This is a genomic window from Streptomyces sp. NPDC052101, assembly GCF_040680235.1.
Classification (GTDB): Bacteria; Actinomycetota; Actinomycetes; order Streptomycetales; family Streptomycetaceae; genus Streptomyces.
In genome coordinates, this window is record NZ_JBFAWH010000009.1 from 56,622 (window position 1) to 287,307 (window position 230,686).

Genomic DNA, 230,686 nt, shown 5'->3' on the forward strand with positions numbered 1-230,686 from the left:
GACAGCGGCTCCAGTACGGCGGTGAGGGTTCCGTCCTCGACGGCGGTGCCCTCGACCGGGTGCGGGGCGACCCGCTCGGGGTCCTCGAGGGTGTTGCGGGCGTCGGGGTCGGCGTCGGCGAGCGCGCTGTGCTCGGTGACGGCCGGCAACTCCAGCCCGTTGAGCGCGACTTGGAGCGGCAGGGCGTCCGTGCGGCTGCGGTTGACGGCGAACACGGTGACCGTGCCGTCGGCCGCGCGGACGGCCGTGGCGTGCAGCAGGCCCGTGACGCCGTACTTCTTCGTCTCGTACGTCGGCGAGTCCACCCGCACGTCGAGCACCTCGCCCCGGCCGTACCGCGACGCCTGCGCGAACGGGAAGAACGTCGTCTGCCGCCAGGCCGGGCCGCCCGGCTCGGTCATGATCGGGGCGATCACGTTGACCAGCTGGGCGAGGCAGGCGACGGTGACGCGGTCGGCGTGCCGGAGCAGGGCGATGAGGAGCGAGCCGACGACGACGGCGTCCGTGACACTGTAGTTGTCCTCCAGCAGCCGGGGCGCCTCGGGCCAGTCGGACTGGTCGAGGCCCTTGGCGTACTCCTGCCAGCGGGAGAGGTACCAGACGTTCCACTCGTCGAAGGAGAGGTTGATCTTCTTCTTGGACTTGAGCCGGGCCCCGACGTGGTCGGCCGTGGCCACCACGTTCTCGATGAAGGACTCCATGTCGACGGCCGAGGCGAGGAAGGAGTCCACATCGCCGTCCACGGGCTCGTAGTAGGCGTGCAGCGAGATGTGGTCGACCAGGTCGTACGCCTCCTCCAGGACGGTCGCCTCCCACGCGGCGAAGGTGGGCATGGCCTGGTTGGAGGAGCCGCAGGCGACCAGTTCGACGCCGGGGTCGGCCTGGCGCATGGCCCGCGCGGTCTCGGCAGCCAGCCGGCCGTACTCATGGGCGGTCTTGTGCCCGGTCTGCCAGGGACCGTCCATCTCGTTGCCGAGGCACCACAGCCTGATCCCGAAGGGTTCCTTGTCGCCGTGGGCCACGCGGAGGTCGGAGAGGGCGGTGCCGGAGGGGTGGTTGGCGTACTCCTGGAGTTCGAGGGCCTCGGCGACGCCGCGGGTACCGAGGTTCACGGCCATCATGGGTTCGGCCTGGGGGCCGAGCTTCCTGAGGAACGCGATGTATTCGGAGAGGCCGAAACGGTTGGTCTCGGTGGAGTGCCAGGCCAGGTCGAGCCGACGGGGTCGGTTCTCGGCCGGACCGACCGAGTCCTCCCACTTGTAGCCGGAGACGAAGTTGCCGCCGGGGTAGCGGATCGCCGTCACTCCGAGTTCGCGGACCAACTCCAGCACGTCGGTCCGCAGTCCGGCTTCATCCGCCGAGGGGTGGCCGGGTTCGTGGATGCCGGTGTGGACGCAGCGGCCGAGGTGTTCGACGAAGGAGCCGAAGACACGTGCGTCGACTTCGCCGATGGTGAAAGCGGGGTCCAGTGTGAAGCGGGCGGGGTGCATGGGCGCCTTCCGGGGCACTAGGTGCGGGCGAAGCCGTATCCGGCGAACCGTTCGAGTTGTTCGAGATATCGAATTATGCTCGTAACTTCGAACGGGACCGTAGATTCAAAGCGCTTCCGCGTCAATGGCCGGGACACAAGCTCACGGCGTGGCCTTCTCTTTGACGACGGCCGCCGGATCTCATGACGAGGACACGCCCAGGCGCGTACCCTCGGACGGGCTCCACAGCGGCGGCGAAAAGGGGGAGGCATGGGCATCGCGGGCGCGCGTGAGCACGCGGCACGCCTGACCGCACGGCTGCGGCGCTCCCGTCCGGGCTCGGCGATGCGCTCGCTGGCCGGCGACCTCGCCACCGCCGTCCGCGCCCGGCCCTGCGCCCCTGACGGCGTACGGGAGTTGTGCCAGGCGCTGTGCGAGGAGATGAGCGCACTGCGCGGCGGGCGGCCGGTTCGCCTGCGCTTCGAGCGCTTCCCCGACGAGATCGAGGTCACCGGGCTGTGCGTGGAGTTCGCCGACTTCGACCTGGTGATCGTGGAGGAGCGGGCCGAGGCGGTGCAGCAACTGGTCATCCTGGGCCATGAGTTGTGGCATCTGCACGCCGGGCACCGGCACCACCACCCGGTGGACGCGGCGGCCCGCGCGCTCGCCGACGCCCCCGGCTGGCGGGACATGCCCCTCACGGTGGCCGCCCGCAACGGCTCCCGGGAGGCCGACGAGGCCGAGGCCGACGACTTCGGTCACCGCCTGGCCGCCCTGTTCCGGCCCCGCCTCACCGACTCCGGCGCCGGCGCCTCCCTCGGCCCGGTGCAGCGGACCCTCGGCTATCGCGGACGCGGGGGAGCGACACCGTGACGCCGGCACTCCGTTCCCCGGGACACACCGTGAACCTGGCACTCCATTCCCCGGGATACCTCGACGGCCTCTCGATCTCCTTCTGGATCCCCACGGCCGTCCTGACCGCCGCGCTGGCGATCAAGCTGCCCAGCATCATCAAGATGTGGCGGGACCCGATGCTGCGCGCCGTCGGCGGTCTGCTGCTGTTCGCCTGCGCGGTGTTCGTCTTCGCCTCCCCACGGACCATCGCCTGGACCAACCGGGTCACCGGAGTGCCGAACATCTCGGCGCCCTGGGTGTACTCCCTGCTCACCGCGCTCTGCGCGTCCTGGCTGCTGCTGATCATCGCCTGGCGCAACGGCCGCTCCGACCGCACCCGCCGGGTGACCCGCTGGGTGGTGTCCGTCTACGCGGGCGTCGTGGTCACCCTGTGGGCGCTGTTCGCACTCGCCGACGTGCCCGAGGAGCGGCTGCGCGACCTCGACACCTACTACGCCAACACCCCGTTCATGCGCGAGGAGATCCTCCTCTACCTCGTCGCGCACACCGTGGCCTGCTCGATCACGGCCCGGCTGATCTGGAACTGGATCCGCACCGACGGCCTCGACGGCTGGCTGCGCTGGGGACTCGGGCTGCTGGGCGTCGGCTACGCCACCAACCTGTTCTTCGACGCGGCCAAGCTCACGGCCGTCGTGGCCCGCTGGACCGGCAACGACCTGGACTGGCTGAGCACCGATGTGGCCCCGGCGGGCGCCTGTGTGTCCGCCACCCTGGTCGCGGTGGGCTTCATCGTCCCGCACGTCGGCCAGTACCTCCACGAGCGCTGGAACGTCCGGCTGCGCCACCGCTCCCTCGGCCCCCTCTACCAGCTGATGCGCACGGTCACCGGCGAGCGCGAGCCCTTCGCCCCGCACGCCCCCGCCGAACTGCGCCTGATCCGCCGCGAGACCTTCATCCGCGACGCCCTGCTGCAACTGTCCCGGCGCCTGGACGAGGACCTGCGCACACGCTCCTACGAGGCCGCCCTCGCCCTCGGTCACGTGCCCGGCCGGGCCAGGGCCCTGGCCGCCGCCGTGACCCTGCTGGACGCGGCCGGCGGCGAGCGGCCGCCGCGCCCCGACGGCCCCGACTCCCCGTCCGGTCCCGACACGGCGTACCTGCTCCGGGAGATCCAGGCCGTGTCCCAAGCCCTCCGCCACCCGGACGAGATCATGGCGGTACGCGCCCACGCGGCCGCCCCGGCAGAGAGCGTGCCCGCGCATGACTGAACAGCCCTCCCCCGCCAGAACCGCAGTGGTGCTCGGGGGATCCCACACCGGCATGCTCGCGGCCCGCGCGCTCGCCGGGTCCGCCGACCGGGTCGTGGTCGTCGAACGCGACGCCCTGCCCGAGGGTCCCGAGCCCCGCAAAGGGCTGCCGCAGGCCCGGCACGCCCACATGCTGTGGTCGGGCGGGGTACGGGCCGTGGAGGAGCTGCTGCCGGGCATCACCGACGCGCTGCGGGCCGCCGGAGGGCGCCGACATCCGGTCACGACGGGCATGGTCGCCCTCTCCGCGCAGGGCTGGTTCAGGCGCTGGCCCGAGTCCCACCATGTGATCCTGGCCGGCCGGGACCTGCTGGACGCCACCATCCGGGCACAGGTCCTCGCCGACGAGCGGATCGACCTCGTCGACCGCACCGAGGCCCTCGGCCTCACCGGGACCGGCGCCGCGGTCACCGGCGTACGGCTGCGGGCACGGGACGGCGCCGAACGCACCCTGGCCGCCGATCTCGTGGTCGACGCCACCGGACGCGGATCCCGGGCCACGGCATGGCTGGCGGACCTCGGGCTGCCGGCACCGGAGCACCGGGAGATCGACCCGGGCGTGGTCTATGCCAGCCGGCTCTTCCGCGCCCCCGAGGCGACCAGGGGCGACTTCCCGGTGGTCAACCTGCAGCCCGGTCCGCGCGGCGGCGGACCCGGCCGGTCGGGCTTCCTGCTCCCCATCGAGGAGGGCCGGTGGATCGCCACCCTGTGCGGCACCCGGGGCGGCGAACCCTCCGCCGCCAACGAGGACTTCATCCCCTTCGCCCGTGAGCGGCTGCGCCATCCGCTCCTGGGCGAGCTGCTGGAACGCGCCGAACCGCTGTCCGACGTGTCCGTCACCCGCTCCACCGTCAACCGCCGGCACTTCTACGAGCGGATGCCGGTGTGGCCCGAGAACTTCACCGTCCTCGGCGACGCGCTCGCCGTGTTCAACCCGGTCTACGGCCACGGTCTCGCGGTCGCCGCGCAGAGCGCGGTGCTGCTCCGCGAGGTGATACGACGGCACGGCTGGGGCACACCGGGGCTGGCGCGCCGGGTGCAGCGGGCCGTCGCCCGGCCGGTGCGCGCGGCCTGGGACCTGGCCCTCGGCCAGGACGTGTTCTACCCCGGCGCGACGGCCTCCGGCCCCACCGTGCGGGACCGGCTCGTGTCCGCCTACGTCGGCCGACTGCTGTACACCGCGACGGGCAACGGCCGCGTCGCCCGCCGGGTGACCGACGTGACGTCACTGGAGCGGGGGGCGGAGGTACTGCTCGCTCCACGGGTCCTGCTGGCGGCGGCGGTGGGCCCGCTCAGACCCCCCTTGGCGGAACCCCCGCTGACGGCGGAGGAACGGAAGGCGGCGGGCGTTCTCTAGTGCCGGAGCACCGGGCCGTCACAGCGCCGTGGCCGGGGGCAGGCGTGCCGGTGGGGCGGCCGTCATCCCTTGAACGCCGTTTGGGGCAGGCCCTCGCCCGCGTCCGGGATCACCAGGAGGGAACCCGACAGGGGGTCCGGGGAGGACAGGCCGACGCGGGCGGTCGTGATGTACAGGTCGGTCAGAGCGGCGCCGCCGAACGCGCAGGCCGTCGTGCGCAGCGTCGGCAGGCCGATCACCCGGTCCAGCTCGCCGCCGGGCGTGTACCTCCGCACCGCTCCCCCGTCCCACAGCGCCACCCACACACATCCCTCCGCGTCGACCGTCAGACCGTCGGGGAAGCCCGCGCCCTCCTCGATCTCCACGAAGGGCCGGCGGTCGTGGGCCCGCTCACCGTCGTAGCCGAAGACGTCCACGCGGCGGGTCGGGGTGTCGACGTAGTACATGAGCCGGCCGTCGGGGCTCCAGCCCGTGCCGTTGCTGACCGTGACGTCGGGCAGGACCGTCTGCACCGTGCCGTCGCCGGTCAGCCGGGTCAGCGTGCCGCCGCCCGGTGCCTCGTCGTAGCGCATCGTGCCCGCCCACAGCGAGCCGTCGGGGGCCACGGCGGCATCGTTCGCGCGGCGGCCCGCGACCGGCTCGTGGTGCAGCCAGCGGAACGTGTCGTCGGGGTCCAGCAGGCCCACGCCGTCCCGGAGGTTGAGGACCAGGCCACCGCCCGCCCGGGGCTTGGCCGCGCCCACGTGCTGTTCCGTCGTCCGCACCGTACGACGGCCCGTGGCGGGGTCGTAGGTGTGCACGCGCCCGCCCAGGATGTCGAGCCAGATCAGCCGGCCGGTCGCCGGGTCCCAGGTCGGGCCCTCGCCCAGCGCCGCCTCGGCCCGTACCGCGACCTCGTGTCCACCGCTCACGCCGCGCCCCGGTGGCCCAGCCGCTCGGACAGCTCCGCCGCGCCCTTCACGGCCAGCTGCTCCAGCTCGGCGCGGCGCTCGTCGCTCCAGCGGATCATGGGGACCGAGATGGACAGGGCGGCCACCACCTGACCCGTGCGGTCGCGCACCGGGGCCGCCACACAGCTCACGTCCGGGTTGGACTCGCGGCTCTCCACGGCGATGCCCCGCTGCCGGATCTCCGCCAGCGTCTCGCGCAGCGCGGCCGGGTCGGTGATGCTGTTGGGGGTCATCGCGGTCAGCTCGGCGCCGTCCGGGATCCGTGCCGTCAGCTCCTGCTCGGGCAGCGCGGCCAGCAGCATCTTGCCGACCGAGGTGCAGTGGGCCGGCAGGCGGCGGCCGGCGGCGGAGACCATGCGGACGGCGTGCGTGGAGTCGACCTTGGCGATGTAGATGACGTCGGTGCCTTCGAGGATCGCCACATGGACCGTCTCGTCGCAGGTCTCGGCGACCGAGCGGGCCACCTGCTGGCCCTCGGCGGCGAGGTCGAGCTGCTCGGCGTAGCGGCTGCCGAGCTGGTACGGGCGTACGCCGAGCCGGTAGCGTCCGGGCTGTCCCGGCACCTGCACGATGTACGAGCGTGCGGCGAGCGTGGTGACCAGCTCGTGCACGGTGGTGCGCGGCAGCTGTAGCTTGCGCACGATGTCGGGGGCGGAGAGCGTCCCGTCCCCGTCGAGGAACAGCTCAAGAATGTCGAGAGCCCGGGTCACGGCAGGCACGAGGCGTCCCACGTCCGGCCCCCTCCCTTTAGATGTAAGCGCCTATGTTCGAGATTTCAACAGGCGATCGGCATGACGAACATAGGCTAGCCATGCGGGGTGGCCCGGGCAATGGGCGGGGACCTGCCGGGCACCATGGATGGCATGGATCTCGACTTCCAGCTGGTGCTGCTGCGCCGCATGGCCGATCACAATCCCGACCTGGTCGAGGACGCCCGCCGGACGCTGGGCGCCTCGATCGCGGACATGCGGGAGGCCAACAAGCGCTGGCAGGCGATGGTCCGTTCGCCGAGATCCCGGTCCGCCGCCGCCCGGTACCGGTCCGTCCTCGGTGAGCCCGAGGCCGTGCTGCCGCGCCGGCTCGGGGACGTCGACTGCGAGGCCCGCCACTGGGCCCTGCCCCTCTGGCCCGACCTGCGCTTCGAGGTGCTGGTCGGACCGGACGGGGCGGTGTGGAACGAGTGGCTGGTGCGCGCGCCCGGCGCCCCGGCGCCGAGGCTCAAGACCCTGGACGACCTCGCCCCCTGGTCCTGCGCCGTCGACGAGGCCGCCCGCGCCTTCGCCCCCGCCCGCCCGCTGGAGGGCACGGCACCGACCAGGTGGGGCCTCGCCTTCACCGCACCCGGCCGGGACGGCGTACGGCACGAGGTGGTCGCCGAGTTCACGTGGGGGCTGCTCCAGCGGACGGCCCTGCTCGGCCAGTGACCCCGGCAGGTGACTCAGACGTCGAAGGCCGTCGCCCTGGTCCGCTTCTCCCAGGCGGTGACCTCCTCGCGGACCTGGTCGGCGTGGGCGAGGACCCCGCTCACGCCGTCGTCACCGAGCGGCAGCCGCAGCGGGGTGTCGTCCGCCTCCAGCGCGGCCAGGATCAGGGCCGCCGCCTTGGCCGGGTCGCCGGGCTGGCTGCCGTGGCCGCCGGAGACGAAGCCCCGGGTCTCTCCGACCTTGGCGTACACCCCGGTGTCGGAACTGGCCCCGGCGCGGTCGGCCTCGAACAGCGCGGTGCGGAACGCGCCCGGCTCGACGATCAGCACCTTGATGCCGTACTCCCGCGTCTCGTCCGCGAGCGCCTCGGACAGGCCCTCCAGGGCGAACTTCGTCGCGCTGTACGCCCCGAAACCCGCGAAGGACATCTGGCCGCCCACGCTGCTCATCTGCACGATCGCGCCGGAGCGCCGCTCGCGCATCCGCGGCAGCACCGCCCGCACGAGCGCCGCCGGACCGAAGAAGTGCAGGTCGAACAGGTCGCGCAGCTCGGCCTCGGTGGTCTCCTTGACGGCGCCGACGTGGGTGCGGCCCGCGTTGTTGACCAGCACGTCGATCCGCCCGTGCCGGGCCACGACATCCTGGACCGCCGCCTCGATCGCGGCGGTGTCGGTCACGTCCAGCCGGAGCGCCTCCACCTGGTCGGGGTGGGCGGCCACCAGGTCGGCCAGGGCCTTCGGGCGCCGGACCGCGCCGACCACCACGTCACCGGCGGCTACGGCCGCCTCGGTGATCGCCCGCCCGAACCCGCTGCTCGCCCCGGTGACCAGCCTATACCTTGTTCATCACAACTCCCCGTGGATCTCGGTGGGTCCCGCTGACACGAACCAGCCTGCCGCCGGATTCCGTTGCCCGTCCAAGACCCCCGGTGATAACCAATGGTCATGAAGAGGGATCCGGGCGCTGGAGCGGCAGTTGGGGGCGGAGCTGTTCCGGCGCGACCAGCACGGGGTGGCGCTCACGGCGGCCGGTGAGGCGCTGCTGCCGCACGCGCGCGACGCGCTGGCCGCCTGGGAGGCGGGGGCGGCGGCCGTGGAGGCGGCCAAGGCGGCCCAGCGCAGCACACTGGTGGCGGGCATGAGCACCAGTCCGGGCCGGGGCGGGATCGTGGACGAGCCGTTCCTGGCGCTGCCAAAGAGCGCGGGACGGCTGCGCGACCACTGGCTCGCCTGGACGCCCGCACCGGCCGGCCGCCCCGGATCGGCGCGGAGATCTCCGGGGCGGAGGAGACGTACGAGGCGCTGGTCGCCGGTCTCGGGGTCTGCCTGGTGGCCGAGGGCAACGCCCCGCTGATCACCCTGGGCGGGGTCGTCACCCGCCCGGTCCGGGGCATCGGCCCGAGCCGCTATGCGCAGGCGTGTCGAGAGACGGTCCGCCGAGCGCCCCAAAGGGGCGCGGGGAACTGCGCGACAAGCCACGACGAAGCCGCAGCCGCGAGACAGCGGATCAAGGCACCCCAGTAGGCGCTAGTCGGCAGCCTCCAGAATCGCCTCGGTGACCCGCTCCAACGACCCGGGATGCAACCAGAGAAACAGGTTCGGCTCCACCAGTTCCAGTTCCATCAGCCGGGGCTCCCCATCCTCCCCGTCCACGAGGTCAACGCGCCCGTAGAGCAGGCCGGAGGCCCCGGGCACCGCACCCAACGCCTTCTCGGCGACCACCAGTTCGGCCTCCGTCGGCTGCCAGCGCTCCAGGTCGGGATGGGCCACCTTGTCGGCGTCGTACGGCGTGCCGGGTGCGAGGACGGCGCCCTTGCGGCTCGCGTGCAGCAGCCGGCCGCCGAAGAACTGCAGCGCCCGCTCCCCGCTGACGTCGATGCCCGCCACGTACGGCTGCACCATCGCGGTGAAGCCCTCGGCGTGCATGCGGGCCAGGTGTCGTACGGCCTGCTCGTGCTCGGCGGGTGTGTAGCGGGCGGCGAACCGGGCGCCCGCGCCCGAGGTCGGCTTGATCACGTACTCGTGGTCGGCGGGCAGGTCGACGGGCTCGCCCGGCGCCAGGTAGCGGGTGGGGACGGTGGGCACGCCGGCGGCCGCCAGCTCGCCGAGGTAGCGCTTGTCGGCGCTCCAGCGCACCACAGGTGCCGGATTGGCGAGCCGGGTCAGCGCGCCGACCCGCCCCACCCAGGCGTCGAACTCCTCGGCTCGCCAGCTGTAGTCCCAGGTGGACCGGATGACGACGAGGTCGTAGCCGCCCCAGTCCGCATCCGGATCGTCCCAGTACCGCGCCTCGGCCTCGGCCCCGGCGGCCCTGAGCGCCCGCACCAGATCCGGCAGGTCGGTGTCGTGGCTGGGCTCGCTGCCGGGGTCGTAGGTGGCGAGGGCTATGCGGGGCATGGCGGGCTCCCTGTCGTACGTAGGTCCGATCACGGGGAGGCTAACAACCGCCGCCATCCGCTATGAAGCGAATATGACGACCGACGGCACCGCCGCGCACACCGGCATACCCGCCCTCCCGCCCCTCGTACGAGCCGCGCTCACCGCCGCCCGGGCCCACCGCTTCCCCTGCTCCTGCCGCCCCGAACAGGGCCGCCTCCTGCACGCGTTGGCGGGCGGGGCCCGTGCCCGCGTCGCAGAGACCGGTACCGGCCTCGGGGTGGGCCTGGCCTGGCTGGCCTCGGGCACGGCGCCGGGGGTGCGGCTGTACGGCGTGGAGCGGGATCCGGAGCGGGCGCGGGCCGCCGCCCAGGTGTTCGCGCGGCGACCCGAGGTCACCGTGCTGACCGGCGACTGGCGGCGGATCGAGGAGTACGCACCCTTCGACCTGCTCGTTCTCGACGGAGGCGGGCAGGGCAAGGCGCCCGGCGATCCGCCCGCGGACGTCGAGCGGCTGCTCGTAGGGGGCGGGACGGTGGTCGTGGACGACTTCACCCCGGCGACGGGCTGGCCGCCGCTGCACGCGGGCGAGCTGGACCGGGCCCGGCTGCACTGGCTGGAGCATCCCGCGCTGCGCGCGACCGAGCTGCGGCTCGCGGCGGACTTGAGCACGGTGGTCGGGACGAGGCGGCTGGGGTAGGAAGGGTGCCGAACGGTCACAACCGACCAGTGTTAGGAGTGCGCCGCGTGTCCTCCCTCTTCCCCGCTCTGACGGACGGTCCGGCCGAGCGGATCGCCCTGCGGTTCGGCGAGCGGTCCTTGACGTACGGCGAGCTGGCCGGGGCCGCCGGTGCGCTCGCCGCCCGGCTGCGCGGCGCCCGCCGGGTCGCCGTGTGGGCCACGCCCGAGCTGGAGACCGCCGTCGCCGTGACGGGCGTCCTGCTCGCCGGGGCGGCCGCCGTACCGCTGAACCCGAAGTCGGGCGAGAAGGAACTCGCGCACATCGTCTCCGACAGCGCGCCGACGCTGGTGCTGGCCGCACCGGGTGCACAACTCCCGGATGCGGTCGGCGCGTTGGAGCGGATGGACGTCGACGCCACCGGCTCCGGCGCCGTACCCGAGGACACCGTCTCCGGCGAGGACCCGGCGCTGGTCGTCTACACCTCCGGCACCACCGGCCCGCCCAAGGGCGCCGTCCTGCCCCGCCGGGCCCTGGCCACCACCCTGGACGCGCTCGCCGACGCCTGGCAGTGGACGGCGCGGGACGTGCTGGTGCACGGGCTGCCGCTGTTCCATGTGCACGGGCTCGTGCTGGGCACCCTCGGCCCGCTGCGGCGCGGCGGCAGCGTCCGGCACCTGGGGCGGTTCTCCACCGAAGGCGTGGCACGGGAGCTGAACGCCGGCGCGACCATGCTGTTCGGGGTGCCGACGATGTACCACCGCATCGCCGAGGCCCTGCCCAAGGACCCCGAGCTGGCCGCGGCGCTCGGCCGGGCCCGGCTGCTGGTGTCGGGCTCGGCCGCGCTGCCGGTGCACGACCACGAGCGGATCCACGCCGCGACCGGGCGGCGGGTGATCGAGCGGTACGGCATGACGGAGACGCTGATGAACACCAGCGTGCGGGCCGACGGGGAGCCGCGCGCGGGGACGGTCGGCGTGCCGCTGCCCGGTGTCGAGCTGCGGCTCGTGGAGGAGGACGGGACGCCGATCGCCGCGTACGACGGGGAGAGCGTCGGCGAGATCCAGGTGCGCGGGCCGAACCTGTTCACCGAGTATCTGAACCGGCCCGACGCCACGGCCGCCGCGTTCACCGCCGACGGGTTCTTCCGCACGGGTGACATGGCCGTGCGGGAGCCCGACGGGTATGTGCGGATCGTCGGTCGCAAGGCCACGGATCTGATCAAGAGCGGTGGTTACAAGATCGGGGCAGGTGAGATCGAGAACGCGCTGCTGGAGCATCCGGGGGTGCGGGAGGCCGCGGTCACCGGGGAGCCGGACGCGGACCTGGGCGAGCGGATCGTGGCCTGGATCGTGCCGGCCGACCCGGGGGCGCCGCCCGCCGCCGAGGAGTTGGCGGAGCACGTGGCCCGTCGGCTCGCCCCGCACAAGCGCCCGCGCGTCGTCCGCTACCTGGACGCGCTGCCCCGCAACGACATGGGGAAGATCATGAAGCGGGCACTGGCCGATGTCTGAGCGCCGCTCGGCCCGGGAGATCCTGACCCTGGTCACGGACCCCGACACCTTCGGCGAACTCCCGTCTCCACCAAGGGAGTCGCGGCCGGACGGCCCGCTCGGCTGGGCGGGTTACGACGCCTCCCGCGCCCGTGCCGCGGATCGCACCGGCGAGGAGGAGTCCGTCGTCTGCGGCACCGCGAGCGTGGACGGCACCCGGGCCGTGCTGATCGCCTTCGAGTTCGGCTTCCTGGGCGGCTCCCTCGGCGAGCGCACCGGGGACCGGCTGGAGGCGGCGTACGCCCATGCCCGCGCGCACCGGCTGCCGGTCGTGCCGTTGATCGCGACCGGGGGCAGCCGGATGCAGGAGGGCATGCTCGCGCTGAGCCAGCTCCAGCGCGTGGCCCGGCAGTCGGCGCTCACGCGCGCGGCGGGGCTGCCGCAGATCGCGGTACTGCGGGATCCGACGACCGGCGGCGGCTGGGCCACGCTCGGCGCGGGCGCCGACATCGTCCTGGCCCTGCCCGGCGCCCAGGTCGGCTTCGCCGGCTCCCGCGTCCGCCCGCCCGCCGCCGACCCCCGCGCGTACACGGCGGAGTCCCAGCTGGCGGCGGGAGCGGCGGACGAGGTGGTCCCTCCGGCCGAGCTGAAGGGGGTATTGGGGGCATGGCTACGCCTGCTGACGAACCGCCCGCCCGACCGCTTCAGCGCCCCTCCAGGCGCTGCAGCGTCGCCCACACTCACGGCCGCCGATACCCCGACAGCACCGGCCGCCGGCAGCCTGGCGGCCCCCGCCGCCGAAACCCCAGTAGCACCGTCCGTCGATAGCTCGACGGTCCCGGCCACGCACACCCTGACAGCCCCGTCCGCCGACAGCCCGGCAACCCCCGCCACCGAAACCCCAGTAGCACCGTCCGCCGATAGCCCGACGGTCCCGGCCACGCACACCCCGACAGCCCCGTCCGCCGACAGCCCGGCGGCCCCGGCCACGCACACCCCGGCAGCACCGTCGACCGACAGCCCAGCAGCCCCCGCCACCGACACCCCAACAGCACCCGCCGGTGCGGGCAGTGTGCGGTCGGGCAGCGCGCGGCTGGAGGCCAACGCCCACCCTGCCTCCGTCCCCGCCGACCCTTCCGGCGAGGCGGGCGGGACCGGGGTGCCGGAAGGGTACGCGGGGTGCATCGAGCCCGCTCCCGTCCCGGTCGCGCTCGGTGCCGTCGGTCTCCCGGCCGCCGGCTGGGACGCCGTCCGGCGTGCCCGGGCCCCCGAACGGCCCCGTGCGCACGCCTACTTGGACGCCTACTTCAGCCACCGCCGTGACATCAGCGGTGACCGGTGCGGAGGTACGGATCCCGACGGCATGCTGTGCGGGTTCGGTGAGCGGGACGGCCGTACCGTGGCCTATGCGGCGCAGACCGGGGCGGCGACCCGGCCCGCCGGGTACCGGACCGCGGCCCGGCTGATCCGGCTGGCGGACCGGCTCGGCATCCCGGTGCTGACGCTGGTGGACACCCCTGGTGCCGCGAACGACGCGGAAGCGGAGCGGCAGGGGGCCGGCGCGGCGATCGCGGAGGTGTTCGGGGCGGTGGCCGCGGCCCGTGTCCCGGTCACCACGCTGGTCATCGGCGAGGGCGGCTCCGGCGGGGCCCTCGCGCTGGCCGCCCCCGGCAACACCTGGGCCACCCCGGACAGCTACTTCTCGGTGATCGCCCCGGAACTCGCGGCGGCCATCCTCAAGCGCCCGAAGGACGAGATCGAGGCGACCGCGGAACAGCTCCGGATCCGGCCGCAGGACCTGGTGGAGCTGGGGGTGGTCCGGGGGATCGTGCACCACCGTCTCTGAAGACCGAGCGCGGGAAACGACGGTCGAGCTGGAGTTCGACAGGGAGCCGGTCGCGGGGTGTGCGCCGAGTGGGGCATCCGGCCGGAGTCCACCACCGCGCGGTGCGACGCGGCCGAAACCCCCCATTCGGCCGCCCCCCACCCGGCCCCCTCCAGCAGGCGTCCGGGGGTGCGGCCCGCTCAGGATGCTGTGAGAGGCCCGCCAGCCCGGCCGGGCGAACCGAGGCCCGCGCGCACCGGGAGGATCGCCGTGACCGTCAGTCTGGATCAGTTGCGCCGCTGCCACTTCGCCGTCGACCTGGGCGCGGCCCGCACCAGGGTGTACGTGAAGGGCTCCGGCCTGGTCGTGGACCAGCCCTCGGTCGCCGCCGTGAACACCCGTACCGGCGGGCTCATCGCCGTCGGCGACTTCGCGGAGCGGATGACGGGACGGACACCGCACTACATCACGGTCGTACGGCCCATCTCCGGTGGCACGGTGATCGACATCGAGATGGCCCACCGCATGCTGCGGCAGCTGCTCGGCGACAAGACGCGCCGTGCCCTGCGCCGCAATCTGCGGCTGCGCGCGGCGGCCTGCACCCCGCACGGCGCCGATCCGCTGGCCCAGCGGGCGATCACCGAGACGCTGGTCGGGCTGGGCGCGCGCCGGGTCGAGCTGGTGGACACGCTGATCGCCGCCGCCATCGGCTGCGGGCTGCCCGTGGAACAGCCCGAGGCCACCATGATCATGATGTGCGGGGCGGCGACCACCCAGGTCGCGGTGCTCTCGCTCGGATCCATCGTGGCCGCCGAGCGGATCCCGGTGGGCGGCGAGGCCGTGGACAACGCGATCGTGCAGCATCTGCGGCACGAACACCATCTGATGCTGCCCGGCCAGTCCGTGCGTCCGCTGCAGGTGACCCTGTCCGACACCGGGCTCACCGCGCAGGGCCCGGCGCAGACCGAGATCCACGGCCGCGATGTGGTCACCGGGCTCCCGCGCAGCGTACGCATCGACACCGCCGCCGTGCGGGACGCGATCGAGACCCCGCTGACCGCCGTCCTCGACGGTATCGGCAAGGTGCTGCGCGACTGCCCGCCCGACCTGGTCGCCGACCTCGCCGACCGGGGGATCGTGATGGCCGGCGGCTCCGCGCTGCTGCCCGGCTTCGACCAGATGCTGCGGGAGGCCACCGGGATGCCGGTGCACATCGCCGAACAGCCCGACCTCTGCGCCGCCCAGGGCATCGGCGCCATGCTGGAGGGCCGGATCGAGCCCATGGTCCTCAACCCGCTGGCCGCCTGAGCCGGGCACGGCACCGCGTACCCCGCATGCCCGGTGATCCCGTCCCGCGCCTGCCGCCGCTGCTCGAAGCGGTCCTCGGGGTCGGCTCGGAACTCGAACTGCGCACCACCCTGCAGCGCCTCGTGGACGGCGCCGCCGAACTGACCGGCGCCCGGTACGCGGCGCTGAGCACCGCCGACCCCGGTCAGGAGGGGCCGGCCGAGATCCGTACGGCCACCACCGCGCCCGAGGACGCCGCCGGCCTGGACGTGCCGATCCTGGTCGGCGCGGAGCCGTTCGGGCGGCTGCACCTGGTGGGCAAGAGCGGCGGCGGACCGTTCACCACCGAGGACGAGCAGCTGCTGCGGGTGCTGGCCGTCCAGGCGGGCAGCGCGATCGGCAACGCCCGCCTGTACGAGGCGGCCCGGCAGCGCGAGCGGTGGATCGAAGGCGCGGCGGCCGTCACCACCGCGCTGCTGTCCGGGGAGGGCGCCGCGGACGCGCTGATGACGGTCGCGGAGCGGGCCCGGCTGCTCGCGGACGCCTCCGCCGGTGTCATCCTCCAGCCCACCCCCGAGGGCGGCATGGAGATCGTGGCCGCGTCGACGCACGACGCCCCCGGGGACATCGTCGGTACGACCATCGAGCCGGGCAGCCCGGTGCTGGAGCAACTGCTCGGCGGCGAGCCGGTGTTCATCGAGGACTCGGCGACCGACCCGCGGATGACGACGCATGTCCGGCACCGGTTCGGGCCCAGCATGATGCTGCCGTTGCAGGCGGGCGGACAGCTCATCGGCACGCTCGCGCTGCCGCGCCGGCGCGGCGACCGCCCGTACACGGACGCCGAACGGCGCCTGGCCGGCCAGTTCGCCTCCCAGGCCGCGCTCGCCCTGGTCCTCGCCGGCGCCCGGCACCGCAGGGAGCGGCTCGCGGTGTACGAGGACCGGGACCGGATCGCCCGCGATCTGCACGACCTGGTCGTCCAGCGGCTGTTCGCGACCGGCATGATGCTCCAGGCGGCGCAGCGCCGGGCCCGGGTGCCGGCGGTACAGGACATGCTGGGGAAGGCGGTCGACGAGCTGGAGTCGACCGTCCAGGAGGTGCGGACGGCGATCTTCGCCCTCCAGCAGCCGCCCGCCGAGGCGCCGGCCACCCTGCGGGGCCGGGTGCTGCGGGAGACGGCGGGCGCGGCGGCACTGCTCGGCTTCCCGCCGTCCACCCGCTTCCTCGGCCCGGTGGACAGCCGGGTCCCCGACCGCGTCGCCGGCCAGCTGCTCACCGCACTCCGCCGGGCCCTCGACACCGCCGCCCGACGCCAGGGCGTCTCCCGCATCGAGGTCACGGTCGACGCGACGGCGGCCCTGACGGACGGCCGGGCGGCCGTACGGCTGACGGTGTACGACAACGGCGGCACCGGCACCGGCACCGGCACCGGAGAAGATCCGGAGGGAACGACGGTCACGTGGCAGGCGCCCTTGTGACCAGCCCCCAAGGTGCGCGGGGCCGTGTCGATATGCGGCCGCCGCCACCCGCTCTCACTCACCGGTGCGCCCCAGCGACAGCACCGCCAGCGCCCCCACGCCGACCAGCACATACCCCGAGCCGCCGAGGGACCCCATCGTGCCGAGGACCGCGACCCCGAGGGCCGAGCCGGCCTGGCGGATGCCGTTGAGCGCCCCCTGGCTGGTCGCGGCGTACTCGGCCGGCGCCGAGACGGCCATCGCGGCGGCCGCGCCCGGGATGGACAGCGTGCCGCTCGCGGCGAGCGCCAGCTCGGCGGCGACCAGCAGGGGCAGCGGCGGATGGGGTCCCCCCGCCCCGGCCAGCAGCGCGCCCGCGACGACCGCGGCGCACATGCCGGTCAGCAGGACCGGGCGGGGGCCGTGGCGGGCCACGAGCCGACCGGTGAAGAACGGCATCACGCAGACCGGGAAGGCCATGGGCAGAGCGGCGAGCCCGGCGTCGAACGGCGCCAGGTGGTAGGTGCGCTGGAGCCATACGGCGAGCTGGTACATGCCGCCGAAGTAGGCGAAGCAGGACACCGCGGCGGCGATCAGCGCGGCCCGCACCTTTGGCAGGGCGAGCAGCGCGGGCGGCAGGACCGGGGTGGCGGACCGGCGTTCCACGGCGGCCAGCGCTACGAAGCAGCCGATCGCGGCGGCGAGCGGGAGCAGCGCCGCGGGCGCGCCCCAGCCGTCGATGCCGGCCTGGACCAGGCCGAAGGTGAGCAGGCCGAGTCCGGCGGTGGACAGGGCCAGGCCCGGCCGGTCCAGGGTGCGGCCGCCCCGCACGGGCGGCGTGGGCAGCCGGCGGGCGAGCAGCAGCGCGGCCACGGCGAGGGGCGGGTTGACGAGGAACACCAGCCGCCAGCCGCCGAGTTCGACGAGGCCGCCGCCGAGCACGGGTCCGGCGGCGGCGCCCAGCCCGCTGAGCGCGGCCCAGGCGCCGATGGCGCGGGTACGGCGGGCGGGGTCGGGGTGCAGATGGATGAGCAGGGCCAGGGAGGCGGGCACGAGTCCGGCGCCCGCGGCGCCGAGCAGGGCGCGCCCGGCGATCAGGGCGCCGGCGCCGGGCGCCAGGGCGCAGGCCACGGACAGCACGGCGAACAGGCCGAGCGCCACGGTGTAGACGCGGCGCGCGCCCCAGCGGTCGGCGATGACTCCGCCGGCCAGGAGCAGTCCGGCGAAGACGACCGTGTAGGCGTCGACGGTCCAGGGCAGCGCGGCGGCGGCCGGGTGCAGCGAGGTCTGGATGTCCGGGACGGCGACGTTGAGGATCGAGGTGTCCAGCAGGACGAGCAGATTGCCGGTGGCGATGCCGGCGAAGGTGAGCCGGGAGGTCGTACGGGCGGTGGTGCCGGTGACGGCGGTGACGGCAGGGTCGGCGGAGTCGGCAGGGTCGGGGGCCGGTGCTGATGGCTCGGCGACGGGATCGGCTGTGGTCATGGGGGCAGCGTGTCCCTGCGGGCGCGGGTGCCGCGACGCCGTGATCGCGATAACCCCATCGGAGAGTCCGATGGGTTGGTTACGCTGCTGTCGTGGACTCCCGCTATCTGCGTGCCTTCGTCGCGGTCGCCGAGCACGGCGGCATCTCCGCCGCCGCCCAGGCCCTGGGCTACGCACAGTCCAGTGTCAGCGCCCAACTGAAGCGACTGGAAGCCGACTTGGGCGTGAGTGTGCTGGTGCGGGCGGGCACGGGGGCGCAGCTCACCGAGGCCGGCACCCGGCTGCTGCCGTACGCGCGCGAGTCTCTGGAGCTGGAGGAGCGGATGCGGCGGGCGGCCCGCGGCGGGCGGCCCCGGCTGCGGATCGGGGCGCAGGAATCGCTGGCCCATGCGTGGATGCCCGAGGTGCTGGCCGCCCTGGAGTACGGCGCGGGCGGCACGGACACCGGCGCGGACGTCGAGCTGACGGTGGCCCCGCGCAGGGCACTGGAACAGGCCTTCGTCGCGGGCGAGTTGGATCTTGTCTTCCAGTACGACAACGGTGTCCGCACGGTCCGCCCGCACCAGGTCGTGGGGCACGACCGTACGCTCCTGGTGGCGGCGCCGGCCCATCCGCTGGCCCGGCAGGAGACGGTGACGCCCGAGCAGCTGCTGTGCCACGACTTCCTGGTGGCCGAACGCGGCTGCACCTCGGAGATGCTGATGGACCGCTTCGACCGGGATCTGCTGGCGGGCGCCCAGCAGACCCTGCTCCAGGGCTCGATGGCGGCGCTGCTGCGCCTGCTAGGCCACGGGCGCGGCATCACCCTGCTGCCGCACCTGACGGTCGCCCGGGAGCTGGAGGAGGGCGAGCTGGTCGAACTCCGGCTGACCGAACCGATCCGCCCGGTCAGCATCGTCGCCCAGTGGCGCCCGCGCCTGGGCCCGGCCGAGCGCACCGTACACACCCTGCTCGCCCTGGCCCGCCGCGCGGATCCGCTGCCGGAGGTGACCCGTACGGCACAGGCGGCACAGGCCTCCTGAGCAGTCCGCCGCGGCCGCGGCAGGGATCGCCGGTGGCCGTCAGTACGGCAGGATGCGCCCCGACGGGGTCCTGCGGTCGATCTCCCGCTCGCGCGGGGCGGCGGGGCGCCGGCTGACGCGTACCCGGATGCGACGGTCCATGACGCCCTCCCTCTGCCGAAACGGCCCGGCGATGGATGCCGGTACGGGGTGGGTGCCCAGCACACGGACCGTTCAAGCATGTACGGGTCAACTCAATGGCCGTATACCGCTGTCGGCGAACACGGTGGCCGGGAGGCTACCGGTTCGCGTACCGGCCGAGGACGAAGTCCAGCCGGGCCAGCCACTCGCCGAACCGCGCCGACCGCCGGGCGTTCACCTCGCAGTCGTACACGCTGCCGTCCCACAGCCGCACGGCCACCGTGAGGTGGTGACCGCGCCGGCTGCGTCCGACATACGCGATCTCCGTCCACGCGAAGTCCGCGGCCAAGCCCGCCACTTCGAGGACCACCCCGGTGGCGTTCACGACGACACGCGACTCCCCGTCGGTGAGTTCGACCTCCGGAGGCGTGTACGCGAGCGGCGGACCGAACCCCTGGGCGGACTGCGGCGGGGGCGTGGCCGGGTACGGCGGAAGCGGGGCCGGGGTGACGGGGACCGGCGGGAACCGCACGGGCTGTGCGGCCGGCTGAGGAGGCGCAGTCGGGGCCGGGGTGTACGGCACCTCCGCCGGGACCTGCGCCGGGACTTCCGCCAGGGCCTGCGCCGGGGCGGGCACCGGCGTCCCGTCGGTCAGCAGGTCCAGCAGCTCGGTGGGGGTCGGCCGGGCGGCCGGGTCCTTGGCCAGGCAGCGCGCGACCAGGCCGGCGAGTGAGGCCGGTACGGCGGCCAGGTCGGGCAGTTCATGCACGGAGCGGTACATCAGCCCCATCGGCGTACCCTCGCCCCAGGCGCTGCCGCCCGCCGCCGCGACGAGCACCGCGCCGAGGGCGAACACATCAGCGGCGCCGGACACGGCGTGCCCCAGGGCCTGTTCGGGCGCGAGGAAGCCGGGTGTGCCGAAGGCGGTGCCGGTGGCGGTAAGCCGGGTGGACTCGACGGCGCGGGAGATGCCGAAGTCGAGGACGCGCGGGCCGTCCACGGCCATGATGATGTTGCCGGGCTTGAGGTCGCGGTGCACCAGCCCGCAGGAGTGGATGGACTCCAGCGCCTCCGCGAGCGCGGCGGCCAGCGCCCGCAGTTGCGGCTCGTCCATCGCGCCCTCGTCGGCGAGCCGCGCCGCGAGGGTCGGTCCGGGGATGTAGGCCGTGGCCAGCCACAGCGGGTCGCCGTCCACGTCCGCGTCGACGACCGGCGCCGTGTGGAAGCCGCCCACCGCACGGGCCGCCTCGACCTCGCTGCGGAACCGTGCACGGAAGACCTCGTCGGCCGCCAGCTCGGACTTGGCGACCTTCACCGCGACCGCCCGCCCGCCGCGCGTCCGCGCGAGATACACGGTGCCCATTCCCCCCTCGCCGAGCCGCCGCTCGACCAGGTACCCCCCGATGCGTTCCATGCGCACAGTATGGCCGCCGGGCAGTACCGCTCCCCCGCGCCCCCGGCATCGCCGTCGACGCCGCGGGCGACGGCCCGTCCAAGCGGACAGTCACCTCCGCCAACGCCTGGAGCAAGGAGAAGGAGGTGGACTGGTCCGGGGGCGACAGCAAGTCCTCCGCCTTCAAGATCCCCAGCTGGCAGACCGCGGTCCAGGCGAGCGCCGGCGGCGTCTACGGCCACGCCCCGGACATCTCGGCCCACGCCAACCCCAGCCCCGGCGTCTCGATCAACTCACAGGGCTCCCTCGATCGCGGCCCCCGAGTGACCGGCATTCGCGGCCTCTACAACCAGCAGGCCGCAGCGTCCGACAAGGCCGACCTCGGCGTCACCAACCCGCCCCCTGCACACGGCGAATGGCACCGGCTTCCACGACATCACCAGCGGCGGCAACGGCACTACTCCACGGCCACCGGCTGGGATTCGTACAACGCCGCCACCGTGGCGGGCAAACTGCTCGACCGACGCCCGGCGGCTGAACCCCACGAACGCTGCACTATTCCTCACCTGGCGCCACCACAAGGCCACATCGTTCCTGCACCTGCGATGCGCGGCGGGGGCGAGTGGGACTCGAACCTATGTCAGCGACGCATCTCACCTGCACTGTCGCCGAAGGACCGGACCCCCATCCATCCGTTTCCATTCGGCTGCATCCCACTCGGTCCTGCTCGGTCCTACTCGGCCCTGCTCGACCGGGAGCCGTTAGGCATTCGCCACACGGCCTTTCTGAACCCCTCTAAGCTGTGCGGGAACGCCCTTGCTCTGCAACGATGCTTCGCGCCTACGGCACCCCCTTCGTGTGTGATGACCTGGGCTCTTACAACCGTCTCGATCGAAGGCCAGGCCATCGGAGGACCGACGCACGGAATGTCCGTTTCTCAAGAAGTAATCGCGAGCCATCCACTACCCACATGAATGCCCAGCTCGCGGCCTGTGGTCCCCGCGCCCGCGGGGGTGATCCCCAGAAAGACCCGGCGGAGACGAAGCTGCACACGTGGTCCCCCCGCCTGCGGGGGCCCCAACCAGCAGATGTCTGTGACCGGCATCAGCGGGGTTCCTGCTGTATCCCTCCCAACGAAGTAGCCCCGAAGCTGGTGCAACTCAGCGGGCTGCAACAGGAGTTCAACGTTCAGAAAACCTGATGTGGTCGAGAGTCCACCACTCAGCTTGAGGTCGGCATCGGGCACGTACACCAGTCCCTATGTCGGCGGCAGCTGAAGAATGGCTATGTCTCTGAACCGCGCCAAAGCCACGTAGGGTCACGGCGATCGCGATCACGAACGGCCGTGGGTGATGCGCTTGTCCGGGACTTGTGGTTCTACGGCGTCGAAGTGAGCCCGTCGCGCCCTCCGGCTGCTCCACACCGTCGACGTGGACGTGCCCGCTGTGACCGTGGTCCGGGTTGCGGTCGGCCAGGATCTCCACCCGCGGTCCACTGCTGTTCACGGAACTATGGCCTCCGCCACAGCGCGGCTGGTCTGGTCCTGGTGAGATCACCGAATGCTCGGTTTCCTCCTCCGCCTCCTGCCCTTCTGGGTCCGCGAGCCCCTGCTCATCGTGGTCGGGTCCGTTCTCGGCGTCCGCATCATGTACCTCGCCGTCCGCGACGACGACCGGGTCGCGGCTGGTCTCGGTGCGGTGTTCCTCGTCTTCACCGCGATTCGCGTCCACACGGTGGTCCGGGCGCTGCGCGCACGCCGGAACTCGAACACGGCGGTCCCAGCGCCCGCAGCCGGGCCGGTGACCGATGCGGCCGCGCGGGCCCAGGCCCAGGCCCAGGCGGCAGCCGTGCCGGGCCCGGTCGCTCCGGCGAAGGAGCCCAACGCATGGGGCCAGGCCGTCGCGGCCATCGCCGTGTTCGGGGCTATCGGGGCCGCGTTGTGGGCGGCGCCGCACGTGCTGCCGTCCGACGACAACACGCCGAAGCCCGCCTCGTGTTCGGTCGAGGAACACGAGGAACTGCCGAAGGCATACAAGACGACGCCCCAGGCTGTGACCGGTGACGAGCTGTGCAAGGCACTCAACCGGCCCGATCTCGCCCAGCTCCTCGGAACGCCGGGAGAGACCGCGACCACGACTTCCGCCAGCAGCGGCACCGCTGCCCTGACCGATGGGAAGGTCGCCGAACCGGAGGCCGAGGTCATGTTCGACACGTACACCGTGAATCTGTCGGCCACCTACAACGAGCTGTCGATAGCCCAGTACGTGAAGCTGAAGAAGATCGGAAACGAGCAGGACATCGAGACGCGTACGGTTCTCGGCCGGCCCGCGGTCTTCTCCTCGGATCACACCATGAAGCTGGAGATCAGTCTCGGGACCGGCGGAACCAGCGGCGGACCCGTCGAACAAGGCCCCCTGGCCCGGACGCTGTCCGTGGCCCTCGGCAAAGACGACAGGGGCGGCTGCTACGACATCACCGTGTGGAGCACGTCCGGAGCCCTCCCCGACGACAGCGCCCTGATCGACATCGCCGAGAAGGTCCTCCCGGCGATCCCCGGACGGAGCGCGCGATGAGACGTAGTGCCGCCGGCCTGGCCGCCATCGCGGTGGCCAGGATCGCCGTGTACGCCTCGGTGTCCGACCCCGAAGAGTCCGTCCGCCCGGTCTGCCGTCGGTCACCCGGCCCAAGCCACTCGTCCGGACCCCGGAACGGGTCGAGCACTGGAAGCGCACCACGCAGAAGCCCGGACCCGTCATGGTCTGGACGCCACAACTGACCGGCGGCTTCCCGCACTTCGTCAAAACCGACTGGCTCTACGAGCTATGCCACTCGTTCGTCTTCCTCGGCCCCCGCCCCGGCCACACGCTCTGGCTGCGGATCTCCCAGCAGATCGTCGAGGTCGCCTGCAAGCTGTACGGAGAGCAGCCGAAGGCCGACAGCGTTCATGACCTCTCGCTGAGCCTGGCATCCGGCGACGACCTCGTCACGACTGGATCTCCCGGCGCGTTCCCGCGTGACGTCCCCTTCGACGTACACACTGCGTACGCACCGCGCTCGAACTCCCCCAGACAGCCTGGCAGGGCGAGGTCGCCAACGCGGCCGTGAAGTGGATACGCGATCACTGCGCCGCCGACGGGCTGGAGTTGGTCAGGGCCGAGAACTTCAGCGAACGCTCCCCGGAAGAGCAGCGGGCGGCGTTCTCGCTCGCCCGCTTCACCGTCGCCCGCGTCATCGTCGCCCGCGTCAGGGCTCCCGGGCTGGACGGCTGGGCGCCTCGACGGGCCTGCCACCGGCATATCCGCGCGGGCTGCTCGCAGGGCGCCAGGGACGGGCCGTAAGGCGGCTTGAGAGCCCCTCTGTCCGCTGTCCCGGTCCCGCGTCCACTACGCGTCCACTACGCATCCACTGGATCTTGGTCTGAACGAGCGAAGGAGGGCCGCCACGCCGAGCGTGGTGGCCCTCCTTCTTCGCTGCCGCAGGTAGAAACGCTTCTGCACCTGCGTCGCCTGGTGGGGCGGGTGGGACTCGAACCCACGGCCGACGGATTATGAGTCCGCTGCTCTAACCGGCTGAGCTACCGCCCCATAGCGGCGTGTCGCGTACAAGTGTGCGCGCCGTCTGCCGCAGCATAGCCGCTCATACGATCTCCTGCTTCGGATGGTCGGCTTCTGCGCTGCTCATGACCTTGAGGACATCGGCGCAGGCGCGGCGGTTCCCGCGGACATGAAAAAGGACCCCCAAGGGGTCCTCGTTCACTGCGCTCCCCCGACTGGACTCGAACCAGTAACCTGCCGGTTAACAGCCGGCTGCTCTGCCAATTGAGCTACGGAGGATCGAAGCTCCCCCGACTGGACTCGAACCAGTAACCTGCCGGTTAACAGCCGGCTGCTCTGCCAATTGAGCTACGGAGGATCGCCTCGATTGCATCGAACGTACCTACCTGGGTATTCGCCAGGGGGCGCTCGCTCGCTGCGACACATACATTAGCGCAAGCAGGGGGGTGCTCCGCCAATCGGTATCCCCGGCGCCCACGCCGCACCGCAGACCAAGGCAAGGGAAGGGTGGCAGCCATGCGCTACCGGCTCACGTTCGTCGCCGGACTGGCCATCGGTTACGTGCTCGGCACGAGGGCCGGTCGCGAGCGCTACGAGCAGCTGAAGAAGTCCGCTCGGCGGATCGCGCAGAACCCGGCCGTGCGGAACACGGCCGAGAGCGCCGCCCAGCAGGGCCGCCAGTACGCCGGCAAGGCCTTCCACACGGTCAGCCACCGGGTGAGCGACCGAGTCCCCGAGACCGTGGCCCAGCGGGTGCGATCGCTGCGGGAGCGCAACCTGAACGGCACTCCCGAGGACGACTGGGGGACGAGCAACACGTAGGGAGCTGGGCGCCCTCGGCCACGGCATCCGCAGGAATGCTGCAAAATTCTCCGTATGGGGATAGTCGCCGGGCTGGACAGCTCACCGGACTTCACACGCATCGTGGTCTGCGACACGGACACCGGTGCCGTACTACGGCAGGGGTACGCCCCCCATCCCGTAGAGGGTCGCCCTAGCGACATAGACCCGCAGGCCTGGCTGCTCTCCCTCGGTGAAGCGGCGGGCGGCGGTCTGCTCGAAGGCGTGCAGGCCATCGGCGTGTCGGCCCAGCAGAACGCGCTGGTCCCGCTGGACGCCCAGGGCAACACGGTGCGCCCGGCGCTGGTCGGCGGCGACAAGCGGGCGCAGGTCGCGGCGGCGGACCTCGTCGACGCGCTCGGCGGCCGGGAGGCCTGGGCGCAGGCGGTCGGCTGTGCGCCGCAGGCCGGGCAGCCCGTCACCAAGCTGCGCTGGCTCGCGAAGAGCGAGCCCGAGAACGCCCGCAGGACGGCCGTACTGCTGCAGGCGCACGACTGGCTGGTCTGGCAGCTGCTCGGGCGGCCCGTGCGGAGGACCACTGATCGCGGCGGGGCGTCCGGTACCGGGTACTGGTCGGCCACCACCGGCGCCTACCGGCCCGACCTGGTCGAGCTGGCGCTCGGCCATCAGGCGATGCTGCCGGAGGTGATCGGCCCGTCGGACGCGGCCGGTACGACCCCGGAGGGGCTGCTGATCTCCGCCGGGACCGGTGAGACCATGGCCGCCGCGTTCGGGCTGGGCATCGGGCTGGGGGACGCCGTCGTGTCGCTCGGGGCCTCCGGGTCCGTGATGGCCGTGCACCCGGAGGCGCTCGCCGACCAGTCCGGGATGATCACCTCGCTCGCCGACGCCACCGGCATGCACCTGCCGGTCGTCACCACCCTGAACGCCGTACGGACCCTGCGCGGCACCGCCGAACTCCTCGGGCTGCCGGATCTGGAGAGCCTGTCCGAGCTGGCGATGAAGTCGACGCCCGGGGCACACGGGCTGGTCCTTCTCCCCTATCTGGAGGGTGAGCGGACGCCCTGTCTTCCGCACACCGCCGGGACGATCGCCGGGCTGCGGCGGGAGTCGATGAAGCCCGAGCATCTGGCGCGGGCCGCGTTCGAGGGCATGCTGTGCGGGCTCGCCGACGCGCTGGACGTGCTGCGCGGGCGGGGCGTCGACGTGCGGCGGATCTTCCTGCTCGGTCCGGCCGCCGAGCTGCCGGCCGTGCAGGCTTCGGCGCCGTCGCTGTTCGGGGTGCAGGTCGTCGTACCGCAGCCGGCGGACTACGCGGCGATCGGCGCGGCCCGGCAGGCGGCCTGGGCGCTGGGTGTGTCGCAGGGCACACTCGATCCGCGGACCCCGCCGGCCTGGCAGGGGGCGGCGGCGCAGGTGCTGGAGCCGGGTGACGAGCTGGCCGTGGGGCAGGCGGTGCGGCAGCAGTTCGTGGCGGTGCGGGAGCAGACCCATCCCGGAGCGTTCCGCCCATGACGCCCCGGGCGCATGGGGCCGTACGAGCCTCGCCGCCCGTTTAATGGGTTGAGGTAACGCAGGTGGAGTGTTCGACGATAGGGGCCAAGGGCAACCGACCAGCCCCTGTCGCCGACTCCGAGAGACGTAGCGTGCTCATACGACTTCTACGGACCTATCTCAGGCCCTACAGGAAATCCATAGCCCTGCTGGTGCTGCTGCAGTTCCTGCAGACGTGCGCCACCCTCTATCTGCCCACCCTCAACGCCCACATCATCGACAACGGTGTCGTGAAGGGGGACACGGGTTACATCCTGTCCTTCGGCGGCCTGATGATCGGCATCTCGCTGGCGCAGGTCGTGTGCAACATCGGAGCCGTCTACTACGGCGCCCGGACCGCCTCCGCGCTCGGCCGGGACGTGCGCGCCGCCGTCTTCGACCGGGTGCAGTCCTTCTCCGCTCGTGAGGTGGGTCACTTCGGGGCACCCTCGCTCATCACCCGTACGACGAACGACGTACAGCAAGTCCAGATGCTGGCCCTGATGACGTTCACCCTGATGGTGTCGGCGCCCATCATGTGCGTGGGCGGCATCGTGCTGGCGCTCGGCCTGGATGTGCCGCTGTCCGGGGTGCTGGTCGCCGTGGTGCCGGTGCTCGGCATCTCCGTGACGGTGATCGTGCGCCGACTGCGCCCGCTGTTCCGGTCCATGCAGACCCGCCTCGACACGGTGAACCGGGTGCTGCGCGAGCAGATCAGCGGCAACCGGGTGATCCGCGCCTTCGTCCGCGACGAGTACGAGCAGGGCCGGTTCGGGCGGGCCAACGGCGATCTGACCGAGATGCAGCTGGCCACGGGCCGGATGCTCGCCCTGATGTTCCCGATCGTCATGACGGTGGTGAACCTGTCGTCGATCGCCGTGGTGTGGTTCGGCGCCCACCGCATCGACAGCGGCGCGATGCAGATCGGCGACCTGACCGCGTTCCTCGCCTATCTGATGCAGATCGTCATGTCCGTGATGATGGCCACCTTCATGTTCATGATGGTGCCGCGCGCGGAGGTGTGCGCCGAGCGCATCGAGGAGGTCCTCGGGACCGACTCCAGCGTGGTGCCGCCGCTCGCACCGGTCATCGAGCTGCCCCGGCACGGGCATCTGGAGATCCGCGGCGTCGGCTTCCGCTATCCGGGTGCCGAGGAGCCGGTGCTGAAGTCCATCGACCTGGTGGCCCGGCCGGGCGAGACGACCGCCGTGATCGGCTCCACCGGCAGCGGCAAGTCGACGCTGCTCGGGCTTGTCCCGCGGCTGTTCGACGCCACCGAGGGCGAGGTGCTGGTCGACGGCGTGGACGTGCAGGAGGTCGAGCCGCTGCTGCTCGCGAAGACCGTCGGCATGGTGCCGCAGAAGCCGTACCTGTTCGCGGGCACCGTCGCGACCAACCTGCGCTACGGCAATCCCGACGCCACCGACGAGGAGCTGTGGCACGCGCTGGAGGTGGCGCAGGCCAAGGACTTCGTGAGCAAGCTGGACGGCGGACTGGACGCGCCGATCGCGCAGGGCGGCACCAATGTCTCCGGCGGCCAGCGCCAGCGCCTCGCCATCGCCCGCACCCTCGTCCAGCGCCCGGAGATCTACCTCTTCGACGACTCGTTCTCCGCGCTCGACTACGCCACCGACGCGGCCCTGCGCGGCGCGCTCACCCGGGAGACGGCCGAGGCGACCGTCGTGATCGTCGCCCAGCGGGTGGCGACCATCCGGGATGCCGACCGGATCATCGTGCTGGACGAGGGCCGGGTCGTCGGCTCCGGCCGGCACCAGGAGCTGATGGCGGACAACGAGACCTACCGGGAGATCGTGCTCTCCCAGCTGACGGAAGCGGAGGCTGCCTGATGGCCGGGCCCATGGGACGCATGATGGCCGGGGGCGGTCCCGACCAGCGCTCGATGGACTTCAAGGGGTCGGGCAAACGGCTCGTCGCCCAGTTCAAACCGGAGCGGCTCACGATCTACGGCCTGCTGCTGTGCGTGGTCGTCAGCGTGACCCTGAGCGTCATCGGCCCGAAGATCCTCGGCAAGGCCACCGACCTGGTCTTCGCCGGCATCATCGGCCGTCAGATGCCCGCCGGGGCCACCAAGCAGCAGGCCCTCGACCAGATGCGGGCCCACGGCCACGGCTCCGTGGCGGACATGCTGAAGAGCACCGACTTCACGCCCGGCAAGGGCATCGACTTCGGCGCCGTCGGCAACATCCTGCTGCTGGCGCTCGCCACGTTCACGGTCGCCGGCCTGCTGATGGCGGTGGCGACCCGGCTGGTCAACCGGGCCGTGAACCGCACGATGTTCCGTATGCGCGAGTCCGTGCAGGCGAAGCTGTCGCGGCTGCCGCTGTCGTACTTCGACAAGCGCCAGCGCGGCGAGGTGCTCTCCCGCGCGACCAACGACATCGACAACATCGGGCAGACGCTGCAGCAGTCGATGGGCCAGCTGATCAACTCGGTGCTGACCATCATCGGCGTGCTTGTGATGATGTTCTACGTCTCCTGGCTGCTGGCGCTGGTCGCGCTGGTCACCGTGCCGCTGTCGTTCGTCGTGGCCACCCGGGTCGGCAAGCGGTCGCAGCCGCACTTCGTGCAGCAGTGGCGCTCCACCGGCAAGCTGAACGCCCACGTCGAGGAGATGTACACCGGGCACACCCTGGTGAAGGTGTTCGGCCGACAGGAGGAGTCGGCCAGGCAGTTCGCCGAGCAGAACGAGGCGCTCTACGAGGCCGGGTTCAAGGCCCAGTTCAACAGCGGTGTCATGCAGCCGCTGATGATGTTCGTCTCGAACCTGAACTACGTCCTGGTCGCGGTCGTCGGCGGACTGCGCGTCGCCTCCGGTTCCCTCTCCATCGGTGACGTGCAGGCCTTCATCCAGTACTCGCGGCAGTTCTCGATGCCGCTGACGCAGGTCGCGTCGATGGCGAACCTGGTGCAGTCCGGTGTCGCCTCGGCCGAGCGGATCTTCGAACTCCTGGACGCGGAGGAGCAGGAGGCGGATCCGGTGCCGGGCGAGAGGCCTGCCGAGCTGCGCGGAAGGGTCGGGCTGGAGCATGTGTCCTTCCGGTACGACCCCGAGAAGCCGCTGATCGAGGACCTCTCGCTCACGGTGGAGCCCGGTCACACGGTCGCGATCGTCGGCCCGACCGGCGCGGGCAAGACCACGCTGGTCAACCTGCTGATGCGGTTCTACGACGTGTCCGGCGGGCGGATCACGCTCGACGGGGTCGACATCCGCGGGATGTCCCGCGACGAACTCCGGTCCGGGATCGGCATGGTGCTGCAGGACACCTGGCTGTTCGGCGGCACGATCGCGGAGAACATCGCGTACGGGGCGTCCAGGGAGGTCACCCGCGGCGAGATCGAGGAGGCGGCGCGGGCGGCGCACGCCGACCGGTTCATCCGTACGCTGCCCGACGGGTACGACACCGTGATCGACGACGAGGGCACGGGGGTGAGCGCCGGTGAGAAGCAGCTCATCACCATCGCGCGGGCGTTCCTGTCCGACCCGGTGATCCTGGTGCTGGACGAGGCGACGAGTTCGGTCGACACCCGGACCGAGGTGCTGATCCAGAAGGCGATGGCCAAGCTGGCGGCGGGACGGACGTCGTTCGTGATCGCGCACCGGCTGTCGACGATCCGGGACGCGGACACGATCCTCGTGATGGAGAACGGGTCGATCGTGGAACAGGGCGCGCATGCGGCGCTGTTGGCCGCGGACGGTGCGTACGCGCGGCTGTACAAGGCCCAGTTCGCCCAGGCCGTGGCCGAGGTGGACTAGGCGCGTGGGGGGCTGCCGGCAGGCGGCCCCCCTTCGTCTCAGTCCAGGTAGCCCCTCAGCTGGTCCGCGAAGGCGTGGTCGCGGAGCTTGTTGAGGGTCTTGGACTCGATCTGGCGGATCCGCTCCCGCGTGACACCGAAGAGGCGGCCTATCTCCTCCAGCGTGCGGGGGCGGCCGTCGATGAGGCCGTAGCGGAGCTGGACGACCTTGCGTTCACGCTCGCCCAGCGTGGACAGGACAGCCTCCAGGTGCTCCCTGAGCAGCAGGAACGCGGCGGACTCGACGGGGCTCGCCGCGTCGCCGTCCTCGATCAGGTCACCGAGGGCCACATCGTCCTCCTCGCCGACCGGAGCGTGCAGCGAGACCGGTTCCTGGGCCAGCCGCAGCACCTCGGAGACCCGCTCGGGCGCCAGGTCGAGGTGGGTGGCGACCTCTTCGGGCGTCGGCTCGTACCCCCGCTCCTGCAGCATGCGCCGCTGCACCCGCACCACCCGGTTGATCAGCTCGACCACATGGACCGGGACGCGGATGGTGCGGGCCTGGTCGGCCAGGGCCCGGGACATCGCCTGGCGGATCCACCAGGTGGCGTAGGTCGAGAACTTGTAGCCGCGGGCGTAGTCGAACTTCTCCACGGCCCGGATCAGCCCGAGGTTGCCCTCCTGGACGAGGTCGAGCATGGTCAGCCCGCGTCCGACGTACCGTTTGGCGACGGAGACGACGAGCCGCAGGTTGGCCTCGATCAGCCGCCGCTTGGCCATCCGCCCCATGACCACGAGCCGGTCCAGATCCAGGGCCAACTGACCGTCCAGATAGGGGGTGTTGCTCAGCTTCTCCTCGGCGAACAGGCCGGCCTCGACCCGGCGGGCGAGTTCGACCTCCTCGGCGGCGGTGAGCAGGGGGATGCGGCCGATCTCGCGCAGGTACTGGCGGAACAGGTCGGCCGAGGGGCCACCGGTCTCGGCCCGCGCGAAGACCGGTGTCCCGACGGGCTCGGCGGCTTCCAGTGGTCCGCCGGCCTCCTCGGGCTCGTCCGTGAGCGCTTCCGCCGGCGGTTCCGCCGGCTCGGCGGGCACCGTCTCCGGGTGCCGGGCGGCGGGGCCCTGCGGGGGCACGGCCACGAGGACGTCCGTCTCCGCGTCCGGCTCGTCCGCGGTGCTGCTGGTGGCGCTGTCGGTCTGGGTGAGGGTCTGGGTCTGCACGGGGGCGACCTCCAGGATGATCACTGCTGAAGGTGTGCGGCAGTGGTACGTCGGGAGCGGAGAGTCGACGGCCTGCGCTCCGGTGACTCGGGCACCGCCCCCAGTGTGGGGTAAGACACATCCCCGCCACGAGGGGCTTGCGGTGACTTTTTGCATCCGGTCCGTGACCGGTTGGTGATCGGCGCTGAAACCGAAGGCGCCGGGGCTGCCTAGAGCGCCTCCGCGCCCCGCTCGCGCAGTGCCTGGTCGTACTGCTGGAGGACCCACATCTCGTTCTGTACGGCCGTCAGTCGGGCGGGGTCGCCGCCGGTGGCGAGGCGGGTCAGCTGGGACTGGATGTCGTGGATGCGGCGCTCGACGGCGCGGCGGCGGATCTGGACCAGGACCGTGCCGGCGTAGGTCTCGTCGACCGTGCGGCGCAGGATCGGCTCGACGGCCAGTTCGGTGACCATCGCGCGGACGGTGTCGTCCGGTGCGGCCTCGCGGACCCGGACCAGATACTCCTGCGGGTCCGGGACGCCGTACTCGGCGCCGCCCGACTCGGCGACCGCCTGGCGCACGGCGGCGTAGGGCGGGGCGGTGAACTCGTCCACGCCGTAGGCGTCGAAGGCCGGGGAGACCAGCTCGGGGCGCTGCAGGGCGAGTTTGAGCAGTTCGCGTTCGGCGGCGTATACGGGGTTGCGCAGGGTGAGGGCCGGGCCGCCGGCCGGGGGGCGAGGGGCGGCGTCGTATTCCGGCATACGGCTTCGCGGCGGTGCGGCAGCCGGGCCGCCGTGCCCGTTTCTGCGCACCAGGTAACCGACGCGATCCACGACGAATTCCTGGTCCAGGATGCCGACCAGGCCCGCCAGCTGCACCGCGACCTCGCGCCGGACGCTGCGGTCCTTGATCTTGGCCACGACCGGCGCGGCCTCGTCCAGTGCGGCCGCCCGTCCGCCCGGCGTGTCCAGGTCGTAGCGGCTCACGATCTGCCGGAGGGCGAACTCGAAGAGGGGCGTGCGGGGTTCGGTCAGGTCCGACACCGACTCGTCGCCCTTCGCGAGGCGCAGCTCGCACGGGTCCATGCCGTCCGGCGCGATGGCGATGTAGGTCTCGGCGGCGAACTTCTGGTCGTCCTCGAAGGCGCGCAGGGCGGCCTTCTGACCGGCCGCGTCGCCGTCGAAGGTGAAGATCACGCGGGCCGAGCCGTTGTCCATCAGCAGCCGGCGGAGGATCTTGATGTGGTCGCCGCCGAAGGCCGTGCCGCAGGTCGCGATGGCGGTCGTGACGCCTGCGAGGTGGCAGGCCATGACGTCCGTGTAGCCCTCGACGACGACCGCCCGGCTGGTCTTGGCGATGTTCTGCTTCGCCAGGTCGATGCCGTAGAGGACCTGGGACTTCTTGTAGATCGCCGTCTCGGGGGTGTTGAGGTACTTGGGCCCGTTGTCCGCTTCGTAGAGCTTCCTCGCGCCGAAGCCGACGACCTCGCCGCCGATGTCCCGGATGGGCCACATCAGGCGGCCCCGGAAGCGGTCGATGGGGCCGCGGCGGCCCTCCTGGGAGAGCCCGGAGAGGATCAGCTCCTTGTCGCTGAAGCCCTTGCCGCGCAGATAGCGGGTGAGGTGGTCCCAGCCCTGCGGGCTGTAGCCGACGCCGAAGTGCACGGCCGCGCCCTGGTCGAAGCCTCGCTCGGCGAGGAAGACCCGGCCGGTCTCGGCCTCGGCGCTGGTGGCGAGCTGCTCGGCGTACCACTGCGCGGCGATCTTGTGGGCCTCGACCAGGCGGATGCGCTCGCCGCGCTGGTGGGCCGGGTTGTACCCGCCCTCCTCGTAGCGCAGGGTGATGCCGGCCTGGGCGGCGAGGCGCTCGACCGCCTCCGAGAAGGAGAGGTGGTCCACCTTCATCACGAAGGTGATGGTGTCGCCGCCCTCCTGGCAGCCGAAGCAGTGGAAGAGTCCCTTGCTCGGGCTGACCTGGAAGGACGGCGATTTCTCGTCGTGGAACGGGCACAGGCCCTTGAGGTTGCCGCCGCCCGCGCTCCGCAGCTGGAGGTACTCGGAGACCACGGCGTCGATCGGGACCGCGTCCCGTACCGCCTTCACGTCCTCGTCGTTGATCCGTCCTGCCACGAGGTGATTCTACGGGGGCGGACCGACAGCCCCGGGCTTCAGGAGGCGAGGCTCTCCAGCGGGACGTGCGGGTCGGCCAGGGCCTCCGTGCTGACCTCGGTCCGGGACCGGATCAGCTTCTGGATCCGCTCTGTGACATCCCACACGTTCACATTCATCCCGGCCAGCACGCGCCCCTCCTTCAGCCAGAACGCGATGAACTCCCGCTTGCCGGCATCACCCCGGATCACCACCTCGTCGTACGACCCGGCCGGCGCCCACCCGCTGTACTCCATGCCCAGGTCGTACTGGTCGGTGAAGAAGTAGGGCAGGCGGTCGTAGACCATGTCCTGCCCGAGCATGGCGCGGGCCGCGGCCGGGCCGCTGTTCAGCGCGTTCGCCCAGTGCTCCACCCGCAGCCGGGTGCCGAACCGGGCCAGCGGGAAGGAGGCCACGTCACCGGCGGCGTAGATGTCCGGGTCGGAGGTGCGCAGCCGCTCGTCGACGACGATGCCGCCGCCGAGCGCCCGGTCGGCGATCTCCAGGCCGGCCGCCTCCGCGAGGCCGGTGCGGGGGGCCGCGCCGATCGCGGCGAGGACGTCGTGCGCCGGGTGTTCCTCGCCGTCGTCGGTGCGCACCGCGAGCACCATGCCGTCCTGCCCGACGATCTCGGTGAGCTGCCGCCCGAAGTGGAAGCGGACGCCGTGCTCGCGGTGCAGCTCGGCGAAGACGCCCCCCAGCTCGGGGCCGAGGACCGTGTGCAGCGGGGTCGGACCGTGCTCGATCACCGTGACCTCCGCGCCGTACCCGCGGGCGGCCGCGGCGACCTCCAGGCCGATCCAGCCGGCGCCCGCGATCACGAGGTGCCCGTTGTCCCGGCCGAGGGCCGTGAGGACACCCTTGAGTCGCTCGGCGTGCGCGAGGCGGCGCAGGTGGTGCACGCCCGCCAGGCCGGTGCCCGGGATGTCCAGGCGGCGGGGCTCGGCACCGGTGACGAGCAGCAGCTTGTCGTAGCGGATCAGGGTGCCCTCGCCGAGGCGGACCGTCTTCGCGGTCCGGTCGATCGCGGTGACCGTCTGGCCGAGGTGCAGCTCGATCTCGGCCTGCGCGTACCAGGCCGGCTCGTGCACGAAGACGCTGTCGCGCTCCTCCTTGCCGAGCAGGTAGCCCTTGGACAGGGGCGGGCGTTCGTAGGGGTGGTCGCGCTCGTCGCAGATCAGTATCACGCGGCCGGTGAAGCCCTCCGTCCGGAGCGTCTCGGCCGCCTTCGCCCCGGCGAGACCGCCCCCGACGATGACGAATGTCTGATCCGCGTCGACCACTTGATGCCTCCTCTTAAGGGTGCCGCCATATGCGAGCGTCCCGCACACGGCGTGCTGCGGGAAGAGGGAGTGACCCGATCAGGCCACCGCCGGTCACGTTCCTCTCACATATGCCCCGTGAGTCTCGCGTGCAGCGAGCGCGCCGAGGCATCGGTGAGCGAGGCGATCTGGTCGACGATCACCCGCTTGCGCGCGTGGTCGTCGCCTGCCCCGTAGAACAGTGCCCGAAACTGCGGATCGAGACCGTCCGGCGCGCGAGCCGTCAGCGCCTCCGCCAGCTCCGCCACGATCACCCGCTGATCCGCGCGCAGCCGCTCCTGCTCGGCGCGCTGCATCACATACCGGTCCGCGACCGCCTTCAGCACCGCGCACTCCATCTGGGCCTCGGGGGGTACGACGAGTTCGGCGGCGTAGCGGGTGAGCCGGCCGTTGCCGTACGCGGCGCGCGTGGCGCCCTCGGCGGCCAGGCAGAAGCGGCCGATGAGCTGGCTGGTGGCGTCCTTCAGCCGGGCCTGGGCGACCGCCGTGCCGTCGTAGCCGTGCGGCCACCACTCCTCGTCCTGGAGGCGGTCGAGGGCGGCGGAGAGTTCGGCCGGGTCGGTGCCGGCGGGGACGTACCGGCCGATGGCGACCCGGAACACCTCCTGCCGTTCGGGCTCGGCGTGCAGGCAGTTGGGGTCGATATGACCGGCGTGCAGGCCGTCCTCGACGTCGTGCACCGAGTACGCCACGTCGTCCGACCAGTCCATCACCTGGGCCTCGAAGCAGGTGCGGGTGCCGGGGGCGTGCGCCCTGACCCAGTCGAACACGGGCCGGTCGTCCGCGTAGACGCCGAACTTCCGCGAGGCCGGGTCGGTGGGGTGGGCGCCGCGCGGCCAGGGGTACTTGGTGGCGGCGTCGAGGGCGGCGCGGGTGAGGTTGAGGCCGACCGAGCCCTCCGGAGTGAACCGTTTGGGCTCGATGCGGGTGAGGAGGCGCAGCGACTGGGCGTTGCCCTCGAAGCCGCCGCAGTCGTCGGCGAAGGCGTTCAGCGCCTGTTCGCCGTTGTGGCCGAAAGGGGGGTGGCCGAGGTCGTGGGCCAGGCAGGCGGCCTCCACGAGGTCGGGGTCGCAGCCGAGGGCCGCGCCCAGCTCCCGGCCCACCTGGGCGCACTCCAGGGAGTGGGTGAGGCGGGTGCGGGGGCTGGCGTCCCACACCTGGCTGCTGGTTCCCGGGGTGACCACCTGGGTCTTGCCCGCGAGGCGCCGTAGGGCGGCGGAGTGGAGGATGCGGGCGCGGTCGCGTTGGAAGGCGGTGCGGCCGGGGCGTTTGTCCGGTTCGGGGGCGTAACGTTCCAGTGCGGCCGGGTCGTAGCTGAGTGCGGTGCCTTCCATGGATCGACAGTAAGCCCACTCGTCTGCCGAGTTCTGTCGCTCGGCGAGTGCGGGAGCGTCGTGGCCGCTCGCGCCCCTAGGCGGCTGCCGCCCCACGCGTCGTCACGTTCTCCTCGTAACGCTGCAGGATCAGGCGGGCCATCGCCGGGTGGGCGCCCAAAGGGGCCGAGGCCATCCACGGGGCTGCTTGCGCGCACTGGGTCGCGAAGCGGCCCGGAGCCGTGAAGTACGACGCGATCGCCACCCGGTGCCGGCCCTTCGCCGCCAAAGCACGCAACGCCGCCGGAACGGTCGGGCTCGCCGCCGAGGCGTACGCCGGGACGACCGGGACTCCCAGGCGGCCCGCGAGGGAGCGGGCGGTGCGGCGGGTGTCGGTGGCGGAGTCGGGGTCGCGGGAGCCGGCCGCGGCGAGGACGACCGCGCTCGCGCGGCGGGCGGCCGCGTCCATGGCCGTGGGCCAGCCGGCCTCCAGCAGGCGGTCGTAGAGGGTCTCGACCAGGAGCGGATGGGGGCCGAGGGGGGCGGCCACGTGTGTGCGGGCCGTCGCCGTGGCCGCCATCTCCGGGATGTCCTGTTTGATGTGGTAGCCGCGCGACAGGAGCAGCGGGACCAGGACGGCGGGGGTGTCGCCCAGCGCGGCGAGGGTGTCCGGGAGCAGGGGCTCGTTCAGTTCGATGTGGCCCAGGTGGACGGGGAGGCCGGGGCGCAGGTCGCGTATGCGGTCGCGCAGGGCCCGTACCGTCTCCAGCGCGCGCGGGTCGCGGCTGCCGTGGGCGACCAGGACGAGGGCGGGCTGGGCCGGGCGGCGGCCCAGGAGGGAGACACGGCGCAGCCGTCCGGCCAGCTCGTCGCCGATGCTGTGCATGAGGTGCGCCGTGCTGTCGAGGGGGGCGAGGGGCTCGGGGTGGAGAGAGTGCGACGCCGTCATGCAAGGATCCTGGCGGAGCCAGGTTGCGTGGCCGTTGCCTGGCCGTCACGAGCGTTTTCCACGGGTTCACGTCGTACACACGGTCGATGTGAGGCGAACCGGACCCGTGTCGCGGGCGTCCTCCATGGTCGACAGCCGAATCCTGGGGGGCCGAATGAAGATCCGTCGACCGCGGCTGCCGCGCACGCGTCAGGGGCAGCGGCGGCTGGTGCAGGCCGTGATGGCCGGGTGTGTGCTGGCGCTGCTGCCGGTGACCTGGCTGTTCGTGTCCACGACGGACCGGCTGCGCACGACGGCCGACGCGCCCCGGGCGCAGGTCGCCGTGGTGTTCGGGGCCGGGCTGTGGAACGGGGAGCCGTCGCCGTACCTCGCGAACCGGCTGGACGCGGCGGCGAAGCTGTACCGGGCGGGGCGGGTCGAGGTCGTCCTGGTCACCGGCGACAACAGCCGCAAGGACTACGACGAGCCCGACGCCATGCGCGCGTATCTCAAGAAGCACGGGGTGCCGGAGAAGCGGATCGTCAGCGACTACGCCGGGTTCGACACCTGGGACTCCTGTGTGCGGGCCAAGAAGATCTTCGGCGTGGACCGGGCCGTGCTGATCAGCCAGGGTTTCCACATCCGGCGGGCAGTGGCGCTGTGCCGGGCGGCGGGGGTGGACTCGTACGGGGTCGGGGTCGACGCCAAGCACGATGTGACCTGGTACTACGGCGGGACGCGCGAGGTGTTCGCGGCGGGCAAGGCGGTGCTGGACGCGGTGTTCCACCCGGACCCGCAGTTCCTGGGGCCGAAGGAGCCGGGGGTCGCGCGGGCGCTGGCCGCCGGGCGCTGACGGACACTCGCCGGCGTACGCTCGCCGACGGCCGCTGACCGGCGCCTCACGGCGGGCGGGGCGGCGCGGGGAGGTCGCCGTGCCGGGCGTGTAACCGGGAGCGGTCGGGGGCCGTAACACGGTCGACGCACGCTGGCGGTATGGAGACGATCGCCTCGACGCCCACCCACTGCCCGTACTGCGCCCTGCAGTGCGGGATGAACATCACGCCCCTGCCGCAGGGGGGCGTCGAGGTGACCGAACGGCCGGACTTCCCGGTGAACCGGGGCGCGCTGTGCGGCAAGGGGCGTACGGCGGCCCAGGTGCTGTCCCCGGCGGTGCGGCTGACCTCGCCGCTGGTGCGGTCCGGGGGCCGGCTGGTGGAGGCGAGCTGGACGGCGGCGCTGGACCTGGTCGCCGAGCGGCTCGGCGGCACACGGCGGGAGTACGGCGCCGACGCGCTGGGCGTGTTCGGCGGGGGCGGGCTGACGAACGAGAAGGCGTACGCGCTCGGCAAGTTCGCGCGGGTGGTGCTGGGCACCTCGCAGATCGACTACAACGGCCGGTTCTGCATGTCGTCGGCCGCGGCGGCCAGTACGCGCGCTTTCGGTCTCGACCGGGGGCTGCCGTTTCCGCTGGAAGACATCCCGCGGACGGGGTGCGTGATCCTCGTCGGCTCCAATCTCGCCGAGACCATGCCGCCTTCGTTGCGGTTCTTCAGCGAACTGCGCGAGAACGGCGGCACGTTGATCGTCGTCGACCCGCGCCGGACGAGGACGGCCGAGCAGGCGGACCTGCACCTGGCCCCGCGCCCCGGCACCGATCTCGCGCTCGCCCTCGGCCTGCTGCACCTGGTGGTGGCCGAGGGCCGGACGGACGAGGAGTACATACGCGAGCGTACGACGGGGTGGGCCGAGGCCCGGGCGACGGCGATGGCGCACTGGCCGGAGCAGGTGGAGCGGATCACGGGGGTGTCCGTTCCCCAACTCCGGGAGGCCGTACGGATGTTCTGTGCGCCTCAGGCGGCCATGGTGCTCACCGCGCGCGGGCCGGAGCAGCAGTCCAAGGGGACGGACACGGTGGGCGCGTGGATCAACCTGTGCCTGGCGACGGGCCGCGCGGGCCGCCCGCTGTCCGGGTACGGCTGTCTGACCGGGCAGGGCAACGGGCAGGGCGGACGGGAACACGGCCAGAAGGCCGACCAGCTGCCCGGCTACCGCAAGCTGGACGATCCCGAGGCGCGGGCGCATGTGGCCGGGGTGTGGGGCGTGGACCCCGATACGCTGCCCGGTCCCGGACGCAGCGCGTACGAACTCCTCGACGCCCTCGGCACGGACGTCCGGGCGCTGCTGCTGATGGGCTCCAACCCGGTGGTGTCGGCGCCGCGCGCGGCCCATGTCGAGAAGCGGATCAAGTCCCTTGATTTCCTTGCGGTCTGCGACGTGGTGCTCTCCGAGACGGCCGAGCTGGCGGACGTCGTCCTGCCGGTGACGCAGTGGGCCGAGGAGATGGGGACGACGACCAGCCTGGAGGGCCGGGTGCTGCTGCGCCGGCAGGCGCTCGCCCCGCCGCCCGGCGTTCGCAGCGACCTGTACGTCCTGCATGAGCTTTCCGCCCGTCTCGGCGTCGAGAAGGGCTTCCCGACCGACCCCGAGGAGGTCTTCGAGGAACTCCGCCGGGCGAGTGCGGGCGGCCCGGCCGACTACTCGGGGATCACCTACCGGCGACTGGCGGCGGAGACCGGGGTCTTCTGGCCGTGCCCGGAGAGCCAGGATGAGGCGGGCGAGGCGGATGAGACGGGCGAGGCGGATGAGACGGGCGAGGCGGCCCACCCCGGTACCCCGCGGCTCTTCCTGGACCGTTTCGCCACGCCCGACGGCCGCGCCCGGTTCGCCGCGGTCACCCATCGGCCCACGGCGGAGGAGCCGGACGACGAGTATCCGCTGCTGCTGACCACCGGCCGGGTCGTCGCGCAGTACCAGTCGGGCGCCCAGACCAGGCGGGTCGCCGAGCTGAACACCGCCGCTCCCGGTCCGTTCGTGGAGCTGCACCCGCGCCTCGCGGCCCGGATCGGCGCGGCCGAGGGCGACCAGGTGACCGTGACATCGCGGCGGGGCCGGGCCACCGCGCCCGCCCGGATCACCTCCGCCATCCGTCCGGACACCGTCTTCATGCCCTTCCACTGGCCCGGCGCGGGCCGCGCCAACACCCTCACCAACCCGGCCCTCGACCCGACGTCCCGGATGCCGGAGTTCAAGTCGTGCGCGGTGCGGGTCGAGGTGGAGGCGGCCGTGGGGACTCCGGGAAGGTGACCGGCCGACGTGGTGGATGTGCGGGGACCCGGCTGACGTAGATTCTCGGTATGGCTGACACCGAGCAGTTCGACCTCGACGCCTATCTGGGCCGCATCGGATGGCAGGGCGGCCGGGGGGCCACCGTGGAGACGCTGCGGGGCGTTCATCTGGCCCATGCGCTGTCGCTGCCCTTCGAGAACCTGGACCCGCTCAGTGGCCGGGCGCCCTCGCTGGCGCCCGGCGATCTCATGGCGAAGATGATCCACGGGCGTCGCGGCGGGTACTGCTACGAACACAACACGCTCCTGTGGCTCGCCCTGGAAGCGCTCGGCTTCCGGGTGAGCGGGCTGGCGGCGCGGGTGGTGCTGGGCGCCCCGACCCGCTGGAGCCGGCCGCGCACGCACATGATGCTGCGGGTGTCGGTGCAGGGTGAGCCGCAGCCGTATCTCGCGGACGTCGGCTTCGGTGCCGGCGGCGCGCTGCTGGCGCCCGTCCCGCTGGTCACCGGCACCGAGTCCGAGGGTTCGGGACGCCGGCACCGGTTGGTGGCCGTGTCGCACGAAGGGCCGCTGGAGCTGCTGGAGCTGCAGATGCACGACGGCCAGGACTGGGTCGGGCAGTACGCGTTCACGTTGGAGCCGTTCACCGCCCCGGACTACGAGGTGTTCAACTGGCACGTCGGCACCAATCCCCGCTCTCCCTTCACCCGCCGTCCGTATCTGCAGCGGACCACCGCCGAGCGCCATCTCGCCCTGGACGGAGACCGGTTGACGCAGACCCGCGCCGACGGCACGGTCACCGAGCGCAAGCTCGCGGACGAGGCGGAGGCGCGGCGCGTGATCGAGGAGGAGTTCGGGGTCGCCGTGCCCGAGGGGCTGACACTGCTGGGCTGACTCAGCGGCGGGACAGCCAGTCACCGCCGTCGATACGGGTGCCGGTGGCGAGCAGCCGGGCGGCGACGTGCGGGGCGGCGAGGTAGACCCAGGCCGGGGCGGTGCTGCCGTCGGCGCGTACGACCTGCCGGGCGACGCGCTCGTAGAGGTTGCGGGGGTCGCCCGGGACGTACTCCTCCAGCCGGTCCAGGGCGGCGAGCAGGTCGTCGTACGACTCCGGGCGGGCGGTGACCAACTCGCCGCGCACGTCCGCGCCTTCGCGCTCGACGGCGTAGGGGTAGCCGGGGCCGTCGTAGAGCGCCGCGCCGGGCAGGCGGGCCGGTTCCTCGGACGCGGTGCGGCCGCGCAGGAAGAGGTCGTGGTTGGCCTCGCCGGGGCGCAGGGTGCCGTAGACGAAGAAGGGCAGCGGGGTCCCGGGCTCCGCGGGCTCCGAAGTGATCACGGAAACGATTCCGTACCCCCTTCGGCTCCTCACACATCTCCATGAAGCGGCTATGGACATGCCATGTCATGGCCCCTTAAATCTCAGGGACATCCGCGCCACCCCCACGCCTGCTTTGGCGCCATCCCCGAGGAGCCAGATGAGCCGGATACGGCAACACGTCCGAGGATCCCGTCGTCTCACCACCACCGCCGGCGTCGCCGTCACCACCGCGACCCTGCTGACGGTCGCCCTCTCCCCCGCCGCGCACGCCGACCCGAGACCGACCCGGGCCACCGCGATCCAGAACGCCGCCACGGCACTCCTGGAGCATGCCGCGAGCCTCGGTCTGACCTCCGCCGAGAACACCAGCGTCCGCGACGTGATCGTGGACAAGGACGGCACCCAGCACGTCCGCTACGACCGCACCTACCACCAACTGCCCGTGCTGGGCGGCGACTTCGTGGTCCACCTGGCCCCGGACGGCGCCTACCGCAGCACGAACCGGGCCACCCGCAGCCCGATATCCCTCACCTCGATCGTCCCGAAGATCCTGGGCCCCGAGGCCGCCGACCTCGCCGTGAACGCCCTGCGCGCCGCCCACCTCGGCGACGCCCTGAAGCAGGTCAAGGCCAGGCCCGAGCTGATCGTCGACGCCCTGCACGGCACCCCGAGGCTCGCCTGGCGCACCAACGCCGTCGGCCGGGACTCGCTCGGCAACCCGGTCGCCCGGACCGTGCTGACCGACGCCCGCACCGGCGCCCAGATCGACGCCTGGGACAGCATCGAGACCGCCGCCGGCGACGGAAAGTCGCTGTACGGCGGGACGGTACCGCTTCAGACGACCCAGTCGGGATCGTCGTACCAGCTCAAGGACCCGACGCGCGGCAACACCTACACCGGTGACGCGCAGGGCAAGACCGACCTGTGCATCTTCGGCATCTGCATCAGCCGGGCGCCCGCCGTCCTGTTCACGGACGCCGACAACCACTGGGGCACGGGCAGCACCGCCGACCGCGCCTCGGCCGCCGTCGACGCCCAGTACGGCACCAACGAGACCTGGGACTACTACAAGAACATCCAGGGCCGCAACGGCATCGGCGGCGACGGCAAGGGCTCGTACAACCGCGTCCACTACGGCAGCAACTACAACAACGCCTTCTGGGACGACAGCTGCTTCTGCATGACGTACGGCGACGGGGACGGGACCACCTTCGGGCCGCTGGTCGCCCTCGACGTCGCCGGGCACGAGATGACGCACGGCGTCACCTCCAAGACCGCCGCGCTGACCTACTCCGGCGAGTCCGGCGGGCTCAACGAGGCCACCTCGGACATCCTCGGCACGATGGTCGAGTGGTACGCGAACAACCCCTCCGACCCCGGTGACTACCTCATCGGCGAGAAGATCGTGAAGCCCGGCTTCGGGAAGCCGGCGCTGCGCTTCATGGACAAGCCGTCGAAGGACGGCAACTCGGCCGACTACTGGAGCAGTTCGGTCGGCAACCTCGACGTCCACTACTCCTCCGGCGTCGCCAACCACTTCGCCTATCTGCTGGCGGAGGGCAGCGGCCCGAAGACCATCAACGGCGTCAGTTACAACTCCCCCACGTCCAACGGGTCCACGATCACCGGCATCGGCCGGGACAAGGTCGGCAAGATCTGGTACCGGGCGCTGACGGTCTACATGACCTCCTCGACGAACTACGCCGGGGCCCGCACGGCCACCCTGAACGCCGCCAAGGACCTGTACGGCGCGGGCAGCACGGAGTACAACACGGTGGCGGCGGCCTGGAGCGCCGTCAACGTGAACTGAGGCCGACGCCGGCGACGGTGACAGGCCGGTGCCGGTCCCGCACCCGGCGCCGGCCTGTTGGTCCCGGGACCTTGGTCCCGAATCCCCTGATCACCCCAGTTTGCTGATCCTTGTTACACAATCTCCGGATTTCCGTGATGAAGCGGTGCGACGGTCGGGGGCATGAAGCCGTCCCTCCGCCTGCTGCTTCCCGGGTGCGCCGTGCTCCTCACCGCCGGGGCCGCCTCCGGGTGCGCCGCCACGGACGGGCTGGCCGCCGGGGATCCGGCACCCTCCGTGTCCGCGCAGCCACGCCCCGAGGCGGTCTGGCCGGCCTGGTCCGGCAGGTCCGCCTCGGCGCCCGGCGCGCAGGCCGCCACGCGCCAGCCGCAGCCCGAGCAGCTGTTGGGGCTGCCCCGGATCGGCGCGGACGGAGTGAAGGACCTGCGGGACCTGGACGTACGGGAGGTGCTGCGCGCCGACCCGCGCACCCGGCCGTACGCCGACCGGCCGGTCACCGACCGCCCCGGCCCGGCCGGACTGCGCCCGGCGCGCTACGCCGACCTGACCGGCGACGGACAGCCCGAGCTGCTCGTCGCCGCGGACACCGAGAGCGGCCGCACCCTGCTCGCCGTGTTCGCCGCCCGCGCCGGGCGCGTGTACACGGCGCTGCTCACCGGGGGCCACCAGGTGGCCGTGGAGACACTGGGCCGGGACCTGGTGCTGCGCAGCCTGTGCGCGGACGGCGCCCAGCAGGCCGTGCGGTACCACTGGGACGGTGTCCGCATGGTGACGGTCAGCGACGAGAAGAAGTACGGCTCCGCCATCACGGAACCGGTGCCGTCCCCCGCGCACAGCAGCGACAGCGAAGACGGCACGGGCGGCAAAGACGTCAAGGACGGCGCGCGGTGACGGCCCTCGGGCAGGCCGCGCGCCGCCGTGTCGGGCGGCCGCGCCCGCTCGGGCTGCCCCGGCTCGCGCTGCGCCGCCTCCGGCTGGGCCGCCTCGGGCTGCGCCGGCTCGGGCTGCGCCGGCTCGGGCTGCGTCGGCTCGGGCTGGGCCGCCTCGGGCTGCGCGGCAAGATCGCCGTGCTGCTCGCCGTCGGGTGCGCGCTGGTCGCCGTCGCCATCGGGCTGCTCGTGCACCAGCAGCGGCTGGAGCAGGTCGCCGACGGCTCCCGGGCGGCGGCGACGGCCCAACTGGTGCGCGTCCGGCAGGTGTACGAGCTGACCGGCCAGGTCCGCGAGAACGACACCGACGCCGAGGCCGCCCTCGACTCCCCCGCCGTACCCGAGCCACTGCGGCGCGCCGCACTCGACGGGCGACGCGCGACCTACCTCGACCTGTCCTCGGACCACCCCGCCGTGTGGGCGGCGCGGCCGATCGGCGCCCATGTGCTGTCCGTGCGCAAGCCGCTGGACGAGGAGGCCCGGGAGATGGCCGAGTTCGACCGGCAGCTGTTGGTCTCCGGCGCGGGCGTGGTGCTCCTCGCCGCGCTCGGCGGGGCCCTGCTGGCCGGCCGGCTCAGCCGTGAGCTGCGCACGGCGGCGGCGACGGCGCGCCGGATCAGCCAGGGCGAGCTGGACGCCCGGATCGGCGGGCCGGGACCGGCGGGCGGCCGGGACGAGGTGGCCGAACTCGGCGCCGCCGTGGACACGATGGCGGCGTCCCTGCAGAGCCGGCTGGAGGCCGAGCAGCGGTTCACCGCCGACGTCGCCCATGAACTGCGCACCCCGCTGACCGGTCTGCACACGGCGGCCGAACTGCTGCCCCCGGGCCGGCCGAGCGAGCTGGTCCGGGACCGGGTGCAGGCGCTGCGGACCCTCACCGAGGACCTGCTGGAGGTGGCCCGGCTGGACGCGGAGGTGGAGCGGCCGGACCTGGCGGTGCGCCCGCTGGGCCCGCTGGTCGCCGGGATCGTACGGCGGGCCGGGGAGGACGTGGGGCTCACCGGCGCCGGCGAGGAGACTGCCGTACGGACGGACGCGCGCCGGCTGGAACGGGTGCTGGCCAACCTGATCGGCAACGCCCGGCGGCACGGCGGTGGCCGGGTCGAGGTGTCCGTGTCCGGGTGCGCGGTGACCGTACGGGACCACGGGGACGGGTTCCCGGAGCGGCTGCTGCGCGAGGGGCCGCGGCGGTTCCTGACCGGGGCGGCCGAGCGCGGCCAGGGCACCGGGCTGGGGCTGACCATCGCCTTCGGGCAGGCGCAGGTGATCGGGGCGCGGGTCCGGCTGCGGAACGCGCCGGGCGGAGGGGCCGTGGCACGGGTGCTGCTGCCGGCGGCGGACACCGGGGGCTGACGCGGCGTCACCCGTTCAACCGCGGGCGCCGCTCCATTCGTGTGCTCTTCGCACAGTCCTCTCATCGCCCCCTCCGTACGGCTGTGACCTGCCGGAACCCGGCGGCGGCTAGGCCGTGCGGGGGCCGGTCGCGACACCCGTTCACCGCATTCCCGACGGGCTCTCGGGAAGCGGAACTCCCGGACAGCGACTTACCTCGATAGGGCAGGGGACACCAGTCGGACAAGCCCTGGGGAGCACCATGCGACGCACCGCCCGTCTGCTGACCGGTACCGCGCTGGTCGTGGCGGCCGCGGCACCGGCCTACGCCGCCGGCGACACCGCGAGCCTGGACGTGTACCCCTCCACCGTGGTGCCCGGAGGCCAGGTCACCGTGAACACCGCCGCGTGCGGTGACAAGGGCTCGGCGACCGGGGACGCGGGCGCGGTCGGCGCCGGCACCTTCACACTGGCGCCCAGCGCGCACAACAGCGAGGCGATCGGGCGGTTCCAGGTGCCGGAGAGCGCACAGCCGGGGACGTACGAGATCGTCGCCAAGTGCGCCGAGGGCAACCGGCAGGTCACGGGCGACCTGGTGGTGGCGTTGAGCGCGGCGCACGAGCAGGTGCAGCCGCGGGGAAGCCTGAAGACGGGGGTCGGCGGCGCACTCGGCTCCGACCCCGTGCAGACCGCGGCGGGCGTGGCGGCACTGGCCGTCGCCGCCGCGGGCGGTACCTGGCTCCTGCATCGCCGGGCGAGAGGCGACGGGATCTGACGGACACCCTCCGCTGTCCGTCCGCCGGTACCGCACATCCCGCCCCCTCCGGGTCCGCAGCCCCTCGCGACCCGGAGGGGGAGGGACTCTCCGGACCCGCCTCCGGTCCGGGAGACTCGGGGTTCGCCTTCGGGAGAGAGGTTCGTATGCGCAGGAGCGCCAGGCGCGCCAGGAGTGCCAGGCTCGGCGACACCGCGATAGCCGCGGTCACCGTCGTGGCCCTCGGCTGCGGGGTGTGGCTGCTCGACAGCGGTGCCGGGACCCACACGCCGCCGCAGCCGGCCGCCGCCGAGGGCCGCCCGGAGCCGGGCGGCGAGCGGCTCGCGGCCCACGCCCTCGCGCCGTCCGTGCCCACCCGCATCCGCATCCCCGCGATCCGGGTGAACGCCCCGCTGATGGGCCTGGCCCTCACCCGCTCCGGCAGCCTGGACGTGCCGCCCGCCCGGAACAGGAACCTGGCCGGCTGGTACCAGTCCGGCACCATGCCCGGCGAGACGGGCACCGCGATCGTCGCCGGGCATGTCGACAACACCGAGGGACCGGCCGTCTTCTACGACCTCGGCGCGCTGAAGCGGGGCGCCCGGATCGAGGTGGACCGCGCGGACCGCAGCGTGGCCGTGTTCACCGTGGACGCGGTGGAGGTGTACGCGGCGCACGACTTCCCCGACCAGAAGGTGTACGGCGCGGCTCCCCGTCCCGAGCTGCGCGTCATCACCTGCGGCGGCGGCTACTCGAAGGCCACGGGCTACCTGGGCAACGTGGTGGTGTTCGCGCACCTGACGGGAAGCCGTTAGGAGTCCCGCAGCCGAAGTCGCCCTCCTCACAGCCCTTCCCGGCGCGAGCGCGGACCCCTCACATCCCCGGCCGGTCCCTGCTGAGGGCAGCGTTCCTCACGGGAAACAGAGGTGATGCGGCCGGGTAACGTCCGGACCGCACGCTCGGGGACATGACCTCGAATACGCGTGTGGTGGTGATCGGCGCCGGCCTCGCGGGCGTACGGCTCGCCCGGCGGCTCGGCGAGCTGGGCACGCCCGCGCTGCTCGTCGGCGAGGAGGAGCACCCGCCGTACAACCGGGTGCTGCTCGCGGAGGTGCTGGCCGGCCGGTACGCCCCGGAGGTGATCTCCCTCCCCGAGCCGGCCGGCCTGCTGCGCGGCCGGGTCACCGGCATCGACCGGGCCGCCCGTACCGTCGAGTGCGCCGACGGCGGCTCGATCGCATACGACACGCTGGTCCTGGCCACCGGCTCCAACCCGGTGCTGCCGCCGCTGCGCGGCCTGTTCACGCCGGATCACCAACTCCCCGAGGGCGTCCACGCGTTCCGCACCCTGGACGACTGCCTGGGGCTCGCCGAGGCGGTCCGGCCGGGCGTGCGCGCGGTCGTCGTCGGGGGCGGGCTGCTCGGCGTGTCCGCGGCCCGCGCACTCGCCGTACGCGGCGCGCAGGTGGTCCTCGCCCAGCAGGCCGAGCGGCTCATGGAACGCCAGCTCGACCCGGACGCCTCCCGGCTGGTGCTGCGGCACCTCACCGACCTGGGCGTCGAGGTGCACACCGAGTGCCGGGTGCGGGACGTGCGCTCGGTCGCGGGCGCGGTCCGCTCGGTGGAGATGGCCGACGGCTACGCCCTGGACGCCGACCTCGTGGTGATCGCCTGCGGGGTCCGCCCGCGCACCTCACTGGCCGAACAGGCCGGTCTCGCCGTGCACCGGGGCATCCTCGTCGACGACGAACTGCGCACCTCCGACCCGCGCATCCACGCCGTCGGCGACTGCGTCCAGCACGACGGCACGGTCTACGGCCTGGCGGCGCCCGCCCTCGAACAGGCCGACGCGCTCGCCGAGTTGCTCGCCGGAGACACCGACGCCCGCTATCGCGGCACCCGTTCCCTGACCCGGCTGACCCTCACCGGCCCGGGCTCCCCCTTCGACCTGGCCGCGTTCGGCGAGACCGAGGCACGCCCCGGCGACGACGTCGTACGGCTCGCCGACGCCACCCGCGGCACCTACCGCAAGGTCGTCGTCCGTGCGGACCGCCTGGTCGGCGGGGTCCTCGTCGGCGAACTCGGCACCGTCGGCGCGCTCGCCCGGGCCTGGGAGGGAGCGGAGCCGCTCCCCGACGACGGCCCCCTGCTCCACCTGCTCACCAACGATGGAGGCTCCTGATGACCACCGCCCCGGGGGCCACCCCCACGATCGTGCTCGTCGGCCACGGCATGGTCGGCCAGCGCTTCCTCGAAGCGCTGGCCGAGCGCGGCCTGACCGCCACGCACCGCGTGGTCGTGCTGTGCGAGGAGCCGCGTCCCGCGTACGACCGCGTCGCGCTCACCTCGTACTTCTCGGGCCGGACGCCCGAGGAACTCTCCATGACCGACATGGAGTTCATCGCCGCGCACGGCATCGAGCTGTACGTCGGCGACCCGGCGGTCTCCGTGGACCGCGAGGCCCGGAGGGTGACCGCGAGGTCCGGCCAGGTGTTCGCGTACGACACTCTCGTGCTGGCCACCGGCTCGTACCCCTTCGTGCCGCCGGTCCCGAACAAGGACGCCGAGGGCTGTTTCGTCTACCGCACGATCGAGGACCTCCTCGCCATCGAGGAGTACGCGAAGGCGAAGGCGACCGTCGGCGCGGTGGTCGGCGGCGGTCTGCTCGGCCTGGAGGCCGCGGGCGCGCTGAAGGGCCTCGGACTCACCTCGCACATCGTGGAGTTCGCGCCGCGCCTGATGCCGGTGCAGGTCGACGAGGGCGGCGGCGCGGCCCTGCTGCGCACCATCGAGGAGATGGGCCTGACGGTCCACACGGGCGTCGGCACCCAGGAGATCGTCGTCGACGGCGAAGGCGCCGTCACCGGCATGAAGCTGTCCGACGGCTCCGAACTCACCACGGACCTGGTGGTGTTCAGCGCCGGCGTCCGCCCCCGCGACCAGCTGGCCCGCGACTGCGGGCTGACGGTGGGCGAGCGCGGCGGCATCACCGTCGACGAGCAGTGCCGTACCGTCTCCGACCCGCACGTCTTCGCGATCGGCGAGTGCGCGCTGGCGGCGGACGGCCGGGTGTACGGTCTGGTGGCCCCGGGCTACGAGCAGGCGGAGACGGCCGCGGCGACGATCGCCACCGACGAGGCGTCCTTCACCGGCGCCGACCTCTCCACCAAGCTCAAGCTGCTCGGCGTCGACGTCGCCTCCTTCGGCGACGCGCACGGCACCACCGAGGACTGCCTGGACGTCGTCTACTCCGACTCCCGCGCCGGCCTGTACAAGAAGCTGGTCATCGGCCGCGACGGCACGCTGCTCGGCGGCATCCTGGTCGGCGACGCGGAGGCGTACGGCACCCTGCGCGCGCTGACGGGTTCGGTGCCCCCCATCTCCCCCGAGTCGCTCGTCCTGCCCGCCGGAGCCGACTCGGGGGCCCAGCTCGGCCCGTCCGCGCTGCCGGACGAGGCGATCATCTGCTCCTGCCACAACGTCAGCAAGGGCACGATCCGCGGCGCGGTCACCGAGCACCGGTGCGCGACCGTGCCCGAGGTGAAGAAGTGCACCAAGGCCGGCACCGGCTGCGGGTCCTGTGTCAAGGTGCTCGGCCAGCTGGTCAACGCCGAGCTGGAGGCGTCCGGCATCGAGGTCGACAAGGGCCTGTGCGGCTGCTTCGCACAGACCCGAGAGGAGCTGTACGAGATCGTCCTCGCCCTGCGCATCACCACCTACCAGGACCTGCTCGACCGCTACGGCCGCGAGGGCGCCCGGGGCGGTGACGGCTGCGAGACCTGCAAGCCGGCCGTCGGCTCGATCATCGCCTCGCTCGCCCCGGCGATCGGCGCGAGCGGCTACGTCCTGGACGGCGAGCAGGCGGCCCTCCAGGACACGAACGACCACTTCCTCGCCAACCTGCAGAAGAACGGCTCGTACTCGGTCGTCCCGCGCATCCCCGGCGGTGAGATCGCGCCCGAGAAGCTGATCGTGATCGGCGAGATCGCCCGGGACTTCGGCCTCTACACGAAGATCACCGGCGGCCAGCGGATCGACATGTTCGGCGCGCGGGTAGAGCAACTGCCGCTGATCTGGGCCCGGTTGGTGGACGCCGGTTTCGAGTCCGGGCACGCCTACGGCAAGGCGCTGCGCACGGTGAAGTCCTGCGTCGGCTCCACCTGGTGCCGGTACGGCGTGCAGGACTCGGTCCGCATGGCGATCGACCTGGAGCTGCGCTACCGGGGCCTGCGCTCGCCGCACAAGCTGAAGTCGGCCGTCTCCGGCTGCCAGCGGGAGTGCGCCGAGGCCCAGTCGAAGGACTTCGGCGTGATCGCGACCGCGAGCGGCTGGAACCTGTACGTCGGCGGCAACGGCGGCGCCACCCCACGCCACGCGGACCTGCTGGCCCAGGACCTGTCGGACGCCGAACTGGTCCGCCTGATCGACCGTTTCCTGATGTTCTACATCCGCACCGCCGACCGCCTGGAGCGCACGAGCGTGTGGCTGGAGCGGATTCCCGGCGGCCTCGACCACGTACGCGATGTGGTGGTGCACGACTCGCTCGGCATCTGCGACGAGCTGGAGCAGCTGATGCGGGCGCATGTCGCCCACTACCGCGACGAGTGGTCCGAAACCATCAACGACCCCGAGAAGCTCGCCCGGTTCGTGTCCTTCGTGAACGCCCCGGACACCCCGGACCCGGTCGTCGCCTTCGTCCCCGAGCGCGACCAGATCAAGCCCGACCTGCCGCTGCTGTCCATCGGCCTGCGGCCTGCCGACGACGCCCTGGAAGGAAGCGCTCAGCGATGACCCTGGCTCTTGAGACCACCGATCTGAAGGTCCAACTCCGGCTGGCGGAAGGCTGGTTCACGGCCTGCGACCTGGGCGCGCTCACCCCGGGCCGCGGGGTGGCCGCCCTGCTGCCGGACGGCCGCCAGGTCGCCCTCTTCCGCGACCGCGCCGACCGCCTCTACGCCGTCGACAACCGCGACCCGTTCACCGGCGCGGCCGTGCTCTCCCGCGGCCTGACCGGCACCCACCAGGACCGCCCGTTCGTGGCCTCGCCCCTGCTGAAGCAGCGCTTCGACCTGACCAGCGGGGAGTGCCTGGACGACGGGGAGGTACGGGTGGCCGCGTACGAAGTGCGCACGGTCTGACCATTACTTGACTGATCATTCCAGTAAAACCTAGGCTGCACCGCGTGGCCAGGACCAAGGAATTCGATCCGGACGCCGCGCTCCAGGCAGCCCTCGAGCTGTTCTGGCGGCGCGGCTACGAGGCGACCTCGATGGCCGACCTGGTCGAGCACCTGGGCATCGGCAGGGCGAGTCTGTACGCGACCTTCGGCAGCAAGCACGAGCTGTATCTGAGGGCGCTGGACCGGTACGGACAGACACACAACCCCCTGCTGACCCGGGAACTGTCCCGGCCGGGACCGGTACTGCCGGCGGTGCGCGCGGTGGTCCGGCGGTTCGCCGCCGAGGCCGCCGCCGACCCGACCAGGGAACAGGGCTGCCTGATCGTCAACACGGCGGTCGAGCTGGCCCCGCACGACCGGGCGGCCACCCGCAGGGTGGAGCAGAGCTGGGACCACCTGGAGACGCTGCTGCACTCCGCCCTGGTCCGCGCCCGGGCGCAGGGCGAACTGGCCGCGGACCGCGATCCGCTCGCCCTCGCCCGTACGCTGCTCGTACTGCTCCAGGGGCTGCGGGTGGTCGGCAAGGCCTCGCCGGATCCGGCGAGGGTCCGGGACGCGGCGGAACACGCACTGGCGCTGCTCGACTGAGACGCACGGTCGGCGGCGCCGCTTTTTTCGCACCTCATACTGAACCGATCGGTCAAAAAAAGGGGAGATCATGACCACCACCTCGACACGCGCCCGCTTCACCGGCCGGACGGCCCTCGTCACCGGCGCCGGCGGCGGCATCGGGCGCGCCATCGCGCTGGCCTTCGCCCGCGAGGGCGCGAACGTGGTCGTCGCCGGGCGCCGCAGGCAGCCGCTGGAGGAGACGGTGGCGCTCATCGGGACGGCGGGCGGCAAGGCGCTGGCCGTCACCGCGGACGTGACCAGCGCCGACGACCTCAGGGCCCTGGTCTCCGCGGCCGTGGACCGGTTCGGCTCCCTCGACGTGGCGGTCAACAACGCCGGCGTCATGACCGGGCGCGGGCGGCCCGCGGCGGACCTGCCCGAGGAGGACTGGCGGACGATGCTCGACATCAACGTCACCGGCGTCCTCCTCTCCCTCCAGGCCGAGGTCGCCCAGATGCGGACCCAGCCCGGCGGCGGGGCCATCGTGAACATCGCCTCCCGGATCGGCGTCCACAGCCGGCTGCGCGGCACCACCGGCTACGCCGTCACCAAGGCGGCCGTGTCGGTGCTCAGCCGCGGCGCCGCCCTGGACCACATCGCCGACGGGGTGCGCATCAACGCCGTCAGCCCCGGCCCCACCGCCACGGACATGTCCTTCAAGCCCGGCGAGACCGAGGCCGACCGGGCCAACCGGATGCGCGCCGAGGTCCCGCTCGGCCGGGTCAGTGCCGCCGAGGAGATCGCCGCCGCCGTCCTCTACCTGGCCTCGGACGACGCGGCCTCGGTCGTCGGCACCGACCTGGTGGTCGACGGCGGTTCGACGGCCTGACCCGGTTCAGTCGATCCCCGACCGCTCCACCCCCGCCACGATCCACCGCTGGAAGCACAGGAACACCACGAGCAGCGGCAGGATCGACACGACGGCCGCGACGAACAGCTCGTGCAGCCGGATCACCTGTGACGTCGTGAACGACGACAGCGCCACCTGCACCGTCCAGGCGCTCTGGTCCTGCCCGATCACCAGCGGCCACAGGAAGGAGTTCCAGGCGCCGAGGAAGACGATCGTGCCGACCGCCGCGAACACCGGCCGCGCGTTCGGCACGACCACCAGCCAGTACGTGCGCCAGTAGCCGAGCCCGTCGACCTGTGCCGCGTCCTCCAGCTCCCGCGGGAAACCGAGGAAGTACTGGCGGAAGACGAAGCAGGCGAACGCCGAGAACAGCGTCGGGATGATCAGTCCCCGGAGCGTGGAGATCCAGCCCAGCGACGACACCAGCACAAAGCTCGGCACGAAGGTGACGGCCGCCGGGACGAGCAGGGTGCCGAGGATGCCGTAGAAGACCTTGTTCGCGTGCCGGTACGGGATGCGGGCGAGGCCGTAGCCCGCGAGGGAGGCGAGGAGCAGGGTGCCCAGGGTCGTCGCGACGGCGATGAGCGCGGAGTTGAGCAGCGAGCGGGCGAAGGGAACGGACGGGTCGTCGAACAGCTCCCGGACGTTCCCCCACCTCAACTCACCCGGCAGGAAGGTCCATTCGGGCGAGGTGATGTCCCGCTCGCTGGACAGACCGTTGCGCACGAGCAGATAGAAGGGGATCAGGAAGAGCAGGGCGAGCGCGATCAGCAGCACCAGCCTGAGCGCCCGCCCGGCCCGCACCAGCGCGTCATCCATCGGCGTCCGCCCTCCCCAGCTTCAGCCACCGCGCCTGACCCACGGTGACGACGGCGATGACCAGCGCGAGGATCACCGCGCCCGCGCTGCCGAGCCCGAGGTTCTGCCCCTGCCCGAGAGCCGTGTAGTAGAGATAGACGAGCGGCGGCCGGGCGTACGGCGGATAACCCCTGGCATCGGAGAGCAGGTTGTAGAACTCGTCGAATGCCTGGAAGGCGTTGATGACGAGCAGCAGCAGCACCGCGACCGAGGTGGCCCGCAGCTGGGGCAGCGTGATGTGCCGCAGCACCGTCCAGCCGGGCCGGGCCCCGTCCACGGCGGCCGCCTCGTACAGCACCGGGTCGATCCGCTGCAGCCCGGCGAGGAAGAGAATCATGTAGAAACCGGCCTGCAGCCACAGCCGTACGGTGACGATGACCAGCCAGTACCAGGGCGGATCAGTGATGGACAGCCAGGCCACGGGATCGCTCCCGAACCACCCCAGCACGGTGTTGGCGAGCCCGAACCGCACCCCGTTGAAGATCGACATCTTCCACACGAGGGCGGCGACGACATAACTGCACGCGGCCGGAAGGAAGAAGACCGACCGGAAGAAGGCACGCGCCCGCCGTACCCGGTTGACCATGAGCGCGAGCGAGAGGGAGACCAGGTAGGTGACGGGGACGATGAAGGCGGTGAAGACGAGAAAGGTCTTCAGGCTGCCGACGAACGCGTCGTCCTCCAGCATCGCCGTGTAGTTGTCCAGGCCGACGAAGTGCGTGGGCGTGACGGTGTTGTGCGCGTCGAAGAGGCTGAGGCCCACGCTCCACAGCAGCGGAACGTAGGTGAACAGCGCGAGCCCGGCGGCGAACGGCCCGACGAACACCCAGAACCAGAGGGCCCTGCGACGCCTCACGACGTCTTCTTCGCCTTCTTCGCGTTCTTCACGCGGTCCAGCTCACCGGCCACCTTCCGTACGACGGCCCGCAGTTCACCCTCCGGATCGGCCCCGCCCCTGATGATCCGGCTGAGCGCGTCCTGGTAGGCGGTCTGGCTCGCCGGCGTCCACAGCAGGGGCTGGGCGTAGCCGTGGTCGGTGGTGAAGCGGACGGCGTCGGCGGCGGCACCCGAGCGCAGCTTGGCGGCCTTCCTGGCGAGGGAGATCCGGGCCGGGATGTGAAAGCCGTACGACAGCGCGAAGTCCTCCTGGCAGTCGGCCCGTTCGACCCACAGCCACTTCACGAACTCCTTGGCGGCCTCCGTGTGCCTGCCGCGCGCGCTGACGGCGGCGCCGTACGCCCCAACCGGCACGGAGGGCTTCCCCTGGCCGCCGTCCTTCGGGAACGGCAGCACCCCGAAGTCGTCGCCGAGTTCCTTGTGCACCTGCGGCAGCGCCCACAGGCCCGACCACTGCATCGCGGTCAGCCCCTGGACGAAGGCGGACGGATCGGACCAGTCGGTGGGCGCCCCGAGGAGGAGGGAGTTGTCGGCGTAGAGCTGGTGCAGCTTGCCGAGGGTGCGGGCAGCGGCGGGGTCGTCGAAGCCGACCTTGCCGTCCTCGGTGACGAGCCGCAGCCCGGCGGCGTAGAGGGGCGTACCGCCGAGCACACCGGCTCCCCCGTCGTTCCCCAGGAACAGGCCCTTGGTCTTGCTGCCGGTGAGCTTCTTGGCGGCGTCGACGAGGGCGTCGAGCGTGGCGGGCGGCTCGACCCCGGCGTCCTTCAGCAGGCTCTTCCTGTAGTAGAGCATCTGCATGTCGACGACCTGCGGGATGCCCCAGATCCTCCCTTCGTACGTCTTCGGCGTGAGCACGGCGGGATTGAAGTCGTTCTCGACGCCCTTGAGGAGATCGGTGAGGTCGACGACCTGCCCGCCCTGGATCTGGTCCAGGGTCGGCCCGTTGACCTCGAAGACGTCCGGCCCGGAGTCGGTGAGCAGGGCGGCGGCGGTCTGCTGGTCGTAGTTCCCGGGCCGCCACTGCACCTTGACGCGCGCCTTCTTGTAGGCGGCGGCGTACCGCTCGACGGCCTGCTCGGTGCCCGCCTCCCCGTACTGGTGGTACCACTGCGACAGCTGCGGCCCCGCGCCCCCGCCGTCGCCCCGCCCGGTGTTCGATCCGCACGCGGTGAGCAGTCCGGCGCCCGCGCCCGCCGCCAGCAGCGTCCTACGGCTGATCCTCGTCATCGTGTGCCCCCTGACGTCGGTCATCGATGCACGGCCCAACGATCAACCCTGCACCGGGATTACGAAAGGGGGGTTGCAGCCGTGTGTCACACCTTGAGGCCGATGCCGGCGACGGCGGGCAGCGGGCAGCTCCGTTCGGCTCAGTGCGCGTTCCGTTCGGCGGCGCCCGCCTGCCACTTGCGGCCGATGGCGCGCAGCAGCGCCGGGTACACCCCGAGGTACCGGAAGGGCTTGATGGCGGCCATGTAGAGGGTTCCGAACAGCCCGTTCGGCTTCACCAGGACGGCCATCTGGCCGCGGTAGCCGCCGGATCCGTCCGGGACCCAGCCGATGTGCATCACCGCGTGCACGGTCTTGTTGCCCATCTCGGCGGCCCACTCGTCGTGCCTCTCGTAGAGGGAGGTGAACGGGGACGAGCCGAGGTCGGGACCCCGGGGGCCCTCCCGAAGGTCCGCCGGCAAGCGGTCGCGCAACGAGGGCAGCCGGACGCCGATGCCGGTACCGGCCTTGTCCCAGCCGAGCAGTGCCCCGAGCTTCCAGCGGACGGCGAAGAGCACGCGGGAGACGGGGCCTTCTCCACTCACCCCGCCCCTCATTCCCTCGGCCGTCTGACGCACCAGCCACACCAGGTCGTCCGGTCCGCCGGGGGTGGGCAGTGCCCACACGTCCTCGATCGTGAAGTCGCCGGTGATCTCATGGATCCGCCAGGGGCGGTCGGTGTGGGCGGTTCGGGGAAGTCGCATGGGCAGACCCCTGTCTATACGGTGGCGTATAGATCGAGCGTAGAACCATCTATACGCCCCCGTATACTCGGGGGGAACGTGAGGAGGCACACATCATGGGCGCGACCCGCACGCCACGGGGCAAGTGGATCGAGGAGGGCCTGCGGGCACTCGTCGCGGGCGGACCCGAGGCAGTCCGGATCGAGGCCCTGGCGCAAGCACTCGGCGTCAGCAAGGGCGGTTTCTACGGCTACTTCCGCAACCGGGAGGCGCTGCTCACCGAAATGCTCGACACCTGGGAGCGCGAGGTCACCGAGAGCGTGATCGAGCAGGTGGAGAGCGGCGGGGGAGACGCCAGGGCCAGGCTGGAGCGACTGTTCGCCATCGTCGCCGCCGCCGAGGGGCCGGTGCGGGGCATCACCGCCGACCTGGCGATCCGCGAGTGGGCCCGCCGCGACGCGGCCGTCGCCGAGCGCCTGCGCCGCGTGGACAACCGCCGTATGGACTACCTGCGCTCCCTGTTCTCCTCCTTCTGCCCCGACGAGGACGAGGTCGAGGTCCGCTGCCTGGTCGCCGTCTCGGTGCGCATCGGCAACGACCTCCACGCCTCCGACACCGGCAAGCGCAGCCGCACGGAAGTGATGGAGCTGATCAGACAGCGCTTGCTGGCGTAGCGTTTCCCCAAGGGGGTGCATCTAAGGGGTGCATCCACCAAAATGCCTCACATCGATCCATTCGCCCGATGGAGGCGGATGTGCCATGTCTCTGTCTCTGCATACTCGATTCCTGGCCCGGCGCGGCCTCGCCGCAGGGCTGACCGCCGCCGCGGCCGCACTCGCGACAGCGGCTGCCGCATGGAGCGCGACGACGACGGCAACGGCGATGGCGACGACCACGGCAACGGCGACGACGGCTGCCTCGACTCGGGCGTCCGCCAGTCCGCGCACCTGCGCCCTGAGCGACCTGTACGTCTCCATGGGGGACAAGGAAGGGGCGGCCGGATCGCTCTACTGGGCCATCCGGTTCACCAACACCAGCACCACCACGTGCGCCCTGCGCGGCTACCCGGGCGTCGGCGTCCTGGACACCGCGCACCGGCAGATCGGTCCGGTCGCCACCCGCAGCGGCCGCTCCTACGGCACCGTCGCCCTCGCCCCCGCGCACTCCGCCTCGGCGGTCGTCCGCACCACCAATGGCCCCATCGGCGGCCCCTGCCTGCGCACCGGCACCTACCTGCGGATCTACCCTCCGGCGTCCCGCGCCGCGACCCTGGTCCCGGCCCCCTTCACCACGTGCTCCGGCATCTTCCAGGTGGGCCCGGTGAACGCCCAGGGCGCCTTCTGAGGTGGCGAGAGGAGAAGCAGCAGAGGCGCGAGGGACGGCAGCCCGCACCGGGCGCCTCCGCCCCCCCTCGCGCCTCTCGGCGGCGCGGATCAGCCGCCGAGGTCGCTGCGCTTCTCCAGGCGTGAGCCGCGACGCGGGCTGATCGACATCAGATCGCTCGGCGCGTCCAGTTCCAGGCGGTGCCAGCGACCGCGCGGCACGAGCACGGCGGTGCCCGGCCCCAGCCGCACCATCTCCTCAGCCCCGCCGTCCATGACGGCCCGGAGGTACAGGCGCACGCCACCGGCCAGGCAGCACACGGCCTCCTCCCCCTCGGGATGCACCTCCCAGTGGTCGGCGTGCACGTCGGCGTCGGTCTCCACATGGAAGGCCGCGACCTGCCAGGAGCCGGGTTCGCCCTCGGCCATCCGCCGTGCGCCGGACCGGACACCTCCGTCGGCCCGGAAGTCCAGCATCGAGGAGAACAGATCGACGGTCGTGATGGTCGTGTCGGTCGTGAAGGTCGTGTCGGTCATGACGATGTTCCTTCCATTCGCTTCTTCACAAGGGCGGCGGGGGCCGTGGGGTGCGGGGCCGGGGATCCGGTGAGGCTCGGGCGCCGGGGCAGCACACAGACCGCCACGACCGCCGCGAGCAGGCAGAGCGCGGCCGTGACGGCCAGGCCGAGGGCGTACCCGGCGTTGAGCGCGCCGGGATCGGTGGCCGTACCGGTGCGGTGGGCGGCGACCGTGGCCAGGGTGGCCACGCCGATGCAACCACCCAGCTGCCGTGCGGTGTTGAAGACGCCGGAGGCCATGCCGGCCTCGCCGGGCCGGACGCCGGCCGTCGCGGCGGCGGCCGCCGGCGCGAACACCAGCCCGATGCCGACGCTGGTGACCAGCGACGGCCCGAGCACATCGGTGAGAAAGCCGCCGTGCGGGCTGATCCGAGCGAACCAGGCCATACCCGCGGCGGCGAGCAGCGCGCCGGGCACGAGCGAGGCGCGGGGCGAACGGGTCGCGGTGATACGGGTGGCCGCGATCGTCCCGGCCACCGAGCCCGCGCAGAACGGCAGGAACGCGAGGCCGGTCGCGGCGGCGCCGAGGCCCAGGACCTGCTGGAGATAGAGGGAGATGAAGTAGAAGCCGGTGAACTGCCCGGCCGCGGCGAGGAACACCAGCAGATTGGCACCGGCGACCCAGCGGCTGCGCAGCAGCCCGAGCCGCAACAGCGGTGCGGCCGCCCGGGATTCGACCAGGACGAACGTGAAGAGCAGCAGAGCGGCACCACCGAGAGTGGCCCATGTCCCCTTGGACGCCCACCCTTGGACATCGGTCCGTACGACACCGAACACGAGCAGCCCGGTTCCGCCGGTCGCCAGCAGGGCTCCGAGCACATCGGGCCGCTCCCGCCGTACCGGCCTGGACTCGGCCGGTACGGCCGCGTGGACCAGCACGAGCGCCGTGGCCACGATGGGCAGATTGACCAGCATCACCCAGCGCCAGCCGGCGTACTGGGTGAGCACCCCGCCCGCCAGCACGCCCAGCGCACCGCCCACGGCGTTCATCCCGCTCCACACGCCGAGGGCGCGGACGCGCCGGGGGCCGTCGGTGAAGGTGGTGGTCAGCAACGCCAGCGCGGCCGGCGCGATGGCGGCCGCGCCCACACCCTGCCCCGCGCGAGCGACCACCAACTGACATGGGTCCTGGGCCAGTCCACCGGCGAGCGAGCAGACCCCGAAGACGACCAGCCCCGCGACGAAGAGCCGACGCCGGCCGTACAGATCGCAGGCCCGGCCGCCGAGCAGCAGAAACCCGCCGAAGGTGAGCGCGTACACGTGCACGACCCAAGACAGGCCGAGCGGATCGAAGCCGAGGGCGGTGCGGATCGCCGGCAGCGCGATGTTGACCACGGCCATGTCCAGAGCGACGACGAACTGGGCCACGGCGGAGGCCGCGAGCACGGCCGTTGGGCTGCCCCGTAAGTTTCTATACATGTAAGAAAACTAGCGCGGCCGGGTCCCCGTTGTCGACACCCGGGGGAAACCCCGGAGAGTCCGACGCATGGATGCGAAGAGACCGACGCACGGATGCCAAGAGACCGGCGTACGGATGACCGAGGACGTCGAGGGCATGATGGATGCCATGCCGCAACCGCCCGCACCCCGCAAGACCACCGGCCGACCTGCCCGTATCTCCCGTACGGAGATCCTCCGGACGGCGCTCCGGATCGTGACGGACGAGGGCGTGGACCGGCTGACGATGCGCCGGCTCGCCTCCGAGATCGGCAGCACACCCATGGCGCTCTACCACCACGTCCGCGACAAGGAGGAGTTGCTACTCCTCCTGCTCGACGACTACGCCGCGCGGAACCTGCGCCGGCCGTCCGCTCCGCCGACCGACCCGCGCGAACGCGTCATCGCCGCCGCGACCGCGATCCACGAGGTGCTGGCCGACTGCCCCTGGGTGGTGGAGGTACTGACGGCGGACGACCTGATGTCGAAGTCCGCGCTGTGGTTCGTGGAGCAGATCGTGGACGGCCTGACGGGCAGCGGCCTGTCCCTGGAGGCCGCCGTGCACGGATACCGGGCGATCTGGTACTACACCGCCGGTGAGATCGTGATCCGCGCGACAGCGGCCCGCCGCCGCGAGGCCGACGACCGCCCGACCTACCGCGACCGGGTCTTCGCCGACCTGGACCCGCAGCAACTCCCCCGCCTCGCGGCGGTGGCGGACCGCTGGGCCCCCCTGACCGCGCAGGACACCTACGCACCCGGCCTGACGGCCCTGGTGAACGGCCTGCTGACCACGCCCGACTGAACGAGGGACGGCACCCATACCGGGTACCGTCCGTCCAAGTCACGCGCTCTGCTCGATGGCCTCGAAGATGTCCGCGTCGGTTTCTCGCTGCCATTCGGGGAGATCTCCTCAGCCTGCGACATAGCCCGGCTTCGGATCTTCGAAGTGCTTGTACATCTGGGCCGTCCAGCACACCGCGACGAACTGGCCCTTCTGCTCACGCGTCAAGCGTGCGGCGCGACCTGCGCTGACGCGCACGAAGTCACGCACCTGACCACAGACGGCAGCGGCTGCCGCGCGCTCCCAGTCGGGCGTCTCCTCCCACGGTGTGACGTAGCTCGGCTTCGGCTCGCCAGGAAAGCGCTTGTGCACGCCGGCGATCCACGCCTCTCGAAAGATTCGGCCGTCGCCGCTCATGAAGTCCCCTTTCTTCACACGGCACTCGGCAGTGCCGCGATCTTCTCGTGCAGCTCCGGGATTCGGGGGTCGGCTGGCAGCCCGGCAAGGCGGGGGCGAAGAGTGGACCACAACAGCACCACGACGACGAGGACGAGGGAACCTGTGCGTTGCGGGTTCGGCAGCCGACGCTGTGTACGCCTCAATCGCACTCGGCTGCCTCGCCGACTGGCCGCCGCCAACCCGATGCGGGCGGCGCGGCGGTCGTTGGCCCTCCCGCTGGGCTCCGAGGGTGCGACCCTGACCATGCGGTCGCCGTGGGGGTGCGGCAGATGTATGTCCGCGCCAGCGCCAGGACGGGGACCGGAGGACTCACCGCCGTGGTGACGTACACCAGCAGGCCTGCGATCGCCCTCATGACCGCTCGCTCGCCGGGCCTTCCCCGGTCAGCTTCTCGTAGTGGTCGCACAGGGCTTTGACGGAGCGGGCGAGCTTTCGTGCCACAGCCACGCGGACGGACGGCGTGCAGCCTTCCCCGACCCGCAGCTTCCTGCTCGCCTCTCCGACGCAGGCGAGCGCGCAGTACCGAGGGATGCTGTCCTTCGGTAGACGCCGCGCCTGCTGGTCCACCTCGGGGATCAGCAGTTCCAGCTGGCCGCGCAGCATCGCGGAGAGGGTGTCCAGATCGTTGGAGGCCAGAGGCAGAGCGTCGGGCTCATCGTTCGGCCCAAGCAGCTCCGAAGCGGTCTTGCGCATCGTCGCAATGTCCATCCGGTCCGAGTCGTCGCCGTCGCCGTGCTCCACCGTGGCGTTCACCGGCGCGTCCCCCTGTCCGTGGCGGCACCGCGAGCACTCGCACGGCGGGTACGCGGTGCTCATCACCGGCGGCAGCGACTGGTTCCCATACGCCACGGTGACCGTGCCCCTGTCGTGGATGATCGAGCCGTAGCGGTCCACGGTGTAGACCCACATCGTCATGCCGCCCCGTGGGACGGCACCGGGCGAAGCTGTACCGTTCTTCATGTCGACGCTCCTTCGCAGCGTTGGCCACGCCCCGGGAGGTCTCACCACCTCGCCGGGGTCCGACGCTCTGACCGTAGGGGCGCCCGAAAGGGATCGCCGACCGTAATCCGGTCGCTACTGTCAGGCAGCGAGAATGCCGACCTTGTCCGCGAGTTCAGCTGCCCTGCGGCGGCGAGGCGCCTGTGTCGATTCCACTTCCTCCAAAAGGATCGCCCTCGCGTAGCCGTTGTACCGGATTGTCTCGGGCGCAGCCTCGAACGCCTTCTCCAACGACGCGATGGCGACATCGGGCTGGTTGTCCATCTGGTAGCCGCGAGCCTCTTCGATCCGGTGCCGGGCGCGGCGCGGGCGGGACTTGATGACGCCCCGGTCCGCCCTGGCGGCCTGCCTCACTGATTCGCCCCCCTGACGCAGCTCGACGGCTACCGTCACCGCATGCGCGCCCATCACCGCGCGGGAGAAGGAGGTGACGGGGTGGTAATAGTCGGCGGGCAGCCTGGTGGCCATGTCGTTTGCCTTGTCCCAGTGCCGCCATGCCGTGCCGGTCTCCTGGCGACGGGCCGCGGTGTACCCGAGTTCGAATTCGAGGGCGCCAGCGATAGCAAGAACGTCGTCGCTGGCATCGGGCAGTAGAGGCTCCAGGTAGCGGACGGCCTCCAGATTGACGGCGTCGGCGGCGTCGTAATGACGGGGACCGGTATCGCGGTGCGCTTGGGCAAGCAGCCATGAGGCCACGCCGATCGCGTGAGGGTCTTCGGACTCCTGCGCCGCGATCATGCCGCGCTCGGCGACACGCCACAGCAGGCTTGAGTCAGGCTGGTAGGCGATGAAGAACTGACTCAGGCTGTATGCCTGCGCCAATAGAACCTGTGCCGCGCGCCGCTCAACCGCGCTGTCCGCGTGCCGCACCAACGCTTGGCTGTCCCGGATCAGGTCGGGCAGGAGTTTACCGATGGCCTCTCTGTGGTTCTTCGACGCGTGCCGCGCCTTCCATGCGGCGTGCAGTCGGGCTTCGAGATGCGCAACGGGTGGCGGCTCGATGGCCGTGGAGAGCGGAAACGAGTCGATGGCGACCTTGACAGCGGCAAGCCTCGGATGGCCCGGCCCGACGAACAGGTCCACGTGCGCATCCGGCCGCCCCGTGAGGTCCGCCAGATCGCGCACCCGTAGGATCTCCGCAATTCTGAGGACCGTATCCAGGCCAGGCGCCTTCTGCTGCCCATTCTCGATCTTGCGGTAAGTGTGCGGCGAGATGCCCAGCAGATCGGCTACCTGCGTCTGCGTCATCCCCCGGCGCTCACGTAGCACTTGAACACGCTGACCGAACTTCAGCGGATCGGCGTATGGGTCCGGCGTAGCATCTTCAGACATCACAGCCTTGCCCCTCCTAGCAGCTTCGTCACTGCCAGGGTAGGGCCAGAGTCACTGGCAGCAAGTGCCTCTGCTCCGCTCCTCGGCACCTCGCACTCTCCGGCTCATCGGGGACCAGTTCCTCCTGGCAGGCGCTCACACCTCCTCTCGGGGAGGTCCTCACACCCATCCCGGATCAGTGGCTGCATCTCACCATGCAGGGCATCGGCTTCGTCGGTGAGGTCGAAGAGCGCGAGGTGCCGGTCGACGGCGGACGGGTGGGAGCTGAGGTGGGTGCTGGGCTGTAGAAAAACCGAGCACGCGTGGTCGCTTCGGGATCAAAATGCGCAGGTCGTCAGCTTTCTGGTGGAGATGCCGTACGCGGCGCGCTGGAAGGATTCCAACTCCACTCCGGTCCCCCTCTTGACCGCCCGTCTCGGCGGGAGAAAGATCCACACCCACACCCACCTTCACCACACGGGGCCCCACATGACGAAGAGGCTGAAGAACCGCGTCCTCACTCTGTTCGCGGCCTGCGCAGTGCTCGGCGGCACATCCGTCACACTCGGCGCGAGCCAGGCGTCGGCGGCGGACTGGACCTTCGCGAAGAAGGCAGTGTCGTCCAACGGAAGCTTCTCCATCGCCGCCTACCACGGCGGCACCTACGTGGGCGTCATGGAGTGGAACGCCGACCCGATCGACGCGACCGGCACCCCCGGCGACGCGTTCCGCGTCGGAGACATCGCCTCCGACGGCTGGGGCATGGAGGCGTACATGATCGTCCCGACCTCTTCCCGCACTGCCACCACGCGCGGCCATGCGGCGGTCTACTACAGCCCGTGGAACACCGGCAACCTCGCCGAAGGCAGCGAGGTCGCCATCCAGCTCTGCGCGGTCAACGGCGATGTCTCGGCGTGCAGCATCGCGTACACCGGCCACGCATAGCCGCCACCACCCGAGGCCATGCCCCCCTGCACCAGACCCTGGAGGAACGGGCCTGCGGTGCGGGGCCGTGCTGTGGGAGGGCACACAGAGGACACGCAGAGGGCACAACGGCGCCAGACGGATTCAACGGCAGCCAACGTCAGCAAGCGTCATTCTGCCTGGTCAGCGGCGTAGCTCGGCGGTCTCCGCAGATCATGCACAGAGAGGCGGCACCCCCGCACAGGGTGCCGCCTCTCTTTTCGTGGTCCGGAGCCGTCGCCCATCGGTTGAGGGTCGGGGACGGGCGGCGGCTCCGGCGTCAGGGGAGGGTCAGCGGTGGTCGCTGCCCGCCGAGGTCGTCGCCGCGCGGCCCGCCTCCAGGCGGGCGACCGGGATGCGGAACGGGGAACAGGAGACGTAGTCCAGGCCCACCTCGTGGAAGAAGTGCACCGACTCCGGGTCACCGCCGTGCTCGCCGCAGACGCCGAGCTTCAGGTCGGGGCGGGTACGCCGGCCCGCCTCCGCCGCCAGCTTCACCAGGGAGCCGACGCCGTCCTTGTCGATCGTCTCGAAGGGAGACACGCCGAAGATGCCCTTCTCCAGGTACGCCGTGAAGAAGGAGGCTTCGACGTCGTCGCGGCTGAAGCCCCACACCGTCTGCGTCAGGTCGTTCGTGCCGAAGGAGAAGAACTCCGCCGCCTCCGCGATCTGGCCCGCCGTGAGGGCGGCGCGCGGCAGCTCGATCATCGTGCCGATCGCCAGCTTGAGCGACGTACCGGTCGCCGCCTCCACCTCCGCGATGACCTTGTCGGCCTCCTCGCGGACGATCTCCAGCTCCTGGACCGTGCCCACGAGCGGGATCATGATCTCCGCGCGCGGGTCGCCCTTGGCGGACTTGCGTTCCGCCGCCGCCTCGGCGATCGCTCGGACCTGCATGGTGAACAGACCCGGGATGACCAGGCCGAGGCGTACGCCGCGCAGGCCCAGCATCGGGTTCTGCTCGTGCAGGCGGTGCACCGCCTGGAGCAGGCGGAGTTCGTTCTCGTGCGGCTCCTGGCGGGACTCGGCCAGGGCCACGCGGACCGACAGCTCCGTGATGTCCGGCAGGAACTCGTGCAGCGGCGGGTCCAGGAGACGGATCGTCACCGGGAGGCCGTCCATCGCCTCGAAGAGTTCCACGAAGTCCGTCTTCTGGAGAGGCAGCAGCGCCTCCAGGGATTCCTCGCGCTCCTCCTGCGTGTCCGCCAGGATCAGGCGCTCGACCAGCTCACGGCGGTCGCCGAGGAACATGTGCTCCGTGCGGCACAGGCCGATGCCCTGGGCGCCGAAGCGGCGGGCCCGCAGGGCGTCTTCCGCGTTGTCCGCGTTGGCGCGGACGCGCAGGCGGCGCTTGCGGTCGGCGAAGGCCATCATGCGGTGGACCGCCTCGACCAGCTCGTCGGCGTCGTCGGCGCCCGGGTGCATCCGGCCCTCGAAGTACTCCACCACGGGGGACGGGACGACCGGGACCTCGCCGAGGTACACCTTGCCGCTCGAACCGTCGATGGAGATCAGGTCGCCCTCTTCCACGACGTGTCCGCCGGGGACCGTCATCCGGCGGCGCTTGGTGTCGACCTCCAGCTCCTCCGCACCGCAGACACAGGTCTTGCCCATGCCCCGGGCGACCACGGCCGCGTGGGAGGTCTTGCCGCCGCGCGACGTGAGGATGCCTTCCGCCGCGATCATGCCGTCGAGGTCATCGGGGTTGGTCTCACGGCGGACCAGGATGACCTTCTCGCCCGAGCGGGACCACTTCACGGCCGTGTAGGAGTCGAAGACCGCCCTGCCCACCGCGGCGCCAGGAGAGGCGGCGATGCCGCGCGCGACCCTGTCGACCTTCGCGTCCTCGTCGAAGCGCGGGAACATCAGCTGGGCCAGCTGCGCGCCGGTGACGCGCTGCAGGGCCTCCGTCTCGTCGATCAGGCCCTGGTCGACGAGCTGGGTCGCGATACGGAAGGCGGCACCCGCCGTGCGCTTGCCCACCCGGGTCTGGAGCATCCACAGCTGACCGCGCTCGATCGTGAACTCGATGTCGCAGAGGTCCTTGTAGTGGTTCTCCAGCGTCTCCATGATCTGCATCAGCTGGTCGTACGACTTCTTGTCGATCGTCTCCAGCTCCGCGAGCGGAACGGTGTTGCGGATGCCCGCGACCACGTCCTCGCCCTGGGCGTTCTGCAGGTAGTCGCCGTAGACGCCCTGGTGGCCCGATGCGGGGTCGCGGGTGAACGCCACGCCCGTGCCGGAGTCCGGGCCCAGGTTGCCGAAGACCATGGAGCAGATGTTCACGGCCGTGCCGAGGTCGCCGGGGATGCGCTCCTGGCGGCGGTACAGCTTCGCGCGGTCGCCGTTCCACGAGTCGAAGACCGCGTGGATGGCGAGGTCCATCTGCTCGCGCGGGTCCTGCGGGAAGTCCCGCCCGGCCTCCTTCTTGACGATCTTCTTGAAGGTGGTGACCAGCTTCTTCAGGTCGGCGGCCTCCAGGTCGGTGTCGACCGTGACCTTCTTGGCCTCCTTGGCCTTGTCGAGAGCCTCCTCGAAGAGGTCGCCGTCGACGCCGAGGACGGTCTTGCCGAACATCTGGATGAGGCGGCGGTAGGAGTCCCAGGCGAAGCGGTCGTCGCCGGCCTGCTTGGCCAGGCCCTGCACCGACTTGTCCGACAGTCCGATGTTCAGGACCGTGTCCATCATGCCGGGCATCGAGAACTTCGCGCCGGAGCGGACGGAGACGAGCAGCGGGTTGTCGGGCTGGCCGAGCTTCTTGCCCATGCGGGACTCCAGGGCGTCGAGGTGCGCACTCACCTCGTCACGCAGTGCCGCGGGCTCCGCACCGCTCTCCAGGTAGACCTTGCAGGCCTCGGTGGTGATGGTGAAGCCGGGAGGGACCGGCAGACCGAGGTTGGTCATCTCGGCGAGGTTGGCACCCTTGCCGCCGAGGAGGTCCTTGAGGTCCTTGTTTCCCTCGGTGAAGTCGTAAACGAACTTCACCGCCTGGGGGTCTTTGTTTTCCGACACGGGTCTCGACTCCTTGAGGCCACGGTGGCTGCCCTGACGGCGAGGAACATACCCAGATCGAAGGCACATGGGTACGTCCACTTGCGCGTCATGCGCCTGTAACCACTCGTCCGCCAGCGGATCGAAAGTCAAAGCTTGGCAAGCCACAGCGCCCGGATGTTTTCACTTCTTGAAGGCAACACCATCCCAAGAGCGGGATTTCGCTCAGATGAGCGGGATCCATGCACGTCTGAGTTCGATCGATGAACGATCAAGGGGTGGCACTCGGTGCCACCCCTTGGAGAAGTGCAGTCGCCCATGATCTGCTCATCTGAGCGCAACCCTTATCAAGGGTGGCGAGAATCACGCTGCCACAGCGGGCCCGATTTCACCATGCGGACCGTCCCCGAGACGGGGCACCGCGCCGGAAACACCCTCGTCACACGGCCGAACGCGGCCGATGAGCGGCCGAAGGGCGGGCGACGACATCGGCGTCAGACGCCCAGCGCCAGCAGCCGCTCCTCGATCCGCTCCGGCGCGTAGAGGTGTTCCACGACCAGTGCGCCCGCTCCGATGAGCGCGGCCCGCTCCCCCAGCCGCGAGGTGACGACGTCCAGGTGGGCCGTGGAGCGCGGCAGCGCCCGCTGGTAGAGCAGCTCGCGCACGCCGGTGAGGAACGGCGTCCCGGCGAGGTCGCCCGCGATCATCAGCACGCCCGGGTTGAGCAGGGTCACGACCGTCGCCAGCACATCACCGACCCGGCGCCCGGCCTCGCGGGCCAGCGCCGTCGCCTCGGGATGACCGGCGGCCAGCAGGTCCCGTACGTCCGAGCCGGAGGCGGCCGGCACCCCGCTCTCCGCCAGCCGCCGGGCCACGGCGCCCCCGCTCGCGACGGCGGCCAGACAGCCGTACGAGCCGCAGCGGCACAGCGCGTCCGCGCCGACCCGGATGTGTCCGATGTCGCCCGCGCCGCCGTCGATCCCCCGGTAGATCGCACCGTCCACGACCACCCCGGCGCCGATGCCCGTGGACACCTTGACCAGGACGAAGGCCGTGCAGTCGGGGTGTCCGGCGCGCTGTTCGCCGTAGGCCATGAGGTTGGCGTCGTTGTCCACCAGGACCGGGACGCGGGGCGCGCCGGTGTGCTCGGTGAAGGCGCGGGAGAGGCGGCCCCTTATGCCGTAGCCGTCCCAGCCGGCCATCATCGGCGGCTGCACCACCCGGCCGGTCCCGGTGTCCACCGGGCCGGGCACGGCGATCCCGATGCCGCAGACGTCCGCCGCCGGACGCCCGGTCTTCTCCAGCAACCGGGCGAACCAGTGGCCGAGTTCGCCGAGCACGGCCTCGGGGCCGTCCTCGACGACCAGGGTCCCCGAGTGCTCGCCGAGGATCTCGCCGGTCAGGCCGAGGACGGCCGCTCGGGCGTGCCGGGTGTCCAGGTCGGCGACGAGGACGACCGCGTGGCGGTCATCGAACTCCAGGGTGATGGAGGGGCGGCCGCCGAGCGGCGAGCCGACCGGGCCGCCGGCGCCCTCACGCACCCATCCGGCCCGGAACAGCCGGTCCAGCCGCTGGCCGACGGTCGCCCGGGACAGTCCGGTGACCTGCTGGAGCGCACCGCGCGTCACGGCCCGTCCGCTGCGCACCAGTTCCAGCAGCTCTCCGGCGCCGGCCTGGCCGCCCCGTCTGGCGGCCCTCCCCTGACGTTCGGTCATGCGCACCCCCTTGTGTTTCCCAACTCTGCATTACATAGTGAGTTTTGCGTGTTAAATAGACGTAACTCTACGGTCATGACAACCGAACCCGGTCCGTCCGGCCGGGCGTCTTCGTCTTCGGGGAGCCCCGAGTGGATCGCAGCACGCAGCTCACTGCCCGTCCCGCGCAATACGAGATCGCATACGATCCCCCGGCTTCCGGCGCGCCTTTGCAGGTCAGGGCGGCCCGGGTGCTCGAAGCGAACTGGACGGGCAGCTCGACCGTCCCCTCCCGGAACCTGTATCCGCACCAGTGGTCCTGGGACTCGGCGTTCATCGCGATCGGCCTCCGGCACGTGTCGCCGCAGCGGGCCCAGACCGAGCTGGAGACGCTGCTGGCCGCCCAGTGGGCCGACGGGCGGATCCCGCACATCGTCTTCAACCCCTCCGTACCGCTCGACGCCTACTTCCCGAGCCCCGACTTCTGGCGCTCCGCCACCGCCGGCCGCCCCGCGGGCGCCCCGCGCACCGTACAGACCTCGGGCATCGTGCAGCCACCGGTGCACGCGCTCGCGGCCTGGCTGGTGCACCGCGCCGACCCCGGACTGTCCCGGGCGCGCGGCTTCCTGGCCCGGGTGTACCCGCGGCTGGCCGCCTGGCACCGGTATCTGCTGCACCGCCGGGACCTGGGCGGCGCGGGGCTGGTGTCGGTCGTCCATCCCTGGGAGCAGGGCATGGACAACAGCCCCTGCTGGGACGCCCCGCTCGCCCGGATCACCCCGGCCCCGGCCCGCTCCTTCCGCCGCGCCGACCTCGCCCACGGCGCACCCGAGGACCGGCCGACGGATCTGGACTACGGGCGGTATGTGCGGCTGGCCGCCGACTACCGGGACGCCGGATACGCCGACGGGGGTGGGGAGTTCGCCGTCGAGGACCCCGCCTTCAACGCCCTGCTCATCGCCTCCGAGCACGCGCTGGCCCGCATCGCCGTCGAACTGGGCGCGACCGGCACCGCCCGGCACGCCCGCGCCGAACGACTGACGGCGGCACTGGTGGAACGGCTGTGGGACCCGGCGTCGGGCATGTTCCTGTGCCGTGATCTGCGCGCCGGGGGGCCGCCGGGCGAACGGGGCACATCCGGACCGGCCCGTGAACAGGGCGCATCCGGACCGACGCGCGGGCAGAGCGCCTACGGGCCGACCGGCGGGCAGAGCGCCTACGGGCCGACGAACGAACAGGGTGCCTCCAAGCCCACCGGCGGGCAGAGCACCTCCCAGCCAACCCACGAACAAGGCATCTCCGGACCCACCAGCGGGCACAGCATCTCCCGGCCACCACACGAACAGGGCGCCTCCGGGAGGAACAGCGACCGCAGCGCCTCCGGACCGACCCGCGAGCAAGGCCGCTCCGGACCGCACCCCGGACCAGGCCACCCCGGACCGCCCCGCGAACAAGGCCACCCCGGACCGGCCCGCGAGCGAGGTGGCTTCGAGCCAGCCCCGGGTCAGGGCATCTCCAGCCCGGCCCCCGGCCGGGATGTCTCTGGTCTGATCCGTGAGCGAGGGGTCTCCGGGCTCGTGCCGCTCATCCTTCCCGGGCTGCCGCGCGAGGTCGCCGCCGCGCTGGTGCGCACGCTGTGCGGGCCGCACTTCGGGCTCGGTGACCGCACCCGGCTCGTCCCCAGCTACGACCTCCTCGGCGAGGCCTTCGACCCGCACCGGTACTGGCGCGGGCCGGCCTGGTTCAACACCAGCTGGCTGCTGGAGCGGGGCCTGCGCGTGCACGGCGAGCGGGCGCGGGCCGACGCGCTGCGCGCGGCCGTGCTGCGCCTCGCCGAGGACACCGGTTTCGCGGAGTACGTCGACCCGTACACCGGCGAGGCCTGCGGCGCGACCGGCTTCGGCTGGACCGCCGCGCTCGCCCTCGACCTGCACCACCGGCCGCACCGGGAAAGGCACCGCGGCAGGCACCGCGACATGCGCCACGAGCTGCGGCAAGAGCCGCACAAAGACCTTCCCAAGCGGCCCGGCGAGGGCGTGTCCAAGGCGGCCACCGGCACGTTCGACAGGAGTGACGAAGGAGGAGACCGGGGATGACCGACCGGCATCATCTGCTCGTGCACGGGGCGACGTTCGCCGCCGTGGGCGACAGGGGCGACATCAGCGGTGTCCGGGGCGGCGGCTCCCCGGACGGGTTGTTCGTACGGGACGCCCGGCACCTCAGCCGCTGGCAGCTCACCGTCGACGGCGCCGTACCCGAGGTACTCACCCCGGTCACCGAAGGTGACGCGGCCCGCTGTGTGCTGGTGCCGCGCGGCGGCCGGCAGGAGCCCGCGGCGCACACCCTCTTCCGCCGGCAGGCCGTGGGCGACAGCTCGTTCGTGGAGTCGCTGCGGGTGACCAGCAACCGCCCGGAGCCGACCACGGTCCGGCTCGCCATCACCGCCGACGCCGACTTCACCGACCAGTTCGAACTCCGCTCCGACCACCGCACCTACGCCAAGCCCGGCGCCGTACGCTCCCGTGAAGTCCTCGACGACGGCATCGAGTTCACCTACCGGCGCGCCGAGTGGCATGCGTGTACGACCATCACGGCCGACCCCGCTCCCGACGCCGTGGAGGAGACCGGTACCGGTGCCCGCCGCCTGGTGTGGACCCTCGGCCTGGCCCCGCACGGCACGACCGAGCTGCTGCTCCGTGTGATCGCCCGCCCGCACGGCGAGAAACGGGCTCTGCGCGTGCCCCGCGACCCCGCCTCCGTGCGCGAGCAACTCATCGCCATGGAAGGGGAGTTCATGGAGGGCGTGGCCTTCCCGACCGGCTGGCCGGAGCTGGCGGCCGCCTGCGCGCGGGGCCTCGCCGACCTGGCCGCGCTCCAGGTGCCGGCCACCGGACCGGACGGCGAGGAACTGCGCGTCCCGGCCGGCGGAGCCCCCTGGTTCCTCACCCTCCTCGCCCGCGACGCCCTGCTCACCTCCCTGTTCGCGCTGCCGTATCGCCCGGAACTGGCCGCCGCCACGCTTCCCGCGCTCGCCGCGACCCAGGCGAGCGGCGCCGGTGTGTCCCCGGTCGCCCAGCCCGGCAAGATCGTGCACGAGGTGCGGCACGGCGAGCTGGCGCACTTCGGGCAGGTGCCGTTCGGCCGGTACTACGGCTCGGTGGACGCGACCCCGCTGTTCCTGATCCTGCTCGGCACGTACGTCGAGCGGACCGGGGACGCGGAGCTGGCCCGACGCCTGGAGCGGCATGCGCGGGCCGCCGTCGCCTGGATGCTCGACCACGGCGGACTGACCACCCGCGGCTACCTCGTCTACCGCGCCGACGAGGGCGGCCTCGCCAACCAGAACTGGAAGGACTCCCCCGGCGCAATCTGCTGCGCCGACGGCACCCGGCCCACCGGCGCGGTCATGGCGGCGGGCGCGCAGGGCTACGCGTACGACGCGCTGCGCCGCACGGCGTGGCTGGCGCGCACGGTGTGGGGCGACGAGACGTACGGGGCGCTGCTGGAGCAGGCGGCCGCCGATCTGCGGGACCGGTTCCAGCGGGACTTCTGGATGCGGGAGCACTCCTTCCCGGCGCTCGCGCTGGACGGCGAGGGCCGCCAGATCGACGCGCTGGCCTCCGACGCCGGGCATCTGCTCTGGTCCGGGCTGCTGGACAAGGAGTACGGCGAGGTGGTGGGCCGACGGCTGGTGGAGCCGGACTTCTTCTCCGGCTGGGGCGTGCGGACGCTGGCCGCGGGACAGCCGGCGTACCACCCGCTGTCGTACCACCGGGGTTCCGTGTGGCCGCACGACAACGCGCTGATCACGTTGGGGCTCGCGCGGTACGGGCTGCATGACGAGGCCCGGGCGGTGGCGCGTTCGCTGATCGACGCGGCGACGGTGGCGGGGCATCGACTGCCGGAGGTGCTGGCCGGGTACGGGAGGGACACGCATCCGGAGCCGGTGCCGTATCCGCATGCGTGTGTGCGGGAGTCCCGGTCGGCCGCGGTGCCGCTCGCGCTGCTTTCAGCGATAGGGGGTGTGTAGCGCCGTTGTCCGCTGCGGGTCCGTTGTGGCTGGTCGCTCCCCCAATTCTCGGCTTCGCTCGAACCGGGGGGACCCCCATCGCGGCGGAGCCGCATATCGACACAGCCCCGCGCCCCTGAAAGCGCGATATTTGCCCGGTGTTTGCCCAGTGCTGTGAACAGGGGTCGGGGAACGGCCGTACTCGACGGCGTCACGGGTCTCGTAGGGAAGGACGCCGGGTTGTCCCAGGACATGAGCATGCGCGAATCAGCCGCGGGGGCAGCCGAGGAGGCTGTGCCGGAGGAGTCGGCTCCCGACTCCATACCGGTGCCGGCCGCCCCCCGGCGCCCGTGGACCGCCTGGCTCCGGCGTCCTTGGATCGCCTGGCGGACGTATACGCGGCGCTGGCGGGAGCGGTATCCCGCGGTCGCCCGGGCCATGTCCGTCACGGTCACCGTGGTCGCCGCCGTCCTGGTCGTCGCCGCGCTGGTGATGCCGAACTCCGTGGTGCAGCTGGAGCCTTCGCAGTTTCTGCGGATACCGGCGGAGGCCGTGATCGGGGCGGCCGTGATGATCGCTCTGCCGCGCCGGCCGCGGGTGGCGCTGGCTGCCGTGTCCGGGGTCGCGCTGGCGGCGATGACCGTGCTGAACGCGCTCGACATGGGCTTCAAGCAGTACCTCGGCCGGGGCTTCAACGTCGTTCTCGACTGGAGCCTGTTCGGTGACGCGGAGTCGTATCTGGAGGACTCGCTCGGCCGTACGCGGACCCTGGTCGCCGTCGCCGGTCTGATCACCCTCGTGCTGCTGCTCTTCGTGCTGCTGGCGCTGTCCGTGATCCGGCTGAGCAATCTGCTCGCCCGGCACACCGGCATCGCGACGCGGGGCACGCTGGTGGCCGGGGTCGTCTGGATCACCTGCTCCTCGCTCGGCCTCCAGGTGTTCGGCGTACCGCTCGCCTCCGACAGCACCGCCACCGCGCTGAAGGCCCAGGCCCATCTGGTCTCGGCCACGCTCAAGGACGAGGCGGAGTTCCGGAAGGTGGCCAGGGTGGACGCCTTCGGGAACACCCCGGGCAGCCAGCTGGTCCCGGATCTGCGGGGCAAGGACATGATCTTCACGTTCATCGAGAGCTACGGCCGGAGCGCGGTCGAGGACCCGATCATGGCGCCCGGTGTGGACAGCACGCTGGATGCCCGTACGAAGGCCCTGGCCAAGGCCGGTTTCCATGCCAAGAGCGGCTGGCTGACCTCGGCGACCTACGGCGGCAGCAGCTGGCTCGGCCACTCCACCACCATGTCGGGCCTGTGGATCAGCAACCAGCAGCGCTACCGCACGGTCATGGCGAGCGACCACATGAGTCTGACCGACGCGTTCAAGAGGACCGGCGCCTTCGACACCGTCGGCGTCATGCCGGGTGTGCAGAAGGCGTGGCCGGAGCAGAGCTGGTACGGCCTCGACAAGGTCTACAACGCTTTCGAACTCGGTTACAAGGGACCGAAGTTCAGCTGGTCGACCATGCCGGACCAGTACACGCTGCAGCAGTACCAGGACCGGGTGCACAGCAAGAAGCCCGCCGACGGCAAGGCGCGGATGTCGCTGCTCATCCTCACCTCCAGCCACACTCCGTGGGCGCCGATCCCCAAGATGGTCCCCTGGAACCAGCTGGGCGACGGCTCGGTCTTCGACTCCATCGAGAAGGCGGGCCACCCGTCCACCTACACCCTCACCGACGACACGCACACCAAGGAGGAGTACGGCAAGTCCGTCCAGTACACGGTGACGGCGCTGACCGAGTGGCTGGAGCGCTACGGCAACGAGAACACCGTGCTGGTCTTCCTCGGCGACCACCAGCCGAACGCCCACGCCAGCGGCAACCACGCCAGCCGTGACGTCCCGATCTCGATCGTCGCCAAGGACCCGAAGGTCCTCGGCAAGATCGACAGCTGGGGCTGGACCGACGGCCTGCGTCCCGCCCACAACGCGCCGGTCTGGAAGATGAGCGCGTTCCGGGACCGCTTCCTGACGGCGTACGGCTCGACGCCGCACCCCAAGAAGGGCTGATCAGCCGCCCGACGTGTCCAGTTCCGCGTCCTCGCTCACGCCCGCGCAGTCGTAGGGGTCCTTCAGCCAGCCGTCCGGCAGCACCACCCGGTTGTTGCCGGACGTACGGCCGCGCGGGCCGTCGGCGCCGGCGGGCCAGGGCTGGTCGAGGTCCAGTTCGTCCAGGCCGGACCGCAGCTCCTGGAGTGAGGACGTGATCGCGAGTCGCCCCCGCATCTCGGAGCCGACCGCGAAGCCCTTCAGGTACCAGGCGACGTGCTTGCGGAAGTCGATCACGCCCTTGGACTCGTCGCCGATCCACTCGCCGAGCAGACGGGCGTGCCGGACCATGACGTCGGCCACCTCCCGCAGCGACGGCCGGGCCAGATCCGCGGCGCGCCCCTCGAAGGCGGCGACCAGGTCCGCGAACAGCCACGGCCGGCCCAGGCAGCCCCGGCCCACGACCACTCCGTCGCAGCCGGTCTCGCGCACCATCCGCAGCGCGTCCTCGGCCGACCAGATGTCGCCGTTGCCGAGCACGGGGATCTCCGGGACGTGCTCCTTGAGGCGGGCGATGGCGTCCCAGTCGGCGGTGCCGCCGTAGTGCTGGGCGGTCGTGCGGCCGTGCAGGGCGATGGCCGTGACGCCCTCCTCGACGGCGATGCGGCCGGCGTCGAGGTAGGTGATGTGATCGTCGTCGATGCCCTTGCGCATCTTCATCGTGACGGGGAGGTCACCGGCGCCGCTCACCGCCTCGCGCAGGATCGCGCGCAGCAGGTTCCGCTTGTAGGGGAGGGCCGAGCCGCCGCCCTTCCGCGTGACCTTCGGGACCGGGCAGCCGAAGTTCAGGTCGATGTGGTCGGCCAGGTCCTCCTCCGCGATCATGCGGACGGCCTTGCCGACGGTCGCCGGGTCGACGCCGTACAGCTGGATCGAACGCGGCTGCTCGCTCGCGTCGAACCTGATCAGCTGCATGGTCTTCTCGTTGCGCTCGACCAGCGCCCGGGTGGTGATCATCTCGCTGACGAACAGGCCCTTGCCGCCGCTGAACTCCCGGCACAGGGTGCGGAAGGGCGCGTTGGTGATCCCCGCCATGGGTGCGAGCACGACGGGCGGCGCGACGGCGTGCGGGCCGATGGACAGCGGGTGGGACATCACAGGGCTCCGGTACGGATGTACGACGCAGGGACACTGGGCAAGGACCCATTGTCCCTCACTCGGCCCCTCACCCGTCCGCCAGCTCCGCCAGCCTCTCCAGCCGCTCCTCGCTCTCCTCGTCGGCGGGGATGTACGCGACCACGCGGTGGGCCGGTGGCTGCGGGGCCAGCCACATGTTGCGGTGCTCCAGGCGGAGCAGGCCGACCACCGGGTGCCGGTACCGCTTGACGTGCGGGGACATCGGCGCGACCTCGTGCTGCTCCCACAGCTCGCGGAACTCCTCGGAGACCGCCAGCAGCCCCTGAAGCCGCTCCTTCCACGCGGGCTCGGCCACATGCTCGGCCATGGCCGCCCGGTACTTGGCGATCAGGTCCCGCAGCATCTCGTCCCGGTCGACGAAGTCCCGCTTCCAGCGCTCGCTGGTGGTCAGCAGCCACAGGCAGTTCCGCTCGGCCGGGGGCAGCTCGGCCGGGTCGCCGAAGACCTGGGCGAAGGGGCGGTTGGCGGCGAGGACGTCGTACCGGGCGTTCTGCAGGGAGGCCGGGTAGGGCGCCAGCCGTTCGACGATCTTCCGCGCGGATGTGGAGGCGACCGGGCACTCGGGGTCGATGCGCGGGTCGGTGGTTCCGGCGAGGGCGAAGAGGTGGGCGCGCTCGGTGGGGTCCATGAGCAGGGCGCGGGCGACGGCGTCCAGCACCTGGGCGGAGACATGGGTGGCGCGGGCCTGCTCGATCCACGTGTACCAGGTGACGCCGACCGCGGAGAGCTGGGCGACCTCCTCGCGGCGCAGCCCCGGGGTACGGCGGCGCGGGCCGCGCACCAGGCCGACCTGCTCGGGGGTGACGCGCTCGCGGCGGCTGCGCAGGAAGGCGGCCAGTTCCCGGCGCCGGATGTGCTGCGCCCGGGGCCCTGTCGCCACCGGCTGGTCCGTGCGGTGTTCCGGCGCTGCGATGCTCATGGTCCAAGGGTGCCGTTTCGTCGCACCCCGGTTCCAGTTGGTGCCGGTACCTGGATGAGCACCGCCTGGTACCCGGCTGGGAGCTGCCCCAGAGTCGGGGCGTGACCACGACGACGACCTCGCTCCGGACCCAGGCCCCGCCCCGCGGCCTGACCCCCCTCGGCCTGCTGACCCTGCTGCTCGGGACCGCGCTCCCGATGATCGACTTCTTTATTGTCAATGTCGCGCTGCCGACGATCGAGCATGATCTGCACGCTTCCGCGGCCACGCTGGAGATGGTGGTGGCCGGGTACGCGGTGGCGTACGCGGTGCTGCTCGTGCTCGGCGGCCGGCTCGGCGACGGCCATGGCCGGCGGCGGCTGTTCCTGTGGGGTGTGGCGGGTTTCGGTGTGACCTCGCTGGCCTGCGGGCTGGCGCCGAGCGCCGGGTGGCTGGTGGCGGCGCGCGTCGCGCAGGGTGCCGCGTCGGCGGCGCTGCTGCCGCAGGTGCTGGCCACCATCCACGCGACGACGTCCGGGGAGCGGCGGGCCCGCGCGGTGGCCCTGTACGGCTCGGTCGGCGGGGTGTCCGTCGTGCTCGGTCAGGTACTGGGCGGGGTGCTGGTGGCCGCCGACCCGGCGGGCACCGGCTGGCGTGCGGTGTTCCTGGTGAACGTGCCGGTGGCCTTGGCCGCCCTGGTCTGTGCGGTGCGGGCGGTGCCGGACAGCCGGGTCGAGCGGCCCGCGCGCGGTGACCTCGCCGGTACGGCGCTGCTGGCGGCGACGCTGACGGCGCTGCTGCTGCCGCTGACCGAGGGCCGGGCGGCGGGCTGGCCGCTGTGGTCGGTGCTGCTGCTGTGTGCGGCGCCGGTGTGCGCAGCCGGGTTCTACCGGGTGGAGCTGCGGGCGGAGCGGGCCGGCGCCGGTCCGCTGCTGCCGCCGTCTCTGCTGGCCGCCCCGGAGGTCCGCCGGGGCCTGCTGCTCGGCCTGCCGGTGTTCATCGGCTTCGCGGGCTGGATGTTCGTGAGCGCGGTGACGCTGCAACAGGGCCTCGGCTACGGGGCGTTGGGGGCGGGCCTGACGCTGGTGCCGATGGGGGCGGCGCAGTTCGCGGCGTCGATGCTGGCGCCGCGTGCCGTACGGCGGTTCGGCGGTCGGGCGGTGACGCTGGCGGCGGTGCTGCACATCGCGGGACTGGCGACGGTGACGGCGACCGCGCTGCTCGGCCCGTGGCCGCGTCTGAGTCCGCTCGCCCTCTCCCCCGGCCTGGTGCTGTGCGGGCTGGGTCAGGGCCTCCAGCTGCCCCTGTACTACCGGATCCTGCTGGCGGCGATTCCGGCGCGGCTGGCGGGCGTGGGCAGCGGGCTCGCGGCCACGCTGCAGCAGTCGTGTCTGGCCGTCGGGGTCGCGACGCTCGGCTCGCTGTTCCTGTCCCTCGCGCCCCGGCTCGGCATGCGGGAGGCGCTGGCGGTGGTGCTGGCGGTGCAGGCGGTGGGACTGGCGGGGCTGGGGATGCTGGGCCTGCGGCTGCCCCGGGTACTCGGACAGTGATCGTGTAGCGCGCACTAATTAGGAACATTAATTAGAGGCACTATTAGTTAGACACACTATTTAAGGAGGCGTACGCTGAGAGCCATGCCCGAGTTGAGCCATCGCCACCGCCTGCTCGTGCTCGCGATCTGTTGTATGAGCCTGCTGATCGTGAGCTTGGACAACACAGTGCTGAACGTGGCACTGCCGTCGATGCAACGCGATCTGCACACCACCACCTCCGGTCTGCAGTGGACGATCGACGCCTACACCCTGGTCCTCGCCTCGCTGCTGATGCTCGCGGGCTCGACCGCCGACCGCATCGGCCGCAAACGGGTCTTCATGGCCGGGCTGGTGATCTTCTCCATCGGCTCGCTGCTGTGCTCGCTGGCGCCGAACCTGTCCCTGCTGGTGGTGTTCCGCATGGTGCAGGCGATCGGCGGCTCGATGCTCAACCCGGTCGCCATGTCGATCATCACCAACACCTTCACGGACGCCCGTGAGCGGGCCCGCGCGATCGGTGTGTGGGGCGCGGTGGTCGGCATATCCATGGCGGCGGGCCCGCTGGTCGGCGGTCTCCTCGTCCAGTCGGTGAGCTGGCGCTCGATCTTCTGGATCAACCTCCCGGTGGGCCTCGCGGCCCTCCTCCTCACCCTTCGCTTCGTCCCCGAGTCCCGCGCGCCCAAGGCCCGCCGCCCCGACCCGATCGGCCAGCTCCTGGTCATCGCCCTGTTCGGCTCGCTGACGTACGCGATCATCGAGGCGCCCGCCTCGGGCGCGACCACGGTGGCGCCCTTCGCCGTAATCGCTCTCGTGGCCCTCCTCGGCCTGCTGCGGTACGAGCCCCGCCGCGCCGAACCCCTCATCGACCTGCGCTTCTTCCGCTCGGCTCCGTTCAGCGGCGCCACCGTGATCGCGATCAGCGCGTTCGCGGCACTGGGCGGCTTCCTCTTCCTGTCCACGCTCTATCTGCAGAACGTCCGCGGCCTGGACGCCCTGCACGCGGGCCTGTGGATGCTGCCGATGGCCGCGCCGACCTTCCTGTGCGCGCCCCTGTCCGGCCGCCTGGTGGGCACCCGCGGCCCCCGCCTCCCCCTGCTGGTGGCCGGTACGGCGATGACGGCGAGCGGTGTCCTCTTCGCGGCCTTCGACGCGGAGACATCGAACACCACCCTCCTCATCGGCTACGTCGCCTTCGGTATCGGCTTCGGTTTCGTGAACGCGCCGATCACCAACACGGCCGTCTCCGGCATGCCCCGCGCCCAGGCCGGCGTCGCCGCCGCGGTCGCCTCCACGAGCAGGCAGCTGGGCCAGACCCTCGGTGTCGCGGTGGTCGGCGCCGTCCTGGCCTCCGGCATCGGCTCGTCCTCCTACCGCGACACCTTCGTCTCGGCGGCCCGCCCCGGCTGGTGGATCCTCACCGCCTGCGGCCTGGCCGTCCTCCTCCTCGGCCTCCTCACCAGCGGCCGCTGGGCCCACCGCACCGCGGAACGAGCGGCCGAGACCCTTCAGTCCGCGGAGATCCGCCAGCCGGCGGGAGCCTCCGGACGGGCCTAAGGCCTGTCGTCACATTCCCGTCGTCCGCCCGGAGGGCGGGCCCCGCGGCGTCTGGTGCGTGCAGCTGCAAGGCGGAGGAGGGAGTCGACGGGGGTCCCACGCCCTTGAGGCAGTGGGAGAGTGCGTGCCGGACGCCGCGGGGCAGGCGGGAATGTGACGACAGGCCCTAGTGCAGGTGGGGCGGGCGAATCTGGATGGTGTCGCTGCAGACCTGGGCGGGCAGCCGGTGTCCGCTCGTGTCGGTCAGGTGCACGAAGGATCCGTAGTCGCGCTTGGCGGGATGGGGCGGCACCACGCCGCTCGACGCGTTGAGGTCGCCCGCGATCCAGCAGCTGCCGCGCGGGACGTCGTACGGCTGGTAGAAGAGCGGGAAGTCGGCCGTGCGGCCCGGGTCCAGCACCAGCCGGACCGGCTCGGCCTTCTTCCCCGGCTCCGACTGCACGTCCTGCGCCTTGCCCACCCAGACCTGGAGCTGCGGGTATCCGTCGAAGGCGCAGGGCTTCGAGCTTGTGTTCGTGGCAGTGAGCAGGGCCGCGGGTGCGCCTGACGGCTTGTCGGCCAGGCGGGTCCACTTCCAGCGCAGCTGCGGTGATCCGCAGGCGGACGGCGCCGCGGCGGCGTGGCTGTGGCCCTGGCCCCCACCGCAGGCGGTCAGCCCCAGCAGTGCCGCGAGGCCGAGCATGAGCACCGCTGCCTTTTGCCGCGCCGCTTTTCGCCGCACCGTTCCCCGTCCCGCCATCAGGACATCCCGCCAGGTAGAGGCGCCCTGCCTCTGCGGACAGGTAGATGCAGGCTCCGGCCGAGAGGTTCCGGTGCGTCAGGCGCTGCTGAGCGCGAGGGCGTGCAGTTTCTCCAGCCGCTCCCGGGACTCCTCGTCGGCCGGGGTGTACGTCACCATGCGGGCGCCCGGGTCGGGGCCCAGCCACAGGTCCGTGTGCTCCACGGTGAGTCGGCCCACATGGGCGTTGCGGAACTCCTTGGTCTTGGAGCGGGTGCCGACCACCTCGTAACGCTCCCAGTTCTCACGGAACTTGGGGGATGCCGCCTCCAGCCGCTTCACCAGCATCTTCCAGGCCGGCTCGCCGAGATGGCCGGCCAAGGACGCGCGCAGCCGGGCCGCCATCAGGCGCTGGGTCTCCGCGAGGTGGACGATCGACTCCCCCCACTCCTTGTTCGTGTAGACGAGCAGCATGGAGTTGAGGTCCTCGGGCGGCAGCGCGTCCAGGTCGCAGAAGAGGCGGCCGTAGGTGCGGTTGTAGGCGAGGATGTCGTACCGGCTGTTCTGGATGCAGGCCGGGATCGGCTCCAGCTGGCGCAGCATCTCGCGCAGGGCCGGGGTGACGCTCGGGCACCTCGCGGCCGGCGTCGGATCGGTGGCGCCGGCCAGCTGGAAGAGATGGGCGCGTTCGCTGGCGTCCAGCATCAGGGTGCGGGCGAGGGCGTCCAGGACCTGGACGGAGACCTGGATGTCGCGGGCCTGCTCGAGCCAGGTGTACCAGGTGACGCCGACCGCGGAGAGCTGCGCGACCTCCTCGCGGCGCAGTCCGGGCGTACGGCGCCGGGCTCCGCGCGGCAGGCCCACCTGCTCGGGGCTGATGCGCTCACGGCGGCTGCGCAGGAACGCGGCCAGCTCGTTCCGCCGGATCTCCGAGCCCCGGGCCGGCGGTGGGGCGGTCTCGCGGGCCGTGGCCGTCGTCGCCGTCGTCGTCATGGATCCAGGGTGCCTTCCCCCTCATCCTGTTGCCAGGTGGTTCTTCTACCAGGATCAGGGGGCTGTGGTACCGGTCTGGGCGGCGCGGGACGGTGGCCCCGCGGGGATCGGATCCCGGCGGGCCACCGTGCCGACCCGGTGGGTGGTCAGGCCGGGGGTACCAGCATGTACTCGTGGCCGAGGCTGCTCGCCGAACTGTCCCCGTACATGGTCACTTCACCGTCCGACCAGCGCACGACCAGGTCATCGGGCCAGTCGTTGCCACCGAAGCTCCCGGCCGCGACCACCGCCGCGTGGTCGCGCCACAGGGCGTTGGGCCCCAGCACCTGGTTCTCGCTCCGCAAAAGGTTGACGCCCAGGTCCTTGTACACGGTCAGTTCGCCATCGACCCAGCGGACCATCAGGTCGTTGTTGTCGGCTCCGCCGAAGTCGCCGGTGGTGACGGCGCGGGCGTTCTTGAACACCGAGCCCTTGTCGGCGAGCTTCTGCTCCTTCTTCAGGCCGCCCCGGTCCACGTCCCAGTACAGGCTGGTCTCGCCGTCCACCCAGGTGACCACCACGTCGTCCGGCCAGGTGTTGGCGCCGCCGAACGCCCCGGTGGCGAGACCCGTCGCGTAGGTCCACAGCTTGTTCGGTCCGGTGAGCTTGATCTCCTCCACGTCGTCCAGCGACCCGGTGCCACGGGTGATGTCCCGGTACAGGGAGATCTCGCCGTCGCTCCACAGCACCATGAGGTCGTAGGCGTTGCCGCCGGTGAAGTCGCCCGCGGTGACGGCCTTGGCGTGGGACTTCCACAGGCTGTTCGGGGCGACGAGCCTGTGGTCCTTCTCGAACGCGTAGTTGCCGCTGCCGTCGTTCGGGTAGAGCGACAGTTCGCCGTCGTCCCACAGAACGACCATGTCCTGTGCGGGGGTTCTGCGGACCTCGGTGCTGTAGAGGGCGGCCCCGGAGTCGAAGCTGCCCGCGGTGATGGCCTTGGCGTGCTTCCACGTCCCGCCGCCGCCGAGGTGGGAGCCCTGGTCGGGCTCGTAGTCGTTGTTCGCCTGGACGTACAGGCGGTTGATGTCGGCGTCGAACTGGGACGAGTACGAGGTGTTCGCCGAGTGGCCGCCGGTCAGGTAGCCGCCGATGACGCCGAACACCTCACCGCGCCGGCCGTTCCAGTTGGCCAGGAACGGCGACCCGGAGGTGCCGGGGGTGTAGCCGTCGCAGTCGATCTGTACGAACCTGTCCCGGAACTTCTTGGTGTCGGCGGTGCAGTCCCTGGGCCTCTTCGCCCCGCCGGGGTAGCCGATCAGGTGCGCGTTCTTCTGCGCGAAGTCGCCGGGGCCGACCAGCTTCAGCCGGTTCCCGCCGCCCACGGCAGTGGCCAGGACCTGGTTCTTCTCGTTCCGCTTGACCTTGACGAAGGCGAAGTCCACGTCATCGGCGGCCACCGAACCCTGGGTGAGGTAGCGCCTGTCGACGTAGACGCGGTTCTTCTCGGCGCGGAAGACGCCGTACGGCTTGGGGTCGGCGGAGTCGTTGTACTTCGGGACGAACCCGAAGTTCTTGAACCGGTCGTTGTCGCTGAGGCAGTGGGCCGCCGAGACGACCAGGCTCATGGTCGGGGAGTCGACCACAGAGGCACTGCAGAACCGGTTCTCCGAACCGTCGACGTCGGTGTAGACGAAGACGCCGACGTTGTCGAAGCCGTTCGTCCAGTGGCTCGCCGCCCTCGGCTCGGGGCCTTGCCGCGTGTCCCCCAGGCGCGGTCCGTCGGGGTCGTTCGCCGGGCGGGCGTCGCGCAGCCGCTCGGGCGTCCAGTAGGCCTCGAGGTCCCGGGCCTCCTTCAACTCCTGCTGGTCGAGCGGGGCCGGAGGCCGTGGCGTCGGGTCGATGCCCAGGCTCCGGTAGTACTCCTCGTCCGACATCCCGAGCAGGCTGCCGCCCGGGCTCGCGCTCGCGCTCGGAGTCGGACTCGTGCTCGTACTCGGACTTGTGCTCGGACTTGTGCTCGGACTTGTGCTCGGACTCGGACTTGGACTCATGCTCGCGCTCGGCCCCGGACTCGTGGTCGGCCCCGGACTCGGGCTCGCCGAGGCGGATGGGGATGGTGACGGTGTGTCGGAGGGGGCGGCAGCGGCGGGAGCGGCCAGCAGGGACGCGCCCAGGCCGAGGGCGGCGGCGCGCCACAGTATCGGATGTTTCATCAGCTTTGGTGGTGCACTTTCGGTAGATAACGCCACTCCAATGCAAAGACAAGGGAAGGAGTGGATAAAGTGAAGGTAATACATCGCCGTTCGGAAGGGATCACCAGGTGCCCCGCGCCATCCGCTCAGCACTCATCGCTTGCGGTCTCGTGCTCGCCACGGCCTCGGCCGCCGCGGCCGACGACTCGCCACCCGACCGCAGCGCGCCGTCGGCCTCCCTGTCCGTCGACACCGCGAGACCGGGTGGCGAGGTCGAGATCTGGTGGCTGGACGAGTGGAACACTCCCGAGGACGAGGTCGAGGTGTCCTCGCCCGCTTTCGAACGGCCGGCTCAACTCTCCTGGTCCGGACGCCAGTACCACGGAAAGGCCCGCCTGCGCGCGGAGGCGCGTCCCGGCTCCGCCACGGCGCGTGTGGTGAGCCACGGCGGGCACGACGTCAGAACGCAGCGGTTCTGGATAGCCGAGGAGCCGTCGGTCGCGGGCGAGGTCCGGCATGGACTCACGTCCCACCCGCAGTGGGGCCTCGCCGCGGGGGCCGGTGTGCTGGGGGGCGGTTTTCTGCTTGCCGCCTGGATGCGACGAAGGTCCGGGCGGTCACGCTGATCCTGTTGCCGGGTACTTCTTCTACCAGGATCAGGACACTCTGGTACCAGCCTGAGCGGGGGCGCAGGCTCTAGGGCATGAGTGAGACCGTCACCACCCGGGCCGTCCGTACGACGGCCGCACCGCCCGAGCTGGGCGGGCTCGGACTGTTCACCGTTCTTCTGGCCGCGGCGCTGCCGCTGGTCGACTTCTTCATCGTCAACGTCGCCCTGCCGGCCATCGGCGCCGACCTCCGTGCGGGCGAGGCCGTGCTGGAGCTGGTCGTGGCCGGGTACGGCGTCGCCTACGCCGTACTGCTGGTGCTCGGCGGGCGGCTCGGGGACCTGTTCGGCCGGCGCCGGCTGTTCCTCGGCGGGATGGCCGCGTTCGGGCTGACCTCGCTGGCCTGCGGGCTGGCGCCCGGCGCCTGGAGCCTGGTCGCGGCGCGGGTCGCGCAGGGCGCCTCGGCCGCCGCGATGCTGCCGCAGGTGCTCGCCACCATCCAGTCCGCGACGCACGGCGCACGCCGCGCGAAGGCCATGAGCCTGTACGGCGCCACGGCCGGACTGTCCATGGTGGCCGGGCAGATACTCGGCGGGGTGCTCGTCGCCGCCGATGTCGCGGGCACCGGCTGGCGGTCGGTGTTCCTCGTCAACGTGCCCGTCGTCGTGGTCGGGTTGGTCCTCGCCGTGCGGTTCGTGCCCGAGACCCGGTCGCAGCATCCGGAGCCCGTCGACGGCCTCGGCACGGTTCTGCTCGCGGTGTCCCTGCTGACGCTGCTCACCCCGCTCACCGAGGGCCGGGCGGCGGGCTGGCCGCTGTGGACGTGGCTGTCGCTGGCCGCGTTCCCGTTCGCCGCCGGCGCGTTCTGGGCCGTGGAGCGGCAGGCCGACCGGGCGGGGCGGACCCCGCTGGTGCCGCCGAGTCTGCTGGCGCTGGCCTCGCTGCGGCGCGGTCTGGTGCTGATCGTGCCGTTCTCCATCGGCTTCAGCGGGTTCATGTTCGTGATCGCGCTGGCGCTGCAGCAGGGCGCCCGGCTCGGTCCGGTACCGGCCGGACTCGCGCTCGCGCCGATGGCCGTGGCGTTCCTGTTCGTCTCCCTCGCCGGGCCGCGGCTGATCGGGCGTCACGGCACCCGGGTCATCACCGCGGGCTCGGTGATCCAGGGCGTGGGGGTGCTGCTGATCGTGCTGGCGGCGTGGCGGGACTGGCCGCACCTGGACTTCGGCTCGCTGCTGCCGGGCGCGGCGGTGGCCGGTGCCGGGCAGGCGCTCCAACTGCCCAACGTCTTCCGGATCGTGATGTCCGAGGTGCCGTCCGCGCGGGCCGGTGTCGGCAGCGGTGTGATGGTCACCACCCAGCAGTCCGCGCTCGCCCTGGGCGTGGCCACGCTCGGCACCCTCTTCCTCACCCTCGTCCCCCACCTGGGCATGCGGGACGCGCTGGTCACCACGCTGCTGGTGCAGCTGGCCGGGATCGTCCTGACCGGCCTGCTCAGCCTGCGCCTGCCCCGCCACATCGGCTGAGCCCGAAGCCGGTGCCCGCGGCTGCGACAGGAGCCGCCGGAGGGGCCCCGGGCCACGGCTTGGACAACTCCGCGTGAAGCTCCCCCTGTTGATGTTCGTCTTGCTGCACACTCCTGTCCCGGTCGGGGTGTGCCGGACTTGAGGAGGCGTGAGGCGTCATGCCGCAGGGCAACAGCACGAGCAAGGTCAGCCGTTGGGACCGGCACGGCCGGGAGCATGTCGTACGGGTGCAGCGCACGGGGGTGCAGCGCACCATCAGATGCGACACATGCGGCTGGCGCAGGGGCGCCCAGTTCCTGCCGTGGCTGAAGGCCGAGGAGCATCTGGCCGAGGCGCATCAGGCGACGATCGACCCGGCGGCGGACCGGCAGCCGTCGAGGTAGGACGTCGGACCTCCGCAGGGCACGTGACCTGCGCTCTCACCCTTTCGAGTGGCCGCTTCCGCGGAGTCGGTCCAGCCTGGGAAAGGTTCATCGAGCGACAGGAGACACACATGACCTCGGTACTCCGCCATCGCTGCGGCCGCGCGCTGTGCGCAGGCGCTCTCTCCGTGGCGCTGCTCTCCGGCGGAACGGCCGGAGCCTACGCCGTGAGCAGCCCCCCGAGCCCCACCAGCACGCTGGCCAGCCCGACCACCGGTATGGCCTCGATCACGCTGCACGCCAACAAGACCGCGGTGAAGACCGGGCAGACGGTGAAGTTCAGCGGGCGCACCAAGGGCCTGAAGATCGGCACTCCGCTGGTGCTCCAGCACATGAAGTCCGGCAAGTGGACGAACCTGAGGGCGACGGCGAAGGTCAAGAAGGGCAGCTCGTACTCGATCCTCGCCAGGCTCAACACCAAGGGCACCGAGACGCTGCGGGTCGCGGCCGTGAAAGGCGCGGCCAAGGTCTACTCGCACACGGTCACCGTGAAGGTGAGCTGAGCCCCCTCACCAGCAGGTCCACGACGGCCGAGAACTCCTCGTCGACGCCGGGAGCGGTCCACTCCCGGGCGTAACAGGGGTCATGGAAGCGGCCGGTGGCCTGGAAGACGGCCAGGGCCGCGGCGGCCGGGTCGGGTGCGAAGAAGGCGCCCGACCCGGCCCCTGTCGCGATGATGCGGGTCAGCTGTCCGGTCAGGTCGGCGATGTGCTCGCCGACCACCGTGCCGTTCTCACCGGCCAGCACCGTGTAGGTGGCGAAGAGTTCGGGGTCGTCGCCCGCCTTGTGCCGCTTGGCCTCGAACAGGGCGGCGAGCCAGGCCCGCAGCCGCTCCTCGGGGGTGCCGTCCCCGGTGACGATCACGGCGAGCTTCTCCGCCGTACGGTCCAGCCACCGCTTGGTGACCGCCCCGCGCAGTGCCGCCTTGGTGCGGAAGTGGCGGTAGACACTGCCATGGCTGACGCCGAGCGCACGGGCGACGTCCACCACGGTGGCCTTGGCCGGGCCGTGGCGGCGCAGCACCTCCTCGGTCGCTTCGAGGATGCGCTCGGAGGTCAGGGTCTCGGTGGGCGGTGTCATGGCATAGACCGTACCCGGCGTCCGGTTCAGCGCTCGCTGTCCAGGGACGCCATCTGCGTGCTCGGGTAGCGGTCGCCGGCCGCCGCGTCCGCCGGTACGGCCTCCTCGATCGCCGCCAGGTCGGCCGCGTCCAGGGTGACGTCCAGCGCGCCGAGCGACTCGGTCAGCCGCTCGCGGGTGCGGGCGCCGACGAGCGGCACGATGTCCTCGCCGCGCGCCAGCACCCAGGCGATGGCGATCTGCGCGACCGTCACGCCCTTCTGTTCGGCGATCTTGCGCAGGGCCTCGACGAGGTTCAGGTTGTGCTGGAGGTTCTCGCCCTGGAAGCGGGGCGAGTGGGCGCGGAAGTCGGTCGGGGCCAGCTGCCGGTCGCGGGAGAAGTGGCCGGAGATCAGTCCGCGGGAGAGCACACCGTACGCCGTGACCGAGATACCCAGCTCGCGGGTGGTCGGCAGGATGTCCCGCTCGATGCCCCGGCTGATCAGCGAGTACTCGATCTGCAGGTCGGCGATCGGGGCGGTGGCGGCGGCCCGCCGGATGGTCTCGGCGCCGACCTCGCTGAGGCCGACGTGCCGGACGTACCCCTTCTCGATCAGTTCGGCGATCGCGCCTACGGTCTCCTCGATCGGCACGTCCGGGTCGAGGCGGGCGATCCGGTAGACGTCGATGTGGTCGACACCGAGGCGCTGCAGGGAGTAGGCGGCGAAGTTCTTCACGGCGGCCGGGCGGCCGTCGTGGCCGACCCAGTTGCCCTCCGGGTCGCGCAGGGCGCCGAACTTCACGCTGGTCAGGGCCTGATCGCGGAGGGCCGCCGGGGCGGTGCGCAGGGCCTCGCCGAGCAGCATCTCGTTGTGCCCCATGGCATAGAAGTCACCGGTGTCCAGCAGGGTGACGCCCGACTCCAGGGCGGCGTGGACGGTCGCGATGGACTCCGCGCGGTCGGCGTCGCCGTAGAGCGCGGACATGCCCATGCAGCCGAGGCCGAGGGCGGAGGTCCGGGGGCCGGTGGTTCCGAGGTTTCGGGTTCGCATCGTCATGCCTTCACCTTGCCATGACAGCTGACAGATTTCAATATCTGTCACTCCAACTTTGTCAGGGTCGCCGAGAACAGGAAACCTTGACCTTCCACGGACAACCCGCACCACAATTCCGGCATCTCATCGTGTGACCGACAAGTGGGGGAACACGATGAACTGGTCCAAACCCCTGGGCGTCGCAGCGGCCGGACTCGCGCTGTGCGGGTGCGCCTCCTCGGCGGGCACGACCGGGGCCGAGCCGAGTGCGGCCGTGCCCGCGCACCACAGCGTGAGCACGGCGAGCACTCCGATCGCCCCCGTAGCCAAGCCCGGCAAGCCCCTCCTGATCCTGAACGGCCAGCTCGACGCCCGCCCCGGGCAGCTGGTCTCCCTCCTGCTCGACGGCGTCGGCCGGGCCGAGGGACACGACACGGTGACCGCCGAGTCGCGCGCGTTCGGCACAGCCGTACGGCTGCGCTGGGACAAGGGCGACCACGCCTACGAGGCGGTGGCACCGCTCGCCATGACGGACCGGCCCGGCTGGTACCCGCTGTCGGTCGCGATCGCGGGCCGCACCGTGGCCACCGACCGGATCCAGGTCGTCCGCTCCGTACGCCCGTCGTTCACGGTCGGCGCGGACTGGCGTGCGCCCCGGCCCGGTGAGCCGGTGGCGCTGCGCTTCGACGACCTGTACCCGGGCGAGCGCGGCACCGACTTCACCGTGCGGTCCCCGGCACTGCCCCGGCCTGTGCGGCTCGTCCACGACAACGTGATCGACTACTACGACCCCCGGGCCTTCTCGGCCGTGCCGACGCTCAAGCCCGGCCTGGCGGACGGCAGTTACGCCTTCGAGCTGTACGGGCCGAACGGCCACCGCATCGCCGAGAGGCATCTGAAGGTCAGGGCGGCCCGTCCCGGCGACCCCGACTACCTCGGCAAACCGCACGGCCCCGACTTCTACGACCCGAGCGGGGGCTACCCCGGCGAGGGCCGCCACGAGATCAGGGTCCGCGCCGGCGGGCGGGTCGGGGTCATCTGGCACGACGCGTACCCGGACCCGGGCGAGGAGACCCGTCTGACCGCCACGTCCCCGGCGTTCGTCCACGCCGTCCACCTGGGCCGGGACACCAGCAAGGGCGCCGACGGTGACGACCCGCGCTACTTCGGTGTCGGCACCCTCCGTACCGGTCTGAAGCCGGGCCGCTATCCGGTGACGATCGTCTCCCACCACGGCCGCGTGACAAGGACGGCGTATGTGATCGTGACGTCGGGCGGGAAATGAGGGCATGAAAAGGCCCACCCACCGGCCGAGCGGGGTCGGCGGGTGGGTGGGCGGAGTACAGCCGGTGCGCCCCGGGCCTCAGCAGCCCAGGAGACGCTGCGCCAGGTAGCCCTCGATCTGGTCGAGAGACACCCGCTCCTGCTTCATCGAGTCACGCTCGCGCACGGTCACCGCGTTGTCCTCGAGCGTGTCGAAGTCCACGGTCACGCAGTACGGCGTGCCGATCTCGTCCTGGCGGCGGTAGCGGCGGCCGATGGCGCCGGCGTCGTCGAACTCGATGTTCCAGTTCTGGCGCAGCGCCTGGGCGAGGCCCTTGGCCTTCGGGGACAGCTCGGGGTTGCGGGACAGCGGTAGCACGGCCACCTTCACCGGAGCCAGACGGTGGTCGAGGCGCAGCACCGTGCGCTTCTCCATCTTGCCCTTGGCGTTCGGCGCCTCGTCCTCGACGTAGGCGTCGAGCAGGAAGGCCAGCATGGTGCGGCCGACACCCGCCGCCGGCTCGATGACGTACGGCGTCCAGCGCTCGCCGGCCTCCTGGTCGAAGTAGGAGAGGTCCTGGCCCGAAGCCTTCGAGTGCGCACCGAGGTCGTAGTCGGTCCGGTTCGCGACACCCTCCAGCTCGCCCCACTCCGAGCCGCCGAACTGGAAGCGGTACTCGATGTCGGCGGTGCGCTTGGAGTAGTGGGAGAGCTTCTCCTTCGGGTGCTCGTACCAGCGCATGTTCTCAGTGCGCAGGCCCAGGCCGGTGTACCAGTTCCAGCGCTGCTCCATCCAGTACTCCTGCCACGTCTCGTCCTCGCCCGGCTTGACGAAGAACTCCATCTCCATCTGCTCGAACTCGCGGGTGCGGAAGATGAAGTTGCCGGGCGTGATCTCGTTGCGGAAGGACTTGCCCATCTGGGCGATGCCGAACGGCGGCTTGCGGCGCGAGGTGGTCTGCACCTGGGCGAAGTTGGTGAAGATGCCCTGGGCGGTCTCCGGGCGCAGGTAGGCGATCGAGCCGCTGTCCTGCGTCGGGCCGAGGTGCGTCGACAGCAGACCCGAGAACTGCTTGGGCTCGGTGAACTGGCCCTTGTTGCCGCAGTTGGGGCAGTTGATGTCGGCGAGGCCGTTCGCCGGGGCGTGCCCCTTCTTCTCCTCGTACGCCTCTTCCAGGTGGTCGGCGCGGAACCGCTTGTGACACGCGGTGCACTCGGTCAGCGGGTCCGTGAAGGTGGCGACGTGGCCGGACGCGACCCAGACCTCGGAGGCCAGGATGACGGACGAGTCGATACCGACCACGTCCTCGCGCGACGTCACCATGTAGCGCCACCACTGACGCTTGATGTTCTCCTTGAGCTCGACACCCAGCGGTCCGTAGTCCCAGGCGGCACGCTGTCCGCCGTAGATCTCACTGCACGGGAAAACGAAGCCACGGCGCTTGCTCAGGCTGACGATGGTGTCGATCTTGTCGGCGGCCACGGTGCTCTCTTCATGACGATTACGACGGCGGGCGTTGAAGCGAGAAGCTTCCAGCTTGCGAATGATTCAGGTTACCGGCGCAGGCTCCCCCACGGCCAAATCGGCCCCCTGCTCACGGCCCCTGACGAGGCTTGTTGACAACGGTTTCCATGTTTGTTGAAAATGACTGTCATGAACGTACGACGACGCCTCATACCCGCCGCCGCGATCACCGCGGCCACCGCCCTCGGGATCGGCACGCTCTCCGCCTGCTCCAGCGACCGCGCGGCGGCGGCCGACGGCAGGTTCCACGTCGTCGCGTCCTTCTATCCCATGGCCTTCCTCGCCGAGCGGATCGGCGGGGACCACGTCCACGTCACCAGTCTGACCACCCCCGGCCAGGAGCCGCACGACCTGGAGATCAGCCCCAAGCAGATCGGTCTGCTCCAGGACTCCGACGCGGTCCTCTACCTGAAGAACCTCCAGCCCTCCGTCGACAACGCGGTGGCCCAGTCGCCGGTCGGCACGAAGATCGACGCGGCCGCCCTGACCACGCTGGAGCAGCACGGCAACGAGGTCGGCGGCCACGCGGCCGCACACGACTCCCACCCGAACGAGGAGTCGGCGGGCAAGGACCCGCACATCTGGCTCGACCCGGTGCGCTACGCCCAGGTCGCCGAGGGGGTCGGCAAGGCCTTCGAGAAGGCCGACCCGGGGCACGCGGCCGACTACAGGAAGAACACCGCGGCCCTGGTCAAGCAGCTGAACGACCTGAACACCCGGTTCAAGGACGGCCTGGCGGCCACGAGGACCAAGGTCTTCATCACCACCCACGCCGCCTTCGGCTACCTCGCCGAGCGCTACGGCCTCACCGAGGAGGCCATCAGCGGCCTCGACCCCGAGTCGGAGCCCAGCGCCGCGCGCGTGAAGGACCTGGAGGACATGGCCAAGGCCGACGGTGTCTCCACCGTCTTCTACGAGACGCTCGTCAGCGACAAGACCGCGAAGACCGTCGCGAACGACGCGGGCCTGAAGACCGATGTCCTCGACCCGATCGAGGGGATCACGGCCAAGTCCCGCGGCAAGGACTACTTCTCCGTCCAGGAGGCCAACCTCAAGGCACTCCAGCAGGCGCTCGGCGCCAAGTGAGGGGAACAGACATGACCAGCGAGCCCGTCATAGCCCTGCGCGGGGTCACCGCCGAACTCGGCGCGCGTCCCGTGCTGCGCGGCATCGACCTCACCGTCGGCCGTGGCCAGGTCGTGGCCCTGCTCGGCGCCAACGGCTCCGGCAAGTCCACGGCGATCCGCACGATCATCGGCCAGGTCCCGGTAAGCGGCGGCACGATCGAGCTGTTCGGCACCCCGCGCCGCGCCTTCCGCGACTGGGCGCGCGTGGGGTACGTACCGCAGCGGACGACGGCCGCGGGCGGCGTACCCGCGACGGTGACCGAGATCGTCTCGTCCGGCCGGTTGTCCCGCACCCGCTTCGGCGTCTTCCGCCGGGCCGACCGGGCGGCCGTGCACCGGGCCCTGGAGCTGGTCGGCATGGCCGACCGGGCCAGGGACTCGGTGGACGCCCTGTCCGGCGGCCAGCACCAGCGCGTCCTGATCGCCCGCGCCCTCGTCGCCGAACCCGAACTGCTGATCATGGACGAGCCGATGGCGGGCGTCGACCTGGCCAGCCAGGAGATCCTCGCGCGGACGCTGCGCGAACAGGTCGAGCAGGGCACGACGGTCCTGCTCGTCCTGCACGAACTGGGGCCTCTGGAGCCCCTGATCGACCGGGCGGTCGTCCTGCGCGACGGCTGCGTGCTGCACGACGGCCCGCCCCCGCGCGCCGTCGGCCAGCATGCCCTGCCCGGCCACGACCACGTACACCCGCACGCACCCGCGGGCGCCGAACCGATCCGCACGGGACTGCTGAGCTGATGGACTTCCTGAACTACGCCTTCATGCAGCGGGCGCTGCTCGCCGCCGTCCTGGTCGGCATCACGGCGCCCGCCGTCGGCATCTACCTGGTCCAGCGCCGCCAGGCCCTGATGGGCGACGGCATCGGACACGTGGCGATGACCGGTGTCGGTCTGGGCTTCCTGCTGTCGACGTCCCCCGTGTGGATGGCGACCGCGGTCTCCGTGCTCGGCGCGGTCCTGATGGAGCTGATCCGCTGGTACGGCAGGACCCGCGGCGACATCGCCCTCGCCATGCTCTTCTACGGCGGTATGGCCGGCGGCGTGATGTTCATCAACCTGGCGCCGACCGGCTCCAACGCGAACCTGACGACGTACCTGTTCGGGTCATTGTCGACGGTGTCGCCGTCGGACGTCCTGTCCATCTGCCTGCTGGCCGCGTTCGTGGTGCTGGTCACCCTGGGCCTGCGCCGCCAGCTGTTCGCGGTCAGCCAGGACGAGGAGTTCGCTCGGGTCACCGGCCTGCCGGTGCGTGCGCTGAACCTGCTGACGGCCGTGACGGCGGCGGTGACCGTGACCGTCGCCATGCGCGTGGTCGGTCTGCTGCTGGTGTCCGCGCTGATGGTGGTGCCGGTGGCGGCCGCGCAGCAGCTCAGCCGCAGTTTCACGGCGACCTTCGTGATCGCCGTCGCGATCGGGGTGGCCGTGACCGTCAGCGGCACGATCACCTCCTACTACCAGGACGTTCCGCCCGGCGCGACGATCGTCCTGCTGACCATCGCCGCGTTCGTCGCGCTGACGGCGCTGGCCACACCGCTGGCCCGCCGACGCGCCCGCGCGGCGGCCGCCGCGCACCCGGCCGGGGACCCGGCGGAGTGCACGATTCCGGCCGCGAGAGGGGCCGAGAACAAGATCGGCGTCTGACTGCTGACAGCCCGGGCTGGCACAATGGCCGCCCGGGCAGAAGCGAGACGTGAGGAGACAACGGTGACGACCGCTGGACCGCCCGTGAAGGGCCGCGCGACCCGCCAGCGTGCAGCCGTGGCGGCGGCCCTGAACGAGGTCGAGGAGTTCCGCAGCGCGCAGGAACTGCACGACATGCTCAAGCACAAGGGCGACTCGGTCGGGCTGACGACGGTGTACCGCACCCTCCAGTCCCTCGCCGACGCCGGTGAGGTCGACGTCCTGCGCACCTCGGACGGCGAGTCCGTCTACCGCCGCTGTTCCACCGGCGAACACCACCACCACCTGGTCTGCCGCACCTGCGGCAAGGCGGTGGAGGTGGAGGGCCCGGCGGTGGAGAAATGGGCCGAGGCGATCGCGGCGGAGCACGGTTACGTCAATGTGGCGCACACCGTGGAGATCTTCGGCACGTGCGCGGACTGCGCCGCCGGCTGAGCGCCGTAGGGGTGCGGATCGCTGCCGGGCGCGGGTGCGTTGTGGTTGCTCGCGCAGTTCCCCGCGCCCCTGGGAAGTCGTAGCTCAGCCTCGTCCGAAGCAGCGCTCCAGCTCATTGAGGTCGTAGAAGGTGCTGCCCTCTTCGATCGGGCGGCAGCCCGCCTTGAAGGGTGTCTCCTTCTCGTTGTAGAGCATGCGGACGACATAGCGGCCGTCCCTCTCGTGCACGTCCCACTGGATGTTGGCGCCCAGGGGAGCCACGGCCGCGCCGCGCCAGGGGTTGCCGGTGTAGGTGTACGGCTCGCCCGGTGTCGCCGGATCCGTGCTGCCCGGCAGGCCCATCAGCGCGGCCAGCGGGATGATCTCCTCGGCGTGGGTGAAGCGCAGTTCGGCGCCGAGGTCGCTGGTGCCGGCGCGCTTGGCCTCGACCTGGCGGAAGAAGTCGTCCAGCAGGACGTCCGCCATCCTGTACGTGATGTCGCTGTCGGAGAAGCCGGGGCCCTTCTCGTAGAAGTCCTCCGCGTCCCCGAGGTAGCCGAACCAGGCCGCGTCCGAGCGGGATATGAAGCGGTCCATGTCCCAGCCCTTGCCGTCCGGGTCGGGGCTCTCCTCGCTCATCGCGGGGGCGATCGCGTACAGGTCGTAGACGGCCTGCGCGGCGCCGACCTGGTCGCTGTCGCTGATCTGGTCGACGAAGGGTTCCTCGAACAGCCGGCGCAGCACGCTGTACGCGGCCTCGTGCGTCGTCGGCTGGTCCTCGATCGAGTTCAGGGTGTCCTTGAGGCGCTGGTCGTGTGCGATGTAGTCGCGGTACGCCGCGCCGCCCGCCGCCTTGTGGAAGTACAGCAGGTCCTTGTCGGTGCGGGTCGCCCCGATCAGCGGCTTCAGCGCGGGGTCGGCGGCGGCCAGCGCGCCGGTGAACTCGCCCGCGCTGTCCACAGCCCGCCCCTGCCCGGAGCTGACCACGTCGATCTTCTCGCCCTGGTCGGCGATCCGCGCGAACAGGGTGGGCAGGCGCTGCTCCATGCGCGTGGCGGTGTCCCGCATCTCCTGCCGGCCGCGCCCGCTGAGGTTCCCGTAGCCGACCTTGTCCATGGCGGCCGCCAGGGCACGGACCGTCGGCCCGAACTCCTCGCCCTTTCCGGTGAGTCGGCCCTGCGCCTGGGCCTTGTCCCACAGGGCGAGGACCAGGTCGGCGTCCTCGCTGCCGGTCGCCGCACGCGAGCCGTGCCGGGAGACGTTCTCGGTGAACACGGGCTCGAAGCCGGCCGGGGGCCGCTGGTAGGCGCCGGCGCTCTGCTCGGGCCGGTAGGGGGCCTTGGTGCCGTAGCTCGCGCGGTGCGCCGGGTCGTCGGCGGCGTGCGCGGGCAGGGCGGTGAGCAGCAGGGCGCCGAGGGCGAGGACGGGCATGAGACGTCTCATGAGTCCCACATCCTCGGCGGCCCAGGTGAACCGCCGGTGGCTACGAGGTGGCGTCGCCCTTCATGGCGGCCTCCATGGCGAGCAGCTCCTCGTTGGGGACGGCGCCGCCGAACCGCCGGTCGCGGGAGGCGAATTCGAGGCAGGCCCGCCACAGGTCACGGCGGTCGAAGTCGGGCCACAGCACGTCCTGGAAGACCATCTCGGCGTACGCGCTCTGCCAGAGCAGGTAGTTGGAGGTGCGCTGCTCGCCGCTGGGGCGCAGGAAGAGGTCCACGTCCGGCATGTCGGGGTAGTACAGGTACTTCTGGATGGTCTTCTCGCTGACCTTGGCCGGGTCCAGGCGGCCCGCCCGCACGTCCTCGGCCAACGCCTTGGCCGCGTCGGCGAGTTCGGCCCGGCCGCCGTAGTTCATGCAGAAGTACAGGGTGAGCAGGTCGTTGCCCTTGGTCTGCTCCTGGGCGACCTGCAGTTCCTTGGCGACCGACTTCCACAGCTTGGGCATCCGGCCCACCCAGCGCACCCGGATGCCGAGCGCGTCGAGCTGGTCGCGGGTCTTGCGGATGAAGTCGCGGTTGAAGTTCATCAGGAAGCGGACCTCGTCGGGCGAGCGCTTCCAGTTCTCGGTGGAGAAGGCGTAGAGGGAGATGTTGCGGACGCCGATCTCGATCGAGCCCTGCAGCACGTCCAGCACGCGCTCGGCGCCGACCTTGTGGCCCTCGGTGCGCGGCAGCCCGCGCTCCTTGGCCCAGCGGCCGTTGCCGTCCATGACGATGGCCACGTGGTTCGGCACCAGCTCGCCGGGGAGCTTCGGCGCGCGGGCACCGGACGGATGCGGCTCCGGCGCCTTGTACTCGCGCCGCTGGCGCCCCAGGATCCCGCGTACGACCATGTGCTTCTCGTCTCCCTCTACGTCTTTTCCACATACCGGAGCGAACGCAGCCCGCGCTCCAGATGCCAGTGCAGGTAGGCGGACACCAGCCCGCTGCCCTCGCGGACGTAGCGCGCCTCGCACGCGTCCGCCGTCTCCCAGTCTCCCGTAAGCAGCGCCCCGAGCAGTACCAGGGTCTGCGGCGAGGGTACGACGCTGCCGGGCGCCCGGCAGTCGACGCAGACGGAGCCGCCCGAGGCGACCGAGAAGAAGCGGTTCGGGCCGGGCATGCCGCATCTGGCGCAGGCGTCGAAACTGGGCGCGTAGCCGTTGACGGCGAGGGAGCGCAGCAGGAAGGCGTCGAGGACGAGGTGCGGCGCGTGCTCCCCGCGCGCCAGCGTCCGCAGGGCGCCGACCAGCAGCAGATACTGCTGGACGGCCGGCTCGCCCTCGTGGTCCGTGAACCGCTCGGCGGTCTCCAGCATCGCCGTCCCGGCGGTGTAGCGCGCGTAGTCGGTCACGATTCCGCCGCCGTAGGGCGCGATGGTCTCGCTCTGTGTGCACAGCGGCAGCCCGCGCCCGACCAGCTCGCTGCCCCGCGCGAAGAACTGCACGTCGACATGGGAGAAGGGCTCCAGCCGGGCCCCGAACTTCGACTTGGTGCGCCGCACCCCGCGCGCCACGGCCCGTACCCGGCCGTGACCGCGCGTGAGCAACGTGATGATCCGGTCCGCCTCACCCAGCTTCTGGGTGCGCAGCACGATGCCGTCGTCGCGGAACAGACTCATGGCACCCATTCTCGCCCATGCGGGGGAACGGTCAGAGCGCTTCTCCGCGACTGCGCGCGTTGGCGTGCGCGGTCGCCGCCTTGAGCCGTTCGGCGGCGGTCGCGCTGCGCAGCGCACCGGGTTCGGCGTCCCACTCCCGGCCGCCGCCGTACGGTCTCAGCTGCGCATAGGGCCCCTCGTACCCCATGACGATGCCGAGCCTGCCGGTACGGGTGTCCACCACATGGCTGCCGACGGCAGGCCGCAATTCCCTCAACTTTTCCTCCGCCTCTTCGGCACACAGCGCGCCGCGCTGGTCATGCGCGGCGCCTTCACCTGCTCCCCCTCCTTTCCCAGTTTCACGCTTTGCACATCCGGGGTGACGCTCCGCCTCTACACTCTGCGACTTTCCACGATCACACGGGCCTCCGGCATGCCGGGGCATGGGATTCCGCATGACGGAAAGATCAAACCGCTTTACGGAATCCATGGATCGACAATATGTTGCAGGGATGGCAGCGAACGGCTTCACGCCCTGGCCCGAGGACACCGCTCTCGCCTACCGCCGCGCCGGCTACTGGCAGGGCCGTCCCCTGCCCGAGCTGCTGCACGACTGGGCGGCCGCGCACGGCCCGCGCACCGCGCTCGTGCACGGCGCGACCCGGCTGACGTACTTCCAGCTGGACCGGCGGGTGAACCGGATGGCCGCGGGGCTGCGGCTGCGCGGCATCGAGCCCGGCAAGCGGGTCGTGGTGCAGCTGCCGAACACCCCCGAGTTCGTCGTCGCGCTGTTCGCTCTGATGCGCGCCGGGGCGGTCCCGGTGCTCGCCCCGACCGCGCACCGGGAACCGGAGATCGCCCATCTGGTCGCCGAGACCGAGGCCGTCGGCTATATCGGCCCGGCGGTGTACCGCGGCCACGACCACACCGCGACGGCCGCCCGGATCGCCGCCGGGTCGACGTCGCTGCGGCGGATCTTCACCCTCGCCGCGCCCGGCGAGCAGGCGGGCGGCTTCTCGGTGCTGCCGGGAGGCTGTCTGGCCTTCCCGCTGCACACCCTGGACGAGGCGCCCGTACCGGACCGCCGCCTGGACGCCTCCGACGTGGCGTTCTTCCAGCTGTCGGGCGGTACGACGGCGCCGCCGAGGCTCATCGGCCGCACCCATGACGACTACGCCTACCAGCTGCGCGCCGCCGCCGAGCCGCTCGGTCTCGGCCCCGAGGACGTCTGCCTGGCGGCGCTGCCCGCGGAGTCCGCCCTCGCCCTCGGCGGCCCTGGCATCCTCGGCACGCTGGCCGTGGGCGGCACCGTCGTGCTCCTCGACGACCCGGCGCCGGATGCCGCCTTCGACGCGATCGCACGGGAACGGGTGACCGTCACCTCGGTGCTGCCCGACCTCGCCGCCCGCTGGCTGGACGCCCTCGACGGGGCCGCGGCCGGCCTGGGCTCGCTGCGGGTGATGCAGATCGGCGGCGCCCGCCTCGACCCCGGCCTCGCCGCACGGGTCGGGCCCGGCTTCGGCTGCCGGATCCAGCAGGTGTTCGGCAGGGCCGAGGGGCCGCTCACCGCCACCCGTCCCGACGACCCGCTGGACGTGGTGCTCACGACACAGGGACGGCCCGTCTCCCCGGCCGACGAGATCCGCATCGACGCGCCCGCGGGCGAGACCGGCGAACTCCTCGCCCGCGGCCCGTACACCCTGCGCGGCTACTACCGGTCCCCCGAGCACAACGCCCGCGCCTTCACCGCCGACGGCTACCACCGCACCGGCACCCTGGCCCGGCTGACCGCGGACGGCAACCTGGTCGTCGAGGGCCGGGTGGCGGACCGGAACGACCGGACCTGACCCGCCGCACTCGCCGACCCCCGATCGGCCCAACTCACGCCCGCATCCGGGCATTTCAGGTCGTCATGGGTACGACCTCTGGCGGCTAGCCCATTCGTGTGCGCTGTCTTGACCACCCCCACAGCCCCTCTTATGGTCGCGCTACCGACCGGACGTAGGACGTAGGACGTCGTATCTCCCACCCCCTCCCCCCACCGACTTGCTGGAGGACCCGTGCGCGACGACGTGACCCCCGACGCACCGGCCCCGCGCCGCCGGTCGTTCCTGAAGTACACCGGTGCGCTGGGCGCGGCCGCCGCGCTGCCGTCCGCACTGGCCGGCTGCTCGGCCGGACCTCAGTCCACGAACGACACCGGAAGCGGCGGCAGCGGCAGGAACCGGACACTGACCGCCGTGATCGGGTACGGCAACGACGGCAGCTGGGATCCGACGCAGACGGCGTCGGCGTTCTCGATGGCCGCCAACAACCATGTCTACGAGGGGCTGCTGGACACCGACCCGATCACCCGGGTGCCGTACCCGGCGCTCGGCACCGAGGTGCCCGCGGACCCGAACGCCACCACCTGGCGGTTCACGCTGCGCTCTGGCGCGACCTTCCACGACGGCAAGCCGGTCACCGCCGACGACGTCGTGTTCGTCTTCGACCGGATCCTCGACCCGGGCACCCCGACGCTCGCCAAGGGCTTCTTCGTGAGCTGGCTGGACAGTGTGGAGAAAGCCGACGCGCGGACCGTCGAGCTGAGACTCAAGTTCCCCTTCCCCGAAGGGCTTTCCCGGCTCACCCTCGCCAAGATCATGCCGAGGCACGTCTTCGCGAAGCCCGGCGCCTGGGACGACGCCATCAAGGGGCTGGCCGTGGGCTCGGGGCCGTACCGGCAGACCGCGCACCACCCGAAGTCCAACACCGCCTTCGAGGCGTTCGCCGCCTACAACGGCCCCCGCAGGCCCGCCTTCAGGCGGATGAACTGGCTGACCATCGTGGACGCCGCTCCCCGTGTCGCGAGGATCTCCGGCTCCGGCGCCGGGGCGCAGATCGCGGACAACATCCCGTACGCCAATATCGCCAGGCTGGAGCAGGGCGGCCTGACGGTCGCGGGCGGCGCCGGGATGAACAACCTGTTCCTGATGTTCAACACGAAGCACAAGCCCTTCGACGATGTGCGCGTACGGCAGGCGCTGCACTACGCCATCGACACCGAGAAGATGGTGCGGGTCGCCCTCAAGGGGCACGGGAAGCCGGCCTCCTCGTTCCTCAACGAGGGCAACCCGGCCCACCGGCGGGCCAAGACCGTCTACGACTACGATCCGCGGCGGGCGAAGGTGCTGCTGAAGGCGGCGGGCGTCACCGGTCTCAAGGTCGACATCCTTGCCGTGAACGTCAGTTGGATCGTGGACTGCCTGCCGACCATCAAGGCCTCCTGGGACGCGGTCGGCGTGGAGACGACCCTGGCGCCGCAGGAGACCACGGCCGTCTTCACCAAGATGGACCAGAAGCAGGACTACCAGGTCGTCGCCGCGGCCTCGAACCCCAACCAGTTCGGGCTGGACGCCGACCTGATCATGCACTACAACTACGGCCCGCAGAACCTGTGGATGGGGTACACCCGGTGGGCCGGCGACCCCGTGGCCCGGCAGCTCTTCGAGGACATGGACCGGGCGACCCGGGAGCCGGACCCGGCGAAGAAGAAGGCCATGATCCAGGACTACGTCGACGTCGTCGCCGAGCAGGCCGTGCTGTACCCGGTGGTGCACAACGAGCTGATGACCGCCTGGGACCCGCGCAAGCTCACCGGGATAAGGGCGCAGCCGTACCCGGGGATCAACCTGCTCCAGGCCAAGTGGGTCTGACGGCATGACGGCCGTCGTACGGATCCTGCTCCGCCGTGTCGCCCTGCTGGTGCCGCTGCTGCTCGGGATCGTGCTGTTCGTGTTCCTGGTGATGCGCTTCTCGGCCGTCGACCCGGCGTCCGCGTTCTTCCAGGGCGCGAACCCCACCCCGCGGCAGCTGCACGACTTCCGGGAGCGCAGCGGACTGCTCGACCCGCTGCCGGTGCGCTACGTCCACTTCGTCGGCGCCCTCCTCCACGGCGACCTCGGCACCAGCGCCCTCACCCGCGCCCCGGTCGTCGACCAGGTCACCACCGCGCTGCCGCTCACCCTCCAGCTGGCCTTCCTCGGCCTCGCCGTCGCGGTGGTGCTGGCGCTGGCCGGCGGGGTCACGGCGGCCGTGTACCGGGACCGGATCCCGGACCAGGTCATCCGGGTCGTCTCGCTGATCGGGGTGGCCGCGCCCGGGTTCTGGCTGGCGCTGCTGATGATCCAGTACCTCGCGGTGGACCGGGGCTGGTTCCCGACCGGCGGCTACATCAACCCGGCCGACTCGGTCACCGGCTGGCTGCGGACCATGGCGCTGCCGGCCTTCGCCCTCTCCCTGCCGGTCGCCGCCCAGCTCACCCGGATCGTACGGACCTCGGTGGTGGAGGAGCTGGACAAGGACTACGTGCGCACGGCGGTCGGGAGCGGGCTGCCGCCCCTCGTCGTCGTCGGACGGAACGTCCTCAGGAACGCCCTGGTCAATCCGCTGACCGTGCTCGGGCTGCGGGTCGGCTATCTGCTCGGCGGTGCCGTCGTCATCGAGACCATCTTCTCGCTGCCCGGCATGGGCAAGCTGATGATCGACGCCGTGCAGAACGGGGATCCGGCGGTGGTGCAGGGGGTGGTGCTGACGACCGCCACCGGGTTCGTCGTCGTCAACCTCGTCATCGACATCCTGTATCTGCTGGTCAACCCGCGTCTGAGGGCGGCCTGATGAGCACGCGCGCGCGTCTCTCCGAGCGGCTTTCCCGGCCCGGTGGTGTCCGGCTGCCGCCGCTGTCGAAGGCCGCCGTCTGCTTCCTGGTCGTGGTGGTGCTGGTCGCCTTACTCGCACCGGTGCTCGCCCCGGACGATCCGCTCGACCAGCAGGACCCGGCCGGCGGCAGCGGGCATCCGTCGGCCGCGCACTGGCTCGGGCAGGACAGCCTCGGCCGGGACGTCCTGAGCCGGCTGATGTACGGCGCCCGGTGGTCGCTCGCGATCGGGCTGGGCGCCACCGGGCTCGCCCTGGTCACGGGTGCCGTCATGGGAGCGGTGGCCGCCACCTCCCGCAAGACGGTCGACGAGACGCTGATGCGCTGCCTGGACGTGGTCATGGCGTTCCCAGGGATCGCGCTCGCGGCCGTGCTGGTCGCCGTGTTCGGCGGCGGGATCGGGGTGCTGATCTGCGCGATCGCCTTCCTGTTCACGCCGCCGGTGGCGCGGGTCGTACGGGCGAACGTCCTCGACCAGTACGGCGAGGACTACGTCACGGCGGAACGGGTGATCGGCGCCCGCACCCCGCACATCGTGCTGCGGCACGTGGCCGTCAACTGCGCCGCCCCGGTGCTGGTGTTCTGCACGGTGCAGGTCGCCGAGGCGATCGTGTTCGAGGCGTCGCTGTCCTTCATCGGCGCCGGTGTGCGCCCGCCGGATCCGTCCTGGGGCAGTGTCATCGCCGACGGCAAGAACATGGTGCTGACCGGCGGCTGGTGGGCGACCGTCTTCCCCGGGCTGCTGATCCTGCTGACCGTGCTGTCGCTGAACGTCCTCTCCGAGGGCGTGTCCGACGCATGGGCGGCACCTGCGCCGAGGGAAGTGGAGACACCCGAGGACCGGCTGGAGGCGCCGGAACCCGGCAGCGGCGAGGTGCTCCCCCTGCCCGGACTGGCCGAGGCCGCGCGGCGGCTGCGGGCCCGGGCCCGGCCGCTGCCCGACCGCGCCGGGCAGCCGGTGCTCGCCGTGGAGAACCTCACCATCGGTTTCCCGGACCGGCACCGGGGCGTGGACATCGTCGCCGGGGTCGGCTTCGAGGTGCACCCCGGTGAAGTGCTCGGCCTGGTGGGCGAGTCGGGGTGCGGGAAGTCGCTGACCGCGCTCACCGTCATGGGGCTCCAGCCGAGGGGCGCGCGCATCGGCGGCCAGGTCCGGTTCCGGCAGCGGGATCTGCTCGCCGAGCCGATGCGGACCCGGCGGAAGCTGCTCGGGCACGAGATGGCGATGGTCTACCAGGACGCCCTGTCCTCGCTGAACCCGGCGATGACCATCCGTGCCCAGCTGAAGCAGCTCGTCCGGCGCGGTGGCCGCCGTACGCCGCGTGAGCTGCTGTCGCTGGTCGGGCTCGACCCGGAGCGCACCCTGCGCAGCTATCCGCACGAGCTGTCCGGCGGCCAGCGGCAGCGGGTGCTCATCGCCATGGCCCTCTCCCGCGAGCCACGGCTGTTGATCGCCGACGAGCCGACGACCGCCCTGGACGTCACCGTGCAGGCCCAGGTGATGGAGCTGCTGCTGCGGCTGCGTGCGGAGCTGGGCTTCGCGCTGATCCTGGTCTCGCACGATCTGGCGCTGGTCGCCGACATCACCGACCGGGTGGTGGTGATGTACGGCGGACAGATCGTGGAGAGCGGGGTGACCGCCGACCTGGTGGCGGCACCGGCCCACCACTACACGCGCGGCCTGCTCGGCAGCGTGCTGTCGCTGGAGTCGGCCGACGAACGGATGACGCAGATCAAGGGGGTCGTACCGGCCCCGGCCGACTTCCCCGCGGGCTGCCGCTTCGCCGACCGCTGCCCGCTGGCGACCCGGGTGTGCCACGACAGCGCGCCCGTCACCACCGGTACGGCCACTCACACGGCGGCCTGTCACCATCCCGCGGAGTCCGTGCGGAGCGAGGAGGCGCTGCAGTGACCGCTGTCGTCGAGGTGCGGGACGCGCATGTGGTGCACAGGGCCCGCAGCGGCGGGCTGCTGAGGCGCGACCGGGTGTACGCCCTGACCGGCGCCGACCTCACCGTGGCCGGCGGGGAGACGGTGGGCGTGGTCGGCGAGTCGGGGTGCGGGAAGTCCACGCTGGCGCGGGTGCTGGTGGGCATCCAGCGGCCGGCCTCGGGGACGGTGGCGTTCCGGGGCCGTGACCTGTGGGCGATGCCGCCCGCCGAACGCCGGACCGTGCTCGGCGCGGGCGTCGGGATGGTCTTCCAGGACCCGTCGACCGCGCTGAACCGGCGGCTCACGGTACGCCGGATCCTGCGCGACCCGCTGGACGTCCATGCCCGCGGCACCGGACCCCAACGGGACGAGCGAGTAAGGGAGTTGATGTCACTGGTCGGCCTGCCCCGGGCGCTGGCCGACGCGCTGCCCGGACAGCTCTCCGGCGGCCAGCGGCAGCGCGTCGCCATCGCCCGCGCGCTCGCCCTGGACCCGGCGCTGGTCGTCGCCGACGAGCCGACCAGCGCCCTGGACGTGTCGGTCCGCGCGCAGATCCTCAACCTGCTGCTGGACCTCAGGGAACGGCTCGGTCTGGCCCTGGTGTTCGTCTCGCACGACATCCAGACGGTACGGCGGATGAGCGACCGGGTGATCACCATGTATCTGGGCCGGATCGTGGAGGAGGCCCCGGCCGGCCGGGTCACCGACGCCGCCCGGCACCCGTACACCCGTGCCCTGTTCTCCGCCACGCCCGGCCTGCTGGACCCCCTCGACCCGATCCCGCTGACCGGGCCGGTGCCGTCGGCGACCCGGCCGCCGAGCGGCTGCCCGTTCCGCACCCGCTGCTGGAAGGCGGATCACCTGTGTGCCGAGGCGATGCCGGACTTCTCGGCCGCGTCACGGCCCGGACACCGCTACCGCTGCCACCATCCTGTGGAGGAGGACCAGTCGACTCGCGACCTAGCACGCCAGGAGCCCTGATGTCGTTCCCCGCCCCGCTGACCGGTGTCGTCCCGCCCGTCTGCACGCCCCTGACGCCGGAGCGCGAGGTGGACGTGGCCTCGCTGCTCAGGCTGGTCGACCATCTGGTGGAGGGCGGGGTGCACGGGCTGTTCCTGCTCGGGTCCACGTCCGAGGCGGCGTTCCTGACCGACCGGCAGCGCAGGCAGGTGGTGGAGGCGGTGACCGCGCATGTCGCCGGGCAGCTGCCGGTCCTCGCCGGCGCCATCGACATGACCACCCCGCGCGTCCTCGACCACGTCGCGGCGGTGACGGCGGCCGGAGCGGAGGCGGTGGTCGTCACGGCCCCCTTCTACGCCCGCACCCACCGCTCCGAGATCGTCCACCACTACCGCCGGATCGCGGCCGCGTCCGCGGTGCCGGTCATCGCCTACGACATCCCCGTCGCCGTGCACACCAAGCTGCCCGCCGATGTGGTGCTGGGGCTGGCCGCCGACCGGGTGCTGGCCGGGCTCAAGGACTCCAGCGGGGACCTGGGTGCCTTCCGTGAGGTCGTCACCGGCGCCCGTGCGCACCCCAGGTTCAGCGTGCTGACCGGCTCCGAGCTGGTCGTGGACTCCGCGCTGACGCTGGGCGCCGACGGGGCCGTGCCCGGGCTGGCCAACGTCGACCCGCACGGGTACGTCCGGCTGTACCGGATGTGCCGGGCCGGCGACTGGGAGGGCGCGCGGGCCGAGCAGGAGCGGCTGTGCGCCCTGTTCGGGATGGTCACGGTCGGCGATCCGGCGCGGATGGGCGGCAGTTCGTCGGCGCTGGGCGCGTTCAAGGCCGCGCTGCATCTGCGCGGCGTCATCGACTGCCCGGTGACGGCCGAGCCACAGGTGCCGCTGTCCGGCGAGGAGGTCGAGCGGGTCTGCAAGCACCTGGCGACGGCGGGGCTGCTCTAGGCACTGTGGCGGCGCGGACCTGCGGACCTACGGCAGGGGCAGGCGGCGGAACTCCAGGGTGTCGGGGCTGTGGGCGCCCGTCTCGTAGAGGACGCCCACCGTGCCGGGGGCGAGCTGGACGAGGTCGGAGTAGGCGGCCGGCCGGTTCGAGAGGGTGCGCAGCCTGGTGAAGGTGCGGCCGAAGTCCTCGCTGGACCAGATCGCCATGGCGCGGCGGGCGGTGGGCACGGAAGGGGCCGAGAACAGCAACGGGGCGGCTGGGCCCGCGAGTTGGAGGAGGCTGCCCTGGACCACGGGGACGTCGTCCAGGGTGGGCTGGACGGCGTAGGGGCGGTTGAGGGTGGTGCCGCCGTCGGCGGAGTAGGCGCCCAGGCGGTTGCCGGGCGCGCTGCCGTTCTGGTCGCGGGCGCTGAAATACACGCGGCCGTCCGGGAGTTGGGCGGCGCTCGTCTCGTTGACGTTGGTCACGCCGTCGTAGCGGGCCGCCACGAACCCGAGGTGCCAGGTGCAGCCGCCGTCGTCGCTGTAGAGGGCGTGACCGCCGTAGTACCTCGCCTCCCGGCCGGTGTCGGAGGAGCCGGCGGGCGGGGCGGCGGAGTGGTTGGCCGGGACGAGCAGGCGGCCGGCGTGCGGGCCCCGGGTGAGCGCCAGCGCATGGCCGGGGCCGGTGGCGTACCAGCGCCAGCCGGGCCGCACCACCCGCGCGGTGATGTCCACCGGGCGGGTGAAGTGGCGGCCGTCGTCCCGGCTGCGCTGCACGAACACCCTGCGGCCCCGCTCCGCCGGAACCTCCCCGCGCATGATCTCCGCCTCCGTCACCGAGCCGCTGTTGCCGCAGGTCACGAGGATGACGGCACCGGTGCGCGGGTCCACGACCGGCGCCGGGTTGCCCCGGGTGTCGCCGTGCCCGGCGGCCACCACCGTCAGCGGGCCCCAGGTGCAGCCGCCGTCGGTGGAGCGCCGCAGGACCACATCGATGTCACCGGTGTCGCCCGCGCCGTCCCGCCGGCCCTCGGCGAAGGCCAGCACGGTGCCGTGCCCGGTCGTCACGACCGCGGGGATGCGGTAGCTGGCGTAGCCGCCCCGACCGGAGACGTACGGCAGGGAGGAGGCGCAGCCGGTGGTGGCGTGGGCCCGGGTCGCGTGGGTGGTGTCCGCCGGAGTGGGGTTCGCCTGGACGGGGACCCGGGCGGTGAGCGAGGTGAGGAGCGCGAGAGCGGTGAGCAGGGTGCGGCTGAGCGGGCTCATCCGCTCATGGTGTCCGCAACCACCGGCCGAACCCCGTATCCCACGCCCGTGCGGACGGCTGGGCGGTGCGCGCACCTAGTTCGGCCGCCCCCTTGGGCGCCCCCGTCACGGGGGTGCCGGTCAGCGGGCTTCCGCGGGGACGGTGAGCCGTCCGTCGCGGACCTCGGCGATCCGGTCGGCCGCGGTCAGATGGGTGCGGTCGTGCGTGACCAGGACGGTGGCGGTGGCCCGCTCGTGGGTCAGACGGGTGATCAGGTCGACGACGGCCGCGCCGCGTTCGTGGTCGAGGGCGCTGGTGGGTTCGTCGACCAGCAGGACGGTGGGGTCGTTCATCAGGGCCCGGGCGATGCCGACCCGCTGGCGCTGTCCGCCGGAGAGCTGGTGGGGGCGCCGTCGGGCCTGGGCGGCCAGGCCCACCGCGTCCAGCAGGTCCATGGCGCGGCTGCGGGCCGCGGCCCGTGGGCGGCCGTCGATCCGGGCCATGACCTGCAGCTGCTCGGCCGCGGTGAGGGAGGGCAGCAGATGGGGCTGCTGGAAGACGATGCCGATCCGGTGGCGGCGCAGCTCGGTCAGCTCCCCGCGGCTCAGGCCGGTCGTGGTGACGCCGTCGACGGTGACGGTGCCGGCGTCGGGGGTCACCAGGGTCGCGGCGACGGCGAGGAGGCTGGACTTGCCGGAGCCCGAGGGGCCGACCACGGCCGTCAGCGTGCCCTTGGGCACGTCCAGGGTGACCTGGTCGAGAGCGGTCAGCCGGTCGTCACCGTCGGGGTAGGTGAGGGTGATGCCGGACAGGTGCAGGCTCATCGGGCGCTCCCCAGGGCGGTCAGCGGGTCCACGGAGGTGATGCGGCGCACGGACAGGGCGGCCCCGAGCGCGCCGAGCAGGATCATCACGGCGGCGGGGACGAGGACGGTGGCGGGGGTGAGCAGGAACGGCACCGCGCCCCTGACGACGAGGGCGCCGAGCGCGGCGGCGGTGCCGGTGCCGAGGAGGGTGCCGGCGACGAGGAGGACGGCGGCCTGGCCGAGGGCGTCCCCGATCAGGTGCGCGGTGGAGGCGCCGAGCGCCTTGAGGACGGCGATGTCACCGCCGCGCTGGATGGTCCAGACGGTGAAGAAGGCGCCGACGACGAGGGCGGAGATCGCGAACAGGAAGCCTCGCATCAGCTGCAGGGAGCCGTTCTCGGAGGTGTAGGAGCCGATCGCGGACAGGGAGTCGTCCCTGGTGACCGTGCGGGTGCCGATGGCCCGGTCGGCGGCGGTGACATCGGCGCCCCCGGTGGTGTCCAGGGCGATCACGGTCGCGGTCGGACCGGCACCGTTCGGCGGTGCCACCCGCTGCCAGGCGGTGAGACTGGTCCAGATCACCGGGGTGTGGCTGAAGGAGGCGTCGCCCCGGACGGCCGCCACCGACATCGTCCGGCCGGCCAGGGTGAAGGTGCCGCCCGGTGCGAGGCCCAGGTCGGCGGCGGCCGTGGCGGAGAGCACCGCCGCGTTCCCGCGGATCCGGCCGGCGTCCGGGGCCAGGTGCGAGCCGGGCCGGACGCCGAAGGCGGAGACACCGGTGCTCCGGTCGCCCGCGGTGGCTCTGGTGGTGGTGATGCCGAGGGGTTCGGCCCGGGTGACCTTGGGCACCTCGGACCACCGCTGCCACTGCGCGGCGGTGACCGTGGAGTCGGCGTACGACAGGCGCTGCCCCCGGCCCGGGGCCTCGAAGGCGATCCTGTCGGCGGGCAGGCCGGTGATCGCGGAGATGTTCTGCCGGCCGAGGCCGGCGGTCAGTCCGGACAGCAGCCCCACCAGCAGGGTGATCAGTGTGATGACGGCCCCCATCAGGGCGAACCGGCCCTTGGCGAACCTCAGGTCTCTCCAGGCGACGAACACGGCTTCGGCTGCTCTCCGGGGTGGTGAGGGTGGTGTGCCTCCACCGTCGCCGTCCGCGCCCCGCTCGGGCATCTGGCGGCGGAGGGCACTTCGCGGACCGAAAGGCGGCGCACGGATTGCAACTTTCGGCAGAGGCCGCACCGCGGGCGGCTTCCTTAGGCTGGAGGGACTGTGAACACCGCCGCCCCCGCCCTCACCCCGACCACCAGGGCCCTGTCCTGGTGCCTGCACCTGCTGGTCGTCGCCCTCCTCGCGCTCGCCGCCGGCCGGGCCGTGACCGACGGCCGGCCGCATGCCGCGGCGACCGTCGCCGTGGCCGCGGTGTGCGGGCTGGCGTACGCGGCGGGTCCGCTGCTGCCCCGGATCCGCGGCGACCGACGGGCCGCCGCCTGGTGGCTGGCCGGGGTCGGCGCGGTGTGGCTGGTGCTGCTGGCGCTGTCCCCCGACGGCGTGTGGGTCGCCTTCCCGCTGTACTTCCTCCAGCTCCATCTGCTGCCGCGCCGCACCGGCCTGGCCGCCGTGGCGGCGACCGCGCTCGCCGCGGTCACCGCGTTCGCCGCGCATCAGGGCTCCTTCAGCGCGGCCATGGCGATCGGCCCGGCGCTCGGGGCCGCCGTCGCGGTCGCGGTGGTGTGGGGATACCAGGCGCTGTACCGGGAGAGCGAGCGGCGCAGCCGCCTGATCGAGGAACTCACCGCCACCCGCGCGGACCTGGCCGAGGCCCAGCACACGGCCGGGGTGCTGGCCGAACGCGAACGGCTCGCCCGCGAGATCCACGACACGCTCGCCCAGGGCCTGTCCAGCATCCAGCTGCTGCTGCGCGCGGCGGAACGGAACCTGCCGGGCACGCCGGAGAACGCCGTACGCTACGTCGGCCAGGCCCGTCAGGCGGCGGTCGACAACCTCGCCGAGGCCCGTCGCTTCGTCGCCGCCCTCGCCCCGCCCGCGCTGGAGGGCACGACCCTGGCGGACGCGCTGGAGCGGCTGTGCGCCACCACCAGCGCCCGGCACCGGCTCACCGCCCGCTTCCGGCTCAGCGGTGACCCGGTCCTGCTGCCGACCGCGCACGAGGTCGCCCTGCTGCGCATCGCCCAGTCCGCCCTGGCCAACACCGTCCGGCATGCGCGGGCCGGCGCCGTGGACGTCACGCTGGACCGCCTCGGCGACCAGGTCACCCTCACCGTCGTGGACGACGGGGTCGGGTTCGACCCCGGCCGGCTGCCCGTGCCCGACCCCGAGACGGGCGGCTTCGGCCTGGCCGCGATGCGCGCCCGCATCCACGCCCTGGGCGGCACCCTGACCCTCGACTCGGCCCCCGCCCGAGGCACCGCCCTGACCGCCCGGCTCCCCCTCACCCCACCCACCGGCACCGAACCCACCGACTCCGAACCCACCGACTCACCCACCGACTCCGAGGCCCGAGCATGACCGAGCAGCCCGTCCGTCTTCTCCTCGCCGACGACCATCCCGTGGTGCGGGCCGGGCTGCGGGCCGTCCTGGAGACCGAACCGGGTCTCGTCGTCGTGGCCGAGGCCGCCACCGCCGAGGACGCGGTCGCCCGTGCCGCCGAGGGCGGCATCGACGTCGTCCTGATGGACCTGCAGTTCGGCAGGGGGATGGGCGGCGCCGAGGCCACCGCCGCGATCACGGCGCGGCCGGGCGCCCCCCGGGTCGTGATCGTCACCACCTACGACTCCGACGCCGACACCCTCCCGGCCATCGAGGCCGGCGCCACCGGCTATCTCCTCAAGGACGCCCCTCCGGAGGAGCTGGCCGCCGCGGTGCGTACGGCCGCCACCGGGCGCACCGCGCTGGCGCCCGCGGTCGCGGACCGGCTGATGAACCGGCTGCGCGCGCCCGGCACTTCACTGACCCGGCGCGAGACCGAGGTCCTCGCCCTGGTCGCCGAGGGACTGTCCAATCAGGCCGTCGGCGACCGGCTCCACCTCACCGAGGGCACGGTCAAGTCCCATCTGGCCCGGGTCTACGCCAAGCTCGGCGTCGACTCGCGTACCGCGGCCGTGGCCGCCGCGACCGGTCTCGGTCTCATCCGCCGCTGAGCGCTCCGCTGGAATGGCCGCGATATGCCGTGTCCGTCTGCGGCGCCGTCGTGGCTGGTCGCGCCCACGCGGCGGTAGCCGCATATCAGACACGGCCCCGCGCCCCCGTCGATCAGGAAGGCGTCCGCGCGGCGGCCAGCAGGCGGGTCACGTCGTCGGCGCAGATGGTCAGGGCGGCGCCGACGGTGGTGAGGGCGTCGCGTTCGGCGGGGGTGTAGGGGCCGTCAGCGAGGGCGATGCGGGCGGCCTGGAGGAGGAGGGACTCGCGGCCGGCCGGGGCGAGGTGCGGGGCGAGCGGGTCCAGGGCCTCGTGCAGCTCTATGGTCAGGCTCGTGCCGCACTCCGCGCCGAGGACCCGGCCGGTGTCGGCGGCGAGGGCCTCGACGAGGGCGGCCAGCTGTTCCTCGGTGCAGCCGTCGAAGCCGGCCGCGCGCACGGCGCCGGCGGCCGTCTCCAGGGCCGTACGGGAGGAGGTGCCGCCCGCGGCGAGCACGGCGAGGGCGACGGTGTGCACGGCGTCGCGGAGCATCGCCGAGAAGCGGCGGGTGGTGGGGTGGTCGAGCACCTCGGTGCCGTAGTGGTGGCGGCAGGCGGCGCACTCCACGACGGGACCGGCGCTGCCGCGTGGCAGCAGGGGCACCCCGAGCAGGGTGAGGCGGCGGCGCCCGGTGAGCCGCTGGTAGTTGCGGTCGCCTCCGCAGCCGGGGCAGTAGAACTCGCCGTCTCCGACGGGAGTCCACGCGGTGCGGATGCGCAGGATGTGCACAGGCCTGGCGGCACGGCCGTCTCGTCCCCGTACTGGCAGCACGTCGCACCTCCGTAACGACGCCGCAACATCGCGGCGCTGGCGTGATGTTAGCCACATCAGCGAGCCTGAGTCAGTACCCCGTAGGAGACCTTTCCGTGACCTGACCGGCACCTTGGCCGATAACGAACGGCGCCCCGACCGCCGTACACAGCGGTCGGGGCGCCGAAAGGCCCGGTCAGAGGCGTCAGCGGGCCGCGCGGTTCACCGCGGAGACGACCGCCTTCAGCGACGCACGCGTCGTGTTCGCGTCGATGCCGATTCCCCACAGGACCTTGCCGTCGATCGCGCATTCGATGTAGGAGGCGGCCTGCGCGGAGGCGCCCTCGCTCATCGTGTGCTCCTGGTAGTCCAGCAGGCGTACGTCGATGCCGATGGACTGCAGGGCGTCGAAGAAGGCCGAGATCGGACCGTTGCCGGAGCCGGTCAGGACGGTGTCCTCGCCGTCGACGGTGGCCTCGACGGTCAGGGCGTCCACGCCGTCGGTGTCGGTCGTCGACTGACCCGTCCTGACCTGGATACGGCCCCAGGGGTTGTCCGGGTTCGGCAGGTACTCGTCCTGGAAGACGGCCCAGATGTCGGCGCCGGTGATCTCGCCGCCCTCGGCGTCCGTCTTCGCCTGGATGATCTTCGAGAACTCGATCTGCATCCGGCGCGGCAGGTCCAGCTTGTGGTCGTTCTTCAGGACGTACGCGATACCGCCCTTGCCGGACTGCGAGTTGACCCGGATGACGGCCTCGTAGGAGCGGCCGACGTCCTTCGGGTCGATCGGCAGGTACGGCACCGCCCACTCGATGTCGTCGACCGTGACGCCCCTGGCCCTGGCGTCGGCCTCCATGGCGTCGAAGCCCTTCTTGATGGCGTCCTGGTGGGAGCCGGAGAAGGACGTGTAGACCAGGTCGCCCACGTACGGGTGGCGCGGGTGGACCTCCATCTGGTTGCAGTACTCCCACACGCGACGGATCTCGTCGATGTCGGAGAAGTCGATCTGCGGGTCGACGCCCTGGGAGAAGAGGTTCATGCCCAGGGTGACCAGGTCGACGTTGCCGGTGCGCTCGCCCTGGCCGAACAGGCAGCCCTCGACGCGGTCGGCGCCGGCCATCAGGGCCAGCTCGGCGGCCGCCACGGCCGTACCGCGGTCGTTGTGCGGGTGGACGGAGATGCAGACGTGCTCGCGGCGGGAGATGTTGCGGCTCATCCACTCGAAGCGGTCGGCGTGCGTGGACGGGGTCGAACGCTCCACCGTGGCGGGCAGGTTGAGGATGATCTCGCGGCCCGGGCCGGGCTGCCAGACGTCCATGACCGCCTCGCAGACCTCCAGCGCGAAGTCCAGCTCGGTGTCGGTGAAGATCTCGGGGCTGTACTGGTAGCCGAATTCCGTCTCGGGGCCCAGCAGCTTCTCGGCGTACTCCATCACCAGGCGGGTGCCGTCGACGGCGATCTGCTTGATGTCGTCCTTGGAGCCGCGGAAGACCACGCGCCGGAAGACGGGGGCCGTGGCGTTGTACAGGTGCACGGTGGCGCGCCTGGCACCCTTCAGGGACTCCACGGTCCGCTCGATCAGGTCCTCGCGGGCCTGGGTGAGCACGGAGATCGTGACGTCGTCCGGGATCGCGCCCTCTTCCTCGATGATCGAGCGCACGAAGTCGAAGTCGGTCTGGCCGGAGGCGGGGAAGCCGACCTCGATCTCCTTGTAGCCCATCTTGACCAGCTGGTCGAACATCCGGCGTTTGCGCTCGGGGGACATGGGGTCGATCAGGGCCTGGTTGCCGTCGCGCAGGTCGGTGGAGAGCCAGCGGGGGGCCACGGTGATGCGCTGCTCCGGCCAGGTGCGGTCCGGGATGTCCACCTGGTCGTAACGGCCGTACTTGTGGATCGGCATGCTGCTGGGCTGCTGGCGGTTGGCCATGGTGCGTGGGCTCCTCAGGATGTCCGGATGTCCGAGTGGACGGCCGACGGCGCAACACCAAGCTCCGCGGGGAGGGAGTCGGCCTTGTCTACAGGCCCTCGCCGCGGCAGCTAAGGAGAAGCAGCCCGAAACGCATGATGCGTGGCAGCCTAGCCGAGCCGCCCCGGAGACGGGGACGCGGTCCAGTATGCGGGACCGTGGTCGCAAAACGGACAAAAAGTGCGCCGTACCACATCGTCACGGAGCGTCGCGTTCCCTGTCCCGGTATTTCACCAATCATGGTGGCACCTAGTGACATCCACATCACACAGTGCGATGGTTCGGGACATGACGACCAACGGGGGCTCTGAGCCCGTCTTCTGCACGATCGTGCCACCGCACCTCCTCGACAAGCTCGCGCAAGCCGAGGACCCCGCGCTCTCCGGTCCGGCCCGCCGGTCCCTGGAGCACGACGCCTACCAGCGCACCAAGCGCCGCCTGACCACGGTCATCGGTGCGCCGTCCGTCGCCGCGCCCGCGGGAGCCGCCGCCGACCAGCCGCACCGCACGATCTTCGACGCCCAGCACTCCCAGGACCTGCCCGGCAGGAAGGTGCGCTCGGAAGGCTCCGACCCGGGCAAGGACGCCACCGTCAACCGCGCCTACGCCGGCCTCGGCGCCACCTTCGAGCTGTATCTGAAGGCGTACGGCCGGCACTCCATCGACGGCAACGGGCTGCCGCTGAACGCCACCGTGCACTTCGGCGAGAACTACGACAACGCCTTCTGGAACGGCGAGCAGATGGTGTTCGGCGACGGCGACGGCCAGGTCTTCCTCGACTTCACCATCCCGGTCGACGTCATCGGCCACGAGCTGACCCACGGCGTCACCCAGCACACCGCGAACCTGGACTACTTCGGGCAGTCGGGCGCGCTCAACGAGTCGGTCTCGGATGTCTTCGGCTCCCTGATCAAGCAGTACACCCTCGGCCAGACCGCCGACCAGGCCGACTGGCTGATCGGCGCCGGGCTCCTCGCCCCGCACGTCCACGGCACCGCGCTGCGCTCGATGAAGGCCCCGGGCACGGCGTACGACGACCCGAACCTGGGCAAGGACCCGCAGCCGGCGACGATGGACCACTATGTGCACACCAGCCAGGACAACGGCGGCGTGCACATCAACTCCGGCATCCCCAACCACGCCTTCTACCTGGTCGCCACCGCCCTCGGCGGCAACGCCTGGGACAAGGCCGGGCAGATCTGGTACGACGTGCTCACCGGCGGGGAGCTGGCCTCCGACGCGGACTTCGCGGCCTTCGCCCGGCTCACGGCCGCCGCGGCCAAGTCCCGCTACGGCGAGGGCGAGGAGGTGAAGGCCGTCCTCGGCGCCTGGTCGCAGGTGAAGGTGCCCGCTTCCTGATTCCGCACCATCCGTACTAGACAGGGACCCATGCGTATCCAAGTACGGCGCACGGGCGGCTTCGCGGGGATCGAGCGCCGGGCCGAGGTGGACACCTCGGGCCGGCCCGACGCCCCCGCATGGCAGGCACTGGCCGAGCGCGTCCTCGCGTCCGGCCAGGGCTCCCCGCCCGCCGGCGTCCCGGACGGCTTCCAGTACGAGATCACCGTGGACGGCCGCACGGTCTACACGGCCGATCCCCGACTCACCGACGAGCAACGGGAGTTGATCTCCCGGGTGCTGAAGGAAGGGGCCTGACCGCCGGCTGCCGCCGATTGCCGTCGGGGCATTGACTTCCGTTACCGGCGGTAAGGATGATCCCGGCCATGGCGACTGACGCAGGCGATCCGACGCCCGATCCGATCCCCCGCTTCCCGGACGGCTTCCTGTGGGGTGTGTCGACCTCGGCCCATCAGATCGAAGGGGCGGCCGGGGAGCGCGAGCGCTCCGTGTGGGACGAGTTCACGGCCGAGCCGGGGCGGGTGAAGGACGGCTCGACCGCGGCGGTGGCCTGCGACCACTACCACCGCCACCGCGAGGACGTCGCCCTGCTCGCCGGCCTCGGCGTGGACGCCTACCGCTTCTCGGTCTCCTGGCCCCGCGTGAACTCCCCCAGCGGCCTGGACTTCTACGACCGCCTGGTGGACGACCTGTACGCGGCGGGTGTACGGCCCGTGCCCACCCTCTTCCACTGGGACCTGCCCGCCTCGCTGGACTGGCTCCAGCGGGACACGGCGGCCCGGTTCGCCGACTACGTCGCGGTGGTGGCCGAGCGGCTCGGCGACCGCGTGACCAAGTGGATCACCCTCAACGAGCCCGCCGAGCACACCCTCCTGGGCCACGCCATCGGTGCCCACGCCCCCGGCGGAGAACTCCTCTTCGACGCGCTCCCGGTCGCCCACCACCAGCTCCTCGCCCATGGACTCGCGGTACGGGCCCTGCGCGCGGCCGGGGCGAGCGACATCGGCATCGCCAACTCCCACGGCCCCACCTGGCCCGCCTCCGCCGACCCGGCGGACACGGAGGCCGCCGGCTTCTACGACCTCCTGCTCAACCGCCTGTTCGCCGAGCCGGTCCTCCTCGGCCGATACCCCGACGGAATGGGCGAGTTGATGCCAGGGGACGTGGCCGCCGACCTGAAGGTCATCGCCGAACCCGTCGACTGGTACGGCATCAACTACTACGCGCCGACGCTCGTGGGCGCCCCGCAGGGCACCGCCACCGAGTTCGGCGGTCTGACCATGCCCGCCGAACTGCCCTTCTCCGTCCGGGAGATCGAGGGCCGCCCGGTGACCGACTTCGGCTGGCCGATCGTCCCGGAGGGTCTGACCGAGCTGCTCCGGGGCTTCCGCGACACCTACGGCGACCGGCTCCCGCCGATCGTCATCACCGAGAACGGCTGCTCCTACGAGGGCCTCGACGACCAGGACCGCATCGCCTACCTCGACGCCCACATCCGCGCCCTGCACACCGCCCTGGAATCCGGCGTGGACGTGCGCGGCTACTTCGTGTGGTCCCTGCTGGACAACTTCGAGTGGGCCGAGGGCTACGCACGCCGCTTCGGCCTGGTGCACATGGACTACGCGACGCTCCAGCGCACCCCGAAGGCCTCCTACCACTGGTTCCGGGACCTGCTCCGGGCGCAGAGATGACGGCACGCGGATGACCGCCGTCCGTCCCCCGACCGCCCTGGCCGAGCCGGTCGAACCGGTCGGCCGGAGCTGGACGGCGGCGCTCTCGCTGGCCAACGGGGCGATCTGGATCGGCTGGTTCGGGCCGCTGCAGATCCTGCTCGCCTCCCAGGCGAAGGACTTCGCGCCCGCCTCCGGGATGTCCAAGGAGACCCTGCTGGCCTGGGTGACCGGCGCCGGCGCGGTGGTCTCGCTGCTCGCGAACCCCGTCTTCGGCGCCCTGTCGGACCGGACGACGGCCCGCCGGGGCCGCCGTACCCCGTGGATCGTGGCCGGCGCGGCGGGCGGCGCGCTGTCGCTGCTGCTGCTCGCCGAGGCGGGCGGGGTGTGGTCCATGGCGGCGGCCTGGTGTCTGGTGCAGCTCACGCTGAACGCCGCGTTCGCGGCGGTGACGGCGGCCGTGCCGGACCGGGTGCCACGGCCCCAACGGGGCGCGGTGGGCGGCTGGTTGGGGGCGGCGCAGATCCTCGGGGTGGTCGGCGGCACCGGCCTCGCGACGGCGGCGGGCGGGATCGGCGCCGGATATCTGGCGTGCGCGGTGTGCACGGCGGCGGGCGTGCTGCCGTACGTCCTGCGCCACGAGGATCTGCGGCTCGCGAAGGAGGACCGGCCGGCGTGGTCCTGGCGCGGCTTCCTGGCGGGCTTCTGGCTGAGCCCGCGCCGCCACCCCGACCTCGGCTGGGCCTGGCTGACCCGCTTTCTGATCAACCTCAGCAACTCCCTCGTCCTGCTGTACCTCCTGTACTACCTCCGTGACCGCCTGCACCACGCCGACCCCGACCGGGGTGTGCTGATCCTGACCGCCGTCAACAGCCTCACGCTGATGGCGACCGTCGTGGCGGGCGGGGTGTGGTCGGACCGGGCCGGCCGGCGCAAGCCGTTCGTCGTCTGGTCGGGCGTGCTGATGGCGGTGGCGACGGCGGCCCTGGCCGGCTGGCAGACCTGGCCCGGCGCGATCGTGGCGGCGGCCGTCCTCGGCGTCGGCTTCGGCGTGTTCACCTCCGTCGACTTCGCGCTGATGACGGACGTGCTGCCGAAGGCGCTGGACCGGGGCAAGGACCTCGGCGTGATCAACGTGGCCAACGCACTGCCCCAGGTGGCCGCCCCGGCGCTGGCCGCGCCGATCGTGACGTATCTGGGCGGGTACCGGGTGCTGTACCTGGTCGCGGCGGTGATCGGGCTGGCCGGGGCGGTGCTGGTCGGGCGGATCAGGGGCGTGGACTGACGGGTCAGAGGGCTCCGGCGTCGCGGGCGGCCCAGACGGTCGGGTAGACCGGCCGGAAACCGAGGTCCCGCCTGATCTTCTCGGTCGACATGATCGCCAGCCATGGGTCGGGGTCGGTCCGGGTGTGCAGCTCGGCGGGCGGCTCGGCGCCGCCCAGCCGGTACAGCTCGACCGCCGTCACGGGGGCGTCGTCGGCGATGTTGTGGACCGGCCCGTTCACCGCCGGCGCGTACAGCAGGCGCAGCAGCCCCTGCGCGACGTCCGCGTGGTGGCCCATGTGCAGCCGCTGGGTGGACGCCCAGTGCGCCGCCCACAGCAGGGACTGCGCGAGGTGCGGGTCGCCCTCGCCGTAGACGAAGGGAAGGCGGCCGATGCGCACGTCCATGCCGTCCAGCGCGAGCAACTCCCGCTCGGCCGCGGCCTTGGACTCGGGGTAGGCGCCCCACATCGCGCCGCCGGGCCGGGTCTCGTCGTCCTCGGTCAGCGGGCGGCCCCGCCCGACGCCGTACACAAGTCCCGTACTGACCTGCACGAAGCGCCGTACGCCCGAGGCCAGTGCGGCGCGGCCCAGGGCCACGGCCGCGTCCCGGTTGACGGCCCACACCTCGTCGTCCGGCACCCCGCGGAAGGACGCCGCGACGTTCACGACCGCGTCCGCGCCGGCCACCGCCTTGCCGAGCGCCTCCGTGTCCCGCAGATCGCCGACCACGACCTCGGCGCCGAGGTCCGCGAACCGCTCGCCCCGCGCCGCGTCGCGCACCAGGACCCGGACCTCCTCGCCGGGCCGCCGCGCCGCCAGCAGCCTCGGCACGAAACGCCGGCCGACCTGCCCCGTCGTGCCCGTCACCAGTGTCACCATGTTCCGCTCCTCCCGGTCTGGTGCCACCACTGTCGAACGGCGCCGCACCGGCCGGGAGAGACCTTCCGATCAGGGGATCGGCAGTCCCTGGATAAGCCGGGCCGGCTGCCGCACGCTGGAGAGGTGAACCGGACCGAACTCGCCGACTTCCTGCGCCGCGGCCGTGCCCGCCTGGACCCCTCCGCCGTGGGCCTCTCACCGGGCGCCCGCCGCCGCACCCCCGGACTGCGGCGGGAGGAAGTGGCATCGCTGGCCGGGATGTCGGTCGACTACTACACCCGGCTGGAGCAGTGCCGCGGCCCGCGCCCGTCCCGCCAGATGCTCACGGCACTGGCCCGCGCGCTGCGCCTGACCGACGACGAACGCGACCACCTCTTCCATCTGACCGGCGAGGAACCGCCCCGCCGGGAGACCGTCTCCCCGCATGTCCGCCCCGGGCTGCTGCTGGTCCTGGACCGGCTGCACGACGCACCGGCGATGGTGGTGACGGACTGCGGCGAGGTGCTGGCGCAGAACGCGATGTCACGGGCGATGTCGGGGGACGTGCTGAGCCGCCCGCCCCGGGAGCGCAACCTGGTCCGCGGCTTCTTCCTGGACCCGGCGGTGCGCGAGATCGTCCCGCCGGAGGACGTTGCCGACCATGCGCGCCGGCACGTGGCCAACCTGCGTGCCGTCGCCGCCGCCCGGCCCGACGACCCGCGGCCGGCCGCCCTGGTGGCCGAACTCCGCGCCGCCAGCGAGGAGTTCGCCCGGCTCTGGGACGAGCACGAGGTGGCGGTGCGGCGCAGCTCGACGAAGCGCTTCCGGCACCCGGTGGTCGGCCTGCTGGAGCTGGACTGCGAGGTCCTGCTGAGCGACGACCGACGCCACCACCTCATCCTGCACACGGCCCGCCCGGGCACGGACTCGCACGAACGGCTCGAACTGCTCAGGGTGGTGGGCCTGCAGGACTTCTCCCGGACCAGATCGTGAGCGGGGGACTAGAAGCCCAGCCTGCGCAGCTGCTTCGGGTCGCGCTGCCAGTCCTTCGCCACCTTGACGCGCAGGTCCAGGCTGTATCGATGTGCGGCTACCGCCGCGCGGCCGGCGCACCCAGCAAGGCCTCGACCCGCTTGCCGCACCTGACGCCGACCACCTCCCGACCGACCGAGACGGGTCGGTGGGCGGGAAAGGGAACTAGAAGCCCAGCCTGCGCAGCTGCTTCGGGTCGCGCTGCCAGTCCTTCGCCACCTTGACGTGCAGGTCCAAGAAGACCGGCGTGCCCAGCAGGGCCTCGATCTGTTTGCGGGACTTGATGCCGACCTCCTTCAGGCGCTTGCCCTTGGGGCCGATGATGATGCCCTTCTGGCTGGGGCGCTCGATGTAGACGTTGGCGTGGATGTCCAGGAGGGGACGGTCGGCCGGGCGGTCCTCGCGCGGGAGCATCTCCTCCACGACCACGGCGATGGAGTGCGGCAGCTCGTCACGCACGCCCTCCAGAGCCGCCTCGCGGATCAGTTCCGCGATCATGACCTGCTCGGGCTCGTCCGTGAGGTCGCCCTCGGGGTAGAGCGCCGGGCCCTCCGGCAGCAGCGGGACGATCAGGTCGGCCAGCAGGCCCACCTGCTTGTCGCCGACCGCCGACACCGGCACGATCTCCGCCCACTCGAAGCCCAGCTCCTTGCCCAGCTGGTCGATGGCGATCAGCTGCTCGGCGAGGGTCTTGGAGTCGACCAGGTCGGTCTTGGTGACGATGGCGACCTTCGGGGTCTTGCGGATCCCGGCCAGCTCCTTGGCGATGAAGCGGTCGCCGGGGCCGATCTTCTCGTTCGCGGGAAGGCAGAAGCCGATCACGTCGACCTCGGCCCACGTCGTCCGTACGACGTCGTTGAGCCGCTCGCCGAGCAGCGTGCGCGGCTTGTGGAGGCCCGGGGTGTCCACCAGGATGAGCTGGGCGTCGGGCCGGTGCACGATGCCGCGCACCGTGTGCCGCGTCGTCTGCGGCTGGTTCGCGGTGATCGCCACCTTCTGCCCGACCAGAGCGTTCGTGAGGGTGGACTTGCCCGCGTTGGGGCGGCCCACGAAGCAGGCGAAGCCGGCACGGTGGACGGTCTCGGCCGACTCTTCGGATGACGGGGTACGAACGCTCATGCCGTTCATTGTCCCTGATCCACGAGAGCCCGCCGCACCGTGAGGTCTCGGTGACCCTGAGCCGATGAAACGTCACGGAAACACACTCCTGCACGACCCCTTGGCGCACCGGCCCGGACCTTACGGTGCGCCCCGGGACGGCATACGATCACGGCGTGAAGCTCATCACCGCGATCGTCAAGCCGTACCGTCTGGACGCGGTCAAGACCGCCCTGCAGGAGCTGGGGGTGCACGGTCTGACCGTGACCGAGGCGAGCGGCTACGGCCGGCAGCGCGGCCACACCGAGGTGTACCGGGGCGCCGAGTACCGGGTCGACCTGGTGCCGAAGGCGCGGATCGAGGTCGTGGTGGAGGACGCGGACGCCGAGCCGGTCATCGACGCGATCGTCAGGGCCGCGCAGACGGGGAAGATCGGGGACGGGAAGGTGTGGGCCGTACCCGTCGAGACGGTCGTACGCGTGCGGACCGGCGAACGCGGCCCCGACGCGCTCTGACCAGCAGCACCCCGGCCGCCACGCCCGCGACGGACACCAGCGCCACGACGAGCCACGGCAGCGCGAGGAAGGACGCGCTCGCCGACTGCCGGGTGCCGGGCGCGGTCGCAGTCAACGTCACGTCGCCCCGGTCGAGTTGGGGCGCCCCGTGCCAGGTCTCGGTGAGCCGGACCCGCTGTCCCGGCAGCAGCTCGGAGGGCACCCGGGTCAGCTCCCGGTCGAGCAGCGTACGGCCGAACAGCCCGCGCACCCTCAGCTCCACCTTCGGGTCGAGGGTGACGTTCCCGGTGTTGCTCAGGGTGTAGGAGACGGTGGCCGTGCCGGCGCCGAGGCCGGGGATCAGCGGCTGGTGATGGCTGATGTGCACCTGCCCGACGGAGAGCGCGGGCAGCGCGGGTCCGCCGACCCTCAGATAGACGCGGGCGCCGACGGCCCGCTGCACGCCGAGCGCGAGCCGCCCGCTGCCGGGGTCGACATGCTCGTCCAGGGCGACGATCGCACCGGGATGGTCACCGGGCTCGGCCCCTGCCGGGACGCGCAGTGTGAAGGGCACGGTGACGGTCCTGTGGGCCGGGACGCTGATCCGGGCCTTCGCGGGCTTCGCCCAGGCGCCGATTCCGCGCATCCGCTCCTTCAGGGTGCGTACGGCGAAACCGCCGTCGCGGGCGGTGTTGTAGGCGTCGGCCGCGTAGAGCCGGAAGGTGAGCGGCTCGGCGGTCTTGTTCTGGACGGCGACCTGGTCGGTGAGGGTCTGGCCGGGGTCGGCGGAGAGGTAGAAGTAGGGCCGGGCGGCGATCTTCGAGGCGACCGGGTAGACGGACCAGCTGCCGTTGTCGGCGGCCTGGGCGGGCGCGGCCTGCCATGCCAGCATCAGGCCCAGGAGGAGGACGTACAGCTTGCGCATGGGTGCGGACCCCCACGGAGGCTGGACAGACGAGGGACAGGGGAACGGGCGGGTGCGGACGCCCGCACGCTCAGGTGAGCGTCAGCGTGAGCACACCGGAGTACGAGCCCGGAGGCGTGAACGCCGGTACGTCCAGGGAGAGCCCGGCGTCGACGGTGAACTCACCGCCGGTGAGCGTGGCGTCGGGGGTCTGTGCGAGGGTCGCCCCCGAGACGCCCACGGCGCCCGTCGAACCGGCCTTGCAGGTGCTGGGGCTGCCGGGCTTGGTCGCGCAGGCGGGCGTCCAGCTGAGCCTGCCCGCGTCGATCTTGGCGCCGGGACCGGTGAAGTCGGTGACCTTGCCGGTCAGGGACCAGCCCGCGGGCCCGCCGCGGAAGTCCTTGACGGTCACGGTCTGGAGCTTGCCGGTCGAGGCCCCGCCGTTGCCGAAGTCGACCGCCGACAGCGCGACGGAGTCCCCGGCCTGGGACATGGACAGCGTGCCCGCCTTGACGGTGGTCGTCAGCTTCTGGCTGCCGGCCGGGACGGGGGTGTTGTCGTTGACGACGTAGGCCGCGGGCCCGGCGCCGTGGTCCGCGCTCCAGGAGCCGCCCTCGTAGGCCACGATCCCGGTGGTCGTCTTGTCCTTGACGACGAGGGAACCGCTGAAGGAGCCCTGGGCGTTCGCGGTCGCCGTGGCGGAGTCCGCGGTCTGGGTGCCCCCGGACCGCCCGGCCAGCGTGACGGTGGCGCCCGGTGTGAAGTTCGTGCCGTTGACCGTGACACTGGCGCCGGGGTCACCGGAGGCCGAACCCAGCGAGATCGCCCGGGTGTTGGCCGGAGTACCGTCGGTCGCGGTGACGGTCTGCGACACCGGGGCGGGCGGGTTGGTGACCGTGCACGGGGTGTCCAGCTCCAGGATGTAGCTGGTGTGGATGTTGTAGTCGCCGGGCGAGAGGGTGATCTGGCCGGGCTTGGTGACGGTGAAGGTGCCGGTCATCGAGAAGGACGGGAAGGCCGCCTTCCCCGGCACCGGCGGATTCTTCTTGGGCCCCGCGACGGTCACGTCGCCCGTCTGCGCGCCGCCGAGGGTGACCTTGCCGGTCGGGGTCATGATGTCGGCGGGCAGGGCCAGATCGGTGGGGTTGTTGGCGGCGGCCGTGACCACGGTGTAGGTCACGGTGACGGTGTCGCCGACCTTCGGAGTGGTGTTGTCCACCGAGACGCCGGCGGTCGTGGTGCCGTCGATCGGCGGCAGGCCCGCCACGGCGGGCGGGATGCAGTGCGTGGCGAAGTCCACGTTCGTGCCGGCGGCACCGGCCGGGCAGGCGAGTGCGCCGCCCGCGGTGACCGCGAGCGCGGTCGCCCCGAACAGCGACGCCCAGCGCCACCGTCGGGATCTTCGTGATCTTGGGGGTGTCGAACCCATGGGGCCCCCTCCTGAGGGTTGCGGGCGCAGCGGCTCATCTGCGCCGACAGGGGGCATTGATGTGGAGCGGGGGTGAGAAGTCAATGGAGATGCCGCAGAAAACTGACGGATCATCAGTTTCTGCGGCATCCGGAACAGATCGCTCAGTCGAAGACGAACGGACCCGGCGACTGCGGGCCGTTCGCGGTGCAGTTCACGGTGACCCCGAAGATCACCATCTTCAGCGAGCCGCCGTAGGCGTCCAGGCTGTCACCGGAGGCGACGGTGCCGGGGAGCGGGCCGACGCTGACCGAGTCGCCGGTGTTCATGGCGGGGTTCTTCGTCCCGCTGAACACGACGGAGCCGCCACCGGACTTGGCCAGGGCGAGGGTGGAGGTGATGGAGTCCTTCGCCACCGCGACCGGCGCGGTGATCGCGGACGAGGTGAGGGTGATGGTGGCCGAGGTGCCGCTCTGGGTGGCGGTGAGCGTGGCCGAACCGCCGCCGAAGACGCCGCAGCTCGCGGTGATGGTCGCCGACTGTGGGGTGACGGCGGCCGCGGAGGGCGCGAAGGCCAGTCCGGTGACCGCGAGGGCCCCGGCGGCCAGTGCCGCACCCGTTGTCGTGCGCTTGCCTCTCATGGAGATCCGCTTCCCTTCCCTGTGGGGAGTGCCGTGTGGGGGGACACCGACGGGCGAGGGGCCTCGGCAGACGGATGCGGACACACTGCGTCGGCGGTGCGGATCTGACGGCCCGTCGGAAACGTACGGCTCCATTGATGCGCAGGGGCCGGAACCCAACAAGGTTGAATTCCAGCCGACCTTTCGTTCGGCCGGTGGGCGGGCGCCGGTATGTCAGCCGGCGGAAACGGTGAGCCGCACAACGCCGTCGGGACCGGCCAGCAGCACCGGCGTCCCCGCGCCCCCGAGGTCGGCGACGGCAGCCAGGTCCTCGTCGGCCACGGACTCCGCCGCACTCACCACCGCCGCCGCCTCCAGCGACGTGGCCCCCGACGCCACGGCCATGGCCACGGCCGTACGAAGCGCGCTCAGCCGCAGCGAGGCCAGCTCCACCGACCCGGCGACATACGTACGCCCCGTCTCGTCCCGTACGGCCGCCCCCTCGGGCACACCGTTGCGGGCCCGCGCGGAACGGGCCAGGGTGACGATCTTGCGGTCCTCGGGGTCAAGCGCGTTGCTCTCGGTCATGCCCAGAGCATACGAAGCCCGGACCCGCCCCTCCCGCTCACCCCGCCACGGGGTACATCGCGCCCCTCCGCCCCTGCGGAGAGACCAGCCACTCCAGCTTCTCGGCGGTGTTCGCCTCGTCCAGCGGAGTGTGCAGCACGATCATCAGGTCGGGCCGTACCGGCACCTTCAGCACCGTCGACTCCACGACCAGCAGCCCGGCCAGCGGATGGCTCAGCTCCTTGCGCACCTGCCCCTGGTCCTCGATGTCCCGCTCGGCCCACAGCGCCACGAACTCGGGGCTGCGCGCCGACACCTCGTCGAGCACCTCCCGGAACCCCTCGTCGTCCGGCCGCGCCGCACACGCGGCCCGGAACTGCGCCACGACCGTACGCGCGTTCCGCTCCCAGCTGTGGCTGCGCGAGCGGTACAGCGGATCGACGAAGAAGTCGATCAGGCAGTTCTGTGTGATGTCCCCCCGCATGCCGAGCACGATCGCGGCCGCGTCGTTGTACATCACGCAGTTGTAGTACAGGTCCATGATGTGGGCCGGAAACGGCATCCAGGCATCGATCAGCCGCCGCAGCCCGTCGCACATGTCCCGTTTCTCCGGCGCCACTTCGGGCGTCGGCGGGTTCATCCCGGACAGCAGATACAGATGCCGGCGCTCGGCGTCGCTCAGCCGCAGCACCCGGGCGACGGAGTCGAGGACGGACGGCGAGACGGAGATCTCCCGCCCCTGCTCCAGCCACTGGTACCAGGAGGCACCCACACCGGCGAGCACGGCGACCTCCTCCCGGCGCAGCCCGGGCGTACGGCGTCTGCCGCCGCCGACGGGCAGTCCGGCCTCCTCCGGGCTGACCCGGGCCCGCCGGCTGATCAGGAACTCGCGCAGCTCAGTGCGCCGTTCACTCCTCATCGCCCCCGCAGCAGGCACGTACCGCTCCTCCCCCGTCGTGTCTGGTGGTGCCACCACCACCATAAGTTCCGACTCCCCACCGGTATTCCGCGCGCCCGAAGCTCGGTACATGGCGATCGACACCACCAACCGACCCACCCCCTCCACGGGCACCCCGCTCGACACCCCCCGGCCACCCCGGTTGTCGACGCGTGACAAGTTCGTCCTGTTCGTCCTGTGCGCGGCCCAGTTCATGGTCGCGCTGGACTTCTCCGTCCTGAACGTGGCCCTGCCCGCACTCGGCACCGACCTCGGCATGAGCCGCTCGGCCCTGCAGTGGGCGGTCACCGCGTTCGCGCTGCCCTCCGGCGGCTTCCTGCTGCTCTTCGGCCGCATCGGCGACCTGTACGGCCGCCGGAAGCTGTTCCTCACCGGCCTCGCGGTGTTCGGCGCGGCCTCGCTGCTGGCGACCCTGGCCTGGGACCCGGCGTCCTTCCTCGCCGGACGCGCGCTGCAGGGCGTCGGCGCCGCGGCGATCGTCCCGACCGCGATGTCCCTGCTGACCACCACCTTCCCGGAGGGCCCGGCCCGTGACCGCGCCCTCGGTATCGCGGGCACGGTGATGTCACTGGGCTACACGGTCGGCATGGTCGCGGGCGGGATGCTGACCGACGCGCTCGGCTGGCGCTCCACGATGGCCCTGCTCACCCTGTCCGCGCTGATCGTGCTGCCGCTGGCCCCGGGCCTGCTGCCGGAGTCGCGCACCCCGCACCGCCCACGCCTGGACGTGCCCGGCGCGGTCACCGTCACCGCCGGTCTGCTGTCGCTGATCTACGCCCTGTCCACGGCCGCCGACCACGGCTTCGGCCGCCCGGACGTCGTCGTCACCCTGGTCGCCGGTCTGCTCCTGCTGACCGCGTTCACGGCCGTGGAATCCCGTACGGCCGCCCCGCTCGTCTCGCTGCCCATGCTGCGCCGCTCCACGGTGGCCTGGGGCAATGTGGGCGGCCTGGTCACCTTCTCGATGATGTCGACGGTGATCTTCGTCCTGACCTTGTACCTCCAGGACATCCTGCACCTGTCGGCCTTCGAGACGGGCCTGGTCTTCGGCGTCCAGGGCGTGCTGTCGGCGATCGCCGGCTCGATCGCCCCGAAGGTGATCGGCCGCTTCGGCGCCCGCCGCACCCTGGTCGGCTCGCTGGCCGGCCAGGGCGTGCTGATCGCGGCCCTGCTCCTGCTGGACTCCCATGTCCAGTCGGTCTGGCTCGCCACCGCGGCCGTGTCCCTGGCCAGCATGTTTCACCTGGGCGCGATCATCTCGTACGGCCTGACCGTCACCTCGGGGGTCCCGGACGAGGAGCAGGGCCTGGCCACCGGTCTGGTGACCTCCACCCAGCAGGTCGGCATCACGGTCGGCATCCCGCTGCTGGGCGTGCTGGCCACCACGTCCCGCGACCTGCTGGCCGGCGTCCACACGGTCCTCGCCCTGGACGCGGCGATCGTCCTGGCCGCCGCCGCCCTGGTCGGACTGGGCCTGCGCCGGGGTCAGTCCAGGGTCTGAACGATCCCGCTGCGCGCGGCCGTGTGCACCACGCGGCCGCGCGCGCCGTTGACCAGGGGAAGGTAGGGCGCCACATGGCCGCACTCGACGTCGGCGACGATCGGTACGCCGAGCGGGCCAAGGGCGTCGAGGACGGCCTCGTGCTGGGTGAGGGTAGGGCTGTCGGGGGCGTGCGTACGGCCGACGAGGACGGCGGCGGCCCGGTCGAAGAAGCCGCCCAGCCGCATGCCGTGCAGATTGCGGCAGATGGTGAACGCGTTGTCCTCGCAGGCCTCGACATAGACGAGCAGCGGCTCACCGGCGGCGAAGGACGAGGTGTCCAGGTACGGCGTCCCCGCGAGGCCCACGAGGGTCTCGATGCATCCGCCGATCAGCCGGCCCACGGCATCCACGTCACCGGTGCCGTCGAGCCGGATCCAGCCGCCCTCGGCGTCCAGGGTGAGGTCCCGCACCTCCGGGTGGCGCTGCCAGTCGTCGTAGCCCCCGGACCGGTGGCGCCCGGGCGGCGTCTGCGTGAACGGCTCCCCCTGCGGCCCGGCCGCGATGTCCAGCCAGGACCTGAGACCCTCGGGCGTCCGGTACGGCGTGTCCATGAGGTTGTTGCCGTGCACGGTCGCGACCCCGGTGAGCAGGGTCAGCGGCGTGATGATCGTCGACATGTCCGAGTAGCCGACGACCCAGGTCGGCTCGGCCCGCCCGATCGCCTCGAAGTCGAGCAGCGGCAGCAGATCGATGGCGGTCTCCCCGCCCCACGGAGGCACCACGGCCCGGATCGTCGGGTCGGTCAGCAGCGCGGTCAGTTCGGCGGCGCGCTCGGCGGCCGGCGCGCTCACATGCGTCGAGCCGTCCATGCACCGGCCGACGACCGCCTCGTACCCGCGCGCCTCGATCTCCTGGATCGCGACATCGAGCCGCCCTGAGAGGTCCTTGGCCACTCCGCTGGACGGAGAGGTCACACCGACACGGTCACCGGGACGCAGGGGGCGCGGATATCTGATGGTCATGGGGCCATCCGACCCCGCGCCGCGCGCCCGCGGCAACGGGTTTACGGCCGGTCCAGCCGAAGCCGCTCCGCCCGCGGCAGCCCCGCGACGACAAGGTCGTACGAGTCCTCGATCAGCTCTTTCACCAGCCGCCCGGGCAGCCCGCCGTCCACGGTCACGGTGTTCCAGTGCCGCTTGTTCATGTGATACCCGGGGATGATCAGCCCCTCGTGCTCACCGCGCAGCCGGACCGCGTCCTCCGGGTCGCACTTGAGGTTGACCGTGAGGGGCCGCGCACCCAGGTTCGTCAGGGCGAACATCTTGCCCAGCACCTTGAAGACGGAGGTCTCCGGGTTGAACGGGAAGTCCTCCGCGACCGCGTTGAAGGACAGGCAGAAGGCGCGCAGCTCCTGGGGTGTCACTCGGGTTTCTCCTCCACGGCGGGTTCGACCAGTACCGTCACGATCTTGTTCCGGCGGCCGGCCGCGGCCTCCGCGGTCAGCTTCAGCCGGCGTTCGTCGGGCAGTTCCACCTCGGCGGACGCGCCCGCGATGGGCACGCGGCCGAGCGCCTTGGCGAGCAGTCCGCCGACGGTCTCCACGTCCTCGTCGTCGTACTCCTCCAGGCCGTACAGCTCGCCGAGGTCGGTGATGTCCAGGCGGGCGGTGACCCGGTAGCGGTCGTCGCCGAGATCCTCGACCGGCGGGAGTTCCCGGTCGTACTCGTCGGTGATCTCGCCGACGATCTCCTCCAGGATGTCCTCGATGGTGACGATGCCGGCCGTGCCGCCGTACTCGTCGATGACGACGGCGACGTGGTTGCGTTCCTTCTGCATCTCGCGCAGCAGGTCACCGGCGTTCTTGGTGTCCGGCACGAAGACGGCCGGCCGCATGGCGGTGGAGACCAGGTCGCTCTCGGCGTCCCGGCTGATGTGCGTCTTGCGGACCAGGTCCTTCAGATACACGATCCCGACGATGTCGTCCTCGCTCTCGCCGGTGACCGGGATCCGGGAGAACCCGGAGCGCAGGGCGAGGGTGAGAGCCTGCCGGATGGTCTTGTAGCGCTCGATGACGACCAGGTCGGTGCGCGGGACCATGACCTCGCGCACGAGGGTGTCGCCGAGTTCGAAGACGGAGTGCACCATGCGGCGTTCCTCGTCCTCGATCAGCGACTCCTTCTCGGCGAGGTCGACCAGCGCGCGCAGCTCCGCCTCGGAAGCGAACGGGCCGCGCCGGAAGCCCTTGCCGGGCGTGAGGGCGTTGCCGATGAGGATCAGCAGCGACGGGATGGGCCCCATGATCCGGGCCAGCGGCAGCAGTACGTACGCCGCCGCGGTCGCGGTGTTGACCGGGTGCTGCCGGCCGATGGTGCGAGGCGAGACGCCCACGGCGACGTACGACACCAGGACCATGACCCCGATGGCGACCAGCAGGGCTTCCCAGGTGGCCGTGAACTCCTGCAGGCAGGCGTACGTCACCAGGGCCGCGGCCGCCATCTCGCAGGCGACGCGGACCAGCAGGGCCACATTGAGATAGCGGGTGGGGTCGGCGGCGACCTGGGCCAGCTTGGCACTGCCGCGCCGCCCGGTGCGTACGGCCTCCTCGGCACGGAAGCTGGAGACACGGGCGAGGCCCGCCTCCGCGCAGGCGGCGAGCCAGGCCACGACGACCAGTGCGATCGCGCCGACCACGATCTGCGCAGACATACGGGCCGCTTACGAGACGGTGGGCGCCGGGGACGGCCCGGTCAGCCCGTGCTCGGCCCGCCAGCCGTCCACGATGGCGGCCTGGAGCCCGAACATCTCCGCCTTCTCGTCGGGCTCCTCGTGGTCGTACCCGAGCAGGTGCAGCACCCCGTGGACGGTGAGCAGCTGCAGCTCCTCGTCCATGGAGTGCTGGGTGGGCGCCTCGGTCCCCTGCTTGGCGGCGACCTCCGGGCACAGCACGATGTCACCGAGCAGCCCCTGTGGCGGCTCGTCGTCGTCCTTCGACGGCGGCCGCAGCTCGTCCATCGGGAACGACATGACATCGGTCGGACCCGGTAGGTCCATCCACTGGATGTGCAGCTGCTCCATGGCGTCGGCGTCCACGACGATCACCGAGAGCTCGGAGAGCGGGTGGATGCGCATCCGCGCGAGCGCGTAGCGGGCGATGTCGAGGATCGCCTGCTCGTCTACCTCGGTACCGGACTCGTTGTTGACGTCGATCGACATGGCCGTGCTGGTCTACTTCCCCTTGGAACCCTTGGCACCGGACTTGCCGTGGCCACCCTTGTGGGTGCCGTTCTCCGTGCCGTGCTTGCTGTCGTACAACTCGTACGCGTCGACGATACGGCCCACCAGCTTGTGCCGTACGACATCGTGGGACGACAACCGGGAGAAATGGACGTCCTCGACCCCTTCGAGGATCTCCTGCACCTGCCGCAGACCGCTCTTGGTGCCGTTCGGCAGGTCGACCTGCGTCACATCGCCCGTGATCACGATCTTCGAGTCGAAGCCGAGGCGGGTGAGGAACATCTTCATCTGCTCGGGGCTCGTGTTCTGGGCCTCGTCCAGGATGATGAAGGCGTCGTTGAGCGTACGGCCGCGCATGTACGCGAGCGGCGCGACCTCGATGGTCCCGGCGGCCATGAGCCGCGGGATCGAGTCCGGGTCGAGCATGTCGTGCAGCGCGTCGTACAGCGGGCGCAGGTAGGGGTCGATCTTCTCGTAGAGCGTGCCCGGCAGGAAGCCGAGCCGCTCTCCCGCCTCCACCGCCGGCCGGGTCAGGATGATCCGGTTGACCTGCTTGGACTGCAGGGCCTGTACGGCCTTCGCCATGGCCAGGTAGGTCTTGCCGGTACCGGCGGGGCCGATGCCGAAGACGATCGTGTGCTTGTCGATCGCGTCGACGTACCGCTTCTGGTTGAGGGTCTTCGGGCGGATGGTCCGGCCCCGCGAGGACAGGATGTTCTGCGTCAGCACCTGTGCCGGGGTCTCGGGGCCGTCGCTCGTCCCGTTGTCGCTCGCCTTGAGCATGGCGATCGAGCGTTCCACTGCGTCCTCCGTCATCGGCTGCCCGGTGCGGAGCACCAGCATCATCTCGTCGAACACGCGCGAAATGAGGGCGACATCGCTGGGGTCGCCGACCGCGCTGATCTCATTGCCCCGGACGTGGATGTCGGCCGCCGGGAAGGCCCTCTCGATCACACGCAGGAGGGAGTCGCCGGAACCCAGCACGGTCACCATGGGGTGCTGGGCGGGGACGGTCAACTGCGCTCTCGCCTGCTCCTGCGCGGGGGTGGTGTGAGCTGTGGGTGTCTGTGTCATGGGCCGGCGCTGAAGGCCTGCGCTTCCTCCTCGTCACGGCCGCCTGGCTGAGGGCGGCCTCGCGATTCCAGGGTACGACGGTGCACTGACAAGCCCGTAGGAGTTTTCGAGGTCAGCTCGAGCGGCGGAATCCGATGGTCGGCACGGCCCGCCGCAACGGCCACGGCCGGTCCAGCTCCTCCGGCACCAGCCCCTCAAGGAACTCATACCTCCGCAACGCCGCCGGATCCTGCCCCGGAAGGGCCTGCACCCGCCGCCACCAGGCCCCGATCTCCGACCACCCCGGCGCCGACAGCGACCCCCCGAACTCCTGCACCGACAGGGCCGCCGTGAGCCCGGCGAAGGCCAGCCGGTCGGCGAGCGGCCACCCCGCCAGGGACCCCGTCACGAACCCCGCGACGAACACGTCCCCGGCCCCCGTCGGATCCAGCGCCTCCACGGCGATCGCCGGCACCTCCGCCGCCTCCCCCGTACGCCGGTCCACCGCATACGCCCCCTCCGACCCCAGCGTCACCACGGCCACCGGCACATACGCGGTCAGGGCGTGCGCGGCATCGCGCGGACAGTGGGCCCCCGTGTACCGCTTCGCCTCCTCCGCGTTCGGCAGGAACGCCTCGCAGTGCTCCAGATCGGCAAGCCCGGCGAGATCCCACGCCCCGGTCTCGTCCCAGCCGACGTCGGCGAAGATCCGGGTCCCCTCCCGCGCGGCCTCGGCGATCCACGGCGCGCGCGCATCCGGCGTCAGCGAGGCCACGGCCGCACGGGCGCGGGGCGCGTGGTCCCGGGCCCACTCCTGGCTGAAGGCGGCCTCCGGCGGCGGCTCGTGCCCGTGCGACACCATCGTCCGCTCGCCCTCGTACGCCATCGACACGGTCACCGGCGAGTGCCAGCCGCGCACGGTCCGTGACGCCGACAGGTCGATGCCCTCGCCCTGTTCGAGCACGTCCCAGCAGTAGTCGCCGTAGTGGTCGTCCCCGAAGGCCGCCGCGAGGGAGGTCTTCAGTCCGAGCCGGGCCAGGGCCGTGGCCATGTTGGCGACGCCGCCGGGGCTGGAGCCCATGCCCCGGGCCCAGGACTCGGTGCCGCGTACCGGCGCCGAGTCCAGGCCGGTGAAGATGATGTCGAGGAAGACCGTGCCCGTCAGGCAGACGTCCCAGGGCGGGTCGCCGGGCCCGCGCAGCGCCGCGAGCGGATCGATCTGCGCCCGACAGCGCGCGGCCTGGGTGAGGTGTTCCGGTTCCTCTCCGGTGATCGTGTGCGACGGGGTCACGGTGCGCTCCCTGGCGTGGTGCGGATCTGGCCAGTGTGCACCACTCGGCCCGGTGTGCCAGGGCTTACCAGCGGGGCATCACCGGTTGCCGCCAGCCCGGTTCGGCGAGCCGCATCGCCGCCGCGTCGTCGCGGTCCCGCAGCGAGCCGTCGTCCTCGGCCCACCGCCGGTGCAGCCGGGCCAGCGCGTCCCGGTCCAGCTCGACTCCGAGGCCGGGGGCGTCCGACACGACGACCCGTCCGTCCGTGAACCCGGGCCGCTCGGTGAGGACGTCCTCGGACTGCCAGGGGTAGTGGGAGTCGCAGGCGTGGTGCAGGCCGGGGACGGTGGCGGCGACCTGGGTCATCGCGGCGAGGCTGATCCCGAGATGAGTGTTGGAGTGCATCGAGATCCCGACCCCGAACGCGGCGCAGATCGCGGCGAGTTGGCGGGTGTTGCGCAGCCCGCCCCAGTAGTGGTGGTCGGAGAGGACCACCTGGACGGCATCGCGGGTGAACGCCTCCTTGATCTCCCCGAAGGTGGTCACGCACATGTTGGTGGCGAGCGGGACGTGGGTCCCGGCGGCCACCTCGGCCATCGCGGGCGTGCCCAGCGTCGGGTCCTCCAGGTACTCCAGGACGTCGCCGAGTTCCTTCGCCACCTTCAGCGAGGTCGCGACGGACCAGGCGCCGTTGGGGTCCAGGCGCAGCGGGTGTCCCGGGAAGGCCTCGGCGAGGGCCCGTACGGCGGCGATCTCCTCGTCGGGCGGGAAGACACCGCCCTTGAGCTTGAACGAGCCGAAGCCGTAGCGCTCCTTGAACGTCCGGGCCTGTGCCACGATCCCGGCCGGGTCGAGCGCGGCACCCCAGTCGTCGGGCTCGGCCGGCACGCCCGCCGGGTGCCCGGCCGGCTTGTAGAACAGGTAGGCGCTGTACTCGACGGCGTCCCGCAGCCTGCCGCCGAGCAGCGCGTGCACGGGCAGTCCGAGCGCCTTGCCCTGGGCGTCCAGGCAGGCGACCTCGAAGGCGGACAGCACCGACAGCCGCAGCTTGTCGGCGCTCTGCACCCCGCGCAGCCCGCCGGCGTCCACCTCCCCGTCGACCCGCGACGCGTCGACGCCGAGGTCGATCGAGAACAACCCGTTCACATCCATGACCGACCGTCCGATGAGCCGTCCGGCGAGCGGGCGGGCCAGCTCCAGGTACTTGGTGTCGCCGTAGGTCTCGCCGAGCCCGGTGACCCCGTCGGCGGTGACGATCTCCACGATCAGCCTGGGGGTGTACGGCTGGTGCACGCCCTGGGTGTTGAGCAACGGCTGGTCGGCGACGAGGATCGGCGTCAGCCGCACCTCGGCGATGGTCAGGTCACGGGTCACAGGGCGGCTCCTACGAGGTCGAGTCCGGCGGTGAGCAGGTCCTTGAGGTCGGCGAGGTCGGCGGGCGCGGGGTCGGTGAGCGGGGCGCGCACGGGTCCGACGCGCTGTCCGCGCAGCCGGGCCGCCGCCTTCACCAGGGACACGGCGTATCCGGGCGCGCGGTCGCGGAGTTCGACGAAGGGGACGTAGAACTCCCGCAGCAGCTCGTCGACCGTCCCCGCCGCGCCGTCCCGGAGCGCGGCGAAGAAGGCGCCGGCGATCTCGGGGGCGAAGGCGTGCACGGCGGAGGAGTAGGCGGGGACGCCGACGGCGGCGTAGGCCCGGGCCTGGATCTCGGCGGTCGCGGCGCCGTTGAAGAAGAGGAAGCCGTCGGGGGCGGCGAGGGTGAGGCGCTGGAGCCGGTCGAGGTCGCTGTGCCCGTCCTTGACGCCGATGACGTGGGGGATGCGCGCGATGCGCGTCAACGCGTCGGCCGTGTAGGCGACTTGGCCTCGCTGGTAGGCGATCAAAGGCAGCCGGGTGCGCTCGGCGAGCCGCTCCAGCTGGGCGACGAGGCCGTCCTGCGGGGCGTCGACGAGGTAGTGCGGCAGCACGAGCAGGGCATCGGCGCCGGCCTCCTCGGCGATCCGCGCGAACCGGGCGGCCTGCGCCCAGCCGTACCCCGTCCCGGCCACGACCGGCACCCGGCCGGCCGCCTCCTCGACGGCGATCCGGACGACGGTCCGGTACTCCTCCTCGTCCAGGGAGAAGAACTCTCCGGTGCCGCAGGCCGGGAAGACGGCGCCTGGTCCGGCGGCCAGCCGGTCGGCGACATGGGTGCGGAGGCCGTCGGGGTCGAGGGAGCCGTCGTCGTGGAACGCGGTCAGCGGGAAGGACAGCACCCCGCGCGCCATCCCCTCCCGCAGCCGCCGCGCCACACCCTCGGGACTCGGATCGCCACCCATCTGACCATCTCCCCTTATGAATCACGTCCACATATGAGAACGAGCCTAACGCCTTTTACCCGACCCCACATTCGGCAAACCGAAAAGTGACACAGATCGCACCCCTCGCACTTCTTCCGGAACCACCTGCTTGATACAACTTGCTCGCGCGTTCCTGTCCGTCGACGGTCGTCGCCCCTCCCCCTCCTCGCACCCTTCTTCACGCCTGCCCTGGGAACGCCCGTGTCCGCCCCCCGCACCCCGCCCTGGCCCCTCGTCGCCCTTTTCACTGCCGGGTATCTCGCGCCCTATCTGCTCCCGACCACCGTCGGCCGGCTCGATTCCGGGCTTGCGCTCACCGCCACCCAGGCCGGCGCCATCGGCAGTGCGCTGCTGCTGAGTTCGGCGACGGCGGGCTTTCTGCTGGCCTCCCGGGTCGAGAGGACCGGCCCCCGCACGCTCGCCCGGCTCGGCCTCGCGCTCGCCGTCCTCGGCTATGGCGGTGCGGCCCTCACCGCCTTCGTACCCGCTGTCGTCGCGGGCGCGGTCATCGGCGGATTCGGATCCGGCACCATCACGGCGGTCGCCGCGAGCGGCATCGCGGCACAGCGCGACCCGCACCGGGTCACCACGCTCGGGCTGTTCGGCGTCTCCGGTCTCGCCGGCGCCCTGTACCTGACGATCCCGCACCTCGGCCCCGGCCACGGTCTGCCGCTGGCCGCCATCGCGCTGACGGCACTCGCGGTCCTTCCGCTCACCGGCCGCCTGTCCGGCCGCACCACACCTGCCCGTACGGCCGTCACGCCCGGCCGGCTCCCCCGCCCCCGCGCCGGGCTGCTGCTGGCCGCCGCCATGACCTGCTGGTCCCTCGCGCAGAACTCCCTCTGGGGCGTCAGCGGACGGATCGGGCTCGACCAGGCCCACCTCAGCGAGGCCACGGTCGGCGCGGTGTTCGCGGTCGCGCTCGGCGCCGGGCTCGTCGGGGTCGTCGGCGCCGCCGCGCTCGGGCAGCGGCTGGGCCGCGCCGCGCCCATCGGCGCCGGTACGGCACTGATCGCGGGCTGCGTCGCGCTCAGCGCGTCCGCGACCGACCTGCCGGCCTTCGCGGCCGGCGAGATCTCCTGGAACCTGCTCTACCCGGTCGTCCTGTCGTACGTCATCGGCCTCGCCGCCTCCCTCGACCCGCGCGGCCGCTGGGCGGTCCTGGTCGGCTCGGCGGCGTCACTGGGGACGGCGGCGGGACCGCTGGCGGGGAGCGTGCTGGCGGGACGGGCGGGCTTCCCGGCGATGGGGACACTCCTCGGCACCGGACTGCTGCTGGTGGCGGTGCCGATGACCGCGGTGGCGCTCCGGGCCGCCAGGCGCACCCTGCCGGTCGTGCAACTCCCGGTGGAGTCGCCCGCCGCGCCCGCCCAGCATTGCTACGAGACCGCGTCCCCGAACTCGTACGCCTCCACCTCGGCGATATAGCGGGCCCGGCGCTCCTCGTCGTCCTCCAGGAAAGACGCCAGGAACGAGTTGCGGGCCAGTTCGCGCAGCCGGTCCTCGGACAGGCCCAGAGTGCGGTGGACGGCCGTGAAGTTGTCGCCCGCGTAGCCGCCGAAGTACGCCGGGTCGTCGGAGTTGACCGTGCACAGGAGGCCGGCGTCCAGCATGGCCGGCAGCGGGTGGTCGGCGAGCGTGTCGACCGTGCGCAGACGGACGTTGGACAGCGGGCACAGGGTGAGCGGGATCCGCTCCCGGACCAGCCGCTCGACCAGCGCCGGGTCCTCCATGCAGCGCAGCCCGTGGTCGACGCGCTCGATGCCGAGCACGTCCAGGGCCTCGGTGATGTACTCCGGCGGCCCCTCCTCACCGGCGTGCGCGACCCGGCGCAGCCCGAGCGCGGCCGCCGCCTCGTACACCTCCCGGAACTTCACCGGCGGATGCCCGACCTCGGCGGAGTCCAGGCCGACCCCGGTGATCCGGTCCAGGTACGGCGTCGCGGCCCGCAGCGTCTCCAGTGCCGACTCGGCGGACTCGTCCCGCAGGAAGCACAGGATCAACTTCGTGGAGATCCCGTGGTTCCGCTCTCCCCCACTCTCGGCTTCGCTCGAGCGGGGGGACCCCCAGCCGCCCAGCCCCCGCCACAGCCCCTCCACGACCGTGCCCATGGGAACGCCCCGGGCGAGGTGGGCCTGCGGGTCGAAGAAGATCTCCGCGTGCCGGACGCCCTGCGCGGCGGCACGGGCCAGATAGGCATCGGCCAGGTCCGCGAAGTCCTGCTCGGTGCGCAGGACGGCCATCAGCTCGTAGTACAGGTTCAGGAAGGACTGGAGATCCTCGAAGTCGTACGCCTTGCGCAGCTCGTCCGTGTCCGCGTACGGGAGGGTCACGCCGTTGCGGGCGGCCAGCTCGAAGGCCAGCTCCGGCTCCAGGGTGCCTTCGATATGGAGGTGCAGTTCTGCTTTCGGGAGAGGCATCAAGGCATCGTACGGGGGTCTTGTCGCCGTTTGCTCTACCGCCGTTTCGGGACCGGCACCCGCAGCAGATCGTGCGCCACCGTCAGCTCGCCCTCGAAGCCGGCCGCCCGCGCCTGCCGCTCGAACTCCTCGGGTTCGGTGTAGCGCTGGCTGAAGTGGGTGAGGACGAGGTGTCGTACGCCCGCGTCCCGGGCGACGGCGGCGGCCTGCCCGGCGGTCAGATGACCGTGCTCCACGGCCAGTTCGGTGTCCTCGTCGAGGAAGGTGGACTCGATGACGAGCAGGTCGCAGTCCTCCGCGAGGGCGTGCACACCGGCACAGAGCCGGGTGTCCATGACGAACGCGAACCGCTGTCCGCGCCGCACCTCGCTGACGTCCTCCAGCGTGACGTCCCCCAGCCTGCCCTCGCGCTGCAGCCGACCGACGTCCGGGCCCTTGATCCCGTGCGCGGCGAGCCGGTCGGGCAGCATGCGGCGGCCGTCGGGTTCGATCAGCCGGTAGCCGTAGGACTCGACCGGGTGGGACAGCCTGCGGGCCTCCAGGGTGTACGACGGGGTCACCGCGAGGATGCCGTCGGCGGCGACCGGCGCCTCGGTGATGCCGACGGTCTCCCGGTAGGCGGTCGCGTAGCGCAGACGGTCGAAGAAGCGCTGCCCGGAACGCGGGTAGTGCGCGGTGACCTCGTGCGGCACCTGGTCGAGGTTGATCCGCTGGATGACGCCGGCGAGACCGAGGCTGTGGTCGCCGTGGAAGTGCGTGACGCAGATCCGGTTCAGGTCGTGCGCGGCGACCCCGGCGCGCACCATCTGCCGCTGCGTGCCCTCGCCGGGGTCGAACAGGATGCCCTCGCCGTCCCACCGCAGCAGGTAGCCGTTGTGGTTGCGATGCCGGGTCGGGACCTGGCTGGCGGTGCCGAGGACCACCAATTCACGTACGGACACCGTGGGTTACCCGGGGGGCCACTGCATGCCGCGGCCACCGAGGACATGCGCGTGGGCGTGCCAGACGGTCTGGCCGGCGCCGGAGCCGGTGTTGAAGACGATGCGGTAGCTGTCGAGTTTGTCCTCGTCCGCCACGGCCTGGGTCTCGCGCAGCACGTCGGCGGCGAGTTCGGGCGCACCGGCGGCGAGGGCCGCCGCGTTCTCGTAGTGGGCCTTGGGGATCACCAGGACGTGGGTGGGTGCCTGGGGGTTTATGTCCCGGAAGGCGACCGTCGTCTCTGTCTCCCGGACGATCGTCGCCGGGATGTGTCCTGCGACGATCTTGCAGAACAGGCAGTCGTCCTGCGGTTCTCCGGCCATGCGCATGCCTCCTCACGCTGATGATCAATACCGGTGCATCGTAGTCGTATCAGGCCGGCATGGCTGGCGGGGTCTTCGCGGGCCGCTCCTCCAGAGCCTCCATGGCGAGCCTGATGGCCGCGTCCAGCTGGGCATCCGTGCCCGCCGCCCAGTCCTGTGGCCGCTGCACGACCTCCACGTCGGGGTCCACCCCGTGGTTCTCCACATCCCACCCCGAACCCTCCAGCCACATCGCGTACTTCGGCTGGGTGACCAGGGTGCCGTCGATCAGGTGGTAGCGGCTGTCGATGCCGATGACGCCGCCCCAGGTGCGGGTGCCGACGACCGGGCCGATGCCGAGCGCCTTGATCGCGGCGTTGACGATGTCGCCGTCGGAGCCGGAGAACTCGTTGGCGACGGCGACGACGGGGCCGCGCGGGGCGTCGAGGGGGTAGCTGGTGGGGCGCATGCCGCGCGGGACGTCCCAGCCGATGATGCGGCGGGCGAGTTTCTCGACGACGAGCTGGGAGGTGTGGCCGCCGCGGTTCTCGCGGACGTCGACCACGAGTCCTTCGCGGGCCACCTCGACGCGCAGGTCCCGGTGGATCTGCGCCCAGCCGGGAGCCTGCATGTCGGGGACGTGGAGGTAGCCGAGCCGGCCGTCGGAGGCGGCGCGGACATGGGCGCGACGGTCGGTGACCCAGGCGTGGTAGCGCAGGGGTTCCTCGTCGGCGACGGGGACGACGACGGTGTGCCGGGGTTCGCCGCCGCCCGCCGGGGAGACGGTCAGCTCGACGGCGTGGCCCGCGGTGCCCACGAGGAGCGGGCCGGGGCCGGTGACCGGGTCGACGGGGTGGCCGGCGACGGCGACGATCGCGTCGCCGGGGCGGACGGCGACGCCGGGTGCGGCGAGCGGGGAGCGGGCGTCCGGGTCGGAGGTCTCCGCGGGCAGGATGCGGTCGATGCGCCAACTGCCGTCCGGATGGCGGGAGATGTCGGCGCCGAGCAGACCATGTCGGGGACCGCCGCCGCCGCGGCCGCGGCCGCCGGAGGGGATGACATAGGCGTGCGAGGTACCGAGTTCGCCGTGCACCTCCCAGAGGAGGTCGGTCAGGTCGCTGTGGGTGGCGAGGCGGGCGAGGAGGGGGCGGTAGCGGGCGAGGACGCCGGTCCAGTCGACGCCGCCGAGGTCGGGCCGCCAGAAGTGGTCGCGCATCAGGCGGCCGGTCTCGTCGTACATCTGCCGCCACTCGGCGGCCGGGTCGAGGGTCTGCCGGACGCGGGCGAGGTCGACACAGACGCTGGTGTCGCCGTCGTCGTCGGTGCCGGTACGGCGGTCGCTGGGGACGACGCGGAGCCGGCTGTCGGTCCACAGCAGGACGCGTTTGCCGTCGCCGCTGACCTCGAAGTGGTCGGCGTCCGCGGCCAGATGCTCCAGGCGCCGCTGGGCGAGGTCGTAGCGCTCCAGCTCGGTGTGCGGGTCGGGGTCCTCGGGGTGGGCGCGGGCGGCGCCGAGGACGCCGTGCACGGGGTGGCGCAGCCAGAGCACGCCGTCCTTGGCGGCGCGGAGGGTGGAGTAACGGCCGGCCTCGACCGGGAAGGGCACGATCCGGTCGGCCAGGCCCTCCAGGTCGACGCGGGTGGCGGGGGTGCCCTCGCTGTCGGGGGTCTCGTCCTTCTCGGGGGTCTCGAAGGGGCGGCCGTGGCGCTGCGGGCCGAAGGGCGAGGGTGTGGTGGCGGCCAGGGTGATCAGATGCGGGCGGGCGCCGACCACGAAGGCGAGGTCGAAGACGTGCTCGTCGTAGACCGGGTCGAAGGCGCGGTTGGAGAGGAACGCGAGGTGTTTGCCGTCGAGGGTGAAGGCGGGGGCGTAGTCCTGGAAGCGCAGCGGGGTCGCCTCGGTGACCGAGAGGTCGGTGGTGTGGGCGATGCGCAGCTGCGAGAGCGGCGCGGGGCCGGGGTGGGCCCAGGCGAGCCAGGCGGAGTCGGGTGAGAAGGCGAGGCCGCAGACCTCGCCGTCGCCGCTGCGGTCGACCTCGCGGACCTCGCCAGTCTCCCGTTCGACCAGGAGCAGTCTGCCGTCGTGGGCGGCCACGGCCGCCCGGCTGCCGTCGGGGGACATGGCCAGCTCCAGGACCCGGCCGAGCTGTCCGGCGGCGAGCCGGCGCGGGGTGGCGCCCGGGACGTTGCCGGTCGCGGGCGCGAACTCCAGGGCGTCGTCACCCTCGGCGTCGGTCACCCACACCACCCACTCCTCGCCCTCGGCGCGGAAGGCGCGCGGCATGCGGCCGCGGACGCCGGGTGTGGCGGCGAGGGCGCGGGCGGGCCCGGAGCGGTGGGTGACCCAGTGGATCCCGCCGCGTACGCACACGGCGCTGCCGCGCGCGGTGTGGTCGGGGGACGCCTCGCCGAACCAGCGGGCGGCGTGCACCGGGCGGGGGCGCAGATCGACCCGCGGCCCGCCGAGGCGCACATCCAGCCGGCGCGGCTCGGCGCCGTCCAGGTCGTCCAGCAGCCACAGTTCACCGGCCGAGCTGTAGACGACGCGGGTGCCGTCTCCGGAGGCGTGGCGGGCATAGAAGCCGTCGAGGGGGCTGTGGCGGCGCAGGTCGGAGCCGTCGGCGAGGGAGGAGTACAGGGCGCCGGTGCCCTCGTGGTCGGACAGGAACGCGATCCGGTCCCCGGCCCACACCGGGCACTCGATGTTGCCGTCGACGTCCTCGTGCAGCCGGACGAACTCCCCGCTCCCCTCCCGGTCGATCCACAACTTGCCCGCGGTGCCGCCCCGGTAGCGCTTCCAGTGGGCGGCCTCGCGGCCCATCGGCGCGGACAGCAGCACGGTGGCCGGGCCGGACGCCACATCGCCGACCGGGCCGTACGGCAGGGTCTCGGCGGGTCCGCCGTCCAGCGGGACGGCGTGCGCCCAGGTGTGCCGGAAGCTGGCCTGGCCCTGCGCGCCGAGCGCGAGCACCCGCCCGTCCGCGGTCCAGCCGAGCACCTCGGTACAGCGGTTGCCCCAGTAGGTCAGCCGGTCGGCGGGGCCGCCGTCGACGGGGGCGACGTGCACCTCGGGCGCGCCGTCGCGGGTGGAGGCCCAGGCGAGGAGCCGTCCGTCCGGGGATATCCGGGGCATGGTCACCGGCATGTTGTCGGCACTGACCCGCCAGGCCCGGCCGCCGTCGAGGGGCGCGAGCCACACGTCGTCCTCGGCGACGAAGGTCACCAAGTCGCCGTGAACATGGGGGAAACGGAGATAGCCGGAAGACGTCGTGGTTCCCGTCGAAGCACCCTGAGTCACCCCGTCACTGTACGCAGCGAGCGGTGTGCCCCGCGCCCCTTCCGATCACTTGCCCCGCGCTCACTTTCCCTCGGCGGGCCAGCAGGTGGGGTCGCCCTTGCACCAGACGGTGCGGGTGACGGTGACCGTCGCGGTGGGCTGCCCGCCGCCGGGGTGGTAGGTGGGCGGGCTGTACGTGGGTCCGGGCCTGGCGGCGCAGTCGCCGAGTCCGTCGACATGGAAGACCTGGCGGCCGCCGACCCTCGCCGTCAGGTCGCCGCGCACACAGGCGCCGTCGACGGCCCTGGTCACCGTCCCGGTGACGGTGATCTTCCGCCCGTCCTTGGTCTCACCCTTGCAGTCGACGGAGACGACGGTGGTCTCGGCCGGCCGGGGCGTCCTGCCCGCCGCATCGCGGGCGTTGCCGTAGGCACCGGTGCAGGTGAGCCAACTGACGTCGATGTGTTGCCGCTTGAGCCGGGCCGTCGCGGTGGTCTCCGTGGTGTAGGCGGCGCCGGCGGAGCTGAGGTCGTCCGGCTGGCATGCCGCCACGGCCGCACCGGCGACCGCGACGAGCCCGGCCACCGCCACCACCCGCGTCCCGCGCCGCATCCCTCTCAAAGCCCCCATGCAGGGCAGGGTGCCACCGGCATGGGCGGCCCGGAAGGCCGCATACGGCCACTCCCCCGTTCGGGAAGCCTCTCCTGGCCCGTCAGCCGCGCAGCAGCAGCCACTCCTGGAGTTCGACCAGGTTGCCCTCCGGGTCCTTGAGGTGGGCCACGCGCATGCGGTCGGTCATGGGGGCCGGGCCGTGCAGCAGGGTGGCGCCGCGCGCGGTGATCTCGGCGCAGTAGGCGTCCAGGTCGTCGACGCGCAGGACCACCAGGGAGCGGTGGCCGTTGACGGCGTCGCCCAGTTCGTCCAGGATCTCGGCCATCATCGCGCGGTCCTGCAGCGCGATCCCGGCGGATCCGGCGTGCGGGCTGAACTTCTCGTACGGGCCCTCGGTCGCCCCGGACTGCGGCTTGAGGCCGAGGACGTCGGCGTAGAAGCGGTAGCAGGCGGCGAAGTCGGTGACCAGGAGCCGGACTTGGGCGAGTTCCACGGTGTCCCCCAGATGTCAGGACCAGCGGCCGGTGCGGCCCAGCAGCAGGGCCGCGGCGGCGGTGCCGGCGGTTGATGTACGCAACACGGTAGGACCGAGCACATACGCCTTGGCGCCCGCCTCCTCGAAGACCGCCAGCTCGTCGCGGGCGACGCCGCCTTCGGGGCCGACGACCAGCACGATCTCGCCCTCGGCGGGCAGTTGGGCGGTGGCGAGCGGCTCGCTGCCGTGCTCGAAGTCGGAGTGGAGTACGGCGGCGAAGTCGGCTTTGGCCAGAAGTGCGGCAACCTGCTTGGTGCCGGCCGCGTCCGCGACCTCCGGGAAGCGCAGCCGACGGGACTGCTTGCCGGCCTCGCGCGCGGTGGTCCGCCATTTGGCGAGCGCCTTCAGCCCCCGGTCGCCCCTCCACTGGGTGATGCACCGGGCGGCCTGCCAGGGCACGATCGCGTCGACCCCGACCTCGGTCATGGTCTCGACGGCGAGTTCACCCCGGTCGCCCTTGGGCAGGGCCTGGACCACGGTGATCCGCGGGGTGGGCTCCGGCTCCTCGGAGATCGCGCTCATGCGGACGATCAGCCGGTCCTTGCCCTCGCTGCCGATCACCTCGCACACCGCGTAGCGCCCCGCGCCGTCGGTGAGGACGACCTCCTCACCGGGCTGCAGCCGCTTCACGGAGACGGCATGGCGGCCCTCGGGCCCGTCGAGCACGTACCGGTGGCTGTCCGACTCGAAATGCTCGACGACGAAGACGGGTGCGGTCATCGTCGCTCACCTCCAGAACCGGCGAGGCCCGACAACGCTGTCCGGGCCTCGGCGAGTTCGGCCGCCAGCACCTCCACCAGCCGCCCGGCGGGCAGCTCGCGGGCCATGCGGTGGCCCTGGCCCGCCCACAGCGCCATGCCCTGCGCGTCACCGGCCTTGGCGGCGGCCTTGCGCAGCGGGGAGGTGAGGTGGTGGATCTCCGGGTAGGCGGCGGGCGCGTACGGGCCGTGCTCGCGCAGGAACCGGTTGACCAGTCCGCGTGCCGGGCGGCCCGAGAAGGCGCGGGTCAACCCGGTGCGCGCGAACAGGGGGTTGGTCAGCGCCTGCTTGTGCAGGGCGTGGGCGCCGGACTCCTGGGCGGCGAGGAACGCGGTGCCCAGCTGAGCCGCGCTCGCGCCGGCCGCGAGGACGGCGGCGATCTGGCCGCCGCGCATGATGCCGCCGGCGGCGACCACCGGGATGTCCACGGCCTCGCGGATCTGCGCGACCAGCGACAGCAGGCCTATGCCGGAGCCGTCGTTCTCGGGCAGGTCGCGATGGGTGCCCTGATGACCGCCGGCCTCCACGCCCTGCGCGATCACCGCGTCCGCACCGGCCTGCTCGACCGCGCGGGCCTCCTCGGCGGTGGTGGCCGTGACCAGGGTGACGGTGCCGGCCCGGCGCAGCTTGTCGAGGACCTCCCGGCTCGGCACACCGAAGTGGAAGGAGACCACCGGCACCGGGTTGTCGAGGAGCACGGCGAGCTTGGCGTCGTAGCCGTCGTCCCGGCCGCTGTCCGGGTCGCCCAGCTCGGTCTCGTACCAGGCGGCCTCGCCGGCCAGCTGGTGGGCGTAGACCTCGACGGTTCCCGACTCGGCGTGCTCGGGCTGGGGCATGAACACGTTCACGCCGAAGGGGCGGCTCGTGAGCCCCCGCAACTGCTTGATCTCCTGGTACATGCCGTCGGCGGTCTTGTATCCGGCGGCGAGGAACCCGAGGCCACCGGCCTCGGAGACGGCGGCGGCGAGCTGCGGTACGGAGACACCGCCGGCCATGGGAGCCTGCACGATCGGGTGGGGGAAAAGATCGGTCAGCGCGGAGGACATGACCGCATGTTGTCACGTCCTTTGAACAAGTCCGAATCGGGGCTTCCCACGGCATAGGACAGTGGCATACGGGGTGCCGAAGCACCCCGTACCCAGCGTCTCAGCGCCCGTTGAAGGCATCCTTGAGCCGGCTGAACAGCCCCTGCTGCCCCGGCTGGAACTGCCCCTGCGGCCGCTCCTCGCCGCGCAGCTTGGCCAGCTCCCGCAGCAGCCGCTCCTGCTCCGGATCCAGCTTGGTCGGCGTCTGCACCTCGACATGCACGATCAGGTCGCCCCGGCCGCCGCCGCGCAGATGCGTGACACCCCGGTTGTGCAGCGGGATCGACTGGCCGGACTGGGTGCCGGGCCGGATGTCGACCTCCTCCATGCCGTCCAGCGTCTCCAGCGGCACCTTGGTGCCCAGGGCCGCCGCGGTCATCGGGATGGTGACCGTGCAGTGCAGGTCGTCGCCGCGCCGCTGGAAGGTGTGGTGCGGCAGCTCGTGGATCTCGACGTACAGATCACCGGCCGGACCGCCACCGGGGCCGACCTCGCCCTCACCGGCGAGCTGGATCCGCGTGCCGTTGTCGACACCGGCCGGGATCTTCACGGTGAGCGTGCGCCGCGAGCGGACCCGGCCGTCGCCGGCGCACTCCGGGCACGGGGTCGGCACGACCGTACCGAAGCCCTGGCACTGCGGACACGGCCGGGAGGTCATGACCTGGCCCAGGAAGGACCGGGTGACCTGCGAGACCTCGCCGCGGCCACGGCACATGTCACATGTCTGAGCCGACGTACCGGGCGCCGCGCCCTCTCCGTTGCAGGTGTTGCAGACGATCGCCGTGTCGACCTGGATGTCCTTGGTCGTCCCGAAGGCCGCCTCGTCCAGCTCGACCTCGATGCGGATCATCGCGTCCTGGCCGCGCCGGGTGCGCGAGCGCGGACCGCGCTGCGACGCCGTACCGAAGAACGCGTCCATGATGTCGGAGAAGTTGCCGAAACCACCGGCCCCGAAGCCGCCCGCGCCGGCGCCGCCCGCCTGCGAGAGCGGGTCGCCGCCGAGGTCGTAGACCTGCTTCTTCTGCGGGTCCGACAGCACCTCGTAAGCGGCGTTGATCTCCTTGAACCGCTCCTGGGTCTTCGGATCCGGGTTGACGTCCGGGTGCAGCTCGCGAGCGAGCCGCCGGAACGCCTTCTTGATCTCATCCTGCGACGCGTCGCGGCGCACGCCGAGAACGGCGTAGTAGTCCGTGGCCACTTACGACTCCGCCAGGATCTGTCCGACGTACCGTGCCACTGCGCGTACCGCTCCCATCGTTCCCGGGTAGTCCATGCGGGTCGGTCCGACCACGCCGAGCTTGGCAACCGCCTCGCCGCCCGAACCGTAGCCGACCGACACCACGGAGGTGGAGTTGAGTCCCTCGTGGGCGATCTCGTGCCCGATGCGCACGGTCATGCCCGGATCCTTCGCCTCGCCAAGGAGCTTGAGGAGCACGACCTGCTCCTCCAGGGCCTCCAGGACGGGCCGGATCGTGAGGGGAAAGTCATGTCCGAAGCGGGTGAGATTGGCGGTGCCGCCGATCATCAGCCGCTCCTCGTTCTCCTCGACGAGTGTCTCCAGGAGAGTGGAGAGCACCGTCGAGACCGTACCGCGGTCCTCGGCCTCGAAGGCCTCCGCCAGGTCCTCGACCAGCAGCGGCACGTCCGTGAATCGGCGTCCCGCGACCCGGCTGTTCAGCCGTGCGCGCAGGTCGGCGAGGGAGGACTCGCCGAAGGGCGCCGGGCAGTCGACCATCCGCTGCTCGACCCGGCCGGTGTCCGTGATCAGCACGAGCATCACGCGCGCCGGGGCGAGCGAGAGCAGCTCCACATGCCGGACGGTGGACCGGGTCAGGGACGGATACTGCACGACGGCGACCTGCCGGGTGAGCTGCGCGAGCAGCCGCACCGTGCGGGCCACGACGTCGTCGAGATCGACGGCGCCCTCCAGGAAGTTCTGGATGGCGCGCCGCTCGGGCGCGGTCATCGGCTTGACGCCCGCGAGCTTGTCGACGAACAGCCGATAGCCCTTGTCCGTCGGGATCCGCCCGGCACTGGTGTGCGGCTGGGCGATGAACCCCTCGTCCTCCAGGGCCGCCATGTCGTTGCGGACGGTCGCCGGGGAGACCCCGAGGTTGTGCCGCTCGGTCAGGGCCTTCGACCCGACCGGCTCCTCGGTGCCGACGTAGTCCTGGACGATGGCGCGCAGCACCTGAAGCCTGCGTTCACTCAGCATTCGCGCGCACCTCCAGCACGTCGTCCCCTCTGTCCCGCGATTCGTCCGCCTGGCACTCTTCGCATGTGAGTGCCAGCGCTCCCGGCCCAGTGTACGGCTGTCGGGTACACCCGGGGCAAGGTCGGTGCGGTCACGGCGGCTCGTGCAGCTAGCGTCGCGGTATGACGGTGACTTGGGAAGAGCTGGGGTGGCAGCGGCTGGCCGCCGGGGTCGGCCGGTGCCGGCTGCCCGGCTGGGACTGCACGGCCGGGCTGGTCCTCGGGGAGGGTACGGCGCTCCTGGTGGACGCCGGCTCCAGCCTGGCCGAGGGCGCGCGGCTACGGGCGCGGGCCGAGGAACTGGCCGGCGGCCGTGTGACCCATCTCGCGCTGACCCATCCCCACTTCGACCATGTCCTCGGGGCGGCCGCGTTCGCCGGGGCGGAGGTGTACGGGGCGGTGGGCCTGGACGCGGTGTTCGCGTACGAGCGCGAGGACCTGCGCCTGGACGCGATCAGGAACGGCCTGCCGGTCGCCGACGCCGACGAGGCGGTGGACGCGCTGGCCCCGCCCCGGCACCTGGTCTCCGGCGAGTGGACCCTCGACCTCGGCGCGAGCCGCCAGGTGCTGCTGGCGAACGTGGGCCCCGGTCACACGGCCCACGACCTCGCGATCCTGGTCCCCGGTTCTCCGGAGGTGGTCTTCTGCGGCGACCTGGTCGAGGAGTCCGGCGAGCCTCAAGCCGGCCCGGACGCGGTCCCGTCCCGCTGGCCGGACGCCCTCGACCGGCTCCTGTCCCTGGGCGGCGAGGACGCGCTGTACGTACCCGGTCACGGAGCGGTGGTCGACGCAGGCTTCGTCCGCCGTCAACGCGACGAGCTGGCGGCCCGCTTCGGCGTGTCGTAGGCGCGGGCGCGGGGCTTCTCCTATCGTCATCCGAATGCGCAAGTACTCCGCCGACCTGACCCCGCCGTGGAAGAGGCAGCAGCCGGTGCCGGAGGTACCGGCGGAGCCCGGCCTGGTGGTGGAGGAGCCCGGTACCGGCTTCTGCGGCGCGGTGATCCGCTGCGAGGCCGGCACGGTGACGCTGGAGGACCGCTTCGGCAAGCACCGGGTGTTCCCGCTGGAGCCGCGCGGCTTCCTGCTGGAGGGGCGCGCGGTCACGCTCGTACGGCCGTCGTCCTCCGGTCCGGTACGTCCCGCCCGTACCGCCTCCGGCTCGGTCGCCGTCCCCGGTGCCCGCGCCCGCGTGGCCCGCGCCGGCCGCATCTACGTCGAGGGCCGCCACGACGCCGAGCTGGTCGAGAAGGTCTGGGGCGACGACCTGCGCATCGAGGGCGTGGTCGTGGAGTACCTGGAGGGCGTGGACGACCTGCCGTCGATCGTGTCCTCCTTCGCGCCGGGCCCGGACGCGCGGCTGGGAGTGCTCGTGGACCACCTGGTGCCGGGCACGAAGGAATGGCACATCGCCGAGTCGGTGACGAGCGAGCACGCGCTGGTGGTCGGCCACCCGTACATCGACATCTGGGAGGCGGTGAAGCCGGCCGCGCTCGGGATCGAGGCCTGGCCGACGGTCCCGCGCGGCCAGGACTGGAAGACGGGCGTGTGCCGGGCCCTGGGCTGGCCGCCGGAGAACACCGGGGCGGTGTGGCAGGCGATCCTGAAGCGGGTGGGGTCCTACAAGGACCTGGAGCCGGAGTTGCTGGGGCGGGTGGAGGAGCTGATCGACTTCGTCACGGGTAGCGGTGGGGCCTGACGTTGGGGAAGGTTCCGAACTCGCTGGTTTTCAGCTCGACGCCCAGGACATCCAGCATCAGCGGCCGGCCGAACTTCTCGATGCACTGCGCTCGGTAGTTGGCGTCCTCGCCCTTTCCCTCGGGCTTCGTGAACAGAACGCACTGCGCCATGATCGGATCGATGACGAGATAGGCGGGCACGTTGCCTGCGGCATAAATCGAACGCTTGACGGCATAGTCGCGGTGAACGCTGTTCTTGGAAACGACCTCGACGACCATCGTGATCAATTGGCACGGCAGCAGACGCCCCGAATCGGGCAGGACGTCACGAGCCACGACCACGAGGTCCGGAACCGGCTCACTCGCCTCGTCGACGAGGTCCACGTCCTGGGTCTGGAGCGGATACCAGCGATCCAACGGAATCTGCCGCTCCGTGAGCAGCACGATCAGGTTGTGCACCAGATCAGGGCTGGCCATCATCACGATTTCCCCCCGCAGAAGCTCCGCTTTGAGCCCGTCAGGCGGCTCAAAACCCTCGAAGAACTCTGCGACTCCACGTTCGTCCACAGCGGTCATCTCCGTGGCCTCTACATTCGCCGCATGCTGTCAGCGGCAGCCTACGAACCAGGTTAGGGACCGCACCGGCGTTCCGGGGGGATTCACTCACCGGAGTGATCAGTCCACCAGATCCCGCACCACCGCATCCGCCAGCAACCGGCCCCGCAGCGTCAGCACGGCCTGCCCCTCGTCGTACGGCCCCTCCTGGAGGAGTCCCTCCCCCAGCGCCCGCCGCGAAGCCGCCAGCCCCTCCTCCTTCAGCAGAGACAGCGGCACCCCCTCCCGCAGCCTCAGCTCCAGCAGGATCCGCTCCACCCGCCGGTCCTCCTCGGACAGCAGCTCCCGCCCGGCCCCCGGCGAGCGGCCGGAGGCGAGGGCCGCCGCGTACGCCCCCGGATGCTTGACGTTCCACCAGCGGACCCCGCCCACGTGCGAGTGGGCCCCGGGGCCCGCGCCCCACCAGTCGGCGCCCCGCCAGTACAGCTCGTTGTGCAGGCAGCGGGCCGCCTGCGAGGTGGCCCAGTTGGAGACCTCGTACCAGTCGAAGCCCGCCTGCGACAGCACCGACTCCGCGATCAGGTACCGGTCCGCGTGGACGTCGTCGTCCGTCATCGGGACCTCGCCCCGGCGGATCCGGCGGGCCAGCTGCGTGCCCTCCTCGACGATCAGCGCATACGCGCTGACGTGGTCAGGGCCCGCGCCGATCGCCGCCTCCAGGGAGGCCCGCCAGTCGTCGTCGCTCTCGCCGGGGGTGCCGTAGATCAGGTCCAGGTTCACGTGCTCGAAGCCCGCCGCGCGCGCCTCCCCCACGCATGCCTCGGGGCGGCCCGGGGTGTGGGTGCGGTCGAGCACACGCAGCACGTGCTGCCTCGCGCTCTGCATGCCGAAGGAGATCCGGTTGAAGCCGCCCTCCCGGAGCGTGGCGAGATACGCGGGGTCCACGGACTCCGGATTCGCCTCCGTCGTGATCTCGGCGTCCGGTGCCAGGCCGAACTCGTCGCGGATCGCGGCCAGCATCCGTACCAGGTCGTCCGCGGCCAGCAGGGTCGGCGTACCGCCGCCGACGAAGACCGTACGGACCTGGCGCGGGTCGTCGCCGAGCACCTTCCGGGCGAGGCGGATCTCGTCCGTCAGCGTGTCCGCGTAGTTGTCGCGGGAGGCCAGCACCCCGCCCGTGCCGCGCAGCTCGGTCGCGGTGTAGGTGTTGAAGTCGCAGTAGCCGCAGCGGGTCGCGCAGTACGGGACGTGCAGATAGAAGCCGAGCGGGCGGGTCTCGGCCCCGGCGAGCGCGGACGCGGGCAGCGCGCCGTCGGCGGGGACGGGCTCGCCGTCGGGGAGAGCGGAAGGCATGCCTTCCATTGTCCAGCACCGGAGCCGTCGCACCCCACGGGTCACTCGGCCTGGAGCACCAGCAGGGCGAGGTCGTCCTCGGGCGGGCCCCCGCCGAAGTCGTCCACGAGGCGGCGGATCCTTTCCGCGATCATGTCGGCGCTGAGCCCGGCGCAGCCGGACAGGGCGAGCGCGAGCCCGTCCCCGTCGTCGAACTGGCGGGAGCCGGAGCGGCGCTCGGTCACCCCGTCGGTGACGCACAGCAGGCTGTCGCCGGGCCGCAGGTCGAGGGTCTCGCTGGTGTAGGTCTCGTCCTCGACCACGCCGAGCAGGGTCTGCGGGCCCGCGGCGGTGCGTACGGAGCCGTCGGGGCTGAGGACGAGCGGCAGCGGGTGTCCGGCGGAGGCCAGGGTGCAGCGGACCCCGCCGTCGTACGGGGTCAGCTCGCCGTAGAGCAGGGACAGGAAGCGGGTCTGCGGGCCGTCGCCGGGGGGCACCGGGCGTCCGCCGGCGGCGACCAGGGCGCGGGCGGCCGCGTCGGCGGCCTCGGTGGCGTCGTCCAGGAGGAGCTGGTTGAGCCGGTCGAGGACGTCGGCGACCCGGTAGCCCTCGCGGGCGAGGAGGCGGAGCCAGGGGCGGGCGAGGCCGATCACGACGGCCGCCTCCGGACCCTTGCCCTGGACGTCGCCGACGGCGAAGCACCAGCGGCCGTCGCCCGCCGGGAACAGGTCGTAGAAGTCGCCGCTGGGGCCGCCCTTGTCGCAGGGCTCGTACACGAGCGCGCTGCTCAGACCGGGGATCTCGGCGACCGCGCCGGGCAGCAGGCCGCGCTGCAGGACGGCGCTGATGGTGACCTGGCGGGCGTACTGGCGCGCCGCGCCGATGGCGAGCGCCACCCGGCGGCCGAGGTCCTCGACGAGCCCGGTGACCTCGTCGGGAAAGCGCGCAAGCCCGCACCGGCCGATGACCAGCGTGCCGAGCGGCTGGCCGCCCGCGATCAGCCGGTACGCCAGCGCCGTGCCGTCGGAGCCCTCCGGGCCGAGCGCGGGGCCCGGCCACAGGTACGGTTCGGGGCCGGAGCGCAGCCCCTCGGGCGGGCAGGGCGGCTCCTTCTCCAGGGCGCAGCGCAGTTCCTCGATGCGGTTCTCGCTGGCGTGCCAGACCCGGTCGGGCCCGCCGCCCGCGCCGCCGCGCACGGTCGCCTCGTCCTCCAGCCACACCGCGCACCAGTCGGCGAGCCGGGGCACGATGAGCTGGCCGGTCAGCGCGGTCACCAGGTTCTCGTCCAGCTGTCCGGCGAGCAGGTCGGAGGCCTCGGCGAGGAAGGACAGCGCGCCCCGGCCGAGCCAGTCCCGGTTGCCGACGGCGCGGTGCGGCTGCGGGGCGAGATCCTCGGCGACCTCCAGGGCCGCGCCCGGCGCGGGGGCGGCCGGGTCCTGGACGCCGCCCGGGGGCAGGCGCGCCCAGACGGTCTTGGTGCCGGTGCGGTAGGTGACGCCCCAGGACTCGGCGAGCGTGGTGACCAGCCGCAGGCCGCGCCCGTACTCGGGGGTGTCGCACGCGCCCTCGCCGCCGTGGGGGTCGCGCGGCGCCCGCGAGGGATGCCGGTCGCAGACCTCCACGACGAACGCGCCGTCCTCCTCCAGCCGCCAGTCGAAGTCCACGTCCGTACCCGCGTGGACGACGGCGTTGGTGACCAGCTCGCTGACGACGGCCAGGACGTCGTCGGCGAGCCGGGCCGAGACCTCCGGCGCCTCGGCCAGCACGGACCGCACCAGCGCACGGGCCGAGCCGGGCGCGAGGGGACTTCCGGGCAGCGTGGCCCGCCCCCGCATCCCGCGGGGGCGGGTCTCGCTCTCCCGCTGCGCCTCGCTCTCCCGCTGCGCCGGTATGGCCGCCATGTCCATGCGGCCCAGGGTGACAGACCGGGGGCAGCTATAAGCGTTGAGTCACCGAAGTGGGCAGAAGACGGCCACTTTCGAACGTCGGCGAGCGCAACATACCCAGGGGCGCGGGGAACTGCGCGAGCAACCACACACGACCCGCGGCCACCGACAGTTCCCAGCCACCCTCGTAGCCGCGTCAGGCCTCCCGCGTCCCGGCGTACATCTCGTCGATGAGGTGCTTGTACTCGCGCTCCACCACCGGCCGCTTCAACTTCAGGCTCGGCGTGATCTCACCGTGCTCCACGTCGAGATCCCGCGGCAGCAGCCGGAACTTCTTGATGGTCTGCCACTTCTGGAGCCCGGCGTTCAGCTCCCGCACATACCCGTCGACCATCTCCACGGTCTGCGGCGCGGCGACGATCTCCGCGTACGGCCGCCCCTCCAGCCCGTTCTCCTTCGCCCAGTCCAGCAGCGCGATCTCGTCCAGGGCGATGAGGGCGGTGCAGTAGTTCCGGTCGGCGCCGTGCACCAGGATGTTGGAGACGTACGGGCACACGCCCTTGAACTGGCCCTCGACCTCGGCCGGGGCGACGTACTTGCCACCGGATGTCTTGATGAGGTCCTTCTTGCGGTCGGTGATCCGCAGATAGCCGTCGGGCGACAGCTCGCCGATGTCGCCGGTGTGGAACCAGCCGTCGGACTCCAGCACCTCGACGGTCTTCTCGGGCAGCCCGTGGTAGCCCTCCATGATGCCGGGGCCGCGCAGCAGGATCTCGCCGTCGTCGGCGATGCGCACCTCCGTGCCGGGCAGCGGCTTGCCGACCGTGCCGGTGCGGTAGGCCTCGCCGGGGTTGACGAAGGAGGCCGCGGAGGACTCGGTGAGGCCGTAGCCCTCCAGGATGTGGATGCCGGCGCCGGCGAAGAAGTAGCCGATCTCGGGAGCGAGCGCGGAGGCGCCGGAGACGCAGGCGCGCAGCCGGCCGCCGAAGGCCTCGCGAAGCTTGGAGTAGACGAGGGTGTCGGCGACCTTGTGCTTGGCGGCCAGCCCGAAGGGCGCCGCGTGGTTGCCGGTGCGGCGGAAGTTGTCCTGGGTGACCTTGGCGTACTCGCGGGCCACCTCGGCGGCCCACTGGAAGATCTTGTACTTGGCCGGGCCGCCCTCGCGGGCCTTGGCGGCGACGCCGTTGTAGACCTTCTCGAAGATGCGCGGCACGGCCGCCATGTACGTCGGCCGCACCACCGGAAGGTTCTCGATGATCTTGTCGACGCGGCCGTCGACGGCGGTGACGTGCCCGACCTCGATCTGCCCGGAGGTGAGGACCTTGCCGAAGACGTGCGCGAGCGGCAGCCACAGGTACTGCACGTCCTCGCGGGTGATCAGGCCGGTCGCGGCGATCGCCCGCGCCATGTACGCCCAGTTGTCGTGCGGCAGGCGCACGCCCTTGGGGCGGCCGGTGGTGCCGGAGGTGTAGATGAGGGTGGCGAGCTGGTCCCGGGTGATCGCGCCGACCCGCTCCTTGATCAGCTGCGGATGCTGCTCCAGGTGGGCGGCACCGCGCCGCTCCAGCTCGGCCAGCGTGATCACCCAGTCATCGCTCTCCACGCCGGCCGGGTCGATGACGACGACCTTGGTCAGGTCGGGCAGCTCGGCACGCTTCTCGACGGCCTTGGCGGCCTGCGCCGCGTCCTCGGCGATCAGCACCCGGCTCTCGGAGTCGGAGAGGATGAAGGCCGACTCGTCCGAGTTCGTCTGCGGGTAGATGGTGGTGGTGGCACCGCCGGCGCACATGATGCCGAGGTCGGCGAGGAGCCACTCGACGCGGGTGGAGGAGGCGAGCGCGACCCGCTGCTCCGGCTGTACGCCCAGTTCGACGAGCCCGGCCGCGATCGCGTACACCCGCTCGGCCGCCTGCGCCCAGCTGAGCGACTTCCAGTCGTCGGGGCCCTGGCCGGAGGCTGGTGGCACCGGGTAGCGGTAGGCCTCGGCGTCCGGTGTGGCCGCCACGCGCTCCAGGAAGAGGGCCGCCACGGACGGCGGACGGTTCTCGATCAGGGTCTGTGTGTCGCTCACGACATCCTCCGGGGGCCCGCGACGGTGCGGCTGACTCGGTGCGGCTGGGTTAACTCACGGTGGGGTTTCGTGCTGCTGTTTCGCTGTTGTTTAACTCGCGAGTAACTATCGAGCAGGGATCAGAGTAAGCCGCGACCGGCCGCTGCGTAAGGGGCATCGGCCTGTCACTTTCCACGCAGAGCGACGCTACGCACGCGTAGGGGCCCACCGCACTTTCGTACGGCGGGCCCCCATAGGTCCGCTTTAGCGGCGTAACCCGTTGTTACCGCTGGTTACTTCTTGCCCTTGGCCGACCCCGCGCTGTCATCGCTGGACAGGACGGCGATGAAGGCTTCCTGCGGAACCTCCACGGAACCCACCATCTTCATCCGCTTCTTGCCTTCCTTCTGCTTCTCCAGCAGCTTCCGCTTACGGGAGATGTCACCGCCGTAGCACTTGGCGAGGACGTCCTTGCGGATGGCGCGGATGGTCTCGCGGGCGATGACCCGGGAGCCGATGGCGGCCTGCACCGGCACCTCGAAGCTCTGCCGCGGGATCAGCTCCCTGAGCTTGGCGACGAGCCGTACGCCGTACGCGTACGCCTGATCCTTGTGGGTGATCGCCGAGAAGGCGTCCACCTTGTCGCCGTGCAGCAGGATGTCGACCTTGACCAGGGAGCTGGTCTGCTCGCCCGTGGGCTCGTAGTCCAGGGACGCGTAGCCGCGGGTCTTGGACTTCAGCTGGTCGAAGAAGTCGAAGACGATCTCCGCGAGCGGCAGTGTGTAGCGGATCTCGACCCGGTCCTCGGAGAGGTAGTCCATGCCGAGCAGGGTGCCGCGCCGGGTCTGGCACAGCTCCATGATCGCGCCGATGAACTCGGTCGGAGCGAGGATCGTGGCCCGGACGACCGGCTCGAAGACCTCGTCGATCTTGCCCTCGGGGAACTCGCTCGGGTTGGTGACGACGTGCTCGCTGCCGTCCTCCATGTTCACGCGGTAGACCACGTTGGGGGCGGTGGCGATCAGGTCGAGGCCGAACTCGCGCTCCAGCCGCTCCCGGACCACGTCCAGGTGCAGCAGGCCGAGGAAACCGACGCGGAAGCCGAAGCCGAGGGCGGCGGAGGTCTCCGGCTCGTAGACCAGCGCGGCGTCGTTGAGCTGCAGCTTGTCCAGGGCCTCGCGCAGCTCCGGGTAGTCGGAGCCGTCGAGCGGATACAGACCCGAGAAGACCATCGGCTTCGGGTCCTTGTAGCCGCCGAGGGCCTGCGTGGCCCCCTTCTGCTGGCTGGTGACGGTGTCACCGACCTTGGACTGGCGGACGTCCTTCACACCGGTGATGAGATAGCCCACCTCACCGACGCCGAGGCCGTCGGCCGGCAGCATCTCGGGCGAGTTGACGCCGATCTCCAGCAGCTCGTGCGTGGCGCCGGTGGACATCATCCTGATGCGCTCGCGCTTGTTGAGCTGGCCGTCGATGACTCGGACGTACGTCACGACACCGCGGTAGGAGTCGTAGACCGAGTCGAAGATCATCGCGCGGGCGGGCGCGTCCGCGACACCGACCGGCGCCGGGATCTCCTTGACGACCTTGTTCAGCAGCGCGTCCACGCCGAGGCCTGTCTTGGCCGAGACCTTGAGGACGTCGGAGGGGTCGCAGCCGACGAGGTTCGCCAGCTCCTCGGCGAACTTCTCCGGCTGGGCGGCCGGCAGGTCGATCTTGTTCAGCACGGGGATGATCGTGAGGTCGTTCTCCATCGCCAGGTAGAGGTTGGCGAGGGTCTGCGCCTCGATGCCCTGGGCGGCGTCGACGAGGAGGATGGTCCCCTCACAGGCGGCGAGCGACCGCGAGACCTCGTAGGTGAAGTCGACGTGCCCCGGGGTGTCGATCATGTTGAGGATGTGAGTCGTGCCCTGGTCGGGGCCCTCGGTCGGGGCCCAGGGCAGACGCACCGCCTGGGACTTGATCGTGATGCCGCGCTCGCGCTCGATGTCCATCCGGTCGAGGTACTGAGCACGCATCTGCCGCTGCTCGACCACACCGGTCAGCTGGAGCATCCGGTCGGCGAGCGTGGACTTGCCGTGGTCGATGTGCGCGATGATGCAGAAATTGCGGATCAGAGCCGGGGCGGTACGGCTCGGCTCGGGCACATGGTTAGGGGTCGCGGGCACGCAGGGTCCTGTCTCTTGAGGCGCCTTATGCCTCGGGTCGGATCGATACGTAGTCTCCATGGTCCCACGCGGAGGGACCGGGGGCCGTTTTGGGCCGCTCGCAAGGCCACTGGTACTGTAGATGGCTGTGCCTCATGCCCTCTCAGCGCGAGGCGCGACAGAAAATTCTTGGATCACCGGTACGGGACCCTCACGGCCCCGCACCTGAACCTGAAAAGGCTCCTTCGTGGCGAACATCAAGTCCCAGATCAAGCGGATCAAGACCAACGAGAAGGCTCGGCTGCGCAACAAGGCCGTCAAGTCCTCCCTGAAGACCGCGATCCGCAAGGCCCGTGAGGCCGCTGCCTCGGGTGACGTCGAGAAGGCCACCGAGCTGCAGCGCGCTGCCGCGCGTGCGCTCGACAAGGCCGTCTCGAAGGGCGTCATCCACAAGAACCAGGCCGCCAACAAGAAGTCGGCGCTTGCTTCCAAGGTCACGTCCCTCAAGGGCTGAGCTTTCCCTCTGATCTGACCGCCGGAAGGACCCAGAGCGGGCCCTCTCTCATCCGCTCCCGTCCGGCACCCCGAGCCTGTACGCGGCCTGCGTTCGCCACGCGGGTACGGGCTCAACAGCTTGAACCAAGGCCTCGGCGCTCCCCCTTCCCCAGGGTGGGCACCGGGGCCTTCGGCATGCCCCGGCACCACGGCGCCTTGCCTTCGACATGGGTTGACACCACGGTGCCTTGAGCCACTTCACGGCCGACAGGCGGCCGGGTCGGGGGTGGTGGGCGAGGCGGGGCGGAGTCCCTGGCGGAGTCTGGGGCGGAGTCCCTGACGGGATCTGAGGCAGAGGCCGCCGGGGGTGGTGGGCAGGGCGGGGCGGAGTCCCTGACGGGGACTGGGGCGGAGTCCCTGACGGGATCTGGGGCGGAGTCCCTGACGGGATCTGAGGCGGAGGCCGCCGGGGGTGGTGGGCAGGGCGGGGCGGAGTCCCTGGCGGGACTTGGGCCAGAGCCCCTAGCAGGGTCTGGGGCGGAGTCCCTGGCGGGGCCGGAGGCAGGGGCCCAGCAGGATCTGGGGCGGAGCCCCCGGCGGGGACTGAGGCGGAGCCCCCAGCAGGATCTGGGGCAGAGCCCCCGGCGGGGACTGAGGCGGAGCCCCCAGCAGGATCTGGGGCAGAGCCCCCGGCGGGATGGGGCAGAGCCCCAATCAGGGCCTGGCGCAGAACCCCCAGCGGGATCTGCAGCAGCACCCCCGGCGGCATCTTGGGCAGAGCCCCCAGCGGGATCTTGGGCGGAGCCCCCAGCGGGGCCTGGGGCAGCGCCCCGGCCGGCTATCCGCGTCCGCGCGACCGGGCAGCCCGAGCGATCACCACGACGGCCTTCTCCAGCGCGTACTCGGGATCATCGCCTCCGCCCTTCACGCCCGCGTCGGCCTCGGCGACAGCCCTGAGCGCCGCCGCGACCCCGTCCGGCGTCCACCCCCGCATCTGCTGCCGCACCCGATCGATCTTCCACGGCGGCATCCCCAGCTCCCGCGCCAGATCAGCCGGCCGCCCCCCGCGCGCGGAGGACAGCTTCCCGATGGCCCGCACCCCCTGCGCCAACGCGCTGGTGATCATCACCGGCGCCACCCCGGTCGCCAGCGACCAGCGCAAGGCCTCCAGCGCCTCCGCCGTACGTCCCTCCACGGCCCGGTCGGCGACCGTGAAACTGGAGGCCTCGGCCCGGCCGGTGTAGTACCGCCCGACGACCGCCTCGTCGATCGTCCCCTCCACGTCGGCGACCAGCTGGGAGACGGCCGAGGCCAGCTCCCGCAGATCGCTGCCGATGGCATCGCAGAGCGACTGGCACGCCTCGGGCGTGGCCGACCGCCCGGACGAGCGGAACTCGCCCCGCACGAAGGCCAGCCGGTCCGCGGGCTTGGTCATCTTCGGGCAGGCCACCTCCCGCGCCCCCGCCTTGCGCGCGGCGTCCAGCAGCCCCTTGCCCTTGGCCCCGCCCGCGTGCAGCAGCACGAGCGTGATCTCCTCGGCGGGCGCCCCGAGATACGCCTTCACGTCCTTGACCGTGTCGGCGGACAGGTCCTGCGCATTGCGTACGACCACGACTTTCCGCTCGGCGAAGAGCGAGGGACTGGTCAGCTCGGCGAGCGTGCCGGGCTGCAACTGGTCCGGGGTGAGGTCGCGTACGTCCGTGTCGGCGTCGGCGGCCCTGGCGGCGGCCACCACCTCCTGCACGGCACGGTCGAGCAGGAGGTCCTCCTGGCCCACGGCGAGCGTCACCGGGGCGAGAGGGTCGTCATTCGCAGTCTTCCTGGCCATCGGGACAAGCATCCCACGCCCCACTGACAACGCCCCGCGCCCGACCGCCGGGCAGGGCCGCTGCCGAGTCCCGGCAGGGCGCCGAGAGGGCTCAGGGCTCCTCGCGCCAGCCGTCCCACTTGCCGGCGAACTCGTCCAGCTCCGCCGGGTCCAGCCGCTCGTCCTCGTCCCGCAGGACGACCAGCCACTGCGCGTCCTCGGCGTCGTCCTCGCCGGCCAGCGCGTCGCGGACGAGCTGGGGCTCCTCGTCCAGGCCGAACCGCTCCCCGAGCGCCTCGGCCGCCTCCTCGGCGGCATCCCGGTCGGGCAGCACCAGCACATGTCTCACATCGCTCACGGCCCCATTCTCCGGTACGGCACCAAAGCCCCGAGACTGGCCCGTACGCCCAGGTCAGCCCTTGCGCACAGTCGGCACACAGCCCAGCTCGATCCCGAACCGCTCCCGGTACGCCCTCAGCACCTCCTCGTCCGACCCCAACTCCCGCGTCTCGCGCCTGCCGTCGGCGTCCGTCGTCGTCAGCGCACGCCCGCCGAGCGTGAGCCTGCCTCCGTCCTCGGTGACCCGTGAACAGACCAGTGACCGAGTGAAGTGCGACAGCCGCGAGGTGCTGTGCCACCAGGCCCCGGCCACAAAGTCCCCGAGCGCCCGGGCCGCGCCTCCAGCCGGTACTGCAGCTCGCCGTTCCGTACGACGTCCAGGTCCCCGGCCCCGGCCGGGCCGGCGCCGCGCACCCCGGCCGCGTCGGGCCCGGCCTCCATCACCCGGAACACTCCGCCGGGGTCGGCCTGCTCCGCGCGCTCCGCGTACGCCAGCGGGTGGTGGCTGTGCGCCCCGAAGCCGACGTCCGCGAGCCAGGTGTCCCCCTCCGCCGCCCGCACCCGCAGGGCAAGATGGTCGTACGGGATGCCGAGCCGCTCCGCGTCGCCGTACACGCGTCCCGCGAGCAGCTCGACCTCGTAGCCGAGAGCGGCGAGCAACGCGCCGAACGCGCCGTTCAGTTCGTAGCAGAAGCCGCCTCTCCCGCGTCCGACCACCTTGTCCAGCAGTTGCTCCTCCTCCAGCACGATCTCCTCACCGAGGTGGATCGACAGATTCTCGAAGGGGACGGTCCGCAGATGGCGCAGATGCAGCTCGCGCAGCGCCGGGCCGGTGGGCCGCGTTGGGCGCTCGGCCCCGATCCGGCGGAGATAGGCGTCGACCTGGCGTGAGTCCATGGCCCCAGTGTGGAGTTCCCGACCCCCGTCCGGGCGAACACCGGCTCCTCAGTCTCTCGTCTCAGTCTCTCGTCACCTGTAGCTTCCCTCCCGCCCCGCCCGTCCCGCCGACCGCCAGCTCGCCGTCCCGGTCGGTGCGCAGCACCAGTGCCCCGCCCGCCCGCAGCGCGGCCACGGTCGCCGGTGCCGGGTGGCCGTAGGGGTTGCCGGCACCGCAGGAGATGAGCGCCACCCGGGGGGCCACGAGCCGTATCAGGTCCGGGTCCTGATAGGCCGAGCCGTGATGGGCGACCTTCAGTACGTCCACTCCGGCCAGCTCGGCCGCTGCCGGTGACCGCGCCAACGCCTGTTGGGCCGGCGGTTCGAGGTCGCCCAGCAACAGCAGCCGCAGTCCGCCCGAGCGGACCAGCATCGCGACGCTGGCGTCGTTCGGATCGTCCGGCTCCGGCAGCGGGCCCGGCCATGCCGGGGCCTGCCGGTCCGAGGGCGGCCGGGTGCTCGGCGGGGGCCACACGACCTGCCAGGAGAGCGGACCGGTGCGCCACTCCTCCCCGGCGACGGCCCGGGTGACCGGGATGTGCCGCGCCGCCGCCTGCCTTCTGACGAACTCGGCCTGGTCTGCGGGTTCCTCGAATCCGGTGGTCTCGATCGCGGCCACCGAACGGCCGCGCAGCACACCGGGCAGGCCCGCCACATGGTCGGCGTGGAAATGGGTCAGGACGAGGAGGGGGATGCGCGTGATGCCCAGCTGTCGCAGACAGTGGTCGACCAGCACCGGATCGGGTCCCGTGTCCACGACCACACCGGTTCCCTCACCCGTCGCCAGCACGGTCGCGTCGCCCTGTCCGACATCGCACATCGCGAACCGCCAGCCCGGCGGCGGCCAGCCCGTCATCACCCGGGTCAGCGGCGCCGGCCGCACCACCGCCAGCAGAAGCAGCAGCCCGAGCAACCCGCACCACCACGGGTGCCGCGACATCCGCCGGCCGGCCAGGACGACGGCCACGGTGACCGCCGCGAGCGCCAGCGCCCCCGGCCAGCTTCCCGGCCAGTGCACTCCCGCGCCGGGCAGCGCCGCCCCCGTCCGGGCCACCGCGGCGATCCACCCGGCCGGCCAACTCGCGCACCAGGCCAGAGCCTTGGCCGGAGCCATCGCCAGCGGCGCCGCCACAAGCGCCGCGAACCCCAGCACCGTGGCCGGCGCCACCGCCACCTCGGCCAGCAGGTTGCACGGCACCGCCACCAGACTCACCCGCGCCGACAGCACCGCTGTGACCGGGGCGCACACCGCCTGTGCCGCGGCGGCCGCCGCCAGCGCCTCCGCGAGCCTCGGCGGCACCCTGCGCCGCCGCAGCGCCTCGCTCCAGCCCGGCGCCAGCACCAGCAGCGCACCGGTGGCCAGCACGGACAGCAGGAAGCCGTAACCGCGGGACAGCCACGGGTCGTAGAGCACCAGCAGCAGGACGGCCGTGGCCAGCGCCGGGACCAGGGATCGACGGCGTCCGGTGGCCAGGGCGAGCAGCGCGACCGCGCCGCACGCGGCGGCCCGCAGCACACTGGGGTCGGGCCGGCTCACGAGTACGAAGCCCAGCGTGAGCGCTCCGGCGAACAGCGCGGTCGCCCGCAACGAGAGCCCGAGGCGCGGGGCCAGTCCCCGGCGCTCCGCCCGCTGTGCCAGTCCGGGCGGCCCGATCAGCAGCGCGAGCAGGACGGTGAGGTTGCTGCCGGACACCGCGAGCGTGTGCGCCAGGTCCGTCTCCTTGAACGCCTCGTCCAGCTCGGGCGTGATCCGTGAGGTGTCCCCGACGACCAGCCCGGGAAGCAGCGCCCGGGCGTCTCCCGGGAGACCGTCGGTCGCCGCCCGCAGCCCGGCCCTGAGCCGTCCTGCCAGCCGTTGCGCCCCGCTGGGGCCCGCCACGATCCGCGGGCCCGGCCGGCCCCTCACCCGCAGCACGGCCGCGGTCTGCTCCCCGCCCGTCAGCGCGGGCGCCAGCCGCCCGCTCACCCGCAGCCGCGTGGACGGCAGCAGTCCCAGCCAGCCGTCCCGGGCACCCTGCCCGCCCCGGCCACCGGCCCCCGACGACAGCCCGGAACCCTGACGTCTCACCTCCTTTCCCCCCGCTGCGCCGCCGCTCCACGCCACGGCTCCCTGCGCTGAACTGCCGGTTCGAGCGGCGCTCCGCACCGGTGCCGGTACATCCGTATCGACGACCAGCAGCACCGGAGTCCGCGTCCGCACGCTGGTCCCGTCAATCCGCTCGACGCGCCGCACCACCGCCCGGGCCAGTACCGCCATCGGCGCCGCGTGATCGCCGCGCACCCGTGGCCGGCTCAGCCAGGGATCGCCGCTCACCTCGACCTCGGCCGTCACGGTCGTGTACCGCCGGGCCAACTCGGGCACCGGCCCGCGCCGTAGGTCCGCCCCGTGCAGCCCCGCCGATGCCGCCGCCGCGGCGACGCAGAGCAGGACGGCGGCGATCGGAGCACGGGCCCACGCGAACCGCCCGAGCACGCACCCGGCTTGCCCCTCCCGTCCGGCCCGTAAGGCCCGCCTGGTCCGCGCCGTCAACAGAACGAACCCGCCCACCAGGCAGACGACCGCGATCCCGGCCGTCCAGCCCGGCTGTGCGTCCAGCGTCAGGGCCGCCGTGGCCCAGGCTGCGAGCGCGGGCGGTACCAGGCGCAGATCCATGGGTCCCGCCCGGTCGCCGCGCTCGGACCCGCGCTCCTCGGCGTCGCCGCCCACACCGCCGCCGGACCCCAGCTCCCCCGCCCGCCCACCGCCACGTCCCGACAGCCCGTCATCGGTGATCGCGCGGCTCATGGCCGTACCAGGTCCCGCAGGTCACTGAAGCGGCGGTCGCCGATGCCGTTGACCTCGCGCAGTTCGTCCACCGAGCGGAATCCGCCGTGCTGGGCGCGGTAGTCGATGATGTGCTGGGCGAGGACCGGGCCGACGCCGGGCAGCGTGTCCAGCTGGTCGGCCGTGGCCGTGTTGAGGGAGACAGGCGTCGTGGGGGTCGCGCCGGCCGGTCCGGAGAGCGGGCCGACCGCCGGGCCGGGTGGAGCCGCCGCCCCGCCGGGCACGCCGACGACGACCTGTTCGCCGTCGATCAGGAAACGGGCCCGGTTGAGGCCCTCGGTGGGCACGCCCGGACGGACTCCGCCGGCCGCCCGCAGCGCGTCGGCCACCCGGGAACCGGCGGGCAACCGCCGGATCCCCGGTTCGCGCACCTTGCCGCTGACGTCCACGACGATCTGTCCGCCCGGCGTCGGTGAGGCACCCGCGACCGCGCCACCGGCCTTCGCGTCGTCTTCCTTCTTCTTGGCGTAGGGCGGCTGAGCGTGCACCACTTGAGGGGCGCTCACGGTCTGGGTCCGACCGGCCCAGAAGTGCTGTACGGCGAAGACGGCGGCGGCCACGAGCACCACGGCGAGCGCCAGGACTCCGCGCCGCTCCACACCGTACCGAGCCTGTAGCCACACCGGCATCCGCTCCCGCAGCGCCGGCCCGACCCGCTCCCGCCAGCCGGGCCCCTCGGGCCGGGAGGACTCCAACGGGCTTACGGCGTCGGTCGGTTCGGGAGCTTCGGTCGTGCTCAGCCCTGGCGCGCGGACCGTGACCGGTGCCGTCGCCGTCTCGGTCGCCCGGGGTGCGGGACCCTCATCCGGCGGTCCGTTCCCCGACTCCCGCCTGCGCACGGCTCGTTCGCCGAAGAGGAGTTCCGCTCGGCGGCGCAGGTCGTCGGCCGGTGCCGGCGGCGGGCGGTGGCCGGCGCTGCGGGTGCGGATGCCGCGGCGGTTGCGGACGCGGCCGTCGGAGGCGGGACCGCGGCCGGGGCCGCTGGCCGCAGTGGCTGTGCGTGAACGTGATCGAAGTGCCATGCGACGAGGATGGGACAACCCGTCGATTCACGATGATCTTGGTCAATTCCCGGGGGCGGCCGCCCGGTTGTGGACAACTCCGCCACCCGCACGAGTGAGGGGTCAGCCGAGTGCGGGGGTCAGCGCGGTGAGACCACCGCGCCGAGCAGCCCGGGCCCGGTGTGTGCCCCGATCACCGCCCCGACCTCGCTGACATGGAGGTCGGCCAGGCCCGGCACGCGGGCCCGCAGCCGGTCGGCGAGCGCGGCGGCACGGTCGGGAGCGGCGAGATGATGGACGGCGATGTCGACCTCGGCGCCGCCCGCCCGCTCGGCGGTGATCTCCTCCAGACGCGCGATGGCCCTGGACGCCGTACGGACCTTTTCGAGCAGCTCGATGCGGCCACCGTCCAGCTGGAGCAGGGGTTTGACGGCGAGTGCGGAACCGAGGAGGGCCTGCGCGGCTCCGATGCGGCCGCCGCGACGCAGATAGTCGAGGGTGTCGACGTAGAAGTAGGCGGAGGTGCCCGCGGCCCGCTTCTCGGCGGCCGTGACGGCTTCGTCCACCGTGCCGCCGGCCTCCGCGGCCTCGGCCGCGGCGAGCGCGCAGAAGCCGAGGGCCATCGCGACCATCCCGGTGTCCACCACCCGTACCGGCACCGGCGCCTCGCGCGCCGCGAGGACCGCCGCGTCGTAGGTGCCGGACAGTTCGGCGGACAGATGCAGGGACACGATGCCGCTCGCGCCGGACTCGGCGACCCTGCGGTAGGTCTCCGCGAACACCTCGGGGCTCGGTCGCGAGGTCGTGACGGGGCGTCGCTTCTGCAGCGCCTGGGCCAGTGAGCGGGTCGAGATCTCGGTGCCCTCTTCGAGAGCCTGGTCGCCGAGGACCACGGTCAGGGGCACCGCGGTGATGCCGTGACGCTCCATCGTCCGTGGCGGCAGGTAGGCCGTTGAATCGGTGACGATCGCGACATGGCGGGACATGAGCTGGAGGTTACCTGCCGTAGCGCTCGTGCGGCAGCCCGGCCCCCGTGGTACGGGCCGGGAGCGGGCCGCTCAGGTGGTGCTCTCGGGCCGGGGCTTCTTCTGCCAGGGGTGGGTGAAGCGCGGCGACGGCGGGGTGATCGCCTGTGGCGGCTGCTCCTCGGCGGGGCGGGACGTCCGGGAACGGGCGCGCTGTGCCGCCGGGCCGTCGGCGGTCGTTGGGGCGGGGTCGTCGGTCCATGACCCGGGATCGGGTGCGGGCCCGGCCGGGGTCCAGTGGCGCAGGGCTTCGGACTCGATGTCTATCTGGTCGCTGAGCGCGCCCAGATCGTCGTCGACGAAGCGGCGCGCCCGGTCGCGGACGGCCCAGCGCAGCGAGTCCGCGGACTTGGTGATGCGCTCCGTGCGGCTGCGCAACTCGGGCAGCCGCGCGGTGAGCTGGGCGCGGTCCGGCTCCGCCTCCATGCGCCTGAGGTCGGCGTCCAGCTCGTGTCCGTGCGCGCTGAGCCGCTCGAAGAGGCCGAGGGACTCCTTCAGTGACTCGTCCTCGGCGACGCCCGCGCGCAGCGCGTCCTGGGTGGCGCGCATGGAGGTGCGCAGCGCGAGCCGCAGCTGGGCGATCTCGGCGGCGGGGCCGACCTGGACGAAGGACTTGGCGCGCAACGTGTGGTCCTCGACCGTGCGCCGGGCCTGCTCGATCGTCCGGTCCACTCCGCGCTTGGCGGCGCCGACCGCCTTGATCGTGGCGTACACGCCCAGGCCGATGCAGAGCAGGAAGAGCAGGGCGAACACGGCGATCACGGCTTCCACGACGCTCCTCCTCCGACGGGTGCGGCACACGCCGCTGCGCTTTCCACGGTAAACGCAGCGGGCAGGCCCGGAGTTCCAGAAGAACCCCGAACCTGCCCGTAGGGGACTACCCCGATGCCGGTCGTGGCCGGCGTCCGGTCGCCAGAACCCGCACGCGTCCGATCGTCAGAACCCGCACGCGTCCGGTCGTCAGGCCGGAACGATGTTCACCAGCTTCGGTGCCCGGACGATCACCTTGCGGATGCCCGCGCCGCCCAGCGCCGCGACGACCTTCTCGTCGGACAGGGCCGCCTTCTCCAGCTCCTCGTCGGTGATGGCCGGCGGCACCTCCAGGCGGGCCTTGACCTTGCCCTTGATCTGCACGACACAGGTCACGGTCTCGTCGACGACGTAGTCCGGGTCGGCGACCGGGAAGTCCCGGTGGACGACCGAGTCGGTGTGGCCCAGCTTGCGCCACAGCTCCTCGGCGATGTGCGGGGCCAGCGGGGCCGTCATCAGCACCAGCGGCTCGGCGACCGGGCGCGGCACCGCGCCACCGGCCTTGGTCAGGTGGTTGTTCAGCTCGGTGACCTTGGCGATGGCGGTGTTGAAGCGCAGGCCCTCCAGGTCCTGGCGGACGCCGTCGATGGCCTTGTGCAGGGCGCGCAGGGTCTCCTCGTCGGGCTCGGCGTCGGTGACGGTGACCTCGCCGGTGTTCTCGTCGACGATGTTGCGCCACAGCCGCTGCAGCAGCCGGAACTGGCCGACCACCGCGCGCGTGTCCCACGGCCGGGAGACGTCCAGCGGGCCCATGGCCATCTCGTACAGGCGCAGGGTGTCGGCGCCGTACTCGGCGCAGATCTCGTCCGGGGTCACCGCGTTCTTCAGCGACTTGCCCATCTTGCCCAGCAGGCGGGAGACCTTCTCGCCCTGGTAGTAGTACTCGCCGCCCACCTCCTCGACCTCGGCGGCCGGCACAGCGATGCCCCGGCTGTCGCGGTAGACGTAGGCCTGGATCATGCCCTGGTTGAACAGCTTGTGGAACGGCTCGGCCGACGAGACGTGGCCCAGGTCGTACAGGACCTTGGACCAGAAGCGCGCGTACAGCAGGTGCAGCACGGCGTGCTCGGCGCCGCCGACGTACAGGTCGACACCGCCGTGCGGCAGACTCTCGCGCGGGCCCATCCAGTACTGCTCGATCTCGGGGTCGACCAGCTGCCGGTCGTTGTGCGGGTCCAGGTAGCGGAACTCGTACCAGCAGGAACCGGCCCAGTTGGGCATGGTGTTGGTCTCGCGGCGGTACTGCTTCGGCCCGTCGCCCAGGTCCAGGGTGACGTTGACCCATTCCTCGTTGCGCGACAGCGGCGTCTCGGGCTGGGTGTCGGCGTCGTCCGCGTCGAAGGTGCGCGGGCTGTAGTCCTCGACCTCGGGCAGCTCCAGCGGCAGCATCGACTCGGGCAGCGGGTGGGCGACGCCGTCCTCGTCGTAGACGATCGGGAAGGGCTCGCCCCAGTAGCGCTGGCGGCTGAACAGCCAGTCGCGCAGGCGGAAGTTGACGGTGCCCTCGCCGATGCCCTTGTCCTGCAGCCACTCGGTGATGCGGGCCTTGGCCTCGGCCACGCCCATGCCGTCCAGGCTGATCTCGCCGTTGGACGAGTTGATGATCTTCGCGTCGTACGACCCGAAGGCGTTCTCCCACGTCGCGGTGTCGGTGCCACGGCCGTCGGTCGGCTCGACGATGCAGCGGATCGGCAGCTCGAAGGCGCGCGCGAACTCGAAGTCGCGCTGGTCGCCGCAGGGAACGGCCATGATCGCGCCGGTGCCGTAGCCCATCAGGACGTAGTCGGCGATGAAGACGGGGACCTGCTCACCGTTGACCGGGTTGGTGGCGTACGAGCCGATGAAGACGCCGGTCTTGTCCTTCGCCTCGGCCTGCCGCTCGACATCCGACTTCGAGGCGGCCTGCGCGCGGTACGCGGCGACGGCCTCGGCGGGCGTGGCGTGGCCGCCGGTCCACACCTCGTGGGTGCCCTCCGGCCAGGCAGCCGGGGTGAACTTGTCGACCAGCGGGTGCTCGGGCGCCAGCACCATGTAGGTCGCGCCGAACAGGGTGTCCTGGCGGGTGGTGAAGACCGTGATGTGCTCGCCGTCGATCGGGAAGTCGACGCGGGCACCCTCGCTGCGGCCGATCCAGTTGCGCTGCTGCAGCTTGATGGCCTCGGGCCAGTCCAGCTCCTCCAGGTCCTCCAGCAGCCGGTCGGCGTAGGCGGTGATGCGCATGTTCCACTGGCGCAGCTTGGCCTTGAAGACCGGGTAGTTGCCGCGCTCGGAGCGGCCGTCGGCGGTGACCTCCTCGTTGGCCAGCACCGTGCCCAGGCCCGGGCACCAGTTGACGGGCGCGTCGGAGGCGTAGGCCAGGCGGTACTCGCCCAGGACGTCGGCGCGCTCGCGGGCGCTCAGCTCGCTCCACGCGCGCGTGGTGCCCGGGACCGCCCGCTCACCGGACTCGAACAGGGCGACCAGTTCGGAGATCGGGCGGGCCTTCTTCGCCTCCTCGTCGTACCAGGAGTTGAAGATCTGCAGGAAGATCCACTGGGTCCACTTGTAGTAGTCCGGGTCGATCGTGGCGAAGGACCGGCGCTTGTCGTGGCCCAGGCCCAGCCGGCGCAGCTGGGCCTTCATGTTCTCGATGTTGGCCTCGGTGGACACGCGCGGGTGCGTGCCGGTCTGCACGGCGTACTGCTCGGCGGGCAGGCCGAAGGCGTCGAAGCCCAGGGTGTGCAGGACGTTGTGGCCGGTCATGCGCTGGAACCGGGCGTAGACGTCGGTGGCGATGTAGCCCAGCGGGTGGCCGACGTGCAGGCCCGCACCCGAGGGGTACGGGAACATGTCCATGATGAACTTCTTGGGCCTGGCGACCAGCGCGGGGTCGCCGGCCAGGTCGCCCTTGGGGTTCGGCGCCGCGTAGGTGCCGTCGGCGTCCCAGAAGTCCTGCCAGCGTGCCTCGACCTCGGCTGCCATGGCGGCCGTGTAGCGGTGCGGCGCTGCTACCTCGGACGTGGCAGCGGGGTTCGTCTCGCTCATGATCCTCAAAGCTCCATCGATCGTCTCTGCCTGCGGCTGCGACATTCAAAGAAACGAAAAATCCCCTCGCACAGGAGGGGACGCCGCGCCGATGCCGACCTCATGGTTCGACCAGGGTCGGTACTGATCAGCGCGGCCCGCTAAGCAGAAGGCGTACGGCACGCATGGCGCTAGGGTACCGCAGGCCCCGAGCGAGCGGCGACGGCCTTGAGCAAGCCGCGACGCGCGTCCGTATCCCTTGTGGACATGCCAGAACCCGAGGGAGGAGCTGAACCAAGGTCAACAATTACTTCGCGTACCGTCCACTAAGGGACGTCGCCCCCCAGTCACATTGTCCGTTGATAACAACGCAATAACTCAAACCCCGTACTGATCGGTATGGCGCCACTTAGAGTTCGGCAGCGGGACCGCTTTCCCGAAACTGCTCGGAGTTGCCCCCATGAACCCTCGTCGTAGTAACCGCTCCCTCCCCAAACCGGGCCGTTCGGCCTATGGGGTGGCGTCGGCTGTCGTCCTGCTGCTCATACCCGTGGTCGTGCTGGTCGGAGGCAACCAGTTCCGCGACTTCCTGAACTTCGGCGCGGGCGTACTGTCCCTGGTCTCGCTCAGCTGCTCGGTGATCTGGGGCCTGCTCGCGCAGGACCGTATCTTCCTGAACACCCGGCAGCGGATCGTCGGCCAGGCGGTGCACCGGACCACCGCGGTCGCCTCGATCGCGTTTCTGCTGCTGCACATCACCACGAAGATCGCCCTCGGTCACACACAGGTGATCGCCGCGATCATTCCGTTCTCGCTCGGCATCACCGGAATCGGCGGCCTGATCGGCCTGGGCTCCCTGGCCGGCCTACTGATGATCTTCGTGGGCATCACCGGCGCCCTGCGCAGCAACTTCGCCACCCCGGCCCCCGTCGCCGCCCGCTGGCGCGCCATGCACATGCTGGCCTACCCGGCCTGGTGCGCGGCGCTGATCCACGGCCTCTACGCGGGCCGCTCGGCCAAGCCGATCTTCGTGATCCTCTACAGCCTGTCCCTGCTGGGCGTGATGGGCGCCCTCGCGCTGCGCGCGGCCCCGCACCCGGTCAAGCGCGGGGTCGCCGACCGGCTCGTGGCGCTGTTCGGCAGCTCGGAGCGGCCGGGACTGGAGGAGCTGGACGCGAGCCGTTCCCGGGCGGCCGAGGCGGCGCCCGCGGGCTTCGAGGCCCGTCGTGAGCCCAGGGCCGCGGCCGCCCCGTCCGCGCCGCTGTACCAGTCCCCCGCCGCCCCCGCGTCGGGCTTCGCCGCGGCCTACCGGGCCGTCTCCACGCCGGGCCGCCCCCAGCAGCCGTACGCGGCCGGTCAGACGGCCCGCATGGATCTGCCGCTGGACCTGCAGGCCACGGAGGCGATTTCGCGCATGGACGGCCCCTCCAGCACCTCGGGCAGCTGGCCGATCCCCTCCCCGCCGCCGGTCGGCGAGGCCCCGCCGTCCGCGTACGACCCGCTGCAGGACACCGGATACACCATGCCGGTCTACGACAATCCGGGCGCCGGTGGATACGGCGGAAGTGACATGTACGACAACGGTGAGACAAACGGCCTCTATGGCACGTACAACGCCAGTGACACGTACAACAGCGGTCCCGCTACCGAAACGCTGCCCGGCACGTCCTACGACACACCGGGTTCGGGCGAACCTTGGAACACGCCGTCCGGAGGCTTTAAGTGAACGAGGCCCTGCCCGACGTCCCCGAAGTCCGCGTGGTCGGCCTTCCGCAGCTCACGTCGGGCTTCGACCTTGTGGAACGACTCGACCTGCCCATGCACCTGAAGGTGCACGGGCCGCTCGACCCGCTCGGCGGCGAGCAGCTCGCACAGCTCGCCGAACGCATCAACCTCAAGGGCCGCGGCGGCGCGGGCTTCCCCTTCCACAAGAAACTGCGCTCGGTGGCCGAGTCGGCGATCAAGCGCGGGGTGCGACCGGTCGTCGTGGTCAACGGCAGCGAGGACGAACCGGCCTGCCGCAAGGACACCGTCCTGATCAACCGCGCCCCGCACCTGATCCTCGACGGCGCACTGTTGTGCGCCGAGGCGCTCGGCGCGCGCACGCTCGTGATCGGCGTCACCCGCGAGTCCACACAGCGCTCCATGGAGGCCGCGCTCGCCGAACGCGGGCTGAGTAACAGCCGTAGGTCGGCGCTACGCGCGTGGGTGCAGCGCAACCCGGTGCGCATGGTGACCGGCGCGGCCGCCTCCCTGATCCGCTCGGTCGACGGCGGCCCGGCGATCCCGCCCGGCCGCAAGATCAGCGCATCGCAGAGCGGGGTCGGCGGCGCCCCGACGCTGCTGTCGAACGCGGAGACGTTCGCGCAGCTGGCCATCGCCGCCCGCATCGGCCCCGAGCGCTACGGCAACACCGGCCTGTACGACGAGCCCGGCACCGTGATGCTCACCGTGTCCGGGGCGGTGGCCCGCCCGATGGTGCTGGAGGTCCCCACGGGTGTGCCGCTGCGCTACGTACTGCAGCTGGCGGGCGCCCCGCCGGTGCCGCAGGGCGTACTGACCGGCGGCTACCACGGCAAGTGGATCGACGCGGCGACCGTCAACGAGGCGATCGTCTCCCGCAACTCGCTGGACGCGGTGGGCGGTTCGCTGGGCGCGGGCGCAATCCTGCCGATCAGCCAGGACACCTGCCCGCTGGGCGAGTCGCTGCGGGTGGCGCAGTGGCTGGCCGAGGAGAGCGCCGGCCAGTGCGGACCCTGCTACCTCGGGCTGCCGGCCGCCGCGCGCGGCATGGAGGACATCCTGAACGGCGGCGGTCCGGCCGCCCTGGAGGCGCTGAAGCAGGTCGCGAAGAACGTCAAGCGCCGGGGCGCGTGTTCGCATCCGGACGGCTCGGCGATGTTCCTGGAGTCGACCATCAAGGCGTTCACCGACGACCTGGCCGCGCATGTCCTCGGAAACGGCTGCGGACGGCCCGTGGAGGGCGTTCTGCCGCTCTTCGAGGGGGGCAGGGCCCCTGCGGGCATCGCGGGCGGCGCAGAGCCCGAGGAGACCGGTGCCAGCCGCCAGAAGATCTACGTCGACTGGACGCTGTGCCGGGGCCACGGACTGTGCGCCGACATCCTCCCGGAGGTGTTCGAACTCGGCGCCGACGGTTTCCCGACCGTCGCCCAGGCGCAGGTGCCGCGGTACGCGGAGGCCAAGGCGCTGCGCGCGGTGCGCCGCTGCCCGGCGCTCGCCCTGCGCATCGAGGAGGACACCCGCGGGCAGGCACCGTCGCGCAATCTGCCGGTGGTCTCCCAGGGCCGCGGCAGGCGCGCGCTCGGCCGCTGAACACGAAGGGGTGGGTCACCCGGCTCGGGTTGACCCGCCCCTGTTCATTTCCGTCACTGTCTTCCCGCAACACGCCGAAGGCGGACCATCCATCGGATGATCCGCCTTCAACTTCTGTGGAGCTAAGGAGAATTGAACTCCTGACCTCCTGCATGCCATGCAGGCGCTCTACCAACTGAGCTATAGCCCCTTGTTTTCTTGTTTCGCCCGGTTCCCCCGGCGACGTCGTAAACATTACAGGCCCGGGGACGTAGCGCCAAATCGGTTTCGGGTTACCGCCGATACGATCCCTGATGTCCGGTTTTGTGACCTCGTCGTCGGTCTGCCGGTGTGGCGGTGCGGCGCGGGTCAAGCCGTCACGAAGGAGTAGAACCGCTTGAGCGTGCAGTGCTCTTCCAGGAGACGGCCGTAGATCGGCTCGCCCTCCAATTCCCGGTACGTCTCGATCGGGTCGCCTTTTATGATCAGCGCCCGCGCGCATTCCTCGCACCAGTACTGGTAATCGGGGTTGATCGGCTCCATGTCACGGACGATCGGGGTACCGCTCCCGCACCAGTCGCACTTTCGCCTGTGTGCACCCATCGATCAGCTCCAGCTGTGGCCGCAGGCCGTGCACACGTAGGAGATTCCGCCGTTGTCGCCGAGAACTTGGGCGACATGCGCGGAACCGCAGGAAGGGCAGCTCAGCCGGGTGGTCGTGTCCCGTATCAAGGCCGCACCGAGGAGGTGGCCGACCTCCTCAAGGATGCTCGCAGGCATCGCTACTCCCTCCCGTCGGGCCGCGCCCCCTTCCGGCCGTTTGATTCTGCCACGGCCGGAGCAATACGGTCAGCGACGCCTCAGTACCAGTCCGGACACGGCTCCCGGGCACACACCGAGACCGCCTGCGCAGAGGTATACGAGCGCAGTGCCCAAGTGACTCAACCCTGAACGCAGAAGATCCCGCCCCCTGGGGGGACGGGATCCTCGTACCGTTCTTCGATCACTCGACAGAGTGTCGATGAGTGGAGCTAAGGAGAATTGAACTCCTGACCTCCTGCATGCCATGCAGGCGCTCTACCAACTGAGCTATAGCCCCTCGTGCCACGCGGCGGAGCCGCATGGTGTCTCGCCCCGCTCGGCGGGGCGAACAAGAAGAACTTTAGCCTGTGACCTGCCAGAAAGTGAAATCCGGGGTCCGCGAGCCTGCTGGGGCTCAGTCGTCGTCGCCGAGGACGGGCTCCGGCAGGGTGCCCGCGTTGTGCTCCAGCAGACGCCAGCCGCGCGCGCCCTCACCGAGCACCGACCAGCAGCAGTTGGAGAGGCCGCCGAGGCTCTCCCAGTGCCGGGCCTCCAGGCGGAGGAGCCGGCCGATGGTGGTGCGGATGGTGCCGCCGTGGCTGACGACGACGAGGGTGCCGTCCTCGGGCAGCTTCTCGAGGTGGCGCAGCACGACGGGTGCGGCGCGGTCGGCGACCTCGGTCTCCAGCTCGCCGCCACCGCGGCGGACCGCCTCGCCGCGCTTCCAGGCGGCGTACTCCTCGCCGTAGCGGGTGATGATCTCCTCGTGCGTCAGCCCCTGCCAGACGCCCGCGTAGGTCTCGCGCAGGCCCTCCTCGCGGGTGACGCCGAGACCGGTGAGGGCGGCCAGCTCGGCGGCCGTGTGCGCCGCCCGCTGCAGGTCGGAGGAGATGATCGCGTCGGGCCGCAGGGAGGCCAGCAGCCGGGCGGCGCGGCGGGCCTGGCCGATGCCGGTCTCGGTCAGCGCGACGTCCGTGCTGCCCTGGAAGCGGCGCTCGACGTTCCAGGCGGTCTGGCCGTGCCGCCACAGGATGACGCGACGGCCGCGGTCCTTGCGGTCGGTCACCTCGCCGGTGGCGCTCATCACCACTCCCCGCCCGGCTCCTGCTCGGACTCGGAGGCCTGCAGCCTGGCGTGCTCCTCGGCCTTGCCGCGGGTGGCCTTGGCGTCGGCGGGCAGCTCCAGCTCGGGGCAGTCCTTCCACAGCCGCTCCAGGGCGTAGAAGACCCGCTCCTCGCTGTGCTGGACGTGCACGACGATGTCGACGTAGTCGAGCAGGATCCAGCGGGAGTCGCGGTCGCCCTCGCGGCGCACCGGCTTGGCGCCGAGTTCCTTCAGCAGGCGCTCCTCGATCTCGTCGACGATGGCCTTGACCTGGCGGTCGTTCGGCGCGGAGGCCAGCAGGAAGGCGTCCGTGATCGACAGAACGTCGCTCACGTCGTAGGCGATGACGTCGTGGGCGAGCTTGTCGGCCGCCGCCTGTGCGGCGGTGTTGATGAGCTCAAGAGAACGGTCTGTGGCGGTCACTACGAAGCTTTCGGTCGGCGGTCACTTGACCTCAAGGGTCTCACGGACCGTCCGGCGCACCCCACGTGATTACGGCGGCACGTGGGGTGCCCGGGACCAGGTCAGGAGCTGCCGGGCCGGTAGTCCTGGCCGAGGACGACCGAGACGTCGGCGCCCGAGGAGGCCGTGCCCTTGGTCACGGAGCCGGCGGGCAGCCCGAGGGTCTTGGCGACCTCGGTGGCGTCCGCCTTGTGGGAGGCGTCCGAGTAGACGACCTTCGAGGTGGCCTGGGTGCCGGAGGCGCTGCCGCCCTCGAGGAAGGTGAAGCCGCCGTTGAGCAGCACCACGCGGGCCTTCTCCGTGTCGTCCTTCACACCGGTGGCGTTCTGCACCGAGACCCGGACCGCGGAGCCCGCGTCGGGGCTCTTGGCGGTGCCGCCGAGGATGTCCTTCACCACGCTGTCGCTGGTCTGCGCGCTCAGTGTGCCGTCGGCCTGCACGGGCAGCAGGGCGGTCTTGTAGGCGCCGCCCTTGGCGAGGTCGGCGAGCTTGGCGAGGAAGGTGCCGAGGTCCTTGTCGGTGAGCGGCGGGTCGAGGATCTGCGCGAGGGTCTGCACGGTGACCGTGGCCGCCGACGGGTCGGAGGACAGCTTGCGCAGCACACCCTGCATGACCTGGCCGAAACGCTCCAGCTGGGCGTTCTGGGACTCGCCGGAGGCGCGGTAGGTGGCGTAGGCGACGGCCATCTTGCCGCTGAGGGTCTGGGCGCTGCCCTTGTGGACGAGCGGCTCGGCGCCCTTCTTCTTGGCGTCCGGGTCGGGCACGTCGGTGTTGGTGTCGAGGTCGATGTTGCCGACCAGGTCGACGAGGTTCTGCAGGTAAGGGGTGTCGAGGCGCCAGGTGCCCTGGATGTTGGTGCCGAGGACGGTGTCGAGCTGGTCGCGGGTGCCGGAGGAGCCGTCGTCGTCCACCGACTTGGCGAGGGTCGTGGTGGAGCCGTCGTCGGCGCTCAGGTCCAGCGAATTGGGCAGCAGGACGGTGCTGCCCTGCTTGGTGGTGGTGTTGTCGACCAGCAGCGCCGTGGAGGTGCCGCTCTTGCCGGTGATGTGCAGGTGGACGACGATCACGTCGCGTTTCTGGGCGCCGGCCGCCGTGCCCGCGCCGGGCTTGGAGCCGGAGGAGGACAGGCCGGGCAGCTTCCCGGCGTACCAGAGGTAGCCGACGCCGCCGACGGCGACGAGGGCGAGGACGACGAGCAGGGCGATGATCCGGCTGCGGGCGCGGCGGCGGGCCTCCTCGCGGCGCTCGGTGCGGTTCTCGGTGAACTTCAGCCAGTCGATGACGTCCTCGGAGTCGCCGTCGGGCTCCTCGACGAACGCGAACTGCTCGGTGTGGTAGTCCCGTTCCCCGTCGTCCTCCGGTTCCCCGGGCCGCACCGGGGCCTGCGCCTCCTCCGCCGGGCCGGCCTGATGCGGGATGTAGGCGGTCTGCTCCGTGACCCGGGGCTGCTGCCCGCTGTTCGCGGCCTGCCCGTAGGGGTCGTAGCCGGTGGTCTGCTGGGTGCCGGTGCCGTAGGGGTCGTACGGGGCCTGGGAACCGTAGGGGTCGTACCCGGATCCGGGCCGGCCGGAGTCGTAGGGGGGGACCGGCGGCTGCTGGCCGGTGGCGTACGGGTCGTAGCCGTAGCCCTGCTGCTGGGCGTACGGATCGTAGGTGGCCTGCTGTGCCTGCTGTGCCTGCTGTGCCTGCTGTGCCTGCTGTGCCGGGATCTGCCGGTACACGGGCCGGCCGTAGTCGTCGTAGCCGACGAGTTCGTACGGGCCCGCGCCGTAGCCGGCGTCACCCGTGTCGTATCGGTTGTTCACCGGTGCCCCTCTCGGCTCACTCGCCGCGGTACAGCTCGCGCTTGTCGATGTAGCGCACGACTCCGTCCGGCACCATGTACCAGATGGGGTCCTTCTTGGCGACTCTCGCTCGGCAGTCCGTGGAGGAGATGGCGAGCGCCGGGACCTCGACGAGCGTGACGCCGCCTTCCGGCAGACCCTGGTCGGTCAGGTGGTGGCCGGGCCGGGTGACGCCGATGAAGTGGGCGAGGGAGAACAGTTCCTCGCTGTCGTGCCAGGTCAGCAGCTGGGCGAGGGCGTCGGCACCGGTGATGAAGAACAGGTCGGTGTCCGGGTTGAGCGCACGCAGATCGCGCAGGGTGTCCACGGTGTAGGTGGGGCCGCCGCGGTCGATGTCGATACGGCTGACGGAGAACTGCGGGTTCTCGGCGGTCGCGATGACCGTCATCAGATAGCGGTCCTCGGCCGCGGAGACCTTGCGGTGGGACTTCTGCCACGGCTCGCCGGTGGGCACGAACACCACCTCGTCGAGGTGGAACTGCGCGGCGACCTCGCTGGCCGCCACGAGGTGCCCGTGGTGGATCGGGTCGAACGTTCCGCCCATGACGCCAAGGCGACGCTTGCCCGTGTGGGCGGGGCCCTGGCCCGGCCCGTCCTGCGGGTGCTTCACCGTGTCGTCGGCGCTCTCGTACGCCGGACCGGTAGGCATGTCCTGCTCTCCCATGCGTGCAGACCCTACCGGCCCGGCCTCGGACGTCCGGCCGGGGACGGGGTGCCCGCTCAGCGGTCGCGGTTGAAGCGGGTGGTGATCCACAGCAGGAGCAGCAGGATGACGAAGGCGCTGCCGCCGGTGATCGCCGGGTTGAGGCTGTTGTGGTGGCCGCCCTCGGCTTCGGCGAGGGTGACCATCTGGGCTGCGGCGCTGTGAAGGCTCATCTTCGGCAGGACCTATCGCGTGTGGGCGGGATAAAGATGTCGGCTCATCGTATGCGGGCGGTCCGGCGGCGATCACGCCGACTCCGCCGTCGGGGACGAGCGCCGGAACTTTCGCGGGCCGTCAGTCGTCTTTCCGCTTGTAGCCGCGCAGCAGGAACCAGGCGGTCAGCACACAGCCCAGGACCATGACGATCAGGACGATGCGGAGCAGATTCCCCGCCCCGTGCTGCTGGACGGCGCTCGCGGCGGTCTCGGTCAGCCAGGCGGCTGCGGGGTGATGCTCCATGGCGGGACTCCTTCGGCTGTACTGCCCGATCCACGGTATCTCCGCCTAGGCTGGGCTCCGTCTCGGGGGCACAGTGGGAACTCATACGCACATGGGGGAAGACATGTCCGACGACGGCCAGCAGCAGACGGGGCACGAGCACGTGCCGAGCAGGCAGCGCAGGCGCTTCCCGGGGATCTCCTCGCGTGCCTATGAGCATCCGGCCGACCGCTCGGCCCTGGTCGCGCTGCGCAAGCTGAGCGGGTTCGACACCGTGTTCAAGGCGCTCAGCGGGCTGCTGCCCGAGCGAAGCCTGAGACTGCTGTTCCTGTCCGACTCGGTGCGCGTCTCCGAGCGGCAGTTCCAGCATCTGCACGACATGCTGCTGGACGCCTGTTACATCCTGGACCTGGAGAAGGTCCCGCCGATGTACGTCACGCAGGACCCGCAGCCGAACGCGATGTGCATCGGTCTGGACGAGCCGATCATCGTCGTCACGACGGGGCTGGTGGAGCTGCTCGACGAGGAGGAGATGCGGGCCGTCGTCGGGCACGAGGTGGGACACGCGCTGTCCGGGCACTCGGTGTACCGCACGATCCTGCTGTTCCTGACCAGCCTCGCGCTGAAGGTGGCCTGGATCCCGCTGGGCAACCTCGCGATCATGGCGATCATCACGGCGCTGAGGGAGTGGTTCCGCAAGTCGGAGCTGTCCGCGGACCGGGCGGGGCTGCTGGTGGGGCAGGACGTCCAGGCCTCGATGCGGGGCCTGATGAAGATCGCGGGCGGCAACCATCTGCACGAGATGAACGTGGACGCGTTCCTGGAGCAGGCCGAGGAGTACGACTCCGGCGGCGATCTGCGCGACTCGGTGCTGAAGATCCTGAACGTACTGCCCCGCTCGCACCCCTTCACCACCGTGCGGGCCGCCGAGCTGAAGAAGTGGGCCGAGTCCCGGGACTTCCAGCGGATCATGGACGGCCACTACCCGCGGCGCGACGGGGACAAGGACACCTCGGTCAGCGACTCCTTCCGCGAGTCGGCGGCCAGCTACGCGAGCGATGTGAAGGGCTCCAAGGACCCGCTGATGAAGCTGGTCAGCGACCTCGCGGGCGGTGCGGGCGACCTGGGCGGCCGGGTCCGCCGGGGCTTCGACGGCTTCAGGACCCCGCCCCAGCCGAAGCAGCCCCCGACGGACACCCCGCGAGACGAGGAGTGACCCCCGCTCCGCCCCTCCGCACCGGCCGGCGCTGAGAACGCCCGCCGTTCAGGTCTTCGGCTCGGCCTCACCGGCCAGCGTCCCGCACAGGGCCGCAGGACTCTGCGTCTCGTACGGGTTCGTGCCCGCGGGGCTGGTGGCGCGGGCCGTCTGGCCGGCCAGGAGGGGGCGGAGGTAGGAGGTGGAGTCGCCGGCGCAGGCGAGCGGCCCGGCCAGGACGTAGGACGTGACCAGCTGAACCTGGTGGGTGCGCAGATCGTCGCGGGTGAAGCGGAAGGTCACCTCGCGGCGGACGGTGAACAGGGACGCGGGGGCGTCGCCCGCCGCACCGGTGGGGCGCAGGGCGTAGACGAAGGTGTGGTCGGCGTTGACCTCCAGCGTGCTCGCGTCGCTCTCGACGGCCTGCAGATCGCCCCGGACGCGGATCGGGCCGTCGTCGGCGAGCTGGACGCGGGAGGGGTCGAGACGGACCAGCCAGCCGGTGGGGGCATGCCGGCCGTCCGCCGCCGGGTGGTGGAAGCTCTGGTCGAACTGGTCGAGCTGGTCGGCGTCGATGAGGGACCGGACCGGACTGACCTGGCGGCCGGTGACCACCTCGGGGTAGAGCGAGGAGCGGACTATGTAGTCCTTGGCGGTGGTGAGCGCCGCCACGACCTGGCTGTCGGAGAAGTGGGCGGTGCTGCGGACGGCCGGCAACGGTATGCCCTCGGCGCCGACCTCGAACGGAGCGGCGCCGCTGTGCTCGTACAGGTTCTCGGCCTTGGCGTCTCCGGGCACCTTGCCCGTGGGGGCGAGCGGGATCACCGTCATCCGCAGCGGCTCGGCGGGGCGCCGTATCTGCGCGGTGCCGTAGGGGTGGCGGATGCCCATGTAGACCGCGGTGCCGAAGGCGACGGCGATCAGCAGGACGAGGATCAGGGCCTGCCGGGTGAGTCCGCGGTGCAGGGGCGGACGGCGGCGTACGGCGGGCGTGTGGTCGGCCATCCGCTCCTCGGCGGAGAACTCCTGGAGCCGGGCAGCGCGGACGAACGACTCGTCGAACACGACGGATCGGTACTCGTCCTCGCCACCGCCGGGGGCGCCCTCGGGGGCGCCTTCCGGCGGGTCTCCAGGCCCGCCCATACTTTCAGAGTAGGTCTCGTGGGCCTCGGGTAAACGCCCTGCTACACGACAACTTCTGACAGGTGCTCACCAAGAGCGGAGCGGGCGTTCAGGGGGAGCGCGGGGTGGCCGAGGCCGCCGGCTGGGAGGAGTCCGCGGAGGCGGAGGGCGCGGCGGCACTGCCCTGTTCCAGGCCGGTGGAGGGACGCGGGGGGACCCTGTCGCGGGTGCCGGCGGAGCCGCCCCGGTAGACGGCGGCGAAGGCCAGGGCGACCATGCCTATGCCCATGACGACGGCGAGCAGCCAGGCCACGGGGCGGTGCCAGCGGACCTGCCTGCCGTAGCGGCCGAAGGAGCCGGGGTGGTCGTCGAGGAGGTAGGCGTCGTCCAGCTCGTCGTCGTCCCGATCTTGGCCGAGATCGGTTCCCTCGGGGGCGTACTTGTCGTCGTACCGCTCGCCTCGGGCGTGGGCGCGGCGGGCCTCCGCCTCGGAGGCCTCGGCTCTGGCCTGGGCAGCGGCCAGGAGGCGTTCGACGGCGGTCGGCTCATGGACCGCGGCCGCCTGTACGAAGGCCTCGTCGAAGACCACGGAGGCGAACTCTTCGTCCGACACCCCGCGGTCGTGGTCGTCGTCGGGCTCCCAGCCGTCAGGGAACGGCGTGCCCCCCACGTCCTCCGGCACGGATCCAGAGTAGACCTGAGGGGTCAATTTGGGCAGACGGTATGGAAATTCGTCTGACTGGTGAGACACGTTTCGGCCGTACCGCACGGCTGGGAGGCGGTACGACCGAACGGGTGGTCCTCAGGGGCGTACGTGTCCGTCTCCGGTGACGATGTACTTGGTGCTGGTCAGCTCCGGCAGGCCCATCGGGCCGCGGGCGTGCAGCTTCTGGGTGGAGATGCCGATCTCGGCGCCGAAGCCGAACTGGCCGCCGTCGGTGAAGCGGGTGGAGGCGTTCACGGCGACGGTGGTGGAGTCGACCAGCTGGGTGAAGCGGCGGGCGGCCTGCTGAGAGGTGGTGACGATCGCCTCGGTGTGGCCGGAGGTCCACAGCCGGATGTGCTCGACGGCCTTGTCGAGGGAGTCGACGACGGCGGCGGCGATGTCGTAGGAGAGGTACTCGGTCTCCCAGTCCTCGGCCACGGCCTCCACGACCGTCGCCTTGGAGTCCTTGGCACAGGCCAGCACGCGTTCGTCGGCGTGCACGGTGACGCCGGCCTCGGCGAGGGCGTCGAGGGCGCGCGGCAGGAACTCGGCGGCGATGTCCTGGTGGACGAGGAGGGTCTCGGCGGCGTTGCAGACGCTGACCCGCTGGGCCTTGGAGTTGATCAGGATGTCGATCGCCATGTCGATGTCGGCCTGGGCGTCGACGTAGACGTGGCAGTTGCCGGTGCCGGTTTCGATGACGGGGACGATGGACTCGCTGACCACGGTCTGAATCAGGGAGGCGCCGCCGCGCGGGATGAGGACGTCGACCAGGCCGCGGGCGCGCATCAGCTCGCGGACGGAGTCGCGGCTCTCGCCGGGCACCAGCTGTACGGCGTCGGCGGGCAGCCCGGCCCCGCCCACGGCGTCCCGGATGACCCGGACGAGGGCGGTGTTCGACTCGTACGCGGAGGCCGAGCCGCGCAGCAGCACCGCGTTCCCGGACTTCAGGCACAGGGCGGCGGCGTCCACCGTCACGTTCGGGCGGGCCTCGTAGATGATGCCGACGACGCCGAGCGGGACGCGGACCTGGCGCAGGTCGATGCCGTTGGGCAGGGTGGAGCCGCGGACGATCTCGCCGACCGGGTCGGGCAGCTTCGCGACGTCGCGGACGTCGGAGGCGATGGCGCGGATCCGCTCGGGGGTGAGGGTGAGCCGGTCGACGACGGCCTCGCTGGTGCCGTTCTCCCGGGCCTTGGCGACGTCCTTGGCGTTGGCCTCGACGATCTCGCTGGTCCGGACCTCCAGGGCGTCGGCGATGGCGAGCAGCGCGTCGTCCTTCACGGCGCGCGGGAGCGGCGCGAGGTCGGCGGCCGCGGCCTTGGCCCGGTAGGCGGCCTGGGTGACCGGGGACATGGAGTCGTAGGGCGAGAGCGTCGTCATGAGGGAAGGGTAGTGCGCGGCGCGGGCCGCCCACCGCTCATCCCAAACCGCGAGACAAGCCCCCAGGATCACTCAAAAGGGATGGACCCCCACCGGTGTGGCCGGTGCCGGCCCGTATCCCTCGGCGATGCGGTGGTGGTAGGTCTCGCGGTCGATGACCTCCAGGCCGACGATCTCCCAGGCCGGCAGTCCGGCGCTCTGGCGGTGTTCGCCCCACAGGCGAAGGGCCACGGCGGCGGCGTCATGCAGGTCGCGGGCCTCTTCCCAGTACCGGATCTCGGCGTGGTCGGGCGCGTATCTGCTGGTGAGCAGGAAGGGGTGGTCGTGGGCCAGCTGTTCCAGGGCCCGCCGCAGCTCGGACAGGGGGACCTGCTCCCCGGAGACGCTGAGGGTGACATGCCACAGCCGGGGCAGGTCCTTGGGCTCCTCGTAGGCGTCCCCGGCCGCGACGCTCGTCAGAGCACCGCGCGACGCCGCCCCAGGGCGCGCTCGTCTCACGACGGCCTCCTTCACGCTTCACGCTAGGCTCGCATGGCCCCTTGACGGAACGTGTTCCTTCACATGTCCCAGACACAAAGTGGAGCAGGCCGCAGGGCTCCGCGTGGTGGTTTTACGGAACGTCCCCCACCGGGGGCGGTCCTTACGCCCCGTTTTACGAGCGGTTTTGCGAGTGTCACGGATGCAGGAGCACCAGGTCGTCCCTGTGTACGATCTCGCGTTCGTACGCCGGACCCAGCTCGCGGGCCAGCTCGCGGGTCGAACGCCCGAGCAGGCGCGGGATCTCCTTGGCGTCGAAGTTGACGAGCCCCCGGGCCACCGCGCGTCCGGCCGTGTCGCGCAGTTCGACGGGGTCGCCGGCGCTGAACTCGCCCTCGACGGCGGCGATTCCGGCGGGCAGCAGCGACGTGCGGCGCTTCACCACGGCGGTCACCGCGCCGTCGTCCAGGATCAGCGCGCCCTGCGGGGTGGAGGCGTGCTGCAGCCACAGGAGCCGGTCGGCGGAGCGTCTGCCGGTGGGGTGGAAGAAGGTGCCGGTGTCGCCGCCGCTCAGCGCCTCCGCCGCGTGCACGGCGCTGGTGAGGACCACGGGGATGCCGGCGGCGGCCGCGATCCGGGCGGCCTCGACCTTGGTGACCATCCCGCCGGTGCCGACGCCCGCCTTGCCGGCGCTCCCGATCTCGATGCCCGCGAGATCCTCGGGACCCTTCACTTCCGCTATCCGCGAGGTGCCGGGCCTGCTGGGGTCCCCGTCGTAGACGCCGTCGATGTCGGAGAGGAGGACCAGCAGGTCGGCGTGGACGAGGTGGGCGACGAGGGCGGCGAGGCGGTCGTTGTCGCCGAACCGGATCTCGTCGGTGGCGACCGTGTCGTTCTCGTTGACGATCGGGAAGGCGCCCATCGCGAGGAGCTTGTCGAGGGTGCGGGAGGCGTTGCGGTGGTGGGCGCGGCGGCTCATGTCGTCGCTGGTGAGCAGAACCTGGCCGACGCGGACGGCGTAGCGGGCGAAAGAAGCGGTGTAGCGGGCGACGAGCAGGCCCTGGCCGACGCTGGCGGCGGCCTGCTGCCGGGCGAGGTCCTTCGGCCGGCGGCGCAGGCCGAGCGGCGCGAGCCCGGCGGCGATGGCGCCGGAGGAGACGAGGACGATCTCCCGCTCTCCCCCGCTGCGGATCTTGGCCAGCACGTCCACCAGCGCGTCGACGCGGTCGGCGTCCAGGCCGCCGGCGGCGGTCGTCAGCGACGAGGAACCCACCTTGACGACGATCCTGCGGGCCTCGCCCACGGCCTGCCTAGCCCTTGCCACCTTGCCCTCTGTTTTCTCACGCGGTTTGGTTGCCTGTGCGGCAATCTACGCGAAGTGGATCGCCCGGCGCCCGCCGGTCCAGCCCCCGGACAGGCGCCGCGGCCGTTCGCTCACGCTGTGTGCACCAGATGTGCCGGGCGCTCAGGCAGCCGCCTTGAAGTCCTTTGCCGACAGCATCCGCCGCGCCTTGCGGAGTGCCCGGCGCAGGAAGGAGTGGGCGGCGGCCTGCTTCTTCGCCCTGACGAACTCGACGACGTCCAGCAGCAGTTCGGCTCGCTGCAGGGCGACCAGGTGCAGTCGCAGCCGCTCGTGGACCTTGAGCCTGCGGGCCACTCCGGGCGTCCCGTAGGCCTCCATCAGCGGCTTGGCCAGCTCCAGCTTGTGCCGGCGGACCTCCTCGCTGTCCTTGAGGAACTTCGGCCCGAACTGCGGCGGCAGGGTGATGAGGAACGGCCGGATCATGAGGCCGTCGCGCTTGTCGCCGGCCGGGACCATGTCGGCGATCAGCTTCATCAGGGCACGCGCGGAGTCGAAGCGCAGGGTGCAGCTGCCGCTCTTGGCGCCCTCGACCTTGCCGAGCACCACATCGGTGCCGTTCTCGTCGCCCATGGCGACCATGCGTTCAAGGGCCTGGGGCCGAGCCGGTCGTCGGCGTCGAGGAAGAAGACGTAGCGCCCACTCGCCCTGCCGAGGCCGACGTTGCGGGGGCTGCTCGGGCCGTCGGAGTTCTCCTGCCGGATGAGGGGCCCGACCCCGGGATCGCTCCCCGGGATCGGGCCCCTCTTATGTCGTCCGTGTCTCTCTTACGTCCGTACGGCCGGTCAGCCCGCGTTCACCCCGTCGGGGTCCTCGGCGGTGACGGTTCGCTGGCCGGGCACCGCGTTGGACAGCTCGGCGGTCTCGGCGGAGTCCGCGCCGGCGGCGGCCAGCCGGGACTGCTGGCCGACGTTGCGGGCGTCGGCCTTGCGGGCCAGGGCGGCCACCGCGGCGTTGAACTGGTCGATGGACTTCGGCTCGTCCGGGCCCAGCAGATAGCGCTTGAGTTCCTTGCGGTCCGCCGTCAGCGGGTCGGTGGCCGGATCGCGCACGGCGCCCAGCAGGCCGCCCAGCTCCGCCGCGTCGTTGGACAGGATCACCGCGGCGCGCACGGCCGTGTTCTGCCGCCTGAACTCCTCGTGACCCAGCCCGCCGGAGTCGGTGACCGCGTACGGCTTGCCGCTCGCGATGAAGTCGGAGACCACTGAGGAGATGTCGGAGACCATCGCGTCACAGACGTTGAAGCAGTCGTACAGGCGCGGCTCGGCACCCGTGATGACGCGGTGCTCGCATGCCGGGAAGGTGCGCCAGTAGGCGGTGTTCCACTCGGCGCGCAGCCGGGCGATCTCCTCGTGCCTCGCCACGTCGACGACACCGTCCCGGGTGGCCTCGGCCTCGTCGCCCTTGCTGTCGGCGCCCTTGCCGGTCAGCTCGGCGATCCGGGCCTCGATCCGGACCATGTCCGCCTTCGCCTCGGCCTGGGCGGCCGCGTCGGCGGTGAGGCGCGGATCGGCTGCGCGCTCGGCGGCGGCCTTCTCCACCAGCACGGTGATCCGCCGGTGCGCGGCGCCGGCCTCCTTGCTGACGGTGCCGGTGAACGGTGCGGCTTGTACAGGACGCGGACCGGCGGGTCGGCCGTGATCAGCTGCTTCACGATGTTCTCGCCGGCGAGCACGATCGAGGTGTTGCCGGGGTCGCCGTCCCAGCCCTCCCAGGTCGGCGCGTAGAGGACGGTCGGGCAGCGTCCGTCAGCGGCTCCGCCACGGGGGCCCTCGGGCGCGCCCTGCCAGGTCTGGATGGGGGCGAGCTGCGGGCGGCCGACCTCCACGATGTCGTCGTCGCGGACACCGACGTCGGCGATGGCATAGCGGTCGCGCCCGGCCCGGCCGGCGGTCCACACCTCGTCGTAGACCTTGCTGTACGGGTTGACGCTGGCGAGCTTGTCGCTGTCGCCGTGGCCGATGAAGACGTGCTTCATGGTGGGCACGCGCAGCATGTGGATGTTCTTGCCGACGTTCGCTGCGTACAGGGCCACGCGCACGGTCGACAGGTCCAGGTTCATCAGGTGCACCCCTCCGGGCACGCAGATGACGGGGACCGTGGTCGGCGCGAGGCTGTTCAGGATGGCGCGCTCTCGCAGGATGATCAGCGGCCGGCTGTCCAGCTGCTCCATCGTCTCCAGCCACATGTTGACCTGGTACGCGGAGTCCCTGGAGCCGGAGAATTACAGGACCGTCTCCGGATGGTGGGCGGCCAGCCAGTCGTCGACGGCGGCGAGGACCACGTCGGCCTTCGGCGGGGTCTTGCGGCCGCGCACGTACGGCACGAGCACGAGCACGTACAGCACGCCGAGGCCGACGGTGAGGCCGATGCCGGCGAAACCCGCGGCGGCGGAGGAGTCCGGCTCGGCGGAGACCAGGATGCCGGCCATCGCGAACAGGTCGAGGTGGAGCATCTTCTCCGCGCTGCGGTGCAGCAGCCGGCGGGGCGGGGCGTCAGGGACGCGGATGCGGGACTTCAGGTCGATGTTGCGGGTGGCGACCGGCATCCGGCGGCGGTTGCGGATCAGGGTGACCAGCGCGCCGTGCGGGGCCTGCATGCCGTAGAAGGCGATGAAGCAGGCGCCGGTGCCGTAGAAGATCAGGTCGTCCGCATGCGACAGACGGGCCAGCAGCAGGATCAGCAGCAGCTGCCGGATCAGGAAGCGGATCGACAGGCCGGCCCGGATCTTGCTGAGGCGGCTGATCAGATAGCTGCCCTTGCGGTGCAGACAGTGGTCCGCCAGGTACGTCACGGCGGCCATGACCGCGAAGGCGGGAACGCTCGGGACGAGCGAGGCCAGCATGAGCGCCGGGAAGCCCAGGATCATGAGGGCCGCCGCTGCCAGCTCGGCCGCGCTGCCCACCCGGGCAACGCGAATAGCGGTGGATATCACGGGGAAACCTGCTTACTGACGAATTGTCACATGCCGTCCTGGCGGTCCAGGACCGTGGCCAGCGCCTGTTCGAACCCGGAGGCGGTGGCCGCGTCCGCCGTCGGATCCTGCTGACGGACGTCGATGACATGCCCGGTCAGCTCCGACAGCAGCACGTCCAGCGAGGTGCGGGCCACGGTCTCGGAGGAGAGCAGCGAGCCCGTGGGTTCCTGGCCGAAGGCCTTGGTGCGCATCGGGGTTGCCGTGCGCTCGGGGTTGATGCAGTTGACGCGGATGGCGTCGCCGGCCCACTCGTCGGACAGCGCCTGGGTGAGGTTGACCATGGCGGCCTTGGTGGAGGAGTACAGCGAGTACTCGGCGCGGCCGCGGGTGTAGCTGCTGGAGGTGTAGAGCAGCAACTGGCCCTTGGTCTCGGCGAGGTACTTGTAGCTGGATCGGGCGATCTGCACCGGGGCCAGGTAGTTGACCTTCAGCGCCTCCTCGACGGTGGCGTTGTCGGTCTCGGCGAGCCTGCCGATGCGCAGCACGCCCGCGGTGTTGACGACGTAGTCGATCCGGCCGGTCTCCGCGTACGCCTTGGACAGCGCGTCGTCGACCTCCTCCGGGTTCTCCACGTGGGTGCCGGTGGTGGAGCGGCCGAGCGCGTAGACGTTCGCGCCGTGGGACTCGGCGAGTTCGGCGATGTCCTTGCCGATGCCGTAGGAGCCGCCGAAGACCACCACGGTCCTGCCGGTGAGCAGGTCGCGGTAGGCGTCCTCGCCCTGCCGCTCGGGCGCGGCGGTGGAGGCGAGCTGGAACAGCTTGTCGGCGATGAAGACGTCGACCGGCTGCGTCACCTTCATGTTGTACTCGTCGCCCGCGACGACGTGGATCGGCACGTCCGGCAGGTACTTGAGGACCACCGAGCAGTCGTCCGTGGCCTGGAAGTTGGGGTCGCCGGCGGCGATCTCGTAGGCGCGGCGGATGGTGGACAGCTTGAATGCCTGCGGGGTCTGGCCGCGGCACAGCCGGGAGCGGTCCGGGATCTCGGTGATGAACTCGCCGTCCTCGCCGTGGGTGCGGGTCACGATGATGGTGTCCGCGGAGGGGATGGCGACGTCCACGGCCCGGTAACGCTCCAGCGCGGCCACGCAGTCGCCGATGACGCGCTGCGAGAGCAGCGGGCGTACGGCGTCGTGGAAGAGGACGTTGGGGTCCTCGCCCTCGGCGAGGCCCTCGCGCAGCGCGGAGATGGCGCGCTCGGTGGTCTCGTTCCGCGTCGAGCCGCCCTCGATGATCTTCTTCACCTTGGTGAAGCCGGCCTTGGCGACGATCTTCTCTATGTCCGGCGCGAAGCCCGGCGCCATCAGCACGATGACGTCGTCGATCGACTCGGCGTTCTCGAAGGTGGTCAGGGTGTGCTCGATGACTGCCTTGCCGGCGATCTTCAGCAGCTGCTTGGGGATCGACAGACCCACCCGCTGACCGGTGCCACCGGCCAGGATCACTGCGGTGGTTCGGGGCTTGGCTATGTGCTGGGACACAGGTGACCTACCTTGGGGCGTCAGGGAACCGTGAAATGCTCCCACTTCAGGTAAGGGAAATGTAAGGAGAGCGACATCCTGTGTATTTCTGAGCGCTAGCTGTCATTCACCTGGCAAGCCTGGTAACAGGACCCGTCCGGCGAACTGGCGCAAACCTCTGTGAATTCGCTGTGAATAAGTGCATAGGTTCGTCACAGGCGCGCGGGCAAGCGTGTTCAGCGCCGCCCTAGCCGCTTCGGACAGCGGTGCCCGAGCACCCGCAGAAGGTCCCTCGACGACGTCTGGTGCACGGCCCGCGCGGCGGCCCCGCCGCCCGGTCCGGCGATCACCGCGGCGAGCGCTCCGCACAGCGCCCGCGCCGCGATTTCCGGGGCGATCCGGGTCTCGACCTGGCCCGACGCCGGCGCCGGCGCCGGCTGCTCGGGAACGGCGGACAGCAGCGCCGGATCGCCGAGGAGCCGCACACCCAGGGCGGCGATGCGCGCGGCGGCCTCGGCACCGATCTCTCCCGCCGCCTCCGCCGCCCAGCGCGGGGTCACGATCTTCACGTCTCCGGGCACGGGAGAGCACGCATTCTTCATATGCGGTACGGCGCCGTTACGGACAAGCCGGGAATACAGCTCTTCCGGCAGTTTATTGCCCCGGAATTTGACATTGAGATTGCGCAGAATTTCGGTCTCGGCGAGGGTAAGAGAACGGTTCACCGTGTCCGGAATGGGCTGAAGGAGATTTTCCGGCAGTCCGAGCAGCGCCTCGAATATGCGCAGCAGGCCACCGCGGTCACGGTCGTCCACCACGACCACGGTGACCCGCCGCGGACCGACGGCCCGCGCCCAGCGCTCGACCAGCCGGTCATGCCGGTGCCGGTGCCGGTGCCAGAAGCTCGGATTGGGCTTGTCGTACGGCGGCTTGCGCAGTATGTGCTCCAGCCAGTCCGGGTAGTCCATGCGCAGGTCGTTCCGCACGTACTGCTGCCACTGCGAGGGCATGATCCGCACCAGGGGACGCAGTGTGACCAGCACCTGGACGCGCTCCCCGCCGAGCTGGTCCACGATACGGGCGATCGTCGCGTCGTCGGGGGCGTCGGAGAAGAACTCGCTGCTGATCACCGAGGTCCGCCCGCCGGTGGCCGCCAGCTGGTCCAGCAGCCGGGCCCAGTGCCGGCCGGTGGGCGCGGTGTCGCCCATCATCGCGGGCCGGGCGCAGGCGGCGAGGGCGGCCTCCATGGGATGCCGGGTGTGGGCCGGGAACTCCACGCCGTGTGCCGGCAACCGTCCCTCGCGGCGAAGAGGGCGCCCTGGATGGCGGTCGTCCCCGTCTTGTGCGGGCCGATGTGCAGCAGTCGGGTGCCGGCGGGCAGGGGCTCGGGGATCTCGTTCGAACAGTCCGTCTCCATGGTCAGCGGACGGTAAGAGCCTTGCCTGAGGCGAGGCTGAGAGAAACCTGGGACGGGGATGAGTCCCAGGCTCCCCGCGGCTCACACGAGCCGGACACCGGGCTCGTCGCACTCCACCCACAGCCGGGCCGGCGCGGGCCGTGCAGGGCGACCGCAGCTGGGCGGGTACCCCTCGAAAATCCTTGCGGGTCAACGGATCTGACGGCAGATCGGATAAGAGCCGAACTCCGCCGCGAAAGTCTCCCGGCGCCCACTCAGCAGCCCGTCCGGGGGCGACGGCCCCCGGACGGCAGCAGCAAACCGAGCCCTACTCGAACGGGTCGAACTCGTCGTACTCGCGCAGCGATTCGTCCCGCTCCGCCTGCTTGTCCTTACGGCGCTGCGCCGCAGGCCTCGCCTCGTCGAAGCGGTGGTCCTCGCCACGGCGGCCGAGCATCTCCGCACCGGCCATGACCGTCGGCTCCCAGTCGAAGACGACCGCGTTCTCCTCAGGACCGATCGCGACACCGTCGCCGGACCGGGCGCCCGCCTTCATCAACGCCTCTTCCACACCGAGGCGGTTGAGCCGGTCGGCGAGATAGCCGACCGCCTCGTCGTTGTTGAAGTCGGTCTGGCGCACCCAGCGCTCGGGCTTCTCGCCACGCACACGGAACAGCGGCTCGCCGCCGAACTCCTCACGGGTGACGGTGAAGCCCGCGTCGTCCACGGCCTTGGGCCGGATGACGATCCGGGTCGCCTCCTCCTTCGGCTTCGCGGCGCGCGCCTTGCCGACCAGGTCACCGAGCGCGAAGGACAGCTCCCGCAGCCCGATGTGGGCGACGGCCGACACCTCGAAGACGCGGTAGCCGCGGGCCTCCAGGTCGGGGCGGACCATCTCGGCGAGGTCCTTGCCGTCCGGCACGTCGACCTTGTTCAGGACGACGATCCGGGGCCGGTTGTCGAGGCCGCCGTACTGCCGCAGCTCCTCCTCGATGATGTCGAGGTCGGAGAGCGGGTCACGGTCGGACTCCAGGGTCGCGGTGTCCAGCACGTGCACCAGCACGCTGCACCGCTCCACATGCCGCAGGAACTCCAGGCCGAGACCCCTGCCCTGGCTGGCGCCGGGGATGAGGCCCGGGACGTCCGCGATCGTGTAGACGGTCGACCCGGCCGTCACCACGCCGAGGTTCGGCACGAGCGTCGTGAAGGGGTAGTCAGCGATCTTCGGCTTGGCCGCGCTCAGCACCGAGATCAGCGAGGACTTGCCGGCGCTCGGATAGCCGACGAGCGCCACATCGGCGACCGTCTTCAGCTCCAGGACGACATCCTGCAGGTCACCGGGCTCGCCGAGCAGCGCGAAGCCGGGCGCCTTGCGCCGGGCGGAGGCCAGCGCCGCGTTGCCGAGGCCGCCGCGGCCGCCCTGCGCGGCGATGTAGGAGGTGCCGTGGCCGACGAGGTCGGCGAGCACCGTGCCCGCCCCGTCGAGCACGACCGTGCCGTCCGGCACCGGCAGGACCAGGTCCTGGCCGTCCTTGCCGGAGCGGTTGCCGCCCTCGCCGGGCTTGCCGTTGGTGGCCTTGCGGTGCGGCGAGTGGTGGTAGTCGAGCAGCGTCGTCACCGACTGATCCACGGTGAGGATGACATCACCGCCCCGCCCGCCGTTGCCGCCGTCGGGGCCGCCGAGCGGCTTGAACTTCTCGCGGTGTACGGAGGCACAGCCGTGGCCTCCGTTACCCGCGGCGACATGCAGCTCGACGCGGTCCACGAAGGTGGTCATGGTTCAGTGCCTCCAGATGGGTACGGGTATGTCCAGTCGTTAACACAGTGGTTAACACGCGAAAGGCGGACCCGCCTTCCCGACCGGGAAGTGAGGTCCGCCTCGCGAAAGCGTTCGGCGCTGAATCAGGCGATTCAGGCGACCGGAACGATGTTCACGACCTTGCGGCCACGGTGGGTACCGAACTCCACCGCACCGGCCTGCAGGGCGAACAGCGTGTCGTCGCCGCCACGGCCGACACCGGCGCCGGGGTGGAAGTGGGTGCCGCGCTGGCGGACCAGGATCTCACCAGCGTTCACGCGCTGACCGCCGAAGCGCTTCACGCCGAGCCGCTGGGCATTGGAGTCGCGACCGTTCCGGGTGGACGATGCGCCCTTCTTGTGTGCCATGTCTCCTCAGTCCCTTACTTCGCAGCCGTGGGGATCGACGTGACCTTGATCGCCGTGTACTGCTGGCGGTGGCCCTGCCGACGGCGGTAGCCGGTCTTGTTCTTGTAGCGCAGAATGTCGATCTTCTGGCCCTTGTGGTGGTCCACGACCTCGGCCTGGACCTTGATGCCGGCCAGCACCCACGGGTCGCTGGTCACGGCGTCGCCGTCGACAACGAGCAGGGTCGAGAGCTCGACCGTGTCGCCAACCTTGGCGGTGGAAATCTTGTCAACCTCAACGATGTCGCCGACAGCAACCTTGTGCTGGCGACCACCGCTGCGCACGATGGCGTACACGCGGATCTCTCTTTCGCTCGTTCAGAACCGGCACCCCCGCAGGCCAGCCACCCGACAACGCATGGGTGACCTCTCCCGGCCCGCCTTGCGTCCGGGAGGAAGAGGTTTACGGGGATGTGGCGCGCTCAGTGACACGCCGACGGTCAAGGTTACGGGGCCGGGCCGAGGGGGTCAAACCGGGCCCCGGGCGGTGTGCGGCCGGTCACTCTGGACCGGCCGCACACCGGCGGGCATCAGCCCTCGTCGCCGGTAGCGGAGACCGTGGTGGTCTTCTTCGCCGTCGACTTCGCGGCAGCCGTCTTGGCCACCTTCTTGGCCGTCGTCTTCTTCGCGGCCGTCTTCTTGGCAACCGTCTTCTTGGCCGCGGTCTTCTTGGCGGCGGCCTTCTTCGCCGTGGCCTTCTTCGCCGTGGCCTTCTTGGCGGTCTTGCGGGCCGTCTTCTTGGCCGGAGCCGCCTCCTCGACCGCCTCCTCGACCGCCGTCCCGGCCGTCTCCACGACGGCCGGAGCCTCGGCCGACGGTACGACCACGACGGCCGCCTCCTCGGCCGCGGCCGGCGTGCCGACCTGGCGCACGGCACGACGGCGCGGGCGGGCCGGGGCGACGCTCTCTGCGGGCGCCTCCTCGACCGGAGCCGGAGCCGGAACCTCAGCCGGAGCCGCGGCCTCGGCAGCCGGTGCCGCGGGCGCGGTCTCGGGCACCGTCACCACGGTCGCCTCGGCCCCCGCGGGGGAACCGGCCGGCGCCGACACCTTCCGGGTCGCACGACGGCGCGTACGGCCCTTGGGTGCGGCCTCCTCGACGGTCTCGGCCTGCGGCGCCGCAACCACCTGGTCCTCGACGACAGCGGGCTCGACCAGAGCCTCGACGGCCGGCTCCGGACGCACCGGGCGCGCCGCAGCCTCCTCGGCGATGACATCCTGCGCGGTCGGCACCGCGGCGGCCTCGTCGGCCTTCGCGGCCTTCCCCGCCCGGGGAGCCCGCTCCGCCTTCGGCGCACCCGCCGGAGCCGAGGCCCGGCGGCTCGCCCGGCGCCGGGTGCGGCCACGGGTGGCCGCCGCCTCCGCCTCGGCGATGCTGCTGTACAGCTCCTCGTCCGGCGCGAAGTCCGGGGCGGTGAGCGCGACCGGCTCGGCGACCTCGGCGGCCACCTCCGCCGCGGTCTCCACCTCGGGCTCGACGGCCTCGCCCGTCTCGACGGCCACGGCGGCGGTCTCGTGCACATGCTCGTGCACCTCACCGCCCCGGCCGCGCTTCTTGCGCTTGCCGCCACCGCCGCCGCCGACAGCGCTCGGCTGCTCCATGTGCACGATGACACCGCGGCCGTTGCAGTGGACGCAGGTCTCGGAGAAGGACTCCAGCAGGCCCTGGCCGACCCGCTTGCGGGTCATCTGCACCAGGCCCAGCGAGGTCACCTCGGCCACCTGGTGCTTCGTACGGTCGCGGCCCAGGCACTCCAGCAGGCGGCGCAGCACCAGGTCGCGGTTGGACTCCAGGACCATGTCGATGAAGTCGATGACGACGATGCCGCCCAGGTCGCGCAGCCGCAGCTGGCGCACGATCTCCTCGGCCGCCTCCAGGTTGTTCCTGGTCACGGTCTCTTCGAGGTTGCCGCCCTGGCCGGTGAACTTGCCGGTGTTGACATCGACCACGACCATGGCCTCGGTCTTGTCGATCACCAGCGAACCGCCGCTGGGCAGCCAGACCTTGCGGTCCAGCGCCTTGGAGAGCTGCTCGTCGATCCGGTAGGTGGCGAAGACGTCGACCTCGGAGGTCCACCGGGACAGCCGCTCGGCCAGATCCGGCGCGACGTGCGAGACATACCCGTGGATGGTCTCCCAGGCCTCGTCACCGCTGACGACGACCTTGGAGAAGTCCTCGTTGAAGATGTCGCGCACGACCCGGACGGTCATGTCCGGCTCGCCGTACAGCAGCGTCGGGGCGTTGCCGTTCTTCGACTTCTTCTGGATGTCCTCCCACTGCGCCTGCAGCCGCTCGACGTCCCGGCGCAGCTCCTCCTCGCTCGCACCCTCGGCGGCGGTGCGCACGATGACGCCCGCGTCCTCAGGGACGATCTTCTTGAGGATGGTCTTCAGCCGGGCGCGCTCGGTGTCGGGCAGCTTGCGGCTGATGCCGGTCATCGAGCCCTCGGGGACGTACACGAGGTAGCGGCCCGGCAGGGAGACCTGGCTGGTCAGACGCGCGCCCTTGTGCCCGATCGGGTCCTTCGTCACCTGGACGAGCACGGACTGACCGGACTTCAGGGCGGACTCGATGCGGCGCGGGCCGTTGGCCATGCCCAGCGCCTCGAAGTTGACCTCACCCGCGTACAGGACGGCGTTGCGGCCCTTGCCGATGTCGATGAAGGCGGCCTCCATCGACGGCAGCACGTTCTGGACCTTGCCCAGGTAGACGTTGCCGACGTACGACGTCGACTGCTCCTTGTTGACGTAGTGCTCGACGAGCACGCCGTCCTCGAGCACGCCGATCTGGGTGCGCTCGCCGTGCTGGCGCACGACCATCACGCGCTCGACGGCCTCGCGGCGGGCCAGGAACTCGGCCTCGGTGATGATCGGAACGCGGCGGCGGCCCTGCTCACGGCCTTCCCGGCGGCGCTGCTTCTTGGCCTCCAGACGCGTGGAGCCCTTGATGGACTGCACCTCGTCGGACGGCTCGCTCGGCTTGCGCGGCTCGCGGACCTTGACGACCGTGCGCTCCGGGTCGTCGGCGGACGGCTCGGCGTCGGTGCCGCTGTCACCGGCCCGGCGACGACGCCGGCGGCGGCGCCGGCTGCTGGAGCTGGACCCGCCGGCCTCGTCGCGGGCCTCCTCGACGTCCTCTTCCTCCTGCTCGGCGGTGTCCTCGGCGTCCTGCGCGGCCTGCTCGGCGGCCAGCTCCTCGGCCTCGGCGTCCGCGCCCTCGCCCTCGGCGGCATCCCCCCGACGGCGGCGGCGGCCGCCCCGACGGCGACGGCGACGCGAAGCGGACTCCTCGAAGCCCTCGGCGCCCTCCGTCTCCTCGGCCTCCTCGCCCTCGGCGAGGTCCTCTTCGGCCTCTTCGGCCTCCTCGGCCTCTTCCGTCTCCTCGGTCACAGCGGCCTCGACGACCTCGGTGGCCTGCGGCTCCTCGGCAGCACCCCGGCGGCGACGGCGACGACGCGCGCCGGCCTCGGCGCGCTCCTCCGCGTACTCCTCGGTCTTCTCGGGCTCCTCCGTCTCGGCGGCCTCCGCGGCGGCCTCGGCGGCGGCGCGCTCCGGGGTCTGGAACTTCGGCTCGGTGAACACCGGCGCCTGGAAGACGGCGACGGCGGGCCGGGCCGGCCGGCGCGGACCCTCGGCCTCGGGGGCCTCGGCCTCGGCACCCTGCGCGGGCTGCGTGGCCTGCGCGGGCTCGGAGAACCCGAACGTGGGACGCGTGACCCGGCGCCGGGAGCGGCGCGTGGCGGCCTCCTCGACGGGGGCCTTCGGCTCCCGGGCGGTCGCGGACTCGGTGGTGTGCGTGGTGACGGGGACCTCCGGGGTGTGCGCGCCGGCACCGGCCTCGGCGGCGGCCGCGGCGGGAGCCTCGGCGGTCTCGGCGGCGGAGACCGGCTCGGCGGGGGCCTCCGCGGCGGCCGGTGCACCGGCGGGCGCGGACGCGCGGCGGGTCGCGCGACGGCGGGTACGGCGCGAAGCGGCCTCCTCGGCGTCGCCGCTCACCTCGGCGGGAGCGGCAGCCTCGGCCACGGGGGCTTCGGCGGCAGGGGCTTCGGCAGCGGCGGCCGGGGCCTTTGCGGCGGCGGACTCGACGGCCTTCGGCGCACCGGCCGGCGCGGATGCCCGGCGGGTCGCGCGACGGCGCGGACGCGCGGCGGGCGCGGCTTCTTCCGCACCGGCGGGCGTCTCGACGGCGGGCTGCTCCTGGACCTGCTCGGCCTCGGCGGCCGTATCGGACGCGGCGGTGGCCGGGACAACGGCTTCGGCGGCCTCGGCGGCCTCGGCGGTCGACGGCGATCCCACCGGCGCGGACGCGCGGCGGGCGGCCCGGCGTCGGGTACGAGCGGCGGGCGCGGCCTCGGCGGGGGCAGCGGCCTCGACAGCGGCCGCAGCGGGCTCCTCGGTCACAGAGGGCTCTTCGGTCACGGGGGCCTCCTCGGCACCGGAGGCGGCAGCGGCCGGCGCGGAAACACTGCGGGTGGCGCGGCGGCGGGCGCGGCGCGGCGCGGCCTCCTCGCCGACGACGACCTCGCCGCCCTCGGCCGCGGCAGCGGGCTGCTCGGTCTCGGCGGCAGCGGACGCGGCCGGTACCACGGTCTCGATGGCCTCGGCGGTCGACGGGGATCCCGTCGGCGCGGACGCGCGGCGGGTGGCCCGGCGGCGCGGACGGCCGGCAGGAGCGGCCTCCTCGGCGGCCACTGTGGCCCCGACCGTCTCTTCGGTCTCCTGGGTCTCGCCGGCCTCCGCGGCCGCGGCGATCTCGGTGACCTCGTCGGCCTCGGCGGCCTCCGCGATCTCGTCGGACTCCACAGCCGGTATGGCCGGGAGGGTCACCTCGGTGGCTGCCTCGGCCGCGCCCGGCGGGCCCGCCGGGCGGGAGGCGGCACGGCGACGCCTGCGCGGCGGCAGGGTGTCGCTCGGAGTGTTCAGTTCGGAACCCTCATTGGGTTCGGTCGGCTCGAGCATGCGGGCGTTTCTCCCGTCAGGCCCCCGGGCGCCGCGACTGGTCCGGCGTCGGTCTCGAAGGACCGTCCGCCGTTGACGTCCACGGCCCGCGTGATCCGCGATGGCCGCCGTCCGGGGCGCGGGCGCCGCACGGGAGCACTCTGTGTCCTGTCTCGCCGGTTCCGTACGCCTTGTCGGTACGGCCTGGCGAAAGTCTTCTGGTCGGTGCGCTGCCCGACCCAGGTGGCTCCCGAGTACGAGGGCGGCGCTACGACGTCCGTCCTTACGCGGGACCTTCCGGCGTCGGCGCCGTCGCGGCGGCGGCCGGTTGGGCCGTCAGGGCCTCGGCTGCCTCGCGGTCGGGCGCGAGCGGGTCGGTCACCGTGCCGGTCTCTTCATCGAACAGCCCCTGCGCCAGCCTGGTCACCGCTGCGGGGACCGGCGGCGCCAGGTCGGCCACGGCGCGGAGACCGGACAGGACGTCGTCGGGTCGTACGGCAGGCGTCACGTGCCGAACAACCAGCCGCAGTATCGCACAGGGCTGGTCGGTCGGCCTATCAGCCGGTGAACCGTGCGTTTCCAGGCTCACCACGGCGGGGCGGGCGTCGAAGGTACGGACGCCGTTCTTGGTCATCCGCTGCACCTCGACGGTGTCGGCCTTGGTGAAGGCCTCGACCGCGCGCCCGGCGTCGACGGGGTCGACGCCGTCCAGCCGCAGCTCCCAGACGGAGGCCGTCAGCCGGTCGGCGAGGCCCGAGGTCCGCACCTCGACCGCCTCGACGATGTCGAGCCCGGCGGGCAGCGACTCGTCGAGGAGGACGCGCAGCGCCTCCGGGTCGCGCGCCGCGGTGAGCGCGATCTCCAGGTACTCCGCCTCACTGCCCGTGCCGGTGGGTGCGGCATTGGCGTACGACACCTTCGGGTGCGGCGTGAACCCGGCCGAGTACGCCATGGGCACCTCGGCACGGCGCAGCGCACGCTCGAAGGCGCGCTGGAAGTCTCGGTGGCTGGTGAACCTCAGGCGGCCGCGCTTGGTGTAGCGCAGTCGGATGCGCTGCACCGCGGGTGCGGGCGGCGGGCCTTCGGGCTGTCGCTTGCCCAGGGGAACTTCTCCTTGTGTCCGCGGTCCGTGCGCCATCCCCGCATGCGCGGGGAGCACATCCGGGCCGACGCCTACCCGGTGTCGTAGTCCGGATTCAGCCCCGCGTCGGCGGGGACATGTCGCGCCCAACCCTTTGTTCTAGAGTACGCGCTCCACCGCCCCCAAGTTCCCGCCGGTCCACCGCTACCTGCTGCCCGCGCTCGCCGAACAGCATCCGCCGGAAGTCGGCGCGGGCCTGCCGTACCGTGTCGCGAGCGCTGGTCAGCGCCTCCCGGACGGCCCGGCCCAGCACGCGCGCGCCCGCGGCGGCGGGCCGCAGGACGGCGTCGCGGACGACATGGCCGACCGGGGTGAGGACGCTCCGGTAGATCCAGCGCACGGGCTCCACGAAGATCCACCGCAGGAGGGTTCCGAGCGCCCGGCCGACGGCCCGCGAGATCCGTCCGGCGATCCGCCACGCGTGCCCGAGAGCGTCCCCCGCCTCGCGCGCCACAAGGGCGAGGAACCGGCCGACTGGCGCGAGGACCCAGCGCCACAGCGCGAGGGCGGGCAGGACGAACAGGACGCGGAGGGTCCAGTACAGGGCGAGTCCGATCCCGGTGGCGACCATTCCCACCAGCCACCCCAGCCCCCGTACACACCAGGCGACGGCACGCCCGACGGGCGCGAGGACCCGCGCGTACAGCCAGTGCGCGGGGACGACGAACAGGTACCGCGCCAGCCGGGCAACGGCCGTGTACCCGCCGACACCCACGGCGGCGAGGACCGCGCCGATGCCCTTCAGCAACCAGGTCACCGCGTGCGCGATCGGGCGGAGCACGCGCGCGTGCAGCCACGCGAGCCCGGCGCCCACCCCGCGCGCGAGCCAGGCGACGGCATGCCCGACGGGGGTGAGCACGTGCCGGTGGAACCACACGGCCGGTACGACGACGAGGACGGCGCCGAGCCAGGCGAGCGCCCTGCCGGTGGGGACCAGGACATAGCGCCACAGGCCCACGAACGGCCACACGAACACGGCCCTTCCCACCCACAGCAGCGCCCGGCCGAACGGCCTGAGCACGGTGTCCCGCACCAGCCTTCCGGCGACGACGAGCGCGTCCCACGCCATCCGCACCGGCACCACCAGCACAAGGACGACGATCCTCAGGGGGATGCGGATCGCGACGGTGAGGCACCCTTCCGGTTGCCGGGGCCGAGGCGGCGGCTTGTGCAGTTCCATACCGACGTAGACGCGGACACCGCCTGATCGGATCCGCTGGTTCCACCAGCTCGCCGCATCGTTTCTCCAGGCCCCGGCGGGCGGCTGCCTGGGCTGTTGGAGTGGTCCTGGGAGGGACCGCAGGTGCTGTATCACGGGGTCGGGCAGTCTCGCTATGCAAGACCACTGTCCGTGACATCCAGAACATCCAGAACGTTCAGACCCGTTCGAGAGGAGAGGGCAGGTGCCGCGCTTCCGGACCTCAAGGGTGTCTCAAGTCACTCCGGTCGTCGCGCGCGGCCGGGGTTCCAGCGTGCCGGCATCACACCCGGGACCGTTCTGCCGAGCGGCACCATGACCGTCACCAGCCCGGGTGACACGAACCCCGGCGGCAACGCCCGGTCCTGCGCCGTTTTGGTGTGATGACGATGGTCCGCCCCGGAACCCGGCCCGCCGCCCGGTCGATCCGCCGTCGTGTCGGCTTCGCAGCGGTGGCGATGCTGCTGGTCCTGCTCCCCGCCGGCCCGACCCGGGCCGCCTCCGTCATCGGCGGCGGGTGCCTGACGACTCCGCAGTCGGGTTTCGCGGTGCGCGACCTGGCCGGCCACGCTCCCGGCGTCCCCGGCTCGCGTGGCACCGCCACGATCTGCGGTGCCGGCCCGCCCTCCCGCGGACTCGTCGTCACCGACCCCGGGCCGTCCTCACCCGGTCCGGGCAAGTCCCTTGCTTTCGACGAGGAATTCGACGGCCCCATCGCCTTCGGCAGCCGCTGGAACGGCTCCACCACCAGCGCCTACAGGTACGGCAACCACAACCCCGGCGACACGAAACTCGACTGGCTGACCCCCTCCGCGATCACCGTGAACGGTGGCATCGGCACCTTCACGGCCACACCGAGCAGCCACACCCTGGAGAACGGCCTGCGGGCGTGGAACACCGGGATGCTGACCACCGAAGGCACCACGCAGGGCTTCCGCACACGCACCGGCGACTACGCCGAGGTCCGCGTCCAACTGCCCAGTGCCATCGGGGCCTGGCCCTCCCTGTGGACCTGGTTCAACGGGGACAGTGAGGTGGACGGCCTGGAGTACCACCCCGACAACCCGAACCTGCTGGAGATCGTCAACCACGTCCACCCCGCCTACATCTACGACACGGACGCCAGCAACATCAATCCGGGAGCGTGGATCACCGTGGGCATCCAGTTCGGCGCCACCGACGACGACTGGTATCTCAACGGCAAGCCGATCTACTCCGACCACACCGGCGTCGGCAGCACCTGGTCGCCGTACCTCAACCTCAGCCTGTCCGTCTGCGACGGCGACTTCCATCCCGCCCCCAAGGGCACCGCCCCGATCACCTTCAACGTCGACTACGTACGCGTGTGGCGCTCATCGTCAGATGACGACTGACGGAGATGGACCGGGGGCGACCGCCGCATGCTCGTCCCGGGCTCGTGGTTCCGGCATGGGGCAGCACGGACACCCTCCTGCCATGACCCTCCTGCCATGCCCCTTCTGCCGTGACCCTCCTGCCATGACACGGAGTCAGGGACAGCTAGGTGCCGAGTCCGGGTTGATCCCTGATGGCTGGGGATCCGGGGTGCCGGATGCTCGTGGGCATGACGTCCAAGTCTTCTCTCGTCCACCGCAAGGCCGCCGCCCCGGCACCCCGGCCACGCGTGCGCACCTGGGCGGTGCTGTCGTGCGCGACCGCTGCCGCCGTGGTCATGGGTGCGGCCGCGCCCGCGCCGGCCGCACCTGCCGCGCACCCGGCCGCCGCGGTGCACCGCGCCGACGACCCGCTGCCCGAGCTGAACCCGCAAGCACTCCAGCAGGCGATCGCCGGCGCACCGAACCGAGTGACGGGTGTACTGGCCCGGGTCAGCGGCCCGGCCGGGCACTGGACGGGGACGTACGGTGTCGCCGACACCACGACACAGCAGCCGGTTCCGGTCGACGGCCGCTTCCGCCTCGGCAGCGTCACCAAGACCTTCATCGCCACCGTGGTGCTGCAGCTGACCGCCGAACACCGCGTTGACCTGGACCAGCCCGTCCAGCGCTACCTCCCTGACCTGCTGCCCGCCGACTACCCGCCGATCCCGGTCCGCACCCTGCTGAACTTCACCAGCAGCCTGCCCGAGCTGACGGCCGACGACCTGCCGTCCACACCCGACGCCGTCGTCGAGCACCGCTTCGACGACCACCCGCTGTCCGAGCTGGTAGCCAAGGCGGTCCGACACCCACGCCCCTTCACCGAGCCGGGCCATATGCAGGTCTACGGCGCCACCGGCTACTACGTCGCCGCCATGCTCGTCGAGAAGGTCACCGGCCACAGCTACGAGCGGGAGATCGCCAGACGCATCCTGTGCCCGCTGCACCTGCGGCAGACCACCGCGCCCGAGACCGACCCCACCATCCCCGGCCTGCACGCCCATGGCTATATATCGGTCCCCCAACCCGACGGAGGGAGCAAGCTGGTCGACATCACCGAGCAGAACCCACGCGCCGGCGGCATGATCTCCACCACCGCCGACCTCGACGTCTTCCTCAGGGCCCTCTTCCGGGGCCGGCTCCTGGCACCCGCCCAGATGAAGGAACTGCTCACCGTCCCTGACGTGGACTACGTGAACGGCGGCAAGGACGACCCGGGCCAGGGCAAGGCCTACTACAGCGCCGGCCTGATACGCGCCACGATTCCGGGCCGCGACGGCCGCCCCGGCGTGACGGTGTGGGGCAAGACCGGCAGCACCTACGGCTACACCGACGGCATGTTCACCACCCCCGACCTCCGCCGCCGCCTGGCCTACTCCTTCAACCCCGTCACGGGCGGAGGCAACGACATGGCCCTGGTCAACCAGATCCTCAGAGCCGCGTTCGCCTGATCTGTCGAAGAGGACAGTGACGGTGTTGCGCACATCCATGCTGTCCCGTTCCTGCGCCCAGGCTCAGGACTCACCTGTGGCGCGGCGTGTGGCTGTCATGCGGCGGGCCGACGCCTCTGCCCGATCCACTCGGGCCAGCAGGCGAGTTCGGCTGCGGGGCCACCACATCAGGTCTGCCAGGAGGAGCACGACCACCAGCCACGAGGCGATGGTCTCGCCGGTGGAGCTCCTCACGGTGTCGTACACGGCGAGAGCCACCGCGAGCGCGGTGACGAGCAGGACAACCCAACGGCGCAGCCCGTCCTCCTCGGCGGCCCGGCGCAGGGCCCGGGCGTACGCGACGACCGAGGGCGCCAGCCGTGGATCGTCAATGGCCTCGCCTCGCCGGGTGGCGCGCACCACGGCCGCACGGTCGGCGCCGCTCATACCCATGGCCGCGGGCCAGATCCCTTCCATCCGGCGCGCCACTCGGATCCCGTAGAACAGGCTCAGCACCACGAAGACCACCACGGCACCCGCCCACGACCCCGCCTCGACGAGGACGAAGGCCCCGAAGAAGACGCCGGCGGCAAGGCCGGCGCCCACGCCCCGGCTCACCGACCCCAGGCGCCACATCCAGCCCGGAACGAGAATCACCCGCTCACGGTGGCCATCACCGGGCAAGGACGCAACCACCGCACCGGCACGTCGGCCCCCGGCACACGCACACGGCGCATCACAACGGCGGGCAGCCTGGCGGGTTCTACGACTTCTTGGTGTCAGCCCACGCTCGGACTGCCTCGGCATGTTCACGGATCAGGGACATCCGGGCCTCCCATTCCTCTCCGCTCCGGTGGTCGGGGTGGGCGGTGATCTGGCCGCCGTGCTTGCGGTAGGCAAGTCCGGTGTCGCCGATGAACCATCCGTCCGCCAAGGCGTCCAGACCGAGGAGGAGTCCGGTGTCGCCCGAGGCAGGCAGGGCCATCCAGCCGCCCAGCAGCGCCAGCAGGGAGCGCCTCACGCACAGTGTGGCGGGGTGGACCTGTGGGCGGTGGTGCTCGGTCCAGAAGCGGAACGCGTTTCCGCTGGGGAGCCGGCCCGGTTGCGGGTCGCTGAATTCGAAGGAGACAGTGCTGCCGTCCTCGAGGAGATCGACGACCCGCGACGTGGTCCAGCCGACCGAGGCATGTTCCTCCAGCACGGCGATGTCACGTGCGAGAGCGCCGGAGGTGAGCTGGTCATCGGAGTCCAGGGTCTTCACGTAGGCACCGGTCGAGCGCGCGAATGCCATGGTGCGTGCCACGTGAGGGCCGCCGGCGCGGGACGCCGAGATCCGGATCCGTGGATCGTCGGCCGGCAGATACGACTGTGAGCGGACGTCGCTGCCGTCTTCCTGTACGCACCACTCCCATGACCATCCGCCGGGAAGGTCCTGGTGAAGCAGCGAGGCGTAGGCGTCGGGAAGGAAACGGACAGCGCCGCTGTGTACCGGGGTGACGACGGAGACGACGTTCACGAAGTCTCCTCCTGGTTCGCGGAGCGCTGTGCGGACAGCAGGTCCAGCGCGGCGGAAACAGTGCCGATACTGATGAAAGGCATGGGTGTTGACGCTCCAGCAATCCGGACGATCTTCTCTGCAGAACCCACCCTACGGACCGGGATGACCGGACCGAACAGCCAGGCGTGAGATCGGCCCCCACGGCTGTCGGTTCAGCCGCAACTGCAACCCGCGGACGCGGAGGTCGGTTCGGTGGTCTGGACGGCGCAGCAGGCGTCGCCGGCGGCGTTGGCGCCGACGCCCTTGCCGAGGGTATCGGCGTCGGCCTTCACGACGTACACCTCCCACGGCTCCTTGCCGGGGCCGTGCACCCAGACCTTGTCCTGGAGGGCGTAGCAGCAGGAGGTGTCGTTCTCCTCGAAGGTGGCCAGGCCGGCGTCCTTGAGGCGGGTGGTGGCCGCATTGACCTGGTCGGTGGACTCGACCTCGACGCCGAGGTGGTCGAGGCGGGTTTCCTCGCCCGGCTCACCCTTGATCAGAACGAGCTTCAGAGGGGGCTCGGCGATGGCGAAGTTGGCGTACCCCTCGCGCCGCTTGGCAGGTTCGGTGCCGAACAGCTTCGAGTAGAAGGCGATCGACGCCTCCAGGTCGCTGACCCGCAGGGCGAGCTGAGCACGGGACATGGCAGGCCTCCCATCGGCTTGCATTGATGCACGTCGATGCAAGCTTGCGACTTGAATTGACAGATGTCAATATAGGCGCATGTCGAAGCAAGAGCTTGTAGTGCTCGGACAGAGCGACGAGAACGACGCGTGCCGCCCGGGGCTGGTGACCGCGCCCCTGGACGAGGACCAGGCGGCGGAGCTGGCGAAGCTGTTCAAAGCGCTGGGCGACCCGGTACGCCTGCGCCTGCTGTCGATGATCGCCTCACGGGCGGGCGGCGAGGTCTGCGTCTGCGACCTGACCCCGGCCTTCGACCTGTCCCAGCCGACGATCTCGCATCACCTCAAGCTGCTGCGTCAGGCCGGTCTGATCGACTGCGAGCGGCGGGGCACGTGGGTCTACTACTGGGCACTGCCCGCCACGCTCGACCGGCTCGCCGCCTTCCTGAAGACGTCGCAGACGGCCGAGGCGCCCGCATGAGCGCCCCGCTGGTCCGGCGGGCCGCAGCCGAAGCAGTGGGGTCGGCCGCCCTCGTCGCGGTGGTCGTCGGCTCCGGCATCCAGGCCACCGAGCTGACCAGGGACGTCGGCGTGCAACTGCTGGCCAACTCGCTGGCCACGGTCTTCGGCCTGGGCGTGCTCATCGCGCTCCTGGGGCCGGTCTCCGGTGCGCACTTCAATCCCGTCGTCACCCTCGCGGCCTGGTTCACTGGCCGCCGCGGCGAGGACGGGCCGACCGCGCGGGACGTCGCCGCCTACATCCCGGCCCAGCTCGCGGGAGCCGTCGCCGGTGCCGTCCTGGCCGACGCCATGTTCGGCAAACCGCTCGTCCAGTGGTCCACCCATGACCGCTTCGCCGGTCACCTGTGGCTGGGCGAGGTGACAGCGACCACCGGACTCGTCCTGCTGATCTTCGGCCTGGCCCGCACCGACCGCGCCCACGTCGGCCCGGTGGCCGTGGCGTCGTACATCGGCGCGGCGTACTGGTTCACGTCCTCCACCTCGTTCGCGAACCCGGCGGTCACCATCGGCCGTGCCTTCACCGACACCTTCGCCGGCATCGCCCCCGGCTCGCTCGGCCCGTTCATCGCGGCCCAGCTGGTGGGTGGTGCGCTGGGGCTGGGGCTGGTGCTTGCGGTCTTCGGACGCCCGGCACCCGCACAGACCACCCCTGCCCCTCTCCAGGGCGAACCCGAACTCGCCCCCACACTCCCCTGACCGGCCTCCGCCCAGAAAGACACACCCGCCATGAACTCCCCCGCCAGACGTCCCTCCGTGCTGTTCGTCTGCGTCCACAACGCCGGGCGCTCCCAGATGGCCGCCGCATTCCTCACCCATCTGGCAGGCGATCGCGTACAGGTCCGCTCCGCCGGATCTGCGCCCGCCGACACCGCCAATCCGGCCGTCGTCGAGGCGATGTCAGAGGCAGGCATCGACATCTCGGCCGAGGTACCCAAGGTGCTCACAGCCGAAGCCGTCCAGGGGTCCGATGTGGTCATCACGATGGGCTGCGGCGACACCTGCCCCGTCTTCCCCGGCAAGCGTTACCTCGACTGGGCGCTCCCCGACCCGGCCGGACAGGGCGTCGACGCCGTCCGACCCATCCGCGACGAGATCGAGAAGCGCATCCGCGACCTCATCGACGAGATCGCCCCGGCGAGCCAAGCATGAGGGCACCGACCTCAGTTCGCATGGTGGCCATGGGCTCCAGCACCGGCACGTCGCCGTCGACCATGAGGGCAAGATGCCCGGCCGCCATCACGGCGTATGACGCGACGTGGTGCTCATCGAACATCGCAGCCCGGAGCGGGCCCTCAGACGGGCACATAAGGGGCACGGGTGCTCTCTACCAGCCTCGGCAGTACCAGCCGCCTCGCGGCGGGCAGGCTCCCCAGCACAGTCGCATTGCCGTGATGCACATTCAGGAGCCGTACCTCTAGCGCCACTTGAGGGAAGACTCTTACCTGAAGTGCACCGTCACGCTTCAATAAATCCGTAAAATCTTGGCATGGACATCCTCATACCTCGGCCCGCACCGACGCTCGTGTGTGTGCTGGCCTTCGCCGCAATCTTCGTCTGTCTGTCCAAGATCCTTCTGCCTCGGATCAACAGCGTCCTCGCCGAACGACACGACGCCATCGACGGTCAGAGGGAACAAGCCGAGCGGACAGCAATCGAGGCCGGTGAGGTCCTTGCCAAATACCGCGAGGAACTGGCCGAAGCCCGGCACGAGGCGGCTCGCCTGCGTCAGGAATCCCTGGAGCAGGGCACCCAACTGATCACTGAGATCCGCGCCGAGGCCTTGCGGGAACGCGAGACGATGATTGCGGAAGCTCAGGCACGGCTCGCGACCGACCGGGTGATCGCCGAAACAGAGCTTCGCGGTGTCGTCGTGTCCTTGGCCACGGAGCTGGCCAGCCGGGTAGTTGGCGAGTCCATGGACGGTGTTGCCCAGGAAAGCAACATCGTGGACCGCTTCTATTCAGACCTTGATGCCCGTAGCTCGGCAGGCCTTCAGTAGTCCTGCCGTGAAGGACTCCACAGCAAGGACCGACACACCAGACAGCAACGAGCCCCCTCCCTGTCCGGGAAGGGGCTCAACTGGTCCCACAGCCGGGCACAAGCCTGGAAGACCTTCAGACCCACTCCACCTCGGAGACGATCTGACGCGAGCCTCCAGAATCCGGCAACGGAGTGCGAGGCACCGCCTGCGTCGCTGGCGGACGGGGACGCACCGCGCCGGCCGCAGCCAGCGCAGCCGCCACTTCCTCCTCGCTCACCCCCGCCAGCGCCCCCATCACCCGATCGAGTGCCCCGCCCACCTCAGTGCACGTGACCACTCGCGGCCGGCGTCGGACCAGCGTTCTTGACCGTCAGGGGCAGCAGCTTCTTGCCGGTCGGGCCGATTTGTATGGCCGTATCCATCTGCGGACAGACGCCGCAGTCGAAGCAGGGGGTCCAGCGGCAGTCCTCGACCTCTGTTTCGTCGAGGGCGTCCTGCCAGTCCTCCCAGAGCCAGTCCTTGTCGAGGCCGGAGTCGAGGTGGTCCCAGGGGAGGACTTCCTCGTAGGTGCGCTCGCGCGTCGTGTACCAGTCGACGTCTACGCCGAAGTCCGCCAGCGCCTTGTCGGCGCAGGCCATCCAGCGGTCGTAGGAGAAGTGTTCGCGCCAGCCGTCGAAGCGGCCGCCGTCGTCGTACACCGCGCGGATGACCGCGCCGATGCGGCGGTCGCCGCGGGAGAGCAGGCCCTCGACGATGCCGGGCTTGCCGTCGTGGTAGCGGAAGCCGATCGAGCGGCCGTACTTCTTGTCGCCGCGGATCTTGTCGCGGAGCTTCTCCAGGCGGGCGTCCGTCTCCTCGGCGGAGAGCTGCGGGGCCCACTGGAAGGGGGTGTGGGGCTTGGGCACGAAGCCGCCGATCGAGACCGTGCAGCGGATGTCGTTCGAGCCCGAGACCTCGCGGCCCTTCTGGATGACGTGGGTCGCCATGTCGGCGATCTGCAGGACGTCGTCGTCGGTCTCGGTGGGCAGGCCGCACATGAAGTACAGCTTCACCTGGCGCCAGCCGTTGCCGTAGGCCGTGGCGACCGTACGGATCAGGTCCTCTTCGGAGACCATCTTGTTGATGACCTTGCGCATGCGCTCCGAGCCGCCCTCGGGGGCGAAGGTCAGGCCGGAGCGGCGGCCGTTGCGCGTCAGCTCGTTCGCCAGGTCCACGTTGAAGGCGTCGACTCGGGTGGAGGGGAGGGACAGGCCGATCTTGTCGTCCTCGTAGCGGTCCGCCAGGCCCTTGGCGATGTCGCCGATCTCCGAGTGGTCCGCGGAGGAGAGGGAGAGGAGGCCCACCTCCTCGAAACCCGTCGCCTTGAGGCCCTTGTCGACCATTTCGCCGATGCCCGTGATCGAGCGCTCGCGGACCGGGCGGGTGATCATGCCCGCCTGGCAGAAGCGGCAGCCGCGGGTGCAGCCGCGGAAGATCTCCACCGACATGCGCTCGTGGACCGTCTCGGCCAGCGGGACCAGGGGCTGCTTGGGGTACGGCCACTCGTCCAGGTCCATGACCGTGTGCTTGGACACGCGCCACGGGACGCCGGACTTGTTCGGGACGACGCGGGCGATGCGGCCGTCCGGGAGGTACTCGACGTCGTAGAACGCCGGGATGTACACCGCGCCCGTCCTGGCCAGGCGGAAGAGGACCTCCTCGCGGCCGCCGGGGCAGCCCTCGGCCTTCCACTCGCGGATGATCCGGGTCATGTCGAGGACGGCCTGCTCGCCGTCGCCGATGATCGCCGCGTCGATGAAGTCCGCGATCGGCTCGGGATTGAAGGCCGCGTGGCCGCCGGCCAGGACGATCGGGTCGTCCAGCGTCCGGTCCTTGGACTCCAGGGGGATCCCGGCCAGGTCCAGGGCCGTCAGCATGTTGGTGTAGCCCAGTTCGGTGGAGAAGGAGAGACCGAACACGTCGAAGGCCTTCACCGGGCGGTGGCTGTCGACCGTGAACTGGGTGACGCCGTGCTCGCGCATCAGCGCCTCGAGGTCCGGCCACACGCTGTAGGTGCGCTCGGCGAGGACGCCCTCCTGCTCGTTGAGGACCTCGTAGAGGATCATGACGCCCTGGTTGGGCAGACCCACCTCGTAGGCGTCCGGGTACATGAGCGCCCAGCGGACGTCGCACTCGTCCCAGTCCTTGACGGTGGAGTTGAGCTCTCCGCCGACGTACTGGATCGGCTTCTGCACGTGGGGAAGCAGAGCTTCGAGCTGCGGGAAAACCGACTCGACAGGCATCTCGCGAACCTTCATGAGCTGACAGGGGTGACCATCAAGCGTAACCCGGTCGGAGGCCTGCCCCGAACGCTCAGACCGTCGCCCCGGACTCGATCTCCGTCCAGAGGGCCGGCAGCTCGGCCTCCGCAGTCGCCGCCCGCTGCTCCTCCCGCCCGTACAGCACCCCGTAGGTGAACGCGCTCTCGCCCGCCTCGTGCGCCACCGCGGACAGCTCGCGCAGGGTCGAGCGGGTCATGACGCTGTCCTGGTGTTCGCCGAGGAGGGTGGTGAGGGATTTCATGGCCTTGGTCAGGGAACGGGCCGGTTTTCCGAGGGCCGGGGTGGCCGCCTCGGCCGCGTACCGGGTGCGCTTGGCCTTCTTGCGGGCCTCGTGCACGGCGATGTCGCGTTCCTCGCCGGGCGGGGCGCCGATCGCCTGCTCGACCAGGGCGGACAGGGTCGCCAGGTCCTTGTCGACGGCCTTGGCGAGCACCTTGTCCGGCTGTTTCGCGGCGGCCTTCCGCAACGGGAGGCCGGCGAGGAGGCCGTCCAGGGTGTCCAGCAGGGCGAGGTAGCGGCGGGAGTCCAGCACGTCGGTCAGATGCGAGTGCGCGCCGCCGTGCCGGGTCTCGGACCAGGCCGCGAGGCGCTCGCGGACGGGGCCGGTGACCAGGCCGGGCGGGAGGGCGTCGAGGGCGGCCGTCAGGCGTTCGGCCATCACCTCCTGGTCGCGGTCGAGGCCCAGCTCGCCCGCGAGCCACTTCAGCTCGACGCCGATGGGGTCGGTGACGGTGCGGTCGAGGACCGAGCGGAAGCTGCGCAGGGTGCTGCGGGCGCGGCGGGTGGCGACCCGCATACGGTGCACGGAGTCGGGCACATCGCGGCGGACGGCCGGATCCAGCTCGACCAGCACGTCCCGCTGGGCGCGCAGATAGGCGAGGACGTGGTCGCCTGCCGTCTCCGGCGGTGCGGGCTTGCTCTTCCTGCGGCTGCCACAGCGGGGTCCTCCCGTCTGCTCCAGGGCCCGGGCCAGCTTCGACGGCGACTTCGAGGGGCGCACGCCCGCCTTGCGCAGCCGTTTCTCCACCCGGTCGAGGAAGGCGGGGTCGCCGTCGTCGGCCAGTTCCACCTCGATCTCGGTCCACTGGGCGGCCCCGCCCGCGCCGCCGAGCCGCTCGGCGGTCACCGCGTCGACGCTGGCCTCGGCCAGCAGGGCACCGTCGGCGTCGACCAGGTGGCGCACATCGCGGGCGGAGCGCAGCCGGACCAGCGGGATCAGCTCGGCGTCCCGGACCCGGGAGCGGACGAGGGCGGCGATCTCCTCGGGGACGGTGTCGGAGAGCGGGGCCCGGATCTCGTCGCGTACGCCAGGTTCGACCGGGAATTTCAGATGCCAGCCGGCGTCCGAGCCGCCGGTGCGGCGGCGCAGGGTGAGGGCGGCGTCGGCGAGGCGTTCGTCGGCGGTGTCGTAGTAGGTGGCGTCGAGTTCGACCAGGCCCTTGTCCAGGACGGCCGCCACTCCGCCGACGCCCGTCAGGTCGGGCAGCCCGCTGTCGTCGGACTCGTACTTGCGCTCGATCTCGCGTTTCGCATCCGCCATGGATTGAATCTAGTAGCCCGCGGGGCGGCACGGCAGGGGCCGCCCCGGGTGAATGACAGGAAACTTCCACACATCCATCCGGTGTACGGCCGGCCCACGGAGGCCTACGCCGGATACCTACGCCGACATCGGTCTCTGCACCTTGATCGACTGCAGCAGTCCCACGGCCACCCACACGGCGAACATCGACGAGCCGCCGTAGGACACGAACGGCAGGGGCAGACCGGTGACCGGCATGATGCCGAGGGTCATGCCGATGTTCTCGAAGGACTGGAAGGAGAACCAGGCGACGATCCCCGCGGCCACGATCGTCCCGTACAGCTCGGTGGAGTCGCGGGCGATACGGCAGGCGCGCCACAGCACCACGCCCAGCAGGAAGATGATCAGGCCAGCGCCGACGAAGCCCAGCTCCTCCCCCGCGACCGTGAAGACGAAGTCGGTCTGCTGCTCGGGCACGAACTGGCCGGTGGTCTGCGAGCCGTGGAAGAGACCGGCCCCCATCAGGCCGCCGGAGCCGATCGCGATACGGGCCTGGTTGGTGTTGTAGCCGACGCCCGCCGGGTCCAGGTCCGGGTTGGCGAACGCGGCGAAGCGGTTGATCTGGTACTGGTCCAGGATGTGCAGCTGCCAGATCGCGACACAGCCGAGCACACCGGCGAGGAGCAGGCCGAAGATCCAGCGGTTGGAGGCACCGGAGGCGAGCAGCACGCCCAGGATGATGGCCACCATGGCGAGGACCGTGCCGAGGTCGGGCATGAGCAGCACGATCAAGATCGGCACGGTGGCCAGGCCGAGTGCCTGCATCACCGTGCGGTGGTCGGGGTGCGGCTTGTCCCCGGCGTCGACCCGGGCCGCCAGTATCATCGCCATGCCCAGGATGATCGAGACCTTCACGAACTCGGCGGGCTGGAGCGAGAAGCCGCCGCCGAAGACGATCCAGTTGCGGCTGCCGTTGATGGTGGCGCCGAGCGGGGTGAGCACGAGCAGCACGCCGAACAGTGAGATGCCGTAGAGGATCGGCACGGCGTTGCGCAGGGCGCGGTGGCCGAGCCAGATCGTGCCGATCATCAGGGCGAGCCCGATGCCGAGGTTCATCAGATGGCGGACCAGGAAGTAGTACTGGTCGCCCTGGTTGATCTCGGTGCGGTTGCGGGTCGCGGAGTACACCAGCAGCGAGCCGATCAGCGACAGCACGACGGCGGCCAGCAGTATCGGCCAGTCCAGTCGGCGGGTGAGCGAGTCGCGGGCGAAGATCCTGGTCCAGCCGGCGCGCTCGGGGCCGTACCCGGAGACGGAGAAGCTGTTCGCGCCGGTCATGAGGGCATCCTCCGGCTTCCCCTGCCGCGATCGCGCCGTGGCCGCCTGCGGGTGTTGCGGTTGCGTGTGGTGGGCGATGCGGTGGCGGCGGGCTGGTTGCTGTCGCCGTTGCTCGGGTTGTCCTTCTGGGAGGCCTCGGCGTCCTTGCCCGGGTCGCCGGTGACCTTGGGGGCGGCGATCGTGCCGTCCGTGCGGACCTTCGGCAGGCCCTTCTGCGGCTCGGGCAGCAGCGCCTTCTTCTTGTCGATGGAGCCGTCGCCCTGGACGCCGTAGAGCGCGCTGTAGATGTTGCGCACGGCCTCACCGGAGGAACCGGAACCCGTACCGGCCTGGGCGATCGTCATGATCACCGAGTAGTCCTTGGTGTACGTGGCCAGCCAGCCGGTGGTCTGTTTGCCGTAGACCTCCGCCGTACCGGTCTTGCCGTGCAGCTGGATCTTGTTCTGCGGCCAGCCGTTGAACTTCCAGGCCGCCGTACCTCGGGTGATGACGCCCGCGAAGGCGTCGTCCATGCCCTTGAGGGTGGCCTGGCTGACGGGCAGCTTGCGCTGCACCTTTGGCTTGATCTCCTGGACGGACTTGCCGTCGGGGCTGATGATCGCCTTGCCGATGGTCGGGACATACTCGGTGCCGCCGTTGGCGACGGCGCCGTAGATCATCGCCTCCTGTATCGGCGTGACGAGGGTGTCGCCCTGGCCGATGGAGTAGTTGATCTCGTCACCCTCACGCATCTTGTTACCTTCGAGGCAGTTCTCGTAGGCGATCTTCTCGACGTAGGAGCCGTTCTTCTTGCCGGACTTGCACCAGGCGTCCTTGTTGGCCTTCCAGTAGTCCAGCTTCCACTGGCGGTCGGGGACGCGGCCGGTGACCTCGTTGGGCAGGTCGATGCCGGTCTCCTTGCCGAGGCCGAACTGGTGGGCCGTCTTGAAGAACCAGTCCCTCGGCTGCCCCCTCTTGGGGTTGATGCCGCCGTCCTTCTTCCATTCCCTGTCGCCGAGGCCGTAGAAGACGGTGTCGCAGGAGACCTCCAGGGCGCGGCCCAGGGAGATCGGGCCGAAGTTCTCGCCCTCGAAGTTCCTGAAGACCTGGCCGCCCACCGAGTAGGAGCTGGTGCAGGGGTAGCCGCCGTCCCAGACGTAGCCGGCCTGGACCGCGGCGGCCGTGGAGACCACCTTGAACGTCGAACCGGGGGCCGCCTGACCCTGTATGGCCCTGTTGAGCAGCGGGTAGTCGGAGTCCTTGCCGGTGAGGGACTTGTAGTCCTTGGCCGAGATGCCGCCCACCCATACGTTCGGGTCGTAGGTCGGTGCCGAGGCCATCGCGACGATCCGGCCGGTCTTGGCCTCCATGACGATGACGGCGCCGGAGTCGGCCTTGTAGTTCTCGCCGGTGTTCTTGTCGACCTGCTGGCGGGCGGCCTTCATGGCCTTGTCCAGTTCGTACTCGGCGACGCGCTGCACGCGGGAGTCGATGCTGGTGACCAGGTTGGAGCCGGGCTCGGCGGGGTCCGCCTTGGCCTTGCCGATGACCCGGCCGAGGTTGTCGACCTCGTAGCGGGTGACGCCGGCCTTGCCGCGCAGCTCCTTGTCGTACTCCCGCTCCAGGCCGGAGCGGCCGACCATGTCGGAGCGCAGATAGGGCGAGTCGGTGTTCTTGGCCTTCTGGATCTCGTCGTCGGTGACGGGCGAGAGATAGCCGAGCACCTGCGCGGTGTTGGACTTGCCCGGGCCCGGATAGTGACGCACGGCCTCGGGCTCGGCGGTGATGCCGGGGAAGTCCTCGGAGCGCTCGCGGATCTGCAGGGCCTGCTTCGGGGTGGCCTCGTCGGTGATCGGGATCGGCTGGTACGGCGAGCCGTTCCAGCACGGCTGGGGGGTCTTGGCGTCACACAGCCGCACCTTCTGGATGACGTCCTCGGGTTTCACGCCGAGGACACCGGCCAGCTTGGTGAGGACGGCCTTGCCGTCGTCCCGCTGCTTGAGCAGGTCGGTACGGGAGGCGGAGACGACCAGGCGGGCCTCGGTGTCGGCGAGGGGCACGCCGCGGGCGTCCAGGATGTCGCCGCGCACGGCGGGGTCGACGACCTGCTGGACGTGGTTTCCGGAGGCCTCCTTCTGGTACTGGGCGCCCTCGCGGATCTGCAGATACCAGAGCCGGCCGCCGAGCGTGCCGAGGAGGGAGAGGACAAGGATCTGGATCACGACGAGCCGGATCTGGACCCGTGGGGTCCGACCGGTCTCGGGGATGTTGGTCACTGCGGCTGTCTCCCCCTCTCAGTGCGCGGACGTCTGTGCGCGCGGCGCAGGTGTGCGAACCGGTCGCGTGCGTACGAATGATGAACGACCAGCCTGTGAGCCCGCGTTCCGCGGAGGCTGCCCCGTTCGGATGAACTCCTCGGGACCCACGGGCGCCTGACCCTGCTTCACAGCCGCTTGACCCCCTTGATCCGGGCGACCCGGGCGGAGCGGGTACGGGCCTTGGCCTTCAGCGCGCCGAGGCCGCCACGCTGGCTGCCGATGCGCAGGCCGGTGCCGGAGGAGAGCCAGCCGGTGGAGATGTCGCCGGCCTTGGCGGCGGGGCTGGTCTCGGTGAGCGGGTCGTTGTCGGAGCGCCGGGCCAGCCACATGATCCCGGGGACCACGAAAGGGGCGAGCAGCAGGTCGTACAGGGCCGCCGAGAACAGCAGCCCGGGCAGGCCGACATGGCGGGCGGCGGTGTCGCCGACCAGGGCGCCGACGCACGCGTACAGCAGTGTGGAGCCGATCGCGGCGGCGACCACGACGGCCATCGGGCCGGTCGCCGACTTCAGGCGGCCGTTCTCCGGCCGGATCAGCCCGGCGGCGTAGCCGATGACGCACAGCACGAGCGCGTAGCGGCCGGCCGCGTGGTCGGCGGGCGGGGCGAGGTCGGCGAGCAGACCGGCGCCGAAGCCGACGAGGGCGCCGCCGACATGGCCGTACACCATGGCGAGGCCCAGGACAGTGAGCAGCAGCAAGTCGGGCACGGCGCCCGGCAGGTGCAGGCGGGCGAGGACGCTCACCTGGATCACCAGGGCCACGACGACGAGTGCGGTGGAGAGCAGGATCCGGTTGAGGCGCATGGGTTCGGCTCCTACTGCTGCTGGTCGGTGGCGGAGGCGTCGGGGGACGGGGTCACCGTGACGGTCACCGTAGGCGTCGGGACGGGCTTGGGCTTGGCCGGCAGGACCTCGTCACGCGGGTCCTTCTTCGGGGCCTGGACCACCACGCCGACGATGTCGAGCTTGGTGTAGCCGACGTACGGGGTGACGTAGATGATGCGGGTGAGGCCGCCGTTGGAGGGGTCGATGCGGGAGACCACGCCGACCGGGACGCCCGGCACGAACGGCCGGTCGGCCTCCGAGCCGAAGGTGACGAGCCGGTCGCCCTTCTTGACGTCCGCCCTGCCGTTGAGCAGCTCCACACGCAGCGGGCGGTCGCCCTGCCCGGAGGCGAAGCCGAGTTCGTCGCCGCCTTCCATGCGGGTGCCGACGGTGAAGTCGGGGTCGTTGGCGAGCAGCACGGTGGAGGTGTCGGGACCGACGGTGGTGACCCGGCCGACCAGTCCGTCGCCGTTGAGCACGGTCATGTCGCGCTTGATGCCGTCGTTGGCGCCGACGTCGATGGTGATGGTCCAGGAGAAGCCCTGCGCCGCTCCTATGGCGATGACCTGGGCGCCCTTGATGCCGTACTGGCCCTCGCCGGCGATCTTCAGCATCCTGTCGAGCTGGTTCAGGCGGCTGCGGTTGCGGTCGTCGCTGCCGAGCTTCGCCTTGAGGGCCGCGTTCTCCTTCTCCAGAGTGGCGAGCCGGTCGTGCCTGCTGCCGGAGTCCCGGATCGCGGAGACGGCGTTGCCGACGGGGTCGACCGCCGAGGACAGCCCGTTCTCGACGGGGCCGAACACCGCGGCCGCGGCCTGCCGCGCACCGTCGACCGGGGAGTTCCTGCCCCCGCGGATGTCCACCGTGATCAGCGCGAATGCGATGGCAACCAGCAGGACCAGGAGCAACCGGCTCTCTTTCGTGTCCCTCACGTGCGGCGGCCGTGCCCTTCCTCAATAGGAATTCGGGAGCCCCTTCGCGGGCGCGTTACGCGATTCGCAACCCGAGGGGCCCATTTGTGGGAGCTTATGCCTGCAATCAACGATCCGCCGTACGAGAGGAGAACGTCCCGTACGGCGGAATATAAGACTTACGTCATCTGCGCGGCTGGGCGTCCAGGACCTGCTGCAGCGCCTCGAACTCCTCGACGCACTTCCCGGAGCCGAGCGCGACGCTGTCCAGCGGATCCTCGGCGATGTGGATCGGCATCCCCGTCTCCCGGCGCAGCCGCTCGTCGAGCCCGCGCAGCAGGGCTCCACCGCCGGTCAGAACGATTCCTCGGTCCATGATGTCGCCGGACAGCTCCGGCGGGCACTTGTCGAGGGTCGTCTTGACCGCGTCCACGATCGCGTTGACGGGTTCCTCGATCGCCTTGCGGACCTCGGCGGCCGAGATGACCACGGTCTTCGGCAGCCCGGACACCAGGTCCCGGCCGCGGACTTCGGTGTGCTCGTCGGTGTCGAGGTCGTACGCCGAACCGATCGTGATCTTGATCTGCTCGGCCGTGCGCTCACCCAGCAGAAGGCTGTACTCCTTCTTGATGTACTGGATGATCGCGTTGTCCAGTTCGTCGCCCGCGACGCGGATGGACTGGGCGGTGACGATGCCGCCGAGCGAGATGACCGCGACCTCCGTGGTGCCGCCGCCGATGTCCACCACCATGTTGCCCGTGGCCTCGTGGACCGGCAGGCCGGAGCCGATAGCGGCCGCCATGGGCTCCTCGATGATGTGCACCTGGCGGGCGCCGGCCTGCGAGGACGCCTCGATCACGGCGCGGCGCTCGACGCCCGTGATACCGGAGGGCACACAGACGACGACCCGCGGCCGGGCGAGATAACGCCGCTTGTGGATCTTCAGGATGAAGTAGCGGAGCATCCGCTCGGTGATCTCGAAGTCGGCGATCACGCCGTCCTTCAGCGGGCGGACGGCCACGATATTGCCCGGCGTCCGGCCGATCATCTTCTTCGCTTCGGCACCGACCGCGAGGATCCCACCCGTGTTGGTGTTGATCGCGACGACGGACGGCTCGTTGAGTACGATTCCACGACCCCTGACGTACACCAGCGTGTTGGCGGTCCCGAGGTCGACAGCCATGTCACGGCCGATGAACGACATTGAGTTCCCCATCCGGATTCATCTGGCCTTCCTGAGCTTTTGAGGGCATATCAGGTCGGCGAGGCGGGTGCTGTGACGTGAAGGCTTCCATCGTAAACGCGCCTGCACGGCCACTGCGCGAGGGTCTCCGCCATTGTCACCAGATGGCGGCCCGCCCCGCTTGTGGAGACGGTCCAACGGAGGCACGCGTTCCCCCGATCGGCAAGGCATATGCCAAGGGACGACCGGAAATGTGCGGCCGTCCCTGGTCAGGCGCCACCGAACCGACCTGACGCCCCATCAGAAAAATTAGCGAGAACTCCGCGCGCGGCTCACGCGCGGCCCGGGAAGAAGATCTTCACCTCGCGCTCGGCGGACTCCTCGGAGTCGGAGGCATGGATCAGGTTCTCGCGGACGATCACGCCGTAGTCACCGCGGATGGAGCCGGGCGCGGCGGCGATCGGGTCGGTCGGGCCGGCGAGCGCGCGCACGCCCTCGATCACCCGCTCGCCCTCGACGATCAGCACGACGACCGGACCGGAGGACATGAACTCGACCAGCGGCTCGTAGAACGGCTTGCCGACGTGCTCGCCGTAGTGCTGCTCCAGCGTCGCCCGCTCCAGGGTGCGCAGCTCCAGCGCGGTGATCTGCCAGCCGGCCTTGCGCTCGATACGGCTGATGATCTCGCCGGTCAGGCCTCGACGGACAGCGTCGGGCTTGAGCAGGACGAGGGTGCGCTGGCTCACAGGGGGACTCCTTACGTGACGGACGTGTGCGGTGGGATGAGGTTACAGGGCGTGTCCGAACGACTGTTACGCAGCGTCAGCTGTGGAGGAGTCGCTCTGCGCCGCGAAGCGGGCCTTCGCCTCGTCCACCTTTCTGCCGAAGTGCACCGAAGCCCACCACAGCGCCGCGAACACCGCACCCATGAAGTACATGGTCGGCACGAAGACCCCGGAGGCGATCAGCGCGATCTGCAGGGCCCAGCCGAGGGCCACCCCGCCGGGCCGGGTCACCATGCCGCACAGCAGCACGCACAGCACCATCGCGATACCGCTGACCAGCCACACCGTGGACATGGACAGGCTCGGGTCCTTCATGGCGACGAGCCCGGCGAACCCGATGACGAAGAACTCGCCGATCAGTGTCGACGCACAGAGCGTACGCATCCTCGGTCCTCAGCCCTTCCCCAGCAGCAGCCGGGCCTCGCCGACGGTGATGACGGAACCGGTGACCAGCACGCCACCGCCCGCGAACTCGCCCTCCTCCTCGGCCAGCGTGATCGCGGCCTCCAGGGCGTCCGGCAGCCGCGGCTCGACCTGCACCCGCTCCTCGCCGAACACCTCGACCGCGATCGCGGCCAGCTCGTCCGCGTCCATCGCGCGCTGGGTGGAGTTCTGCGTGATGACGACCTCGGCGAAGATCGGCTCGAAGGCCTCCAGCAGACCCCGCACGTTCTTGTCGCCGCTCGCGCCCACGACACCGATCAGCCGGCTGAAGTCGAACGCCTCCTGCACGGCCTCGGCGGTGGCCGCGGCACCCGCCGGGTTGTGCGCCGCGTCCAGCACGACGGTCGGGGAACGCCGTACGACCTCCAGGCGGCCCGGCGAGGAAACGGCCGCGAAGGCCCTGCGGACGGCGTCGATGTCCAGCGGCTCGGCACGCTGCGCGCCGACACCGAAGAACGCCTCGACGGCGGCGAGGGCGACGGCCGCGTTGTGCGCCTGGTGGGCGCCGTACAGCGGCAGGTACACCTCGGCGTACTCGCCGCCGAGGCCGCGCAGCGTGAGCAGCTGCCCGCCGACGGCGACCTGCCGGTCGACGACCCCGAACTCCAGGCCCTCGCGGGCCACGGTGGCGTCCACCTCGACGGCCCTCTTCAGCAGCACCTGCGCCGCGTCCACCGGCTGCTGCGCCAGGATCACGGTGGCGTCCTGCTTGATGATGCCGCTCTTCTCGGCGGCGATCTCCGCGGTCGTCTCGCCGAGCCGGTCGGTGTGGTCCAGGTCTATCGGGGTGATCACGGCGACGTCGCCGTCGATGACGTTCGTGGCGTCCCAGGAGCCGCCCATGCCGACCTCGACGACGGCGACGTCGACGGGCGCGTCCGCGAAGGCCGCGTACGCCATGCCGGTGAGCACCTCGAAGAAGGACAGCCGGTACTCCTGCTGGGCGTCCACCATCTCGACGTACGGCTTGATGTCCTGGTACGTCTCGATGAACCGCTCGGCGGAGACCGGGGCGCCGTCCAGGCTGATCCGCTCGGTGATCGACTGCACATGGGGGCTGGTGTAGCGGCCGGTGCGCAGCTCGAAGGCGCCGAGCAGGGCCTCGATCATGCGGGCGGTGGAGGTCTTGCCGTTCGTGCCCGTGATGTGGATCGAGGGGTACGACCGCTGGGGCTCGCCGAGCACGTCCATCAGCGCGGAGATACGGCTGACCGAGGGCTCCAGCTTGGTCTCGCCCCAGCGCGTGGCCAGCTCCGACTCGACCTCGCGCAGGGCCCGGTCGACCTCCGGGTCCTCGGGTCGCCCGGGTACGTCTGCCTGCGGCGGGCCGCCCTGGGTGCGCAGGGTGCGGCTGCCGGCCTCGATGACCGCGAGGTCGGGGTCGCGGGTGGTCTCGGCCTCGATGAGTTCGTCGAAGCCGTCGAGGGGGTCCGGCTGGTCGTTTTCGTGCGGGTGGTCGCTCACGGGGCCAGTCTACGGAGCGGGGGTGACAAACGGCCGGTTCGGGGTGGTTGCTCTGCGACGCCGGGTGCGGGTGCGTCGTGGCTTGTCGCTCCCCCGAGTTCTCGGCTTCGCTCGAACCCCGGGGGACCCCCATCGCGCCTGAGTCGCATATCGATACAGCCCCGCGCCCCTGGGTCGGCGAAGGCCCCGGCGCCTCACATGCACCGGGGCCTTCGCTCACGCAGAACTGCTTACGCCGACGGCAACCTGTCCAGCTGGGCCTGGATCCGCGCGATGTCCTCCTCCGCCTTCGCCAGGCGGCCTCGGATCTTGTCGACCACGTTCTCCGGGGCCTTGGCCAGGAAGGCCTCGTTGCCGAGCTTGGCGTTCGCCTGGGCCTTCTCCTTCTCGGCGGCAGCCAGATCCTTCGCCAGCCGCTTGCGCTCGGCCGCCACGTCGATCGTGCCGGAGAGGTCCAGCGCGACCTCGGCGCCGGCGACCGGGAGGGTGGCCGTCGCCGTGAAGCTCTCGCCCTCCGGCTGGAGGCGCAGGAGCTGACGGATGGCGGCCTCGTGCGGGGCGAGGGCCGTGCCGTCCAGGGTCAGGCGGGCCGGGACCCGCTGACCGGGCTGGAGGCCCTGGTCGGCGCGGAAGCGGCGGACCTCGGTGATGACCGCCTGGAGGCTCTCGATCTCCCGCTCGGCGTCGGCGTCACGGAAGCCGCCGTCCTTCGGCCAGTCGGCGATCACGACCGACTCGCCGCCCGTGAGGGTCGTCCAGAGGGTCTCCGTGACGAACGGGACCACCGGGTGCAGCAGCCTGAGGGTGACGTCGAGGACCTCGCCCAGGACGCGCTTGGAGACCTCGGCCGGCTCGCCACCCGCCTGGAACGTCGTCTTGGACAGCTCGACGTACCAGTCGAAGACCTCGTCCCACGCGAAGTGGAAGAGGGCGTCGGAGAGCTTGGCGAACTGGAAGTCGTCGTAGAGCGCGTCGACTTCGGCGACGACGGAGTTGAGGCGGGAGAGGATCCAGCGGTCCGTCGAGGACATGGCCGACGGCTCCGGCAGCGGGCCGTCCACCGTGGCGCCGTTCATCAGCGCGAAACGGGTGGCGTTCCAGATCTTGTTGGCGAAGTTGCGGGAGCCCTGGACCCAGTCCTCGCCGATCGGGACGTCGACGCCGGGGTTGGCGCCGCGCGCGAGCGTGAAGCGCAGGGCGTCGGAGCCGTACTTGTCCATCCAGTCCAGCGGGTTGACCGCGTTGCCGAAGGACTTCGACATCTTCTTGCCGAACTGGTCGCGGACCATGCCGTGCAGGGCGATGGTGTGGAACGGCGGGGTGCCGTCCATCGCGTACAGGCCGAACATCATCATCCGGGCGACCCAGAAGAAGAGGATGTCGTAGCCGGTGACCAGGACGGAGTTCGGGTAGAACTTCGCGAGCGACTCGGTCTGCTCGGGCCAGCCGAGGGTGGAGAACGGCCACAGACCGGAGGAGAACCAGGTGTCGAGGACGTCGGTGTCCTGGTGCCAGCCCTCGCCGGAGGGGGCCTCGTCATCGGGGCCGACGCAGACGACCTCGCCGTTCGGGCCGTACCAGACCGGGATGCGGTGGCCCCACCACAGCTGCCGCGAGATGCACCAGTCGTGGAGGTTGTCGACCCAGTCGAAGTACCGCTTCTCCATCTCCTGCGGATGGATCTTGACCTTGCCCTCGCGGACGGCGTCACCGGCGGCCTTCGCGAGCGGGCCGACCTTGACCCACCACTGCATCGACAGACGCGGCTCGATGGTGGTCTTGCAGCGCGAGCAGTGGCCGACGGAGTGGACGTACGGCCGCTTCTCGGCGACGATCCGGCCCTCGGCGCGCAGCGCGGCGACGATCGCCGAGCGGGCCTCCAGGCGGTCCATGCCCTGGAAGGGGCCGTGGACGGTGATGACGGCGTGCTCGTCCATCACCGTGAGGGACGGCAGGTTGTGGCGCTGGCCGATCTCGAAGTCGTTCGGGTCGTGGGCCGGGGTGACCTTGACGGCGCCGGTGCCGAACTCGGGGTCGACGTGCTCGTCGGCGACGACCGGGATGGAACGCTCGGTCAGCGGGAGCCGGATGAGCTTGCCGACGAGGTGCTTGTAGCGCTCGTCCTCGGGGTGGACGGCGACGGCGGTGTCACCGAGCATCGTCTCGGCACGGGTGGTGGCGACGACGATGGCGTCGTCCCCGTCCCCGTACTTCATGGAGACCAGCTCGCCGTCGTCGTCCTGGTACTCGACCTCGATGTCCGAGATGGCGGTCAGACAGCGCGGGCACCAGTTGATGATGCGCTCGGCGCGGTAGATCAGCTCGTCGTCGTAGAGCCGCTTGAAGATGGTCTGAACGGCCTGCGAGAGCCCCTCGTCCATGGTGAAGCGCTCACGCGACCAGGCGACGCCGTCTCCCAGGCGCCGCATCTGTCCGCTGATCTGCCCGCCGGACTCGCCCTTCCATTGCCAGACGCGCTCGACGAAGGCCTCGCGGCCGAGGTCGTGCCGGGACTTTCCTTCCTTGCCCAGCTCCCTCTCGACGACGTTCTGCGTGGCGATGCCGGCGTGGTCCATGCCGGGCTGCCACAGCGTCTCGTAGCCCTGCATGCGCTTACGGCGGGTCAGGGCGTCGATGAGGGTGTGCTCGAAGGCGTGCCCGAGGTGGAGCGAGCCCGTGACGTTCGGCGGCGGGATGACGATCGTGTACGGCGGCTTGTCGCTCTTCGCGTCCGCCTCGAAGTAACCGCGCTCTACCCAGCGCTCGTACAGCGGGCCCTCTACATCGGCCGGCGCGTACTGGGTCGGCAGTTCGGAGTCGGGCGCGGGTGGCTGCTGCTGAGCGTTTTCGGTCACGGGGGTCAGTTTAGAGGTGTCACGGGGTGGTCCCGAAACGCGTTTGTTGTGTAACGGTGCGGCCCCCGGTGCCGCGTGCCTTCGGGGCCTGGGACAGGATGTCAGGAACACATAAGCGTCCTAGGGGGAACCCAGAAATGAGCAACAACCAGCCGGGCCCGTACGGCCAGCCGCCCCAGCAGCCGGGTCCGTACGGCCAGCCGGGGCAGCCTGCTCCGTACGGCCAGCAGGCGCCCTACGGCCAGCCGGGCCCGTACGGCCAGCAGCCGCAGGCTCCGCAGCCCGGCTACGGCTACCCCCAGCAGGCGCCGCCGGCTCCGCCGCAGCCGGGTTACGGCTACCCGCAGCAGGGCGGCGTGCCGCAGCAGCAGCCCTACGGCCAGCAGCCGCCGTACGGCCAGCAGCCCTACGGCATGCCGCAGCCGCCGCAGCCGGGTGGCGGCAAGAAGAAGACGGGCCTGATCATCGGCGCGGTCGCCGTGGTGGCGGCTGTGGCGGTGGGGGCGTACCTCGCGTTCAGCGGTAGCGGCGACAGCGTTGCGGACGACGGGCCGCACAAGCTGACGGCGCCGGATACCGTCATCAACGGTACGTACACGAAGTCGCCGACCTCGAACGGAAAGGTCAGCCCGTCCGACCTCAAGGGCTTCGAGAAGGCCGGCGTCAAGAACCCTCAGGGCGTCAGCGGCTCGTACCAGAACGGCAAGGGGCTGACCGCGAAGGGCCTGACCTTCAGCGGCGTGTACGGCACGATCGACAACCCCGAGGCCGTCCTCGACGCCGCGTTCGCCAAGGCCAAGGAGCAGTCCGAGAAAGACCAGAGCGACTCCGACATCAAGGGCAAGCTGATCGGCAGCCCCGAGACGGTCAACCCGTCGGGCTTCTCCAACGGCATCATGAAGTGCCAGGTGGCCGAGCTCGACAACACCGGTTCGTCGGCGTCGTCCGCCGGAACGGCGAAGACGATCAAGGTGCCGGTGTGCATCTGGGCCGACCACAGCACGATCGCCAAGGTCTTGTCATTCAGCGCCGCCGCCATGGCCACGGGCGACGCCGGCACGATCAACGACACGGCGGACCTGGCAGCCAAGCTCCGCAACGACGTGCGCGTCAAGGCCTGATACCTGCACAGCGACACTTCCCCATCGGAGAAGGCGGCTCGGGACATCGAGCCGCCTTCTCCTGCCTCACCGCCCCGCGCTGGAAGCGGAACGGCTGCGTGACGTGATCAGGCTCGGAGGCACGCCACCTCCGCGTCATCGATTTCGACGTGCACGTTCACGAGTCCACTGAGGCAGTTGGGGTTGGCCGTCTTTATGACGCCTGTGAAGATGGCCGGGTGTTGGCAAGCGGCCTTCACCTTGGGGCCGACCAGATAGCCACTGCTCTGGACGGAGTTGACACAGTCGCTTGGTGCTGCACTTGCGGGCTGACCACGATCAGCGGCAGAGCCCTGCCGCCGCCACCACGCCCGCCACCGCCGCCACCCGATTCATTCTCTGGAACTTCATTTCTGAGCCCTCCCGTTTTCAGCAGCCAGACACTCGAACAAGCATCCGACCCATGGTCGAGCACACTAGATCATAAAAAGGGGAGTGGGCTCCGGTTCCGGCGATGCGATGGCGTGATCAGGTCGTCAGTAGTCCGACACACGCCGACGGGCAGACACCCCATGCAGGGTGCCTGCCCGTCGGCGTGTCGGGATGCTCAGGCCGACTTCTGCTCCTCAGACCCCCGCCACAGGCCCCGGGCACCGGTCCGGCGGAGGATGGCCTGGTCGGCGATGACCCCCAGGGCCTCCCTCTCGAAGTCCAGCTCCACGGAGTCGAGTTCGAAGAGGCGCTGGTACTGCTTGAACAGGGCGTTGCGGGGCTCGACCAAGATCTTCAGGAGCGCTTCGCGGTCGAGGTTGTGGACCGAGGTGATCACGGGCAGGCGGCCGATGAACTCCGGGATCATGCCACGCTTCACCAGGCCTTCCAGCCTGACGCCCTCTGGCGCGCAACGACGGGGCACCTGAGGTCGGCTTTCACCGATCGGCTGTCACCGGCGGCGGCTACGCTGAGTATCGACTGGCCCACACTGCGAGGGAGACGCATCATGCCAGTGATGCTGGAACGACCGACGATAAGCGGCACCGACCCCCACCGCTTCGAGGATCTGCTCAACGCCCTCGACGAGCTGCACGTGCCCGACGGCTTCAAGGCCGAGATCATCAGGGGCAACATCGTCGTGTCGCCGTGGTCGAAGGCCTACTACCTCGACGTGATGGACCTGGTCTGCGATCAGCTACGGACTCGGCTGCCCGAGGGGCATCGGATCAGCGCCGCCCCTGCCTTGTACGTCTTCCCCGGCGTCGAGCGGGCGTACGGTCCTGACATCCACGCAGCACACCGAAAGACCCGCCGGACCGCAAGCAACCGTCTGGACGGCGACGGTCTCTCCTTCGTCGCCGAACTCACCTCACCCTCCACTCGCGACGACGACCTCACCGACAAGGTCGAGCGCTATGGGAAGTCAGGTGTGCCGCTCTACCTCCTGCTCGACATGCAGGAGGAACTTGCCACTGTTTACTGGTCGCCGACCGCCAAGGGGTATGCGTCCCATCTCACCGTCCCGTTCGGCGAGAAGCTCCGCATTCCGGCGCCGTTCGACTGCACCCTCGACACGACCGGATTCCGGGCGCCCACCGAGGATGACGAAGACCCCGACACGTGATGGGAGCGGCAGGCGGCGGAGACAGAAGAGGGGCTCCCGGCGTCGTTCTCGCCAGGAGCCCCTCGTACGCGTAGTACGGCCTACGCCGTCTTCTGCTCCCCGGTCCCCCGGCCCCGCGCGTCCCGGGGAATCAGTGTCGGGTTGACGTTGGAGAGGACCACGTCGGCTGTGATGACGACGCGGGCCACGTCCTTGCGGGACGGGACCTCGTACATGACGCCCTGGAGGACTTCCTCCATGATGGCGCGCAGGCCCCGGGCGCCGGTCTGGCGGAGGATGGCTTGGTCGGCGATGGCCTCCAGGGCCTCGCGCTCGAAGTCCAGCTCCACGCCGTCGAGTTCGAAGAGGCGCTGGTACTGCTTCACGAGCGCGTTGCGGGGCTCTACCAGGATCTTCAGGAGTGCTTCGCGGTCGAGGTTGTGGACCGAGGTGATCACGGGCAGGCGACCGATGAACTCCGGGATCATGCCGAACTTGACCAGGTCCTCGGGCATGACGTCCTCGAAGACGTCCTTGGCCTCCAGCTCGCGCTTGGAGAGGATCGTGGCGCCGAAGCCGATGCCCTTGGCGCCGGCGCGGGCCTCGATGATCTTCTCCAGGCCGGCGAAGGCACCGCCCACGATGAACAGGACGTTCGTCGTGTCGATCTGGATGAACTCCTGGTGGGGGTGCTTGCGGCCGCCCTGGGGCGGGACCGAGGCCGTGGTGCCCTCCAGGATCTTGAGCAACGCCTGCTGGACGCCCTCGCCCGAGACATCGCGGGTGATCGACGGGTTCTCGCTCTTGCGAGCCACCTTGTCGATCTCGTCGATGTAGATGATCCCGGTCTCAGCCTTTTTTACGTCGTAGTCCGCCGCCTGGATCAGTTTCAGGAGGATGTTTTCTACGTCCTCGCCCACATAACCCGCCTCTGTGAGCGCTGTCGCGTCCGCGATCGCGAACGGCACGTTCAGCATGCGGGCCAGGGTCTGGGCGAGGAGGGTCTTGCCGGAGCCCGTGGGGCCCAGCAGGAGGATGTTGGACTTCGCCAGCTCGATGGCGTCGTCACGGCCGCTCGGGCCGCCGTTCTCGCCCGCCTGGACCCGTTTGTAGTGGTTGTACACCGCGACCGAGAGGGCTTTCTTGGCGGCTTCCTGGCCGACCACGTAGCCCTCGAGGAACTCGTAGATCTCGCGGGGCTTGGGCAGCTCCTCCCAGCGCACCTCGCTGGTCTCCGCGAGTTCTTCCTCGATGATCTCGTTGCAGAGATCGATGCACTCGTCGCAGATGTACACACCGGGCCCTGCGATGAGCTTCTTGACCTGCTTCTGGCTCTTGCCGCAGAACGAGCACTTGAGCAGATCGCCGCCGTCACCGATGCGTGCCACGGTGTGCTTCCCCTTCGCCTGGGAGACGCCCGGACGCTTTCGAGTCCAGCGGCTCCTGGTGCTGCCTTATGTCCGACGGTACCTTGCCGGGCCCGGTGTTCGGGCCCCCCTTGGCAGGGTTCACTTTGACGTGCACCGTGCCAAGGGGGGCTCAGAGTATGCCGCTCCGCGTCAGCGGACCTCGGCGTTGTTCAGCTTGCGGGTGGAGATGATCTGGTCGACGAGGCCGTATTCCAGCGCCTCCTCGGCCGTGAGGATCTTGTCGCGCTCGATGTCCTCGCGGATCTTCTCGATCGGCTGGTTCGAGTGCTTCGCCAGCATGTTCTCCAGCTGCTCACGCATCCGGGTGAACTCGTTGGCGATGATCTCCAGGTCCGAGAGCTGACCGCGGCCGGTGGAGCCGGCCGGCTGGTGGATCAGCACCCGGGAGTTCGGCAGCGCCATGCGCTTGCCGGGCGTACCCGCGGCCAGCAGGATGGCCGCGGCGGAGGCCGCCTGGCCCATGCAGACCGTCTGGATGTCGGGCTTCACGAACTGCATCGTGTCGTAGATCGCCGTGAGGGCGGTCATGTCGCCGCCGGGGCTGTTGATGTAGATCGAGATGTCCCGGTCCGGGTCCATCGACTCCAGGCACAGCAGCTGCGCCATGACGTCGTTGGCGGAGGCGTCGTCGATCTGGACGCCCAGGAAGATCACGCGCTCTTCGAAGAGCTTCGCGTACGGGTCGTACTCGCGGATGCCCTGGGAGGTGCGCTCGACGAAGCGCGGGATGACGTAGCGGCTGTCGGGGCGAGGCCCCTCGTACATGCCGCTGGCGGCGCCGGGGAAGTTGCTCATGGGGTGTTCACCGTCCTGGTGGCGTTCTGGGGGCTTCGGTCTCGGCGGTGCGTGGCGTGGCCGGGCCGGTCAGGCACCGGTGCCGCCGCCTCCCGGAACACCCGAGGCGTGCGTGATGATCTCGTCAATGAGACCGTACTCCTTGGCCTCTTCCGGGGTGAACCAGCGGTCGCGGTCGCCGTCGCGGACGATCGTCTCGACGGTCTGGCCGGAGTGCAGCGCGGTCAGCTCGGACATGGTCTTCTTGGTGCGCAGCAGGTACTGGGCCTGGATCTTGATGTCCGAGACCGTACCGCCCAGGCCCGCGGAGCCCTGGTGCATCATGATGTCCGTGTGCGGCAGGGCGAAGCGCTTGCCGGCGGTGCCGCCGGTGAGCAGGAACTGGCCCATCGAGGCCGCCATGCCCATGCCGATCGTGACGACGTCGTTCGGGATGTACTGCATGGTGTCGTAGATCGCCATGCCGGCCGTCACCGAGCCGCCGGGGCTGTTGATGTAGAGGTAGATGTCCTTGTCCGGATCGGCGGCGAGGAGCAGCAGCTGCGCGGTGATCTTGTTGGCGATGTCGTCGTCGACCTGCTGGCCGAGGAAGATGATCCGCTCGCCGAGCAGCCGGTTGTAGACCTGGTCGCCGAGGCCACCACCGATGGAAGGCTCGCCGGCGGCGGAGGGCATCAGATTCGTCACGTATCCACCTGCTCGTCTTACGACGGCGCCGGGCCGTCTCATTGTTCTGCCTTTCATGGACCCTAACGCGATGGTCCCTTCGGGGAATCCCGGGAATGCGGGTGTTCGCCGGGGGCGTAGCGGCTCCGCCGTAGGACCGACGCGGTTCACGGAGGGTCGTGTGGCTGTCGTCGGGCCGCGGGTGGGTGGGGGGGGCTGGTCGCGCGGTTCCCCGCGCCCCTGACCACTCACCCCCGGCGGTACGACAAACGGGCCCCGGGGAAAGTCCCCAAGGGCCCGTTGTACGTGCGTCAGAGGCGCCGTAGGGCCGCTCAGCCCTCGGTCTTCTCCTCGGCGGCGTCGGAAGCCTCGGCGGCCTCGACCGTCTCGATGGCGGCCTCGGTCTCGTCCTCGTCGTCGAGGTCGACGATCTCGCCGTTGGTGTCCTTCACCGTGGCGGCCTCGACCACGACGGCCAGGGCCTTGCCGCGGGCGACCTCGCCGACCAGCAGCGGCACCTGGCCACCCTCGACGACGGCCTGGGCGAACTGGTCGGGGGACATGCCGGAGGAGGCCGCACGCCGCATGAGGTGCTCGGTCAGCTCCTCCTGGTTGACGTTCAGCTGCTCCTTCTTGACCAGCTCGTCGAGGACGAACTGGGTCTTGATGCCCTTGACCGCGGCCTCGCGGGTCTCGGTCTCGAACTCCTCGGCGGTCTTGCCCTGGATCTCCAGGTACTTGTCGAGGGTGAGGCCCATCTGGCCGAGCTGGTGGTGCTCCAGGTTGTGCTTGCGGGTGTTGACCTCGTCCTCGAGCAGCTTCTCGGGGACCGGGACCTCGACCAGCTCGAGCAGCTTCTCCAGGACGCGCTCCTGGGCCTGGGTGGCCTGGTCGAACTGCTTCATGTTCGCGAGGCGCTTGCGGCTGTCGGCCTTCAGCGCGTCCAGGGTGTCGAACTCGGAGGCGAGCTGCGCGAAGTCGTCGTCCAGCGCGGGCAGTTCACGGGCGGCGACCTGGGTGACCTTGACGGTGACCTCGGCCTCCTTGCCCGCGGCGGAGCCGCCCTTCAGCTCGGAGGTGAAGGTGGCCTCCTCGCCGGCCGCCTTGCCCTTGACGGCGTCGTCGATGCCGTCCAGCAGCTCGCCGGAGCCGATGGTGTAGGAGACGCCGTTGGCGATGCCGTCCTCCAGCACCTCGCCGTCGA

The 230,686-nt window shown here is 71.4% G+C and carries 195 protein-coding genes, 5 tRNA genes and 6 pseudogenes (2 of these 206 only partly in view); 80 read left to right on the forward strand and 126 right to left on the reverse strand.

Annotated elements, in window-relative coordinates:
* Positions 1-1,490: the 5' portion of an alpha-N-arabinofuranosidase gene (locus tag AB0L75_RS17905; protein ID WP_365181819.1), read on the reverse strand. 25 nt of this gene lie to the left of the window's left edge; the window shows 1,490 of its 1,515 coding nt (coding positions 1-1,490); the start codon lies at positions 1,488-1,490; the stop codon falls past the left edge of the window.
* A gap of 249 nt (positions 1,491-1,739) precedes the next feature.
* Here AB0L75_RS17905 and AB0L75_RS17910 point away from each other — a divergent pair, with 249 nt between their 5' ends.
* Genes AB0L75_RS17910 through AB0L75_RS17920 form a run of 3 tightly spaced genes read left to right on the forward strand, consistent with a single transcriptional unit; the run spans position 1,740 to position 4,988 of the window.
* A complete protein-coding gene (locus tag AB0L75_RS17910) occupies positions 1,740-2,342 on the forward strand; it encodes a toxin-antitoxin system, toxin component family protein (RefSeq protein WP_365181820.1) in 603 nt (200 codons plus the stop codon).
* A 29-nt stretch (positions 2,343-2,371) separates the two neighbouring features.
* Positions 2,372-3,592: an MAB_1171c family putative transporter gene (locus AB0L75_RS17915; RefSeq protein WP_365181822.1), complete on the forward strand. Its 1,221-nt coding sequence runs from the start codon at positions 2,372-2,374 to the stop codon at positions 3,590-3,592.
* A complete protein-coding gene (locus AB0L75_RS17920) occupies positions 3,585-4,988 on the forward strand; it encodes an FAD-dependent oxidoreductase (protein WP_365181824.1) in 1,404 nt (467 codons plus the stop codon). The genes AB0L75_RS17915 and AB0L75_RS17920 overlap by 8 nt, the downstream gene beginning before the upstream one ends.
* Positions 4,989-5,050: 62 nt before the next feature.
* On the opposite strand, the gene AB0L75_RS17925 is transcribed toward AB0L75_RS17920, so the two are convergent.
* Positions 5,051-5,899, reverse strand: coding sequence for an SMP-30/gluconolactonase/LRE family protein (locus AB0L75_RS17925; RefSeq protein WP_365181826.1), 849 nt, complete (start codon positions 5,897-5,899; stop codon positions 5,051-5,053).
* The gene (locus tag AB0L75_RS17930) at positions 5,896-6,669 is read right to left on the reverse strand and encodes an IclR family transcriptional regulator (protein WP_365181828.1); all 774 of its coding nucleotides are present in this window, start codon (positions 6,667-6,669) and stop codon (positions 5,896-5,898) included. The genes AB0L75_RS17925 and AB0L75_RS17930 overlap by 4 nt, the downstream gene beginning before the upstream one ends.
* Positions 6,670-6,768: 99 nt before the next feature.
* On the opposite strand from AB0L75_RS17930, the gene AB0L75_RS17935 reads away from it, so the two are divergent.
* Positions 6,769-7,362, forward strand: coding sequence for a hypothetical protein (locus AB0L75_RS17935; RefSeq protein ID WP_365182123.1), 594 nt, complete (start codon positions 6,769-6,771; stop codon positions 7,360-7,362).
* 14 nt (positions 7,363-7,376) lie between these two features.
* Here AB0L75_RS17935 and AB0L75_RS17940 read toward each other — a convergent pair whose 3' ends face one another.
* The gene (locus AB0L75_RS17940; protein ID WP_365182124.1) at positions 7,377-8,192 is read right to left on the reverse strand and encodes an SDR family NAD(P)-dependent oxidoreductase; all 816 of its coding nucleotides are present in this window, start codon (positions 8,190-8,192) and stop codon (positions 7,377-7,379) included.
* 118 nt (positions 8,193-8,310) lie between these two features.
* Here AB0L75_RS17940 and AB0L75_RS17945 point away from each other — a divergent pair.
* Positions 8,311-8,885 (forward strand): annotated as a pseudogene (locus AB0L75_RS17945) (LysR substrate-binding domain-containing protein); the annotation flags it as partial.
* A 3-nt stretch (positions 8,886-8,888) separates the two neighbouring features.
* Here the strand turns inward: AB0L75_RS17945 and AB0L75_RS17950 are convergent.
* Positions 8,889-9,758 carry a hypothetical protein gene (locus AB0L75_RS17950; RefSeq protein WP_365181830.1) on the reverse strand — a complete coding sequence of 290 codons (870 nt, stop codon included), beginning with the start codon at positions 9,756-9,758 and terminating at the stop codon, positions 8,889-8,891.
* A gap of 73 nt (positions 9,759-9,831) precedes the next feature.
* Here AB0L75_RS17950 and AB0L75_RS17955 point away from each other — a divergent pair, with 73 nt between their 5' ends.
* The 5 genes from AB0L75_RS17955 to AB0L75_RS17975 all read left to right on the forward strand — a co-directional run bounded on the left by AB0L75_RS17955 (position 9,832) and on the right by AB0L75_RS17975 (position 16,502).
* Positions 9,832-10,437, forward strand: coding sequence for a class I SAM-dependent methyltransferase (locus AB0L75_RS17955; RefSeq protein WP_365181831.1), 606 nt, complete (start codon positions 9,832-9,834; stop codon positions 10,435-10,437).
* Between the two features lie 47 nt (positions 10,438-10,484).
* Positions 10,485-11,930: an acyl-CoA synthetase gene (locus AB0L75_RS17960; RefSeq protein WP_365181833.1), complete on the forward strand. Its 1,446-nt coding sequence runs from the start codon at positions 10,485-10,487 to the stop codon at positions 11,928-11,930.
* Positions 11,923-13,755: a carboxyl transferase domain-containing protein gene (locus AB0L75_RS17965; RefSeq protein WP_365181835.1), complete on the forward strand. Its 1,833-nt coding sequence runs from the start codon at positions 11,923-11,925 to the stop codon at positions 13,753-13,755. Before AB0L75_RS17960 ends, AB0L75_RS17965 begins: the two co-directional genes overlap by 8 nt.
* A 249-nt stretch (positions 13,756-14,004) precedes the next feature.
* Entirely contained in the window at positions 14,005-15,042 is a 1,038-nt protein-coding gene (locus AB0L75_RS17970; protein WP_365181837.1) for a rod shape-determining protein, read from the forward strand.
* Positions 15,043-15,068: 26 nt separating this feature from the next.
* A complete protein-coding gene (locus AB0L75_RS17975; protein ID WP_365181839.1) occupies positions 15,069-16,502 on the forward strand; it encodes a GAF domain-containing protein in 1,434 nt (477 codons plus the stop codon).
* Positions 16,503-16,556: 54 nt separating this feature from the next.
* On the opposite strand, the gene AB0L75_RS17980 is transcribed toward AB0L75_RS17975, so the two are convergent.
* Positions 16,557-17,966: an MFS transporter gene (locus AB0L75_RS17980; protein ID WP_365181841.1), complete on the reverse strand. Its 1,410-nt coding sequence runs from the start codon at positions 17,964-17,966 to the stop codon at positions 16,557-16,559.
* Between the two features lie 92 nt (positions 17,967-18,058).
* Between AB0L75_RS17980 and AB0L75_RS17985 the strand changes: the two genes are divergently transcribed.
* Positions 18,059-18,988 carry a LysR family transcriptional regulator gene (locus AB0L75_RS17985; RefSeq protein WP_365181843.1) on the forward strand — a complete coding sequence of 310 codons (930 nt, stop codon included), beginning with the start codon at positions 18,059-18,061 and terminating at the stop codon, positions 18,986-18,988.
* A gap of 277 nt (positions 18,989-19,265) precedes the next feature.
* On the opposite strand, the gene AB0L75_RS17990 is transcribed toward AB0L75_RS17985, so the two are convergent.
* Positions 19,266-20,522 carry a serine/threonine-protein kinase gene (locus AB0L75_RS17990; protein ID WP_365181845.1) on the reverse strand — a complete coding sequence of 419 codons (1,257 nt, stop codon included), beginning with the start codon at positions 20,520-20,522 and terminating at the stop codon, positions 19,266-19,268.
* 125 nt (positions 20,523-20,647) lie between these two features.
* Between AB0L75_RS17990 and AB0L75_RS17995 the strand changes: the two genes are divergently transcribed.
* The 4 genes from AB0L75_RS17995 to AB0L75_RS18010 all read left to right on the forward strand — a co-directional run bounded on the left by AB0L75_RS17995 (position 20,648) and on the right by AB0L75_RS18010 (position 23,839).
* The gene (locus AB0L75_RS17995) at positions 20,648-21,475 is read left to right on the forward strand and encodes a hypothetical protein (RefSeq protein ID WP_365181847.1); all 828 of its coding nucleotides are present in this window, start codon (positions 20,648-20,650) and stop codon (positions 21,473-21,475) included.
* Positions 21,476-22,060: 585 nt separating this feature from the next.
* Positions 22,061-23,074, forward strand: coding sequence for a DUF6215 domain-containing protein (locus AB0L75_RS18000; RefSeq protein WP_365181848.1), 1,014 nt, complete (start codon positions 22,061-22,063; stop codon positions 23,072-23,074).
* Between the two features lie 181 nt (positions 23,075-23,255).
* Positions 23,256-23,606: a hypothetical protein gene (locus tag AB0L75_RS18005; RefSeq protein WP_365181849.1), complete on the forward strand. Its 351-nt coding sequence runs from the start codon at positions 23,256-23,258 to the stop codon at positions 23,604-23,606.
* Positions 23,603-23,839, forward strand: a complete 237-nt coding sequence (locus AB0L75_RS18010) for a hypothetical protein (protein WP_365181850.1) — start codon at positions 23,603-23,605, stop codon at positions 23,837-23,839. Before AB0L75_RS18005 ends, AB0L75_RS18010 begins: the two co-directional genes overlap by 4 nt.
* A gap of 169 nt (positions 23,840-24,008) precedes the next feature.
* Here the strand turns inward: AB0L75_RS18010 and AB0L75_RS18015 are convergent.
* The 3 genes from AB0L75_RS18015 to AB0L75_RS18025 form a co-directional block, all read right to left on the reverse strand.
* A tRNA-Ile gene (locus AB0L75_RS18015) sits at positions 24,009-24,085 on the reverse strand.
* Positions 24,086-24,261: 176 nt separating this feature from the next.
* Positions 24,262-24,334: transfer RNA gene (locus tag AB0L75_RS18020), tRNA-Asn, on the reverse strand.
* A 6-nt stretch (positions 24,335-24,340) separates the two neighbouring features.
* Positions 24,341-24,413, reverse strand: a tRNA-Asn gene (locus AB0L75_RS18025).
* A 158-nt stretch (positions 24,414-24,571) separates the two neighbouring features.
* On the opposite strand from AB0L75_RS18025, the gene AB0L75_RS18030 reads away from it, so the two are divergent.
* The 4 genes from AB0L75_RS18030 (at position 24,572) to AB0L75_RS18045 (ending at position 30,164) form a co-directional block, all read left to right on the forward strand.
* Positions 24,572-24,877, forward strand: coding sequence for a YtxH domain-containing protein (locus AB0L75_RS18030; RefSeq protein ID WP_365181852.1), 306 nt, complete (start codon positions 24,572-24,574; stop codon positions 24,875-24,877).
* Between the two features lie 54 nt (positions 24,878-24,931).
* Positions 24,932-26,371 (forward strand): FGGY family carbohydrate kinase, encoded by a 1,440-nt coding sequence (locus AB0L75_RS18035; RefSeq protein WP_365181854.1) that lies wholly within the window; start codon positions 24,932-24,934, stop codon positions 26,369-26,371.
* A gap of 131 nt (positions 26,372-26,502) precedes the next feature.
* Positions 26,503-28,236, forward strand: a complete 1,734-nt coding sequence (locus AB0L75_RS18040) for an ABC transporter ATP-binding protein (RefSeq protein WP_365181856.1) — start codon at positions 26,503-26,505, stop codon at positions 28,234-28,236.
* Positions 28,236-30,164, forward strand: coding sequence for an ABC transporter ATP-binding protein (locus tag AB0L75_RS18045; protein ID WP_365181858.1), 1,929 nt, complete (start codon positions 28,236-28,238; stop codon positions 30,162-30,164). The genes AB0L75_RS18040 and AB0L75_RS18045 overlap by 1 nt, the downstream gene beginning before the upstream one ends.
* A gap of 38 nt (positions 30,165-30,202) precedes the next feature.
* Here AB0L75_RS18045 and AB0L75_RS18050 read toward each other — a convergent pair whose 3' ends face one another.
* From AB0L75_RS18050 to AB0L75_RS18070, 5 genes are all read right to left on the reverse strand, one after another.
* Positions 30,203-31,387, reverse strand: coding sequence for an RNA polymerase sigma factor (locus AB0L75_RS18050; RefSeq protein WP_365181860.1), 1,185 nt, complete (start codon positions 31,385-31,387; stop codon positions 30,203-30,205).
* Between the two features lie 185 nt (positions 31,388-31,572).
* Complete coding sequence (gene dnaG, locus AB0L75_RS18055) at positions 31,573-33,471, reverse strand: DNA primase (RefSeq protein ID WP_365181862.1); 1,899 nt, start codon at positions 33,469-33,471, stop codon at positions 31,573-31,575.
* Between the two features lie 38 nt (positions 33,472-33,509).
* The gene (locus AB0L75_RS18060; protein ID WP_365181864.1) at positions 33,510-34,772 is read right to left on the reverse strand and encodes an FAD-dependent oxidoreductase; all 1,263 of its coding nucleotides are present in this window, start codon (positions 34,770-34,772) and stop codon (positions 33,510-33,512) included.
* A 104-nt stretch (positions 34,773-34,876) separates the two neighbouring features.
* Entirely contained in the window at positions 34,877-36,145 is a 1,269-nt protein-coding gene (locus tag AB0L75_RS18065) for a deoxyguanosinetriphosphate triphosphohydrolase (RefSeq protein ID WP_365181866.1), read from the reverse strand.
* Between the two features lie 76 nt (positions 36,146-36,221).
* Complete coding sequence (locus AB0L75_RS18070) at positions 36,222-37,073, reverse strand: sirohydrochlorin chelatase (protein WP_365181868.1); 852 nt, start codon at positions 37,071-37,073, stop codon at positions 36,222-36,224.
* A 154-nt stretch (positions 37,074-37,227) separates the two neighbouring features.
* Here AB0L75_RS18070 and AB0L75_RS18075 point away from each other — a divergent pair, with 154 nt between their 5' ends.
* The 3 genes from AB0L75_RS18075 to AB0L75_RS18085 all read left to right on the forward strand — a co-directional run bounded on the left by AB0L75_RS18075 (position 37,228) and on the right by AB0L75_RS18085 (position 41,071).
* Complete coding sequence (locus AB0L75_RS18075) at positions 37,228-37,905, forward strand: ElyC/SanA/YdcF family protein (protein WP_365181870.1); 678 nt, start codon at positions 37,228-37,230, stop codon at positions 37,903-37,905.
* Positions 37,906-38,045: 140 nt separating this feature from the next.
* Positions 38,046-40,196 (forward strand): molybdopterin oxidoreductase family protein, encoded by a 2,151-nt coding sequence (locus AB0L75_RS18080; RefSeq protein ID WP_365181872.1) that lies wholly within the window; start codon positions 38,046-38,048, stop codon positions 40,194-40,196.
* A 50-nt stretch (positions 40,197-40,246) separates the two neighbouring features.
* Positions 40,247-41,071, forward strand: a complete 825-nt coding sequence (locus AB0L75_RS18085; RefSeq protein WP_365181874.1) for an arylamine N-acetyltransferase — start codon at positions 40,247-40,249, stop codon at positions 41,069-41,071.
* A gap of 1 nt (position 41,072) precedes the next feature.
* Here the strand turns inward: AB0L75_RS18085 and AB0L75_RS18090 are convergent, their stop codons facing one another.
* Complete coding sequence (locus AB0L75_RS18090; protein WP_365181876.1) at positions 41,073-41,513, reverse strand: gamma-glutamylcyclotransferase family protein; 441 nt, start codon at positions 41,511-41,513, stop codon at positions 41,073-41,075.
* Positions 41,514-41,652: 139 nt separating this feature from the next.
* Between AB0L75_RS18090 and AB0L75_RS18095 the strand changes: the two genes are divergently transcribed.
* The 10 genes from AB0L75_RS18095 to AB0L75_RS18140 all read left to right on the forward strand — a co-directional run bounded on the left by AB0L75_RS18095 (position 41,653) and on the right by AB0L75_RS18140 (position 52,940).
* On the forward strand, positions 41,653-43,305 hold the full coding sequence (locus tag AB0L75_RS18095) for a M4 family metallopeptidase (protein WP_365181878.1): 1,653 nt from the start codon (positions 41,653-41,655) through the stop codon (positions 43,303-43,305).
* A 162-nt stretch (positions 43,306-43,467) separates the two neighbouring features.
* On the forward strand, positions 43,468-44,196 hold the full coding sequence (locus AB0L75_RS18100) for a hypothetical protein (protein WP_365181880.1): 729 nt from the start codon (positions 43,468-43,470) through the stop codon (positions 44,194-44,196).
* Entirely contained in the window at positions 44,193-45,587 is a 1,395-nt protein-coding gene (locus AB0L75_RS18105; protein ID WP_365181882.1) for a HAMP domain-containing sensor histidine kinase, read from the forward strand. Before AB0L75_RS18100 ends, AB0L75_RS18105 begins: the two co-directional genes overlap by 4 nt.
* Positions 45,588-45,828: 241 nt before the next feature.
* Positions 45,829-46,341, forward strand: a complete 513-nt coding sequence (locus tag AB0L75_RS18110) for a hypothetical protein (protein WP_365181883.1) — start codon at positions 45,829-45,831, stop codon at positions 46,339-46,341.
* 146 nt (positions 46,342-46,487) lie between these two features.
* A complete protein-coding gene (locus AB0L75_RS18115; RefSeq protein WP_365181885.1) occupies positions 46,488-47,135 on the forward strand; it encodes a class F sortase in 648 nt (215 codons plus the stop codon).
* Positions 47,136-47,287: 152 nt separating this feature from the next.
* Positions 47,288-48,502 carry an FAD-dependent oxidoreductase gene (locus tag AB0L75_RS18120; RefSeq protein WP_365181887.1) on the forward strand — a complete coding sequence of 405 codons (1,215 nt, stop codon included), beginning with the start codon at positions 47,288-47,290 and terminating at the stop codon, positions 48,500-48,502.
* Positions 48,502-51,111 (forward strand): nitrite reductase large subunit NirB, encoded by a 2,610-nt coding sequence (gene nirB, locus AB0L75_RS18125; protein WP_365181889.1) that lies wholly within the window; start codon positions 48,502-48,504, stop codon positions 51,109-51,111. Before AB0L75_RS18120 ends, nirB begins: the two co-directional genes overlap by 1 nt.
* The gene (gene nirD / locus AB0L75_RS18130; protein WP_365181891.1) at positions 51,108-51,458 is read left to right on the forward strand and encodes a nitrite reductase small subunit NirD; all 351 of its coding nucleotides are present in this window, start codon (positions 51,108-51,110) and stop codon (positions 51,456-51,458) included. The genes nirB and nirD overlap by 4 nt, the downstream gene beginning before the upstream one ends.
* Before the next feature lie 44 nt (positions 51,459-51,502).
* Entirely contained in the window at positions 51,503-52,087 is a 585-nt protein-coding gene (locus AB0L75_RS18135; protein WP_365181893.1) for a TetR family transcriptional regulator, read from the forward strand.
* 70 nt (positions 52,088-52,157) lie between these two features.
* Positions 52,158-52,940, forward strand: coding sequence for a glucose 1-dehydrogenase (locus AB0L75_RS18140; RefSeq protein ID WP_365181894.1), 783 nt, complete (start codon positions 52,158-52,160; stop codon positions 52,938-52,940).
* 6 nt (positions 52,941-52,946) lie between these two features.
* Here AB0L75_RS18140 and AB0L75_RS18145 read toward each other — a convergent pair whose 3' ends face one another.
* The 4 genes from AB0L75_RS18145 to AB0L75_RS18160 all read right to left on the reverse strand — a co-directional run bounded on the left by AB0L75_RS18145 (position 52,947) and on the right by AB0L75_RS18160 (position 56,686).
* Positions 52,947-53,780 (reverse strand): carbohydrate ABC transporter permease, encoded by an 834-nt coding sequence (locus AB0L75_RS18145; RefSeq protein WP_365181895.1) that lies wholly within the window; start codon positions 53,778-53,780, stop codon positions 52,947-52,949.
* Positions 53,773-54,675 carry a sugar ABC transporter permease gene (locus tag AB0L75_RS18150; protein ID WP_365181897.1) on the reverse strand — a complete coding sequence of 301 codons (903 nt, stop codon included), beginning with the start codon at positions 54,673-54,675 and terminating at the stop codon, positions 53,773-53,775. The genes AB0L75_RS18145 and AB0L75_RS18150 overlap by 8 nt, the downstream gene beginning before the upstream one ends.
* Complete coding sequence (locus tag AB0L75_RS18155; RefSeq protein WP_365181899.1) at positions 54,672-55,943, reverse strand: sugar ABC transporter substrate-binding protein; 1,272 nt, start codon at positions 55,941-55,943, stop codon at positions 54,672-54,674. The genes AB0L75_RS18150 and AB0L75_RS18155 overlap by 4 nt, the downstream gene beginning before the upstream one ends.
* Before the next feature lie 140 nt (positions 55,944-56,083).
* Entirely contained in the window at positions 56,084-56,686 is a 603-nt protein-coding gene (locus AB0L75_RS18160; RefSeq protein WP_365181901.1) for a DUF2867 domain-containing protein, read from the reverse strand.
* A gap of 95 nt (positions 56,687-56,781) precedes the next feature.
* Here AB0L75_RS18160 and AB0L75_RS18165 point away from each other — a divergent pair, with 95 nt between their 5' ends.
* Positions 56,782-57,339, forward strand: coding sequence for a TetR/AcrR family transcriptional regulator (locus AB0L75_RS18165; RefSeq protein WP_365181902.1), 558 nt, complete (start codon positions 56,782-56,784; stop codon positions 57,337-57,339).
* 85 nt (positions 57,340-57,424) lie between these two features.
* Positions 57,425-58,009: a DUF4232 domain-containing protein gene (locus tag AB0L75_RS18170; RefSeq protein WP_365181904.1), complete on the forward strand. Its 585-nt coding sequence runs from the start codon at positions 57,425-57,427 to the stop codon at positions 58,007-58,009.
* Positions 58,010-58,098: 89 nt separating this feature from the next.
* Here AB0L75_RS18170 and AB0L75_RS18175 read toward each other — a convergent pair whose 3' ends face one another.
* Entirely contained in the window at positions 58,099-58,524 is a 426-nt protein-coding gene (locus AB0L75_RS18175; protein WP_365181906.1) for a cupin, read from the reverse strand.
* On the reverse strand, positions 58,521-59,984 hold the full coding sequence (locus tag AB0L75_RS18180) for an MFS transporter (protein ID WP_365181907.1): 1,464 nt from the start codon (positions 59,982-59,984) through the stop codon (positions 58,521-58,523). Before AB0L75_RS18180 ends, AB0L75_RS18175 begins: the two co-directional genes overlap by 4 nt.
* Before the next feature lie 148 nt (positions 59,985-60,132).
* On the opposite strand from AB0L75_RS18180, the gene AB0L75_RS18185 reads away from it, so the two are divergent.
* Positions 60,133-60,807, forward strand: a complete 675-nt coding sequence (locus tag AB0L75_RS18185) for a TetR/AcrR family transcriptional regulator (RefSeq protein WP_365182126.1) — start codon at positions 60,133-60,135, stop codon at positions 60,805-60,807.
* Between the two features lie 39 nt (positions 60,808-60,846).
* Here AB0L75_RS18185 and AB0L75_RS18190 read toward each other — a convergent pair.
* The 3 genes and pseudogenes from AB0L75_RS18190 to AB0L75_RS18200 all read right to left on the reverse strand — a co-directional run bounded on the left by AB0L75_RS18190 (position 60,847) and on the right by AB0L75_RS18200 (position 63,576).
* Positions 60,847-61,203, reverse strand: a pseudogene (locus AB0L75_RS18190) (hypothetical protein).
* Between the two features lie 393 nt (positions 61,204-61,596).
* The gene (locus AB0L75_RS18195; protein ID WP_365181909.1) at positions 61,597-62,205 is read right to left on the reverse strand and encodes a DUF6415 family natural product biosynthesis protein; all 609 of its coding nucleotides are present in this window, start codon (positions 62,203-62,205) and stop codon (positions 61,597-61,599) included.
* A 120-nt stretch (positions 62,206-62,325) separates the two neighbouring features.
* Positions 62,326-63,576, reverse strand: a complete 1,251-nt coding sequence (locus tag AB0L75_RS18200) for a helix-turn-helix domain-containing protein (RefSeq protein ID WP_365181910.1) — start codon at positions 63,574-63,576, stop codon at positions 62,326-62,328.
* Between the two features lie 468 nt (positions 63,577-64,044).
* Between AB0L75_RS18200 and AB0L75_RS18205 the strand changes: the two genes are divergently transcribed.
* Positions 64,045-64,500 (forward strand): hypothetical protein, encoded by a 456-nt coding sequence (locus AB0L75_RS18205; RefSeq protein WP_365181912.1) that lies wholly within the window; start codon positions 64,045-64,047, stop codon positions 64,498-64,500.
* Between the two features lie 309 nt (positions 64,501-64,809).
* Here AB0L75_RS18205 and ppdK read toward each other — a convergent pair whose 3' ends face one another.
* Together ppdK and AB0L75_RS18215 are read right to left on the reverse strand one after the other, a co-directional pair.
* Entirely contained in the window at positions 64,810-67,530 is a 2,721-nt protein-coding gene (ppdK, locus tag AB0L75_RS18210) for a pyruvate, phosphate dikinase (protein ID WP_365181914.1), read from the reverse strand.
* A 473-nt stretch (positions 67,531-68,003) separates the two neighbouring features.
* Positions 68,004-69,224: an ROK family protein gene (locus tag AB0L75_RS18215; RefSeq protein WP_365181915.1), complete on the reverse strand. Its 1,221-nt coding sequence runs from the start codon at positions 69,222-69,224 to the stop codon at positions 68,004-68,006.
* 131 nt (positions 69,225-69,355) lie between these two features.
* Between AB0L75_RS18215 and AB0L75_RS18220 the strand changes: the two genes are divergently transcribed.
* From AB0L75_RS18220 to AB0L75_RS18230, 3 genes are all read left to right on the forward strand, one after another.
* A complete protein-coding gene (locus AB0L75_RS18220) occupies positions 69,356-71,299 on the forward strand; it encodes a hypothetical protein (RefSeq protein ID WP_365181917.1) in 1,944 nt (647 codons plus the stop codon).
* Positions 71,296-73,233 (forward strand): glycogen debranching N-terminal domain-containing protein, encoded by a 1,938-nt coding sequence (locus AB0L75_RS18225; RefSeq protein ID WP_365181918.1) that lies wholly within the window; start codon positions 71,296-71,298, stop codon positions 73,231-73,233. The genes AB0L75_RS18220 and AB0L75_RS18225 overlap by 4 nt, the downstream gene beginning before the upstream one ends.
* Positions 73,234-73,650: 417 nt before the next feature.
* Positions 73,651-75,273, forward strand: a complete 1,623-nt coding sequence (locus AB0L75_RS18230) for a CDP-alcohol phosphatidyltransferase (RefSeq protein WP_365182128.1) — start codon at positions 73,651-73,653, stop codon at positions 75,271-75,273.
* On the opposite strand, the gene dusB is transcribed toward AB0L75_RS18230, so the two are convergent.
* Positions 75,274-76,407, reverse strand: coding sequence for a tRNA dihydrouridine synthase DusB (gene dusB, locus AB0L75_RS18235; RefSeq protein ID WP_365181920.1), 1,134 nt, complete (start codon positions 76,405-76,407; stop codon positions 75,274-75,276). It lies immediately after the preceding gene.
* Between the two features lie 70 nt (positions 76,408-76,477).
* Complete coding sequence (locus AB0L75_RS18240) at positions 76,478-77,368, reverse strand: helix-turn-helix transcriptional regulator (RefSeq protein ID WP_365181921.1); 891 nt, start codon at positions 77,366-77,368, stop codon at positions 76,478-76,480.
* A 101-nt stretch (positions 77,369-77,469) separates the two neighbouring features.
* Here AB0L75_RS18240 and AB0L75_RS18245 point away from each other — a divergent pair, with 101 nt between their 5' ends.
* Positions 77,470-78,897: an MFS transporter gene (locus tag AB0L75_RS18245; protein ID WP_365181923.1), complete on the forward strand. Its 1,428-nt coding sequence runs from the start codon at positions 77,470-77,472 to the stop codon at positions 78,895-78,897.
* An 84-nt stretch (positions 78,898-78,981) separates the two neighbouring features.
* The gene (locus AB0L75_RS18250) at positions 78,982-80,433 is read left to right on the forward strand and encodes an MFS transporter (protein WP_365181924.1); all 1,452 of its coding nucleotides are present in this window, start codon (positions 78,982-78,984) and stop codon (positions 80,431-80,433) included.
* Positions 80,434-80,599: 166 nt separating this feature from the next.
* On the opposite strand, the gene AB0L75_RS18255 is transcribed toward AB0L75_RS18250, so the two are convergent.
* From AB0L75_RS18255 to AB0L75_RS18265, 3 genes are all read right to left on the reverse strand, one after another.
* The gene (locus AB0L75_RS18255) at positions 80,600-81,115 is read right to left on the reverse strand and encodes a DUF4232 domain-containing protein (RefSeq protein WP_365182130.1); all 516 of its coding nucleotides are present in this window, start codon (positions 81,113-81,115) and stop codon (positions 80,600-80,602) included.
* 135 nt (positions 81,116-81,250) lie between these two features.
* A complete protein-coding gene (locus tag AB0L75_RS18260; RefSeq protein WP_365181926.1) occupies positions 81,251-82,144 on the reverse strand; it encodes a helix-turn-helix transcriptional regulator in 894 nt (297 codons plus the stop codon).
* Between the two features lie 146 nt (positions 82,145-82,290).
* Entirely contained in the window at positions 82,291-84,057 is a 1,767-nt protein-coding gene (locus AB0L75_RS18265) for a hypothetical protein (protein ID WP_365181928.1), read from the reverse strand.
* A gap of 386 nt (positions 84,058-84,443) precedes the next feature.
* Between AB0L75_RS18265 and AB0L75_RS18270 the strand changes: the two genes are divergently transcribed.
* The 4 genes from AB0L75_RS18270 to AB0L75_RS18285 all read left to right on the forward strand — a co-directional run bounded on the left by AB0L75_RS18270 (position 84,444) and on the right by AB0L75_RS18285 (position 87,371).
* Positions 84,444-84,941, forward strand: coding sequence for a hypothetical protein (locus AB0L75_RS18270; protein WP_365181930.1), 498 nt, complete (start codon positions 84,444-84,446; stop codon positions 84,939-84,941).
* A gap of 77 nt (positions 84,942-85,018) precedes the next feature.
* Positions 85,019-86,446, forward strand: coding sequence for an MFS transporter (locus tag AB0L75_RS18275; protein WP_365181932.1), 1,428 nt, complete (start codon positions 85,019-85,021; stop codon positions 86,444-86,446).
* A gap of 158 nt (positions 86,447-86,604) precedes the next feature.
* Positions 86,605-86,829: a hypothetical protein gene (locus AB0L75_RS18280; protein WP_365181934.1), complete on the forward strand. Its 225-nt coding sequence runs from the start codon at positions 86,605-86,607 to the stop codon at positions 86,827-86,829.
* Between the two features lie 110 nt (positions 86,830-86,939).
* Positions 86,940-87,371 carry a hypothetical protein gene (locus tag AB0L75_RS18285; RefSeq protein WP_365181935.1) on the forward strand — a complete coding sequence of 144 codons (432 nt, stop codon included), beginning with the start codon at positions 86,940-86,942 and terminating at the stop codon, positions 87,369-87,371.
* Here AB0L75_RS18285 and AB0L75_RS18290 read toward each other — a convergent pair.
* The gene (locus AB0L75_RS18290) at positions 87,352-87,948 is read right to left on the reverse strand and encodes a TetR family transcriptional regulator (RefSeq protein WP_365181937.1); all 597 of its coding nucleotides are present in this window, start codon (positions 87,946-87,948) and stop codon (positions 87,352-87,354) included. The genes AB0L75_RS18285 and AB0L75_RS18290 overlap by 20 nt on opposite strands.
* A gap of 26 nt (positions 87,949-87,974) precedes the next feature.
* Positions 87,975-88,985, reverse strand: coding sequence for an aldo/keto reductase (locus AB0L75_RS18295; RefSeq protein ID WP_365181939.1), 1,011 nt, complete (start codon positions 88,983-88,985; stop codon positions 87,975-87,977).
* 151 nt (positions 88,986-89,136) lie between these two features.
* Between AB0L75_RS18295 and AB0L75_RS18300 the strand changes: the two genes are divergently transcribed.
* Positions 89,137-90,246 (forward strand): hypothetical protein, encoded by a 1,110-nt coding sequence (locus AB0L75_RS18300; protein ID WP_365181941.1) that lies wholly within the window; start codon positions 89,137-89,139, stop codon positions 90,244-90,246.
* Between the two features lie 78 nt (positions 90,247-90,324).
* Here AB0L75_RS18300 and AB0L75_RS18305 read toward each other — a convergent pair whose 3' ends face one another.
* A complete protein-coding gene (locus AB0L75_RS18305) occupies positions 90,325-91,707 on the reverse strand; it encodes a glycine--tRNA ligase (RefSeq protein ID WP_365181943.1) in 1,383 nt (460 codons plus the stop codon).
* Between the two features lie 171 nt (positions 91,708-91,878).
* Here AB0L75_RS18305 and AB0L75_RS18310 point away from each other — a divergent pair, with 171 nt between their 5' ends.
* The 4 genes from AB0L75_RS18310 (at position 91,879) to AB0L75_RS18325 (ending at position 94,993) form a co-directional block, all read left to right on the forward strand.
* A complete protein-coding gene (locus AB0L75_RS18310) occupies positions 91,879-92,835 on the forward strand; it encodes a metal ABC transporter substrate-binding protein (protein ID WP_365181944.1) in 957 nt (318 codons plus the stop codon).
* An 11-nt stretch (positions 92,836-92,846) separates the two neighbouring features.
* Positions 92,847-93,617 (forward strand): metal ABC transporter ATP-binding protein, encoded by a 771-nt coding sequence (locus tag AB0L75_RS18315; protein WP_365181946.1) that lies wholly within the window; start codon positions 92,847-92,849, stop codon positions 93,615-93,617.
* Positions 93,617-94,519 (forward strand): metal ABC transporter permease, encoded by a 903-nt coding sequence (locus AB0L75_RS18320; protein WP_365181948.1) that lies wholly within the window; start codon positions 93,617-93,619, stop codon positions 94,517-94,519. The genes AB0L75_RS18315 and AB0L75_RS18320 overlap by 1 nt, the downstream gene beginning before the upstream one ends.
* Before the next feature lie 63 nt (positions 94,520-94,582).
* Positions 94,583-94,993, forward strand: coding sequence for a transcriptional repressor (locus AB0L75_RS18325; protein ID WP_365181950.1), 411 nt, complete (start codon positions 94,583-94,585; stop codon positions 94,991-94,993).
* A gap of 84 nt (positions 94,994-95,077) precedes the next feature.
* On the opposite strand, the gene AB0L75_RS18330 is transcribed toward AB0L75_RS18325, so the two are convergent.
* The 4 genes from AB0L75_RS18330 to AB0L75_RS18345 are packed head-to-tail and all read right to left on the reverse strand — an operon-like array spanning position 95,078 to position 98,318.
* The gene (locus tag AB0L75_RS18330) at positions 95,078-96,415 is read right to left on the reverse strand and encodes a histidine-type phosphatase (protein ID WP_365181952.1); all 1,338 of its coding nucleotides are present in this window, start codon (positions 96,413-96,415) and stop codon (positions 95,078-95,080) included.
* A 40-nt stretch (positions 96,416-96,455) separates the two neighbouring features.
* Positions 96,456-97,304, reverse strand: coding sequence for an isoprenyl transferase (locus AB0L75_RS18335; protein WP_365181954.1), 849 nt, complete (start codon positions 97,302-97,304; stop codon positions 96,456-96,458).
* 17 nt (positions 97,305-97,321) lie between these two features.
* Positions 97,322-98,071 (reverse strand): DNA repair protein RecO, encoded by a 750-nt coding sequence (gene recO, locus AB0L75_RS18340; protein WP_365181956.1) that lies wholly within the window; start codon positions 98,069-98,071, stop codon positions 97,322-97,324.
* 31 nt (positions 98,072-98,102) lie between these two features.
* Positions 98,103-98,318 (reverse strand): hypothetical protein, encoded by a 216-nt coding sequence (locus AB0L75_RS18345; RefSeq protein WP_365182132.1) that lies wholly within the window; start codon positions 98,316-98,318, stop codon positions 98,103-98,105.
* Positions 98,319-98,562: 244 nt separating this feature from the next.
* Between AB0L75_RS18345 and AB0L75_RS18350 the strand changes: the two genes are divergently transcribed.
* The 6 genes from AB0L75_RS18350 (at position 98,563) to AB0L75_RS18375 (ending at position 106,585) form a co-directional block, all read left to right on the forward strand.
* Positions 98,563-99,897: an AMP-binding protein gene (locus AB0L75_RS18350; RefSeq protein ID WP_365181958.1), complete on the forward strand. Its 1,335-nt coding sequence runs from the start codon at positions 98,563-98,565 to the stop codon at positions 99,895-99,897.
* 213 nt (positions 99,898-100,110) lie between these two features.
* The gene (locus tag AB0L75_RS18355) at positions 100,111-101,745 is read left to right on the forward strand and encodes an ABC transporter substrate-binding protein (protein WP_365181960.1); all 1,635 of its coding nucleotides are present in this window, start codon (positions 100,111-100,113) and stop codon (positions 101,743-101,745) included.
* Positions 101,746-101,749: 4 nt separating this feature from the next.
* Complete coding sequence (locus tag AB0L75_RS18360; protein WP_365181962.1) at positions 101,750-102,706, forward strand: ABC transporter permease; 957 nt, start codon at positions 101,750-101,752, stop codon at positions 102,704-102,706.
* Positions 102,706-104,658, forward strand: coding sequence for a dipeptide/oligopeptide/nickel ABC transporter permease/ATP-binding protein (locus tag AB0L75_RS18365; protein ID WP_365181964.1), 1,953 nt, complete (start codon positions 102,706-102,708; stop codon positions 104,656-104,658). The genes AB0L75_RS18360 and AB0L75_RS18365 overlap by 1 nt, the downstream gene beginning before the upstream one ends.
* Complete coding sequence (locus AB0L75_RS18370) at positions 104,655-105,659, forward strand: ABC transporter ATP-binding protein (RefSeq protein ID WP_365181966.1); 1,005 nt, start codon at positions 104,655-104,657, stop codon at positions 105,657-105,659. Before AB0L75_RS18365 ends, AB0L75_RS18370 begins: the two co-directional genes overlap by 4 nt.
* Positions 105,659-106,585 (forward strand): dihydrodipicolinate synthase family protein, encoded by a 927-nt coding sequence (locus tag AB0L75_RS18375; RefSeq protein ID WP_365181968.1) that lies wholly within the window; start codon positions 105,659-105,661, stop codon positions 106,583-106,585. Before AB0L75_RS18370 ends, AB0L75_RS18375 begins: the two co-directional genes overlap by 1 nt.
* A 27-nt stretch (positions 106,586-106,612) precedes the next feature.
* Here the strand turns inward: AB0L75_RS18375 and AB0L75_RS18380 are convergent, their stop codons facing one another.
* The 3 genes from AB0L75_RS18380 to AB0L75_RS18390 form a co-directional block, all read right to left on the reverse strand.
* A complete protein-coding gene (locus tag AB0L75_RS18380; RefSeq protein WP_365181970.1) occupies positions 106,613-107,833 on the reverse strand; it encodes a sialidase family protein in 1,221 nt (406 codons plus the stop codon).
* A 120-nt stretch (positions 107,834-107,953) separates the two neighbouring features.
* Positions 107,954-108,637, reverse strand: a complete 684-nt coding sequence (locus AB0L75_RS18385; protein ID WP_365181972.1) for an ABC transporter ATP-binding protein — start codon at positions 108,635-108,637, stop codon at positions 107,954-107,956.
* A complete protein-coding gene (locus AB0L75_RS18390) occupies positions 108,634-109,716 on the reverse strand; it encodes an ABC transporter permease (RefSeq protein ID WP_365181974.1) in 1,083 nt (360 codons plus the stop codon). Before AB0L75_RS18390 ends, AB0L75_RS18385 begins: the two co-directional genes overlap by 4 nt.
* A gap of 171 nt (positions 109,717-109,887) precedes the next feature.
* On the opposite strand from AB0L75_RS18390, the gene AB0L75_RS18395 reads away from it, so the two are divergent.
* On the forward strand, positions 109,888-111,144 hold the full coding sequence (locus AB0L75_RS18395) for a sensor histidine kinase (RefSeq protein WP_365181975.1): 1,257 nt from the start codon (positions 109,888-109,890) through the stop codon (positions 111,142-111,144).
* Complete coding sequence (locus AB0L75_RS18400; protein WP_365181977.1) at positions 111,141-111,776, forward strand: response regulator transcription factor; 636 nt, start codon at positions 111,141-111,143, stop codon at positions 111,774-111,776. Before AB0L75_RS18395 ends, AB0L75_RS18400 begins: the two co-directional genes overlap by 4 nt.
* A gap of 112 nt (positions 111,777-111,888) precedes the next feature.
* Here the strand turns inward: AB0L75_RS18400 and AB0L75_RS18405 are convergent, their stop codons facing one another.
* Together AB0L75_RS18405 and leuA are read right to left on the reverse strand one after the other, a co-directional pair.
* Positions 111,889-112,584, reverse strand: a complete 696-nt coding sequence (locus tag AB0L75_RS18405) for a TerB family tellurite resistance protein (protein WP_365181979.1) — start codon at positions 112,582-112,584, stop codon at positions 111,889-111,891.
* Between the two features lie 184 nt (positions 112,585-112,768).
* Complete coding sequence (gene leuA, locus AB0L75_RS18410) at positions 112,769-114,490, reverse strand: 2-isopropylmalate synthase (RefSeq protein WP_365181981.1); 1,722 nt, start codon at positions 114,488-114,490, stop codon at positions 112,769-112,771.
* Between the two features lie 327 nt (positions 114,491-114,817).
* Here leuA and AB0L75_RS18415 point away from each other — a divergent pair, with 327 nt between their 5' ends.
* The 4 genes from AB0L75_RS18415 (at position 114,818) to AB0L75_RS18430 (ending at position 118,843) form a co-directional block, all read left to right on the forward strand.
* Positions 114,818-115,888, forward strand: a complete 1,071-nt coding sequence (locus AB0L75_RS18415; RefSeq protein ID WP_365181983.1) for a M4 family metallopeptidase — start codon at positions 114,818-114,820, stop codon at positions 115,886-115,888.
* 30 nt (positions 115,889-115,918) lie between these two features.
* Entirely contained in the window at positions 115,919-116,185 is a 267-nt protein-coding gene (locus AB0L75_RS18420; RefSeq protein ID WP_365181985.1) for a protealysin inhibitor emfourin, read from the forward strand.
* 68 nt (positions 116,186-116,253) lie between these two features.
* Positions 116,254-117,579 (forward strand): GH1 family beta-glucosidase, encoded by a 1,326-nt coding sequence (locus AB0L75_RS18425; RefSeq protein WP_365181987.1) that lies wholly within the window; start codon positions 116,254-116,256, stop codon positions 117,577-117,579.
* Positions 117,580-117,589: 10 nt separating this feature from the next.
* The gene (locus tag AB0L75_RS18430) at positions 117,590-118,843 is read left to right on the forward strand and encodes an MFS transporter (protein ID WP_365181988.1); all 1,254 of its coding nucleotides are present in this window, start codon (positions 117,590-117,592) and stop codon (positions 118,841-118,843) included.
* A 4-nt stretch (positions 118,844-118,847) separates the two neighbouring features.
* On the opposite strand, the gene AB0L75_RS18435 is transcribed toward AB0L75_RS18430, so the two are convergent.
* Complete coding sequence (locus AB0L75_RS18435; RefSeq protein WP_365181990.1) at positions 118,848-119,702, reverse strand: NAD-dependent epimerase/dehydratase family protein; 855 nt, start codon at positions 119,700-119,702, stop codon at positions 118,848-118,850.
* Positions 119,703-119,825: 123 nt separating this feature from the next.
* Between AB0L75_RS18435 and AB0L75_RS18440 the strand changes: the two genes are divergently transcribed.
* Positions 119,826-120,674, forward strand: coding sequence for a helix-turn-helix transcriptional regulator (locus AB0L75_RS18440; RefSeq protein WP_365181992.1), 849 nt, complete (start codon positions 119,826-119,828; stop codon positions 120,672-120,674).
* 204 nt (positions 120,675-120,878) lie between these two features.
* On the opposite strand, the gene era is transcribed toward AB0L75_RS18440, so the two are convergent.
* Positions 120,879-121,832 (reverse strand): GTPase Era, encoded by a 954-nt coding sequence (era, locus tag AB0L75_RS18445; RefSeq protein ID WP_365181994.1) that lies wholly within the window; start codon positions 121,830-121,832, stop codon positions 120,879-120,881.
* 155 nt (positions 121,833-121,987) lie between these two features.
* Here era and AB0L75_RS18450 point away from each other — a divergent pair, with 155 nt between their 5' ends.
* Positions 121,988-122,326, forward strand: coding sequence for a P-II family nitrogen regulator (locus AB0L75_RS18450; RefSeq protein WP_351203089.1), 339 nt, complete (start codon positions 121,988-121,990; stop codon positions 122,324-122,326).
* Here AB0L75_RS18450 and AB0L75_RS18455 read toward each other — a convergent pair.
* The 5 genes from AB0L75_RS18455 to AB0L75_RS18475 form a co-directional block, all read right to left on the reverse strand.
* Entirely contained in the window at positions 122,220-123,230 is a 1,011-nt protein-coding gene (locus tag AB0L75_RS18455) for a DUF916 domain-containing protein (RefSeq protein ID WP_365181996.1), read from the reverse strand. The two genes, AB0L75_RS18450 and AB0L75_RS18455, sit on opposite strands and share 107 nt — an antisense overlap.
* 70 nt (positions 123,231-123,300) lie before the next feature.
* Complete coding sequence (locus tag AB0L75_RS18460) at positions 123,301-124,638, reverse strand: beta-xylosidase (RefSeq protein WP_365181998.1); 1,338 nt, start codon at positions 124,636-124,638, stop codon at positions 123,301-123,303.
* A gap of 143 nt (positions 124,639-124,781) precedes the next feature.
* On the reverse strand, positions 124,782-125,258 hold the full coding sequence (locus tag AB0L75_RS18465) for a hypothetical protein (protein ID WP_365181999.1): 477 nt from the start codon (positions 125,256-125,258) through the stop codon (positions 124,782-124,784).
* Between the two features lie 213 nt (positions 125,259-125,471).
* Positions 125,472-125,825, reverse strand: coding sequence for a cytidine deaminase (locus AB0L75_RS18470; RefSeq protein WP_365182001.1), 354 nt, complete (start codon positions 125,823-125,825; stop codon positions 125,472-125,474).
* A gap of 37 nt (positions 125,826-125,862) precedes the next feature.
* The gene (locus AB0L75_RS18475) at positions 125,863-126,723 is read right to left on the reverse strand and encodes a helix-turn-helix transcriptional regulator (protein WP_365182133.1); all 861 of its coding nucleotides are present in this window, start codon (positions 126,721-126,723) and stop codon (positions 125,863-125,865) included.
* 109 nt (positions 126,724-126,832) lie between these two features.
* Between AB0L75_RS18475 and AB0L75_RS18480 the strand changes: the two genes are divergently transcribed.
* Positions 126,833-128,263 carry an MFS transporter gene (locus AB0L75_RS18480; RefSeq protein ID WP_365182003.1) on the forward strand — a complete coding sequence of 477 codons (1,431 nt, stop codon included), beginning with the start codon at positions 126,833-126,835 and terminating at the stop codon, positions 128,261-128,263.
* Here the strand turns inward: AB0L75_RS18480 and AB0L75_RS18485 are convergent.
* The 8 genes from AB0L75_RS18485 to AB0L75_RS18520 form a co-directional block, all read right to left on the reverse strand.
* The gene (locus AB0L75_RS18485) at positions 128,248-129,267 is read right to left on the reverse strand and encodes a S66 peptidase family protein (protein WP_365182005.1); all 1,020 of its coding nucleotides are present in this window, start codon (positions 129,265-129,267) and stop codon (positions 128,248-128,250) included. The genes AB0L75_RS18480 and AB0L75_RS18485 overlap by 16 nt on opposite strands.
* A 41-nt stretch (positions 129,268-129,308) precedes the next feature.
* Entirely contained in the window at positions 129,309-129,668 is a 360-nt protein-coding gene (locus AB0L75_RS18490; protein WP_365182006.1) for an MmcQ/YjbR family DNA-binding protein, read from the reverse strand.
* Positions 129,665-130,951, reverse strand: coding sequence for a hemolysin family protein (locus AB0L75_RS18495; RefSeq protein WP_365182007.1), 1,287 nt, complete (start codon positions 130,949-130,951; stop codon positions 129,665-129,667). Before AB0L75_RS18495 ends, AB0L75_RS18490 begins: the two co-directional genes overlap by 4 nt.
* A 9-nt stretch (positions 130,952-130,960) precedes the next feature.
* Positions 130,961-131,458 (reverse strand): rRNA maturation RNase YbeY, encoded by a 498-nt coding sequence (ybeY, locus tag AB0L75_RS18500; RefSeq protein WP_319150264.1) that lies wholly within the window; start codon positions 131,456-131,458, stop codon positions 130,961-130,963.
* Between the two features lie 12 nt (positions 131,459-131,470).
* Positions 131,471-132,553, reverse strand: coding sequence for a PhoH family protein (locus tag AB0L75_RS18505; protein ID WP_365182009.1), 1,083 nt, complete (start codon positions 132,551-132,553; stop codon positions 131,471-131,473).
* Positions 132,554-132,665: 112 nt separating this feature from the next.
* Positions 132,666-133,805, reverse strand: coding sequence for a PfkB family carbohydrate kinase (locus tag AB0L75_RS18510; protein WP_365182135.1), 1,140 nt, complete (start codon positions 133,803-133,805; stop codon positions 132,666-132,668).
* An 82-nt stretch (positions 133,806-133,887) separates the two neighbouring features.
* The gene (locus tag AB0L75_RS18515) at positions 133,888-135,177 is read right to left on the reverse strand and encodes a glucarate dehydratase family protein (RefSeq protein ID WP_365182011.1); all 1,290 of its coding nucleotides are present in this window, start codon (positions 135,175-135,177) and stop codon (positions 133,888-133,890) included.
* Complete coding sequence (locus AB0L75_RS18520; protein ID WP_365182012.1) at positions 135,174-136,121, reverse strand: 5-dehydro-4-deoxyglucarate dehydratase; 948 nt, start codon at positions 136,119-136,121, stop codon at positions 135,174-135,176. The genes AB0L75_RS18515 and AB0L75_RS18520 overlap by 4 nt, the downstream gene beginning before the upstream one ends.
* A 222-nt stretch (positions 136,122-136,343) precedes the next feature.
* Here AB0L75_RS18520 and AB0L75_RS18525 point away from each other — a divergent pair, with 222 nt between their 5' ends.
* Positions 136,344-137,570 carry an MFS transporter gene (locus AB0L75_RS18525; RefSeq protein WP_365182014.1) on the forward strand — a complete coding sequence of 409 codons (1,227 nt, stop codon included), beginning with the start codon at positions 136,344-136,346 and terminating at the stop codon, positions 137,568-137,570.
* Here the strand turns inward: AB0L75_RS18525 and AB0L75_RS18530 are convergent.
* The 10 genes from AB0L75_RS18530 to hrcA all read right to left on the reverse strand — a co-directional run bounded on the left by AB0L75_RS18530 (position 137,522) and on the right by hrcA (position 148,325).
* On the reverse strand, positions 137,522-138,562 hold the full coding sequence (locus tag AB0L75_RS18530; protein WP_365182015.1) for an adenosine deaminase: 1,041 nt from the start codon (positions 138,560-138,562) through the stop codon (positions 137,522-137,524). The two genes, AB0L75_RS18525 and AB0L75_RS18530, sit on opposite strands and share 49 nt — an antisense overlap.
* A gap of 35 nt (positions 138,563-138,597) precedes the next feature.
* Entirely contained in the window at positions 138,598-139,503 is a 906-nt protein-coding gene (locus tag AB0L75_RS18535) for a ribonuclease Z (RefSeq protein WP_365182017.1), read from the reverse strand.
* Between the two features lie 6 nt (positions 139,504-139,509).
* Positions 139,510-139,863: a histidine triad nucleotide-binding protein gene (locus tag AB0L75_RS18540; RefSeq protein ID WP_365182019.1), complete on the reverse strand. Its 354-nt coding sequence runs from the start codon at positions 139,861-139,863 to the stop codon at positions 139,510-139,512.
* 49 nt (positions 139,864-139,912) lie between these two features.
* On the reverse strand, positions 139,913-143,065 hold the full coding sequence (locus AB0L75_RS18545; protein WP_365182020.1) for a PDZ domain-containing protein: 3,153 nt from the start codon (positions 143,063-143,065) through the stop codon (positions 139,913-139,915).
* Positions 143,066-143,200: 135 nt separating this feature from the next.
* Positions 143,201-143,749, reverse strand: coding sequence for a hypothetical protein (locus AB0L75_RS18550; protein ID WP_365182022.1), 549 nt, complete (start codon positions 143,747-143,749; stop codon positions 143,201-143,203).
* A gap of 82 nt (positions 143,750-143,831) precedes the next feature.
* Positions 143,832-144,224 (reverse strand): VOC family protein, encoded by a 393-nt coding sequence (locus AB0L75_RS18555; RefSeq protein ID WP_365182023.1) that lies wholly within the window; start codon positions 144,222-144,224, stop codon positions 143,832-143,834.
* 15 nt (positions 144,225-144,239) lie between these two features.
* Positions 144,240-144,986 carry a 16S rRNA (uracil(1498)-N(3))-methyltransferase gene (locus tag AB0L75_RS18560; RefSeq protein WP_365182024.1) on the reverse strand — a complete coding sequence of 249 codons (747 nt, stop codon included), beginning with the start codon at positions 144,984-144,986 and terminating at the stop codon, positions 144,240-144,242.
* Positions 144,983-146,071 carry a nitronate monooxygenase gene (locus tag AB0L75_RS18565; protein WP_365182026.1) on the reverse strand — a complete coding sequence of 363 codons (1,089 nt, stop codon included), beginning with the start codon at positions 146,069-146,071 and terminating at the stop codon, positions 144,983-144,985. The genes AB0L75_RS18560 and AB0L75_RS18565 overlap by 4 nt, the downstream gene beginning before the upstream one ends.
* Positions 146,072-146,171: 100 nt before the next feature.
* Positions 146,172-147,308 carry a molecular chaperone DnaJ gene (gene dnaJ / locus AB0L75_RS18570; RefSeq protein ID WP_365182028.1) on the reverse strand — a complete coding sequence of 379 codons (1,137 nt, stop codon included), beginning with the start codon at positions 147,306-147,308 and terminating at the stop codon, positions 146,172-146,174.
* Positions 147,309-148,325, reverse strand: coding sequence for a heat-inducible transcriptional repressor HrcA (gene hrcA / locus AB0L75_RS18575; RefSeq protein ID WP_365182029.1), 1,017 nt, complete (start codon positions 148,323-148,325; stop codon positions 147,309-147,311).
* 161 nt (positions 148,326-148,486) lie between these two features.
* Here hrcA and AB0L75_RS18580 point away from each other — a divergent pair, with 161 nt between their 5' ends.
* Positions 148,487-149,209: an MBL fold metallo-hydrolase gene (locus tag AB0L75_RS18580; RefSeq protein WP_365182031.1), complete on the forward strand. Its 723-nt coding sequence runs from the start codon at positions 148,487-148,489 to the stop codon at positions 149,207-149,209.
* Positions 149,210-149,243: 34 nt separating this feature from the next.
* Positions 149,244-150,059, forward strand: coding sequence for a DUF3097 domain-containing protein (locus AB0L75_RS18585; protein WP_365182033.1), 816 nt, complete (start codon positions 149,244-149,246; stop codon positions 150,057-150,059).
* Here AB0L75_RS18585 and AB0L75_RS18590 read toward each other — a convergent pair.
* From AB0L75_RS18590 to lepA, 5 genes are all read right to left on the reverse strand, one after another.
* A complete protein-coding gene (locus tag AB0L75_RS18590) occupies positions 150,037-150,615 on the reverse strand; it encodes a Uma2 family endonuclease (protein ID WP_365182035.1) in 579 nt (192 codons plus the stop codon). The genes AB0L75_RS18585 and AB0L75_RS18590 overlap by 23 nt on opposite strands.
* Before the next feature lie 99 nt (positions 150,616-150,714).
* Complete coding sequence (gene hemW, locus AB0L75_RS18595; RefSeq protein ID WP_365182037.1) at positions 150,715-151,947, reverse strand: radical SAM family heme chaperone HemW; 1,233 nt, start codon at positions 151,945-151,947, stop codon at positions 150,715-150,717.
* A 41-nt stretch (positions 151,948-151,988) separates the two neighbouring features.
* Positions 151,989-153,827, reverse strand: a complete 1,839-nt coding sequence (locus tag AB0L75_RS18600; protein ID WP_365182136.1) for a SpoIIE family protein phosphatase — start codon at positions 153,825-153,827, stop codon at positions 151,989-151,991.
* A gap of 181 nt (positions 153,828-154,008) precedes the next feature.
* Entirely contained in the window at positions 154,009-155,883 is a 1,875-nt protein-coding gene (locus AB0L75_RS18605; protein ID WP_365182039.1) for an AMP-binding protein, read from the reverse strand.
* Positions 155,884-156,155: 272 nt separating this feature from the next.
* Positions 156,156-158,030: a translation elongation factor 4 gene (lepA, locus tag AB0L75_RS18610; protein WP_365182041.1), complete on the reverse strand. Its 1,875-nt coding sequence runs from the start codon at positions 158,028-158,030 to the stop codon at positions 156,156-156,158.
* Between the two features lie 226 nt (positions 158,031-158,256).
* Here lepA and rpsT point away from each other — a divergent pair, with 226 nt between their 5' ends.
* Positions 158,257-158,523, forward strand: coding sequence for a 30S ribosomal protein S20 (gene rpsT / locus AB0L75_RS18615; protein ID WP_189948402.1), 267 nt, complete (start codon positions 158,257-158,259; stop codon positions 158,521-158,523).
* An 819-nt stretch (positions 158,524-159,342) separates the two neighbouring features.
* On the opposite strand, the gene holA is transcribed toward rpsT, so the two are convergent.
* The 8 genes and pseudogenes from holA to leuS all read right to left on the reverse strand — a co-directional run bounded on the left by holA (position 159,343) and on the right by leuS (position 170,270).
* Positions 159,343-160,332, reverse strand: coding sequence for a DNA polymerase III subunit delta (holA, locus tag AB0L75_RS18620; protein ID WP_365182042.1), 990 nt, complete (start codon positions 160,330-160,332; stop codon positions 159,343-159,345).
* 91 nt (positions 160,333-160,423) lie between these two features.
* Positions 160,424-160,669: a hypothetical protein gene (locus AB0L75_RS18625; protein ID WP_365182044.1), complete on the reverse strand. Its 246-nt coding sequence runs from the start codon at positions 160,667-160,669 to the stop codon at positions 160,424-160,426.
* A 54-nt stretch (positions 160,670-160,723) separates the two neighbouring features.
* A pseudogene (locus tag AB0L75_RS18630) lies at positions 160,724-161,547 on the reverse strand (arylamine N-acetyltransferase).
* A gap of 61 nt (positions 161,548-161,608) precedes the next feature.
* A complete protein-coding gene (locus tag AB0L75_RS18635; protein ID WP_365182138.1) occupies positions 161,609-164,239 on the reverse strand; it encodes a ComEC/Rec2 family competence protein in 2,631 nt (876 codons plus the stop codon).
* Between the two features lie 128 nt (positions 164,240-164,367).
* Complete coding sequence (locus AB0L75_RS18640) at positions 164,368-165,432, reverse strand: ComEA family DNA-binding protein (protein WP_365182046.1); 1,065 nt, start codon at positions 165,430-165,432, stop codon at positions 164,368-164,370.
* A gap of 119 nt (positions 165,433-165,551) precedes the next feature.
* The gene (locus tag AB0L75_RS18645) at positions 165,552-166,397 is read right to left on the reverse strand and encodes a DegV family protein (RefSeq protein ID WP_365182048.1); all 846 of its coding nucleotides are present in this window, start codon (positions 166,395-166,397) and stop codon (positions 165,552-165,554) included.
* Between the two features lie 72 nt (positions 166,398-166,469).
* Positions 166,470-167,207, reverse strand: coding sequence for a hypothetical protein (locus AB0L75_RS18650; RefSeq protein ID WP_365182049.1), 738 nt, complete (start codon positions 167,205-167,207; stop codon positions 166,470-166,472).
* 189 nt (positions 167,208-167,396) lie between these two features.
* Complete coding sequence (leuS, locus tag AB0L75_RS18655; protein WP_365182051.1) at positions 167,397-170,270, reverse strand: leucine--tRNA ligase; 2,874 nt, start codon at positions 170,268-170,270, stop codon at positions 167,397-167,399.
* Positions 170,271-170,709: 439 nt separating this feature from the next.
* Here leuS and AB0L75_RS18660 point away from each other — a divergent pair, with 439 nt between their 5' ends.
* Positions 170,710-171,975, forward strand: coding sequence for a cytochrome b/b6 domain-containing protein (locus AB0L75_RS18660; protein WP_365182053.1), 1,266 nt, complete (start codon positions 170,710-170,712; stop codon positions 171,973-171,975).
* A complete protein-coding gene (locus tag AB0L75_RS18665; RefSeq protein ID WP_365182054.1) occupies positions 171,972-173,582 on the forward strand; it encodes an NADH-ubiquinone oxidoreductase-F iron-sulfur binding region domain-containing protein in 1,611 nt (536 codons plus the stop codon). The genes AB0L75_RS18660 and AB0L75_RS18665 overlap by 4 nt, the downstream gene beginning before the upstream one ends.
* A 117-nt stretch (positions 173,583-173,699) precedes the next feature.
* Here AB0L75_RS18665 and AB0L75_RS18670 read toward each other — a convergent pair.
* From AB0L75_RS18670 to AB0L75_RS18715, 10 genes are all read right to left on the reverse strand, one after another.
* Positions 173,700-173,772, reverse strand: a tRNA-Ala gene (locus tag AB0L75_RS18670).
* 158 nt (positions 173,773-173,930) lie between these two features.
* Positions 173,931-174,164 carry a hypothetical protein gene (locus AB0L75_RS18675; RefSeq protein ID WP_006136074.1) on the reverse strand — a complete coding sequence of 78 codons (234 nt, stop codon included), beginning with the start codon at positions 174,162-174,164 and terminating at the stop codon, positions 173,931-173,933.
* 3 nt (positions 174,165-174,167) lie between these two features.
* Positions 174,168-174,341 carry a hypothetical protein gene (locus tag AB0L75_RS18680; RefSeq protein WP_014672673.1) on the reverse strand — a complete coding sequence of 58 codons (174 nt, stop codon included), beginning with the start codon at positions 174,339-174,341 and terminating at the stop codon, positions 174,168-174,170.
* A gap of 246 nt (positions 174,342-174,587) precedes the next feature.
* Positions 174,588-174,660 (reverse strand) — tRNA-Ala (locus tag AB0L75_RS18685).
* A 117-nt stretch (positions 174,661-174,777) separates the two neighbouring features.
* Positions 174,778-175,446, reverse strand: a complete 669-nt coding sequence (locus tag AB0L75_RS18690) for a histidine phosphatase family protein (RefSeq protein WP_365182055.1) — start codon at positions 175,444-175,446, stop codon at positions 174,778-174,780.
* The gene (rsfS, locus tag AB0L75_RS18695; protein ID WP_365182056.1) at positions 175,446-175,889 is read right to left on the reverse strand and encodes a ribosome silencing factor; all 444 of its coding nucleotides are present in this window, start codon (positions 175,887-175,889) and stop codon (positions 175,446-175,448) included. The genes AB0L75_RS18690 and rsfS overlap by 1 nt, the downstream gene beginning before the upstream one ends.
* Before the next feature lie 101 nt (positions 175,890-175,990).
* Positions 175,991-177,733: an LCP family protein gene (locus AB0L75_RS18700; protein ID WP_365182058.1), complete on the reverse strand. Its 1,743-nt coding sequence runs from the start codon at positions 177,731-177,733 to the stop codon at positions 175,991-175,993.
* 16 nt (positions 177,734-177,749) lie between these two features.
* Positions 177,750-178,421 (reverse strand): nicotinate-nucleotide adenylyltransferase, encoded by a 672-nt coding sequence (gene nadD, locus AB0L75_RS18705; RefSeq protein WP_365182140.1) that lies wholly within the window; start codon positions 178,419-178,421, stop codon positions 177,750-177,752.
* A 71-nt stretch (positions 178,422-178,492) separates the two neighbouring features.
* Entirely contained in the window at positions 178,493-178,648 is a 156-nt protein-coding gene (locus AB0L75_RS18710) for a hypothetical protein (protein WP_177235161.1), read from the reverse strand.
* A 121-nt stretch (positions 178,649-178,769) separates the two neighbouring features.
* A complete protein-coding gene (locus AB0L75_RS18715) occupies positions 178,770-178,934 on the reverse strand; it encodes a hypothetical protein (RefSeq protein ID WP_365182060.1) in 165 nt (54 codons plus the stop codon).
* A gap of 103 nt (positions 178,935-179,037) precedes the next feature.
* Between AB0L75_RS18715 and AB0L75_RS18720 the strand changes: the two genes are divergently transcribed.
* The gene (locus AB0L75_RS18720; protein ID WP_365182062.1) at positions 179,038-180,129 is read left to right on the forward strand and encodes a M48 family metallopeptidase; all 1,092 of its coding nucleotides are present in this window, start codon (positions 179,038-179,040) and stop codon (positions 180,127-180,129) included.
* A gap of 48 nt (positions 180,130-180,177) precedes the next feature.
* Here the strand turns inward: AB0L75_RS18720 and AB0L75_RS18725 are convergent, their stop codons facing one another.
* The 15 genes and pseudogenes from AB0L75_RS18725 to AB0L75_RS18795 all read right to left on the reverse strand — a co-directional run bounded on the left by AB0L75_RS18725 (position 180,178) and on the right by AB0L75_RS18795 (position 200,451).
* Positions 180,178-181,251, reverse strand: coding sequence for a hypothetical protein (locus AB0L75_RS18725; RefSeq protein ID WP_365182064.1), 1,074 nt, complete (start codon positions 181,249-181,251; stop codon positions 180,178-180,180).
* Between the two features lie 88 nt (positions 181,252-181,339).
* Positions 181,340-181,939 (reverse strand): hypothetical protein, encoded by a 600-nt coding sequence (locus AB0L75_RS18730; RefSeq protein WP_365182065.1) that lies wholly within the window; start codon positions 181,937-181,939, stop codon positions 181,340-181,342.
* 93 nt (positions 181,940-182,032) lie between these two features.
* The gene (locus AB0L75_RS18735; protein WP_365182067.1) at positions 182,033-183,319 is read right to left on the reverse strand and encodes a glutamate-5-semialdehyde dehydrogenase; all 1,287 of its coding nucleotides are present in this window, start codon (positions 183,317-183,319) and stop codon (positions 182,033-182,035) included.
* A gap of 72 nt (positions 183,320-183,391) precedes the next feature.
* Positions 183,392-183,817, reverse strand: a complete 426-nt coding sequence (locus tag AB0L75_RS18740; protein WP_365182068.1) for a hypothetical protein — start codon at positions 183,815-183,817, stop codon at positions 183,392-183,394.
* Between the two features lie 175 nt (positions 183,818-183,992).
* Positions 183,993-185,099: a glutamate 5-kinase gene (gene proB / locus AB0L75_RS18745; protein WP_365182142.1), complete on the reverse strand. Its 1,107-nt coding sequence runs from the start codon at positions 185,097-185,099 to the stop codon at positions 183,993-183,995.
* 162 nt (positions 185,100-185,261) lie between these two features.
* Positions 185,262-185,863 (reverse strand): annotated as a pseudogene (locus AB0L75_RS18750) (glycosyltransferase); the annotation flags it as partial.
* 78 nt (positions 185,864-185,941) lie between these two features.
* Positions 185,942-188,061: pseudogene (locus AB0L75_RS18755) on the reverse strand (hypothetical protein).
* A gap of 56 nt (positions 188,062-188,117) precedes the next feature.
* Positions 188,118-189,614, reverse strand: coding sequence for a bifunctional cytidylyltransferase/SDR family oxidoreductase (locus AB0L75_RS18760; protein WP_365182069.1), 1,497 nt, complete (start codon positions 189,612-189,614; stop codon positions 188,118-188,120).
* A gap of 215 nt (positions 189,615-189,829) precedes the next feature.
* A complete protein-coding gene (locus AB0L75_RS18765; RefSeq protein ID WP_365182070.1) occupies positions 189,830-190,885 on the reverse strand; it encodes a hypothetical protein in 1,056 nt (351 codons plus the stop codon).
* A gap of 432 nt (positions 190,886-191,317) precedes the next feature.
* Positions 191,318-192,766 carry a GTPase ObgE gene (gene obgE, locus AB0L75_RS18770; protein WP_365182072.1) on the reverse strand — a complete coding sequence of 483 codons (1,449 nt, stop codon included), beginning with the start codon at positions 192,764-192,766 and terminating at the stop codon, positions 191,318-191,320.
* 134 nt (positions 192,767-192,900) lie between these two features.
* A complete protein-coding gene (gene rpmA / locus AB0L75_RS18775; RefSeq protein WP_358649034.1) occupies positions 192,901-193,155 on the reverse strand; it encodes a 50S ribosomal protein L27 in 255 nt (84 codons plus the stop codon).
* A gap of 14 nt (positions 193,156-193,169) precedes the next feature.
* On the reverse strand, positions 193,170-193,490 hold the full coding sequence (gene rplU, locus AB0L75_RS18780) for a 50S ribosomal protein L21 (protein ID WP_009188585.1): 321 nt from the start codon (positions 193,488-193,490) through the stop codon (positions 193,170-193,172).
* Between the two features lie 233 nt (positions 193,491-193,723).
* Entirely contained in the window at positions 193,724-198,151 is a 4,428-nt protein-coding gene (locus AB0L75_RS18785) for an Rne/Rng family ribonuclease (RefSeq protein ID WP_365182074.1), read from the reverse strand.
* Between the two features lie 262 nt (positions 198,152-198,413).
* Positions 198,414-199,190, reverse strand: a complete 777-nt coding sequence (locus AB0L75_RS18790) for a TIGR03936 family radical SAM-associated protein (RefSeq protein ID WP_365182076.1) — start codon at positions 199,188-199,190, stop codon at positions 198,414-198,416.
* A gap of 136 nt (positions 199,191-199,326) precedes the next feature.
* Complete coding sequence (locus tag AB0L75_RS18795; protein WP_365182078.1) at positions 199,327-200,451, reverse strand: hypothetical protein; 1,125 nt, start codon at positions 200,449-200,451, stop codon at positions 199,327-199,329.
* A 401-nt stretch (positions 200,452-200,852) separates the two neighbouring features.
* Here AB0L75_RS18795 and AB0L75_RS18800 point away from each other — a divergent pair, with 401 nt between their 5' ends.
* Positions 200,853-201,842: a hypothetical protein gene (locus tag AB0L75_RS18800; RefSeq protein ID WP_365182079.1), complete on the forward strand. Its 990-nt coding sequence runs from the start codon at positions 200,853-200,855 to the stop codon at positions 201,840-201,842.
* Positions 201,843-202,051: 209 nt separating this feature from the next.
* Complete coding sequence (locus AB0L75_RS18805; protein ID WP_365182081.1) at positions 202,052-203,314, forward strand: serine hydrolase domain-containing protein; 1,263 nt, start codon at positions 202,052-202,054, stop codon at positions 203,312-203,314.
* Between the two features lie 63 nt (positions 203,315-203,377).
* Here the strand turns inward: AB0L75_RS18805 and AB0L75_RS18810 are convergent, their stop codons facing one another.
* The 3 genes from AB0L75_RS18810 to AB0L75_RS18820 all read right to left on the reverse strand — a co-directional run bounded on the left by AB0L75_RS18810 (position 203,378) and on the right by AB0L75_RS18820 (position 205,474).
* Complete coding sequence (locus AB0L75_RS18810) at positions 203,378-203,950, reverse strand: hypothetical protein (RefSeq protein WP_365182083.1); 573 nt, start codon at positions 203,948-203,950, stop codon at positions 203,378-203,380.
* A gap of 106 nt (positions 203,951-204,056) precedes the next feature.
* A complete protein-coding gene (locus AB0L75_RS18815) occupies positions 204,057-204,809 on the reverse strand; it encodes a glycosyltransferase (protein ID WP_365182084.1) in 753 nt (250 codons plus the stop codon).
* A gap of 194 nt (positions 204,810-205,003) precedes the next feature.
* On the reverse strand, positions 205,004-205,474 hold the full coding sequence (locus AB0L75_RS18820; RefSeq protein ID WP_365182085.1) for an ArsI/CadI family heavy metal resistance metalloenzyme: 471 nt from the start codon (positions 205,472-205,474) through the stop codon (positions 205,004-205,006).
* A 79-nt stretch (positions 205,475-205,553) separates the two neighbouring features.
* Between AB0L75_RS18820 and AB0L75_RS18825 the strand changes: the two genes are divergently transcribed.
* From AB0L75_RS18825 to atpF, 4 genes are all read left to right on the forward strand, one after another.
* Complete coding sequence (locus AB0L75_RS18825; RefSeq protein ID WP_365182086.1) at positions 205,554-205,934, forward strand: metalloregulator ArsR/SmtB family transcription factor; 381 nt, start codon at positions 205,554-205,556, stop codon at positions 205,932-205,934.
* Positions 205,931-206,671 (forward strand): aquaporin, encoded by a 741-nt coding sequence (locus AB0L75_RS18830; RefSeq protein ID WP_365182088.1) that lies wholly within the window; start codon positions 205,931-205,933, stop codon positions 206,669-206,671. Before AB0L75_RS18825 ends, AB0L75_RS18830 begins: the two co-directional genes overlap by 4 nt.
* A 30-nt stretch (positions 206,672-206,701) precedes the next feature.
* Positions 206,702-207,124, forward strand: a complete 423-nt coding sequence (locus tag AB0L75_RS18835) for an arsenate reductase ArsC (RefSeq protein WP_365182090.1) — start codon at positions 206,702-206,704, stop codon at positions 207,122-207,124.
* A gap of 337 nt (positions 207,125-207,461) precedes the next feature.
* Entirely contained in the window at positions 207,462-207,974 is a 513-nt protein-coding gene (atpF, locus tag AB0L75_RS18840) for a F0F1 ATP synthase subunit B (RefSeq protein WP_365182091.1), read from the forward strand.
* 302 nt (positions 207,975-208,276) lie between these two features.
* Here atpF and AB0L75_RS18845 read toward each other — a convergent pair whose 3' ends face one another.
* From AB0L75_RS18845 to AB0L75_RS18895, 11 genes are all read right to left on the reverse strand, one after another.
* Positions 208,277-210,238, reverse strand: a complete 1,962-nt coding sequence (locus AB0L75_RS18845; RefSeq protein ID WP_365182093.1) for a TIGR03960 family B12-binding radical SAM protein — start codon at positions 210,236-210,238, stop codon at positions 208,277-208,279.
* Positions 210,239-210,308: 70 nt separating this feature from the next.
* Positions 210,309-211,817: a CYTH and CHAD domain-containing protein gene (locus AB0L75_RS18850; protein WP_365182095.1), complete on the reverse strand. Its 1,509-nt coding sequence runs from the start codon at positions 211,815-211,817 to the stop codon at positions 210,309-210,311.
* A gap of 117 nt (positions 211,818-211,934) precedes the next feature.
* Positions 211,935-213,134, reverse strand: a complete 1,200-nt coding sequence (gene rodA / locus AB0L75_RS18855; RefSeq protein WP_365182096.1) for a rod shape-determining protein RodA — start codon at positions 213,132-213,134, stop codon at positions 211,935-211,937.
* A complete protein-coding gene (mrdA, locus tag AB0L75_RS18860; protein WP_365182098.1) occupies positions 213,131-215,389 on the reverse strand; it encodes a penicillin-binding protein 2 in 2,259 nt (752 codons plus the stop codon). Before mrdA ends, rodA begins: the two co-directional genes overlap by 4 nt.
* 167 nt (positions 215,390-215,556) lie before the next feature.
* Positions 215,557-216,234, reverse strand: a complete 678-nt coding sequence (gene mreD, locus AB0L75_RS18865; protein ID WP_365182100.1) for a rod shape-determining protein MreD — start codon at positions 216,232-216,234, stop codon at positions 215,557-215,559.
* Between the two features lie 11 nt (positions 216,235-216,245).
* Complete coding sequence (gene mreC / locus AB0L75_RS18870) at positions 216,246-217,184, reverse strand: rod shape-determining protein MreC (protein ID WP_365182102.1); 939 nt, start codon at positions 217,182-217,184, stop codon at positions 216,246-216,248.
* A gap of 163 nt (positions 217,185-217,347) precedes the next feature.
* The gene (locus AB0L75_RS18875; RefSeq protein WP_014672705.1) at positions 217,348-218,367 is read right to left on the reverse strand and encodes a rod shape-determining protein; all 1,020 of its coding nucleotides are present in this window, start codon (positions 218,365-218,367) and stop codon (positions 217,348-217,350) included.
* Positions 218,368-218,678: 311 nt separating this feature from the next.
* Positions 218,679-219,092: a nucleoside-diphosphate kinase gene (gene ndk, locus AB0L75_RS18880; protein ID WP_365182104.1), complete on the reverse strand. Its 414-nt coding sequence runs from the start codon at positions 219,090-219,092 to the stop codon at positions 218,679-218,681.
* Between the two features lie 66 nt (positions 219,093-219,158).
* Entirely contained in the window at positions 219,159-219,515 is a 357-nt protein-coding gene (locus tag AB0L75_RS18885; RefSeq protein WP_365182106.1) for a DUF4233 domain-containing protein, read from the reverse strand.
* 9 nt (positions 219,516-219,524) lie between these two features.
* Entirely contained in the window at positions 219,525-221,039 is a 1,515-nt protein-coding gene (locus tag AB0L75_RS18890) for a folylpolyglutamate synthase/dihydrofolate synthase family protein (RefSeq protein WP_365182108.1), read from the reverse strand.
* 230 nt (positions 221,040-221,269) lie between these two features.
* Positions 221,270-223,894 (reverse strand): valine--tRNA ligase, encoded by a 2,625-nt coding sequence (locus AB0L75_RS18895; protein WP_365182110.1) that lies wholly within the window; start codon positions 223,892-223,894, stop codon positions 221,270-221,272.
* 137 nt (positions 223,895-224,031) lie between these two features.
* Here AB0L75_RS18895 and AB0L75_RS18900 point away from each other — a divergent pair, with 137 nt between their 5' ends.
* Complete coding sequence (locus AB0L75_RS18900) at positions 224,032-225,015, forward strand: hypothetical protein (RefSeq protein WP_365182112.1); 984 nt, start codon at positions 224,032-224,034, stop codon at positions 225,013-225,015.
* A gap of 619 nt (positions 225,016-225,634) precedes the next feature.
* Here the strand turns inward: AB0L75_RS18900 and AB0L75_RS18905 are convergent.
* Positions 225,635-225,868, reverse strand: a pseudogene (locus AB0L75_RS18905) (ATP-dependent Clp protease ATP-binding subunit ClpX); the annotation flags it as partial.
* A gap of 126 nt (positions 225,869-225,994) precedes the next feature.
* Between AB0L75_RS18905 and AB0L75_RS18910 the strand changes: the two are divergent.
* Positions 225,995-226,612 (forward strand): Uma2 family endonuclease, encoded by a 618-nt coding sequence (locus tag AB0L75_RS18910; RefSeq protein ID WP_365182113.1) that lies wholly within the window; start codon positions 225,995-225,997, stop codon positions 226,610-226,612.
* Positions 226,613-226,692: 80 nt separating this feature from the next.
* Here AB0L75_RS18910 and clpX read toward each other — a convergent pair whose 3' ends face one another.
* From clpX to tig, 4 genes are all read right to left on the reverse strand, one after another.
* A complete protein-coding gene (clpX, locus tag AB0L75_RS18915) occupies positions 226,693-227,979 on the reverse strand; it encodes an ATP-dependent Clp protease ATP-binding subunit ClpX (protein ID WP_365182115.1) in 1,287 nt (428 codons plus the stop codon).
* A 171-nt stretch (positions 227,980-228,150) separates the two neighbouring features.
* Positions 228,151-228,816 carry an ATP-dependent Clp protease proteolytic subunit gene (locus AB0L75_RS18920; RefSeq protein WP_365182116.1) on the reverse strand — a complete coding sequence of 222 codons (666 nt, stop codon included), beginning with the start codon at positions 228,814-228,816 and terminating at the stop codon, positions 228,151-228,153.
* Between the two features lie 69 nt (positions 228,817-228,885).
* Positions 228,886-229,491 carry an ATP-dependent Clp protease proteolytic subunit gene (locus tag AB0L75_RS18925; protein WP_094221271.1) on the reverse strand — a complete coding sequence of 202 codons (606 nt, stop codon included), beginning with the start codon at positions 229,489-229,491 and terminating at the stop codon, positions 228,886-228,888.
* 323 nt (positions 229,492-229,814) lie between these two features.
* A protein-coding gene (gene tig, locus AB0L75_RS18930; RefSeq protein WP_365182117.1) for a trigger factor crosses the window boundary here: on the reverse strand, positions 229,815-230,686 show its 3' portion. It continues 517 nt past the right edge of the window; only the last 872 of its 1,389 coding nucleotides appear in the window; its start codon lies off the right edge, out of view — the gene reads right to left on this strand; it ends in the stop codon at positions 229,815-229,817.

Bases quoted from the DNA above. Each gene is read 5' to 3' on its own strand.
- AB0L75_RS17910 (WP_365181820.1), top strand. From the start codon at position 1,740: ATGGGCATCGCGGGCGCGCGTGAGCACGCGGCACGCCTGACCGCACGG.
- AB0L75_RS17920 (WP_365181824.1), top strand. From the start codon at position 3,585: ATGACTGAACAGCCCTCCCCCGCCAGAACCGCAGTGGTGCTCGGGGGA.
- AB0L75_RS17935 (WP_365182123.1), top strand. From the start codon at position 6,769: ATGGGCGGGGACCTGCCGGGCACCATGGATGGCATGGATCTCGACTTC.
- AB0L75_RS17950 (WP_365181830.1), bottom strand. From the start codon at position 9,758: ATGCCCCGCATAGCCCTCGCCACCTACGACCCCGGCAGCGAGCCCAGC.
- AB0L75_RS17955 (WP_365181831.1), top strand. From the start codon at position 9,832: ATGACGACCGACGGCACCGCCGCGCACACCGGCATACCCGCCCTCCCG.
- AB0L75_RS17965 (WP_365181835.1), top strand. From the start codon at position 11,923: ATGTCTGAGCGCCGCTCGGCCCGGGAGATCCTGACCCTGGTCACGGAC.
- AB0L75_RS17975 (WP_365181839.1), top strand. From the start codon at position 15,069: ATGCCCGGTGATCCCGTCCCGCGCCTGCCGCCGCTGCTCGAAGCGGTC.
- AB0L75_RS17980 (WP_365181841.1), bottom strand. From the start codon at position 17,966: ATGACCACAGCCGATCCCGTCGCCGAGCCATCAGCACCGGCCCCCGAC.
- AB0L75_RS17990 (WP_365181845.1), bottom strand. From the start codon at position 20,522: ATGGAACGCATCGGGGGGTACCTGGTCGAGCGGCGGCTCGGCGAGGGG.
- AB0L75_RS18000 (WP_365181848.1), top strand. From the start codon at position 22,061: ATGCTCGGTTTCCTCCTCCGCCTCCTGCCCTTCTGGGTCCGCGAGCCC.
- AB0L75_RS18005 (WP_365181849.1), top strand. From the start codon at position 23,256: ATGGTCTGGACGCCACAACTGACCGGCGGCTTCCCGCACTTCGTCAAA.
- AB0L75_RS18030 (WP_365181852.1), top strand. From the start codon at position 24,572: ATGCGCTACCGGCTCACGTTCGTCGCCGGACTGGCCATCGGTTACGTG.
- AB0L75_RS18035 (WP_365181854.1), top strand. From the start codon at position 24,932: ATGGGGATAGTCGCCGGGCTGGACAGCTCACCGGACTTCACACGCATC.
- AB0L75_RS18045 (WP_365181858.1), top strand. From the start codon at position 28,236: ATGGCCGGGCCCATGGGACGCATGATGGCCGGGGGCGGTCCCGACCAG.
- AB0L75_RS18065 (WP_365181866.1), bottom strand. From the start codon at position 36,145: ATGGAAGGCACCGCACTCAGCTACGACCCGGCCGCACTGGAACGTTAC.
- AB0L75_RS18070 (WP_365181868.1), bottom strand. From the start codon at position 37,073: ATGACGGCGTCGCACTCTCTCCACCCCGAGCCCCTCGCCCCCCTCGAC.
- AB0L75_RS18075 (WP_365181870.1), top strand. From the start codon at position 37,228: ATGAAGATCCGTCGACCGCGGCTGCCGCGCACGCGTCAGGGGCAGCGG.
- AB0L75_RS18080 (WP_365181872.1), top strand. From the start codon at position 38,046: ATGGAGACGATCGCCTCGACGCCCACCCACTGCCCGTACTGCGCCCTG.
- AB0L75_RS18085 (WP_365181874.1), top strand. From the start codon at position 40,247: ATGGCTGACACCGAGCAGTTCGACCTCGACGCCTATCTGGGCCGCATC.
- AB0L75_RS18095 (WP_365181878.1), top strand. From the start codon at position 41,653: ATGAGCCGGATACGGCAACACGTCCGAGGATCCCGTCGTCTCACCACC.
- AB0L75_RS18100 (WP_365181880.1), top strand. From the start codon at position 43,468: ATGAAGCCGTCCCTCCGCCTGCTGCTTCCCGGGTGCGCCGTGCTCCTC.
- AB0L75_RS18110 (WP_365181883.1), top strand. From the start codon at position 45,829: ATGCGACGCACCGCCCGTCTGCTGACCGGTACCGCGCTGGTCGTGGCG.
- AB0L75_RS18115 (WP_365181885.1), top strand. From the start codon at position 46,488: ATGCGCAGGAGCGCCAGGCGCGCCAGGAGTGCCAGGCTCGGCGACACC.
- AB0L75_RS18120 (WP_365181887.1), top strand. From the start codon at position 47,288: ATGACCTCGAATACGCGTGTGGTGGTGATCGGCGCCGGCCTCGCGGGC.
- nirB (WP_365181889.1), top strand. From the start codon at position 48,502: ATGACCACCGCCCCGGGGGCCACCCCCACGATCGTGCTCGTCGGCCAC.
- nirD (WP_365181891.1), top strand. From the start codon at position 51,108: ATGACCCTGGCTCTTGAGACCACCGATCTGAAGGTCCAACTCCGGCTG.
- AB0L75_RS18140 (WP_365181894.1), top strand. From the start codon at position 52,158: ATGACCACCACCTCGACACGCGCCCGCTTCACCGGCCGGACGGCCCTC.
- AB0L75_RS18145 (WP_365181895.1), bottom strand. From the start codon at position 53,780: ATGGATGACGCGCTGGTGCGGGCCGGGCGGGCGCTCAGGCTGGTGCTG.
- AB0L75_RS18155 (WP_365181899.1), bottom strand. From the start codon at position 55,943: ATGACGAGGATCAGCCGTAGGACGCTGCTGGCGGCGGGCGCGGGCGCC.
- AB0L75_RS18160 (WP_365181901.1), bottom strand. From the start codon at position 56,686: ATGCGACTTCCCCGAACCGCCCACACCGACCGCCCCTGGCGGATCCAT.
- AB0L75_RS18165 (WP_365181902.1), top strand. From the start codon at position 56,782: ATGGGCGCGACCCGCACGCCACGGGGCAAGTGGATCGAGGAGGGCCTG.
- AB0L75_RS18170 (WP_365181904.1), top strand. From the start codon at position 57,425: ATGTCTCTGTCTCTGCATACTCGATTCCTGGCCCGGCGCGGCCTCGCC.
- AB0L75_RS18175 (WP_365181906.1), bottom strand. From the start codon at position 58,524: ATGACCGACACGACCTTCACGACCGACACGACCATCACGACCGTCGAT.
- AB0L75_RS18180 (WP_365181907.1), bottom strand. From the start codon at position 59,984: ATGTATAGAAACTTACGGGGCAGCCCAACGGCCGTGCTCGCGGCCTCC.
- AB0L75_RS18185 (WP_365182126.1), top strand. From the start codon at position 60,133: ATGCCGCAACCGCCCGCACCCCGCAAGACCACCGGCCGACCTGCCCGT.
- AB0L75_RS18195 (WP_365181909.1), bottom strand. From the start codon at position 62,205: ATGAAGAACGGTACAGCTTCGCCCGGTGCCGTCCCACGGGGCGGCATG.
- AB0L75_RS18200 (WP_365181910.1), bottom strand. From the start codon at position 63,576: ATGTCTGAAGATGCTACGCCGGACCCATACGCCGATCCGCTGAAGTTC.
- AB0L75_RS18205 (WP_365181912.1), top strand. From the start codon at position 64,045: ATGACGAAGAGGCTGAAGAACCGCGTCCTCACTCTGTTCGCGGCCTGC.
- AB0L75_RS18215 (WP_365181915.1), bottom strand. From the start codon at position 69,224: ATGACCGAACGTCAGGGGAGGGCCGCCAGACGGGGCGGCCAGGCCGGC.
- AB0L75_RS18225 (WP_365181918.1), top strand. From the start codon at position 71,296: ATGACCGACCGGCATCATCTGCTCGTGCACGGGGCGACGTTCGCCGCC.
- AB0L75_RS18230 (WP_365182128.1), top strand. From the start codon at position 73,651: ATGTCCGTCACGGTCACCGTGGTCGCCGCCGTCCTGGTCGTCGCCGCG.
- dusB (WP_365181920.1), bottom strand. From the start codon at position 76,407: ATGTCCCACCCGCTGTCCATCGGCCCGCACGCCGTCGCGCCGCCCGTC.
- AB0L75_RS18240 (WP_365181921.1), bottom strand. From the start codon at position 77,368: ATGAGCATCGCAGCGCCGGAACACCGCACGGACCAGCCGGTGGCGACA.
- AB0L75_RS18250 (WP_365181924.1), top strand. From the start codon at position 78,982: ATGCCCGAGTTGAGCCATCGCCACCGCCTGCTCGTGCTCGCGATCTGT.
- AB0L75_RS18255 (WP_365182130.1), bottom strand. From the start codon at position 81,115: ATGCTCGGCCTCGCGGCACTGCTGGGGCTGACCGCCTGCGGTGGGGGC.
- AB0L75_RS18260 (WP_365181926.1), bottom strand. From the start codon at position 82,144: ATGACGACGACGGCGACGACGGCCACGGCCCGCGAGACCGCCCCACCG.
- AB0L75_RS18265 (WP_365181928.1), bottom strand. From the start codon at position 84,057: ATGTCGGACGAGGAGTACTACCGGAGCCTGGGCATCGACCCGACGCCA.
- AB0L75_RS18275 (WP_365181932.1), top strand. From the start codon at position 85,019: ATGAGTGAGACCGTCACCACCCGGGCCGTCCGTACGACGGCCGCACCG.
- AB0L75_RS18280 (WP_365181934.1), top strand. From the start codon at position 86,605: ATGCCGCAGGGCAACAGCACGAGCAAGGTCAGCCGTTGGGACCGGCAC.
- AB0L75_RS18285 (WP_365181935.1), top strand. From the start codon at position 86,940: ATGACCTCGGTACTCCGCCATCGCTGCGGCCGCGCGCTGTGCGCAGGC.
- AB0L75_RS18290 (WP_365181937.1), bottom strand. From the start codon at position 87,948: ATGACACCGCCCACCGAGACCCTGACCTCCGAGCGCATCCTCGAAGCG.
- AB0L75_RS18295 (WP_365181939.1), bottom strand. From the start codon at position 88,985: ATGACGATGCGAACCCGAAACCTCGGAACCACCGGCCCCCGGACCTCC.
- AB0L75_RS18300 (WP_365181941.1), top strand. From the start codon at position 89,137: ATGAACTGGTCCAAACCCCTGGGCGTCGCAGCGGCCGGACTCGCGCTG.
- AB0L75_RS18310 (WP_365181944.1), top strand. From the start codon at position 91,879: ATGAACGTACGACGACGCCTCATACCCGCCGCCGCGATCACCGCGGCC.
- AB0L75_RS18315 (WP_365181946.1), top strand. From the start codon at position 92,847: ATGACCAGCGAGCCCGTCATAGCCCTGCGCGGGGTCACCGCCGAACTC.
- AB0L75_RS18320 (WP_365181948.1), top strand. From the start codon at position 93,617: ATGGACTTCCTGAACTACGCCTTCATGCAGCGGGCGCTGCTCGCCGCC.
- AB0L75_RS18330 (WP_365181952.1), bottom strand. From the start codon at position 96,415: ATGAGACGTCTCATGCCCGTCCTCGCCCTCGGCGCCCTGCTGCTCACC.
- AB0L75_RS18335 (WP_365181954.1), bottom strand. From the start codon at position 97,304: ATGGTCGTACGCGGGATCCTGGGGCGCCAGCGGCGCGAGTACAAGGCG.
- recO (WP_365181956.1), bottom strand. From the start codon at position 98,071: ATGAGTCTGTTCCGCGACGACGGCATCGTGCTGCGCACCCAGAAGCTG.
- AB0L75_RS18350 (WP_365181958.1), top strand. From the start codon at position 98,563: ATGGCAGCGAACGGCTTCACGCCCTGGCCCGAGGACACCGCTCTCGCC.
- AB0L75_RS18360 (WP_365181962.1), top strand. From the start codon at position 101,750: ATGACGGCCGTCGTACGGATCCTGCTCCGCCGTGTCGCCCTGCTGGTG.
- AB0L75_RS18365 (WP_365181964.1), top strand. From the start codon at position 102,706: ATGAGCACGCGCGCGCGTCTCTCCGAGCGGCTTTCCCGGCCCGGTGGT.
- AB0L75_RS18375 (WP_365181968.1), top strand. From the start codon at position 105,659: ATGTCGTTCCCCGCCCCGCTGACCGGTGTCGTCCCGCCCGTCTGCACG.
- AB0L75_RS18380 (WP_365181970.1), bottom strand. From the start codon at position 107,833: ATGAGCCCGCTCAGCCGCACCCTGCTCACCGCTCTCGCGCTCCTCACC.
- AB0L75_RS18385 (WP_365181972.1), bottom strand. From the start codon at position 108,637: ATGAGCCTGCACCTGTCCGGCATCACCCTCACCTACCCCGACGGTGAC.
- AB0L75_RS18400 (WP_365181977.1), top strand. From the start codon at position 111,141: ATGACCGAGCAGCCCGTCCGTCTTCTCCTCGCCGACGACCATCCCGTG.
- leuA (WP_365181981.1), bottom strand. From the start codon at position 114,490: ATGGCCAACCGCCAGCAGCCCAGCAGCATGCCGATCCACAAGTACGGC.
- AB0L75_RS18415 (WP_365181983.1), top strand. From the start codon at position 114,818: ATGACGACCAACGGGGGCTCTGAGCCCGTCTTCTGCACGATCGTGCCA.
- AB0L75_RS18420 (WP_365181985.1), top strand. From the start codon at position 115,919: ATGCGTATCCAAGTACGGCGCACGGGCGGCTTCGCGGGGATCGAGCGC.
- AB0L75_RS18425 (WP_365181987.1), top strand. From the start codon at position 116,254: ATGGCGACTGACGCAGGCGATCCGACGCCCGATCCGATCCCCCGCTTC.
- AB0L75_RS18430 (WP_365181988.1), top strand. From the start codon at position 117,590: ATGACCGCCGTCCGTCCCCCGACCGCCCTGGCCGAGCCGGTCGAACCG.
- AB0L75_RS18435 (WP_365181990.1), bottom strand. From the start codon at position 119,702: ATGGTGACACTGGTGACGGGCACGACGGGGCAGGTCGGCCGGCGTTTC.
- era (WP_365181994.1), bottom strand. From the start codon at position 121,832: ATGAGCGTTCGTACCCCGTCATCCGAAGAGTCGGCCGAGACCGTCCAC.
- AB0L75_RS18455 (WP_365181996.1), bottom strand. From the start codon at position 123,230: ATGCGCAAGCTGTACGTCCTCCTCCTGGGCCTGATGCTGGCATGGCAG.
- AB0L75_RS18460 (WP_365181998.1), bottom strand. From the start codon at position 124,638: ATGGGTTCGACACCCCCAAGATCACGAAGATCCCGACGGTGGCGCTGG.
- AB0L75_RS18465 (WP_365181999.1), bottom strand. From the start codon at position 125,258: ATGAGAGGCAAGCGCACGACAACGGGTGCGGCACTGGCCGCCGGGGCC.
- AB0L75_RS18470 (WP_365182001.1), bottom strand. From the start codon at position 125,825: ATGACCGAGAGCAACGCGCTTGACCCCGAGGACCGCAAGATCGTCACC.
- AB0L75_RS18475 (WP_365182133.1), bottom strand. From the start codon at position 126,723: ATGAGGAGTGAACGGCGCACTGAGCTGCGCGAGTTCCTGATCAGCCGG.
- AB0L75_RS18480 (WP_365182003.1), top strand. From the start codon at position 126,833: ATGGCGATCGACACCACCAACCGACCCACCCCCTCCACGGGCACCCCG.
- AB0L75_RS18485 (WP_365182005.1), bottom strand. From the start codon at position 129,267: ATGACCATCAGATATCCGCGCCCCCTGCGTCCCGGTGACCGTGTCGGT.
- AB0L75_RS18495 (WP_365182007.1), bottom strand. From the start codon at position 130,951: ATGTCTGCGCAGATCGTGGTCGGCGCGATCGCACTGGTCGTCGTGGCC.
- ybeY (WP_319150264.1), bottom strand. From the start codon at position 131,458: ATGTCGATCGACGTCAACAACGAGTCCGGTACCGAGGTAGACGAGCAG.
- AB0L75_RS18505 (WP_365182009.1), bottom strand. From the start codon at position 132,553: ATGACACAGACACCCACAGCTCACACCACCCCCGCGCAGGAGCAGGCG.
- AB0L75_RS18520 (WP_365182012.1), bottom strand. From the start codon at position 136,121: ATGGGTGGCGATCCGAGTCCCGAGGGTGTGGCGCGGCGGCTGCGGGAG.
- AB0L75_RS18530 (WP_365182015.1), bottom strand. From the start codon at position 138,562: ATGCCTCTCCCGAAAGCAGAACTGCACCTCCATATCGAAGGCACCCTG.
- AB0L75_RS18540 (WP_365182019.1), bottom strand. From the start codon at position 139,863: ATGGCCGGAGAACCGCAGGACGACTGCCTGTTCTGCAAGATCGTCGCA.
- AB0L75_RS18550 (WP_365182022.1), bottom strand. From the start codon at position 143,749: ATGGGGGCTTTGAGAGGGATGCGGCGCGGGACGCGGGTGGTGGCGGTG.
- AB0L75_RS18560 (WP_365182024.1), bottom strand. From the start codon at position 144,986: ATGACCGCACCCGTCTTCGTCGTCGAGCATTTCGAGTCGGACAGCCAC.
- AB0L75_RS18565 (WP_365182026.1), bottom strand. From the start codon at position 146,071: ATGTCCTCCGCGCTGACCGATCTTTTCCCCCACCCGATCGTGCAGGCT.
- hrcA (WP_365182029.1), bottom strand. From the start codon at position 148,325: ATGCTGAGTGAACGCAGGCTTCAGGTGCTGCGCGCCATCGTCCAGGAC.
- AB0L75_RS18580 (WP_365182031.1), top strand. From the start codon at position 148,487: ATGACGGTGACTTGGGAAGAGCTGGGGTGGCAGCGGCTGGCCGCCGGG.
- AB0L75_RS18585 (WP_365182033.1), top strand. From the start codon at position 149,244: ATGCGCAAGTACTCCGCCGACCTGACCCCGCCGTGGAAGAGGCAGCAG.
- AB0L75_RS18590 (WP_365182035.1), bottom strand. From the start codon at position 150,615: ATGACCGCTGTGGACGAACGTGGAGTCGCAGAGTTCTTCGAGGGTTTT.
- hemW (WP_365182037.1), bottom strand. From the start codon at position 151,947: ATGCCTTCCGCTCTCCCCGACGGCGAGCCCGTCCCCGCCGACGGCGCG.
- AB0L75_RS18600 (WP_365182136.1), bottom strand. From the start codon at position 153,827: ATGGCGGCCATACCGGCGCAGCGGGAGAGCGAGGCGCAGCGGGAGAGC.
- holA (WP_365182042.1), bottom strand. From the start codon at position 160,332: ATGGCCAGGAAGACTGCGAATGACGACCCTCTCGCCCCGGTGACGCTC.
- AB0L75_RS18635 (WP_365182138.1), bottom strand. From the start codon at position 164,239: ATGGATCTGCGCCTGGTACCGCCCGCGCTCGCAGCCTGGGCCACGGCG.
- AB0L75_RS18640 (WP_365182046.1), bottom strand. From the start codon at position 165,432: ATGGCACTTCGATCACGTTCACGCACAGCCACTGCGGCCAGCGGCCCC.
- AB0L75_RS18645 (WP_365182048.1), bottom strand. From the start codon at position 166,397: ATGTCCCGCCATGTCGCGATCGTCACCGATTCAACGGCCTACCTGCCG.
- leuS (WP_365182051.1), bottom strand. From the start codon at position 170,270: ATGAGCGAGACGAACCCCGCTGCCACGTCCGAGGTAGCAGCGCCGCAC.
- AB0L75_RS18660 (WP_365182053.1), top strand. From the start codon at position 170,710: ATGAACCCTCGTCGTAGTAACCGCTCCCTCCCCAAACCGGGCCGTTCG.
- AB0L75_RS18675 (WP_006136074.1), bottom strand. From the start codon at position 174,164: ATGGGTGCACACAGGCGAAAGTGCGACTGGTGCGGGAGCGGTACCCCG.
- AB0L75_RS18680 (WP_014672673.1), bottom strand. From the start codon at position 174,341: ATGCCTGCGAGCATCCTTGAGGAGGTCGGCCACCTCCTCGGTGCGGCC.
- AB0L75_RS18690 (WP_365182055.1), bottom strand. From the start codon at position 175,446: ATGAGCGCCACCGGCGAGGTGACCGACCGCAAGGACCGCGGCCGTCGC.
- nadD (WP_365182140.1), bottom strand. From the start codon at position 178,421: ATGCCTACCGGTCCGGCGTACGAGAGCGCCGACGACACGGTGAAGCAC.
- AB0L75_RS18710 (WP_177235161.1), bottom strand. From the start codon at position 178,648: ATGAGCCTTCACAGCGCCGCAGCCCAGATGGTCACCCTCGCCGAAGCC.
- AB0L75_RS18715 (WP_365182060.1), bottom strand. From the start codon at position 178,934: ATGGAGCATCACCCCGCAGCCGCCTGGCTGACCGAGACCGCCGCGAGC.
- AB0L75_RS18720 (WP_365182062.1), top strand. From the start codon at position 179,038: ATGTCCGACGACGGCCAGCAGCAGACGGGGCACGAGCACGTGCCGAGC.
- AB0L75_RS18725 (WP_365182064.1), bottom strand. From the start codon at position 181,251: ATGGGCGGGCCTGGAGACCCGCCGGAAGGCGCCCCCGAGGGCGCCCCC.
- AB0L75_RS18735 (WP_365182067.1), bottom strand. From the start codon at position 183,319: ATGACGACGCTCTCGCCCTACGACTCCATGTCCCCGGTCACCCAGGCC.
- obgE (WP_365182072.1), bottom strand. From the start codon at position 192,766: ATGACCACCTTCGTGGACCGCGTCGAGCTGCATGTCGCCGCGGGTAAC.
- rpmA (WP_358649034.1), bottom strand. From the start codon at position 193,155: ATGGCACACAAGAAGGGCGCATCGTCCACCCGGAACGGTCGCGACTCC.
- AB0L75_RS18785 (WP_365182074.1), bottom strand. From the start codon at position 198,151: ATGCTCGAGCCGACCGAACCCAATGAGGGTTCCGAACTGAACACTCCG.
- AB0L75_RS18795 (WP_365182078.1), bottom strand. From the start codon at position 200,451: ATGGAACTGCACAAGCCGCCGCCTCGGCCCCGGCAACCGGAAGGGTGC.
- AB0L75_RS18800 (WP_365182079.1), top strand. From the start codon at position 200,853: ATGACGATGGTCCGCCCCGGAACCCGGCCCGCCGCCCGGTCGATCCGC.
- AB0L75_RS18805 (WP_365182081.1), top strand. From the start codon at position 202,052: ATGACGTCCAAGTCTTCTCTCGTCCACCGCAAGGCCGCCGCCCCGGCA.
- AB0L75_RS18820 (WP_365182085.1), bottom strand. From the start codon at position 205,474: ATGTCCCGTGCTCAGCTCGCCCTGCGGGTCAGCGACCTGGAGGCGTCG.
- AB0L75_RS18825 (WP_365182086.1), top strand. From the start codon at position 205,554: ATGTCGAAGCAAGAGCTTGTAGTGCTCGGACAGAGCGACGAGAACGAC.
- AB0L75_RS18830 (WP_365182088.1), top strand. From the start codon at position 205,931: ATGAGCGCCCCGCTGGTCCGGCGGGCCGCAGCCGAAGCAGTGGGGTCG.
- AB0L75_RS18835 (WP_365182090.1), top strand. From the start codon at position 206,702: ATGAACTCCCCCGCCAGACGTCCCTCCGTGCTGTTCGTCTGCGTCCAC.
- atpF (WP_365182091.1), top strand. From the start codon at position 207,462: ATGGACATCCTCATACCTCGGCCCGCACCGACGCTCGTGTGTGTGCTG.
- AB0L75_RS18845 (WP_365182093.1), bottom strand. From the start codon at position 210,238: ATGCCTGTCGAGTCGGTTTTCCCGCAGCTCGAAGCTCTGCTTCCCCAC.
- AB0L75_RS18850 (WP_365182095.1), bottom strand. From the start codon at position 211,817: ATGGCGGATGCGAAACGCGAGATCGAGCGCAAGTACGAGTCCGACGAC.
- rodA (WP_365182096.1), bottom strand. From the start codon at position 213,134: ATGACCGGCGCGAACAGCTTCTCCGTCTCCGGGTACGGCCCCGAGCGC.
- mreD (WP_365182100.1), bottom strand. From the start codon at position 216,234: ATGCGCCTCAACCGGATCCTGCTCTCCACCGCACTCGTCGTCGTGGCC.
- AB0L75_RS18875 (WP_014672705.1), bottom strand. From the start codon at position 218,367: ATGTCGTTCATCGGCCGTGACATGGCTGTCGACCTCGGGACCGCCAAC.
- AB0L75_RS18885 (WP_365182106.1), bottom strand. From the start codon at position 219,515: ATGCGTACGCTCTGTGCGTCGACACTGATCGGCGAGTTCTTCGTCATC.
- AB0L75_RS18900 (WP_365182112.1), top strand. From the start codon at position 224,032: ATGAGCAACAACCAGCCGGGCCCGTACGGCCAGCCGCCCCAGCAGCCG.
- AB0L75_RS18910 (WP_365182113.1), top strand. From the start codon at position 225,995: ATGCCAGTGATGCTGGAACGACCGACGATAAGCGGCACCGACCCCCAC.
- AB0L75_RS18920 (WP_365182116.1), bottom strand. From the start codon at position 228,816: ATGAGCAACTTCCCCGGCGCCGCCAGCGGCATGTACGAGGGGCCTCGC.
- AB0L75_RS18925 (WP_094221271.1), bottom strand. From the start codon at position 229,491: ATGCCCTCCGCCGCCGGCGAGCCTTCCATCGGTGGTGGCCTCGGCGAC.